General features: G+C 39.6%; 223 protein-coding genes, 6 pseudogenes, 2 riboswitches and 4 other annotated features (2 of these 235 running past the window's edge). Of the genes and pseudogenes, 179 read left to right on the forward strand and 50 right to left on the reverse strand.

From position 1 onward, the window contains the following. From ACXAD1_RS01535 to ACXAD1_RS01565, 7 genes are all read left to right on the forward strand, one after another. Positions 1 to 523, forward strand: the 3' portion of a protein-coding gene (locus ACXAD1_RS01535) for an MFS transporter (protein WP_370223899.1). 722 nt of this gene lie to the left of the window's left edge; 523 of the gene's 1,245 nt are visible here — the last part of the coding sequence; its start codon lies beyond the left edge, outside the window; it ends in the stop codon at positions 521 to 523. Between the two features lie 155 nt (positions 524 to 678). Then, positions 679 to 1,341 (forward strand): HAD family hydrolase, encoded by a 663-nt coding sequence (locus ACXAD1_RS01540; RefSeq protein ID WP_474909236.1) that lies wholly within the window; start codon positions 679 to 681, stop codon positions 1,339 to 1,341. A gap of 132 nt (positions 1,342 to 1,473) precedes the next feature. Next, a complete protein-coding gene (locus tag ACXAD1_RS01545; RefSeq protein ID WP_370223897.1) occupies positions 1,474 to 2,169 on the forward strand; it encodes a Type 1 glutamine amidotransferase-like domain-containing protein in 696 nt (231 codons plus the stop codon). Positions 2,170 to 2,223: 54 nt separating this feature from the next. Next, the gene (locus ACXAD1_RS01550; RefSeq protein ID WP_206845060.1) at positions 2,224 to 2,931 is read left to right on the forward strand and encodes a DNA alkylation repair protein; all 708 of its coding nucleotides are present in this window, start codon (positions 2,224 to 2,226) and stop codon (positions 2,929 to 2,931) included. A 113-nt stretch (positions 2,932 to 3,044) separates the two neighbouring features. Beyond that, complete coding sequence (locus ACXAD1_RS01555) at positions 3,045 to 3,824, forward strand: PhzF family phenazine biosynthesis protein (RefSeq protein WP_474909237.1); 780 nt, start codon at positions 3,045 to 3,047, stop codon at positions 3,822 to 3,824. Positions 3,825 to 3,946: 122 nt separating this feature from the next. Then, positions 3,947 to 4,156 (forward strand): hypothetical protein, encoded by a 210-nt coding sequence (locus ACXAD1_RS01560; protein WP_206845053.1) that lies wholly within the window; start codon positions 3,947 to 3,949, stop codon positions 4,154 to 4,156. Positions 4,157 to 4,322: 166 nt separating this feature from the next. Continuing rightward, complete coding sequence (locus ACXAD1_RS01565) at positions 4,323 to 5,252, forward strand: bifunctional helix-turn-helix transcriptional regulator/GNAT family N-acetyltransferase (RefSeq protein WP_474911269.1); 930 nt, start codon at positions 4,323 to 4,325, stop codon at positions 5,250 to 5,252. Positions 5,253 to 5,547: 295 nt separating this feature from the next. On the opposite strand, the gene ACXAD1_RS01570 is transcribed toward ACXAD1_RS01565, so the two are convergent. After that, positions 5,548 to 6,063, reverse strand: a complete 516-nt coding sequence (locus tag ACXAD1_RS01570) for a hypothetical protein (RefSeq protein ID WP_474909238.1) — start codon at positions 6,061 to 6,063, stop codon at positions 5,548 to 5,550. Positions 6,064 to 6,377: 314 nt separating this feature from the next. Between ACXAD1_RS01570 and ACXAD1_RS01575 the strand changes: the two genes are divergently transcribed. The 4 genes from ACXAD1_RS01575 to ACXAD1_RS01590 all read left to right on the forward strand — a co-directional run bounded on the left by ACXAD1_RS01575 (position 6,378) and on the right by ACXAD1_RS01590 (position 9,640). Then, positions 6,378 to 7,415: an ROK family transcriptional regulator gene (locus ACXAD1_RS01575; protein ID WP_474909239.1), complete on the forward strand. Its 1,038-nt coding sequence runs from the start codon at positions 6,378 to 6,380 to the stop codon at positions 7,413 to 7,415. Positions 7,416 to 7,428: 13 nt separating this feature from the next. Next, complete coding sequence (locus ACXAD1_RS01580) at positions 7,429 to 8,652, forward strand: MFS transporter (protein ID WP_474909240.1); 1,224 nt, start codon at positions 7,429 to 7,431, stop codon at positions 8,650 to 8,652. A 25-nt stretch (positions 8,653 to 8,677) separates the two neighbouring features. After that, a complete protein-coding gene (locus tag ACXAD1_RS01585) occupies positions 8,678 to 9,238 on the forward strand; it encodes a sugar O-acetyltransferase (protein WP_474909241.1) in 561 nt (186 codons plus the stop codon). 243 nt (positions 9,239 to 9,481) lie between these two features. After that, positions 9,482 to 9,640, forward strand: a complete 159-nt coding sequence (locus ACXAD1_RS01590; protein WP_206845043.1) for a hypothetical protein — start codon at positions 9,482 to 9,484, stop codon at positions 9,638 to 9,640. Between the two features lie 106 nt (positions 9,641 to 9,746). On the opposite strand, the gene blaI is transcribed toward ACXAD1_RS01590, so the two are convergent. Beyond that, on the reverse strand, positions 9,747 to 10,133 hold the full coding sequence (blaI, locus tag ACXAD1_RS01595) for a penicillinase repressor BlaI (protein WP_474909242.1): 387 nt from the start codon (positions 10,131 to 10,133) through the stop codon (positions 9,747 to 9,749). 34 nt (positions 10,134 to 10,167) lie between these two features. Then, positions 10,168 to 11,949, reverse strand: a complete 1,782-nt coding sequence (locus tag ACXAD1_RS01600) for a BlaR1 family beta-lactam sensor/signal transducer (protein WP_474909243.1) — start codon at positions 11,947 to 11,949, stop codon at positions 10,168 to 10,170. Between the two features lie 245 nt (positions 11,950 to 12,194). On the opposite strand from ACXAD1_RS01600, the gene bla reads away from it, so the two are divergent. From bla to ACXAD1_RS01630, 6 genes are all read left to right on the forward strand, one after another. Then, positions 12,195 to 13,127, forward strand: a complete 933-nt coding sequence (gene bla, locus ACXAD1_RS01605; RefSeq protein WP_474909244.1) for a class A beta-lactamase — start codon at positions 12,195 to 12,197, stop codon at positions 13,125 to 13,127. 216 nt (positions 13,128 to 13,343) lie between these two features. Next, positions 13,344 to 14,174, forward strand: a complete 831-nt coding sequence (locus ACXAD1_RS01610) for a glycerophosphodiester phosphodiesterase (RefSeq protein ID WP_474909245.1) — start codon at positions 13,344 to 13,346, stop codon at positions 14,172 to 14,174. Positions 14,175 to 14,294: 120 nt separating this feature from the next. Then, positions 14,295 to 14,813 (forward strand): N-acetyltransferase family protein, encoded by a 519-nt coding sequence (locus ACXAD1_RS01615; RefSeq protein ID WP_474909246.1) that lies wholly within the window; start codon positions 14,295 to 14,297, stop codon positions 14,811 to 14,813. A 256-nt stretch (positions 14,814 to 15,069) separates the two neighbouring features. Then, positions 15,070 to 16,278 carry a hypothetical protein gene (locus ACXAD1_RS01620; protein ID WP_206845027.1) on the forward strand — a complete coding sequence of 403 codons (1,209 nt, stop codon included), beginning with the start codon at positions 15,070 to 15,072 and terminating at the stop codon, positions 16,276 to 16,278. 18 nt (positions 16,279 to 16,296) lie between these two features. Next, the gene (locus ACXAD1_RS01625; RefSeq protein ID WP_474909247.1) at positions 16,297 to 17,559 is read left to right on the forward strand and encodes an allantoate amidohydrolase; all 1,263 of its coding nucleotides are present in this window, start codon (positions 16,297 to 16,299) and stop codon (positions 17,557 to 17,559) included. Between the two features lie 6 nt (positions 17,560 to 17,565). Continuing rightward, positions 17,566 to 18,738 (forward strand): M20 family metallopeptidase, encoded by a 1,173-nt coding sequence (locus ACXAD1_RS01630; protein WP_474911270.1) that lies wholly within the window; start codon positions 17,566 to 17,568, stop codon positions 18,736 to 18,738. A gap of 53 nt (positions 18,739 to 18,791) precedes the next feature. On the opposite strand, the gene ACXAD1_RS01635 is transcribed toward ACXAD1_RS01630, so the two are convergent. The 5 genes from ACXAD1_RS01635 to ACXAD1_RS01655 all read right to left on the reverse strand — a co-directional run bounded on the left by ACXAD1_RS01635 (position 18,792) and on the right by ACXAD1_RS01655 (position 25,554). Next, entirely contained in the window at positions 18,792 to 19,271 is a 480-nt protein-coding gene (locus tag ACXAD1_RS01635; protein WP_370224205.1) for a hypothetical protein, read from the reverse strand. 240 nt (positions 19,272 to 19,511) lie between these two features. After that, positions 19,512 to 19,871 (reverse strand): cyclic-phosphate processing receiver domain-containing protein, encoded by a 360-nt coding sequence (locus ACXAD1_RS01640; protein WP_370224203.1) that lies wholly within the window; start codon positions 19,869 to 19,871, stop codon positions 19,512 to 19,514. A 208-nt stretch (positions 19,872 to 20,079) separates the two neighbouring features. Next, positions 20,080 to 21,279, reverse strand: coding sequence for a threonine--tRNA ligase (gene thrS, locus ACXAD1_RS01645; RefSeq protein ID WP_474909248.1), 1,200 nt, complete (start codon positions 21,277 to 21,279; stop codon positions 20,080 to 20,082). 52 nt (positions 21,280 to 21,331) lie between these two features. Continuing rightward, positions 21,332 to 21,563: a binding site (T-box leader), on the reverse strand. Positions 21,564 to 21,604: 41 nt separating this feature from the next. Beyond that, positions 21,605 to 21,837 (reverse strand) — a binding site (T-box leader). Between the two features lie 39 nt (positions 21,838 to 21,876). Next, positions 21,877 to 22,110, reverse strand: a binding site (T-box leader). A 68-nt stretch (positions 22,111 to 22,178) separates the two neighbouring features. Then, a complete protein-coding gene (locus ACXAD1_RS01650) occupies positions 22,179 to 24,338 on the reverse strand; it encodes a YhgE/Pip domain-containing protein (protein ID WP_474909249.1) in 2,160 nt (719 codons plus the stop codon). Between the two features lie 289 nt (positions 24,339 to 24,627). Next, positions 24,628 to 25,554: a nucleoside hydrolase gene (locus ACXAD1_RS01655; RefSeq protein ID WP_206845017.1), complete on the reverse strand. Its 927-nt coding sequence runs from the start codon at positions 25,552 to 25,554 to the stop codon at positions 24,628 to 24,630. Positions 25,555 to 25,799: 245 nt separating this feature from the next. Between ACXAD1_RS01655 and ACXAD1_RS01660 the strand changes: the two genes are divergently transcribed. After that, the gene (locus ACXAD1_RS01660; RefSeq protein WP_474909250.1) at positions 25,800 to 26,198 is read left to right on the forward strand and encodes a cytidine deaminase; all 399 of its coding nucleotides are present in this window, start codon (positions 25,800 to 25,802) and stop codon (positions 26,196 to 26,198) included. 63 nt (positions 26,199 to 26,261) lie between these two features. Here ACXAD1_RS01660 and ACXAD1_RS01665 read toward each other — a convergent pair whose 3' ends face one another. Next, complete coding sequence (locus tag ACXAD1_RS01665) at positions 26,262 to 27,815, reverse strand: sensor domain-containing diguanylate cyclase (RefSeq protein WP_474909251.1); 1,554 nt, start codon at positions 27,813 to 27,815, stop codon at positions 26,262 to 26,264. A gap of 328 nt (positions 27,816 to 28,143) precedes the next feature. Between ACXAD1_RS01665 and ACXAD1_RS01670 the strand changes: the two genes are divergently transcribed. Next, the gene (locus ACXAD1_RS01670; RefSeq protein ID WP_474909252.1) at positions 28,144 to 28,269 is read left to right on the forward strand and encodes a hypothetical protein; all 126 of its coding nucleotides are present in this window, start codon (positions 28,144 to 28,146) and stop codon (positions 28,267 to 28,269) included. Positions 28,270 to 28,325: 56 nt separating this feature from the next. On the opposite strand, the gene ACXAD1_RS01675 is transcribed toward ACXAD1_RS01670, so the two are convergent. Beyond that, positions 28,326 to 29,018: an ArsR/SmtB family transcription factor gene (locus ACXAD1_RS01675; RefSeq protein WP_206845011.1), complete on the reverse strand. Its 693-nt coding sequence runs from the start codon at positions 29,016 to 29,018 to the stop codon at positions 28,326 to 28,328. A gap of 93 nt (positions 29,019 to 29,111) precedes the next feature. Between ACXAD1_RS01675 and ACXAD1_RS01680 the strand changes: the two genes are divergently transcribed. The 6 genes from ACXAD1_RS01680 to ACXAD1_RS01705 all read left to right on the forward strand — a co-directional run bounded on the left by ACXAD1_RS01680 (position 29,112) and on the right by ACXAD1_RS01705 (position 34,982). Continuing rightward, positions 29,112 to 29,726, forward strand: a complete 615-nt coding sequence (locus tag ACXAD1_RS01680; RefSeq protein WP_206845010.1) for a flavin reductase family protein — start codon at positions 29,112 to 29,114, stop codon at positions 29,724 to 29,726. A gap of 190 nt (positions 29,727 to 29,916) precedes the next feature. Next, on the forward strand, positions 29,917 to 31,365 hold the full coding sequence (locus ACXAD1_RS01685; RefSeq protein ID WP_474909253.1) for a sensor histidine kinase: 1,449 nt from the start codon (positions 29,917 to 29,919) through the stop codon (positions 31,363 to 31,365). Continuing rightward, on the forward strand, positions 31,362 to 32,048 hold the full coding sequence (locus ACXAD1_RS01690; RefSeq protein WP_474909254.1) for a response regulator transcription factor: 687 nt from the start codon (positions 31,362 to 31,364) through the stop codon (positions 32,046 to 32,048). The genes ACXAD1_RS01685 and ACXAD1_RS01690 overlap by 4 nt, the downstream gene beginning before the upstream one ends. Positions 32,049 to 32,241: 193 nt before the next feature. Beyond that, positions 32,242 to 32,949: an ankyrin repeat domain-containing protein gene (locus tag ACXAD1_RS01695; protein ID WP_474911271.1), complete on the forward strand. Its 708-nt coding sequence runs from the start codon at positions 32,242 to 32,244 to the stop codon at positions 32,947 to 32,949. A 49-nt stretch (positions 32,950 to 32,998) separates the two neighbouring features. Continuing rightward, positions 32,999 to 33,964: a DUF4822 domain-containing protein gene (locus tag ACXAD1_RS01700; protein WP_474909255.1), complete on the forward strand. Its 966-nt coding sequence runs from the start codon at positions 32,999 to 33,001 to the stop codon at positions 33,962 to 33,964. Positions 33,965 to 34,523: 559 nt separating this feature from the next. Then, positions 34,524 to 34,982 (forward strand): 2-thiouracil desulfurase family protein, encoded by a 459-nt coding sequence (locus tag ACXAD1_RS01705; protein WP_474909256.1) that lies wholly within the window; start codon positions 34,524 to 34,526, stop codon positions 34,980 to 34,982. A gap of 143 nt (positions 34,983 to 35,125) precedes the next feature. Here the strand turns inward: ACXAD1_RS01705 and ACXAD1_RS01710 are convergent, their stop codons facing one another. Continuing rightward, positions 35,126 to 35,584 carry a DUF3291 domain-containing protein gene (locus tag ACXAD1_RS01710; protein WP_474911272.1) on the reverse strand — a complete coding sequence of 153 codons (459 nt, stop codon included), beginning with the start codon at positions 35,582 to 35,584 and terminating at the stop codon, positions 35,126 to 35,128. A 153-nt stretch (positions 35,585 to 35,737) separates the two neighbouring features. After that, on the reverse strand, positions 35,738 to 36,154 hold the full coding sequence (locus ACXAD1_RS01715; RefSeq protein ID WP_370224185.1) for a DUF1284 domain-containing protein: 417 nt from the start codon (positions 36,152 to 36,154) through the stop codon (positions 35,738 to 35,740). 212 nt (positions 36,155 to 36,366) lie between these two features. Next, positions 36,367 to 36,581 (forward strand) — a binding site (T-box leader). Positions 36,582 to 36,635: 54 nt separating this feature from the next. Between ACXAD1_RS01715 and proS the strand changes: the two genes are divergently transcribed. The 3 genes from proS (at position 36,636) to ACXAD1_RS01730 (ending at position 39,933) form a co-directional block, all read left to right on the forward strand. Continuing rightward, a complete protein-coding gene (proS, locus tag ACXAD1_RS01720) occupies positions 36,636 to 38,072 on the forward strand; it encodes a proline--tRNA ligase (RefSeq protein WP_370224183.1) in 1,437 nt (478 codons plus the stop codon). A 303-nt stretch (positions 38,073 to 38,375) separates the two neighbouring features. Beyond that, a complete protein-coding gene (locus ACXAD1_RS01725; RefSeq protein ID WP_474909257.1) occupies positions 38,376 to 38,933 on the forward strand; it encodes a cysteine hydrolase family protein in 558 nt (185 codons plus the stop codon). Between the two features lie 484 nt (positions 38,934 to 39,417). Then, positions 39,418 to 39,933, forward strand: a complete 516-nt coding sequence (locus ACXAD1_RS01730) for a GrpB family protein (protein WP_474909258.1) — start codon at positions 39,418 to 39,420, stop codon at positions 39,931 to 39,933. 63 nt (positions 39,934 to 39,996) lie between these two features. On the opposite strand, the gene ACXAD1_RS01735 is transcribed toward ACXAD1_RS01730, so the two are convergent. Beyond that, positions 39,997 to 40,206 carry a hypothetical protein gene (locus ACXAD1_RS01735; protein WP_206844988.1) on the reverse strand — a complete coding sequence of 70 codons (210 nt, stop codon included), beginning with the start codon at positions 40,204 to 40,206 and terminating at the stop codon, positions 39,997 to 39,999. A 437-nt stretch (positions 40,207 to 40,643) separates the two neighbouring features. On the opposite strand from ACXAD1_RS01735, the gene ACXAD1_RS01740 reads away from it, so the two are divergent. The 8 genes from ACXAD1_RS01740 to ACXAD1_RS01775 all read left to right on the forward strand — a co-directional run bounded on the left by ACXAD1_RS01740 (position 40,644) and on the right by ACXAD1_RS01775 (position 45,393). Beyond that, a complete protein-coding gene (locus ACXAD1_RS01740; RefSeq protein ID WP_474909259.1) occupies positions 40,644 to 41,300 on the forward strand; it encodes a lysozyme inhibitor LprI family protein in 657 nt (218 codons plus the stop codon). Positions 41,301 to 41,469: 169 nt separating this feature from the next. Further along, entirely contained in the window at positions 41,470 to 41,982 is a 513-nt protein-coding gene (locus ACXAD1_RS01745) for a PhzF family phenazine biosynthesis protein (RefSeq protein ID WP_474909260.1), read from the forward strand. A 29-nt stretch (positions 41,983 to 42,011) separates the two neighbouring features. Then, positions 42,012 to 42,293 (forward strand): PhzF family phenazine biosynthesis protein, encoded by a 282-nt coding sequence (locus ACXAD1_RS01750; protein ID WP_474911273.1) that lies wholly within the window; start codon positions 42,012 to 42,014, stop codon positions 42,291 to 42,293. A 285-nt stretch (positions 42,294 to 42,578) separates the two neighbouring features. Beyond that, the gene (locus tag ACXAD1_RS01755) at positions 42,579 to 42,752 is read left to right on the forward strand and encodes a hypothetical protein (RefSeq protein WP_474909261.1); all 174 of its coding nucleotides are present in this window, start codon (positions 42,579 to 42,581) and stop codon (positions 42,750 to 42,752) included. Positions 42,753 to 42,829: 77 nt separating this feature from the next. Beyond that, on the forward strand, positions 42,830 to 43,063 hold the full coding sequence (locus tag ACXAD1_RS01760; RefSeq protein WP_474909262.1) for a hypothetical protein: 234 nt from the start codon (positions 42,830 to 42,832) through the stop codon (positions 43,061 to 43,063). A gap of 254 nt (positions 43,064 to 43,317) precedes the next feature. Continuing rightward, positions 43,318 to 43,872, forward strand: coding sequence for a sigma-70 family RNA polymerase sigma factor (locus ACXAD1_RS01765; protein ID WP_206844980.1), 555 nt, complete (start codon positions 43,318 to 43,320; stop codon positions 43,870 to 43,872). Then, positions 43,856 to 44,875, forward strand: coding sequence for a hypothetical protein (locus tag ACXAD1_RS01770; protein WP_474909263.1), 1,020 nt, complete (start codon positions 43,856 to 43,858; stop codon positions 44,873 to 44,875). Before ACXAD1_RS01765 ends, ACXAD1_RS01770 begins: the two co-directional genes overlap by 17 nt. Before the next feature lie 95 nt (positions 44,876 to 44,970). Continuing rightward, positions 44,971 to 45,393 carry a VOC family protein gene (locus tag ACXAD1_RS01775; protein ID WP_206844976.1) on the forward strand — a complete coding sequence of 141 codons (423 nt, stop codon included), beginning with the start codon at positions 44,971 to 44,973 and terminating at the stop codon, positions 45,391 to 45,393. A gap of 85 nt (positions 45,394 to 45,478) precedes the next feature. Here ACXAD1_RS01775 and ACXAD1_RS01780 read toward each other — a convergent pair whose 3' ends face one another. After that, positions 45,479 to 46,012 (reverse strand): GNAT family N-acetyltransferase, encoded by a 534-nt coding sequence (locus tag ACXAD1_RS01780; RefSeq protein WP_206844974.1) that lies wholly within the window; start codon positions 46,010 to 46,012, stop codon positions 45,479 to 45,481. A 305-nt stretch (positions 46,013 to 46,317) separates the two neighbouring features. On the opposite strand from ACXAD1_RS01780, the gene ACXAD1_RS01785 reads away from it, so the two are divergent. The 7 genes from ACXAD1_RS01785 (at position 46,318) to modA (ending at position 53,716) form a co-directional block, all read left to right on the forward strand. Next, positions 46,318 to 46,917: a hypothetical protein gene (locus ACXAD1_RS01785; RefSeq protein WP_474909264.1), complete on the forward strand. Its 600-nt coding sequence runs from the start codon at positions 46,318 to 46,320 to the stop codon at positions 46,915 to 46,917. 314 nt (positions 46,918 to 47,231) lie between these two features. After that, a complete protein-coding gene (locus tag ACXAD1_RS01790) occupies positions 47,232 to 47,447 on the forward strand; it encodes a hypothetical protein (protein WP_206844972.1) in 216 nt (71 codons plus the stop codon). A gap of 169 nt (positions 47,448 to 47,616) precedes the next feature. Then, positions 47,617 to 48,588: an NAD(P)H-dependent flavin oxidoreductase gene (locus tag ACXAD1_RS01795; RefSeq protein ID WP_474909265.1), complete on the forward strand. Its 972-nt coding sequence runs from the start codon at positions 47,617 to 47,619 to the stop codon at positions 48,586 to 48,588. A 174-nt stretch (positions 48,589 to 48,762) separates the two neighbouring features. Continuing rightward, positions 48,763 to 49,359 (forward strand): dienelactone hydrolase family protein, encoded by a 597-nt coding sequence (locus ACXAD1_RS01800; RefSeq protein WP_474911274.1) that lies wholly within the window; start codon positions 48,763 to 48,765, stop codon positions 49,357 to 49,359. A 312-nt stretch (positions 49,360 to 49,671) separates the two neighbouring features. Then, a riboswitch (cyclic di-AMP (ydaO/yuaA leader) is annotated at positions 49,672 to 49,822 on the forward strand. A gap of 126 nt (positions 49,823 to 49,948) precedes the next feature. Continuing rightward, positions 49,949 to 51,211: a cation:dicarboxylate symporter family transporter gene (locus ACXAD1_RS01805; RefSeq protein WP_370224159.1), complete on the forward strand. Its 1,263-nt coding sequence runs from the start codon at positions 49,949 to 49,951 to the stop codon at positions 51,209 to 51,211. A 235-nt stretch (positions 51,212 to 51,446) separates the two neighbouring features. Next, positions 51,447 to 52,007 carry a DUF4256 domain-containing protein gene (locus ACXAD1_RS01810; protein ID WP_474911275.1) on the forward strand — a complete coding sequence of 187 codons (561 nt, stop codon included), beginning with the start codon at positions 51,447 to 51,449 and terminating at the stop codon, positions 52,005 to 52,007. A gap of 902 nt (positions 52,008 to 52,909) precedes the next feature. Next, positions 52,910 to 53,716: a molybdate ABC transporter substrate-binding protein gene (modA, locus tag ACXAD1_RS01815; protein WP_474909266.1), complete on the forward strand. Its 807-nt coding sequence runs from the start codon at positions 52,910 to 52,912 to the stop codon at positions 53,714 to 53,716. A 249-nt stretch (positions 53,717 to 53,965) separates the two neighbouring features. Here the strand turns inward: modA and ACXAD1_RS01820 are convergent. The 3 genes and pseudogenes from ACXAD1_RS01820 to ACXAD1_RS01830 form a co-directional block, all read right to left on the reverse strand. Then, positions 53,966 to 55,609 (reverse strand): annotated as a pseudogene (locus tag ACXAD1_RS01820) (hypothetical protein). A 2-nt stretch (positions 55,610 to 55,611) separates the two neighbouring features. Beyond that, positions 55,612 to 56,391 (reverse strand): ABC transporter ATP-binding protein, encoded by a 780-nt coding sequence (locus tag ACXAD1_RS01825; RefSeq protein WP_206844959.1) that lies wholly within the window; start codon positions 56,389 to 56,391, stop codon positions 55,612 to 55,614. Positions 56,392 to 56,602: 211 nt separating this feature from the next. Beyond that, positions 56,603 to 57,013, reverse strand: a complete 411-nt coding sequence (locus tag ACXAD1_RS01830) for a VOC family protein (protein WP_474909267.1) — start codon at positions 57,011 to 57,013, stop codon at positions 56,603 to 56,605. Positions 57,014 to 57,105: 92 nt separating this feature from the next. Here ACXAD1_RS01830 and ACXAD1_RS01835 point away from each other — a divergent pair, with 92 nt between their 5' ends. The 4 genes from ACXAD1_RS01835 (at position 57,106) to ACXAD1_RS01850 (ending at position 60,679) form a co-directional block, all read left to right on the forward strand. Next, a complete protein-coding gene (locus ACXAD1_RS01835; protein WP_474909268.1) occupies positions 57,106 to 57,765 on the forward strand; it encodes an RNA polymerase sigma factor in 660 nt (219 codons plus the stop codon). Positions 57,766 to 57,797: 32 nt separating this feature from the next. Then, entirely contained in the window at positions 57,798 to 58,331 is a 534-nt protein-coding gene (locus ACXAD1_RS01840) for a GNAT family N-acetyltransferase (RefSeq protein ID WP_474909269.1), read from the forward strand. Positions 58,332 to 58,428: 97 nt separating this feature from the next. Next, a complete protein-coding gene (locus ACXAD1_RS01845) occupies positions 58,429 to 58,908 on the forward strand; it encodes a GNAT family N-acetyltransferase (protein ID WP_370224149.1) in 480 nt (159 codons plus the stop codon). Positions 58,909 to 59,059: 151 nt separating this feature from the next. After that, positions 59,060 to 60,679: a metal ABC transporter solute-binding protein, Zn/Mn family gene (locus ACXAD1_RS01850; RefSeq protein WP_474909270.1), complete on the forward strand. Its 1,620-nt coding sequence runs from the start codon at positions 59,060 to 59,062 to the stop codon at positions 60,677 to 60,679. A gap of 324 nt (positions 60,680 to 61,003) precedes the next feature. Here ACXAD1_RS01850 and ACXAD1_RS01855 read toward each other — a convergent pair whose 3' ends face one another. Further along, the gene (locus ACXAD1_RS01855) at positions 61,004 to 61,414 is read right to left on the reverse strand and encodes a MerR family transcriptional regulator (RefSeq protein WP_474909271.1); all 411 of its coding nucleotides are present in this window, start codon (positions 61,412 to 61,414) and stop codon (positions 61,004 to 61,006) included. 241 nt (positions 61,415 to 61,655) lie between these two features. Between ACXAD1_RS01855 and ACXAD1_RS01860 the strand changes: the two genes are divergently transcribed. The 4 genes and pseudogenes from ACXAD1_RS01860 to ACXAD1_RS01875 all read left to right on the forward strand — a co-directional run. Continuing rightward, positions 61,656 to 62,696 carry an NAD(P)-dependent alcohol dehydrogenase gene (locus tag ACXAD1_RS01860; protein ID WP_474909272.1) on the forward strand — a complete coding sequence of 347 codons (1,041 nt, stop codon included), beginning with the start codon at positions 61,656 to 61,658 and terminating at the stop codon, positions 62,694 to 62,696. 442 nt (positions 62,697 to 63,138) lie between these two features. Next, positions 63,139 to 64,587: an alkaline phosphatase PhoX gene (locus ACXAD1_RS01865; protein WP_474909273.1), complete on the forward strand. Its 1,449-nt coding sequence runs from the start codon at positions 63,139 to 63,141 to the stop codon at positions 64,585 to 64,587. 63 nt (positions 64,588 to 64,650) lie between these two features. Further along, the gene (gene tatA, locus ACXAD1_RS01870) at positions 64,651 to 64,875 is read left to right on the forward strand and encodes a twin-arginine translocase TatA/TatE family subunit (RefSeq protein WP_474911276.1); all 225 of its coding nucleotides are present in this window, start codon (positions 64,651 to 64,653) and stop codon (positions 64,873 to 64,875) included. A gap of 621 nt (positions 64,876 to 65,496) precedes the next feature. Then, positions 65,497 to 65,646, forward strand: a pseudogene (locus ACXAD1_RS01875) (hotdog family protein); the annotation flags it as partial. A gap of 587 nt (positions 65,647 to 66,233) precedes the next feature. Here ACXAD1_RS01875 and ACXAD1_RS01880 read toward each other — a convergent pair. Continuing rightward, positions 66,234 to 67,238: a DUF3231 family protein gene (locus ACXAD1_RS01880; protein ID WP_474909274.1), complete on the reverse strand. Its 1,005-nt coding sequence runs from the start codon at positions 67,236 to 67,238 to the stop codon at positions 66,234 to 66,236. 193 nt (positions 67,239 to 67,431) lie between these two features. Between ACXAD1_RS01880 and ACXAD1_RS01885 the strand changes: the two genes are divergently transcribed. The 18 genes from ACXAD1_RS01885 (at position 67,432) to ACXAD1_RS01970 (ending at position 83,873) form a co-directional block, all read left to right on the forward strand. Then, positions 67,432 to 67,710: an ArsR/SmtB family transcription factor gene (locus tag ACXAD1_RS01885; RefSeq protein ID WP_206844943.1), complete on the forward strand. Its 279-nt coding sequence runs from the start codon at positions 67,432 to 67,434 to the stop codon at positions 67,708 to 67,710. 108 nt (positions 67,711 to 67,818) lie between these two features. Further along, positions 67,819 to 68,202 carry a VOC family protein gene (locus tag ACXAD1_RS01890; protein WP_474911277.1) on the forward strand — a complete coding sequence of 128 codons (384 nt, stop codon included), beginning with the start codon at positions 67,819 to 67,821 and terminating at the stop codon, positions 68,200 to 68,202. Positions 68,203 to 68,396: 194 nt separating this feature from the next. After that, positions 68,397 to 69,197 (forward strand): peptidoglycan-binding protein, encoded by an 801-nt coding sequence (locus ACXAD1_RS01895; protein WP_474909275.1) that lies wholly within the window; start codon positions 68,397 to 68,399, stop codon positions 69,195 to 69,197. Between the two features lie 175 nt (positions 69,198 to 69,372). After that, positions 69,373 to 69,828: a VOC family protein gene (locus tag ACXAD1_RS01900; protein WP_474909276.1), complete on the forward strand. Its 456-nt coding sequence runs from the start codon at positions 69,373 to 69,375 to the stop codon at positions 69,826 to 69,828. A gap of 100 nt (positions 69,829 to 69,928) precedes the next feature. Then, a complete protein-coding gene (locus ACXAD1_RS01905; RefSeq protein ID WP_474909277.1) occupies positions 69,929 to 71,317 on the forward strand; it encodes an aminotransferase-like domain-containing protein in 1,389 nt (462 codons plus the stop codon). Positions 71,318 to 71,420: 103 nt separating this feature from the next. Then, on the forward strand, positions 71,421 to 72,719 hold the full coding sequence (locus tag ACXAD1_RS01910) for an MFS transporter (protein WP_370223088.1): 1,299 nt from the start codon (positions 71,421 to 71,423) through the stop codon (positions 72,717 to 72,719). A gap of 48 nt (positions 72,720 to 72,767) precedes the next feature. Beyond that, entirely contained in the window at positions 72,768 to 73,973 is a 1,206-nt protein-coding gene (locus ACXAD1_RS01915) for an aminotransferase-like domain-containing protein (protein WP_370223090.1), read from the forward strand. Positions 73,974 to 74,203: 230 nt separating this feature from the next. Next, positions 74,204 to 75,301 (forward strand): flavin monoamine oxidase family protein, encoded by a 1,098-nt coding sequence (locus ACXAD1_RS01920; RefSeq protein WP_474909278.1) that lies wholly within the window; start codon positions 74,204 to 74,206, stop codon positions 75,299 to 75,301. Positions 75,302 to 75,345: 44 nt separating this feature from the next. Then, positions 75,346 to 75,639: an antibiotic biosynthesis monooxygenase family protein gene (locus ACXAD1_RS01925; protein WP_206844930.1), complete on the forward strand. Its 294-nt coding sequence runs from the start codon at positions 75,346 to 75,348 to the stop codon at positions 75,637 to 75,639. A 487-nt stretch (positions 75,640 to 76,126) separates the two neighbouring features. After that, positions 76,127 to 76,609 (forward strand): DUF2975 domain-containing protein, encoded by a 483-nt coding sequence (locus ACXAD1_RS01930; protein WP_474909279.1) that lies wholly within the window; start codon positions 76,127 to 76,129, stop codon positions 76,607 to 76,609. An 882-nt stretch (positions 76,610 to 77,491) separates the two neighbouring features. Continuing rightward, positions 77,492 to 78,262 (forward strand): alpha/beta hydrolase family protein, encoded by a 771-nt coding sequence (locus ACXAD1_RS01935; protein WP_474909280.1) that lies wholly within the window; start codon positions 77,492 to 77,494, stop codon positions 78,260 to 78,262. 223 nt (positions 78,263 to 78,485) lie between these two features. After that, positions 78,486 to 78,995: a DinB family protein gene (locus tag ACXAD1_RS01940; RefSeq protein WP_206844921.1), complete on the forward strand. Its 510-nt coding sequence runs from the start codon at positions 78,486 to 78,488 to the stop codon at positions 78,993 to 78,995. Between the two features lie 534 nt (positions 78,996 to 79,529). Next, positions 79,530 to 80,048: a YfiT family bacillithiol transferase gene (locus ACXAD1_RS01945; RefSeq protein WP_474909281.1), complete on the forward strand. Its 519-nt coding sequence runs from the start codon at positions 79,530 to 79,532 to the stop codon at positions 80,046 to 80,048. Positions 80,049 to 80,189: 141 nt separating this feature from the next. Then, complete coding sequence (locus ACXAD1_RS01950; RefSeq protein ID WP_474909282.1) at positions 80,190 to 80,915, forward strand: alpha/beta fold hydrolase; 726 nt, start codon at positions 80,190 to 80,192, stop codon at positions 80,913 to 80,915. Between the two features lie 847 nt (positions 80,916 to 81,762). Further along, complete coding sequence (locus tag ACXAD1_RS01955; RefSeq protein WP_474909283.1) at positions 81,763 to 82,173, forward strand: hypothetical protein; 411 nt, start codon at positions 81,763 to 81,765, stop codon at positions 82,171 to 82,173. A 245-nt stretch (positions 82,174 to 82,418) separates the two neighbouring features. Then, positions 82,419 to 82,793: a DUF3888 domain-containing protein gene (locus ACXAD1_RS01960; RefSeq protein ID WP_474909284.1), complete on the forward strand. Its 375-nt coding sequence runs from the start codon at positions 82,419 to 82,421 to the stop codon at positions 82,791 to 82,793. A 253-nt stretch (positions 82,794 to 83,046) separates the two neighbouring features. Then, the gene (locus ACXAD1_RS01965; RefSeq protein ID WP_206845815.1) at positions 83,047 to 83,676 is read left to right on the forward strand and encodes a TetR/AcrR family transcriptional regulator; all 630 of its coding nucleotides are present in this window, start codon (positions 83,047 to 83,049) and stop codon (positions 83,674 to 83,676) included. 23 nt (positions 83,677 to 83,699) lie between these two features. After that, entirely contained in the window at positions 83,700 to 83,873 is a 174-nt protein-coding gene (locus ACXAD1_RS01970) for a DUF2197 domain-containing protein (protein ID WP_244671336.1), read from the forward strand. Positions 83,874 to 84,204: 331 nt separating this feature from the next. Here ACXAD1_RS01970 and mleCBF read toward each other — a convergent pair whose 3' ends face one another. Together mleCBF and ACXAD1_RS01980 are read right to left on the reverse strand one after the other, a co-directional pair. Continuing rightward, positions 84,205 to 85,047 carry a CBF family alpha/beta fold macrolide esterase gene (gene mleCBF / locus ACXAD1_RS01975; protein WP_474909285.1) on the reverse strand — a complete coding sequence of 281 codons (843 nt, stop codon included), beginning with the start codon at positions 85,045 to 85,047 and terminating at the stop codon, positions 84,205 to 84,207. A 398-nt stretch (positions 85,048 to 85,445) separates the two neighbouring features. Next, the gene (locus ACXAD1_RS01980) at positions 85,446 to 86,399 is read right to left on the reverse strand and encodes an arsenic resistance protein (RefSeq protein WP_474909286.1); all 954 of its coding nucleotides are present in this window, start codon (positions 86,397 to 86,399) and stop codon (positions 85,446 to 85,448) included. A gap of 182 nt (positions 86,400 to 86,581) precedes the next feature. Here ACXAD1_RS01980 and ACXAD1_RS01985 point away from each other — a divergent pair, with 182 nt between their 5' ends. From ACXAD1_RS01985 to ACXAD1_RS02045, 13 genes are all read left to right on the forward strand, one after another. After that, positions 86,582 to 87,109, forward strand: a complete 528-nt coding sequence (locus ACXAD1_RS01985) for a CueP family metal-binding protein (protein WP_474909287.1) — start codon at positions 86,582 to 86,584, stop codon at positions 87,107 to 87,109. A 257-nt stretch (positions 87,110 to 87,366) separates the two neighbouring features. Beyond that, a complete protein-coding gene (locus ACXAD1_RS01990; protein ID WP_474911278.1) occupies positions 87,367 to 88,764 on the forward strand; it encodes an MFS transporter in 1,398 nt (465 codons plus the stop codon). A 291-nt stretch (positions 88,765 to 89,055) separates the two neighbouring features. After that, positions 89,056 to 89,679 carry a class I SAM-dependent methyltransferase gene (locus ACXAD1_RS01995; RefSeq protein WP_474909288.1) on the forward strand — a complete coding sequence of 208 codons (624 nt, stop codon included), beginning with the start codon at positions 89,056 to 89,058 and terminating at the stop codon, positions 89,677 to 89,679. 103 nt (positions 89,680 to 89,782) lie between these two features. Then, positions 89,783 to 90,259, forward strand: coding sequence for a GNAT family N-acetyltransferase (locus ACXAD1_RS02000; RefSeq protein ID WP_474909289.1), 477 nt, complete (start codon positions 89,783 to 89,785; stop codon positions 90,257 to 90,259). A gap of 99 nt (positions 90,260 to 90,358) precedes the next feature. Beyond that, positions 90,359 to 90,841: a ribonuclease FAU-1 family protein gene (locus ACXAD1_RS02005; protein WP_474909290.1), complete on the forward strand. Its 483-nt coding sequence runs from the start codon at positions 90,359 to 90,361 to the stop codon at positions 90,839 to 90,841. Positions 90,842 to 91,107: 266 nt separating this feature from the next. After that, complete coding sequence (fdhF, locus tag ACXAD1_RS02010) at positions 91,108 to 94,056, forward strand: formate dehydrogenase subunit alpha (protein WP_474909291.1); 2,949 nt, start codon at positions 91,108 to 91,110, stop codon at positions 94,054 to 94,056. Next, positions 94,056 to 94,538 carry a helical membrane plugin domain-containing protein gene (locus tag ACXAD1_RS02015; protein ID WP_474909292.1) on the forward strand — a complete coding sequence of 161 codons (483 nt, stop codon included), beginning with the start codon at positions 94,056 to 94,058 and terminating at the stop codon, positions 94,536 to 94,538. Before fdhF ends, ACXAD1_RS02015 begins: the two co-directional genes overlap by 1 nt. 76 nt (positions 94,539 to 94,614) lie before the next feature. After that, positions 94,615 to 95,040 carry a phosphate-starvation-inducible protein PsiE gene (locus tag ACXAD1_RS02020; protein WP_474909293.1) on the forward strand — a complete coding sequence of 142 codons (426 nt, stop codon included), beginning with the start codon at positions 94,615 to 94,617 and terminating at the stop codon, positions 95,038 to 95,040. Continuing rightward, a complete protein-coding gene (locus ACXAD1_RS02025; protein ID WP_474909294.1) occupies positions 95,040 to 95,390 on the forward strand; it encodes a Na-translocating system protein MpsC family protein in 351 nt (116 codons plus the stop codon). Before ACXAD1_RS02020 ends, ACXAD1_RS02025 begins: the two co-directional genes overlap by 1 nt. A gap of 231 nt (positions 95,391 to 95,621) precedes the next feature. Further along, on the forward strand, positions 95,622 to 97,061 hold the full coding sequence (locus ACXAD1_RS02030) for a spore germination protein (protein ID WP_474909295.1): 1,440 nt from the start codon (positions 95,622 to 95,624) through the stop codon (positions 97,059 to 97,061). A 309-nt stretch (positions 97,062 to 97,370) separates the two neighbouring features. Then, entirely contained in the window at positions 97,371 to 97,802 is a 432-nt protein-coding gene (locus ACXAD1_RS02035; RefSeq protein ID WP_474909296.1) for an SRPBCC domain-containing protein, read from the forward strand. A gap of 1 nt (position 97,803) precedes the next feature. After that, positions 97,804 to 98,130 carry an ArsR/SmtB family transcription factor gene (locus tag ACXAD1_RS02040; RefSeq protein WP_474909297.1) on the forward strand — a complete coding sequence of 109 codons (327 nt, stop codon included), beginning with the start codon at positions 97,804 to 97,806 and terminating at the stop codon, positions 98,128 to 98,130. 158 nt (positions 98,131 to 98,288) lie between these two features. Further along, the gene (locus tag ACXAD1_RS02045; protein ID WP_474909298.1) at positions 98,289 to 98,768 is read left to right on the forward strand and encodes an SRPBCC family protein; all 480 of its coding nucleotides are present in this window, start codon (positions 98,289 to 98,291) and stop codon (positions 98,766 to 98,768) included. 204 nt (positions 98,769 to 98,972) lie between these two features. On the opposite strand, the gene ACXAD1_RS02050 is transcribed toward ACXAD1_RS02045, so the two are convergent. Beyond that, the gene (locus tag ACXAD1_RS02050) at positions 98,973 to 99,197 is read right to left on the reverse strand and encodes a hypothetical protein (protein ID WP_474909299.1); all 225 of its coding nucleotides are present in this window, start codon (positions 99,195 to 99,197) and stop codon (positions 98,973 to 98,975) included. 377 nt (positions 99,198 to 99,574) lie between these two features. Between ACXAD1_RS02050 and ACXAD1_RS02055 the strand changes: the two genes are divergently transcribed. The 4 genes from ACXAD1_RS02055 to ACXAD1_RS02070 all read left to right on the forward strand — a co-directional run bounded on the left by ACXAD1_RS02055 (position 99,575) and on the right by ACXAD1_RS02070 (position 106,036). Then, complete coding sequence (locus ACXAD1_RS02055) at positions 99,575 to 100,117, forward strand: signal peptidase I (RefSeq protein WP_474909300.1); 543 nt, start codon at positions 99,575 to 99,577, stop codon at positions 100,115 to 100,117. A 21-nt stretch (positions 100,118 to 100,138) separates the two neighbouring features. Further along, positions 100,139 to 100,852, forward strand: coding sequence for a hypothetical protein (locus ACXAD1_RS02060; protein ID WP_474909301.1), 714 nt, complete (start codon positions 100,139 to 100,141; stop codon positions 100,850 to 100,852). Between the two features lie 192 nt (positions 100,853 to 101,044). Continuing rightward, positions 101,045 to 101,305, forward strand: a complete 261-nt coding sequence (locus ACXAD1_RS02065) for a hypothetical protein (protein ID WP_474909302.1) — start codon at positions 101,045 to 101,047, stop codon at positions 101,303 to 101,305. A 561-nt stretch (positions 101,306 to 101,866) separates the two neighbouring features. Next, a complete protein-coding gene (locus tag ACXAD1_RS02070; protein WP_474909303.1) occupies positions 101,867 to 106,036 on the forward strand; it encodes a S8 family serine peptidase in 4,170 nt (1,389 codons plus the stop codon). Positions 106,037 to 106,116: 80 nt separating this feature from the next. Here ACXAD1_RS02070 and ACXAD1_RS02075 read toward each other — a convergent pair whose 3' ends face one another. Continuing rightward, entirely contained in the window at positions 106,117 to 107,346 is a 1,230-nt protein-coding gene (locus ACXAD1_RS02075) for a helix-turn-helix domain-containing protein (RefSeq protein WP_474909304.1), read from the reverse strand. A 293-nt stretch (positions 107,347 to 107,639) separates the two neighbouring features. On the opposite strand from ACXAD1_RS02075, the gene ACXAD1_RS02080 reads away from it, so the two are divergent. The 12 genes from ACXAD1_RS02080 to ACXAD1_RS02135 all read left to right on the forward strand — a co-directional run bounded on the left by ACXAD1_RS02080 (position 107,640) and on the right by ACXAD1_RS02135 (position 123,442). Next, positions 107,640 to 108,020 (forward strand): protease inhibitor I9 family protein, encoded by a 381-nt coding sequence (locus ACXAD1_RS02080; protein WP_474909305.1) that lies wholly within the window; start codon positions 107,640 to 107,642, stop codon positions 108,018 to 108,020. 310 nt (positions 108,021 to 108,330) lie between these two features. Next, positions 108,331 to 109,599 carry a hypothetical protein gene (locus ACXAD1_RS02085; RefSeq protein WP_474909306.1) on the forward strand — a complete coding sequence of 423 codons (1,269 nt, stop codon included), beginning with the start codon at positions 108,331 to 108,333 and terminating at the stop codon, positions 109,597 to 109,599. A 153-nt stretch (positions 109,600 to 109,752) separates the two neighbouring features. Continuing rightward, complete coding sequence (locus tag ACXAD1_RS02090; protein WP_474909307.1) at positions 109,753 to 113,874, forward strand: S8 family serine peptidase; 4,122 nt, start codon at positions 109,753 to 109,755, stop codon at positions 113,872 to 113,874. A 274-nt stretch (positions 113,875 to 114,148) separates the two neighbouring features. Next, positions 114,149 to 114,505 carry an aminotransferase yhxA gene (locus tag ACXAD1_RS02095; RefSeq protein WP_474909308.1) on the forward strand — a complete coding sequence of 119 codons (357 nt, stop codon included), beginning with the start codon at positions 114,149 to 114,151 and terminating at the stop codon, positions 114,503 to 114,505. A 38-nt stretch (positions 114,506 to 114,543) separates the two neighbouring features. Next, positions 114,544 to 114,942: a DUF350 domain-containing protein gene (locus ACXAD1_RS02100; RefSeq protein WP_474909309.1), complete on the forward strand. Its 399-nt coding sequence runs from the start codon at positions 114,544 to 114,546 to the stop codon at positions 114,940 to 114,942. 16 nt (positions 114,943 to 114,958) lie between these two features. Continuing rightward, entirely contained in the window at positions 114,959 to 115,417 is a 459-nt protein-coding gene (locus ACXAD1_RS02105; protein ID WP_474909310.1) for an RNA helicase, read from the forward strand. Further along, positions 115,417 to 116,661, forward strand: a complete 1,245-nt coding sequence (locus ACXAD1_RS02110; RefSeq protein WP_474909311.1) for a glutathionylspermidine synthase family protein — start codon at positions 115,417 to 115,419, stop codon at positions 116,659 to 116,661. The genes ACXAD1_RS02105 and ACXAD1_RS02110 overlap by 1 nt, the downstream gene beginning before the upstream one ends. A gap of 4 nt (positions 116,662 to 116,665) precedes the next feature. Then, positions 116,666 to 117,694, forward strand: coding sequence for an ion channel (locus ACXAD1_RS02115; RefSeq protein WP_474909312.1), 1,029 nt, complete (start codon positions 116,666 to 116,668; stop codon positions 117,692 to 117,694). Between the two features lie 566 nt (positions 117,695 to 118,260). Continuing rightward, positions 118,261 to 119,706, forward strand: coding sequence for a spore germination protein (locus ACXAD1_RS02120; RefSeq protein WP_474909313.1), 1,446 nt, complete (start codon positions 118,261 to 118,263; stop codon positions 119,704 to 119,706). A gap of 69 nt (positions 119,707 to 119,775) precedes the next feature. Next, positions 119,776 to 120,870 carry a GerAB/ArcD/ProY family transporter gene (locus ACXAD1_RS02125; protein ID WP_474909314.1) on the forward strand — a complete coding sequence of 365 codons (1,095 nt, stop codon included), beginning with the start codon at positions 119,776 to 119,778 and terminating at the stop codon, positions 120,868 to 120,870. After that, the gene (locus ACXAD1_RS02130; RefSeq protein ID WP_474909315.1) at positions 120,867 to 121,976 is read left to right on the forward strand and encodes a Ger(x)C family spore germination protein; all 1,110 of its coding nucleotides are present in this window, start codon (positions 120,867 to 120,869) and stop codon (positions 121,974 to 121,976) included. Before ACXAD1_RS02125 ends, ACXAD1_RS02130 begins: the two co-directional genes overlap by 4 nt. Before the next feature lie 203 nt (positions 121,977 to 122,179). Next, positions 122,180 to 123,442: a helix-turn-helix domain-containing protein gene (locus ACXAD1_RS02135; RefSeq protein WP_474909316.1), complete on the forward strand. Its 1,263-nt coding sequence runs from the start codon at positions 122,180 to 122,182 to the stop codon at positions 123,440 to 123,442. Positions 123,443 to 123,531: 89 nt separating this feature from the next. Here the strand turns inward: ACXAD1_RS02135 and ACXAD1_RS02140 are convergent, their stop codons facing one another. Further along, positions 123,532 to 126,969: a S8 family serine peptidase gene (locus ACXAD1_RS02140; RefSeq protein WP_474909317.1), complete on the reverse strand. Its 3,438-nt coding sequence runs from the start codon at positions 126,967 to 126,969 to the stop codon at positions 123,532 to 123,534. A 599-nt stretch (positions 126,970 to 127,568) separates the two neighbouring features. On the opposite strand from ACXAD1_RS02140, the gene helD reads away from it, so the two are divergent. Both helD and ACXAD1_RS02150 read left to right on the forward strand, forming a co-directional pair. Then, complete coding sequence (gene helD / locus ACXAD1_RS02145; RefSeq protein ID WP_474909318.1) at positions 127,569 to 129,899, forward strand: RNA polymerase recycling motor HelD; 2,331 nt, start codon at positions 127,569 to 127,571, stop codon at positions 129,897 to 129,899. Between the two features lie 62 nt (positions 129,900 to 129,961). After that, a pseudogene (locus ACXAD1_RS02150) lies at positions 129,962 to 131,481 on the forward strand (DHA2 family efflux MFS transporter permease subunit). A 61-nt stretch (positions 131,482 to 131,542) separates the two neighbouring features. Here ACXAD1_RS02150 and ACXAD1_RS02155 read toward each other — a convergent pair. Then, the gene (locus ACXAD1_RS02155; RefSeq protein ID WP_474909319.1) at positions 131,543 to 133,318 is read right to left on the reverse strand and encodes a dihydroorotate dehydrogenase; all 1,776 of its coding nucleotides are present in this window, start codon (positions 133,316 to 133,318) and stop codon (positions 131,543 to 131,545) included. Positions 133,319 to 133,573: 255 nt separating this feature from the next. On the opposite strand from ACXAD1_RS02155, the gene ACXAD1_RS02160 reads away from it, so the two are divergent. The 5 genes from ACXAD1_RS02160 (at position 133,574) to ACXAD1_RS02180 (ending at position 136,523) form a co-directional block, all read left to right on the forward strand. Continuing rightward, a complete protein-coding gene (locus ACXAD1_RS02160) occupies positions 133,574 to 133,999 on the forward strand; it encodes a MarR family winged helix-turn-helix transcriptional regulator (RefSeq protein WP_474911279.1) in 426 nt (141 codons plus the stop codon). 12 nt (positions 134,000 to 134,011) lie between these two features. Continuing rightward, positions 134,012 to 134,530 carry a spermidine/spermine N(1)-acetyltransferase gene (gene paiA / locus ACXAD1_RS02165; RefSeq protein ID WP_474909320.1) on the forward strand — a complete coding sequence of 173 codons (519 nt, stop codon included), beginning with the start codon at positions 134,012 to 134,014 and terminating at the stop codon, positions 134,528 to 134,530. 22 nt (positions 134,531 to 134,552) lie between these two features. Then, positions 134,553 to 135,176: an FMN-binding negative transcriptional regulator gene (locus ACXAD1_RS02170; protein ID WP_474909321.1), complete on the forward strand. Its 624-nt coding sequence runs from the start codon at positions 134,553 to 134,555 to the stop codon at positions 135,174 to 135,176. Between the two features lie 107 nt (positions 135,177 to 135,283). Further along, positions 135,284 to 136,171, forward strand: coding sequence for an alpha/beta fold hydrolase (locus tag ACXAD1_RS02175; RefSeq protein ID WP_474909322.1), 888 nt, complete (start codon positions 135,284 to 135,286; stop codon positions 136,169 to 136,171). Between the two features lie 64 nt (positions 136,172 to 136,235). After that, positions 136,236 to 136,523 carry a hypothetical protein gene (locus tag ACXAD1_RS02180; RefSeq protein ID WP_474909323.1) on the forward strand — a complete coding sequence of 96 codons (288 nt, stop codon included), beginning with the start codon at positions 136,236 to 136,238 and terminating at the stop codon, positions 136,521 to 136,523. Positions 136,524 to 136,704: 181 nt separating this feature from the next. On the opposite strand, the gene trmL is transcribed toward ACXAD1_RS02180, so the two are convergent. Continuing rightward, the gene (gene trmL, locus ACXAD1_RS02185) at positions 136,705 to 137,175 is read right to left on the reverse strand and encodes a tRNA (uridine(34)/cytosine(34)/5-carboxymethylaminomethyluridine(34)-2'-O)-methyltransferase TrmL (RefSeq protein ID WP_474909324.1); all 471 of its coding nucleotides are present in this window, start codon (positions 137,173 to 137,175) and stop codon (positions 136,705 to 136,707) included. A 316-nt stretch (positions 137,176 to 137,491) separates the two neighbouring features. Between trmL and ACXAD1_RS02190 the strand changes: the two genes are divergently transcribed. The 9 genes from ACXAD1_RS02190 (at position 137,492) to ACXAD1_RS02230 (ending at position 144,753) form a co-directional block, all read left to right on the forward strand. Further along, positions 137,492 to 137,860, forward strand: coding sequence for an ArsR/SmtB family transcription factor (locus ACXAD1_RS02190; protein WP_206845769.1), 369 nt, complete (start codon positions 137,492 to 137,494; stop codon positions 137,858 to 137,860). Further along, positions 137,853 to 139,988, forward strand: coding sequence for a heavy metal translocating P-type ATPase (locus ACXAD1_RS02195; RefSeq protein ID WP_474909325.1), 2,136 nt, complete (start codon positions 137,853 to 137,855; stop codon positions 139,986 to 139,988). The genes ACXAD1_RS02190 and ACXAD1_RS02195 overlap by 8 nt, the downstream gene beginning before the upstream one ends. Positions 139,989 to 140,141: 153 nt before the next feature. After that, a complete protein-coding gene (locus tag ACXAD1_RS02200; RefSeq protein ID WP_206845766.1) occupies positions 140,142 to 140,759 on the forward strand; it encodes an alpha/beta hydrolase in 618 nt (205 codons plus the stop codon). 191 nt (positions 140,760 to 140,950) lie between these two features. Then, on the forward strand, positions 140,951 to 141,598 hold the full coding sequence (gene catA / locus ACXAD1_RS02205; RefSeq protein ID WP_474909326.1) for a type A chloramphenicol O-acetyltransferase: 648 nt from the start codon (positions 140,951 to 140,953) through the stop codon (positions 141,596 to 141,598). Between the two features lie 124 nt (positions 141,599 to 141,722). Next, complete coding sequence (locus ACXAD1_RS02210) at positions 141,723 to 142,070, forward strand: VOC family protein (protein ID WP_206845761.1); 348 nt, start codon at positions 141,723 to 141,725, stop codon at positions 142,068 to 142,070. Between the two features lie 267 nt (positions 142,071 to 142,337). Beyond that, positions 142,338 to 142,658, forward strand: a complete 321-nt coding sequence (locus ACXAD1_RS02215) for a PadR family transcriptional regulator (protein WP_474909327.1) — start codon at positions 142,338 to 142,340, stop codon at positions 142,656 to 142,658. A gap of 71 nt (positions 142,659 to 142,729) precedes the next feature. Then, positions 142,730 to 143,071 carry a DUF1048 domain-containing protein gene (locus ACXAD1_RS02220; protein WP_206845756.1) on the forward strand — a complete coding sequence of 114 codons (342 nt, stop codon included), beginning with the start codon at positions 142,730 to 142,732 and terminating at the stop codon, positions 143,069 to 143,071. 170 nt (positions 143,072 to 143,241) lie between these two features. Beyond that, the gene (locus tag ACXAD1_RS02225) at positions 143,242 to 144,003 is read left to right on the forward strand and encodes an ABC transporter ATP-binding protein (protein WP_474909328.1); all 762 of its coding nucleotides are present in this window, start codon (positions 143,242 to 143,244) and stop codon (positions 144,001 to 144,003) included. Further along, a complete protein-coding gene (locus tag ACXAD1_RS02230) occupies positions 144,004 to 144,753 on the forward strand; it encodes an ABC transporter permease (RefSeq protein WP_474909329.1) in 750 nt (249 codons plus the stop codon). A 136-nt stretch (positions 144,754 to 144,889) separates the two neighbouring features. Here ACXAD1_RS02230 and ACXAD1_RS02235 read toward each other — a convergent pair whose 3' ends face one another. Beyond that, positions 144,890 to 145,660, reverse strand: a complete 771-nt coding sequence (locus ACXAD1_RS02235; RefSeq protein ID WP_474909330.1) for an SGNH/GDSL hydrolase family protein — start codon at positions 145,658 to 145,660, stop codon at positions 144,890 to 144,892. A gap of 107 nt (positions 145,661 to 145,767) precedes the next feature. Between ACXAD1_RS02235 and ACXAD1_RS02240 the strand changes: the two genes are divergently transcribed. Together ACXAD1_RS02240 and ACXAD1_RS02245 are read left to right on the forward strand one after the other, a co-directional pair. After that, positions 145,768 to 146,694 (forward strand): ABC transporter ATP-binding protein, encoded by a 927-nt coding sequence (locus ACXAD1_RS02240; protein WP_206845747.1) that lies wholly within the window; start codon positions 145,768 to 145,770, stop codon positions 146,692 to 146,694. Positions 146,695 to 146,701: 7 nt separating this feature from the next. Further along, complete coding sequence (locus ACXAD1_RS02245; protein WP_474911280.1) at positions 146,702 to 147,685, forward strand: ABC transporter permease; 984 nt, start codon at positions 146,702 to 146,704, stop codon at positions 147,683 to 147,685. 105 nt (positions 147,686 to 147,790) lie between these two features. Here ACXAD1_RS02245 and ACXAD1_RS02250 read toward each other — a convergent pair whose 3' ends face one another. Together ACXAD1_RS02250 and ACXAD1_RS02255 are read right to left on the reverse strand one after the other, a co-directional pair. Then, complete coding sequence (locus tag ACXAD1_RS02250) at positions 147,791 to 149,353, reverse strand: alkaline phosphatase family protein (RefSeq protein ID WP_474909331.1); 1,563 nt, start codon at positions 149,351 to 149,353, stop codon at positions 147,791 to 147,793. A 112-nt stretch (positions 149,354 to 149,465) separates the two neighbouring features. Next, positions 149,466 to 150,848: an aminotransferase-like domain-containing protein gene (locus ACXAD1_RS02255; protein WP_474909332.1), complete on the reverse strand. Its 1,383-nt coding sequence runs from the start codon at positions 150,846 to 150,848 to the stop codon at positions 149,466 to 149,468. A gap of 231 nt (positions 150,849 to 151,079) precedes the next feature. Here ACXAD1_RS02255 and azlC point away from each other — a divergent pair, with 231 nt between their 5' ends. The 7 genes and pseudogenes from azlC (at position 151,080) to ACXAD1_RS02290 (ending at position 157,384) form a co-directional block, all read left to right on the forward strand. After that, the gene (azlC, locus tag ACXAD1_RS02260; RefSeq protein WP_474909333.1) at positions 151,080 to 151,793 is read left to right on the forward strand and encodes an azaleucine resistance protein AzlC; all 714 of its coding nucleotides are present in this window, start codon (positions 151,080 to 151,082) and stop codon (positions 151,791 to 151,793) included. Further along, a complete protein-coding gene (locus tag ACXAD1_RS02265; protein WP_474909334.1) occupies positions 151,790 to 152,122 on the forward strand; it encodes a branched-chain amino acid transporter permease in 333 nt (110 codons plus the stop codon). The genes azlC and ACXAD1_RS02265 overlap by 4 nt, the downstream gene beginning before the upstream one ends. A 36-nt stretch (positions 152,123 to 152,158) precedes the next feature. Beyond that, on the forward strand, positions 152,159 to 152,614 hold the full coding sequence (locus ACXAD1_RS02270; RefSeq protein WP_474909335.1) for a PaaI family thioesterase: 456 nt from the start codon (positions 152,159 to 152,161) through the stop codon (positions 152,612 to 152,614). A 319-nt stretch (positions 152,615 to 152,933) separates the two neighbouring features. Further along, positions 152,934 to 153,037, forward strand: a riboswitch (SAM riboswitch). A gap of 110 nt (positions 153,038 to 153,147) precedes the next feature. After that, on the forward strand, positions 153,148 to 154,197 hold the full coding sequence (locus tag ACXAD1_RS02275; RefSeq protein ID WP_474909336.1) for an LLM class flavin-dependent oxidoreductase: 1,050 nt from the start codon (positions 153,148 to 153,150) through the stop codon (positions 154,195 to 154,197). Between the two features lie 15 nt (positions 154,198 to 154,212). Further along, complete coding sequence (locus tag ACXAD1_RS02280; protein ID WP_474909337.1) at positions 154,213 to 155,169, forward strand: ATP-grasp domain-containing protein; 957 nt, start codon at positions 154,213 to 154,215, stop codon at positions 155,167 to 155,169. 185 nt (positions 155,170 to 155,354) lie between these two features. Then, positions 155,355 to 155,511, forward strand: a pseudogene (locus tag ACXAD1_RS02285) (2-hydroxycarboxylate transporter family protein); the annotation flags it as partial. A gap of 163 nt (positions 155,512 to 155,674) precedes the next feature. Next, complete coding sequence (locus ACXAD1_RS02290; RefSeq protein ID WP_474909338.1) at positions 155,675 to 157,384, forward strand: NAD-dependent malic enzyme; 1,710 nt, start codon at positions 155,675 to 155,677, stop codon at positions 157,382 to 157,384. A gap of 387 nt (positions 157,385 to 157,771) precedes the next feature. On the opposite strand, the gene ACXAD1_RS02295 is transcribed toward ACXAD1_RS02290, so the two are convergent. Continuing rightward, entirely contained in the window at positions 157,772 to 158,317 is a 546-nt protein-coding gene (locus ACXAD1_RS02295; RefSeq protein WP_206845741.1) for a CHAP domain-containing protein, read from the reverse strand. 358 nt (positions 158,318 to 158,675) lie between these two features. On the opposite strand from ACXAD1_RS02295, the gene ACXAD1_RS02300 reads away from it, so the two are divergent. The 3 genes from ACXAD1_RS02300 (at position 158,676) to ACXAD1_RS02310 (ending at position 161,852) form a co-directional block, all read left to right on the forward strand. Further along, positions 158,676 to 159,362, forward strand: coding sequence for a response regulator transcription factor (locus ACXAD1_RS02300; protein WP_370224487.1), 687 nt, complete (start codon positions 158,676 to 158,678; stop codon positions 159,360 to 159,362). Continuing rightward, positions 159,337 to 161,418 (forward strand): sensor histidine kinase, encoded by a 2,082-nt coding sequence (locus ACXAD1_RS02305; protein WP_474909339.1) that lies wholly within the window; start codon positions 159,337 to 159,339, stop codon positions 161,416 to 161,418. The genes ACXAD1_RS02300 and ACXAD1_RS02305 overlap by 26 nt, the downstream gene beginning before the upstream one ends. A gap of 143 nt (positions 161,419 to 161,561) precedes the next feature. Continuing rightward, entirely contained in the window at positions 161,562 to 161,852 is a 291-nt protein-coding gene (locus tag ACXAD1_RS02310; protein WP_474909340.1) for an RNA polymerase alpha subunit C-terminal domain-containing protein, read from the forward strand. 249 nt (positions 161,853 to 162,101) lie between these two features. On the opposite strand, the gene ACXAD1_RS02315 is transcribed toward ACXAD1_RS02310, so the two are convergent. Beyond that, positions 162,102 to 162,656 (reverse strand): DUF3231 family protein, encoded by a 555-nt coding sequence (locus ACXAD1_RS02315; protein WP_474909341.1) that lies wholly within the window; start codon positions 162,654 to 162,656, stop codon positions 162,102 to 162,104. A gap of 216 nt (positions 162,657 to 162,872) precedes the next feature. Here ACXAD1_RS02315 and ACXAD1_RS02320 point away from each other — a divergent pair, with 216 nt between their 5' ends. Then, complete coding sequence (locus ACXAD1_RS02320; RefSeq protein ID WP_474909342.1) at positions 162,873 to 163,412, forward strand: helicase; 540 nt, start codon at positions 162,873 to 162,875, stop codon at positions 163,410 to 163,412. 86 nt (positions 163,413 to 163,498) lie between these two features. On the opposite strand, the gene ACXAD1_RS02325 is transcribed toward ACXAD1_RS02320, so the two are convergent. Next, positions 163,499 to 163,921 carry a hypothetical protein gene (locus ACXAD1_RS02325; protein WP_474909343.1) on the reverse strand — a complete coding sequence of 141 codons (423 nt, stop codon included), beginning with the start codon at positions 163,919 to 163,921 and terminating at the stop codon, positions 163,499 to 163,501. A gap of 177 nt (positions 163,922 to 164,098) precedes the next feature. Between ACXAD1_RS02325 and ACXAD1_RS02330 the strand changes: the two genes are divergently transcribed. The 4 genes from ACXAD1_RS02330 to ACXAD1_RS02345 all read left to right on the forward strand — a co-directional run bounded on the left by ACXAD1_RS02330 (position 164,099) and on the right by ACXAD1_RS02345 (position 167,477). After that, positions 164,099 to 164,638, forward strand: coding sequence for a GNAT family N-acetyltransferase (locus ACXAD1_RS02330; protein WP_474909344.1), 540 nt, complete (start codon positions 164,099 to 164,101; stop codon positions 164,636 to 164,638). A gap of 256 nt (positions 164,639 to 164,894) precedes the next feature. Further along, positions 164,895 to 165,896 (forward strand): NAD(P)H-dependent glycerol-3-phosphate dehydrogenase, encoded by a 1,002-nt coding sequence (locus ACXAD1_RS02335; RefSeq protein ID WP_474909345.1) that lies wholly within the window; start codon positions 164,895 to 164,897, stop codon positions 165,894 to 165,896. Between the two features lie 153 nt (positions 165,897 to 166,049). Further along, complete coding sequence (locus ACXAD1_RS02340) at positions 166,050 to 166,469, forward strand: VOC family protein (RefSeq protein ID WP_474909346.1); 420 nt, start codon at positions 166,050 to 166,052, stop codon at positions 166,467 to 166,469. 327 nt (positions 166,470 to 166,796) lie between these two features. After that, a complete protein-coding gene (locus ACXAD1_RS02345; protein WP_474909347.1) occupies positions 166,797 to 167,477 on the forward strand; it encodes a DUF421 domain-containing protein in 681 nt (226 codons plus the stop codon). 264 nt (positions 167,478 to 167,741) lie between these two features. On the opposite strand, the gene ACXAD1_RS02350 is transcribed toward ACXAD1_RS02345, so the two are convergent. Continuing rightward, complete coding sequence (locus tag ACXAD1_RS02350) at positions 167,742 to 168,299, reverse strand: hypothetical protein (RefSeq protein ID WP_474909348.1); 558 nt, start codon at positions 168,297 to 168,299, stop codon at positions 167,742 to 167,744. Positions 168,300 to 168,573: 274 nt separating this feature from the next. Here ACXAD1_RS02350 and ACXAD1_RS02355 point away from each other — a divergent pair, with 274 nt between their 5' ends. Together ACXAD1_RS02355 and ACXAD1_RS02360 are read left to right on the forward strand one after the other, a co-directional pair. Beyond that, positions 168,574 to 169,107 (forward strand): DUF3231 family protein, encoded by a 534-nt coding sequence (locus ACXAD1_RS02355; RefSeq protein ID WP_206845724.1) that lies wholly within the window; start codon positions 168,574 to 168,576, stop codon positions 169,105 to 169,107. Between the two features lie 145 nt (positions 169,108 to 169,252). Continuing rightward, a complete protein-coding gene (locus ACXAD1_RS02360) occupies positions 169,253 to 169,591 on the forward strand; it encodes a DUF4359 domain-containing protein (protein ID WP_244671331.1) in 339 nt (112 codons plus the stop codon). Between the two features lie 244 nt (positions 169,592 to 169,835). Here ACXAD1_RS02360 and ACXAD1_RS02365 read toward each other — a convergent pair whose 3' ends face one another. Next, positions 169,836 to 170,882 (reverse strand): NADH:flavin oxidoreductase/NADH oxidase, encoded by a 1,047-nt coding sequence (locus ACXAD1_RS02365; protein WP_474909349.1) that lies wholly within the window; start codon positions 170,880 to 170,882, stop codon positions 169,836 to 169,838. A gap of 160 nt (positions 170,883 to 171,042) precedes the next feature. On the opposite strand from ACXAD1_RS02365, the gene ACXAD1_RS02370 reads away from it, so the two are divergent. The 3 genes and pseudogenes from ACXAD1_RS02370 to ACXAD1_RS02380 all read left to right on the forward strand — a co-directional run bounded on the left by ACXAD1_RS02370 (position 171,043) and on the right by ACXAD1_RS02380 (position 174,010). Further along, positions 171,043 to 171,456 carry a MarR family winged helix-turn-helix transcriptional regulator gene (locus ACXAD1_RS02370; protein WP_474909350.1) on the forward strand — a complete coding sequence of 138 codons (414 nt, stop codon included), beginning with the start codon at positions 171,043 to 171,045 and terminating at the stop codon, positions 171,454 to 171,456. Between the two features lie 270 nt (positions 171,457 to 171,726). Next, positions 171,727 to 172,977 (forward strand): annotated as a pseudogene (locus ACXAD1_RS02375) (IS110 family RNA-guided transposase); the annotation flags it as partial. 547 nt (positions 172,978 to 173,524) lie between these two features. Further along, a complete protein-coding gene (locus tag ACXAD1_RS02380; protein ID WP_474909351.1) occupies positions 173,525 to 174,010 on the forward strand; it encodes a DinB family protein in 486 nt (161 codons plus the stop codon). A 173-nt stretch (positions 174,011 to 174,183) separates the two neighbouring features. On the opposite strand, the gene ACXAD1_RS02385 is transcribed toward ACXAD1_RS02380, so the two are convergent. Both ACXAD1_RS02385 and ACXAD1_RS02390 read right to left on the reverse strand, forming a co-directional pair. Next, entirely contained in the window at positions 174,184 to 174,804 is a 621-nt protein-coding gene (locus ACXAD1_RS02385) for an NAD(P)-dependent oxidoreductase (RefSeq protein ID WP_474909352.1), read from the reverse strand. A gap of 225 nt (positions 174,805 to 175,029) precedes the next feature. After that, on the reverse strand, positions 175,030 to 175,944 hold the full coding sequence (locus ACXAD1_RS02390; protein WP_474909353.1) for a class I SAM-dependent methyltransferase: 915 nt from the start codon (positions 175,942 to 175,944) through the stop codon (positions 175,030 to 175,032). Between the two features lie 197 nt (positions 175,945 to 176,141). On the opposite strand from ACXAD1_RS02390, the gene ACXAD1_RS02395 reads away from it, so the two are divergent. The 4 genes from ACXAD1_RS02395 to ACXAD1_RS02410 all read left to right on the forward strand — a co-directional run bounded on the left by ACXAD1_RS02395 (position 176,142) and on the right by ACXAD1_RS02410 (position 179,115). Continuing rightward, the gene (locus ACXAD1_RS02395) at positions 176,142 to 176,657 is read left to right on the forward strand and encodes a GNAT family N-acetyltransferase (protein ID WP_474909354.1); all 516 of its coding nucleotides are present in this window, start codon (positions 176,142 to 176,144) and stop codon (positions 176,655 to 176,657) included. Positions 176,658 to 176,834: 177 nt separating this feature from the next. Further along, entirely contained in the window at positions 176,835 to 177,305 is a 471-nt protein-coding gene (locus ACXAD1_RS02400) for a DinB family protein (RefSeq protein WP_206846014.1), read from the forward strand. Between the two features lie 215 nt (positions 177,306 to 177,520). Continuing rightward, positions 177,521 to 178,210 (forward strand): aspartate/glutamate racemase family protein, encoded by a 690-nt coding sequence (locus ACXAD1_RS02405; RefSeq protein ID WP_474909355.1) that lies wholly within the window; start codon positions 177,521 to 177,523, stop codon positions 178,208 to 178,210. Between the two features lie 497 nt (positions 178,211 to 178,707). Further along, the gene (locus ACXAD1_RS02410) at positions 178,708 to 179,115 is read left to right on the forward strand and encodes an NUDIX hydrolase (RefSeq protein ID WP_071159328.1); all 408 of its coding nucleotides are present in this window, start codon (positions 178,708 to 178,710) and stop codon (positions 179,113 to 179,115) included. Between the two features lie 405 nt (positions 179,116 to 179,520). Here the strand turns inward: ACXAD1_RS02410 and ACXAD1_RS02415 are convergent, their stop codons facing one another. Beyond that, complete coding sequence (locus ACXAD1_RS02415) at positions 179,521 to 179,670, reverse strand: hypothetical protein (RefSeq protein WP_474909356.1); 150 nt, start codon at positions 179,668 to 179,670, stop codon at positions 179,521 to 179,523. 877 nt (positions 179,671 to 180,547) lie between these two features. On the opposite strand from ACXAD1_RS02415, the gene ACXAD1_RS02420 reads away from it, so the two are divergent. From ACXAD1_RS02420 to ACXAD1_RS02465, 10 genes are all read left to right on the forward strand, one after another. Continuing rightward, positions 180,548 to 181,822, forward strand: coding sequence for an IS110 family RNA-guided transposase (locus ACXAD1_RS02420; RefSeq protein ID WP_474909357.1), 1,275 nt, complete (start codon positions 180,548 to 180,550; stop codon positions 181,820 to 181,822). Positions 181,823 to 182,304: 482 nt separating this feature from the next. Next, positions 182,305 to 182,766 (forward strand): GNAT family N-acetyltransferase, encoded by a 462-nt coding sequence (locus ACXAD1_RS02425; RefSeq protein WP_474909358.1) that lies wholly within the window; start codon positions 182,305 to 182,307, stop codon positions 182,764 to 182,766. Between the two features lie 167 nt (positions 182,767 to 182,933). Continuing rightward, on the forward strand, positions 182,934 to 183,404 hold the full coding sequence (locus tag ACXAD1_RS02430; RefSeq protein WP_474909359.1) for a DinB family protein: 471 nt from the start codon (positions 182,934 to 182,936) through the stop codon (positions 183,402 to 183,404). Positions 183,405 to 183,982: 578 nt separating this feature from the next. Beyond that, positions 183,983 to 184,438, forward strand: coding sequence for an SRPBCC family protein (locus tag ACXAD1_RS02435; RefSeq protein ID WP_474909360.1), 456 nt, complete (start codon positions 183,983 to 183,985; stop codon positions 184,436 to 184,438). A 153-nt stretch (positions 184,439 to 184,591) separates the two neighbouring features. After that, a complete protein-coding gene (locus ACXAD1_RS02440) occupies positions 184,592 to 184,981 on the forward strand; it encodes a thiol-disulfide oxidoreductase DCC family protein (RefSeq protein ID WP_474909361.1) in 390 nt (129 codons plus the stop codon). Between the two features lie 78 nt (positions 184,982 to 185,059). After that, positions 185,060 to 185,941, forward strand: a complete 882-nt coding sequence (locus tag ACXAD1_RS02445; protein WP_474909362.1) for a TIGR01777 family oxidoreductase — start codon at positions 185,060 to 185,062, stop codon at positions 185,939 to 185,941. A gap of 212 nt (positions 185,942 to 186,153) precedes the next feature. Then, positions 186,154 to 186,606 (forward strand): anthrone oxygenase family protein, encoded by a 453-nt coding sequence (locus ACXAD1_RS02450; protein ID WP_474909363.1) that lies wholly within the window; start codon positions 186,154 to 186,156, stop codon positions 186,604 to 186,606. A 292-nt stretch (positions 186,607 to 186,898) separates the two neighbouring features. Beyond that, positions 186,899 to 187,789 carry a mechanosensitive ion channel family protein gene (locus ACXAD1_RS02455; protein ID WP_474909364.1) on the forward strand — a complete coding sequence of 297 codons (891 nt, stop codon included), beginning with the start codon at positions 186,899 to 186,901 and terminating at the stop codon, positions 187,787 to 187,789. A 152-nt stretch (positions 187,790 to 187,941) separates the two neighbouring features. After that, complete coding sequence (locus ACXAD1_RS02460; RefSeq protein ID WP_474909365.1) at positions 187,942 to 188,319, forward strand: cupredoxin domain-containing protein; 378 nt, start codon at positions 187,942 to 187,944, stop codon at positions 188,317 to 188,319. Between the two features lie 186 nt (positions 188,320 to 188,505). Beyond that, positions 188,506 to 189,063, forward strand: a complete 558-nt coding sequence (locus ACXAD1_RS02465; RefSeq protein ID WP_474909366.1) for a hypothetical protein — start codon at positions 188,506 to 188,508, stop codon at positions 189,061 to 189,063. Positions 189,064 to 189,146: 83 nt separating this feature from the next. Here the strand turns inward: ACXAD1_RS02465 and ACXAD1_RS02470 are convergent, their stop codons facing one another. After that, complete coding sequence (locus ACXAD1_RS02470) at positions 189,147 to 190,556, reverse strand: PQQ-dependent sugar dehydrogenase (RefSeq protein WP_474909367.1); 1,410 nt, start codon at positions 190,554 to 190,556, stop codon at positions 189,147 to 189,149. A 195-nt stretch (positions 190,557 to 190,751) separates the two neighbouring features. On the opposite strand from ACXAD1_RS02470, the gene ACXAD1_RS02475 reads away from it, so the two are divergent. After that, on the forward strand, positions 190,752 to 191,684 hold the full coding sequence (locus tag ACXAD1_RS02475) for a D-2-hydroxyacid dehydrogenase (RefSeq protein ID WP_474909368.1): 933 nt from the start codon (positions 190,752 to 190,754) through the stop codon (positions 191,682 to 191,684). 236 nt (positions 191,685 to 191,920) lie between these two features. Here ACXAD1_RS02475 and ACXAD1_RS02480 read toward each other — a convergent pair whose 3' ends face one another. Beyond that, positions 191,921 to 192,979 carry a Ger(x)C family spore germination protein gene (locus ACXAD1_RS02480; RefSeq protein WP_474909369.1) on the reverse strand — a complete coding sequence of 353 codons (1,059 nt, stop codon included), beginning with the start codon at positions 192,977 to 192,979 and terminating at the stop codon, positions 191,921 to 191,923. Positions 192,980 to 193,373: 394 nt separating this feature from the next. On the opposite strand from ACXAD1_RS02480, the gene ACXAD1_RS02485 reads away from it, so the two are divergent. After that, positions 193,374 to 193,583 (forward strand): cyclase, encoded by a 210-nt coding sequence (locus ACXAD1_RS02485; RefSeq protein WP_474909370.1) that lies wholly within the window; start codon positions 193,374 to 193,376, stop codon positions 193,581 to 193,583. A 108-nt stretch (positions 193,584 to 193,691) separates the two neighbouring features. After that, complete coding sequence (locus ACXAD1_RS02490) at positions 193,692 to 194,174, forward strand: DinB family protein (protein ID WP_474909371.1); 483 nt, start codon at positions 193,692 to 193,694, stop codon at positions 194,172 to 194,174. A gap of 243 nt (positions 194,175 to 194,417) precedes the next feature. Here ACXAD1_RS02490 and ACXAD1_RS02495 read toward each other — a convergent pair whose 3' ends face one another. Continuing rightward, positions 194,418 to 194,909, reverse strand: coding sequence for a pyridoxamine 5'-phosphate oxidase family protein (locus ACXAD1_RS02495; protein ID WP_474909372.1), 492 nt, complete (start codon positions 194,907 to 194,909; stop codon positions 194,418 to 194,420). Between the two features lie 191 nt (positions 194,910 to 195,100). Between ACXAD1_RS02495 and ACXAD1_RS02500 the strand changes: the two genes are divergently transcribed. Together ACXAD1_RS02500 and ACXAD1_RS02505 are read left to right on the forward strand one after the other, a co-directional pair. Continuing rightward, a complete protein-coding gene (locus ACXAD1_RS02500) occupies positions 195,101 to 195,760 on the forward strand; it encodes an NAD(P)H-binding protein (RefSeq protein WP_474909373.1) in 660 nt (219 codons plus the stop codon). A 168-nt stretch (positions 195,761 to 195,928) separates the two neighbouring features. After that, positions 195,929 to 196,531: a hypothetical protein gene (locus ACXAD1_RS02505; RefSeq protein WP_474909374.1), complete on the forward strand. Its 603-nt coding sequence runs from the start codon at positions 195,929 to 195,931 to the stop codon at positions 196,529 to 196,531. Between the two features lie 60 nt (positions 196,532 to 196,591). Here the strand turns inward: ACXAD1_RS02505 and ACXAD1_RS02510 are convergent, their stop codons facing one another. The 4 genes from ACXAD1_RS02510 to ACXAD1_RS02525 form a co-directional block, all read right to left on the reverse strand. After that, entirely contained in the window at positions 196,592 to 197,449 is an 858-nt protein-coding gene (locus ACXAD1_RS02510) for an MBL fold metallo-hydrolase (RefSeq protein ID WP_474909375.1), read from the reverse strand. Further along, positions 197,446 to 199,008, reverse strand: a complete 1,563-nt coding sequence (locus ACXAD1_RS02515) for a histidine kinase N-terminal 7TM domain-containing diguanylate cyclase (RefSeq protein ID WP_474909376.1) — start codon at positions 199,006 to 199,008, stop codon at positions 197,446 to 197,448. The genes ACXAD1_RS02510 and ACXAD1_RS02515 overlap by 4 nt, the downstream gene beginning before the upstream one ends. 161 nt (positions 199,009 to 199,169) lie before the next feature. Next, a complete protein-coding gene (locus tag ACXAD1_RS02520; RefSeq protein WP_206846081.1) occupies positions 199,170 to 199,811 on the reverse strand; it encodes a pyridoxamine 5'-phosphate oxidase family protein in 642 nt (213 codons plus the stop codon). Between the two features lie 39 nt (positions 199,812 to 199,850). Next, positions 199,851 to 200,039 carry a hypothetical protein gene (locus ACXAD1_RS02525; RefSeq protein WP_312886320.1) on the reverse strand — a complete coding sequence of 63 codons (189 nt, stop codon included), beginning with the start codon at positions 200,037 to 200,039 and terminating at the stop codon, positions 199,851 to 199,853. A gap of 64 nt (positions 200,040 to 200,103) precedes the next feature. On the opposite strand from ACXAD1_RS02525, the gene ACXAD1_RS02530 reads away from it, so the two are divergent. The 11 genes from ACXAD1_RS02530 (at position 200,104) to ACXAD1_RS02580 (ending at position 212,462) form a co-directional block, all read left to right on the forward strand. Continuing rightward, the gene (locus ACXAD1_RS02530) at positions 200,104 to 200,268 is read left to right on the forward strand and encodes a hypothetical protein (RefSeq protein WP_206846086.1); all 165 of its coding nucleotides are present in this window, start codon (positions 200,104 to 200,106) and stop codon (positions 200,266 to 200,268) included. Positions 200,269 to 200,471: 203 nt separating this feature from the next. Then, positions 200,472 to 202,019 carry a sigma-54 interaction domain-containing protein gene (locus ACXAD1_RS02535; protein WP_474909377.1) on the forward strand — a complete coding sequence of 516 codons (1,548 nt, stop codon included), beginning with the start codon at positions 200,472 to 200,474 and terminating at the stop codon, positions 202,017 to 202,019. 193 nt (positions 202,020 to 202,212) lie between these two features. Next, positions 202,213 to 203,073 carry a beta-keto acid cleavage family enzyme gene (locus tag ACXAD1_RS02540; RefSeq protein WP_206846092.1) on the forward strand — a complete coding sequence of 287 codons (861 nt, stop codon included), beginning with the start codon at positions 202,213 to 202,215 and terminating at the stop codon, positions 203,071 to 203,073. Positions 203,074 to 203,102: 29 nt separating this feature from the next. Continuing rightward, positions 203,103 to 204,167 carry a ketopantoate reductase family protein gene (locus tag ACXAD1_RS02545; RefSeq protein WP_474909378.1) on the forward strand — a complete coding sequence of 355 codons (1,065 nt, stop codon included), beginning with the start codon at positions 203,103 to 203,105 and terminating at the stop codon, positions 204,165 to 204,167. 3 nt (positions 204,168 to 204,170) lie between these two features. After that, positions 204,171 to 204,299, forward strand: a complete 129-nt coding sequence (locus tag ACXAD1_RS02550; RefSeq protein ID WP_268891839.1) for a hypothetical protein — start codon at positions 204,171 to 204,173, stop codon at positions 204,297 to 204,299. Between the two features lie 14 nt (positions 204,300 to 204,313). After that, positions 204,314 to 205,885, forward strand: a complete 1,572-nt coding sequence (locus ACXAD1_RS02555) for a sodium:solute symporter family protein (RefSeq protein WP_206846096.1) — start codon at positions 204,314 to 204,316, stop codon at positions 205,883 to 205,885. Between the two features lie 38 nt (positions 205,886 to 205,923). Further along, positions 205,924 to 206,664, forward strand: coding sequence for a 3-oxoacyl-ACP reductase FabG (gene fabG / locus ACXAD1_RS02560; RefSeq protein WP_474909379.1), 741 nt, complete (start codon positions 205,924 to 205,926; stop codon positions 206,662 to 206,664). A 388-nt stretch (positions 206,665 to 207,052) separates the two neighbouring features. Beyond that, positions 207,053 to 210,883: a S8 family serine peptidase gene (locus ACXAD1_RS02565; RefSeq protein WP_206846100.1), complete on the forward strand. Its 3,831-nt coding sequence runs from the start codon at positions 207,053 to 207,055 to the stop codon at positions 210,881 to 210,883. A 743-nt stretch (positions 210,884 to 211,626) separates the two neighbouring features. Then, positions 211,627 to 211,827 carry a hypothetical protein gene (locus tag ACXAD1_RS02570; RefSeq protein ID WP_370221927.1) on the forward strand — a complete coding sequence of 67 codons (201 nt, stop codon included), beginning with the start codon at positions 211,627 to 211,629 and terminating at the stop codon, positions 211,825 to 211,827. Then, positions 211,824 to 212,015, forward strand: a complete 192-nt coding sequence (locus ACXAD1_RS02575; protein WP_474909380.1) for a hypothetical protein — start codon at positions 211,824 to 211,826, stop codon at positions 212,013 to 212,015. Before ACXAD1_RS02570 ends, ACXAD1_RS02575 begins: the two co-directional genes overlap by 4 nt. A 6-nt stretch (positions 212,016 to 212,021) precedes the next feature. Continuing rightward, positions 212,022 to 212,462 carry a GNAT family N-acetyltransferase gene (locus tag ACXAD1_RS02580; protein ID WP_474909381.1) on the forward strand — a complete coding sequence of 147 codons (441 nt, stop codon included), beginning with the start codon at positions 212,022 to 212,024 and terminating at the stop codon, positions 212,460 to 212,462. A 369-nt stretch (positions 212,463 to 212,831) separates the two neighbouring features. Here ACXAD1_RS02580 and ACXAD1_RS02585 read toward each other — a convergent pair whose 3' ends face one another. Genes ACXAD1_RS02585 through ACXAD1_RS02595 form a run of 3 tightly spaced genes read right to left on the reverse strand, consistent with a single transcriptional unit; the run spans position 212,832 to position 216,304 of the window. After that, entirely contained in the window at positions 212,832 to 213,914 is a 1,083-nt protein-coding gene (locus ACXAD1_RS02585) for a Ger(x)C family spore germination protein (protein ID WP_474909382.1), read from the reverse strand. Then, a complete protein-coding gene (locus ACXAD1_RS02590; protein WP_474909383.1) occupies positions 213,901 to 214,980 on the reverse strand; it encodes a GerAB/ArcD/ProY family transporter in 1,080 nt (359 codons plus the stop codon). Before ACXAD1_RS02590 ends, ACXAD1_RS02585 begins: the two co-directional genes overlap by 14 nt. After that, the gene (locus ACXAD1_RS02595) at positions 214,970 to 216,304 is read right to left on the reverse strand and encodes a spore germination protein (protein ID WP_474909384.1); all 1,335 of its coding nucleotides are present in this window, start codon (positions 216,302 to 216,304) and stop codon (positions 214,970 to 214,972) included. The genes ACXAD1_RS02590 and ACXAD1_RS02595 overlap by 11 nt, the downstream gene beginning before the upstream one ends. A 189-nt stretch (positions 216,305 to 216,493) precedes the next feature. Here ACXAD1_RS02595 and ACXAD1_RS02600 point away from each other — a divergent pair, with 189 nt between their 5' ends. Beyond that, positions 216,494 to 216,961, forward strand: coding sequence for a GNAT family N-acetyltransferase (locus ACXAD1_RS02600; RefSeq protein ID WP_206841096.1), 468 nt, complete (start codon positions 216,494 to 216,496; stop codon positions 216,959 to 216,961). A 52-nt stretch (positions 216,962 to 217,013) separates the two neighbouring features. Here the strand turns inward: ACXAD1_RS02600 and ACXAD1_RS02605 are convergent, their stop codons facing one another. Then, on the reverse strand, positions 217,014 to 218,444 hold the full coding sequence (locus ACXAD1_RS02605) for a polysaccharide deacetylase family protein (RefSeq protein WP_474909385.1): 1,431 nt from the start codon (positions 218,442 to 218,444) through the stop codon (positions 217,014 to 217,016). A 169-nt stretch (positions 218,445 to 218,613) separates the two neighbouring features. Here ACXAD1_RS02605 and ACXAD1_RS02610 point away from each other — a divergent pair, with 169 nt between their 5' ends. Beyond that, the gene (locus tag ACXAD1_RS02610) at positions 218,614 to 219,876 is read left to right on the forward strand and encodes a YeeE/YedE family protein (RefSeq protein WP_474909386.1); all 1,263 of its coding nucleotides are present in this window, start codon (positions 218,614 to 218,616) and stop codon (positions 219,874 to 219,876) included. A gap of 189 nt (positions 219,877 to 220,065) precedes the next feature. On the opposite strand, the gene ACXAD1_RS02615 is transcribed toward ACXAD1_RS02610, so the two are convergent. After that, positions 220,066 to 220,575, reverse strand: coding sequence for a GNAT family N-acetyltransferase (locus tag ACXAD1_RS02615; RefSeq protein ID WP_474909387.1), 510 nt, complete (start codon positions 220,573 to 220,575; stop codon positions 220,066 to 220,068). A 78-nt stretch (positions 220,576 to 220,653) separates the two neighbouring features. Between ACXAD1_RS02615 and ACXAD1_RS02620 the strand changes: the two genes are divergently transcribed. Next, complete coding sequence (locus tag ACXAD1_RS02620; protein WP_206841104.1) at positions 220,654 to 221,262, forward strand: YitT family protein; 609 nt, start codon at positions 220,654 to 220,656, stop codon at positions 221,260 to 221,262. Positions 221,263 to 221,789: 527 nt separating this feature from the next. On the opposite strand, the pseudogene ACXAD1_RS02625 reads toward ACXAD1_RS02620, so the two are convergent. Continuing rightward, positions 221,790 to 222,708 (reverse strand): annotated as a pseudogene (locus ACXAD1_RS02625) (DNA-3-methyladenine glycosylase 2). 118 nt (positions 222,709 to 222,826) lie between these two features. Here ACXAD1_RS02625 and ACXAD1_RS02630 point away from each other — a divergent pair. The 10 genes from ACXAD1_RS02630 to ACXAD1_RS02675 form a co-directional block, all read left to right on the forward strand. Beyond that, a complete protein-coding gene (locus ACXAD1_RS02630; RefSeq protein ID WP_206841108.1) occupies positions 222,827 to 223,402 on the forward strand; it encodes a bifunctional transcriptional activator/DNA repair enzyme AdaA in 576 nt (191 codons plus the stop codon). Next, on the forward strand, positions 223,392 to 223,889 hold the full coding sequence (locus ACXAD1_RS02635; RefSeq protein WP_474909388.1) for a methylated-DNA--[protein]-cysteine S-methyltransferase: 498 nt from the start codon (positions 223,392 to 223,394) through the stop codon (positions 223,887 to 223,889). The genes ACXAD1_RS02630 and ACXAD1_RS02635 overlap by 11 nt, the downstream gene beginning before the upstream one ends. A gap of 333 nt (positions 223,890 to 224,222) precedes the next feature. Then, complete coding sequence (locus ACXAD1_RS02640; protein WP_474909389.1) at positions 224,223 to 225,392, forward strand: IS256 family transposase; 1,170 nt, start codon at positions 224,223 to 224,225, stop codon at positions 225,390 to 225,392. Positions 225,393 to 225,822: 430 nt separating this feature from the next. Further along, positions 225,823 to 226,515 (forward strand): helix-turn-helix domain-containing protein, encoded by a 693-nt coding sequence (locus tag ACXAD1_RS02645; RefSeq protein ID WP_206841112.1) that lies wholly within the window; start codon positions 225,823 to 225,825, stop codon positions 226,513 to 226,515. Between the two features lie 92 nt (positions 226,516 to 226,607). After that, the gene (locus ACXAD1_RS02650; RefSeq protein WP_370224241.1) at positions 226,608 to 227,507 is read left to right on the forward strand and encodes an EamA family transporter; all 900 of its coding nucleotides are present in this window, start codon (positions 226,608 to 226,610) and stop codon (positions 227,505 to 227,507) included. Between the two features lie 129 nt (positions 227,508 to 227,636). After that, positions 227,637 to 228,026, forward strand: a complete 390-nt coding sequence (locus tag ACXAD1_RS02655) for a hypothetical protein (RefSeq protein ID WP_474909390.1) — start codon at positions 227,637 to 227,639, stop codon at positions 228,024 to 228,026. A gap of 39 nt (positions 228,027 to 228,065) precedes the next feature. Beyond that, entirely contained in the window at positions 228,066 to 229,319 is a 1,254-nt protein-coding gene (locus tag ACXAD1_RS02660) for a multidrug effflux MFS transporter (protein WP_474909391.1), read from the forward strand. 51 nt (positions 229,320 to 229,370) lie between these two features. Beyond that, on the forward strand, positions 229,371 to 229,856 hold the full coding sequence (locus ACXAD1_RS02665; protein ID WP_370224247.1) for a nitroreductase family protein: 486 nt from the start codon (positions 229,371 to 229,373) through the stop codon (positions 229,854 to 229,856). Positions 229,857 to 229,962: 106 nt separating this feature from the next. Beyond that, entirely contained in the window at positions 229,963 to 230,391 is a 429-nt protein-coding gene (locus ACXAD1_RS02670) for a hypothetical protein (RefSeq protein ID WP_474909392.1), read from the forward strand. Beyond that, positions 230,321 to 230,686 carry the 5' portion of a hypothetical protein gene (locus ACXAD1_RS02675; RefSeq protein ID WP_474909393.1) on the forward strand. The gene runs 153 nt beyond the window's last position, so 366 of the gene's 519 nt are visible here — the first part of the coding sequence; its start codon is at positions 230,321 to 230,323; its stop codon lies beyond the right edge, outside the window. The genes ACXAD1_RS02670 and ACXAD1_RS02675 overlap by 71 nt, the downstream gene beginning before the upstream one ends.

Here is a 230,686-nt window from a genome sequence, read left to right on the forward strand (position 1 = left end):
GGCCCCTGCGGCCTTTTTGACGCCCCTGCAGGTTACCCGCACCTTTGGCGGGGATGTGTGGAAGCTGACAGCGATTGAAATTGCTTTTTCAGTCGGTATGATGGCTGGGGGAGGAATCATTGCTTCCTGGGGAGGATATCCAAATAAAATTAAAACCATGACCCTTGCCAGTCTCATCATGGGGATTTGTACCCTGGCTCTTGGCATCGTACCGGTTTTCTGGATCTATTTAGTGTTCATGGCGTTATTCGGGGTTGCCATGCCAATATTCAATACACCGACGACAGTATTGCTGCAGGAAAAAATTGAAGAGAATTATTTAGGCAGAGTGTTTGGTGTCATGGGAATGATCTCCACCTCCATGATGCCGATTGGCATGCTGATATTTGGCCCAATCGCAGACATTATTGCCATCGAATGGCTTCTTGTGGGAACTGGGGCATTCATTATTCTATTAGCGGTCATTTTAGGCCGTGATCAGGTGCTTCTGGAAGCGGGGAAGCCTGCGCTGAGTGAATCGTAAAAACCCTTCTAATTAAATTAAGAGAAACAAAACAGCAGTTAAGGTAAAGCCCAATTCGCAAATTGAATTGGGCTTTTGCTAATATATTTTTATTTGAATGTTAGATTTTAATTATGTTTTAATGTACAGGGAGTAAAGGTTAGCAGGAGGCTATTATGGGTTTAAAATATAAATGTTTAATCTTAGATCATGATGATACAGGGGTAAAAAGCACACCTGGTATACACTTTCCATCATTTGCAGAGGCTCTTAAATACTTGCGGCCAAATGATAAACCTATTTCTTTTGAAGATTTCGTCAGATATTGTTATCATCCGGGATTTGCTGCATTATGTAGGGATATTATTAAATTTACAGATGAGGAACAAAATCACCAGCAGATGGTATGGAAAAAGTATACCGAGTCAACTGTACCGGACTTCTATGAGCTGTTCGCTGAGACCGTTCAAGAATTTAAAAAGCAAGGTGGAATTGTGACGGTTGTTTCGCATTCCGAGACTAGTCGAATTGAAAGAGATTATTCCATTCATTGTGGATTTGTGCCAGATGCCATCTTTGGCTGGGACCTTCCTGAGCATCAAAGAAAACCACATCCATATCCAATTAAAGAAATATTAAGGCGCTATGAACTTCAAGAGGCTGATGCATTAATGGTGGATGACATGAAGCCGGGAATGGACATGGCCAGAAGCTGCAATGTGGATTTTGCGGCTGCCGGATGGTCTCACAGCATCCCTGAAATCAAGGAACAAATGAAATTAGAATCAAAGTATTATTTTGAAACAGTAGACGAATTTAATAAATTTATTTTTAAATAACAAAACGCTTAGGCTAAATCCTAAGCGTTTTGTTATGCATAATCAATTTTTGAATAAAGTCTGAGTAACAAGGAACAGCTGGAATTTAAGGAGAATAATAATATTTAGCATTTCTTTTAGGGGGAATAAGTTATGAGGCAAATTATCGCACTTGGAGGAGGCGGGTTCTCCATGGAGCCGGAGAATCCATTATTAGATGAATACATTTTACGTCAGTCAGGTAAAGAAAATCCTAAAGTCTGTTATGTGCCTACTGCAACAGGAGATTCCGATATTTGTATTAAATGGTTTTATGACTTTTTTGAAAAGCAGAAGTGCCAGCCTTCCCATTTATCTTTATTTAAACCGCCAGCAAGAGATATAGAGGGATTTATACTGGATAAAGATATCATTTATGTTGGAGGCGGAAATACGAAGAATTTATTGGCTTTATGGAAAGAATGGGGATTAGATAAGATTTTAAGAAAAGCATGGAACCAAGGGATCGTATTAGCCGGCATCAGCGCGGGCTCCATTTGCTGGTTTGAAGAAGGGGTCACGGATTCTTATGGTGATAAACTGGAGCCCTTAACATGCCCCGGCTTTTTACAAGGAAGCAATTGCCCTCATTACGACGGGGAAGCGGAAAGAAGGCCTGCCTATCATGAGCTTTTGGCTTTTGATAAAATAAAGCCTGGAATTGCAGCGGATGATGGAGTGGCTATCCACTTCATTGAGGAGGAGGTCAGCCGAATCGTAAGCTCAAGACCGAATGCCAGGGCCTATAAGGTCTATTTCGATAAAGAAGTAAAAGAGATTGAACTGAAAACCGAATATTTGGGTTCTTGAGGCGAATCAGTGTTTTGCTGTTAACTTTATTAAAATAGAAGGAAGTGCTTAAAGATGGATTTACAGATGGTTATGCAGGAGCTCGAGGCTCTCGGCAAGGAACGGACCAAGAAAATGTACATATCAAACGGTGCACACGAGCCGCTTTTTGGCGCTGCAACAGGAGCAATGAAGCCAATCGCCAAAAAAATTAATAGAAATCAGCCTTTGGCAGAGGAGCTATACGCTACAGGGAACTACGATGCCATGTACTTTGCAGGCATCATTGCAGATCCAGAAGCCATGACAGCAGAGGATTTTGACCGCTGGATGGATGCCGCTTATTTTTATATGCTGTCCGATTATGTGGTAGCCGTTACATTAGCTGAGGCAGATATTGCACAGGACGTTGCCGATAAATGGATCGAAAGCGGGGAAGAGCTGCGGATGTCAGGGGGCTGGAGCTGCTATTGCTGGCTTTTGGGGAATCGTCCGGACGCTGAATTTTCAGAGGAGAAGCTGGCCAAAATGCTTGATAAAGTGAAAGATACCATCCACGATTCTCCGGAGCGTACGAAATCAGCCATGAATAATTTTGTCTATACAGTAGGTGTATCATATTTGCCGCTCCATGAAAAAGCGGTTGAAACAGCAAAAGCCATCGGGCCGGTAGAAATGAAGCGGGACAAGAAAAAAAGCAGTTTCCTGCATGCCGCAGAAAATATCCAGAAGGAAGTAGATAGAGGGAAGCTCGGTTTTAAAAGGAGATATGTAAGATGTTAAAACCTCGCGTGATGAATGAATATTGATACAGAGCTGGAGGGACAGGGACCTGCCCCGTTGTCTCCATTCTTAGAACGGCACACTGGACGAAATAAAAAAGGGAGCTGCTGCAAATGAGAATACCTATCTATCAAATTGATGCTTTCACAGACGAGCAATTCAAAGGGAATCCTGCGGCGGTATGTCCATTGGAAAAATGGATTGATAATGACCTGATGCAAAGCATTGCTGCCGAAAATAATCTGGCTGAAACAGCCTTTTTTGTGAAAAAGGGAAAGGATTATGAGTTAAAATGGTTCACACCAAAAGCAGAAATTGATTTATGCGGGCACGCGACATTGGCAGCTGCTTATGTCATTTTTACTTATCTCGATGAAAGCCAAATGAATGTAAAATTCCATACAAAAAGCGGAATTTTAGAAGTATCCAGGGACCGTGAACTATTAACCATGACGTTCCCTGCCCGGGAAGGGGAAAAATGTGAAGCTCCGGAGGCGCTCATTAGAGGACTGGGCAAGGAACCAATAGAGACTTATCTATCAAGGGATTATCTGGCCGTCTTTGAATCAGAACAGGATCTACTTGACCTGGAATTAAATATGGAAGAACTTAAAAAGCTGGATGCTTTCGGTGTTATCGCCACTGCCAAAGGTAAAGAATCTGACTTCGCATCAAGATTTTTTGCTCCAAAGGCAGGTGTTGATGAAGACCCTGTTACCGGATCAGCTCATTGCACATTGGTTCCATACTGGAAAAAGGTATTAAATAAGAGTGAATTTACGGCACTGCAATTATCAGAAAGGGGCGGAATGCTTTATTGTGAAGACTTAGGCGATAAGGTGAAACTATCTGGAGAGGCTGTTGCATATTTGGAAGGATATATTCATGTTTAGACGATCTGTTTCTTTGCGTGCCAGCGCATGTTATAATGAGGAACTTAGGAATTATGATTTCAAAATGCAACGGATGCCCAGAAAAGCCTCCGCCTAGTGATTGAATTTGGAGGTGTTAAGTAATGAATAAACGGTGGACAATCAGTAAAATTAAAGAATTTGTTGAGAAAAATTCAGATAGTAAGCTGTTAACGACAGAATATCATGGTTTTTCTCAGAAACTGCTTTTTAAATGTGCGTGCGGCAGTGAGTTTGAAAAAACATTTACGAAATTTAAAAATAATCACCAGCGCAAATGTGATGTGTGCCAGCCGCCTAAAGCTTCACGCTAATCGAATATCAGAAAATAAACGAAGTGCCGATTTCAATTTAAAGAAATGGGCGCTTTTTCTTTTAGCAAGCTTTCTCTTTGTTCTGAAAAGAAGTTGACTTAAGCAAGTAATATAATTATTATATTTGACAAAGGCAAATATATTCTAAGGAGTGATTTCTTTGTCAATGATCTCGTTTGAAGAAAGAATCAGTGCTGTTCGCCATTTTAATCGCTTTATGACAAGACAAATAGGAGCTTTGCGGGAGGGGTTACTGCATAGCCCCTACTCACTGACAGAATCCAGAGTCCTGTATGAAATTGCCACTAATGAGGACCCTGCAGCATCAAATTTAATTCAAGAGCTGGGTTTAGATGCAGGCTATTTAAGTCGCATATTAGCCCGTTTTGAAGAGAGAGGCCTTATAAAGAAAGAACGTTCTCCTAAAGATGCCAGGCAGCGCATACTAAAGCTTACGCCAGAGGGAGAAAAAGCTTTTTCTAAACTAAATGAACGTTCATACAATGAAATCGCGGACCTTCTTGGTAAATTGCCGGAAAGTGAACAGCAGCAATTAATTAACGCTATGCAAACCGTTGAAGGACTGATCAGCAAGAATGAAAGCCTAAAATTTTCAGGTCCATATTTTCTTCGTCAGCATGAACCTGGTGATATGGGGTGGGTTGTACACAAGCATGGTCTTTTGTATTCACAAGAATATGGATGGGATGAGAGATTTGAAGCTCTTGTCTCTCAAATTGCAGCAGATTTTATAAATAACTATAATCCTAAGCGGGAACGCTGCTGGATTGCCGAAATGAACGGAGAAATAGTGGGTTCTATTTTTGTTGTTGAAGGAAGTGAGGATACGGCTAAACTGCGTCTATTAATAGTAGATCCAAAGGCGAGAGGGTTGGGCCTTGGTTCACAATTGGTTGAGGAATGCATAAACTTTTCCAGACAAGCAGGATATAAAAAGCTCGTTCTATGGACAAACAGTGTTCTTAAAGAAGCGCGGCATATCTATCAGAAAAAGGGATTTCAGCTTGTTAATGAAGAAAAACATCATAGTTTTGGACACGATTTAGTTGGCGAAACGTGGGAACTCCTGCTTTAAGGGACACGGGGACAGGTATACTGTCCCTATTGCTGTTTTTTCAGAGAAAATGTGCCCCTCAGATTAATAGATTAATCAAAAGCCTCCACTCAAAATTGAATGGAGGCTCATAGAAGGAACGGGATTACGGATGAATGGCCGTCGGCCTCCGGTGCCATGGTTGGTTATTGGTTACAGGTGAAGTTGTAATTGGTCATGTATAATCGGTTGGGCCATTTCCATTACAAGGTACCTTTGTACACAATAGGAGGGTGTTCCTTCTATGCCCTGAAGCAGAGTCTCACTGCTTCAAGGTTTAGAAATACTTTTCGCTGTCAAACTCTAATTCTATCAAATAGTTCTTGTTATTAATTAAGTTGGACAGACGATTCGCCTGGCGTTCGGCTTCCAGGCCCTTTAATCGGTACTGCTCGGGATCGAAAAGCGCCATTTTCACCATCGACACGTTTTCCGACAAGGTATAAAGGAATTCCTCCCTTGCTGCTGTGCCATACTCCTTGAATTTCCGGGCCTTTGCCCGATATTGGGTGGCAAGCTCGATTGCTTCTACGATTGGCAATGATTCATTGTTAAATGTGATGTCATTTTCAATATTGGCTTTATATACTAGCTTATCAAGCAGTCTCATGTCTTTGCGGACTTCATCCATCTCTTTTTCCACCATACCAAGCGATCTTGGCATTTCAGGAAGCTTGCTGCCTTTTTCAATATCGGCAAATGCTACACGGTCCATTTCTTCTTCTAACTCGTGAATTCGTTTAGCCAGAACACTTTTTAATTTTACTGCTTCAGCCAGGGTAAGTTTTTGCATGCATGAATCTGCTCCTTTAATAGATTCGTTCTTAGTATTATTATATAGTCGGGAGTAATATATTGGAAGGAATAGCTTTCTCCTTGACTCTCAGGGGCGCCTAGAAAGGTAAATAAAATTAGTATTCAAGCTCAACGAGGAACCTTGTAAAGACAGTCTGCTGAAAAATTACATCTCTGATAAAGGGAAGGTTGTTTTCGGTTAATTTTAATGATATATTACCACTAATAAACTTATTAAATGCCTTTAATAAGTTTATTAGTGAATACTTTTTAAATCTGTTTAATAAGTATGATTTGCAGGCGGTGAGAATAATGAAGACTGCTCCAAAATCTTTAAGGCTGGTCATCCTTTCTGGTATACGCAGGTCGCTTTTAGAACTGGGAAGTGCAACAAAAGTTGAACTCAGTGATAAATTGGGAATCAGTTTTCCGACGATAAGCAAGTTCCTTGCCCAGATGGAGAAGGATGGGGAAATTTTGTCGGCGGGATTGGACGAATCAAGCGGCGGGAGAAGGGCGAAAAGATATACATACAATCCTGACTATATGCTGGGCCTGGCAATTTTCTTAGAGAAGACAGAGACGAATTATGCCATTTTTAATTGTGCGGGTGAAGTGAAGGAACAAGGAACCGTTCAAAGTGTATTGACTGACGGCGGGCTGCATTTATTAACGAGTTCGATTGAAGCCTTATTGATGGCCAATCAGGCAATCCGTTCGCTTGCCATTGGGGTTCCCGGTTCCGTTAAGAATGGGCGGATTTTTTATATACCCGGCTATGAACAGTTTCAAGATTTCGATATAAAAGGATATTATGAGAATCACTTTTCGATGCCAGTTGTTGTAGAGAACGACATGAATGCTGCTGTTCTTGGATATCACCATTATAAGGGGATAAAAGATCACCAATCCCTTGTTTATTTATATTCCGGTCAAAATGGTCCTGGTGCCGGATTTATGATTAACGGAGATGTTGTGCGGGGAAACACATTTTTTGCCGGGGAAGTCTCATTCGTTCCTCAATATGATGACCGAAACTTCCGCGAAGCCCTGGAAAATGGAACCAGTTATAAAGGGGTATTGATATCCAGAGATAATCAAATTGATGCTATCAGCAGATTAGTAGCCTCGATTACGGCTATCATTAATCCTCATACGTTCATCTTCTGCAAAGATGAAGTGGAGGAGACCCTGGCAGAAAAAATTGCAGCAGCAAGCTCAAAATATATTCCGCCAGAACACCTCCCCGTTTTGGCAATTAGTGATTGGAAGCAGGACTATTTATACGGATTGCAGAGTCTGGGGCTGGGGCTTATGCTTGATTCGCCCGAAAAATATATCAGGAAATAGGTGAGGCTGAAGCATGGCAACAATCCTTTTGGTGATCATATATTTGGCTTTTATTAGCCTTGGTCTGCCGGATTCAGTGTTAGGGGCTGCATGGCCTGTCATGCAGGCAGACTTAGGCGCCCCGCTTGAGACTGCCCGATGGCTTTTTATGACAATAGCTGGGGGTACAATCATCTCGAGCTTACTTAGCGGAAGAGTCCTCAAACGGTTTGGAACTGGGAAGGTATCCTTTTTCAGTACGTTAATGACTGCTGCCGCGTTACTTGGCTTTTATTTTGCTCCATCGGTTTATTGGCTATTTCTATGTGCCATACCGCTCGGATTGGGGGCAGGTGCAATTGATGCAGGATTAAACGACTATGTTGCTGCACATTACAAAGCACATCACATGAGCTGGCTGCACAGTTTCTGGGGAGTCGGAGCCACTATTGGCCCAATCATCATGGCCCAGTATATTGCAGGGGGAAACTCCTGGAGCAATGGGTATTTTGCCATTGCTGGAATACAATTTGTGCTGGCAATCATCCTTTTGCTGACTTTTCCTTTATGGAATAAAGGAAAGAATAATAATAAAGCTCTAAGTGAAGAGGCGGAAGAATCAGAAGCGAGATTGGATCATGCCGAAAATGTAAAACCGCTCCAAATCAAAGGAGTTAAATTAGCTTTAATTTCTTTCTTGTTTTATTGCAGTGCTGAAGCCACCATGGGACTTTGGGGAAGCAGCTTTCTGGTAAGTGTGAAGGATCTGCCGGCAGCGACTGCTGCCCAATGGGTTTCCTTTTATTTCGCAGGCATTACAATTGGCAGATTTATTACTGGCTTCATTACGTTTAAAGTGAATAATCGTACTCTTATTCGGATGGGGCAAATTCTTGCACTTGCTGGTGCCATCATTCTATGCCTGCCATTGCCATCCGATTTCGCGCTTGCAGGGTTTATTTTGGTTGGATTAGGATTGGCCCCGATCTTTCCGTGTATGCTGCACGAAACGCCAGCGCGTTTTGGGAAGAAGCATTCCCAGACTATCATGGGATATCAAATGGCTGTTGCGTATACAGGCAGTACCTTTATGCCGCCTGTTCTAGGCTTCATTGCCTCTCATTCAACAATTGGGATTTTTCCGATATGTATTGTTCTTCTTGCTGCAGCAATGTTCTTAAGTTCTGAAAAACTGAACCGCCTGCTGAATAAGAAAGAGATTAAAAGCTCAGCAGATGCAACCCTTTCACACAATTAGATAACGTTGAAAGAAGGAATTTAAATTGAAAACAGAAAAAGAGAAAATGCTGGCTGGAGAAATGTATGATCCTGCCGATCCGATATTATTAAAGGAACGTGAAGAAGCAAGACGAAAGGTCAGAATTTATAATCAAACTCTGGAGACTGAAGGAGAAAAAAGGACAAAATTATTAAAGGAACTGCTCGGTTCAACTGGAAAAAACGTCTATATGGAGCCAAATATCAGATTTGATTATGGCTATAATACGCATGTAGGAGAAAACTTTTTTGCGAACTTCGACTGCACCATCTTAGATGTCTGTGAAGTGCGTTTTGGAGATAATTGCATGCTTGCACCCGGAGTACAAATTTATACGGCAACACACCCGCTTCATGCTGCTGAACGCAATTCAGGCAGAGAATATGCTAAGCCGATCCTGTTTGGAAATAATGTATGGATTGGCGGAAGTGCCGTAATTAATCCAGGTGTAACAATTGGGAACAATGTTGTGATCGCATCAGGTGCGGTTGTTACGAAAGATTTGCCTGATAATGTAGTAGTTGGCGGAAATCCAGCTAAGATAATTAAACAAATTGAGCTTTAATTCTCCTCAGCATCCATAAAATGAAAAGCCATTTCACCCATTGTAGATTTGGCCTTTTTTATGTTTCAGTGCAGGGAATCTGACTTTATTTTTCAAGCTTTCGTTATTCTTAACTACAGTGGCTTCTTGCATGAATATTAGGGGCAATAGCTCATTAGAAGCTATTGCCCCGTGAATCTCCCTAACACGAATAATATTGCTCACCTAAGATAAAACTTTTAAATAAAACATTGGAGGAAAGACATGAGAGAAAAGAAAGAAAAGCCGCTCGAGGATATCCAAAAAAATGCTCAGGATTTATATGAGATAAGCAATACAGAATACGGACTTGAATCAGTTGCTGAAGGCTGTGATTTTGCTGAGGGGGAAAAGGATAAACCTCTCCAGTGTGACGGGTTATAGTGTCAGCCGCTTGGAAAACTTCCTGAAAATGAAACTGACATTTATTTGGCTTTATAAAAAAGAAGGAGGCGAACCCCCTCCACGATTTAGGGGGATCGCCAATAGGTTATTCATCCTTCTTTTGTTTTTTTGCCAAAATTGTCCGCAGTTCGTTAATTTCCTCATCAGACAGGGAGTCTTCCTGGATGAATTGGACTAGCATGGATTTCACCGTTCCGCCATAGATTCGCTTGATAAAGGATTGAGCTTCAGCCCGCTGGCATTCATCCTGTGAATAGAGCGGGAAAAAGGTATAGATTCTTTGGTTTTTATTTACGCCGACTACATTCTTATGGACAAGCCTATCCAGAAGAGTACGGATTGTTTTGGGCTTCCAGTCTGTACTCTCTTGTAAGGATAGAATGACTTCATTAGCCGTTTTGGGTGCGCCGTGCCAAAGAACTGTCATGACTTCCCACTCGGATTCTGAGATGCTGGGAATCCTATCAGTCATATTACCGCCCTCCTTCTTTAATGAGATGAACCAACTAATAAATGCCTTTCTGCTTCAAAATGGATAATGTAATTTCAGCTGCTTTACTTCCATTAGAGTCATCTTCATTCTGTATATTTGTTGCAAAAAAGTATGTGTCCTGCCCTGACTCAACATATCCAATGAACCATCCATTGATGTTTTTTCCATTTACAGTGCCTGTACCTGTTTTCCCTGAAAGGAGGGCTCCATCTTTTCTCTCTAGTTTAATGGAATCCTTCACTGTTTGGATATTCTTTTCTTTAAATCCAAATTGATTTGCATAAAATTTTTTAAGCAGCTGAACTTGTTCCACTGGAGAAATTTTAAGGGAAGATTCCAGCCAATATTCGTCTATTCCACCAGTTAGATCACGATTCCCGTACTTGATTCGGTCTAAAAAGGTTTGAATCGTACCGGGCTGCACCTGCTGGTCTAACGATTGAAAATACCATGTAACGGAATTTCTTATTGCAGAAGTTAAATCCTGATCCGCATTCCAGGAATCAATAGGATACTGAAGTCCGTTCCATTTGGCCGACGAGTTTTCAACCGTTATGGTGCCTGATTCTAAACCAAGCAGAGCACTATAAATCTTATAAGTGGAATTTGGTGAAACCCTTAATGTGCTTTTATTCCGATTATGAATAAGATATTGGTCTGCTTCTTTATCATACAACACAAAGCTTCCATCAAACCCTGCAAAATAATTGCCTAAATCCTCATAAATAATGTTATCATCCTTAAAATTATAGCTGCTATTTTCATGAGCCATTACAGAGATAAATGGAGCTTGGCCTGCAATAAATATCCCCGCAAAAAGGAGTACTGCCGCACTTTTCCATCTCAGCAGTTTTGATTCCGGTTTAAAACAGGCAATTTTTTCGATTCTCGTTTTGATCTGTTTCTTTGACCCGTTTAAATGGTTTGCCAAATCGACAGTCACTGCCCTTGAGGCTTTATGGGCAAAATGAATAATGCTGTTTCCATACTCCATATAAGCCTTCTCATCCAAAGAATTTAAAACCTTAGCATCACAGGCGATTTCGCGATCCAGCCTCATTCTCCTAAAAGCAAGCCAAACTAGAGGATTAAACCAATATAAAACTTGAAGAATCACCATAAAATAATTGACTGCAAAATCTTTATTTTTATAGTGGCTCAGTTCATGTAAAAAGATAAATTCTATATCCTTTTCAGAAAGCCACTCGTCAAAATGGCGGGGAAGCACCACATAAGTCTTTAAAAGGCCAAACGTCATTGGGGTTTTAACGAGAGATGACTCTCCGACAATAATACATCCAGTAATCTTCAGTTTGTGTTTGCAGTCCTCGAATAATGATAAAAGCCCGTTATTTCTCAGGCTGTTTGTGTGTTTCTTTATTTTACTGATCTTAAGCATTGCGAGTAGCGTAAATACAGTTAAAATAGCCACTCCGGAAATCCAAATAAAGAATAAAGCATTATTTAATAATGTTAAATCATAGCGTTCTACCGAGACGGTTATGTCCTCCATCCAATTATTTTGCCTTAATGGAACCTCTGCAGATGGCGCAGTTTGGGGTTGAAGGCTGCTATTGCTATTCCAAAAGGATAATGAATCCGCAAATGGCATGAATTGTAATGGAATAAGAGGCAGTGGCAGAGCAAGCAATACTAGAAACCAAAGATTATAGTGAGCTTGGGCTGTTAAATGTTTCTTTAAAAGTCTTTTTAACAGAAGAATGACTCCGATTGTAAAAGAAGACACCAGCAGACATTCCAAAAAAACAGATAAGAACTGTGAGCTTGTTATCATCCTCAGACCTTCCTTCTAAAATTTTACATCTAGTTTTAATTCCCTGGATAAAATGAAAACCAATCCTGCTAGCACTCTATTTTTACTTTATCAAATCATGTGATCTTGTGAAACACCATAATATCATGGTTTTCTAAAGGTTGACAAAATAAGATTACAAATGTAGTATTGTATTACGATTGTAGTCTATATATGTTGTTTAAAAAGTAAAAATCTTAAAATTATTATGGAGAGAGGTAATAAACATGAGGAAACAATATCATTCTATTTTTAGTAAGAATAGGTTAAAAGCAGTCTGGCTGGTCAGTTTGGTTCTGCTTCTTGCCCTGACTGGCTGTGCAAATGGCAATTATCAATCAGATGCCAGTGCGGCAGAAAACTCCAAAAAAGCTTCTGTAAATACAAACCAAAAATTTAAACAGCTGGAGAAGGAGTATGACGCACGGCTTGGCGTGTATGCATATGACACAGGAACGAAAAAGACAATTACTTACAGGTCTGATGAAAGGTTTGCTTACGCATCTACATTCAAGCCGATAGCAGCTGCAATATTGCTGGAGAAAAAATCACTGGAGGAAATGGATGAAATCATTACATACACAAGTGATGACCTGGTTACATATTCTCCGGTTACAGAAAAGCATGTAAAGACTGGCATGACTTTAAAGGAACTCTGTGAAGCAGCAATCCGCTATAGTGACAATACAGCAGGCAACTTAATTTTAGAGGAATTAGGAGGGCCTGAAGGATTCGAAGCAGCTTTAAAGGAAATGGGAGATACTGTCACAAAGCCTGAGCGCTTCGAGACGGATCTGAATGAGGCAGAGCCAGGGGACATCCGGGATACAAGTACACCTGAAGCACTTGCAGCAAGCCTTCAGAAAGTTTTAATTGGCGATTTTCTGACTGAAGAAAAGCGGAACATTTTAACCGATTGGATGAGGGGTAACGTTACTGGGGATCCATTAATCCGTGCTGGTGTGCCAAGCGGCTGGGAGGTAGCTGATAAGAGCGGTGCAGCAGGCTTCGGAACACGTAATGACATTGCGATTGTGTGGCCGCCGAACAGAGAGCCGATTATCATGACGATCCTGTCCAGCCGGGATTCAAAAGATGCCGAATATGATAACGCTCTGATTGCAGAGGCAGCGGAGATGACAATAAAGGCTTTGGATTAAAACATTTACCAGCTGGGAAGATTCCCCCCCCCGCCGAAAAATGTGATAGGGTATTTTTATTCAGTTTCAAATAGCCGTTTTGTAAAAAAACATAAGAATAAAGGCTGGTTTTTGTTAACATGATCTTTATTTAGCCATAAAAATAATCACACACCCCTTAAACATTCCTTTTCTAGAATATGGTTGAATACATATTTTAGATAGGAGATGGAGAGCATGAACAAAAAATTAATAATCGGTACAGGGTTGGCTTTTTCACTGCTATTCAGCCCAATCAGCCAGGCGTTCGCAGCAGGACCGGCAACAGGGGAAAGGAAACAAGTGGATAATATAGCGCACCGCGGTGCCACAGGGTATGCACCGGAGAATACGGTAGCCGGCTTTGATCTGGCCGTTAATATGAAAGCCGATTATATCGAAATTGATGTTCAAAGAAGCAAAGATGGTGAATTAGTGGTAATCCACGATACAACTGTGGATCGTACAACAGATGGAACAGGAAAAGTGGGGGATTTAACGTTTGACTATTTAAGGAGTCTTGATGCCGGCAGATGGAAAGGGGAACAATTTGCGGGGGAACCGATCCCAACATTTGAAGAGATTCTGGATCGCTACCATGGTAAGGTTGGAATATTAATAGAATTGAAGGCTCCAGAGCTTTATCCCGGCATTGAAGAACAAGTGGCAGATGCATTAAAAGAACGAAATCTTGATAAGCCGCAAAATGAAAAAATCATTATCCAGTCTTTTAACTTCGACTCTATGAAAACAATGGATCAGCTTCTTCCTAAAGTGCCCATTGGTGTATTGACCTCTAACCGTGCCGATACTACAGCGGAAGCTTTACAGGAATTTTCAGCTTACGCAGATTGGTTCAATCCAAGCTATGGAATTGTCACCGAAGAATTAGTAAATCAGGTTCACTCTCTTGGCATGCAAATTGGGTCATGGACAGTGCGCAGCCAGGAAACCGCCGACCTCCTGTTCGAAATGGAAGTTGACGCCATCATTACTGATTATCCGGATTATGTTGATCCTAGAAACTAATATCAGGAAAAGGAGCAGCTGCCGCTCCTTTTTTATCTGAAATTTATTTGCTGAATAAGGAGAGGGATTATTTGTATTTCTATGGAATATAAACGTTATCCTTTTTCAGAGGTGAAGATAATGAACATAAGAAAAGCCGTTTTAGATGATTCAAAGGGTATTGCGAAAGTACATGTTGATAGCTGGAGATCAACCTATAGAAATATTATTCCTGATGCATTTTTGGAGAAGCTATCCTATGACAGGCGTATGGAATTATGGAATGAGAATATTATAAAAGAGGGAAATTATGTGTTTGTCGCAGAAAATAGCGATGGTGAAATCATCGGATTTGCTGATTGCGGCAAGAGAGTTAGTAATCATATTCCCGAGTCTGGTGATTTAACTGCGATTTATCTCCTAGAGGAATATCAGGGTAAGGGAGTTGGCAAGAGGCTCTTAAGGAAGGTTTTTCTGCAATTTGAAGAACTTGGCTTCAATAGGATTTTTGTGGAGGTATTAGAAGACAATAAAACCCGCTATTTCTATGAGTATTATGGTGCAGAAATATATAAAGCAAAAAAGATTACTATTGCAGGTGCTGAATTGAATCTTCTTATATATGAATGGAATAACATTAGGGATGTATTAATTAAATAGTAATCCAGGAAACCCGTCATATTGACGGGTTTTTATTTACTCTCATGTTCTATTAGATTTTTAAAATAATAATATTATTTTACCAAACTAAATAAAAAAACAAGCGTCATACAAAAACTGGAATGACATCGCTTACAAAAAATTTTCAATAATTTAAATTGACTGAAAAGTATAATTGTATTATTATTCTAACAATATATATATTATTCGCAACACGAATGAATAGGTATTCATCTTAGAGAAGGGGATGGGAATTATGTCACAGTTATTAGCTTTGGTTATTCTATTACTTATTTTATTTATTGGAGATCTGGTTGCGGTTCGCACAAAGGCGTGGGTGCCATCCATTTTCGTCTGTGCCGTACTGTTCCTTGCAGGTTATTGGACATTCTTTCCTCAGGATATCGTAGCATTGGCAGGGGTTCCGCCGGTTGTGGCTACGATGATGATGTACTTATTGATTACCAATATGGGAACATTGCTATCGATTCAGGAATTGAAAAATCAGTGGAAGACGATTGTGATTGCTTTATCAGGGATTTTGGGAATTATCGCAGTGTTATTAGGAATCGGAACATTTATTTTTGGTTTTAAGACAGTAGTTGTAGCCATCCCTCCTTTAGTTGGCGGTGTGGTATCTGCCCTGATCATGTCGGAAGGAGCGAAAGAGGCGGGCCTTGCTTCTTTATCGGTCTTTGCGATCGTGATTTATGTTATGCAGGGATTTGCGGGATATCCGCTTACTTCCGTTGTCCTGAAAAAAGAAGGAAAGCGGCTTTTACAGCAGTACCGAAGCGGAAAGCTTGCTTTTAAGGCACAGGGCATGGCAGCTGAAGAAACGGCAGCAGCAGCAGAGGCAGCTCCAAAACCTGAGCTTAAGCTTTTTAAAAATATGCCGGAGAAATATAATACAGATTTCTTCAAATTTTTAAGATTGGCTGTTGTATCCTACCTTGCTTATCTGACATCGACACTGCTTGCTCCAGTTGCCAGTGTCAGTCCATTTGTCCTTTGCCTATTGTTCGGGGTTATTGCTACAAGTATTGGCTTCCTTGAAAAGCAGGTACTGCAGAAAGCAAACGGCTTTGGCTTTGCGATCATGGCCCTGATGCTCTTTATTTTTGACGGGTTAAAGCAGGCTACACCAGGGATGATGCTTGAGATTATTTATCCTCTTGCAGGAAGCATTATTCTAGGCGTAATGGGAATGTATATCTTCTCATTCATCGCAGGGAAAATTTTAAAGGTGAGCAAGGAAATGGCCTTCGCTGTTTCGCTGACAGCACTATATGGTTTCCCGGCTGACTATATTATTACGAACGAAGTAATTAAATCTTTAACGGAAGATGAAAAAGAGAGGGAAATGCTGACGAGCAATATGCTGCCGCCTATGCTTGTCGGGGGATTCATCACCGTTACCATTGTGTCGGTGGTATTGGCCGGAATTTTTGTCGGACTATTATAAGAAAAGGATTGGATCGAAATGAGTGAAGTTCAAACAGGGAAAAATGTGAATCTGGAAAAAGTACAGGCGCGGATCGAAAATCATATTGACACCTTAAGCACTTTTACAGCGACTCCAGGCAGAGGAACAACCAGGCTGACGTATAGCCAGGAGGATCTGCTTGCACGGCAGTATATTAAGGCGGAAATGGAGAAAGCGGGCTTGACTGTCCGGGAAGATGGATTGGGCAATATCTTTGGTAAGCTTGAGGGGTCCCTAAAAGATGCACCAAGTGTTCTGATCGGCTCTCACTTTGATTCAGTCCCGAATGGGGGATCCTATGATGGACCTGCAGGAGTTGTAGCAGGTCTTGAAGTGGCTGCACTTTTCACTGAGATTGGATTAACGCCAAAATATCCGTTGGAGGTTATAGCCCTTATCGAAGAGGAAGGCTCCAGATTCGGCGGCGGCTTAATGGGGTCACGCGGAATGGCCGGTTTGCTGAGTGAGGAAGACTTCAAATCTTTGAAGGATAAAGGTGGCATTACGACCGTTGAAGCCATGGAGAAAATCGGGCTAGATCCTTCTCTTCCGAAAGCAAGAAGCCAGGAGTCAGTAAAGGCTTATCTGGAATTGCACATTGAACAGGGCCCTATATTAGAAGAAAAGAATATCCCAATCGGGGTAGTCGAAGCGATTGTCGGCTTAACGCAATTGGAAGTAACCGTAAAAGGGCAGGCCGGTCACGCAGGGACCACTCCAATGGACAGGCGGTCTGACGCGCTGGTTGCGGCTGCCGGGATGATAACTCAATTTCCCGGGCTGGCTGCGGCTGAAGGAGAAGGGACCGTAGTGACAACCGGGCAATTGAAGGTATATCCAAACGGAGCCAATGTGATTCCGGATCAAACGGTCTTTTCTGTAGATATTCGCTCCGGCAAGGAGGAACATGTCCAGAATGTCGTTCAAAAAGTGAAAGAATTAGCAGATTCCTATTGTGATAGCGGAGTAGAAATAACTGTCGAACAGCTTTTATATATTCAGCCAAAAGAGATGAATAAAGAGATTGTCACCCTGTTAAAGGAGAAAAGCAGTGAACTTGGTTTCACTTCATGCCCCATGAATAGCGGCGCCGGGCACGATGCAATGGTTTTCGCTGATTACACAAGTACTGGGATGCTGTTTATTCCAAGTAAAAACGGTTTGAGCCATTGTCCGGAAGAATGGTCTGATTCCCGGCATATTGCCGAAGCTGTCCAAATCCTGTTTGAGGCAGCAATAGAGCTAACGGAGGCGGAATAAGCAATGATTCATAACGGTCTAAAAGAATTGATTGGGGCATATAGTGATGAATTAACGGAACTGCGCAGAAAATTGCATCGTGAACCAGAGGTGTCATGGGAGGAATACAAAACCACGCAATTTATATGTGAGTATCTTAATGGTCTGGACATCCCCTTTAAAAGAACGGAACCAACTGGTGTCATTGCTGAAATAGCAGGCGTGAAGCCTGGAAAGACGGTAGCTTTAAGGGGAGACATGGATGCGCTGCAGGTGGAGGAATTGAATAAGAATCTTCCTTATGCATCTCTGGAAAATGGCAAAATGCATGCATGCGGGCATGATGCCCATACCGCCATGCTGCTGATTGCCGCCAAGGCATTAAATGAGATAAAAGAAGAATTGCCGGGAACTGTCCGGCTTTTGTTCCAGCCAGCTGAAGAGGTAGCGGAAGGGGCAAAGATGATGGTGGAACAGGGAGCGATGGAAGGCGTGGAAAATGTCTTTGGCATCCACATCTGGTCGCAAATGCCGACACATAAAGTCTCCTGTACACCCGGGCCATCCTTCGCATCAGCTGATATATTCAAGGTGACATTCAAAGGGAAAGGCGGGCATGGGGCGATGCCGCATGATTGCATTGATGCCGCTATAGTGGCATCTTCCTTTGTCATGAATGTGCAGAGTGTTGTGTCCAGAACCATTGATGCCCAGCATCCTTCCGTCCTCACCATCGGAAAAATGGTGGTCGGCACAAGGTTCAACATCATCGCTGAAAATGCCGTTATTGAGGGAACAGTCCGCTGTTTCAATCCTGAAACAAGGGACTATATAGAAAAGCAGCTTCAGCACTATGCTGAAAACACGGCAGCTATCTACGGTGCAAAAGCAGAGTTGGAGTACGTCCGGGGGTCGCAAGCGGTAATCAATGATGAATACAGTGCACAATTAGTACAAAAAGTTGCATCTGAAGCTTTTGGAGAAAATGTTCTATTTAATGAAAAGCCCACAATGGGGGCTGAAGATTTCAGTTTCTTCCTGGACAAAGCACCTGGCAGCTTCGCCCTCATTGGCAGCGGCAATCCTGAAAAAGACACAGAGTGGGCTCACCACCATGGCAAATTCAATATTGACGAAGACGCCTTATCGACAGGTGCAGAGCTATATGCACAATATGCCTGGGCATACTTGAACGAATAAGAGTAAAGCTGATCTTAAAGAAAAATCCGTTCCTCGTATTTGGAGGAGCGGATTTATTTTTGATAAGTTTCAGAACTTCTTATAAATTTTAAAAGCCACGGCAGGAAAAAGGCATAAGCAATGAAGTGTACAGGGGTTGACCACCAAGTATTCCAGCGTTTCATTAATCCTACCTTAACGGTGAGCCACTCCAGGATGAGAGATAAGATGACAAATAAAATAACCCAGAACCATTTGCTTTCGTTTTTGTAAAAGTTCAAATAGATGACTGATAAACAAGAGGGGATGATACCAAAAAGTAAAAGCTCAGGCAGTCCTTCTTTTTGCGGGTCACCGATGTCAAAAAGATCTAATGGAACGGCTATTGTGATATCAACCATCCATACGATATAACCGATTAGACCAAAGATTATGTATATTTCCTTCCAGCATATTCTTTTCTTTGACATGAAAATCACAATCGAAATTAGAACCAAACCAAGAATGGCAGGATACCACCAACCTTGAGTTAAAGCGAAATCTGGCTGCTCCATCTTATTCCCTCCATTGTCTTAGAATTGGTTAGAATAATCGTCTTTATTCAATAGTAAAGGAGGGATCTGAAAAAATAATGGAAACTCAAAAATCCGCTTTCAATGCCAGGCGGTTTTACTTTCACTCAGCAGGTTAAACAGGAAAATATAAAAAAAGAAAGCAGTTAATAAACTCTGCTCCCCATCGATAAAAAATTGACTGTGACCAAGTGGTGGGAATAAGTGTTAGTCGATGGAACTCTAATATTTGTGCAGGTAATTCGGCGGAATGGAATTTAGGGGCAGTGGTCTTAAGATTACTTTAATATCAGTGGGCATTTCAAAATCCTGCTGTGCTTGTTTTAAATAATGATACATAGCTTTCCCGCCTGCGGAATTGGCAGAGTGAACAGTTATGCGATCCGCAAATAACTGTTTTTGAACCATTAAATGAACAAGCATAAGACCATTTCTCGATTTACTTACTAAATCATGGTCTAAAGACAAGTGGTCAATTTCAAAGGTCTGAAGCAAATGGATACACTCATCAATGGTCTCAACTAATACATGACCATCAGGCGCTTTCCGATAATCATCCAGGAATACGCTTATTTTCTCCAATTTTATCCCCCTTTCGAAGGGGTGACTAAGAAAAGTCAAGTTGACCCTAAGGGTTTGATTCACCTTTCATTGTAACATACATATGTAAGTAAAGGTACCTTAAAGGGGATAATTGGAAGTTGGTGCACCCATTATGTTTACAGGCTATAAAAAAGGTGATGTACAAGGAAAGCCCAAAAGGAATAAAATCCTTCTGAGCTTGAAAGGTCTATCTGCCGGCGTTTATTTCATTATTGAATCGTTCGATTACTTCCGGTATGCTCATCACACCGATATTTCCCTCTTTACGTTTTCTCAGCGAAAGGGATTGCTGCTCCATTTCCTTATCACCAATCACCAGCATGCAGGGAACTTTCTGTTTTTCGGCTTCTCTGATCTTGAGTCCCATTTTCTCTGTTCTGAAGTCGACTTCAGAACGGATACCAGCTGATTCAAATTGTGATTTTACATAGTCTGCATATTCTGCATGGGCATCTGAAATGGGAATGATTTTTGCTTGAACAGGTGACAGCCACAGTGGGAAATCGCCAGCAAAATGTTCAATTAGAATGGCCATGAATCGCTCAACTGAACCAAAGATGGCCCTATGAATCATAATGGGAAGGTGAAGTTTGTTATCTTCGGCAACATAAGCACAATTAAACTTTTGCGGCATTTGAAAATCCAGCTGGACAGTACCGCATTGCCAGCTTCTTCCGAGTGAATCCAATATATGAAAGTCAATTTTCGGCCCGTAAAACGCCCCATCACCAGGATTAATCTGATAGTTAACCCCTTTGTTTTTTAAAACAGTTTCTAAAGCCCCTTCAGCACGTTCCCACATTTCCTTTGATCCCATGTATTCCTCCGGGCGTGTTGAAAGTTCAACTTTATAGTCAAAACCAAAGTGGGAGTAGAACTCGTCAATTAGGACAAGTATTTTATCAATCTCTGCTTCAATTTGATCAGCCCTCACAAATAAATGAGCGTCATCTTGAGTGAACGACCGGACTCTTAACAGTCCATTTAAAGAACCTGAGAGTTCGTGTCTGTGGACTAATCCGAGCTCCGCATAGCGGAGAGGCAATTCTCTGTAGCTTCTCCGTTTGCTATTGAAAACCAATATCGCACCGGGGCAGTTCATAGGCTTTATCGCATAATTTTGTTCATCCACATTTGAGAAATACATATTTTCATGATAATGATCCCAATGGCCGGATTGTTCCCAAAGTTCCTGTTTCATCATAATCGGTGTCTTAATTTCCTGATAGCCTGCCCGCTGGTGTTTTCGTCTCCAGTAACCTTCAAGTTCATTTCGCATCACCATTCCATTTGGCAGGAAAAAAGGCATTCCTGGGGCTTCCCCCATGGATGTGAAAAGCTCCAGTTCTTGACCTAACTTTCTATGATTTATTTTTTCTGCTTCCATTTTCAATTCCTCCTGATTTTTAGTTATAAAAAAAGACCACACTCCTCCCAAACATAGGGACGAGTGTGGTCGTGGTGCCACCCTAATTCCATAAAGCAATCGAAAAACTGCTTTATGCTCAAAAAGATAACGGATCCCCCGATTATGGATACTCTGAAATGAACATTTCCCCATAATAGCTCCAAGGCGGTAAATCACTCCCTTTTCTTCAAGGCTTTCAGCCGGTGGCCCTGATCTCTGGAAAGAAGATAAAGAATGATTCATGTCCTTTTCAACGCTTAAACTTATAGTTTTAATTAAAATAAAAAGCCGCACTCATCCCAGCAAAAGGGACGAGTGCGGCCGTGGTTCCACCCTAATTCCATAAAGCTATTGAAAGACTGCTTTATGCTCATAAAGATAACGGGTTCCCCGATTATGGATACTCTGAAATAGATCATTTCCCCATAATAGCTCCAAGGTGGTAAATCATTCCCTTTTCTTCAGGGCTTTCAGCCGAGGGCCCTGATCTCTGAAAAGAAAACAAAGAAAGATTCGTGTCCTTATCAACGCTAACTATATAGTTTTAAATAAAATAAAAAACGCACCCATCCCAGCAAAAGGGACGAGTGCGGTCGTGGTGCCACCCTAATTCCATAAAGCATTCCGAAAGACTGCTTTATGCTCAAAAAGATAACGGATAACCCGATTATAGATACTCTGATTAGATCATTTCCCCATAATAGCTCCAAGGCGGTAAACCAATCTCTTTTCTTCAGGGCTTACAGCCGGTGGCCCTGATCTCTGGAAAGAAAAATAAAGAAAGATTCGTGTCCTTTTCATAGCTCATATTGAATATTTTTACTGATTTTAATACACATTTTGGAAAAGGTCAAGAGGGTTAATAAAACTTTTGGACCCTAATGAAACAACCCCGATTCCTTCGATTTCTTCATCAGTGCTTTCGTTTTTCTGCTTAATGGCTCTTTCAGGAAGATTCCAATTAATAGTGCAATGAAACCGATTAGCATTAGACTCAGGAGGTCTCTATATACTCTCTCCCAAACAATGCCTCCAACAGCTTCTCTCATTAAATCAATGGCATAAGAGAAGGGCAGGAAGGGGTGGATGGTTTGGAAAAATTCAGGAAGCAAGGCGGTCGGATAGGTTCCGCCAGCACCCGCAATCTGAAGCACCAGCAAGACAATCGCCATGGCTTTTCCGACATCGCCAAATACAGATACTAATGTATAAACAATTAATATAAACACTAAACTGCTAATCAGTCCAAACAGGATAAACCATACCGGTTCTGCCACATCCACACCCAGAATGAAGATATCTCCTATTGTCACCACAAGAGTCTGTGCAAAACCGATGCTTAGGAAGGTGAGCAGTTTGCCGAAATAGATTTGTTTTCCCGTAAAGTCTTCAGGATGATGGACATCTGTAGCCAAAAGGGAAATTAATAGAAGGGCTCCTACCCATATCGCAAGTACGGTATAAAAGGGAGTCATGCCTGTTCCGTAATTTTGGATTGGGAATAGACTGTTTTTATTGAGGAGAACAGGTTCCTCGAAGAAATCCTTCTCTGCCTCGGGATCATTTTGCAGCAGCTCAATGATCTCGTTGATGTCTGTCTCGCCCTGGATGTCCCGAATCCGATCGGCTAATTGATTGATCTTTTCGCTTACATATGGAAACTCTCCGATGATGTGCTTAAGCGTTTTTTCTCCTTCACCTAAGTTCCCCTCTGTATTAGCAAGGATTCTTTCGATTTCAGGAATGGCAGATTGTATTTCAGTCAGGATATTCCGGGCATTACTCAATGTTTCCTTGGCGCTGGCCACTTCCTGCTTGATGGATGGGCTGATGTTTTCATTATATTCTTTAACGAATGCGTCGATCCTGCCTGCAGCTGCAGCTGAATTTTCCTGAAGCCGGGTGATTAGATCATCCGCTTCCTGCTGCTTGTCTGAAAGAAAGGCATTGACCTTTTGTCCGTTTTCCTGGATCGTCTGCAGTTCCTGTTTTACTAAGGCTAATTGTTCCAGAGCCTGATTGATTTGTTCCTGATTCTGGCTTGTGCCTTGTTCCTTATTGGATTCCTGCAGCTGCTTTAGTGCTGTTCCGATAGTCTCAATATTCTGAAGTGAACCCGCTATCTGCTCTTTGATTTGATTGCTAATTTCCTTTCCGTGGTCCAGGTTCAAATCAGAGGATTGAACCGAAGAGATAAAATCGTTCACCTTTACCGCCATATTCTGGACCTTCTCCAGATTCTCCTGAATCTGGGGCTCCATTGCATTCAGGCGATTCTCAGCCTCATTTATAAATTTCATCGTTTCATTAATGGTCTGCAGACCGTTTCCTGTTGCGCGTTTGGCATCAGGAACGAGTGCTTGTGCCTTATCAATCATTTTTTGGGCATTTTCTGCATCTGACAGGGAGCTGCTTAATAAGGAATGGATTTCAGGAAGCTTTTCCTCCATTTGAAAAACATACTCTTCGAACCGCTTTATATCCGGAAGGTCTTTTTCAATCTCCAGACCCAATTCATTAAACTTCTCAAAAATAGTGCCGTTAACGGTTGAGATGAAATTGCTTGTAACCGTATCGACTATCCCGCCTGCACCCTTTTCTGTGATTTTAGGTGCAATGGCATTGATTTTTTCATTCACATAATACTCGATTTTCGCTTTTTCGGGCTGATTGTCAATGACAGTTCCCAGCTTCTGAGAGAAATTTTCCGGAATCACAATGACAGCAAAATAGTCGCCGTATTCCACCTTATCCATTGCGTTTTTGCGGTCATTAAAGTGCCAGTCCATATCATTATTCTTCTTTAGTTCCTTGACGATGTCATCTCCAATATGTATGTCCTTATCACGAACCACTGCTCCGGCATCTTCATTCACGATTCCTACTGGAAGCTGATCCGTTTGACTATAGGGATCCCAGGAAGCCTCGATGTTAAACCAGGCATACAAAGAAGGGAGCAGCGTCAAGCCTCCGATTAATACTGCCGCCACCCAATTCGTAAAAATACTTCTAATATCCATTTTATAAATTTTCCACATGCTGTTCAGTCCAATCTGCCCGTCTTCTTATAGATTTTGTGAATAATCCATTAAATATATTCAGGACCGCTGTTAACAACAATTTTATACCTTTAAAAAAACTGGGTAAAAACAGAAGGGGGAGGGAAATTCAATTAGGGGCTAAAGGAGCAGGCTCATTCGGACAAGAGGAGAAGAAACCTGAGCGAACGAGTCCGGACTTGGCGCTCCTTCAGACAGGGGGAGCTGCGAGCGAACAAGTCCGATTTTTGGTGCTCATTCAGAAAGTTAAATGATCCAGCTTCCCTGCTTAAGAACTCATTACTTTTATAAAATCTTCAATAAATCCCTGATAATTAAAATCCAGAAAAATATTTTTATTCTTTTCAGAAGGCTTGGAACTGACTCTGAAATCAGCAATGGACGTACCTCTTCCTTCATCCGCTGTTAGTATTTTCACATCTCTTCTAATAGAACGTCCCATTTCCGGGTTGACCATGAGGAAGAGAGTTACAACATCATGTAATGGAGCACCGTTAATTCCAGGAATAAGTTTTTTATAGGCTTCTATATAATATTCCATCACTTCATCCATAATTTGAATCACTGGATTGTCAGTCATTTCCTGAATCATTTTAATATGCTCCATTGTGATGATAGCTTTGTTCGTGACGTTAAGCGGAACTACATAGATGTTATCTAAATTTGCCAATACTAGCTGAGAAGAGATAGGGTCACCATAAAAATTGGCTTCTGCTGAGGGTGTTACATTACCAGGAACCAGAAAAGCCCCACCCATTATAAAAAATTCTTTAATGTTGTCTGAAATATTTTCCCCTAATATAAATAGTGCAGCTAATGAGGTATTTCTCCCCACATCTACTATAGTTACGTCCTGGTTCTCCCTTATAATGGTGTAGAGCTCCGAGAAATTGGTCAGTTCCCCTTTTGCATCCTCTGGAGGCCGTATAGGGCCCAATCCCTCCTCTCCATGAATTTCAGGATAGAACCTGGGAATTTCCCCTGATGAAGGGCTATTAGCTCCTCCGATAATAGGGATATCCGGTCTGCCGGCCAGTTTGAGCAAATAGGCGATGTTATCTGTTGCCTGTTCTTTTGTAACGTTCCCATAACTCGATACGATAGCTAGCACATTTATGCTTGGATTAAGAAGGGCATATATGATGGCAATGGAATCATCAATCCCTGGGTCAGCAAACAAAATGATGTTTTTCATTTTCTATTCCCCCAATACTAAATATCCATTTCTATAACATATCAAATAGGGAAGCGGGTTATGTCATAAAGGTGGTTAACTTTAGGTGAAAAAGCTGTCAGGGCAGGTCTGATAATATTTGCAGAGGCTTTCAACATGATATTGACAAACATTTCAAAAAAATATATGATAAAAATCCTGCCAATTTTACATTGGCCTAAGGGGACTGTGAAAAGTTCATTCTTCTTTGAAAAGGATGGGTAACTATGAATAAAGAGCAATTGATGGAAAGTGCACGCAGTATGAAGGAGAAAGCCTATGCTCCCTATTCCAAATTTCCGGTTGGAGCAGCATTATTGCTAAAAGACGGCACTGTCATTAATGGAGTGAATGTGGAAAATGTTTCGTTAGGTGCAACGAATTGTGCCGAGAGAACAGCTATTTTCACTGCAATTGCGAACGGTTACAAAAAAGGTGATTTTCAAGCTATTGCTGTAGCGGGCGATACGGCAGATTTTCTTCCGCCATGCAGCATCTGCAGACAAGTGTTAGCCGAGTTCTGTATGCCGGATATGCCAGTTTACTTAACGAATGAGAAAAAAGAAATCTTAGAATTGACATTAAAGCATTTATTGCCGTATGCATTTACGGATTTAGAGATGTAAAATAAATGGAGGGCAAGCTTTGAGAGATATTCATCAAAGCTTGCCCTCTTATTTTCTCGTGAACTAGTCTTCACCTGCAATAACCACTCTGTTTCTTCCCTCGTGCTTTGCCTTATATAACGCTTGGTCAGTTCTGTTCATTAATTCCGAAAAGCTGCCGGCTGCAGCGGGAAAGCTGCCGATTCCCATCGATACAGTGATTGGGTTTCCGGATGGGCTTGTGGTGCATTCAGTTGTTTTCCTTATCCGTTCTGCAACGATTTCGGTAATGTGAATACCGGTTTTGGGAAGGATAATTAAAAATTCTTCCCCGCCAATGCGGAAGCACAAATCACTTGCCCTCGTTTCCTTCTTAACCAATGCAGACAGAAATTTCAACACTTCATCTCCAACTTGATGCCCAAATTGGTCGTTTACAGCTTTAAAATGGTCAATATCAAATAAGATGATTGAGTATATATCAAAATCATTAATCTTTTTTTCTAAAAAGCGGCGATTATAGAAGCCAGTCAGCGGATCCAGATTCGATTCACTCTCCGCATCAGTCAGTTTTGTCTGATAAAAATCAACAGCTACTAATATAGCACGCTTCAATTCCTTTAACTCATAATACCAGCCGGGAATGTAGGGCGCAGGGCTCGATGGTTCTGTGGTAACCTGCTTTGCGTAAGAAGCTAAATTCCTGATGGGGTTCACTATTTTTTTCATCATGATCAGGGTCAGGACAAAAACAAACATCATAAATGGAATGGCTATCAGGGTAACTTGCTTGGCCATTTCCATGGCTGGCTTCATCACAGACTTTTTAGGAGTCTGGGATATAATTCCCCATTTACTTGTTGAGGTAGCAGAGGCATATCCGGCAAACATGGATATACCTTTGGTATTCGTGACTTCCTGATTTCCGTTCTTTCCTTCTAAAACTTGCTGTACAACTTTGTTTTCTTTCACATTATCGTTAATTCTATTTTTATCCGGGTGATATATAATATTTCCTTCAGAATCAACCACATACACATATGAATCGTTTTCATGCTTGGGATGCTGCCCCAGAACCTTGATCAGACTGTTTTCTTCATGTAAATAGATAGTTCCGGCAAGAAATCCCCCATATGATCCATTATCATCAAAAACAGGGACAGAAATAAGCATTATTAATTTTCCGGTCACACCTACATATGGCTTTGATATTAAAGGAACTTTCTTTTCCAGAGCTTCATTTGCACCGACACTGTTCAGTTTTGTCCCCTCTAAAGCCATATCAGGTGCAGATGCTGCAATACGACCAGTTTTGTCCACAAAAAATATAGAATTAAAAAAGGTAGTCGACTGCAAAATAAATTCTAACTCCTCATGGATTGCATGGGAATCTGCAGTCAAATAATCCTCATTTTTTGCTTCCATCGTCAGATTTTTAATCATATTTCCAAATAAAGAATCCGTTGTAGCTGCCAGTTTTTGAGCATAATATTGATTCTCTATTAAATAATTTTTCTCCAGGTTGTTCTTGCTTACCACTGCACTTGAAATGATACTTCCGGCTAAGGTGCCGAGCATAGCGAAAGCCAGTAAACTCAAAATAAGCCACTGGATGCTTAATCTAATAGGTTTTTTCATATCTCTTCACCAATAAAAAAAGTGCTATTTATAGTACAAATAACCTAATAGAATATACCATATGACTTTTGAGCCTCACAACATTCAATAAGCAGGATTTCCAGGGTGGAGATTGTGGAAGCAGTTCTTTTCTATAGAACTAGCGGGATTAATAAGAAGGATTTTCCAATAATTTATAGAAATCATTTTCGGCAGGAGAATTTAAATATAAATTTATCAGAGCATGAAGTATAACACCTGCTTACTATGCAAGAGGGCCCATTCAGTGATTTTACGAGCATGGTCTTCTTGTTAAAGTGGAACTTGGCTATTGTGAGGAGGTGATGACATGGAAGAAAAGGATAAAAATCAAGTGAATAAAAAAGCGATGTGGACAATTTGGGGTTTAGCATTTGGTGCAGGTGTGGGGGCAATATTGGGAATCGCAGCATACAATCAGCAGTGGCTGGGTTGAGTGAAGGGGTTTAAGAACAGGGTTCCCACATCTAAAAGTGTAGGAACCATTTTATTTTATCTATCCATATCTATAGCAAATGTTTCCTTAAGTCCCTTCATTCCATGAGGGGTTATTTTGATGGCGCGGGTTTTAGGGATGCGCTGTATCCAATTTCGTTCCAGAAGTTTCTCCAGGATGGCATTCCCCAGTGCGCCTGCAAGATGATGGCGTCTTTCGCTCCAGTCCAGACATTTATGGGAAAAAGAGCGGCGCTTCTTTTTCAATGAGGTCAGGTCTATTTGCATGGAGTGAAAAAATGCTTTTCCATCTTCCGTAATATTAAATGTATCATCTTCTTCTGTAATAAATCCTTTTCTTTTTAACGATTCAGTTAGCTGCACACCTAAATTTCCAGCGAGATGATCATAGCACGTCCTGGCAAAGCGGATCGCTTTATCTTCAGAGGCATGTTTAAAAGATTTAATTTCTGCAGCAGGCGCAATAGATAGAAAGGATTCCATCACTTGGGCAACTTCTTGATTCATGATGCCATAATATCGGTGCCTTCCCTGTTTTTCTGCTGAAACCACTTGAGCATCCAGCATTTTTTTGAGATGAAAGCTGGCCGTTTGCGGTTTAATCCGGGCCATATGGGCCAGTTCATTTACGGTGTGATACCGGCCATCCAATAAGGCGGTTAGTATGGCTGCCCGACTTGGTTCACTGACCAAAGAAGCGACTTTTGCTACATTTGAATTCATATTCATATCTTATTCCTCCATGTAATCCATATTTCGATGATAATTGAAATATTTACCCCTTACAATGATATTCGTAAAAAAGTTCAGGAGGAAACTGCAATGAAAAAGGAAGAAAACCAAATAATCACCAAGTCGATTCAGCCTAAAATCTTATATTATGGAACTCCAGTGATATTGTTAACAACACTTAATGAAGATGGGACATCCAACATTAGCCCCTTATCCTCGTCATGGGCATTAGGGGAATGCATTGTCCTTGGAATCGGGGAAGGGGGAAAAGCATTGGATAACCTTCGCAGTCATCCTGAATGTGTTGTAAACGTTCCTCATCCTGGCCTTTGGGAGAATGTAGAAGCTTTAGCCCCGCTGACAGGCAAGAACCCATTACCGGAATATAAAAGGATCAATTCATTCCGTTTTGAAAAAGATAAATTCTCAGCAGCCTCCCTTACGAAGAAGGAAGCAGAAATTGTAAAGCCCTTTAGAATCCTGGAATGTCCACTTCAGATCGAGAGCAGGGTGGAGCACATTCGAGTTCCGGAACATGACTCTCACTTTGCCATTGTGGAAGTAACGGCATTAAAGGTCCATGCGCATACATCCATCCTTAAGGATGATCATCATGTGAACCCTCATGAATGGAGTCCCCTCATTTATAATTTCAGGCACTACTATGGACTGGGCGAACATCTGGGGAAAACATTTCGGGCATAGTTCTATGGAAATTAATCACTTTTGCTAACTGTTTAGAAATATTTTATACATATTTTAGAAAGTTTTAAGATTTATGTGATATAGTTCTTTTAATTTCTTAATCTGGATAATAGGGTTTATAAAATTATCTTGAATGCTAAGAATAAGATATGATCTGATGAAAATTTTTATAACAGAGTGAGTGAAACAGATGTCCATTAAAATGAGGTTTCTGCTGTCTTATATTGGAGTGATACTTTTTTCGATCACTTTATTATTGGCAGCAGGTTTTTTAATTATTTTTGCCATAACAGGTGATGTAAGATCTATAGAGCATCTTTATAAAAAATCGTATATACAAAAACCTTTAACAACAGTTGAAGAAAGTGTGTTTCTCGATTTAAAGCTTTTTGCTAAAAATAATCCGAAACAGCTCCTAAATGAAAAGGAGCTTAAAAAGATTGAGAAAGAGGATATCGACATTGTTGTTAGAAAGGGCACAAAAGTTGAGTACGCTTCCCCTGCTCTTAACAAGCAGGCATTGGTTGAATCTCTTCCGGGGTTTGAAGAAACAAACATTAACACGCGAGATACCATTAAACTCAACGACTATTTATTTACGTATGTGAAGTTTGATTTTTATTTTCCGGATAAGAGGGAAGGAAGTGTTTTCGTATTAAGAAAGGCCAGTTCCTCTGCTGAACTCATTCGAGAATTGTTCCCTATTTTATCCGGACTTTTACTGTTCCTGTTTATTATGATTATTGGTATATTGAATTATTTAGTTTCGCGAAGCATTATTAAACCTATCTCATTTCTTAAAGAAGCTGCCGAAAGAATTAAATCAGGAGATTTAAATTTTGAAATCAAGGCGACTTCAAATGATGAAATCGGACAGTTAAACAGGGCGTTTGAGGAAATGAGAATAAAGCTAAAAGAATCGATAAGCCTCCAGCTTCGGTACGAAGAAAATCGAAAAGAGCTTCTGACCAATATTTCTCATGATTTGAAGACACCTATCACTTCGATTATTGGATATGTAGAGGGGATTAAAGATGGTGTAGCCAATACCCCTCAGAAGATGGAAAAGTATTTGTCGACTGTGTACTTAAAAGCAATGGACATGGATTCATTAATTGATGAGCTGTTCCTATTTTCCAAGCTGGATTTAAAAAAAGAACCATTCCACTTTGAGACTATCGAACTGGATAAATATATGAAAGACTATGCAGAAGAACTTTATTTGGATTTACTTCAGCAAGGAATCCATATGGAGCTTCATCTTTTGAATAAACCAATCTGCGTGAAAGCGGATAGAGAGAAATTGAAACGAGTATTGGCCAACTTAATAAGCAATTGTGTTAAATATATGAACAAAGACAGGAAGAAGATTTCTATTTCTCTTCATGAACGATTAGGCGATGTAATTGTTAAAGTAGAAGATAATGGGCAAGGGATAGAACCTTCTGCCTTGCCAAATATTTTTGAACGTTTTTACCGTGCTGAACAATCAAGAAGTTCCGAGACAGGCGGAAGCGGCTTAGGACTTGCGATCGCGAAACAAATAATTTTGGAGCATAGAGGAGAAATCTGGGCTTCAAGCGAGATAGGTAAAGGTACAAGTATATTCTTTTCCCTAAAGAAAGGTGAAAAAACATGAAAAAAATATTGCTTATTGAAGATGACGTTAGTATTGCAGAATTGCAAAGAGATTATTTAGAAATAAATAAGTTTCGTGTCGATATTCAACATTTTGGTGATGAAGGACTCCAGCAGGCTCTTCAAGAGCACTATGATTTAATTATTTTAGACATCATGCTTCCAGGAGTAAATGGGTTTGAAATATGTAAACAGATACGCGCAGTTAAAAACATTCCTATCTTGTTTGTGTCAGCTAAAAAGGAGGATATCGATAAAATTCGGGGTCTCGGTTTAGGGGCGGACGATTATATTACCAAGCCTTTTAGTCCGAGTGAGCTGGTAGCCAGGGTGAAAGCACATCTTGAGCGATATGAGCGTTTAGCTGGAAAGCAAACTCAAACAAATACGATTTTCGTTCATGGAATATCAATTGATAAGTCAGCGCGCAAAGTTTATATTGACGGAGAAGAAACTCCGTTTACAACAAAGGAATTTGATTTATTAGTATTTCTTGTCATGCATCCAAATCAAGTATTGAGCAAAGAACAGCTTTATGAAAAGATTTGGGGGCTGGAGTCAGCTGCAGATGTTTCAACAGTCACCGTTCATATCAGAAAAATACGAGGGAAAATAGAAGGAGACCCTGCACAGCCGAAATTCTTGGAAACCGTTTGGGGAGCAGGTTATCGATTCAATGTTTAATTTATTTTATGTATTTATTTAGACCCGTCACAAATGTGGCGGTTATTTTTTTATAAATATGAAGAAAATTTCAGATTAAGTTTATCTTTCTTTAAGAATTTATTTAGAGGGAGTTTATATTTTGGTACTAACATAATAGAGGCAGTAACTAATCAGAGTCATTTTATTTAAAGAAGATAGGCAGGTGAAGCAGATGCGGGGGTGGCTAACAATAGTGATTGGAGGCTTGATCCTCCTTCAAGGCTGTGTCTCGGATAATAATGCAGATACAAAAACACAGGAAATAGAGGTAAGGGAAGATATGGATATGAGTGAATTATTGCTTCAAGCTGCAGAGCGCAGAGAAACAGAAACAATAAAGAGATTGATTGAGGAAGGTGCTGGTCTAAATAAGAAGGACTCAGACGGACGAACTGCTGCAATGATTGCAGCTTACAATAATGATGTCGAAACCGCTAAAGCCCTGATTAAAGCGGGGGCGGACGTCAACATTCAGGATAACATGAAAAACAACCCTTTCTTATATGCCGGTGCAGAAGGGTATGTTGAGATTCTAAAGCTTACGATCGAAGCAGGTGCTGATCCGGCGATAGTGAACCGTTATGGTGGAACTGCATTGATTCCTGCTTCCGAACATGGCCATATAGATGCTATCAAGGAGCTTCTGTCCAAGACAGATATTGATGTAAATCATGTAAATGATCTCGGCTGGACAGCTTTATTGGAAGCAATTATTTTGAATGATGGAAATGTAATACAGCAGCAAACTGTGCAATTGCTAATCGATGGCGGGGCGGATGTGAATATTCCGGATGGAAATAATGTAACTCCTCTGCAGCATGCACGTGAGAAAGGATTTAAAGAGATTGAACGTATTTTGTTAACAGCAGGAGCAAAATAGGCCTGTAATTATTAAGATCCACTAAAAATGAGAATGAGGTGTCATAAAAATGAACAAAAAGGCAAAAGCAATAACATCAATACTTCTTGGATTTACATTAGTAGCAACGGGGTGCAGCGCTGGTGCAAACGCCCAGGAAAATCATAGTAAGCAGAAGCAGGAACAAGCGGTTAAAGAGACTAAAAAGAATCAATTAACCAAGGGACAGGAAATGGCTAACATTCTCAGCAGCACAAATTGGCAAGGTACAAGAGTGTATGACAAAAATAAGAACGACTTAACAAAAGAGAATGCAAACTTCATTGGTCTTGCGAAATATGATGTGAAATCAGGAAGATATGAATTTTTCGATGCGAAGACAGGCGAAAGCCGCGGCGATAAGGGAACTTTCTTTTTAACCAATGATGGGAAGAAGAGAATATTAATTTCAGAATCAATGAATTATCAAGCTGTTGTCGAAATGACAAAACTATATAAAGATATTTTCACTTATAAAAGAATAGGAAAAGACGCTAATGGCAACGACGTAGAGGTATTTGTTGAACATGTTCCATATAAAGGAAATGGGCTTTCTTTTACTGATCCGGACAAGCAGCTGGACGCTGTTACGGGGGATATAGTTAATGACACAGATGGAGATAAGATTCTAGGCAGCACCCTCTGGAACGGGACAAAGGTATTAGATGAAGACGGCAATGATGTAACAAAGTATAATACGATGTTTATAAGTCTGGCAAAATTTGATGACAAAACGAATAAATATGAATTTTTCAATCTTGAAACAGGAAAAAGCCGCGGTGATTTTGGCTACTTCGATATTGTTAACGAAAATAAAATAAGAGCCCATGTTTCAATTGGAGCTAATAAGTATGGTGCAGCGCTTGAACTTACCGAACTAAATAAGAATAAATTTACGTATAAAAGAACGGGTAAAGACAAAGATGGCAAAGATATAACGGTGTTTGTTGAACATGAACCTTATAAGGGTGATTTTAAACCGAAATTCACTAAATAATAAACATCAAAAAGGAATGGATTTTCCGTTCCTTTTTGTTTACTTTAAACATAAACTTTTCTTATTGGAAATCAATAGTATGTTTAAAAAAAAGCATACCAATGCAATGAAAGAAGGAAATACTAAAGAAGAAACGAATGAAATTAAAGATAGATATAAATAGATTTAATGGGGGATGCTATGTCAAAGTATATTAGTATTTTTTTCTTATTTGCAATCGTAAGTGTCTTACTCTTTTTTATATTTGGTTCAGTATTCATGGGTGGAGGCAACCCGGCAGAAGAAAGTGTTTATATATTTGGAACAATAGTTGTATTACTGCTATCGTTTATAATATCACAGCTTTTCTATTTAATAGATTTGTTTAAGAACCGGTAATTCCCTGTCTTTATGACTATACAAATATATTGAAGAAAAGTATCATTTTTTGGGGAGTATGCTGAGGAGAGTTGCTATGTGTATATAGTTAATAAGACAATCAATGCAATAAAGTCCGATCGGTTAGATAATCATGGATTCTTTTAATTGGAAGAATAACTATTAGATTGAGGTGTCATGAATGATATTAGTCAGTTCTTGTTTAGCAGGGTTGGAAGTGAGATATAACGGCACTCATTGCTTAAATCAAAGGATCCGTCAAATGCTGGACCAGAAGCAGGCAATCACTGTTTGTCCTGAGGTGCTTGGAGGTTTTTCAACACCAAGAGAACCTGCTGAAATAATAGATGGTGATGGAGCAGATGTTCTTGATGGCAAAGCTAAGGTAATTGAAAAATCAGGCAGAGATGTTACGGATTTGTACATAAAAGGAGCCTATATGACGCTAAGAAAAGCCCAAGAACTGCAAGTTACCACAGTGGTGCTAAAAGAGTATAGCCCCTCCTGTGGAAGTTCCATGATTTATAACGGCGAGTTTAAGGGCAACAAAATACCTGGAGATGGAGTTACGTCGGCCTTGCTTAAAAGGAATGGCATTAACGTAGTATCAGAAGAATGTTTGGCTGATTTACTTGGATGACGGAGCTCCTGGTTAGTTCCGATTACTATATTGCTGTCTTTAATGTTCAAGTTGAAAGCCTGAACCATTCTCATGCTTTGCTAAAATGCAGGCAGAGTCTAAACGGCTGAAGCAGGTTATGCTGAGCAAAAGATTTGGCCTAGTTATTTAACCAAGACCGGCTTGCCAAGTTCATCAAATGCATGCTTAAAGTCAAATGCGAAAGAAGCAGGCCCATGCTGGATATAAAAATCATATCTTTTGAAAGCTTCCTTCCAGGATACATCCGATAACATATCTGTCCACCAAACCACATAGTTTGGCTGTCTCTCTGGTAGAGGCCCAAACCACTTATTCCTGTCCAGCAATGCCTGCCTATGATGGCCAGAATAAGTAAACTGATATAAAGACTGAAGGTTTTTCCATACTGTTAAGGTGAGAATGGGGGTACCCTCTCCTTTAATCGTTTCTTCAGGGAACTTCGCTCTATTTGGTGAGAATTCTTTTATGAGGTGCCCGGTTTTAGCAGCCTCTCGCATGACTTCATTTCCCGCTTCAAAAAACTCCCTGGAGGCAGGGTGTTCTTCTGAATGCTTCAGCCGTCCAACCGTCAAAATAGCCACAAATGCCAAGTTAATTCCTCCATTATCTTTTTTACCTACATATATTCCATAAGGACTGGACCAATACCTGGGAGACGGGATAATAATTTAATGGCTGTTGCCAGATATACAGTTCTCAAGCAAGTTTAAGAATGGGCATTTAAAATGGGAAGGTTATTTTACTTCCCTTAATCCTTTCCCTGAAAGAATATCCTGAATACCTTCCTCACAAACGCCATATGAACGCCAGGAACACGTTTCGCAAACAGTTTGTATATCTGAGGGAAGTGCATACTTTTGGATGCTCGACTCAATGTCCTTCCAATACAGGATTTGACCAATTTTAAGTCCCAGTTTTTCTAAAATAATAGCATCTCTTGCGTAAATATCGTCGTGTTCACAGTGGTATTCACCTGAGTTGGGATACTTTTCACACAGCTGATCTGGCCCTTTTACAAGCTGTACCCATGTCCTGGGATTGTCTCTCAAGGCTTGATGCAAACGTGTCATATTTTCCACGTATTCCTGGGAATAGCCCATTCCCCGATATCCCAGTAGGCAAAAAAGATGATGGCCCCGAAGCTTATACATAAAATCACCCCAATTTAACTTTTATGTTTGAATGTTAACTAAATATAAATATAGTTAACATACTTGTTTATCATAACATTTAAAATTGGTCAGCTGAGGGTCATTTTAGCTAACCTGGTTTACAGCCTTTCGGGGCAGGCTGTTTAAAATGGAAAATAAACTCCTGTAAATATTGAATTGCCTTTGACAAGTTGATATATTAACTTATATATATGGAATCAATGATGTGATCAAGTAAATAAGGATTGTGAAACAGAAAATATAGCCTGGGCTGAAAGCTATATCACCTCTCCTTATTGAACCCTGCCACGGAGATGTTAGTAAAGCTAACCGGGTCGTTTCGTTACAAACGTACAGAGGACTTTATATTGTGATTAAAGTCGAACTAAGGTGGTACCACGTCTATTAGCGTAAAGACGTCCTTTTGATGGACTCTTTATGCTTTTTTATTTTTTAAATCACTTTTCAGGAGGAAGAGAAGATGTCTCAAAAACCAAACCACTTTACAAAATGGTATCTTGATACGATTCAAAAAGCTGAATTATTTGATTACACCCCAGTTCGCGGCTGTATTGCCTTTAAGCCGGATGGATATGAAATATGGGAACATATTCAGGCAGAAATGGATAAGCGGTTCAAAGAAACCGGTCACCGTAATGCATATTTTCCTATGTTAATTCCAGAAGCCTTTTTTCAAAAGGAGAAGGATCACATTGAAGGGTTCTCACCAGAACTTCCATGGGTAACAGAAGCTGCCGGAGAGAAACTGGAGGAACGTCTTGCACTGCGCCCAACTTCTGAAACCATGATCGGACATTTGTATTCAGATTGGATTAAGAGTTATCGGGATTTGCCATTATTAATCAATCAATGGGCAAATGTATTCCGCTGGGAGAAGAAAACTCTTCCATTTATCCGCACTTCTGAATTTTTATGGCAGGAAGGCCATACGGCTCATGTGGATGAAGAAGATGCGCGTAAGGAAACCATGCAAATGCTGGCCATTTATAAAGAAGTTGTAGAAGGATTACTTGCGATTCCGGTTTATGATGGACAAAAGACACCATCAGAACGCTTTGCCGGTGCGATTGATACTTTTTCCATTGAAGCGATGATGAAAGATGGAAAAGCTGTGCAGGCAGGTACCTCACACTACTTAGGTACAAAATTTGCGGAAGCTTTCGATATCAAATATTTGAATAAAGAAAATAAACATACCTATGTCCATACTACATCCTGGGGTACGTCTACACGGTTAATTGGCTCCGTCATCATGGTTCATGGAGATGAGCAAGGTCTTGTGCTGCCTCCAAAAATAGCACCGACTCAAGTTGTGCTGATTCCAGTCGGGCCATGGAAAAAGAACCCTGCCATTATGGAGAAGCTGGACGAAATCTTTGCCGCACTAAAGGCAGAAGGAATTCGTGTCCGTCTTGATGATTCAGATCAATCACCAGGCTATAAATTTAATGAGTGGGAACTAAAAGGCGTACCTGTGCGAATTGAACTTGGCCCGCGTGATTTAGACCAAAATCATGGCTTGATGAAAGCACGTGATCTAGACGAGAAAGTTTCCGTACCATTAGAATCCATTGTAGACAGCATTAAAAAAGAGCTTGAAACCATGCAGAATCGTCTATTCGAAAAAGCAAAAGCATTCCGCTCGGAGAATTCGCACACACATATCGATACAATGGAACAGTTAGAAAAGCACATAGCAGAATCCGAATTAAATGACACCATTCCTGGCTGGATTTTAGCTGGCTGGTGCGGAGAAGACGCCTGTGAAGAAAGTGTAAAAGAAAAAACAAAATTCACAACAAGGAACATACCGTTCAACCCTCCGGCAACTAAGCACACATGCATCCATTGTGGTAAAGAAGCGAAGCATACGGTTTGGTTTGCGCGAGCGTATTAAACTGAGAATGTGAAATATAACGTGATCTTTCAGGGTCAATTATTTTAAGGTCCGCCTCACTCAGGCGGCCTTTTTTTATGAACGTCCAGGTTTCACAGTAAAGCATTTAAAAAAGTAACGTTAACATATTTTATTAAACTGATTAGTATGTTAAAATCTAAAATGTCTAAAAATTAAGATAACGTTCTTGGACAATGTTTTAATTTAGGAGGCAGATATTATGACAGTCAAATATATTGGCGTGAAAATATTAAGAGGAACAGGACTAAAATAATTTTAAAGGTATTGAAAGGGGAAAATCATTTGAATCAAACCTTATTAATTATTGATGCCCAACAAGAGTTAATTGATGGGAATCTGGAAGAAAGTAAAGTTTTTAATAAAGAGCAGCTTATTGGGAATATCAATTTAGTGATTGAAAAAGCAAAGCAATGCAGTGTTCCAGTTGTATTTGTTAGGGATATAGATGTTGCTGAAGGGAAAGGCAAGGGATTTCAGGTTCACGAAGAAATTAATGTGCCTAAGGAGACAAAGTTTTTTGATAAAGCTGCAACGAATTCTTTTCATGGAACAGGACTGCTGGATCACCTAAAATCTCAAAAGGTGAAGCATGTTGTTATTATGGGGTGTAAAACCCAGCACTGTATAGACAGTGCAGTTAGAACCGCAACTATTAGTGGGTTTGATGTCACATTAGTAGGTGATGGACATTCAACAACGGACAGCGATGCCTTAAGTGCAGAACAAATTATCAAGCATCATAATGATACTCTTCATGGCCATTACAATGTGGAACATTTTTCAGTTGTCAGAAATGCTGGGGAAGACTTGTTTCATCCTATACATGATTCATATAGGTAAATTGAAATTATAGTATAGCATTAGATCCCCAATTTCCTCTAAGAAATTGGGATATTTTATTTGTGAAAGATACATATTCATGATAGGTCGTTTTTTTTAAAACATTATTTTAAAGAAAATTCCGGAAAAACATATCGTGGTGCTGTACAGGAAAAAAGAAACAAGGATCCGTCGTATAAGAATCAACTAGTCTCTCAATTTGAATATAATCAGTTCAGTTCACCAGAGATTACTTTGCGGACGCAATAAACAAAGGCAGTAATCGAGAAGAATCCATTAAAGCCTGGAATGAATTAAAAAAACTGCCAGGAAGCAACAAATACAGAGGATGATTTACATAAAATAGGTTTGAAGTTAATCAATTAATTTTAGTTAATGCAGGATGGAGTTTGATTGGCAGGGATTGGTGTGGTTGAAAAGATTTGGGGCAATAACTAATTGGGGATAGATTACCTAATGGAAGTTTCATAAGGGAGGTATCCAAATGAAGATCCGGCTTACTAAATTTAGCGACAATTGGGCACACATGTTTCAAAAAGAGGTTCAATTTCTAAAAACTATCTTTGAAGATGACATTATAAAATGTGAACATTTTGGCAGCACTTCGGTCCGGGGGATGAAGGCAAAGCCTGTAATCGATATGATGTGTATTGTGAAAGACATCAAGAAGATAGATGAAATTAATGAAAAAATGAAAAACCTGGGATATGAGGCTGCTGGTGAATGGGGAATTACAGGCAGAAGATTATTTCGAAAAGGCGGAGAAAACCGATCTCATCATTTGCATTTCTATCAATTCGATAACCCCCAAATAGAACGGCACCTTGTATTTAGGAATTATCTGCGGTCCCATCCTGCTGAAGCAGCAAGGTACACTAAATTTAAGGAAGAATTAGTAAAAAGGTTTGATGACACGAGTGAATATAGCCAAGCAAAAAATACATTTGTGAAGGAAATGGAGCAGAAGGCACTTGCTTGGTTTGCGGAAGAAGAAAATTAAATGTAGAGGAATAGCAATATGCTCTCATTTCTTCACAAATATGCCATTAGGTTAAAAGGATTTTTAATCACAGCCAATGTGCTTAACAAACTTTTGGTATGCTTTTGCAGTAATCATTGAAATCAAATAAATGCTTATGAAAGAAGCAACAGATACGAAGAGTATATATATTGCTGTATAAGGTAATGGATTATCCATATTGAAAAAGGCAAATATAGTTATTAACAATGAAAGTCCTATTGCATTTGCAGTGTGTTTATTTTGGGTGCTCATAAAATCCTCCTTTCGATTAAGCTCAATAACTGCCTGTTAGTTAAATATTATATATCTATATATTAACATATAATTCCATAAATTTTCTTTGGAAGGATTTATCTTTAAAATACCGAATAAAATTAGAAAGTCTTATATTTAGGAGAATACTATGGGGTATGTAATGGAGTTTAGAAAGGTAGTTGGAAGCCGCCAGATCGTAAAATGATTAAGGATTATATTAATTCCATATAGAAAGGAGTTCCCAGGAGGAGCTCTTTTTTCTTCGCTGAAAAACAGGGGTTTTGGGATAATTTTCTATCTGGAACATGGTAAGATTAAGTTGGAAGGAGTGAGCGCAGAAAAAATAATTTTTGAATGTTTGATGATACTGAAGGTTATATTCAAAAATTGAAAAGTATAAATTTCGTTCATAAATATTAAAAGGAAGTTTGAAAATGCAAAAAAACAAGAAGTTTTTGGCAGTATTGCTAACAGTAGCATTGTCAGGTGTACTGACTGCTTGTGCAGACTCATTTGAAGAGTCGAGCAGCCAGCCAGCTAGCAACAGCTCCGCTCAAGATAAAGATGGCGGCTCAATGGATAAGGATTCTGCAGATTCAGAGGGGAAGGAAGCAAAAAACTCTTCTGGCAGCAGTGATACCACACAGCTCAGTGAACAAGAAGATACAGACAATTTATCCGCAGTCTCAAATGATGGAGAGTCAGCTGAGTCAGGCAATGATCAAAGTGAAAATCTTGAAAGTAATAAAGATGAATATCTCAAGAAACTAAACAAAATGGAAGAAGCGGACAAATACGCAGAAGCCAAGACAACCACGGCAGAATTGGTGGAACAAGAGGCGGAAAGATATAGAACTTGGGATGAGGAATTAAACAAAATTTATGGTCTGTTAGAAGAGCAGCTTGATAAAGGACAGATGGACCAACTAAGAGAAGATCAGCGGAACTGGATCCAACAAAGAGATGAAACTGCGAAAAAGTCTTCTCTAAAATACAAAGGCGGATCGATGGAGCCATTGGAATATGTAGCTACACAAGCAAGTCTTACAAGAGAGAGGTGTTATTTGTTAGTTGCAAAGTATATGAAGTAAGTCAACACTGACGAGTTTGTTGATTCTTCAATTTGAACTAAAATAATGAGTGAAAGAGCTGTAGATCCAATTGGGAATGGCAGCTCTTTTTCTTCTTCGACAGACGGGGCAGTGTAATGTAGTGAAATTTTATGGATTACTGGATTTAACTCAGAGAAGGGGTATAAGGTTGGAATGTAAAGAGATCACTAAATATTACTTGATTAATGCTTTTACAAAAGAAGAGTTTAAGGGCAATCCCGCATCTGTTGTTTTACTGACAGCAGACAAATCTGAAGGGTGGATGAAGTCATTTGCAAAAGAAATTAAACAGCCAATTACAGCTTTTATTTCGTTAACAAATGATAATGCATACCAGCTTAGATGGTTTACCCCCACTCAAGAAATAGATTTATGCGGACATGGAACATTGGGGGCTGCCCATGTTTTGTGGAGTGAGGGTATTGTAAGGGAAACAGCAATCAATTTTCATACTAAATCAGGCATTCTTAAAACTGAATTGTCAGGGCATCAGATTATGATGAGATTGAAGATAAAAGAATCCTGTCCAATCGATGTAAGTGTTAAACTTCAACAGGTTTTTAATTTCCCTATCAAAGCTGCTGCCTGGGCAGAGGATCGGTATATTATTGAATTTGAGAATGAAAATATATTCATAATGTCGAACCAGATTATGAATTAATAAAGGAGCTAAATGGCCCGGGAATCATAATTACCAGCCGGGGATTGGGGAAGTATGATTTTGTTTCAAGATACTTCGCTCCCAAGATTGGAATTAAAGAAGACTTTGTTACTGGTTCAGCACACTGTGCATTAGCCTCTTATTGGAGTAAGCTTCTTAACAAAGCAGATTTTACCGCTTATCAGGATTCAGAGCGTGGGGGTGAAATAAAATTAAGAGTGGTAGAGGACACTGTAGAACTGATAGGGGAATGTGTAACTCTTTTAAGGGGACAGATATGTATTGGCGGAGAAAATAATATAGTTGCTTAATAGATAATTCCTCATTGTTGAACCATCCTTGGTAAGGTGTTGTTCACATAAACATCAATTGTGGATCAAGTTTTTTTCAGAGGGAGTCGAAGTGGGCTTGTTACATAGGTTTGTTAATTTTTTCACTGAATATGAAACCTTCAGCACAAAAGGCGGAATAAAGTAAAAATTGAAACTATTTAAAGTTTCAACCGTATATTTAAGTAAAAGGATGTGTGGAGTTGAAGCATCTAACTATCGGAATGGTTTTATCAATAAAGCCTTTTTACCAGGGGGATTGAACCTATGTGGTGGCTATTGATTTTTATTGTTGGAATTATACTATTTGCTTTATTTATTGATTGGAGACGCAAGAAAAACAATAATAACCCTCCCGTCCCAACAAATCCTAACGCAAAACCAGGAGAAAGTTCAAATTATATGATGGGAGATAATAAAGACACAGGAGGATTTCAGTAATTTTATGAACTAATTGTTCGTTGCTCCAGGTACCTGTAGGTGAAAAAGTAAGTCATTGAAAGTTTAGGGGTGAATTTATGGAGAAATTCATAGTGAAAACAGGGATATATTCATTTATTGTCTCCTTTTTCTTATTGGTGGCCTTTATGAAGCGGATAGAAAGCACAACTGATGCCGGTGGTATGACTTCAAGTGTTATAACACCTTATCCTGAGTTCTTATTTACTATTTTTCGATATTCTGTAATCACTTCTATCATTGCAGTTCTCATTGCAATTGCTTATTTGTTTTCAATAAAGAAAAATGAATAACATACGCAGGCTGCCAATCCAGGCGGCTTTTTTTTGAACAAAACTGCTAAAGAAAATCCTGATAATATTATGGCGAACCTTTCTTTTTGATGCTGATTTTGTTGATCAGATCTTTTATGAAAAACAGACAGAAGCGGAACCGGAACTTATCCGCAAAAGGGTAAGTGCCTTTATTCTAAAAAATTTATAGAAAAATGAAACCTATATCTAACTCATTCGTCTTAGCATTAAAGTGAAAATGGGGTGGGGAGTGTGTGAGAAAGGTCAGGGATGAAGGCCCATTTGAAGATCGTGATGCTTGGCTGGAGTTTATTATGGATGAGTATGGTGAACGGCTCACAAAGCTGGCTTATAACTATGTGAAGGACTGGAAGCTGGCGGAAGATATTGTTCAGGATGTATTTATAGCGTGCTACAAAAATTATGACAAACTCGGTGAAGTGATCTCCTTTAAATCATGGATTTATCGGTTGGCTATTAATAAATCAAAGGATGTCTTGAAGAGTTACGCGTTTCGAAAAGTAGTAATGAATTCAAGCCTGTTTACTCTATTTTCTTCAAAAGAATTGTCGCCGGAAAAGGATCTGCTAAAGCGCAGCGAGAAAGAATTTCTTTCCTTGTGTGTATTGTCATTGCCTGTGAAGTACCGGGAAGCCGTTACGCTTTATTACTATGAAGAATGTTCGATTGAAGAGATCCAAGGAATATTAGGCGTGAACCACAATACGATCAAAACCAGACTGAGCAGAGGCAGGCTGAAACTGAAAAATATGATGGAGAGGTGGGGATATAATGGAGAGCAAGCTTAAGCAGCTGCGGAGGGCGATGGACTCGACGACTCACAAAGGTGACCACTTTACGGAATTTCAAAAAATGAATATTAGAAAAGCGGTCCATACAGATAGAAGAGTGAAGCCAAACAGACCCAATAAATTCGTTATATTCGCTATTTCCACTTTTGCCATCTGTCTCCTGGCATTCATCGTTTCAACTGAAATTTTGGTCAGGCAAAATCCAGAAAAGATAAATGGCGGCACGAATAATGAATGGAAAATACGGCATGAATATAAGGTGAATCAAAATATAAAATTTAGCATACTACCCGATCCTAATCTGAAGGCTGGAACACCTTATGGCAATATTTTTAGTTTCGCAGAGCCTTTTGACACTTATAAAGGAAAAGAAATTTCTATTTCTGCCCTTCATAAAGAAACAGGTGAAAGAATACAAGTTTTGCCTCATCAAGAAGTAACAGAACCTTCTCCTGGATACCCAAGCTTGCAGAGGTTCACGACTACATTCACACTTCCTTATGAGGGCCTGTGGAAGTATGAAGTGTATCTGGATGGCAAAGCCTATGGGGATGTTGTTGTCAGTGTGGCTGAAAAAGCAAAAGACGCCGCTATTACTTTGCCAAAGGACATACCAGATTTTGTTCAAGTAAGCGATTTTGACAATATTGATTGGGAGAGAAAAGCTGTGGAGTTCGGTGACAGGGGCATTATCGGAAATGAAAACAAGTCCGGTGTAATTGGCGCTGACATGCCAAGTTTAAACGGCCAAAAGTGGATGTGGCATCTTTGGGGAGTAGAAGATGCAGATCTGACGATAGTTGGTTTTCATAAAGAATCGCAAACTGTCCATAAAGTATTAAATGGAATGGGATGGACCATTCGTGCTTATGGTCCAAACAACGGGGCAGATGCACATACACCATCGTCTGTTAAATTTCCTAAAAAGGGGGAATGGGCCATTTTGCTTTATGTGGATGGGGAGTTATTTGATCAATTGATTTATGATATAGATGAATGATTATGCTTCTAATTTTACACTTCAGAAGCTGCTTGATCTTAATAGCAATTGAATTAACAGTTCAGGTGAAAGTTTTAATTTATTGGAGGTCTTTTATGAAACCGCGGATATCAGTTATCACTTTAGGTGTAGATGATTTGGAAAGGTCCTTACATTTCTATCAGAATGGTCTTGGGCTCCCTACACAGGGCATAGTAGGAAGAGAATTCGAGCATGGTGCTGTTGCGTTTTTTGATCTGCAATCAGGATTAAAACTGGCAATTTGGAACCGTAAAGATATCGCTCATGACACAAGCATAAACCAGACAGGAAAAAGCCCAACTGAATTTACGATTGGGCATAATGTTGGGAGTAAAGAAGAGGTAAATACGGTAATGGAACAGGCTGAAAATGCGGGTGCGGTTATTACGGTTCAAGCTCACGACACCTTTTGGGGTGGATATTCTGGGTACTTCCAAGATCCAGATGGACACCTGTGGGAAGTGGTTTGGAATCCTGCCTGGGAACTTACAGAATAAGTCCATAGAATGTCTTTATCAAAATAGGTACAAGAGCTGAAGATCAAGCTTGTCGATCGTCAGCTCTTTTTTTCATCCAGCCCTCTTATTCTGAAAAAGCTTTTGAATAATGGACTACCCCTGTAGCATTTTTAAGAGCATTCTCTGTCAATTCCAGAGCCATGAACACTTCGTCAGGTACTTCAAACGGGGCATGGATATTCCAAAGGCTGGCTGGCTTAAAGCCGAACTTTGGATAGTAATCCTTATGGCCCAGAACGATTATAGATTGATATCCGGACGCTTTAGCCTTGTTAAGTGCAGCTCGAATTAATTGACTGCCGATGCCTTTTCCCTGATAACCGGGAGCAACAGAAACGGGGGCAAGTGCCAGAGAATCTGCAGCCTTCTCACAATCAGCTATTGTAATTTTTGATAGAAGTATATGACCCACAACCTCCTTAGCCTGAGTTAACGCTACTAAAGAAAGCTCCGGAATGAATGCGTCCGAATTTCTGATTCTTTTAACAAGGAGATGTTCTGTCTTGTCGCTGTATTCTTCATTTAAAAAAGCTTCCTTAATCATTTCTTCGGTGGAATGATAATCTGCAGGGAGTTCTTGCCGAATTAAAATATCCATTTATAGTCTCCTGTTCTTTAAGTGATTTATAAAGTTCGATATAAATGGCACTTTCTCATGCAGGCAGCCATGTAGAAAGTGTTACTCCTCCAGCTCTAAACATAAGTTCAACAAACAAAAACCTCCAATTTGGGATGTTTTCATTTTATTAAGTTATCGGGCAATGGTCAACGGTATCAGCATACGTAAAAACGCCTTAAAGGAGATATTGATTTTATATTGAATATGTAGGTAATGCGCTTTAAAGGAGATATTGATTTTATATTGAATATGTAGGTAATGCGCTTTATAAAGAGGTGATTTCAGTGCTTTTTCATTATCATTTTTGGACTCCGCATGTGGAAGAAACAGAAAAGTTTTACGTGAATAATGGCTTTAGGATATATCAGCGTATCGGAAAATACCAGGGGGACTTCCAGAAATTTGATCCTCCCTTAGTATGGGATGGTTTCCGGAAGAAGAATATTCATTTTCGTATAATTGAAGCAAGAAAAGGGAGCATAAATATCACTTTTGGATATGGGAAGAAGATTATATTTGACCATATAGGCTTTTTGGTATCTGAAAAGGAACAAGAACTTATATGCCTAAATGCAGATAATATGAATTGGACTGTTGATAGGGGGGAACGAAGAACGTTTATTACAACCCCTTATTCTTTTAGGATAGAACTTCAAACAAACAAAGATATAGTAGATTCGATGACTGATAACATAAAAATAGAAGAATTAAGATTAGAAACAAAGAAAAAGGGGTTAGAAGATGATCTTTCTGTTTTGTTTGGAAAGCCTGTCAGCTCAATCAAGTCGGTAATTGGTGGGACAGTTACAATCAGGGAAGCTGATTTAAAGGGTTTCTCAACGAAACCATTAGTGGATCCTAATGGTGTAAGGATTTTGAATTGAAGTTTTTGTATTAACTGTGTAAGAGGGAGAACTTATGAAATTCTATTGGTTTCTAGTCTTATTATTCTTTTGCACCTGGGTTATAGAATCTTTTCTATTTCCCGAACCAAGCTGGTGGACTATTTTTTCATCGGATCGTTCAACGCACACCCCTCTAATAGAGCAGCTTTCCATAATTAAAGTATTTTTCTTCACGATAACTTTTATAGGCTTAGCTTACCTATTGCATTTTATATTTCAAAAACGCAGGTAAAAGATTTTCATGCGAGTAAGTACTGATCAAATGAATACTTCCTGATAAAGGGGGATACACCATGGGCAGAACAGTTACTTTCTCATTTAGCAGTGCCCGGTATGAGGGTGCTAAGGCGACTGAGACATTCACTTTTGAAAAATTGGGTCTTGACGAAAGTCGGGATGATAATGCCTTGGAAAAAGAAATAGACGAAATCTTTCATGCTTGGGTATGGGATAAACTCAATATTTCTTTTAGTATAATTACTGAAGAAGAAAAAGATGAGTTGTGCTGATTTTGATATATCGGACATAGGATAATAAAAATTGGACCATCATCTTTGTTCTTTCTTGAACATTCTGTGACAATCGCTAAATTATCACCTGATTATAGTATCAGGTATTATATTTATCACTATTCAATTAACCCCATTCGCACAATAATGGAGAAGAAATAATTCGACGATGAAATGGGGTATTCTTTTGAGATTTCCACAATTAAGAATTGGTCATATGAAGCCTAAATTTCCAATCATGCAGGGTGGTATGGGCGTAGGCATTTCTTTAAGTGGCCTGTCGTCAGCTGTTGCGAATGCCGGAGGGATTGGAACTATTTCCGGAACAGGAATCAGCATCGAAGATTTAAGATTACATATTAGAAAGGCTAAGGCATCTCTCAAGGGTGAGGGCTATATTGGGGTGAATGTTCTTTTTGCCATGAATGATTTTGCTGAAAAAATGAAAGCGGCGATTGAAGAAAAGGCTGATTTCATTATTTCAGGTGCTGGGATATCACGAGATATGTACAGCTGGGGCAAAGAATCTGGCACACCGGTCATCTCGATTGTTTCATCTGCAAGGCTGGCTAAAATGTCAGAACGGCTTGGTGCTTCTGCTGTTGTGGTAGAGGGCAATGAAGCGGGAGGGCATTTAGGGACTGAAAGACCGCTGTTCGATATTTTACAGGAAGTCGTGGAAGCCGTTAAGATTCCTGTCATTGCTGCTGGAGGTATCATGACAGGAAGAGATATCGCTCATGCCATTCATATCGGTGCTTCCGGTGTTCAGATGGGAACAAGATTTGTCGCAAGTCACGAATGTGATGCACCATTATCCTTTAAAGAAAAGTATGTCCATGCCAAACAGGAAGATATCGTCATGGTGCAGACCACCGTAGGACTGGAAGGCCGTGCCATTAAGAACAACTTTACAGAGCAGATATCTGACAATAAAAAGGTGAAAATAAAGAAATGCATCGATTGCCTGAAAAACTGCTCTTATCGCTTTTGCACAATGGATTCCTTGATAACTTCCATGGATGGGGACTGTGAGAATGGTCTCGTATTTGCAGGGGCAAGAGTCCATGAAATTAACGAAATCCTGCCTGTTCAGACGATCATCAATAACCTTAGAACGGAATATGAAGCTTGTGTATAATTTCATAATGGTGAATTGCTTCAAGTCTGGCTGCCAAATAGGCGGCTTTTTTGATTTAAAGGGTGTTTAGATGATGAAGGAATAAATCATTAAATATAGAATATCTTTTGAATGGAATAAGTGTAAAGAATGGATCGATGAATGGGAGAAGAAATATGGAGAAAAAGGGTCGTAATCATGAAAAGGCAGAGTAATTCAAATTCTTTAATCCTCGTAATCCACGAAATCTATGGAATTAATCAGCATATAAAGAGTTTTTGCGAATTACTATTAAAGCAGGGTTTTGATTTGATTTGCCCAAATTTATCAGAGCGAGAGAGACCTTTTGAATATACTCAAGAGGAAGCCGCTTATCGTCATTTTATGGAACATGTAGGATTCTCCAGCGCTGCCCGAAAAATTAAAGATTTATTATTAGATGTTAAAGATGAATACGAAAAAATATATATCATTGGATTTAGTATAGGTGCAACTGTTGCCTGGCTTTGCAGTGAAGAAGATTGTGTGGATGGAATAGTTGGATACTACGGTTCAAGGGTTAGGGATTATTTAGAGTTAACACCACAGTGTCCTGTAATGCTATTCTTTCCGCAAGATGAGCAGTCTTTTAATGTTGACGAGTTACTATTAGCTTTAGAAAAAAAGAAAATTGAAGTACATAAATTTACAGGAAAACATGGATTCAGTGATCCTTATTCCTCTAGATATGATGCAAAGTCAGACCAAGAAGCATTTAGCAAAACGATGGATTTTTTATTGCATGTTGATTGAGTATTATAAAGCTAAGGTGAGTGTTATCTAGGGGAATTTTAATAAAAGGTTTACAGGCTCGTTCAATATTCTTAATACAAAGCTGCTAATTTAGATATAGCGGGGATAGCATGAGTGGCTATCATTGTATTTGGCGCAGGCGGAGCCAAATACTTTTTTGTTTTGCTTGTACAAAGGTTGATTATTATACAAAGTGAAAGAGCTGAAAGTTCATTGATTTCAGCTTTTTTTAGTGTTTTAAAGTGACCATTTAGTTTACTTCCGGTAATACTTAACTATTTACAAAAATTATCTTGAAATAATATAATGATCTAGTGATCTATGCTTAATCTTATTTTAAGAACGGGGGACCCAATATTTACAGCGGAGTTTCCGCTTGGGGTGAATCCTATCGATGGAAGGGCTTACTGTTTCCACAGTCCTAACCCGAAAGCTAACCTCGTCAGCGTTTAAGGAAACAAAAGAGAATATGAAATAGTGTGAATTGACAAAATCCGCATTTTTGTCGATTTTCTTTTTTATCAGGATCATCTTTGTTTCCCTTGCCTGCGCAGCACGTATAAAACTAAACAAGAAGGTAGGGTAATTGATGAAAAAAATTAAATTAAGTTTAGCCACTCAAATTTTTATCGGTCTTATTTTAGGGATCGCTGTTGGCGGTATTTTCTATGGAAGTGAAGCGGCGCAAAGTGTCCTTCAGCCGTTTGGCGATCTTTTTATCCGCTTAATTAAAATGATTGTTGTTCCCATTGTACTATCAACAATAATTGTTGCCATTGCGGGTGTTGGAGACATAAAGTCCGTTGGTAAGCTTGGCGGGAAATCATTGGCTTATTTTATCGGCATGACCATGGTTGCCATTGTGGTTGGCCTTATTGCAGGTAATGTGATTCAGCCTGGTGCCGGCCTGAATATGGACAGCCTGCAGCAAAGCGATATTTCAAGCTATGTTGAAACCAATGAAGAGCAAGAGGGCAAGTCGATAGCGGATACCTTTTTGCATATAGTCCCAACAAACCCGGTACAGGCGATGGTGGAAGGCGATATGCTGGCGATCATCTTCTTTGCCGTTGTATTTGGCCTTGGAATTGCAGCAATTGGGGATAAGGGAAAGCCGGTATTGAGATTCTTCGAAGGTACTGCCAAGGCGATGTTCTATGTGACAAACCTATTTATGAAGTATGCACCAATCGGGGTATTTGCCTTAATTGGTGTAACGATCTCCAAGTATGGCTTTGCCTCACTGATTCCATTGGGCAAGCTGGCGCTTACTGTATATGGATCCATGATTTTCTTTGTTCTTGTTGTGTTAGGAGTTATGGCCAAAGTTGTCGGGTTCAGCATCTTTAAATTACTGAAGATGATTAAAGAAGAATTAATTTTGGCCTTTTCAACTGCAAGTTCTGAAACAGTGCTTCCAAGAATTATGGACAAAATGGAGAAGGCGGGAAGCCCGAAACATATTGCTTCATTCGTAATTCCAACAGGCTACTCTTTTAACCTGGACGGATCGGTTTTATATCAGGCCATTGCCTCTTTATTTATTGCACAAATGTTTGGCATAGAATTAAGCATAGGGCAGCAAATCACATTAATGTTAGTACTGATGGTTACATCAAAAGGAATGGCGGGCGTGCCAGGCGTATCCTTTGTCGTGCTGCTGGCTACATTCAGCACAATTGGATTGCCTGCAGAAGGCCTTGCCTTTATTGCCGGCATCGACCGTATCCTTGATATGGGCCGAACAGCCGTTAACGTGGTGGGGAATTCACTTGCGGCGATTGTTATTGCAAAGTGGGAAGGTCAATTTAACCCTCCAGCAGAAGAAAGATTTGAGCAGCAAGCTTCATAATAGATTGGAAAACACTAACAAATGGCAACGTATTTGTTAGTGTTTTTTTTGTTTTTTGTGGCATTCCATAAAGAGGGAAAGGCGGAGCAGGTTCGGACAGAAAAGCGGGAAACCGACGAGAATGAGTCCGAAGGTGGTTTATGTAAAGTTAATGATGCTCCACTTTTATCAAATAGCCCTTAATGGTCATAATTATATTATAATGGAGTAAAAACTAGGAGGAGTTAACTTGACAATGGGAAATATGGAGCTGTCACCAGAACAGCGTGATGAACTGCTGGAAACTCTGAAAGCGCGTTTTGAAAAAAACATGCATCGCCATGAAGGTGTGGAGTGGGCTGATGTACAAGATAAGCTCGAAGCCAATCCTGAAAAATTGTGGTCACTCAATGAAATGGAAGGAACTGAAGGTGAACCGGATGTTGTCCGCCATGATCAAGAGACCGGCGAATACATATTTTATGATTGTTCAGCTGAAAGTCCAAAAGGCCGCAGAAGTGTCTGTTACGACCGTGAAGCGCTGGATGCACGGAAAAAACACAAGCCGGAAAACAGCGCTATGGATTTGGCAGCTGCCATGGGCATTGAGCTTTTAACAGAAGAGCAATACCGGGAGCTTCAGGAGCTTGAACATGTAGATAAGAAAACCTCCAGCTGGGTGCAAACTCCTGAGAATATCAGAAAACTTGGCGGGGCTATCTTTTGTGACCGCCGCTACGACACTGTTTTTGTGTATCACAATGGAGCCGATTCCTACTATGGTGCAAGGGGTTTCCGCGGCTCGCTGAGGGTTTAGATTCGAGGAATATCTAAGTGTAAAGATAAAAGGGCAGTAGTGCACTCAGACTGATTGAGGCGTTGATCCTGGAAGGGATTAACGCTATTTTTGTGGAACTACCTTAATAAGCAGATAATGAATCCATATTAAAAATTACACAATAGAGGTAATCACCCATGATTTATGGTAGATTTTGTTTTTATCAATTTTTTTTATTTTCCATACTTTTTGTTATTAACATCAACTTTGATAAATACATCAGCAAACCCTTTACACGTGTTGATTTAATTGCCATATGTATAAGTGTGCCTGTCCTAATCATTCTTTTTATCGTTGTAAGTAAGTTATACAGCCAATTCGAGGTTATTAGTTTGCGAAATAAAATATTCATTTCAATACCTATCTTTATAATATCAGCCCTATTTATAGGGTTTCTTGAGCAACTGTACTTCTAACTGATTTTTAACATCTGAGGGTGTTTTTAATACCCCTTGATGCTTAAATACGTATTGAAAGGTCTGAAATGGAGTGGAACTATTTTGAGTAATGAAAACCATTTAAAATTGGAAAAATGGCGAGCAAAATATGGAGCATTATTAATTGCGTCACGTTGTTTATTTAGTTTAATCAACAGCTGATATAAGAATTGGATTCTTACCGGTATATTGGGATTAGGTGTTTTAATTTGTGGAACATTAGGGATTTTTGATATAAAGCACGGGGTACAGTGAAAATATAAAAATGAGTAATTTTTTCTGTTTTAAATCAGCTGCCTTATGGCAGCTTTCTATTTTTGATGTAAAGCCTTCAGATGGGGCCATATGTTCTTGCCCGGAGATCTGACACAATGGCCTGGCCGCTGATAACCAGAGCAATAGCAGTTATAATCAGATATAACTAATTAGAAAGGGAGATTCATAATGAAAAAGCAATACCTGTTATTTTCGTTAATAGTACTTTTTTTATTATTGGCTGGTTGTTCAAACAGTGACCAGTCTAAAAATACAGGAAAGGAGAAGCAGGAAGAAACTGGAGAAAAAGTGGAATTGACTATTTCGGCAGCAGCAAGCCTGCAGGATGCCTTGACAGATATTGAAGCAAGCTTCGAAAAAGAGCATCCGAATATGCTAGTAAACTTTAATTTTGGAGCATCTGGCTCTCTTCAGCAGCAAATTTCTCAGGGAGCCCCTGCTGATCTTTTCTTTTCAGCTGCAGAGGATAAATTTGATAAATTAGTACGGGACGGACTTATTGAAGAAAAGAATGGAATTGATATAGTTGGAAATGAACTTGTTCTGGTGGTGCCGAAAGAATCAGCAAAGGGAATTAAATCATTTAATGACCTTACTGAAGCAGATAGATTGTCTATCGGCACTCCAGAGTCTGTTCCTGCAGGGAAATATGCGAAGCAGTCTTTAGAAAATATGGGTATTTGGAAAAGCATAGAAGAAAAAGTGGTGTATGCCAAAGATGTTCGGCAAGTACTTACATATGTAGAGACAAATAATGTGGATGCTGGAATTGTTTATAAAACGGATGCATTAATATCTGAAAAAGTTAACATTGTGGACACGGCAGATGAAAACACTCATGATGCCATTATTTATCCTTTAGGTGTGGTTAAGGATACACGACATCCAGAGGAATCCAAGTTATTCTATGATTATCTTCAAAATGAAAATTCAATGAGTATTTTTGAAGAGTATGGGTTTAAAGGTCTTAAATAAGTTAAATAGTCACCAGTTGTAATGGCTGCCGGAGTTACCAGGAAAAACACAAACGATCCCAGCCAGAAGATTAAATTAGAAGGCATTCCCTTTGCGGGATGTCTATTTTTATTGCAGGAGAGCCGGAATTCGCATAAAACATCAGGTGACAGTAAGAGGCAAAAAAAGAGCTGCCAAAAGTGGCAGCTAAAAGACGCTAAGCGGCTAGCCGATATCAAAATGACCATCCTTTGAAAAACGTCCTGCAGGTTATTTTACAATCTGTTCCCAAGTAATATTGAAAGCCAGCTTCCAAAAAATGCCCAGGCAAATAATCGCAAGCACCAAATACAGATAGATTCCATACGGCAATAGAGTGCTGGCGAAATGAAGGCCGGCAAATAAGGCTACAATCAGCATCAATCCAAATATAATGGCACTATTGCCGTTTTGATTGTACTCATCAAAAGACTCCGAAAAGGGCAGGGTTTTCTTTAGAACCATAAAACAAATGACCGCATATAGACAGGCACTGATAAATACAGCGACAAGATCAGGCAGAATTTTTGCCCCGAACAGGAAAAGGAATAGTGCACTTAGAAGCAAGTAAACTGGCAAATATAACTTAAAGATAAATGCCTTGATGGTACCGCTGAACACCGGCTTTAGCTGTTTGAGTGGAGCAACCCGGTAAATAAAGGCACCCTTATATTTCCCTGAATACTTTAGAAGAATCATGATGGTCGGAATGATGATCAAGCTAAAATAAATCGTTAAATAGGACTTGCTGTCAGATAGCTGTGCAAAATCTTCACGAAGAGTATTCATGATAAAAATAAACGGAATTACGATGGAAAAACCCAGAGACGGATAGGCCTTCAGCTTAAAGTCCCGCTCATTCCTCATCATGCTGCCGGCAAATCGGAAAACGGCTCATTCTTCAGGTGAGCGGCAAATGGTGCTGAGAAGGAATTGTCCCGCTTTACTCCGTTTCGTTTCTTTGGCTTTTCCATGATAAGCAAGCTTTTGCAGGTTTTGCTCGAAGGTGCTGGTAAATTTCATATAAATCCAGATGGACAGGATCGGAACAATGAGTCCTAATGCTGAAAAGATGAGATAAAACGGCTGGAATGTGCCCTTCATTATCATTTCGATATTTGCCCCAAACCACATTGGAAAGATGAATATCTGCCACCACTTTGGCTGAAGCGAAACCGTTAAGTCAATTAACTCAAAAGAGCGAATAAGCAATTGATAGCCAACCATGATCATAAGGGACAGCCCAATTTGGACATAGTTGATGAGATCTTTTAATTTTTCCCCGTCAAAAAATCGCAATATCGATAAATAGATCAGTGCGGTTAAACCAACAACCAATAAATCAATCAGGATGATGTTTACGGCAGCAATCAGGAAAAATAAGAGCCCATTTTTGATAAGTCCCACTATCAAAGGGATTCCCGTAAGCGCAATGGTAAGGAAAGAAAGATAAATCGTAACATGAACCATTTTTGCCGTGCTGATCGTTTTTCGGTCGACCGGCTTTGGAAACAGGATGTTGCGGTCCCGGATATCCAGTAAAACCGAAGAGAAATCAGAAATCATGGAGGTCATAACGAAAAAGGTGAAAATCCCATAAAATAGGCTCATCTGGAAAAGATAATTGTCTCCCATTAGCACAAATGGAATCAAAAACAGCCCAAACAATACGTAAATCCATAAAGATTTTATGTACTGATTGTTCTTTTCTTTGTTGTCTTTTTTTGCATTCTGCGAGAAAATGGTGGGCACACGCCGTCCATCCATCGTTAACTTTACTTGCAGGAGTCTTCTCATTATCTTGTAATCTACGCCAAAGCTGTTGAAAATCCGCTCAAAACGATCCAATAGTTTAAGAGTGCGATAGTCCTGCATCCCTACATCTCCCTTACGATCGAAACAAATCTGGCACCAAGTTCCTTATGTTCACTGAATCCCGTAAGCTGGTTGAAAATCTGTTCAAGTGAACCTTCCGTATTTTGCTGCCTTAACTCTTCAAAGGTGCCATCAGCAGCAATTCTGCCTGCATGCAGGAGAATAATGCGGCTGCTTATTTTTTCGACCACATCCATAATGTGAGAAGAATAAAAGATCGTTTTTCCCTGTTCAGCAAGCTGTGCCATGATTTCTTTGAATATCATGACACTATTTGCATCCAGGCCATTGATGGGCTCATCAAAGAACAGAAGTTCCGGATTATGCAGTAAGCTCGAGATAATGAGAAGCTTTTGGCGCATTCCTTTTGAATAAGAAGCGATCCGGGAATGGTAGACTTCCCCTATGCCGAATAGTTCCATCAGGCTTTTTGCCTTATCACTGGCGAGGTCCGAATCGAGACCATACAATTCGCCAACAAAGGTCAAATATTCCTGGCCGGTCAAAATATCGTATACTTCAGCGATTTCCGGCACGTATCCGATTTTTCTTTTATAATCGATATTTCCATCCGAAATATCCTGGCCAAAGATTTTGACCTGTCCTGAATAGTCATCTTCAATGCCAAGCATGATTTTGACAGTGGTGCTTTTTCCAGCGCCGTTCGGGCCGATATACCCGATGATTTCCCCGCTTTTTACCTGAAAAGATACACCATTCAGCACGGACTTCGGACCATATTTCTTTCTCAAATCACTAATCTCTAATATAACTTCCCCCATCACCTTAACCCCATTTCTAAATTATTCCATTAATTCTAGTGTAACATTAGATTTGTTGTTTGCTAAAGGGGGATTTGGGAATTCCTTTTTTATTAATTGCGATGTAAAGCTGAGGGGATAAGAATTCAAGGTTAATGGAGCAGGGAGTATCCTCGCAGGCTAAAAGCCAGGTTAGTGGAAGCACATCGTTGGCTGCTTCCACTATTTACGTTTACAAATTGTCTTTATGGTACGGCGAATTCAGTTCTTCACTTACTGCACTGAAGGCATTCCCATCAAGGTCAAAGAAATCAAACCCTTTCATCATCCCATAATCATGAATGTCTGTTGTTTCCACTCCATTTTGTTTCAACCGATCGTAAGCTAGCTGGATGTCATCTACTTCGAAATTATAATAGACGTTTTTATTTTTCCCTTTGACAGTAAATTCTGTTGGCTGAGGCTTTTCTACCTTGATTAAAGCAAGACCTGTGGTGTCAGTCTTAAAAACATAGCCCACACCATGATCAGCCCCGTTTTCCTGCCACTCATCTACTTTCGTTAGACCAAGGTTTACTTCATACCATTTTTTTGACCTTTCCAAATCCGTAACCGGAATAAAAATACTGCCGACCTTAAACATGCAAGATCACACTCCTTATTTTTTGTTCCTATACAAACGATTATAATAAAAGAAAAGTTACAAATAATGAAAATATTTTTTTTGGAGGAAAAATGATTACTGAATCTTTAACTGTTGAGGAAATTTCTCTGAGGCTATATAAATATTGTTTATCCTTAACATCCTCAGAATGGCTGGCCGAGGATCTAACCCAGGAGACAATGATTAAATGGATCAGAATAAGAGAAAAAGAGCCAGACCGGGTGATGAACATAACTTATTTGTACACCATTGCCAGAAATATTTATATTGATGAAAAGCGCAAGAAAAGTGAAATTCTGACGGACCCTCATGAATTATTCGCGAAAAGCTGGGATTTTACGGAGTGGGACAGTTTAGTAGAAATCTTATATTGTACACTTCCACTCCGTCAGGCAATGCTAATAACGTTAAAAGATGTGTTCCAATATACCTCTGAAGAAATCGCCGCAATGCTGAGAGTCAGTAATGAATCCATTAAAACAGCCCTTCACCGGGCAAGAACTTCATTGAAGAAAAGTACTTCACTAGTTACTGGAAAACAGCCATTCAATGACAATTTATTAAAAGAATTTTCATTAGCCATTAAAAACCAGCAGCCGTTAAAGATATTTTACTATTATCGACTGCTGCAGACAGAACATTTCAAGGTAATTGCCAATAGAGAGACGGGTTTCCATGCCATTTTTATTTCAGATCCTGATGGAAATATTCTTCAGATATTATCAAGATAGTGTATAGCTATAGAAGGTAAGGGGAGAAAACGGTGATACCGACTTTAGAGACTAAAAGATTGAAGCTGAGAGAAATCTTGAAAGAAGATGCTGAGGGTATATTTGCTTGTTTTTCAAATGACAATGTGACTCGTTACTATGGGCAGGAAACATTAGAAAAGATGGAACAAGCTGAAGCATTTATTGACTTTTTTGCAAATAGCTGCAGGGAGAAAAAAGGAATGCGCTGGGGAATTGAACTTAAAGGGAAGAAAGGAATAATAGGGACTGTTGGCTTCAATGCATTGTCTCTCAAACATAGGCGGGCAGAAATAGGATATGAGATACATCCTGAACATTGGAGAAAAGGCTATACTTTCGAAGCTGTATCGAAAGTTATTCAATATGGATTTAAGGAGCTGGAACTTACTCGTATTGGGGCAGTTGTATTTATGGATAATAAGGCATCTAATAAACTGCTGACTAAAGCCGGGTTTCAAAAAGAGGGTGTTCTAAGAGATTATATGCAGCAAAATGGAGAAGCACACGATACCTATGTATATTCAATTCTTAAAGATAAAAGGTAGACTCTGCATAGGAGAATTAAGGTGAAACCTTGGCAGGCAGGTGGCTTATTCATTACAAAGACGAGGAAGAAGAGTTTATAACATTTGAGGTGGCTGAATGAAAACTTACGCAGTTGAGGATTTACCAAAAAATAAAATAATAGAATTTTTTAAACTGCATTGGGGAAGCCCGGAAATGGTTACATCCAGTGGGATTCATGATTGCAGTGCACTGGATGGTTTTGCTGTTATAAATGAAGAAGACAAAATCTTTGGCTTAATTACTTACCTAATTATAGATAATGAATGCGAAATTATATCCTTAGATAGTATGGAAGAAGGGAAGGGGATAGGTACATCGTTAGTTCAAGAAGTAGAAAATCTTGCTATCAAGAAAAATTGTAAAATCGTTAAACTTATAACAACAAACGATAATTTATTAGCATTAAAATTTTATCAGAAACGAGGATTTATCCTGTCCCAAATTATTCTAAATGCGGTTGAGAAAGCAAGGAAGGTAAAACCCGAGATACCCTTAATTGGAAATGATGGTATTCCAATCAGAGATGAAATTGAATTGATAAAGGTATTGAACTAATGGGTGCTTATGCAAAATTAGCTGCTAATATAGCAGCTTTTTCTTTTTAAACAAAGGAGTTGAAAGGGTACAGTATCAAAATCGTAATGATTACTATTTACAAATCGTAATCATTACGATAAAATATTCCCTAAGTAAAGGGGGAATAACATTGTTAAAAAGATTCGCAGGTTTACTTAGTTTATTTATAGTCATCTTTACGCTGGCTGCGTGTGGAGGAAAAACTGCAAACAGCAGTGAAAGTGAGAGGGAACCAAAAGGATCCAGCAAAGAGTTAAAGATTTATACAACCGTATATCCTCTTCAGTTTTTTGCCGAACAAATCGCAGGAGATCAAGCTTCTGTGGAGTCTATTCTGCCACCGGGATCAGACTCGCATACATATGAACCAACCACCAGCGATATGATAAAAATATCTGAATCTGATGCTTTTATTTATAATGGGGCAGGTTTGGAATCATACGCAAACAAAATCTCGGAAACTATTCAATCTGATGACGTCAAGGTACTTGAAGCATCAAAAGAAATTATCTTGGAAAAGCATGTACATGACCATGAAGGAGAGGATGGCGGCCATGAGCATGAAGAAGAAGGCAGTCATGAGGACGAACATGCTGGACATAATCATGGGGATCAAGATCCTCACGTTTGGCTGGATCCTATTCGATCTATTAAACTGGCAGAGCATATAAAAGATTTATTAGTTGAATTAAAACCTGAGCAAGAAGAGATTTTTAACCAAAACTTTGAGGAGCTGAAAGGGAAGCTCGAAAACTTAGACCAGGACTTCCGTACACAGCTTGGAAATTTACCTGAAAATAAAATTATTGTATCTCATGCTGCTTATGGCTATTGGGAGAAAAGCTATGGGATCGAGCAAATCGCAGTATCCGGTTTGAGCCCTGCTAACGAGCCCTCACATAAAGAGGTGCAAAACATCATTAAGACTGCTGAAAAGCATGGTTTGAAGCATGTATTTTTTGAACAGAATATAACTCCGAAAGTGGCAGACATAGTTAGGAAGGAAATTGATGCAGAGGCTTTACGTATACACAATTTATCGGTTTTAACAGAAGAAGATATAAAGAATAATGAGGACTACTTTACGCTCATGCTGCACAACTTAGAGGAACTGACAAAAGCTTTATCAGTACCATCATCCAAGAGATCATCTGAAACAAATGAAGAGGATGAACATGATCATGGCCATACTCATTCCCATAATGAAGAAACAGCAAAAATTTATGAAGGATATTTTGAAAACAGTCAAGTGAAGGATCGATCCTTATCCGACTGGGAAGGTGACTGGCAGTCAGTATACCCATATCTTCAAGATGGCACCCTTGACGAAGTATTTGCTCATAAAGCAGAGCATGGGGGTGAGATGACAGCTAAAGAATATAAGGAATATTATAATGAAGGATACCAAACAAATGTTGGACGAATTCAGATACAGGGGAATAAGGTAACGTTTTTCAAAAACGGAGAAGAATATTCTGGGGAGTATATCTACGATGGGTATGAAATTCTGACATATGATGCGGGAAATAGAGGGGTTAGATATGTATTTAAACTAGAAGCAAAAGCTGAAGGTCTTCCTCAATATATTCAGTTTAGTGATCATAGCATCTATCCGACAGCAGCTAGTCACTATCACCTGTATTGGGGTGACGACCGGGAAAAATTGCTGGATGAAGTTACCCATTGGCCTACGTACTATCCATCTGACATGGATGGCCATGACATTGCCCATGAAATGATGGAGCACTAAAATACGGAGCAGAATAGGAGGATGATGAATTAAGAGATTCATTATTACGTACTAAAAGAAGAAACTGGTTCTGCAGAATATCAGATAGCAAATTAGATGAAAAATATGCTTTGAACTTCACGATGAAATCAAAAAGAAATCTAGTATGTAAGGCAAGAAACTAGAATGTTCCCGGCTCTGAAGAAAAGGCCCATTTTAACATTGCAGATTGCGGCAGATTCTATTTTTTCTATAATCAAGAAAAACATGATTGGATGTTTACTGTAATTTTTATTAGATCGCTTTTAAGTTAAAAAGTGCCGCCTGTATTAAATACAGGCGGCTTTAGCTATTAATCTCTATTTTATCTTCTTTATGAATATCTTCCGTTCCGGCTTCCAGTGCAGTCTTGTAGTATAAGCATTTATGCTCGATGACTTCCATTGTTTTTCTTAGTTCTTCCATTTGTGCTTCTACATTTGCTTTTCGCTCCAGAAACATGTCATATCTTTGCTGCAGTGTGGCATCCCCTTCAGAACACCAATCAATGAAATTTTTAATCTCTTTAATAGGCATTCCGGTGCCTTTCAGGCATTCAATCACTTTTAGAGCACTAAGATCGGATTCTTTAAATAAACGGTTTCCGCTGGGGGTCCGTTCTACAAAGGGCATCAGACCTTCCTTATCGTAGTAGCGTAGGGTATAAACTGTCAGATTCAATTCTTTTGCCACTTCGCTGATTGTGTATGTCTTCATTATTTATCTCCTATTCTTATAGATTAGACCTAGAGTTAACTATAAGGTATGACGTGAGAATATCATGGTATTTAACTAATGTCAAAGTCACTTTACTGGGATTGAAAAAATAGAATTTATCACTTGACCTAGAGTTAACTATAAGCTTTAACATGGTGGTGAAAAGAGAAAAACGATGGGAACTTAATTGATTTCTATTAAAACTATCATTCTCTTAAAATATTCTCGGGAGGGTTTATTCATGATAACTGCTAAAGCGCGGGCTGTTGATGGTCCGGACAAGCCGTTTAGAGCGGCTGAAATCAAAAGGCGCGATCTGGATTTGCATGATGTTCTGATTGAAATTAAATATGCTGGCATATGCCATTCTGACATTCATACTGCTCATGGGGAGTGGGGCCCTGTGAACTATCCGCTTGTACCCGGGCATGAGATTGCAGGAATTGTTGCGGAAGTAGGAGCTGAGGTTACAAAGTACAAGGCAGGAGACCGGGTAGGAGTCGGATGTATGGTTGACTCCTGCGGTGAGTGTGAAAACTGCCGTAAAGGAGAAGAACAATACTGCCTCAAAGGAAATATCCAAACCTATGCTGGTGTGGACAAATACGGCGAGCCTACTCAAGGCGGATATTCTACGCACATTGTAGTACAGGAAGAATTTGTACTCAGAATTCCTGACAGCATTGAGCTTGACGCGGCAGCCCCGCTGCTTTGTGCGGGTATTACCACTTATTCGCCGCTAAATCATTGGGAAGCTGGGCCAGGAAGGAAAGTAGCGGTTGTCGGTATGGGCGGCCTTGGCCATATGGCTGTTAAAATTGCACATGCCATGGGTGCAGAAGTGACCGTCCTTTCGCAAACATTGAATAAAAAAGAAGACGGCCTGCAATTCGGTGCAGATCATTACTTTGCCACAAACGACCAGGAAACGTTCAAAAAACTTGCCGGAACGTTTGACTTAATTATTAACACGGTAAGTGCAAAGATCGACATAGATGCTTACTTCTCGCTGCTCACGCTTGATGGAACATTGGTTAACGTAGGTGCTCCTGCAGAGCCATTGTCAGTCAATGTGTTCTCGCTCATCGGCCATCGCCGTTCCTTTGCGGGTTCTATGATTGGAGGCATCCGTGAGACTCAGGATATGCTGGATTTCTGTGCAAAACATAACATCGCTCCAAAGATTGAAGTCATTACAGCTGATCAAATAGATGAAGCTTACGAGCGCGTATTAGCATCAGATGTGAAGTATCGATTTGTGATTGATATCAGCACAATGTGATGTGTGAATGATAAGTTAATCATTGTAAGGTGTCTTGAAAGGCTGGCTTTCAAGACACTTTTTTTTTCGAATGATCGTACAAAAATAGCTTATAGTATTGAAGTTGTTCTCCAATAATTCTCAGTAGTATCATTTCAGCCCCAAAGGACAGATAGATTCCATATGAATAAAGTACTGACGAAAAGCAGGTCAAAGTTTTGATGTTGTTTTTATTTATAAGTCCTTTTAATTAGATCCTGAATCTATGAAAATGTAAATCTTTTTAACGCCTATTTCAAGAAGCAAACCAGTTCATTAATGAGAAATTAATCGGTATTTGTAATAACGTTTTTACTAAAGCCTTACATATATTTAATATTCATTTAAGAATAGTCTGATAACTTATGATAGTGGATACGGAAGCAAAGAATCATAAGTCATCAAATTATTTATCAGGAGGCGGATGAGATTGAGCAATAGCGGCATGAACAGACGGGATTTTTTAAAAGCTGGAGGAGCAGGTACGTTAGCAGTTGCTTTAGGAGCATCGGGGGTCTATTCTTTAGGCGGCATCACAAAGACATTGGCTGCAGCACAAGGGAACAATCCAACTAGTGGTTTTGGCGGATATGGCCCATTAGTAAAGGATCCAAATGGAATATTAGATCTTCCTAAAGGGTTCCATTACAAAATTATATCCAAAACGGGCGATAAAATGTCAAACGGTGACCTCGTGCCTGCAATGCTTGATGGAATGGCTGCTTATAGAGGTGAGAAGAATACTACTATTCTTGTACGCAATCATGAAAACAGCACAAATTCTCAATACCCTGTAAACGGAAAAAATCCTTGGAGCAAAGGTGCGGCTGGAGGTACAACCGCATTAGTCGTTGGTTCGAACCGAGAAGTTATTCAGGAGTATGTGACAAGTTCTGGTACAATTCGCAACTGTGCCGGCGGCTCCACCACCTGGGGGACTTGGTTAACATGTGAAGAGACAAGGGAATTGGGACATGGCTTTGTTTTTGAAGTCAATCCGCTTGATCCGGAAAACGAACTGTCGAAAACCCCAATCCGTGATATGGGTTACTTCTCTCATGAAGCCTGTGCAGTCGATCCTGCGACAGGGATATGGTATCTGACAGAAGATGCGAGCCCAAGCTTCCTATATCGGTTTACTCCAAATGACCGCACCCAGACTCTCGGCTCTCTTCAAAAAGGAGGGAAATTGGAGGCATTGGCAATCGATGAACTTCCGGCATCTAAAGCAAGTTCGTTTGAAAAAGGACAAAAATTTGGCGTCGTTTGGAAGGAAATCAATCCTGAACGCGCACAGCAGGATGCCAAAGACAAGGGCTGTATTCAGTTTAGCCGCTTAGAAGGTGCGTTCTTCTCTGCCGGTGTGTTCTGGTTTGACGATACGAGTGCCGGGGATGGCAGCCTTGGCCGTGTTTACCGCTACTTTCCTGCTACAAATACATTAGAACTTTTTTATGAATCTACTGATAAAAATGAATTGGAAATGCCAGACAATATTTGTATGAGTCCCTGGGGTGACCTTTGGATTGCAGAAGATGGAGGCGGGAATGATAGAATCATTGGCCTGACACCTGAGGGAAAGGTGTATACCTTTGCTGAGAACACATTGAATGGCTCTGAATTTGCCGGACCGGCATTCTCCCCTGATGGAAATACGTTCTTTGTAAATATTCAAACCCCAGGTATCACATTTGCGATTTGGGGACCATTTGCAAGGCGAAACTCTGCCCGCCAAAAAGCCATGGGACATGCTGCTCCGCCTGCCGGCCTCGGCCCGATTGTGTCCGGCAAAGTCGCATCACTTGCCGAAGAGCAAGGAGTGAGCATCCTGGAAGCAGCTGCATTAGAGCGTCATGGAGTGCCTATTTTATAACTGCTATATTTAGATGAGTTTTAATGTAAATTCTCTGGAGGTTCCAGATTACGGAGGTGCAGGATACTGCAGAATATTGGGATACCCGGGCTTATTTTAATCCTGGTGATTGCATTAATTATATTTGGACCTTCAAAGCTTCCGGAAATTGGACGAGCTTTTGGCAATACGTTGAAGGAATTCAAGAAAGCGACCCGTGACTTAGTAAATGGTGCTGAAGAGACTGAAGAAACGAAAATTGTGAAAGAGAAAACCCAACTAAAGGCAGTAGAGACAAAGGAAAGCTAGACTGTGTACTAAAGCCAGCTTTTTACCGGAATTCTCGCTTTTTTTAAAGAACAGGGAGGAGGATAGAGTCATTTTCTCTCCCTGTTTATCAAATGAATTGAAAAAATTCAACCTGCTTCCAATAGAAAGGGTGTTCTTTTAATGACAGCCACTAGTCCACTCAAATTAACGGAAGAAAGCAAGGAAACTTCCGTAATAGAGATTCATTGCAATAAGTGCTTCACCTGCCGTCTTTGTTCCAAATCAGGAAAGAAGATAGCGAAAGTGATGGAGGCTGTCCCAGAAGATCGTTAAGTTACGGTCTTTTATGGCCAGCCTTTAATTTTTAAAAAACTATACGATATAGAATCAAAATCATTTCAATATTCGATGGAGAACCAATAGTTTTAGTCAGTTTTCTGGCCTGTATGAAAGATAGAAAAGGCAGGACTTATTTAACTTCCCTTAGTCCCTTCTCTTAAGTATCTTTTGACCTGCCTCCTTCACAAATCCATATACGCCAGGAACAACTTTTACATTGACAATCAGAGAGTCCGACACCCTTGAAGGTGCGATCCAATTTCGTCCAATAGAGGATTGGACCGCGTTTTAAACCCTAATTTCTCTAAAATAACGGCACCTCTTTCAGGTGATGAAGGAATTCACCATATAACCCCGGATGAACAGGGGAGACTTGTGGTTCAAGGATTATTAACGGCTACTCTGCCAACTAAAGTAGGCGGAGAAGCATACGTGTTGGCACGTAGGATGAATTTTGAGTTTTTGAGGCCTGAAGTATAATTTTTCAAAAGAATATTTAGGAAGCACTCTTCATCATAGTCCAAATTTAAAGAAGTCCCCTGAACCTGATTTGCGCGGATTTTTTGATTGGGTGTATGGTGAGCTCTTTTCATAAGAAAGGAAAATATCCAACTTTATAAGGAATTTTACAGATTCCCTGTACCTCCAAATATAATTGAAGAGTTTAAGTGTTTGCCGGAGAATGAACTAGTAGAGCTTTATTTTAAGAGTGATAGCCAATATATGGCTACCGTGCTCTCGCTTATTTCTGCCATGAAAAGAACAGCAAAGAAAATAAAAAATTACGAAAAAAGCGCCATACAAGAAATGATGAGAAAAAAATCAGCAAAACTATAACGCAATGCTGGTTCCTTTTTTATCTGTGTCCTATTTTCATTATGATGATTTTGCCAGTTACATGAAAATCAGCAGCAAGATTTCATCAAGCTGTACAAGCTGCGGCGGAGGAGGAGATTAATAAAAAAAGAGAGCCGAGCTGGATCGATTGGCCAAGCGCGGCTCAGCTGCCGGTAATACATTGACAGCGGGAACACCCCTTACAGAAATGAGGGGATAAATTATTTATCCTGTGCAAGTTCTTTTCTATTGGGAGCAAGCGGCGGCTGTTCTAACCACTTGTTTTTCACCATAATATCGAACCATTTTCTAGTGACTCCCAATGATTTCAGAATTGCTTTTTCATAAGCTAAGGCCAGGTCTGTCCGCATGGATCCGGCTAGACCTGTTCCGTAATATACTTGCGCAGTTTGTACCAGGAAACCCATATGATATAACATTAATTTATCTGAAAAAGGAGAGTCCTTTGACGTTGTAACCTCTGATTCCCACGACATTGGGACTGGCAAATTATCCTTGTGCAATATTTTTGAAAGGGCCTGGAGGTTTTCATCGGCTGTTTTTTCTAATTCCTCAAAAAACTTCCTTATATCTTTCGATTCTGTGACTTGGCTGAATCCGATGGAAAGGGCTTTTGCCATAGTCCCCTTTTTAATGTTAAGAGAAATACTGATTATTTCTGTAGAAGATAAAACTCTCCCTTTTCCGAAAAATCCATCAGTAAAATCAGTTGCAGTAATATGTTCAGGGCTCTCGGCAGGATAAAAATAGGGATCTCTCTGAAAAACTCCTTTTTTCAGCAGCAGCTCAATGGTTAAATCGTACATGTTTTTTGCATCATCCACGCATGAATTGTAAAACTCACGTATGTCCTTTCTGACCGAAACACTTAATGCGGTTGTATGGCCCAACAAGCCATGTATAGTCATAATATGTAGATAATTTAAGCAGAAAGTATCTGAAAACAATCTCTCTGCACTTTTATTGAGGTCGGACTCTGTAAATCCAATGGGAATTGGAAATCCATCCTTCTCAATGAAGGAAACAAGCTGCTTCTTTTGCTTTTCCCCCGTCTTGATGGCTATTTCAAAGACTTGTTTTATTTCCTCGTCTTCTATAATAGAAATCATATACCTGTTTACGATCTCGGTCATTGTTCCGTTTACATACTCCCCCCATAGAGTTCCTATTTCGGAAGCTGTAAGCTTTATATTATCATTTTCCATTTGTTCTCACCTCTTCAGTATTTTTTACTCATACAGAATGAGGTATGCATTCCATTGGGCTTATCCTATTATAATTGTGCAGATTCCTGGTGCTTGCTGCCGCGATTGAAAAGCATCTCCATAAGGTAACCATGAAGTAACCATGAAGTTGCATGTGTTGACAAGTAACCTTATGGTTGCTTATAATTAATTTATGAATTGGGACAAAGACGCTATATTCAAAGCACTTGGTGATTCGACCCGGCGGCTCATATTGGACGAACTGTCTGAACGCAAAGAGATGACACTGTATGAACTAACAGCTCGTCTCATTATGAAGCATGGCCTGTCCATTTCACGGCAGGCAATAGCTAAACACCTTTCTGTATTGGAAGAAGCAGAGCTCATAAAATCCGAACGAAAAGGAAAATATCGCGTAATTATTTTTAACAACCAGCCGCTAAAAAATTTGCTGAAAGGATGGGTAGAATAATTTTTAAGAACGAAGCAGGGATTTTGAAAGATGTGCCGGCTGGTTTTCTGGCGGCCAGATTGTTAGTACAGATTCATAATTTACAAATATCAAGGAGGCAAAAACATGATGAAAGTGATTGTTACCAGTATCTTCGTCCAGGATCAGGATGAGGCATTGAAATTTTATACAGAAACGCTGGGGTTTGTAAAAAAGCATGACATTCCAGTCGGAGAACACAGGTGGATCGCCCTTGTTTCTCCCGATGATCAAGACGGTACTGAGCTTTTGCTGGAACCGAATGTACATCCGGCTGCCAAAGAATATCAAAAGAAGATATTTGCCGAAGGAATCCCGGCAACAATGTTTGGCGTTGCGGACGTTCACGAAGAATATAACCGATTAATAAAACACGGAGTGAAGTTTACTATTGAACCGACAGTAATGGGTGATGTCACATTGGCTGTCTTCGATGATACATGCGGCAACCTTATTCAAATTGCGCAGAATTAGCTCAAAAAAGCTCATTTTTTGGGGTTCAATTTTCTCATTATGTTGCGTAATATATACGCAGACAAAAAAGAGTACATTATTTCAAGATTATGGATGATAGAGGGCCGAACGTTGTGATTCTGCTTTCAACACACGAATAATGTCATTTCCTCTCGAATTCTTTTATGTAAAAAGAAATTGGGGAGGATTTTTTTATGTTAAAGAGATTTAGAAACATGCTGATGGTTCTTGCGGCTGGAGTTCTCATGCTTGCCGCTCCTTCATTTACAGAAGCAGCACTTGGGGATCGGACACTTGCCAATGGATCATCCGGGTCAGATGTGGCCGAATTACAGGATTACCTGATGACAAAAGGGGTTTTCCCATACCATACATCGACAGGATACTATGGATCTATCACGGTAGAAGCCGTCAAGGATTTTCAGCGTAAGCGCAATCTGAAAGCTGATGGAATTGCAGGACCGCAAACAAGCTATGCGTTAAAAGTGCTGAGATATGGAGATATTGGAAAGCAAGTCATCCATATTCAATATCAATTGAAACAAACAGGTCACTACAAATCTAATTTAGATGGTATTTATGGAAACGGCACAGTGAGCGCCGTCAAGAGCTTTCAAAAACAGCAAGGTCTAACTGCAGACGGAATTGCCGGTCCGAGGACAAGAGCAGAGCTGGATCGAAAGGCCAAGCGCGGTTCAGCTGCCGGTAAAACATTGACTGTGGAAAGCACAGCGTACACGGCAGATTGTGAGGGCTGTTCAGGTGTGACACGGATGGGCCTGGATTTAAATAAGTACCCTGATGCGAAAGTGATTGCTGTCGATCCCGGTGTCATTCCTCTTGGCTCCATCGTAAAAGTAGAAGGCTATGGAGTTGCGATAGCAGCGGACATAGGCGGCGGCATAAATGGAAGTTCAATCGATGTGTTCATTCCTAACCGCAGCGATGCCCTTCAATGGGGGCGAAAAAGCGTACGTGTGGAAGTAATCGAATAGGAATAGGCTGGCTCGCACAATCATGCGGGGCAGCTTTTTTGTTTTGGAATTTACATAAGTTCTTAAGAGGTCAATACATACAAAGCAGTAGAAAGTTTCAACCCTATTGTGGAGGAAATATGGGATCCGTTACTGGTATATTAATGCTAAGAAAATTAGGGAAAGAGGATAAAAAATGATTAAAGGACTGTATGAAGCACATTTACCAGTAAGTAATATCAGTAAGTCAATTGAGTTTTACAAGGGCTTGGGGTTGGAATTAGCAATAAAATACGAAAAAACAGCATTTTTTTGGATCGTTAAGAATGAAAGCTGGCTTGGATTATGGGAATGTGACCAAGCGAAAATGAACTATCATCCATCCATCAGACATATTGCATTTAGAGCAGATTTAGAAGATTTAAAGAAAGCAAAAGAGTGGCTGGAAAAGCGCGGCATTGGTATGCGTGAAGAATTCGGATTTAAACCTCTTGAACCCATTGTAATGCCTGACCAGACACATGCTATGGTCTATTTTCATGACCCGGATGGAAATTCTTTAGAATTTATCTGTAAATTATCCTCTGAGCCTGAAGATAAACCTAAGATGTATCTAAGCGATTGGGAAAAGTATTTGGAGAATAAAAACTAAATTTTTTTCTTTGTTCGATGAAATGGGCAGGGCAGAGGAACAAGGGTTATAATTAAAGAAACAGCTTCATTGAAAACTTGTAAAAAAAAGGGTGCGTATCATGCCGATTAATTCTTTTGAAAACTATCCTATGACTTGGAAGCCATCCATTGATAAAGCAGAAAAGCCCATTTATCAAGCTCTGGCAGGGCAATTGGAACAGGATATTTTAAATGGAGTTTTATTGCCTGGAACGAAACTTCCTCCACAGCGGGAATTGGCCGATTATTTAGATTTAAATGTGAGCACCATTTCAAAAGCATTTAAAGTGTGTGAGTTAAAAGGCTTATTAAGTGCAACGGTTGGAAGCGGCACATTTGTGTCCTATGATGCTCTTTCGAATGCTTATTTACTTGAAGATGCAAAGCCGAAGCATTTAATTGAAATGGGAGCGACTCTTCCGGATAATGCTTCTTTCGAGCCGCTGATGCTCCAGCTGAAAAGTATGCTGCAGGAGACCGATTATGAAAAATGGTTCGGTTATGGCCGGGGAGGAGAAAGCCATTGGCAAAAGGATGCAGCGGTAAAGCTAATCCGCAGAGGCGGGTTAGAGACAACCGCTGATCACATTTTATTTGCGAATGGGGGTCAAAATTCTATTGCGGCTGTACTGGCAAGTCTTTGTAAGCCTGGAGAGCGCATTGGAGTTGACCAGCATACATACCCTGGTTTAAAAACGGCTGCAGCAATGCTTAGTGTGCAGCTGGTGCCAATAAAAACAGAGAACTATGAAATGAGTCCAGCGTCTTTTGAATATGCGTGTAAAACTGAAAATATTAAAGGCATTTACTTGATTCCGGATTATCATAATCCGACAGCTTCCTTCATGTCGGTCGGGAATCGAAAAATGATCGCTGCCATTGCCAAAAAGTATAATCAGTTCATTATCGAAGATGCATCATACCATCTTCTCAGCAAAGAGCCGCTGCCGGCAGTCGCATCCTTTGCACCAGAACAGGTCATCTATATTGCAAGCTTGTCTAAATCATTTGCACCGGGCCTGCGGCTGGCCTATACAGCAGTGCCGAGTCAATTCAAGGAGCCAATTTCAAGGGCACTTTATAATTTAAATGTTTCCGTTTCTCCATTACTGGCAGAACTTGCAGCACGTACGATTGTATCGAATCAATTTGAAGCCTTAATTGAGGGACATCAGGAGCAGACGATCCGCAGAAATCAACTCGTTAACCGATATTTGGCAAACTTTACATGTCTAGGCGCTGAAACAGGCATTTTTCGCTGGCTCCTATTGCCAGGAAAGATTACAGGTGCTGAGTTTGAAGCGCTGGCTAAACAGCATGGAGTACAGGTGTTTGCAGCTGAACGTTTTGTAGTTGGAAATAGTTGTCCGGAGAGGGCTGTAAGAGTTTCTGTTTGTGCCCCGGAAACGCTTGAAGAGCTTGAGAGAGGTTTGATTATCCTTAAACGCCTGTTAAACAATCATATCTAATATTGTTCGCCATACAATTATAATATTGTATGGTTTTTTTGTGCGTGTTAAGATGATTGAAATCTAGTTGGAATATTATGAAAATAAAAAGGGAGGTGAGTTTTTGCTACCGTTAGACGCCCAATCTGCCTGGCTGCAAAGCTACATAAATTCTACTGAAAAACAGCAGCAATTATACAAAAGAACATTAATTGTCATTGTCATATCCCAAATTTTTGGAGGAGCAGGACTTGCAGCGGGAATTACAGTAGGAGCACTTCTCGCGCAAAACATGATGGGAACAGATAGTGTAACAGGAATTCCAACCGCGTTATTTACTTTAGGGTCAGCAGGTGCTGCGCTGCTGGTGGGACGGCTTTCTCAGCGGTTTGGCCGCCGTCCTGGACTTACGGCAGGATTTTTGGCTGGAGGCATAGGTGCCATTGGAGTTGTGGTTTCAGCAATAACAAACAGCATTCTGCTATTATTTATTTCACTTCTCATCTACGGGGCTGGAACGGCTACCAACCTGCAGGCGCGCTACGCTGGAACTGACCTGGCAAACCCCGCACAGAGGGCAAAGGCTATTAGTATGGCCATGGTTTCCACTACATTCGGTGCTGTCGCAGGTCCTAACCTGGTGGATGTAATGGGTGAGTTTGCTATATCGATAGGTATTCCTGCTTTAGCCGGTCCTTTTATATTAGCGGCTGCGGCGTATATACTTGCTGGATGCGTTCTATTTTTTTTCCTTCGTCCTGATCCCTTTATGGTTGCAAAAGCCATATCTGATGCACAAGGTGAAACTAATCATATAGAGAAAAGTTCAAATTTGGCATCGATAAACAGGCGAGGCATGTTTGCAGGAGCGGCTGTCATGGTTTTAACCCAATTTGTGATGATGGCCATCATGACAATGACCCCCATACATATGGGACATCATGGCCATGATTTGAATGAAGTGGGGCTTGTCATTGGATTTCATATAGGGGCGATGTTTTTGCCTTCATTAGTAACTGGTATTCTTGTTGATAAAATTGGCCGTGCGGCTATGGCTGTTGCTTCCGGTATTACACTGCTTGCTTCTGGGATTTTGGCTGCAGCAGGACCTGGTGAGTCGATGCTCATACTCAATATAGCCCTTGTTTTACTTGGGCTTGGATGGAATTTTGGCTTAATCAGCGGCACGGCCATTCTGGTAGATTCCACTCATGCTTCTACCCGGGCTAAAACGCAGGGTTCGATCGATGTATGGGTAGCTTTGTCAGGAGCATTAGGAGGAGGATTATCCGGAATAGTTGTAGCACATTCCAGTTATGCAGCCCTTTCCATTGCAGGTGCTGTCCTTTCATTACTGCTTATTCCCATTGTAATATGGGCAGGTATCTATCAAAAAGAGAAAAGCATAAGCATTAGTGACTGAATCTTCAGTATTAAAATAACTCCAAAAATAGAAAAGGAATGTGTAGAAATGGAACATAAATTTGCTGAGAGAGCTCGCTTTGTAACATCTTCTGAGACACGTGAAATATTAAAAGTAACAGAAAGGCCGGAAGTAATCTCTTTTGCGGGAGGACTTCCAGCTCCAGAACTGTTTCCTGTAGAAGCTCTAAAGGAAATATGCAATGCTGTATTGAATGAAGAAGGTGCGGCTGCCCTTCAATATAGTACGACTGAAGGATATATTCCTTTGAGAGAAGCTATTTGTCAGAGAATGAAAATGGCTGGGATTGACTCCAGCACTGAAAATGTTCTTATTACATCAGGATCCCAGCAGGCAATCGACCTGACTGGAAGATTATTTATCAATGAGGGAGATACTATTATTTGTGAAAGCCCAACCTATCTTGCAGCCATTAATGTATTCAAGTCATATAATGCAAAGTTTGTTGAAGTAGCCATGGATGATGATGGAATGGTAATGGAAGAGCTGGAGCAAAAGCTGCGAGATCATCCTGATGCAAAATTTATTTATACAATTCCTGATTTCCAAAACCCTACTGGCCGCACCTTAAAACTCGAAAGACGAAAAAGAATGATTGAGCTTGCTAATCAGTATGATGTGCTTATTGTAGAGGATAACCCCTATGGAGCTGTAAGATTTGCTGGAGAGGTACTCCCGCCTGTGAAACATTTTGACACAGAAGGCAGAGTCATTTATTTAAGCACTTTCTCTAAGATTTTCACTCCCGGTCTTCGGCTTGGATGGATTTGTGCGGATGAAACCTTCATTGATAAGTATGTTGCTTTTAAGCAAACAGCTGACTTGCATACTGACAGCTTTGCTCAAAGAATTACAGCAAAGTATATGGAGCTTTATGATATCGAAGAACACATCAATAAAATCAAAGCTGTTTATAAAGAAAGATGCACAGCTATGTTATCCTGCATTGAAGAATTCTTCCCAAATCATTTATCTTACAGTAAGCCGGAAGGCGGATTATTTATTTGGGTTGAGCTTCCAGAGGGCATTGATTCAGCGCATATATTTATAGAGTGCCTGAAAAATAATGTTGCTTGTGTACCTGGTGCTCCCTTTTTTCCAAATGGCACACAAACAAATACATTGCGTTTAAATTACTCTAATATGTCTAAAGAGAAAATCATTGAAGGTATGAAGCGTATGGGAGAAGTACTCCATCGGGAATTACAAAATGATTCAATGCTGACAGTTTGACGGGAAACAAGATTCTGTGCCCCAATTTGGTATAATTTCATGTCTGCAAGCAGGAGAAATTACTCTATAGCCAGTAATCAATTTAAACCTCAATAATATCTGAAAATCGGGGGTATATTCATGGGATTTGAAATTTGGAACACTCATTTAGAAGTGACCTTTATAAAAAGGAATAGCTCTTTCACAAGTGCAATCATACAGCATGGACACAGTACGAAAGAGGAAAGTATGTGAAAAATCCAGTAGTTATTGTCGGTGCTGGTTTAAGTGGGCTCCAGGCTGCGTCCCTTCTTGCTGCACAGGGTGTCAAATGTAAGGTTCTAGAGGCTAGAGATAGGATTGGCGGCAGGGTTTTGAGCACTTCTGATCCAAACAGACCTGACCTGGGCAAATTTGACCTCGGGCCAACGTGGTTCTGGCCTGAATATGAGAGCGCGATCACCGGCCTTGTGAAAGAACTGAATTTAGAAACTTTTGTCCAGTACACCAAAGGGGCAATGCTTGCAGAACGAGTTCAGAACGAACCGCCAGAACGCCATGTACTGCCGGAAAATGCTGGCGCAAGATCGATTCGATTCATAGGAGGTGTGCAGTCCCTTATTGATGCTGTAGCAGATACTATTCCCCCTGGAGTAGTCGAGTTAGAAACACGTGTAACAGCCATTCGACAAGATGAAGCTGGTAATATAACCGTTGAAACAGCCCTTGCTGATGGAAAGAGAAAAAAAGTTTCGGCAAGGGCTGTTATCCTGGCATTGCCGCCTCGGATTGTGGTGCGTCAAATTGAATTTTTTCCTTCTCTCCCTCCCAATATTATTACCGACCTTGTAAGCAAACCTACATGGATGGCAGGACAGGCCAAGGCAGTTGCCATCTATGATCGTCCTTTTTGGAGGGAATCTGGACTCTCTGGATTCGCATCGAGCTGGGTTGGACCCTTGCAGGAAATCCATGATGCTTCTCCTGAAACAGGATCTGGTGCATTATTTGGTTTCTTCGGAATGCCAGCGAAAACACGCAGGGAACTGGGAGAGGTTAAAGTTTTGAATTTGGTCGTTGATCAATTGATCAGGCTTTTTGGAACCTCCGCCCAAAACGTAAGGGCTATTCTATACAAGGACTGGTCCAGTGATTCCGAAACGGCTGTTGAGGAAGATTTAGCCCCGCTTAGATATTTTCCGAGTTATGGTCAACCGCCAAAATCGAGGGTATGGGAAAAGAAAATTATTTTTGCAGGTACGGAGACGAATTCACAATATGGCGGACATCTTGAAGGTGCACTCCTGGCAGCTGAACAGGCAGTTTTTGAAATCGCTAAATTAAACTAGAAATCAGGGGCTCTTTGAGAAAGCAAGGAAAGGGGAAATTATACATGATTTTAGAAGCAGTAATGCTGCAAGTAAAAGAAGGGATGGAGGAAGAATATGAACTAGCGTTTTGTGAAGCATCCAATATTATTTCTTCCATGGAAGGGTACATATCTCATGAGCTGCAGCGATGTATGGAAGTTAAGGGTAAATATTTGTTGCTTGTGAAGTGGGAATCATTAGAGGCCCATACAGTTGGGTTTAGACAATCGAAAGAGTATCAAGAATGGAAAAGACAGCTGCATCATTTCTATGATCCATTTCCTGCAGTTGAACACTTTGAAAACGTTCCTCTTTAATTGGTTTTTTAGTTAAATAGCATCCTTGCTGACCATAAACCGTTCCGATTTGAGGTGCATATTGGTTAAATGACACATTAATTGGTATAGGGATTGGACCTATGCCAATTTCTTATAGGTATTTTAAACTTTTCAATGAGAATTGACATCTAAAATGACACGATAAAATAATATGACAATGGTTGTTGTCCGTTTAAAAAAGGTTGGCAATTAACCTAACATTTGGGATGTCAGTTTAAACGTCATTCCAATTAATAGTAATAAAAGATGCATTTATAAAAAAGGTCAGTTTTGGTGAACAAGTTGTAAATTTAACATTTAAAGAAAAAGCATTTCTTTGTCATGAGAAATGCTTTTTATTTTTGTTAAAAATTAAAAGGATATTTCAATAACCAACAATAATACAATATAAACAATAATAATTTATTGAAAAACGATAAACCATATGTTAAATTCGTATTGTCATTAAATAAGTGAGGTGTTTTAAATGAATGATAAACGAGGTTCTGCCACTTTCTTAAAGGTCATTATTTTTCTGGTTGGAATTGCAGTGCTTGCCGTGTGTATATATTTTTTGCCTGAAGCAGCCAGAAGAGATGCAATAGAGCGCCCAGGTGATTATTCGCTATATCCACTTTTGGTATGTGCATATGGAATATGTATTACGTTTTCTGTGGCGTTGTATCGAATATTTAAACTTTTAACCTATATCGAAAAGAATAATGCTTTTTCTGAGTTATCTCTTCAATCTCTAAGGGTAATTAAAAAATGCACTTTTACTGTCATTTTCTTCATTTTTTTAGCAATAGTATATTTAAGGGTGCGTGTTCAATTCACAGGTGATGATGCAGCAGGTCCAATATCTCTAGGTCTAATGGGCATCTTGGCAACAAGTATCATCGTAGCCATTGTGGACGTACTTCAAAAACCTATAAAGGATTTCTTGGAATCGCAGCCAAAAAGCAATTAACATTTTGAAATATACAAGAGGTGTTTTTTATGAAGGCAGCAACCACACATTATTTTTGAAGATAGCTGTTATTCTCATTGGAATTCCTGTTCTTGCTGTGTGCACATTACTGGTTCCTGAACTAACAGATTAGGTAGCGTATTTCTTAGGGGGCCATTTCATAAAATATATCATTTTCATCCTTTTATATGGAGGAGCATTACCTTTGTAAATAGCCCTTTATCAAGCGTTTAAACTGTTAATTTATATAGACAAGAACATTACTTTCGTAATTGTCTGTTCGAAGTTTAACGAGAATCAAATTATAATTGACAACAAAAATGGCGTGCGAACTGACAACAGTTTTGGCACGCCATTTTTACGTTAATTAAGTCATAGTTAACATTGAAACTGTCTTAACTATTAGATGGTTTAGTAACAGGATCGCAAGTTGATGTGAACGTATTAAGAGCAATCAGCAGCAGTTGTTTTTGTCTGATTCTTTAATGGATTCCAAGTACTGAGCCCATTTTCTTATGTGATATATTTCTCCATTAAATTTAGCAAATTCAGGAATTTGATTTTGAGCAATCAGAGATCCTCTGCAGGTGTTCCCTACTAGCAAAGTACATAAACAGTGAGTTTTATGATCATTGGGGTGAAGTTAAGCCCGAATATATAGCTGAGAACATAAATGATGCTGTTAAATGGTTAATGACAAACTAACAATATTTATACATTTAATTATTAATGGATGCGTTTCTACAATAAGTAGAGACGCTTTTTTACTAAAGGGGCAGGTTTGTTCAATAAACTATACGTTACTAGCTACTCTTCTATAAAGGAAGTGTGGCTATTTTATCGAAGTAAAAAGTTATAAAAAAGTTGCAAGGGGAGTTATAAATGGTTAATAAAAGAAAGATCTATTACGGAGAACATGAATCTCAATTTGGTGTATTACGAATGCCTGAAGTTTCACACTCATGTCCAGTAATAGTATTAATTCACGGAGGCTTTTGGCAAGCAAGATATAACTTAGAGGAGAATAATCCAATTGCTGAAGATTTGGCCCAAAGAGGTTATGCAACTTGGAATATTGAGTATCGAAGAGTGGGGGAAGAAGGAGGAGGATGGGCTGGAACGTTTAATGATGTTATTGATGCTGTAAATCATTTATCAAAAATTGCTGAGTCATATCCAACAGATCTTTCAAGAGTTATTGTTATTGGCCATTCTGCTGGTGGACATTTAGCACTTTGGTTAGGTTCAAGAATAATATCCACACCTAATGATAGTCCCTTTAACCAACTTAGTGTTTCTATTCAAAAAATAATTAGTTTAGCAGGAGTTACAGATTTAGAAAAGATGTGGGATATACATGAACAAAAGAAAATGAAGAGTCACACAGCTGCACTATTAGAGGGATCCCCTGGAGAAGTTCCTAAGCGTTATAAATTGTCTTCACCAGCTGAATTATTGCCAATGAATGTTGAACAAGTATTAATACATGGGGAATTAGATCGTCACGTTCCAGTAGATTTAAGTAAGGATTATTACAAATACGCTATAGAAAAGGGGGAAAATGTAAAACTAGTTATTCTCCCAGATATAGACCACTTTAAAATTATTGAACCAACTTCTTCTGCATGGTCCTCTGTTCTTGACTCAATATAAATACTTTATTGAACTATAGGGACAGGTTAGTGGAATAAAAAGTGAATTAATCCATTATTATTATGTTAACTGCATAAATCATTTGTACAGAGATAATAAAGTTGTTTAATTTGCAATTATTTTGCGGTAATGAAATTAAATATCAAAAATAAAGGACATATCTTTTTGACAGTCGAATATTAGCCTAGAACCATAAATAACTATTCCGATGGGGAGGATTCTTGTGCGTCCACGACCATTATTTATTGAAAATCCAGAGCATGATAGGTATGTTAGTCTTGTGCCAGATGGAGATATTGAAGAAATACTTAGTAAGCAACGAACTAAGACCATTACCCTCTTAAGCAGCGTATCAGAAGAGTCAGCAAGGAAGGCGTACGCACCAGGGAAATGGACTTTAAAAGAAGTGATTGGGCATATGACCGACTCGGAACGTGTGATGTCGTATCGAATGCTCGCCATTGCACGAAATGAAAGTGCACCACTCCCAGCAATGGATCAGGATCAATACGTTTCTGCGGCAAACTTCAACAAATTTTCCTGGGAGCAGTTACTAGCTGGTTTAGACACGATACGCTCCAACACCTTAAGCCTTATTTCAACCATTGATGATGCAGCGTGGGTTCGTAATGGAACTGTAATGAACAGCCCAGTTTCGGTAGGTATCATTGCATATGGCATTGCCGGGCACGAGTTACACCATATGAAAGTGATTCTTGATAAATACTTATAAGTCTTTTTCTATTAATGAAAAAACCTAATTTCTCATTTAATGCTGAAAAATTAGGTTTTTTAATATTGAAACTTCCTTAACGTTGAAAATCTACATTTTCCTGACGCTACCCCTTATAGCGAACTTATTATACTTTCAATCAGAAATCATTGCCTTTAGATGAGTCAGATGTTAAATAGCATTGAAATGATGACCGTCGCTTATATGGAAATGGAAAAAGATGGAAAAGGTGACTTTACAAGCGATAAATTTGTAGATGAACTAATAAAGATATAAATAATATCCCTGGACCAGATGTACTAAAAGAGATGTATAAGAAAAAGCAACAAGAGAATTAATTAAAACTTCTTCTTCAACTAATGGGTGCATTACTTGAAGATCCGGCTATCAATGCCGGCTTTTCCAACAAACGGGGCAGGTTAGTTACGTAACATTTAAGGTGTAAAAGAATTAGAGGATTTGATGGAGAATTACATATTATTAATCCTTTATTTAGTTAGGCGCGATCATCAATTGTTTTAGGAGGAAAAGCAGATGGATTTGAAATACCCAATTGGCCACTTTCAATTTAATGGTGAAATTACTAAGAATGTTACGAGCATTTGGATAAATGAGATTGAAGATTTACCAAGATTATTACGAGATGCTGTAAGGGACTTAGATAATATAAAGCTAGATACAGCCTATCGTACAGGAGGGTGGACTGTTCGACAAGTAATACATCATCTTGCGGATAGTCATATGAATGCCTATGTTCGCTTTAAATTGGCTCTTACTGAAGAAAAACCTGTAATTAAGCCATATGATGAAACAAATTGGGCGGAACTATCTGATTATAAATTGTCGATTGATATTTCACTTTCACTTCTCGAAGTACTGCACAAACGCTGGACCTACCTATTACGTAGTCTAAGTCCGGCTGATATGGAAAAAACATTTATTCACCCAGATTCAGGAGAAGTTTCAATAGGTGAAAATATCGGAATCTACGCTTGGCATGGTAAACATCATCTTGCGCAAATTACTTCTTTATGTAATCGTATGGGCTGGTAAGAATTAATATTAATATAAGGTCTGGCTGCCAAAACAGGCGGCTTTTTTCTTTTTGAACTAAAGGGGCAGATTTATTGAATAAGAGTTTTAATATTGCTAAATTTTAACTAGGATAGTTGGCAAAACGAGAGGAATGAACCAATGGATAAGGAAATGTTTATACATATAAGTAAATGTAAACTATATGCTAAATTGGTGGGAGAAAATAACGGAAAGCCAACAGTCATAATGGATGCTGGATATGGAGACTTTTCTAAGGCCTGGAATTCAGTATTAAGGGAGATTTCAATGCTGTCTAGTGTACTAATTTATGATAGAGCTGGACTTGGGAAAAGTGAATCAAGTTCTAATCCCAGAACCAGCTGTGAAATGGTAAAAGAATTAAAGGAACTGCTTAGTGAAGCCAAGATTAAGCCTCCCTACATATTAGTAGGTCATTCATTTGGCGGAGTAAATATGCGGATGTTTGCTACAGAATATGCAAATGAAGTTTGTGGACTAGTCTTGATTGACTCTACTCCCGAAGATTACAAAGAACGTTTTCTCCCTACAATGTCACAAGATTTTCAACAAGCATATAACAAGCAATTCGTTTACGAAGGAAATTATGGAGAATTTATGGAAAGCCTAAAGCAGTTAAAAGATACTAGACAAAAATTAAATGTACCATTAATTGTTCTTTCAGCGGGTAAAAAAGCTCATTATTCTATGGAATCACAAAAGTTATGGAATGAAATGCAGAGAGAGATGCTTGAAATATCCTCTGATGGAGAATTGGTAATTGCTGAAAACAGTGCTCACTATATACAAAATGATGAACCGGAAGTTGTAGTCTGTGCGATAAAAAAGTTAATTGAGAATAATTAGTTCAGCTGCTAATCAGGCAGCTTTTACTTTTCAAACATACGGGGCAGGTTTGTGAAATAATAAACTGATATGCGTATAGACAAATACTGAGCAAGAAAAAACCGCAGGAAATGCGGTTTAAATTAAAGTTATTTTCAAGAGCGGTATTTTCTCTTTTTCTTACAAATTCATCTATAAGGAAAAATAAAAAATGCAAAGATAGTAGCTAATATCATTAATGGACCGAGAAAGAAAAAAGAAATCAAGCTGAATCCGATATGCACCAATAAAGAAAGATAGAAACGAAATCTCTTAACATTTGTTGTAATAAAATCTGACAGTAACGAAACAGGTATTCCATACATAAAGCTTCCCAACAAACTAGATAAAAATATAAGAACAATGACATTGAAATCAATGGAACTATTGTTAGTCTCTGTTATCAATGACTTTATATCAAGAATGAAGAGTAAAAAGGTGAAAAATAAAGAAGTATAAAGGGCAACTTTACTTTTTCTAATTACAAGTGGAGTTTTGTAAAGTTTTTTCCTTACCTGGGGTATAAAAGTTAGCCCAATAATACCTATAACAACTTTTATGTGTATAGATTCTATTCCTACCCAGATTATGAAATAGAGTAGGGTAAGAAAACTAATTCATATAAAAATGATTTATACATCCGTTACCCCTCTTTTATTTTTATTATAACAAAGCGGTAATTGGATTCAATTTAAATAAAATATGCACTAAGAATTAGTTAGTTTTTTGAACTAACTTGTGGCAAGATGAGCTGCAGAACCGGGTAGTTTTTTACTTTTTTAACAACGGGGCAGAATAGTCTAAAATCAATAATAAGGAGTGAGTCGAAATGAGTTTTGCTTCCTATATTGGTTGTAATGTAAAAATACCGAATAATGATGATGAATATACGGAGGATTTTTTTTATATTGGCAGTTGTTTTGCAGGTGAGTATGAACAACTAAATGTAAAGAAACATCAATTTACAACCCCTTATGTTCATGAAGTATCAAGTCATTGGGGCATTATTATTTCAGAATATACGACTCCAGAAATCCGTTCCGAATCGAAAAAGAAGCTATTGGAACTATGTAATATTATGGACAGTTGCCTTGAAAAAGGAGATTTTTTTGAACTGTACAGTTGTTGGGTTGGAGAAGAAGCTGAAGAGCGGGAGGGTGAGATCATCTTACAAATCAATAATTTTGATATTAACCTAATTGAAATCCCTGAAAAAACCTTAGTTAGATTCGAAAAATGAACTTAAATTATTATTAAACTAACGGGACAGCATTTCTGTAATAAATTTGTGATTAAATATACTTAAACAATAGGGTGCAAGAGTTGAAGATCAGTATGGATCGGCAGCTCTTTTCTTATTCGACTAACGGGGCAGGTTTGTTGAATAAGAATATAGTCTTCTTGCCAGGGAAAAATACCTTCAATAACATTTTGAAGGTGATTTGATGAAAAAGATTATATGCGATCCTTATCATTGTTGTTTTAATGCATATAACAACTACAACCCATGCTAAATTAACAAGAAGTGAATCAAAAAGAGAAAATATATTAGAGGATGCTGTGATTGACCTTTTAAAGCAACCAATGTTTGCGGCAGTAGAGGATTACTACGGGACAGCCTACAATATAGGTTCATTTTGTGAAAAGGTTATAGACATAAAAAAACTTCGTCACTCAGGTTCTTGGTATTTCGAAGTTGAAATTGAATTCGTTACATTTACTGGTGCTCATAATTTTTTGGACATATTCACAGTAACCTTAAAAAAAGATTGGGGAACAGAAGGTAAATGGATAATGCAAGAATATCGTGTAAGAAAATTTGATCCCAATGAAAAATATGAATGTCGAAGTCCAGCCTAGATAAAATAAAATGTGATTACGCTCAAGAACAGCTGTCGAACAAGGCAGCTTTTTCTTATGCAACAAAAGGGGCAGGTTAGTTGAAGATCGATGTTTAACTTGTGTTCAACAATCGGGACATTATGGAGTAAGGTATTATTGAATTAATGGTGGAGGATAGTTGCATAAAGGTATTCATAAACCATTTAGATAAACTTCAACTAATTGGTTTTTTTGTTTGAATTTTTTTGTACGGATGTACTAAAATAAGGACATGAGTAAAAAAAACAAACCAACTAACCAAAAAGAAATGTCATTCATCGAAAAAGCCCGTAGAGCTCAAATTGTGGAATGTGCGATTGAAACAATCGCAGAAGTAGGTTATGCTCAAGCCTCTATAGGACAAATTGCAAAGCGTGCAAATATCAGTAAGGGGGTTATTTCTTATCACTTTGCAAATAAAGAGGAATTATTGGAGCAAATACCTATCGAATACTATTTGGCGTGGCAAGCCTATATTGCTCCAAGAATAGAAGCTCAAAAATCTCCTAAAGAAATGCTTCGGGTGTATATTGAATCCAACCTTACATTTATAGATGAAAATCGTCAGCATGTTTTCGCTGTTATAGAAACGGTATCTAATATGAGAACTGCTGATGGTAAACTTCATTTTGCAGCAGACCATGATGAAGCTATTTTACTTCCAATTGAAAATATTCTTACCCTAGGGATGCAAGAAGGAGTATTCAGAGAATTTACCAGATCATCAGCAAGGGTGATGGCGTTAACAATAAGAAGTGCCATTGACGGGTTCACCCTTGAATTAACGAGAAAGCCTCATTTAGATGTTCAGGAATATACTAGAGAATTGGTTACAATCTTCGATAGATCAACTAAAAAGTAAATGTGTCACTTAGGAGGCTGATTATGATTTACTATGAGGTACTCTGTTATAGTTGTAAAAGGATATTCAGAGTATACGAAGGTTCACTAAATTATAAACAATTTAAGGAAAATAAGGCTAAGTTTTTTTGTTGCGAGGATTGTAGTCATAAGATACGTATGGATGCAATTAAAAATTTCTTTAGATACTTAAACTAACAGGACAGGTGCTTTAGTTCAATAAGATATAATAATTAATATCTTCAACAATGGGGCGCTATCTGCGTCTTTCTTTATGAATAGAGCCATACTGATGGTTAGACGTTTGCCTTTTTTAGATAGAGCCTGATCTGAAATTCGTAATAAAATGCACTTAAAAACCTATGACTTCTTTAATAAAATGTTGATTGTGAAGTAAAAGCAGCCCAATTTCTCGTTAATAATACTGAGAAATTGGGCTTTGGAATTTCCTTATGTTACCTTAAATTAAACTAGTAAATGTAACTAAAACCAAGCCTTCTGGCAAGAAGGGGTACATTCTTTCGAATTTTTATCGCGAACTAAGCTTTACAACAGAATCTATTATCTGATTCCAGTCTTCACTATGAATCTCATGCCCTGTTCCATCAAGTGTCACTAATTCAGAATGAGGGATGGCTTTTTTTAGAGCAAGCCCGTGCTCGTATGGGAGGGCCGGGTCTTTTGTGCCATGAATAATTAGCACCGGTACGCTGATTTCAACTGTTCTATCGAAATATGCGTCTCCGCCTTGCAGCATAGCATGATTAAATCTGCTCGGCAGATGTTTGGCGCGATCTGCTTCTCTTGCAGCAAGTTTATACATTCTTTCCTGCTCGAAAGGTTTGGAGCCGGCTAATGTTTTCCATCCGCCCGCGAGAAAAGAAATAGCAGCATCCCGATTCAACCAATCGATGGAAGCACTTTTCGCGTGGTAATCCAGTATGTTCTGATCCATTGGCGGCAGCTTTTCCATCTCAGTCCCAAACACACTTGATGCAATGAGTGTAAGCGACAGTACACGGTCAGGATATCTTAAGGCAAGAATCTGGCCAGTTAAGCCGCCCATGGACATTCCAACGATATGTGCCTGCTCTATATGATAAGCATCCAGTACACCGGCCGCATCGTCAGCCAAGTCTGTTATCGTATAATTGGAAGTCCCAGGTTCATAAGTGGTGGATCGTCCCAGATCCCGATGGTCGTACCGAATGACAAATCTTCCCTGATCAGCAAGACGGAGACAGAAATCCTCATCCCACCAGTCCAGTGAAGTCATTGCGCCCATGATCAAAAGGACTGCTGGATCCTTAGCATTTCCAAAGCTTTCTGTACATATATCCACTTTATTTATTTTCATTATCTGTTCACTCATATTTTACCTCCGTATTATCTTATCACCGTTCCTAATGTCGCAGATCAGATTCTTCCGGAGCATGTTTGGCCTGCCCCTGTTCATTATCTGTGCCGAATCCACTTGATAATCATGACGAGGCCTCCTTTTAAATCTTTTTTAGCAAGGGACTCATCCCTATATTTATTACCTTAACATATGTCTAAGCACTTAAAAGCTAAAATTTCCATGTGTTTTTTTGGGATATGAAACGTTTCATGCTAATTTGCAGATTAGAGAAGGGAAAATATGAAGGGTGTGAATAACTAATATATTCGCATGTAGGTTAGATTAACAACCTTATTTTGTACTAATGGGCAAGTTAAATCTATCTAAAAAAGCACACATTTTTAAATAGAAGGGATGTGTGCTTTTGATTTTTATGTTCTTTTCTCTTTAGTAATAAATAATAAAATCTGGGTGATGACGGCCAGGATAGGCAATTCCAGCAGAGGGCCTACTACTAAGGTCAATGCAATCAAAGGCTGGTCTGGAAATGCAGTCATTGCAATGGCTAAAGCAATCGGGGAATTTCTGGCTAAAGTAGTCAAGCTTAAACTGGCTCTGTCGGAGTTCGGAAATCTCATAAGCTGTCCAGCTTTTTGACTGACAAAAAGATTAATCATAAAAAATAAAAGGACAGGTATGGTTATTTTCCACAGTAACTCTAAATGATTAAGCAATAATTGTCCCTGTGATGCAAACATTGCAGCAATGGCCAAGCTTAGAAAAATAATTGGCAATACGCTAAGATTGGATACAAGGCTTTTTCTTAACTGATCCTTGTTTTTTAAGAGGATCTTGGTAAAAACAGCCAGAACTAACGGTATGATTAATGTAACCAGAAGACTTTCAACTAAAAAACCCAGTTCTATTACTCCTGTCGTTCCGCCAAAAATCAGGAGGTAAATAGGCAGCAATATGACCTGTAAGATTAAGTTTAGAGGCAGGATAGCAGTTGATAAGGCAACATTTCCTTTTGCTATGCCTGTAAAGATCAGGTACCAGTCAGTGCATGGTGTAACCATCAGCATAATAAATCCAATATATAGTGACGGATTATCGCCTAAAAATACCATTGCCAGCAGCCATGCCAGGATGGGTGTCCAGACAAAGTTTATCATGATTGAAGTGTATGTGAATTTTATGTTCTTAAAAGCTATCTTAATATCTCTAATAGGAATTTGTAAGAATGTAATATAAAGCATGGCTACTAATAATGGCACAATGATACTTTCTGCATTAGCCCTTATTAACTCTGCTTGCCCTATACTTATACCAATAATCACTGCTAAAAATATTATAAGAGTATATAATTTTTCGATTAAGTTCAATTTGACTCACAGCCTCTGAATATATCTATGCTTAGATAACTTTAGCATAGTTATTTTCGAATTGCTTATTTATGCAGCAGCTGCCGCAAATCATATCTCCATAATTTCTCCATATTTATTTGCTATTGTTTACTTTGGCAATAGTCATTAAGGCATGAAACTGAATAAGGAAGTGAAAAAAGATGAAGATAAAAATATTTCTGGCTGTCTTACTCATTTCAATTGTATTAGCTGGCTGTGGACAAGCCGATTCAAATGATGAGGCCGCTTTGAAGGCTGATAACATCAAAGATTTGGTGAATGATTATAGTATAGGAAACATTAAGAGCGAGTCTGCTTCGATTACTTCACAGCAGCTAGTGGTAAAAAAAGCGGATGGTGAAGAATTAATCTATGATCTGCCGAAAGAAGAATTTTTCGTTTCTATTGCACCTTATGTTAATGAAACCCATCCTTGAACGAATCATAGCTTGACAGGTTGTCAAGGTGAATTAGCTGATAAAGAGTTTGATGTATTTATTGAAGATAAGGAAGGCAATATAATTTTGAACGAAAAAGTAAAGTCCCAGGCTAATGGGTTTTTCGATCTATGGCTTCCAAGAGATGAAACATATCAAATAAGGATTCAGTATGATGGAAAAGCATCGGAATCAGAAATTTCAACTTTTGAGAAGGACGGTACTTGTATTACAACTATGCAATTGATTTAAAGTTAAAATTTGTTTTTATACAGATTAGCTGCCAGTTCAGGCGGCTTTTTTTGGTTTAACTAAGTCTAAGGTATTAATAAAGGTTTTCCTGACAGAATACCAAAATTTGTATTGTTTTATAGATAAAAGACAGGGAAAAACCTATTAAGCAATTTATCTATTAAAAGATATTCAGGAGGGAAAATGTGAATAAGCAACCAAGAGACGTAGAGAAAAAAGATATTTCAGTAGTAGACAGCAGTGTCGCTAGAAAATCTATGATGGGTACATCTATCGGGAATGCGATGGAGTGGTTTGATTTTGGTATTTATTCCTTCTTAGCCGTTACAATTGGAAAAGTTTTTTTCCCGGAAATTGATCCATCCTTTCAGTTAATATATGCTTTTGCTACATTCGCAGTGGCTTTTATAGCACGGCCGCTAGGGGGTATGTTCTTTGGTATGATGGGTGACCGTATTGGCCGGAAGAATGTTCTGGCAATCACCATGATTCTGATGTCGGCTGCTACCCTTAGTATTGGTTTAATACCCAGTTTCGCAGCAATTGGGATTACTGCACAGATCTTATTGCTATTAGCCAGACTCGTTCAAGGTTTCTCAACTGGTGGTGAATATGCGGGGGCTATGACCTACATTGCGGAAACCACTCCCGATAAAAAACGCAGCTTTATGGCAAGCGGTTTAGAGGTTGGAACACTGGTAGGATTTATAGCGGGTGCCGGCCTTGTAACCCTTCTGACATCTATTCTTGGAAGTGAGACGATGGTGGAATGGGGCTGGAGAATACCTTTCTTCATTGCTGCTCCACTTGGCATAATCGGCTTCTACTTCCGTAATCATTTGGATGAAACTCCAGCATTTGAAGCGATGAATCAAACTATAGAAGAAAGAAAAGAACATTCATCTTTAAGAGAGATTTTTGCTGAGCATTGGAAGGCGCTATTAATCTGTACAGCAATCGTTATATTTTACAATGTAATGAGTTACACCGTTCTCACGTATATGCCTTCATATATGTCAGAAGAACTTGGCTACAGTGAACAGAAGGGGTTATTGCTTCTTGTGCTTGTCATGATTGCGATGGTTCCAATGGTTTTGGCAATGGGCCATTTAAGTGATCGCTATGGCAGGAACCGAATATTAAAAGCAGGCTTATTGGGGGCGATTGTACTAAGCATACCTGCATTCATGCTGGTTCGTTCAGGCAATATTTATGCTGCATTTTTTGGATTGCTGATTCTTGGTGTGCTGCTGTCCACCTTGCAAGGGTCCCTGCCGGCTACTCTGCCATCTTTATTTTTCACGAAAGTGCGTTACGGTGCACTTGCCATCACATATAATACGGCGACATCACTTTTTGGAGGAACGACTCCGCTGCTTGTGGCATGGCTGGTGAGTGAAACAGATAATAAAATGGTACCGGCATTTTACCTGATGGGCATGTGTGCATTCGGAATTGTAGTTGTCACTCTATTTGTAAGAGAGACTGCAGGCAGGTCGCTTCGCGGCTCCGCTCCAGTCGTTGAACATCCGAGTGAGATAAAAGAAGTCCTAAAAAATCCGGAAAAAGCCTACTGGTGGCATGATGAGGCAAAGCCAACAGGAAAAGGAAGTCTGGATAAGGGGCTGTTGACCAGTTTACTGCAAAAACACTAATCATTAAATGCTTACTCATAGCTATTAAATTAGCCGAATTGAGTAAGCTTTTTTCTTTTACCTATTATTCTTACTTTATAGCAGGCCAGGTTGTACCGTAATCATTGTTTATCAAATTTCAGCCTTATGGCAGCCAAGCTCAACAAGCATAAAAAAATACTGTAAAGTAATTACATTTACAAAAAAATGAAAATGAATTAAAGTTATTAAAGAGTCGTTATGTCTGTAATTAAGAATATATGAGTGTTAGAATTCTAATGAAAATTAAAATATAAAGGAGATAGAGATATTATGGAATTCTGGGAATCAAGTTTTATAGAAAAACAAACGATGTGGGGGTTTGAGGCTGCAGATTCCGCTATCTTAACAAAGGACTTTTTCCTTGAAAAGAATGTTAAGGATATACTGCTGCCGGGTTTTGGATATGGAAGAAATGCGAAGGTTTTTATTGAAAATGGCATAAATGTGACAGGTATTGAGATTTCAAAAACAGCCATTGATCTGGCGAGTCAACATGGGATTGACAGCAGAATTTTCCATGGCTCAGTAACTGACATGCCTTTTGATAAACAAGACTACACTGGTGTATTCTCCCATGCTCTTATTCACTTATTGAATAAAGACGAGAGAGAGAAGTTCATTAAAGATTGCTATGATCAGTTAAAGCCAAATGGCTATATGATTTTTACAGCTGTTTCAAAAAAAGCCCCCATGTTTGGCAGGGGCAAACAATTGGATAAAGACTATTTTGAGATCATGGAAGGTGTGAAAATGTTTTTTTATGATTCTCACACCATAAAACAAGAATTTGGACAATACGGCCTGATAGAGATTTCAGAAATTGACGAGCCAAATAAGGATATGAAAAATAAACCATCAATAAACTTCTTCGTGATAAAATGCAAAAAAAAATAGTGCCGGCTGCCATCACGGCAGCTTATTTTTTAGTTTAATGATCCAATTTTTAACTGTACAAACATTTGTTCTTATCTTACTATTGAACTGAGGGGGAGAATAAATGAAAAAAACAAATTATTTGGAATTAAAACATTTCTCTAATGAGCATATGGATATCTTGAATTCTTTTGAGCTTCCTAAAGAGCAGGTTCAATTCACTTCACTGCCAAGAAATTATAAAGAAGTATCAGAAGGCCAGCATCGGATCGTTATCCTTTGTGATGGAGAACCGGTGGGCTTCTTTTTATTGCATTCAACTGAAAGAGTAAAGGAGTATTCGGACAATCCGCAGGCGATGCTGCTAACATCATTATCCATTAACCAGGCTAAACAAGGACGAGGATATGCAAAGCAGGCTATGTTATTATTAAGAAAATTTGCTGCTGACGAATTCCCTGACTGTAATGAAATCGTGTTAGCTGTTAATCATAAAAACATAGCTGCTCAAAAACTGTATGAGAAAGTTGGATTTGAGGATACAGGACGCAGAAAAATGGGGCAAATCGGCGAACAGTACATAATGAATTTAATGCTGTAAATACATGATTGCCTGGTTCTTATTAGCCATTGGGAGGTTTCAGCTATAGTAATAGAAAGAAAAATACGGTACGATTCCCAGGTCGTGGAATATAATTGTATGCTGCTGACAGCACAAAATCAGAGTGCAGTGCTTTTTCATATTATTGAAGACACTTTTACAATGATAGCTCATCAAGCTCGATTAACTATACCGAAAGGCAGTTATACGATTGCTTATTACTGGGAAGATCGCCCATATAATTTATATTTTTGGAGAGATCATAGAGGAAATTATTTAGGCTCTTACTTTAACATTGTAAGAAATACAGTGATAAGCGATGGAATGGTATCTTTTGAAGATTTAATAATCGATATTTTGGTGCTTCCGAATGGAGAATATTTTATTTTAGACGAGGATGAATTGCCTGAGTCATTGGATAAATTTGAGAATGGTTCGGTCCAGAAGGCTTTAAACTTATTAATAAAATCTATTCATAATGTTCATCTTCAAACTATTTCAGAATCTGAAGGCATTTATGCACACGATAAATTTATTCCTTTGTTGGAGAAGTTTGTGAATAAGCATACGAAAAGTACTTAGTCCCAGAAATCAGAGGGATTTAAGGCCAATAATTTGATATTGATATTAAATATGAAAAGCACTATAATGACAGTATAAAAGTTCATGGAAGTTACGTAATGAATAATTGCCTGACTCTATGTCTTTTCTTAAATGTATAATGGTGAGATGGATAACTAGTAGGATAACCTGCTTAGAGATTAGCCCGCCATAAAATAGTTTGTGTATATTCATGCACAAAACTATTTTATGGCGGGCTTTTTATTTTGGGAAAAGGGGAGTTTGCATTGTCAGAAATAGTCAGAGTAAAGATTAATGGGGAGGTACACGAGGCGGAAAAGGGGACTCGTATCCTCGATTATCTTTTGCAGCAAGGGATAGAGCACCCGCATATCTGCTATTCAGAGGTATTAGGCCCAATACAGACTTGTGACACGTGTATGTGTGAGATAGATGGGGAAATGGGGAGAGCCTGTTCTACGCAAATGGAGGAAGGAATGGATATCCTGACTTCCTCAGAACGGGCCAAAACGGCACAATCAGAGGCAATGGACCGCATCCTTGAGAATCACTTGCTTTATTGTACGGTTTGCGACAATAACAATGGGAATTGCCGAGTTCATAATACCGCTGAATTTTTAGAAGTGGAACATCAAACCCGTCCATTCCGGGAAAAAGGATATGAAGTGGATATGTCACATCCTTTTTATCGATATGATCCCAATCAGTGTATTCTTTGCGGGCGCTGTGTGGAAGTATGCCAGGATTTACAGGTTAATGAAACACTGACGATTGATTGGGAGCGGAAAATGCCGCGTGTTATTTGGGATAAAGATTCATCCATCAATGAATCTTCCTGCGTATCCTGCGGACAGTGTGCAACGGTTTGTCCATGTAACGCGCTAATGGAAAAATCAATGCTTGGGGAAGCTGGTCTTATGACCGCTATTCCAAATGATTTATTAAACCCAATGGTAGATCTGATTAAAGAAGTCGAACCCGACTATAAGACCATCTTTGCCTTGTCAGAAGTAGAGGCTGCCATGCGGGATACCCGCACAAAGAAAACCAAAACCGTTTGTACGTTTTGCGGAGTGGGGTGTTCATTTGAAGTATGGACAAAGGGCCGTGAAATCTTAAAGATCGAGCCGACTGAAAATGGGCCTGTTAACAGTGTTTCTACCTGTGTTAAAGGAAAGTTTGGGTGGGATTTTATCAATAGTGAGCAGCGTCTTACAACCCCTTTAATCCGAAAGGGGGATGAGTTTGTTCCTGCCTCCTGGGATGAAGCCCTGACATTGATTGCAGAAAAATTGGGCTCGATCAAGCAAATGTATGGAGGGCGTGGTCTAGGATTTGTCAGTTCTTCCAAAACAACGAATGAAGACGCTTATCTTTTGCAAAAATTAGCCCGTCAGGTGTTTGAATCAAACAATATTGACAATTGTTCACGATATTGCCAGTCACCTGCAACCGATGGGCTGCTTGCGACAGTTGGACATGGAGGCGACTCCGGCACGATTAAAGATATTGCGAGTGCAGGGCTTGTGATCATTATTGGTGCAAACCCAACTGAAGGCCACCCAGTGCTGGCGACCAGGGTGAAGCGTGCAAAGAAATTATATGGCCAGAAGCTGATTGTGTCAGATCTTCGAAAACATGAAATGGCTGAGCGATCTGATCTGTATCTGCATCCAAAACAGGGAACGGATTATGTATGGATAACAGCTGTTGCCAAATATATCATCGATCAAGGCTGGCATGATGAAACCTTTATTGAAAAACGTGTAAATCAATACAGTGAGTATCTGTCACTCCTTGAAAAATACACCCTTGAATATGCAGAGGAAGTAACGGGGCTTTCAAAAGAACATCTGATCAAAACGGCCAGAATGATACATGAAGCAGATGGAACATGCGTTTTATGGGGAATGGGGGTAACCCAAAATGTAGCAGGTTCTCATACATCCGCTGCGATCGCGAATCTTCTGCTTGTAACAGGGAACTTTGGCCGTCCTGGTGCAGGGGCATATCCTCTTAGGGGGCATAACAATGTACAGGGATCCTGTGATATGGGGACTCTGCCGCAATGGCTTCCAGGGAATCAGCGCCTGGCAGATGATTTGGCCAGGGCGAAGTTTGAACAGGCATATGGCGTCAGAATTTCCGAAATGCCTGGCCTAACCAATATTGAAATGTTAGAAGCAGTGGAGAAGGGCGATTTAAAAGCTATGTATCTAATGGGAGAGGATATGGCATGGGTCGATTCAAACTCCAACCATGTGCATGATACTCTCAGCAAACTGGAATTCTTTGTTGTCCAGGATGTGTTTCTTACCAAAACGGCCCAATTTGCAGATGTCGTCTTGCCTGCAGCTCCATCACTAGAGAAAGATGGAACATTTACCAATACAGAGCGGCGCATTCAGCGGCTCTATCGTGCGCTGGAACCATTGGGTGAATCTAAACCCGATTGGTGGATTATTCAGCAAATCGCCCAATACATGGGAGCTGATTGGAATTACGGACATCCGAGCGAAATAATGGATGAAATTGCAGGCTTATCTCCGATTTTTGAAGGGGTATCGTATGAACGGCTTGAGGGATGGAACAGCTTAATATGGCCGGTACAAAAAGATGGAACCGATGAGCCCCTCCTTTATACGGAACGGTTTAACTTTCCAGATGGAAAAGCCCGCCTTTCCCTAGTGGAATTTGTTCCGCCTATTGAATTTTCGCTGGAATACGATCTGACATTGAATAATGGACGGCTACTAGAACATTTCCATGAAGGAAACATGACCAATAAATCGAAGGGGCTTCAGTATAAACTGCCTGAGGTATTCGTGGAAGTTTCCCTGGATCTGGCACGTGAACGAGGTGTTAAGGACGGGTCGCTTGTACGTCTTGTGTCCCCGTATGGAGCAATAAAGCTTCGTACGATCATAACTGATCGGGTACAGGGGAAAGAACTGTATGTCCCTATGCATTCAGTCAGTCATGAAAATGCGATCAATCTATTAACTGGAAGTGTCGGTGATGTTCGGACACAGACACCAGCCTATAAGCAGACAAAAGTAAAAATGGAAATATTAAAGGCAAAAGGCAGTACGCCGCTTCCGTTATATAATCCCCGTTATGCAAAACGAAATCCGCAGCTCGGTGTACAGGTGGAACGAAAATGGGCACGAGAAGATTATGAGCCCATTGCCGGCCTGACAGGAGGGACTAAGTAATGGCGAAACCGATATACAAAGTCGCTGAACCAATATTAAATGAAAAAGATATGCAAGGCCAGGCTCTTGAAAAAATGCTGAGAGACTTAACGCAAAATGCGGATGGCATACAGGAAGCAATAAAACTGCTCCAAGAGCTTCATGAGAGTGGAATCCTGGAAGCCGTTACTAGTTTAGTTGAAGCAAAGGAAAAAATCGCTAAGATTGCGGTTGGGCAAATGCTGCGGCCGCCTGTCACCAACGCCATTAATAATGGAATGGCTGCAGCAGGACTGTTGACGGAGCTAAATCCTGAAACGACGAAAATATTGATGGAAGGCTTGTCTAAAGGTCTTCAAAAAGCAGAAGAAGGACTTCAGCAGAATCAAAAAGTAGGTCTATTTGATTTAATAAAACTTGTGAAGGATCCTGATGTAAACCGTGCCATGGGATTCGGCATCAACTTTTTGAAAGGGCTTGGAGAGGGAATGAAGAGGGAATGAAGGTATAGACCTCCGTGACTCCACTGTCTAAATTAAATTAAAAATAAAATAGGATTCGTAACGATGGAGGGGAACAATGGCTGTATTAGATCGATTGAATAAAGGGACCTGGTTAATAAAATTTTATCAGATAATGTTAAATTCATCGTTGAGTATTCTAAGTTGTGCCCTCATTTTTTTTCTTTTTAGGGAACTTTACCATATTGTAAATGATGCATTTATTGGAAATTATAATGTACATGATATTCTTGGGAAGGTTTTAGTATTTTTCCTGTATTTCGGATTTATCTCGATGATTGTCGAATATTTTAAGGAAAATTATCATTTTCCATTAAGGAATCTTCTTTATATAGGAATTACAGCAACCATCCGTTTTATCATTGTGAATAATGATCATCCAATTCAAAATCTGTGGTTATCTTTAGTAGTGTTGGTCCTTATGATTAGTTATTTTTTACCAGGTAAGAGGTTGTTTTTAATCGGCGAAAGAGGAGAATCGTAATGACAATTGAACATCAATTCAATATGCTGGTTCGGGAAATACGTAAAGAATGTGTTGGAAATGGACCGAGAGAAATTACCACCCGGTTTGCAGGTCCCTGGGCAATTAGTGAGATGAAAGGGAATCTGACTAATATTGAAAAATTTATGATTGAATCAAGCGAAGGACATCAGATGGTCCATGAGGCAAGGACCACATTAGTGAAAAGGATCTATGAGGATTCTTCTAAAGTAAAAAAATTGGAGGAATTAGTTCAGGCGAAGCTTGTCAGCATTTATGCGGATATCAATATAGATTTGGATATTGCCATGACTGTTTATGTGTTTGACAAAGACATTCAGGTGACTTAAAAAACAGGTTTTCCAGTATGAAATGGAATGCAGTAATAAAAACCCAACTCCTCAAAATTAATTACTCAGGAGTTGGGTTTTTGTTCGGTAATAGCAGATTATTACGATCAAAAAGGTGCGTATCTCACCTATTGGACTTGAGAAAAACAGGTATAATTCACTCAACGATAGGTGTGGAGAGAGTATAGTATTTTATAACTTCCTTATACTAAATTTAAGGGAGGAATAAGGATGTCTAACACAGAAATTCAGATATGCATTAAGGAAAACATAAGAAATATAAAAAATATTTTCCACGGCACATCTGATCTTGTCATTAGAAATGTAAAGATGGGATTTGAAGATTCTCCTGAAATAGCTGTTGTTTATCTGAACGGAATTATTGATTTAGAACTTATTCAGGAATCTGTGGTCAAGCCATTGTTAAGAACATTAAAGACTGAAAATATAAGGGAACCGCTAATCAATTACATAATTGAAAGAATTATTGAAACGGCAGATATAAAAACCACTGCTAATTATAAAGAATTAACCGATGCCATTGTACAAGGAAGTACCGTTTTACTCATTAATGAGGAACCAAAAGGGATTATTATTCCATCTCCGAAGTGGGCGGAAAGAAGCATTGAAGAATCGGTGGGGGACCGTTCATCAAGAGGTCCACAAATTGGATTGACAGAAAAAATGAAAACGAATATCAATTTGATACGAAGTTCCTTAAAAACTCCTGATTTATGTGTAGAGGCTGCTGAATTTGGTTCAATTTCACCAACATCGGTTTCTATATTATATATACAAGGCATTGTTGATAAAGGCATTTTAAAAGAAGTGAAAAAGAGGCTAAGAACTATTAACATAAAGTATGTCCTTAGTGAAAAGGTATTGGAGGATGTATTAGAAGGAAAACCAAGGTCTGTTTTTGCTCGAATAAGACATTCAGAACGAATTGACGGGGTAGTATCTTCCTTATTTGAAGGAAGAGTGGTGGTTATTGTTGATGGATACCCATTCGCTATCATAGCACCTGCTTTATTTATGGATTTTCTGCAGTCACCTGATGAATATCACATTTCAATGGGCAGATTTTCTAACAGAATCATGCGCTTTGTTGCCTTTTTATTAGGAGTTTATCTTCCTGGTGTGTATATTGCGATAGCAAATTTTCATAAAGATGATTTGCCAAACAAGATTTCAGAAGCAATCATTTCTAAGGATGAGTTATTGCCCACTTTTTGGGAAATTTTCATTCTTATATTTCTAATTAGAATGCTAATCGATGTTTCGTTTCGTCTCCCGCAAACTGCGGTAATATTGGTATCTTTAATCGGTACAATCGTAATTGGCGAAACAGCGGTTACGGCAAAATTAATCCATCCGGTCAGTCTGATCGTTATAGGGATAACCGCTTTATCTAGTTTCTTAGGGGCAAACAGAGGACTAGTGGGAGCTGATAACACATTACGAATACTGTTTTTAATTATTGCTGATTTTTTGGGGTTTAACGGAATAATTATTGCTACAACAATTCTAATAATATATATGGTAAGTCTAAAATCGGTAGGTGTTCCGTATCTTTCCCCTCTAATTCCATTTAAGATTCAGGAGCTTAAAGATACCTTTTACAGAGAAGATTTACAGAAGCTTATTAATAGCAAACATACATATAAGTAGTATGGTGATGGAATTTCCGTTTATTGAAATTGTTTTATATCATTGGGATGTTGAGTAAAATAAGATGATCACTACCATATTAATGGGTGTGAGCCTTTTAGAGGAGCTGCCGAACAGGGTGGCTTTTTTTGAACAAATCGGGGCATTTTTGTAATAACTTGTAGTCAGACCAGTTCCAAATTAATCCTATTTGAAAGAAGTAGAAAAGTTTTTATAAGTAATTCATATTCTTTTGTGCAATACTTTAGTTGCACATTGACGGCGATATGTGCTACACTTTGGTTGCACTTGTTAAAAGGAGGAGTACTAATGGATAATGATCAAATTAATAGAGAGATTTTTATTAACGCACCTATCCAAACAGTATGGGAGTTAATTAGCCAGCCTGCATGGTGGGTTGGTGATGCACCTGGTCCGGACAAGGTTCAGGTAGATGGATCAAGGGTGGTAGCGGACACGAAGTATGGGCAATTCCCTGTGTTGATTGAGCAATCAGAACCGCCAAACTATCTTGCATGCCGGTGGGCAAGTTCATTTCCAGGAGAGGAACCAAAAGAAGAGAACTCTACGCTCGTTGAGTTCAAATTGACATCAAAGGATGGGGGAACTTTACTTACAGTAGTTGAAAGCGGCTTTTCCCGCCTGGCAGTATCCGAACATGAGCGAAGAAAGTTCTTTAAAGGTAATGTCAATGGCTGGGCGATGCAAATGGAAGTACTGCGGAAGCGTGCGGAGCAATAAATTGGCCACTGCAGACAATGCTAATTTCGAAAATGTCTTAATCGCCTTAGCAGACCCCACACGTCGAGAGTTACTTGACCTAATCGCTTTAAGAGGACAAGCCACAGCAACAGCATTAGCAACTGCGGTAACAGTATCTCGTCAGGCGGTTGTCAAACATTTAACAATCTTAAAAGATGCTAAGCTTGTATCCAGCAATCGTGTTGGGAGGGAAGTGAGATATAAGGTGTGCCCACAGCAACTGTCTTCAACAGCTGAGTGGATGGAAAATCTAGCTTCGGATTGGGATAGAAAGTTAGATTGGATTAAGCGTATGGCAGAAGATTAATAAATATAAGTTAAATAACCGGTTTAAGACTGTCTTTGCGCTTCTAACATATCGTGTTTTTCAGCAAACGGGTCATATTGCTGAAAAACACGATATGATGATTGTTTTTTAGTGGTGAATAGAAAGACTTAAAGGAGTAGAAGAAGGAGGATGAAAAGATGAATGAAAATGGGACATTACATGGGTCAAAAGGTCGTTATGCTTTAAAATTTGAACGATTTTTTCCTCATAATCCAGAGGATGTTTTCCGTGTCATTACGAATCCCGGTTACTTCTCCCAATGGTATCCTTTTGCAACAGGGGAGATGGATCTCAGACTGAATGGCAGCATTACCTTCGATGATGGTGAAGGAACGGCATATATGGCTACCATAACAGAGTTAGAAAGGCCATATTTATTTGGTTTCCGTGAAGTTGATGATCTTATAAACATTTCATTGCAGGAAGAGGATAAAGGGTGTCGAATGATCTTTACCCATACTTTTAACGATGATTCATGGGCAGTTAATACCGCGGCAGGATGGCATAGGTGTCTGGATGTATTGGTCCAAATCGTCAATGGTAAACCAATTAAGTGGCACGACAACTCAGCTAAGCTGCGTAAAATCTATAGTGAAGCATTTAATATGGAATATTAAAGGAATAATTCTTTCCCCTAGAAAAAAATCCCCTCCAAGCATTCTATCCTTCATGGTAACATGAAGGTTTTTTTGTCTAATTTAAGGGGACTAAACAGCCTTTTTCAATCCTTGCAGATTTTTTGTTTTATGGGGAATAAGGGGCCCGAACCCCTGACCACAACGGATAAAAAATACGAGGCGTTATAAAGAAAGCTGATTTCGTTAATAAAGGGGATGCTGGTTGTGGCAAGGCGGAAATCCGTTAATATCCTGAATCATAAACGAATCGTATTGTTTTAGGGCAAATTGCGCTTGATACAAGTACTCAATAACGAGAACCTTTGTACCTGATACTCCGCATAAAACCCCCGTTGCACCTTGCCCATTGGTGAATGAAATCCCAACAGGCTGGCCTGTTAAATATCTGATCTTTTGCTGCCAAGGCATTGCCATCACTCCTTCTGTATATCCTATTACATTGGAAAAAATAGGTGCCTGTATGATTGTGTGCTGGAAAACAAGTGCCGGTGTAATGTGAAAGCCTAAATCAGACAAATCTTGGGGGAACGGCCTAAGTATTCTAGAGTAGTTATTTTGGCATGTATAATTTATCCTGTCGTTAGTATTTAAATTCAACGTACCAACATACTGGAATTTTAGGAATAAATACCTGCATTTTCATGGATAATACCCCTCTCAAACCCCCAATACAGGACTTTTCATAACTGTGCAATAATATAGTCATGAATCAGAATATTGGTTTAATTCCGATTAAATCTGTCAATTTTCCACAAATACTATTAAACAGGAATAGAGGGTGAGGATTGGAACAAGTTATGTTATTCGTAAAAAAAGCAGTCCCGGTTGCAATTATTTTATTCATCATGATGATCATACTTTCCATTTTTGCAAGCATTAGCAGCAGCAAGCCATTAACCGTACTTGGATTTAAACCGCTGACGGTATTGTCGAATAGTATGGTTCCCGTTCTTGAAGCGGGAGATGTCATTATTATTAGAGAGATTGATGTTGAGGATCTTAAAGAGTGTGACATCATCTCCTTTTACAACGAAAAGAAAAATCTCATCACCCATAGAATTACATCTATCGTTGAAAAAAATGGAGAAAGACAATTTTATACAAAAGGGGATAACAACAATACGGCGGATGAAGATGTTATAACAGCAAGCGACGTAGCTGGAAAAGTGCTGTTTCATATTCCAAAGCTCGGTTATCTTTCGAACTATACGAAGGGTCCGATTGGTTTTCTGTTATTTATAGTTCTTCCATTAACGGGTTATGTTTGTTTATCAGTTTATGAAAAAATGAATCAAGTGAAGAAGCAAGAAGGGTTTACCAAATCATAATGAATAATTAGGGGGATACACATGTTTAAGTTGAAAAATGCTTTTTTAGGAAGTGCGTTAGTTGGAGCGATTGTTGTGTCAGGGAGTTTTGGTACCTATTCCTGGTTTACATCCCAAACGAATGCTTCAGGTGAGATTACAAATGGCACACTTGAAATTAACAACAGCCAGGATATGCAGACAAAAATTGTCGAAGCTGCCGGGTTTGCTCCTTCTCAATTAAAATATGGGGAGTGGCTGAAAATTGAAAACACCGGAGATATGGATGCTTACCTGAAAGCTACATACAATCAGACTCTAAGCGCAGATGTTCCCTTAGATGCCTACAAGGTTGGATACATTGCCTATAAGTTTTCAGAAGGAGAAGAAATGACAGAAGATATCCTGGAAGAATCAAAAATCTATTTGGAAGAGCTTTTCAATGGAGCGACCAATGAAGTGACGCCAGCAGCTAAGAAAATTGCTCCCGGAGTTGAAATGATTGTAGGATTTGTAGATGAAGCAGATGTAGAACCAGCTGCCAAAGGCATAGCTGGAAAACCGAAAATGGTGTTAGGCGACGGATCAAAAGAGGGCGAGAAGCATGAGTTCTGGCAGTTAAACGATGACCAATACATCGATCTCTCTTTCGCTATTAAACTCGATGCAAATGCAGGCAACGAATATCAGGGAGTTACGTATAGCTCAAACTTAAATGTAACAGCAAAACAAATGGATGATGGAGCAAAATATTAATTAGTTTTATAATACAAATTAATAACAAGCCACTGAATATACAAAACGGTGGCTTGTTATTTTTTAGCCGATATTAATTTTGCATAACGGATGTCTTCCTATCAATTTGCGACTATTATAAAATGGTGAAAATGACATTATGCCAGTATGTATTCAATATGATGTACAAAAAATACAAGGAGAGATAGATAAATGGCACACTCGGATCAATTAATAAATTCTTTTGAAGAGATTAATTTCAATCAATATCAAATGCCAATTATTTGCATATTCTCAAATCCAAAAGATTATCGCGGAATGTTTGTTGCACGAATTTTCGATATGGATAAGCCGACAAAATATATAATCATGAGAGTCAGTTTAGATGCAATAAGAAAGGAAATACCGGAAGGTTTCACTTTAATGCCCAGATCAGCTGATGACGATTTTGCATTAGTAGAAGCCTGGGTGTGAGACAGAAGGTATTAGCCCAAATCCGCAAGTGTTCAAAAGGACAGTCCAATTTCGGACTGTCCTTTCTTTTTAGCTAGAATTTGTTTTACATAATTTATACCATTTGGGGGGAATCTCATATAGTACTTTTTTAGTCTTTTTACCTTCTGCATTTGGATAACCAATAAAATAGGGAAGGGTTTAAGAATAATAAATACTAGATTCGCTTTTCTATTTTAACCCGTCAGTAGTACATTGCTTATAATGGAAAATATCTTTCCCCATCCTATTCACAATCTGCACCTTAGAAAACCGTAGGTATTTCTTGCTATTTTTTAATCGTAAGGCAGCTAATAAAAATTATGAAATAGATCTATTTTTCTATGAATAATCTTGATTGGATAGTTAATGAATTTAGGCTTACGGAACAATTCCCCCCATTGCCCCATTAGGGATCGTTATATAAAATTTTTACTAGGGTACCCATTTGTTTTTAACTATGTTCTAGTTGTTTGTTAATTTGTTTTTTATTACGAGTTTACAGCTTTCAATTAGTAATTGATAACGATCAGGGGGAACGTTATGAATATAGGAAAATCTAAACCTATTCTAAAGGGCACTATAATTGCTAGTTTGTTATTATCAACAGGTGTTCCATATAATGCTATTGCCAAGGATAATTTCCAGAATAGTCCAGAAAAAGTAGTGCGGATGTTAATGAATCTAACAGATGAGCAAAGGAAAGCGCTGAAAGAACTTGAAATCACACCAGGGTTCGTCATTTCACCGGATATAAATCAAAAGAGCTCTGAATTAGTCAACGTAATCGTTGAATTTAATCAGGCTCCCGCAAAGGTAGAGGTTGCAAAGCAAGCCGTAAAAGGGAAAAGAATGTCTCTTTCTGCCGCTACAAATAAAGCAAAAAGCGATCACGATACGTTTAAAAAAGAGTGGACAAAAATAAAAAGCCTGAATAGACCAAATGAGGAAAAGATGAAGGACGCCAAAATCAAGGGCGAATTCCATGAGACATTCAATGGTATAGCGATGGCATTGCCGGGAACAGCGGTGCAAGAGCTGCTCAGTACAGGTGTTGTCAAACGAATTTGGAAGGATGACCAGGTTAAGCTTGATCTCCCAGTAGAGGCAGAGGCGGAAGAAGTGAAGTCAGCTGCTCCATCAAAGGCAGATGACAGCCTTCCTCAAATTGGTGCGGACAAGCTTCACCAGGAAAATATTACAGGAGAAGGGATTAAAGTAGGGGTTATTGATACAGGTATTGACTATAACCATCCAGATTTAAAAAGCTCTTATAAAGGCGGATATGATTTTGTCGATAATGATTCAGACCCGATGGAGGCAACTTATCAGGAGTGGAAGGATTCCGGGAAGCCTGAATTCAATGGTTCCAGTTATTATACATACCATGGAACACATGTAGCCGGGTCCATCGCAGCATCAAAGGAAAACAGCTCAGCATCAGCCGTAAAAGGGGTAGCCCCTGATGTTGATCTATATGCGTACCGCGTATTGGGTCCATATGGAAGTGGGTCGACCTCTGCAGTCATGGCAGGCATTGACAAGGCTGTAAATGATGGAATGGATGTTATCAACTTATCATTAGGATCCAATGTCAATGATCCTCTCAATCCAACATCGATTGCCATTAACAATGCGATGCTCTCGGGGGTTGTTGCGGTTGTTGCGGCAGGAAACGCAGGCCCTGGTGAAAAAACACTCGGATCCCCTGGAGCAGCAGCACTGGGGATAACAGTCGGTGCAAGTGATATGTCGTTAACCATCCCGACGTTTAATGCAATTGCTGGGGACCAAACAATAACAAGCATGCAGCTGTTAGCGCAAAGTTATACAGATAACTTGGAAGATCTAAAGAATTTGTCCTTGCCGATTGTTGATGCAGGAATAGGCACCCAAAGCGATTTTAACAATATAGATGCAGCTGGTAAGGTAGCGCTCATTCAACGCGGCAGCATAACTTTCGATGAAAAAGTGAAAAATGCTAAAGCAGCAGGTGCAAAAGCGACGATTGTTTATAACAATGTGGATGGCGAGATAGCAGTTTTTCTAGGTGAAGGGGTGAATTATCTGCCTGCTTTCCATCTATCAAAAGCTGACGGTGAACAATTGAAATCACAAAAAGAAATTACCTTTGGATCGTTAGGCAGCGTCAAGACAGAAGGGGACCGCTTAGCGGAATTCAGTTCGAGAGGTCCTGCTAACGGTAATGATGACATTAAACCAGATGTCACAGCACCAGGTGTGGCGGTATTCTCGACTTTCCCTGAATTTATGAATAATCCGCAGGACGGGGAAAATTACGACATGGCTTATAGTCGTCTTAATGGAACTTCTATGGCTTCTCCGCACGTAGCAGGAGCAGCAGCACTCATCCTGCAAAAACATCCAGAATATACACCTTTTCAAGTGAAAGAATCTTTAATGAATACAGCTGATGAAATGAATGGAGAATATTATGTTAATGAAGTTGGTGCAGGCAGAATTGATGTGCATGAGGCAGTCCATTCGGATATATTGGTTAAGGTTCTTGACAAAACTATGCATGATCAAGATGGTGAATTAGTAGAAATCGATGAAGAAACGGGTTCAATTGCTTTTGGAAGTCACTTTAAAGAGGATGACGGACAGATTGAAGACAGCAGAAAGGTTATTATTCAAAACCTCAATGAAGAAGATGTAAAGGAATTCACCACTAATGTAGAGTTTTTACCAGCTAAGGGAGAAATTCAAGATGCTGGAACGAATGGCGTAGATGTAGAAATTCAAAGTACCTTGAAAATAGAAGCAGGAAAATCTGCAGAGATTGAGCCGACAATTCGCGTTTCAGAGAGTGCGAAATTTGGAAGGTATGAAGGATACATTCACCTTGTAAATTCGAACAATGAAGAAGAGAATTACCAAATACCTTTTGCAATCCGTGTGGCAGATAAAGGATTCGAAAAGATGGTATTGACAAGACCGATGATTACGAATGATACCTCTAAGTTGCATCCATATACGACTCCATATACCAATGCAATCGTCAAATTATCAAGTCCACTAAAGACGATTGATGTGTTAGTGAATGATGGAACAACCGGAGAACCAATTGGATTAATAGGAACACTTAATGCAAGCCATTTAACGACTGGTATTGAATATTGGGCGGATAAAATTTTTAAGGGAGAGGTGTACCCTTTCACCAATGATCTTTCGAAACCAGTTTCTGATAAAAAGGTGAAACTGCCTGAAGGAGATTATGCGTTCCAAATGATTGGGTACGATGAGCAAGGGAATCCACACAGTAAAGACGCAATTGTCATGATTGACAATACCCCTCCTAAAGTGGAACTTGACATGGAACCTGATCTATATGAAGTAAATGATTCGATGTTTACAGAAGAAGAAGGGTTAGAAGGTCCAGCGGTATGGGTACATGGGAATGTGTATGACTCAACTGTCGATGTCCTTAAAGAAAAAGGGGTAAATATTGATCAATCTAGGAATGGTGTCATGTGGTGGGAATATAACTTCTATAATCATTATTTCCTTAATGTGGATAAGGACGGTAATTTCAGATTCCCTGCATCGAAGGAAATAATTGACCAGAGGTCTTTTTTAGATTCCAATGTGTTTGTATTTGATAATGCCACAGCATCTGAAGGATATCCAGAAAGTATAAAAAATTACATGTTCATTAAAGAAGGAACGGAGTATGTAGTACCGAGTTATGACAAAGATAAGCTCCGTCTGGGTGACGAAATTACCATGACATTTAATTTGAACAATGTTCAGCAGTTAGCCTCCGGGGAATTCAGCATCCCTTTTTATAACCATTTGTTTGAATTTGAAAATGTTAAAGTCAATGAGGAATTTAAGCAATACGCTGAGCAAAAAAGAGTATCAGTTAATTTATCTGAACCGGCAGTCACTGCTGGGAACGTCAAAGTAGGGGCTTCGATTGACCAGAATGAGCTGGAAATCCATAAAGATCTGCCATTCTTAGATGTCACATTTAAAGTCATTGGTGACGAATACTATGCATCAGAGGACTTGTCATTTGAAACGCGTACTTTTAAATATAAGAAAACATCAGACTCAGACCCTGTAAATATCCGTGTATTTAAGGACAAGTTATTTACGATTCTAGCTGGACACTCTATTGTGAATGGATTTATTAAACCTGAAGCTTTTTACAAAGAAAATGGACAATTGGATCATTCGATTGACTACTCTAAGCTAGGAGCGAAAGTATATGCAAAAGCGGCAGATGGTAAAACCTACGAGGCATCAGAAATTTACAATAATGGATACTTTAAAATCGACAACCTTCCGTTATCAGAAAAAGAGTATGAAATTTATGTGAAGGTACCAGGCCATCTCTCAAGCAAAGTAACGACGAAATTAGTGGACAACGTCGATGGAGAGCTAGCCGGTGTACAAATGAATGTAGATATGGACAGAAGCTATGCTGGTGATGTGAATGGCGACATGATGGTTGATATCGAAGATGCGATTATCTCTGTGTTCTCATACGGAAAAGAAAATGCAGGGGTTAACAAGGGAGACATTAACCAAGATGGAAAAGTAGATGAAAATGATCTTCGATTCATCGAGAAAAACTTCCTGGAAAAAGGACCTGATGCCAAAGAGAATAAAAAGCCAAAAGAAAAACATGGAAAGGTTACATTGCAAAAATTATTCCGTTCCATTGGTCTTAATCTAAAAGAATAACAAGTATTCAAAAATGCCAGGATGATATTCCTGGCATTTTTGAAAAAACAGTATTCTATAATACTCCGGAACCACCTTTATCAGCCAGCATTAATTAAAATGTCCGCTAGCTCAAGAGCTTTGCCTTTTTCGTCGGTTTTCAAATAATAATTAAATAGTTCCTTTTCGTACCGCTGTACAAGAGTTACATAACCACACTTTTTAAAATATGGTAAAGCTTCAGAACTTAAGTAACTAAAATATTCACTCTGTTGATTGTTGATCAAATAGAGAAGAAGCTTAAAATTGATTATATATAAATACTGATTAATTTCCCTTGCCGTCGATAAACCATCGTGGCAAAGCTTTTTTAATTTATCATCAGATAATAGATTCCCTTCAAAGCAGCTGCGGATAAACCCTTCTAAAGAGATTAAATACATTGCTGATTTTTTTTCTTTAAGAAACATTGATTGTTGATACAATCTGCTGGAATCTACGTATTCGTGTCTGCTATAGTGTTCAAATGCTAAGTTGTGCAGCAGCCTTGCCTTTTTATCAGGGGCGTGGCATAGTTCGCAAGTATAAGTTAATGCTTTATACTGCTCGACTATTTTTTGAAAATCACTTAGCCCGTCACTTTCGCGTGTCATAAGCATGATCATTTCTGCATCAATCATTTTAAGGATATTATTGGTTTTTATAAAATATTGCAGCGATTTCTCTGCAAAGTAGTAGGCCATTACTTTTGAATTTACGGCAAGATAAGCAGTTGCTAAATTTAAATAATACTCTGGATTCTTGTAATCTTCAGCGTTAATTGTTTTTAATATATTTACAGCTTTTATCATATCCTGTTTAGACAAGTAGTAAATACCTAAGAGATGCTTTAGTAAGTTGCTCTCGTAGGGTGGTAAATCTTTATGTTTAATTTGTATCACTTTAATGATTATATCGGCCTGTTCTAAATTATTATGCAAAAGATGGTACCTTGCCTTGAGCAGTTCATAAAGAATTTGATAATCTGTGATCTGTAGTAAAGGTTCTTTTTCCAGCTCGTCTTTAATCGTTTTGGCTTCATTAAATAGTTCCTTTATGATTGCATCATGCCAGCGATTTAAAAGCTTCTTTATATTTTTATATCGCTTTACCTCCTCTTCAATATTAATCCCGAGCCGTTTCGAAAACAGCGAGGTGATTTGCCGGGAATAATCTGTCATCCCCCGCTCAATTTTACTGACATGTGTATCAGAGCAAATCCCCTCACCAAGCTGCTGTTGTGTTAATTTAGCTTTCTCACGATAAAATTTAATGATTTTTCCTTCGTACATGTAAAATTCACCCCGTAGCTGCAAGTAGAATTTTTAAAAATATTTGCCCTAGTAATTTTTCTTTTCTTTATTTCAGTGTTGGTACTATTATATTGAGATTTGATGAAATTATATTTTTGAAAAATTCTATCAAATTAGCAAAGTTCTTTTTTTCGCTCTTAAAGGAAGGAGTTAAAATGTCCAGGAAGAAGTGTTATGTTATAGTTCTTTTAATAGTTATGTTTATAGGTGGCTGTCAGGACACTAAAGGAGAGAATGCCTATCGAAAAGAAGACAAGGTGGTGGAAAAAAAGATGAATTCGTCAGTCAAGGTAGATCCATCCATTGACCTTTCAAGTAATCAGATTGTCTCCATTATCATCGAATTCAAAACGAAGCCAGCAAAAATAGCTGTTTTGGAAGCAAAAGAGAAAGGAATCACACTGACATTAGAGGAAGCTAAAAGACAAGTTGAACAAAGTCATCTAACGTTTCGGAACCTTCTAACAGTATTAGCTGAAAAAAATATCCCTTATAAGATCAAACATACTTACAAAACTGCGTTGAACGGAGTTTCCATGGAAATGCAAGCAAATGAAATCAAACGTTTATTGGATTCTTCCGTTATTTCTAAAATTTATCCAAACAAACAAATTCAGCTTGATCCTCCAATTAATCATGCAGATCAGATGTAAGAATGAATTTTAGTTCATCTAACTTACTTTTTTAGATATTGATATTGAACCTTAATTTCTATAAATGAATATATGTTTAAGGACCCCAGCTAATCTTCTTATGTGAAGACAGCTGGGGTTTTTATGTTGGAGACGCTGAATTAATGCAGGTGTCATAAAATTAAGGACCCAAATATAACTTGATGAAATATTTCAGAAAGTAAATCCTATCAAATCTAAATATAATGCTCTTGTATATCTAATTGGTTTGTGAAAAATAAAAATCTTTATAGCAATATATTGGCCTCAGAAAATATAGCGGGTGAAACGAATGAATACAGCTTTGTATCAGAAGATTCAACACTTAATGAAGGGGAATAATTGGAAAAAAATAGACTTAGCAAAAACTTCGGGCATGCACATCAGTGATATTAGCCGTATTTTCAACCATAAGCAAGCACTTTCTCTAAAACATCTGGATGACATGACAAAAGCTTTTGGATTGGAGGCAGGTTCTCTCTATCCATATTATACAGAGGAGTGCTTTAACGAGGACAGACGGTTGGACAAGCGAAGAAGTATTCAGTTTTTATATAAGTGTAATACATATGGATATGAGAACCAGTGCTCTGATCTTCTCCAAGCCATGACAGCAGAAAGATCAGACTCGATCCGGGCCGACTATTTAACCTATATTTTTATAGTCGCGGAGAAGCTATTTAAAGCAAAAAAACAAGAGAAGGCGCTGCCTCTTTATGAGCTGATCATCGAACATGAAATGAATGATTGTTCAGAACGATTGGCAATCAGTTATTTCAGGAGATTTTATATTGTGAGAATGACTGAGAACGGAAAGCATGCACTTCCGTATGTGCTGGAGCATCTGGTATGTATGCCGAGAGAAGTTAGAATGGATGCGTACTTATGGATCACAGCGTTTTACTATAGACGCGAGCAATGGGGAGAAGTGCTGTATTACGCTGAGAGATTGGAGAACATGGTCAAGGAGGGCGAGTATTACGCAAGAGCTCTTATGTATAAAAGTTTTGCAAGAGCACGCCTTGGAGGTTCACTTGAAGAAGTCTTGGCTCTTACGGCTCAATATGCTCAAGTAAACGACTATTTTGCTGATATAGCCGCTGGCAACCGATTTGCTGCTTTTTTAGATTTTGGGCAGCTGGAATATGCAGATGGGTATCTTGATTGGTTAGAAGAAAGAGAGGATCTGTATGTTGGATTGCCAAAGGTGCTTGAAGCATATGTGAATTTGAATCGATTAGAGGATGCGAAAAGGCTGTTAGATTGGTATAAACATGCCATTGATGATATGGCTGTAAAAAATGACCTTTGGCTAAAGCAGAAGCTGTATTTGGATTTTCGTTACGCGCAAGCTTTGTACAAGTGTGAAACCCTTTTATTGCCGGAAGGATTGAATGAACTATTGAATGTGGCGTATACAGCCAATCAAATAGGCAATATAGAGAGATTTAAAAAATGTCTTCTTATTTACTGGAAATACAGACACCACGCGACTCCTGTTCAAAAAAACAAATATATTCAATTGTTAAGTATAAAAGAATGCGAGGAAATCTCCCCCTAACACCATTTTGCATAGCAATATATAAAATTATTTCTAAAACTGGAACTTTTTTTATTACAAAAAACAGAATTTGATGAATTTTTTCAAAAGTTATATTTCATCAAATTTAAATAGAATGAATGTATCAACTGACATGAAAGAAGGGAAAGACGAATGAAAAAGAAGATTACCAAAAATGCCGTAATGTTGGCACTTACTACAGGTCTTGTATGCAGCAGCCTTGTGCCGGCATCACTAACACACCATGCTTATGCAAAGCCATCTTCAGGCATTGAACAAGTGCTGTCAAACCTTACTCCAGCCCAGCGTGAAGCATTGAATAAATTGCAAACAAGCGACCAGTCGGGTTTGCAGTTAGCGCCTGAAGTGAACTTGGAAAGCGAAGATAAAGTTTCCGTTATTGTTGAATTTAAGGACAAGCCTGCCAAGACAGCAGTGGTAGAAGAAGCGGCAAAAGGCAAAACCCTGTCGCTGGCAGAAGCAAAGCAAAAGGCAGAGGCTGCTCATGTGACGTTCAAGAAAGACTTGCAAGACATTTATAAAGACGAAGTGAAAAAGAAAAAAGATTTCTATAAGATTAAAAAGACGTATAAGCATTCTCTTAACGGGGTATCCATGGATATTCCCGCCAATAAAGTGAAAGCATTATTACAGTCCAAGGCAGTCAAAGCCGTATGGAGCAATGATACCGTTCAAGTCGAGCCTCCAGTGGAGCAGCAAGCTTCAGAAAAAACGGCGGAGGCTAAACGATTGACATTCCCAGGTGTGGATCAATTGCACCAGGAAGGAATTACAGGTAAAGGGGTCAAGATAGGGGTAATCGATACAGGAATTGATTATAACCACCCGGATTTAAAAGATGCGTATAAAGGCGGTTATGATTTTGTTGATAATGATAATGACCCAATGGAAACAACATATGATGATTGGAAAAAGTCGGGATATGCAGAAATCAATCCTTTGACCGGTGCTACTTATTACACTCAACATGGAACCCATGTTGCCGGCATTATTGCGGGACAGGGTGAAAATAAAACCGATTATGCGGTGACAGGAGTTGCGCCGGATGCGGATATTTATGCGTATCGTGTATTAGGACAATATGGTTCCGGTACAACAGAAGCCATTTTAGCTGCAATCGATAGAGCTGTGGCAGACGGAATGGATGTCATCAATCTTTCTTTGGGAATGTCCTACAATGATCCTCTCTATATCACAAGTATGGCATTAAATAATGCGGTGCTGGCGGGAGTAACATCGGTTGTTGCTGCTGGAAACAGCGGTGACAGTATGTATACACTAGGGTCTCCGGGTACAGCTGCCTTAGCGATTACAGTAGGGGCGAGCGATACATCAGAAACCATTGCAACGTCCACAGGTACATTGGAAGGTGTTTCCGCAGATTTAAAGCTGATGGCCAAGGGCTTGGATGATAAAGTAGAAGAGTTAAAGGGTCAGAGTCTTCCAATTGTTTACGTTGGGTATGGGTATCCTACTAGCTATAACAATAATGATGTAAACGGAAAGGTTGTTCTTGTAGATAGAGGAATGACCACATTGGATGCTAAGATCAAAGAAGCAAAAAAAAACGGAGCAAAAGCAGTATTGATGGTGAATAACGTTTCGGAAGAAGGCTTTATCCCATCCTATTTAGGAGAAGGATACTCCTATATTCCTACATTTTCTCTATCCTCTGAACAAGGAGCAGCATTGAAACAAAAAGCAACGGGCACTGCGTCATTCTCATTTGATGAAATTGGCCAAGTGACTACAGAAGGAAACAAGCTTGCTTCCTTTAGTTCACGCGGACCGGCTCGTACGACATACGATATTAAGCCGGAAGTAACAGCACCGGGCGTATCCGTCTTCTCTACCGTACCTTCGTATATGCATGGGGCAAATCAAATCGGAAACTATCAATATGCATATGAAAGACTGTCAGGAACATCAATGGCAAGCCCGAATGTGGCAGGGGTAGCAGCATTATTATTACAGGCGAACCCAGATTTTACACCGGAACAAGTGAAGCAAGTACTGATGAACACTGCAGATCCGTTAAACGGTGAATACAGCGTATATGAAGCGGGTGCAGGTGTGGTGGATCCTTACGAAGCGATTCATTCTCAAACCCGAATTGAAGTAGTCGATGAAACACAAGGAACGATTGATAAAAAAGGAAATTACAAGATGGTAAAAGATAAAACGGGGGCAATCAGCTTTGGAACCTTTGCACCGAATGGTACCCATTTGTCAGATCAGCGTTCACTTGTAATCTACAACAATAGTAAACAAGCAAAAACATTTGATGTGAAAGCTGAATTTCAGACGCTGGAAGGACGATTCCAAAACGATTTTCGAACTTCAAACGATGCAGATGCTAACGGAGTTCAAATTTCAACAGATAAGACTGTAAAAGTGAGTGGAAATGCACGGAAGAAAACGAATGTATTCATTACCATTCCAAAAACAGCGGCGCTGGGAACGTATGAAGGCTATATTACGTATAAAAACCAGGCAAATCCGGAAGAAACATACCAGGTGCCATTTGCTATCCGCACAACTGAAGAGGGAATTGAATCAGTAGACATGGTCAAAAAGGCAATGACAACGACTCTCGATTATCGATATCCCGGGATGGTAACGTCTTCTGATGCCTTAATGAGATTAAAGTCTCATATGCGTACGGTCGATGTGTTTTTAATAGATGGAAAAACAAACAAAGAAATGGGCTTCGTCGGAACTCTTGATGGAATATTAATGAATGAAAAGGTAAACCTTGGTTTTAAACAAGTTTTTAATGGACTGTACTATCCGTTTACAGCCAATGCAGAAAATCCAATCGCTTACAACCAGCAGCTGGCAAAGGAAGGGTCCTACAGATTGAAATTTGTAGGGACGAATGATGCAGGAAAAACTTTCTCTAAAGAAACGCCTATTTATATTGAAAGCATCGCTCCAAAAATCGATATTGATTTGAAATCAGATGTATATGAATATAAGCCGGAAGAAAAAACAGTTAGAGTGACCGGTTCTATTTTTGATAAAGAAATTGAGGAAATGAAAGCGGCAGGATTTAATTTTATCCAGGGAAATAACAAAATGTATTATCAAGACATGCTTGGAGGCCGACCTGTAGAGATTCCTGTGAACGAAGATGGAACTTTCTCTGCCGACATTCCAATCAATCAAACGAGGCCAATGCAGCTTTGGTTTTACGGTACAGATGCTGCGACAAATAAAACATGGAAAGAAAGCAGAATGATCTACTTTATCCGTGAAGGCGAGCCGCATGCTAATATGCAGTCTGAAAAAACAGCGGCAAATATGGGAGAGACAGCTCAAACTACATTTACTCTAAATAATGTAAACAATGTAAAAGAAGCTGTGTATTCGGTAAAGTATAATGCTGATCTTGCAGAACCGATTGTAAAGCCGCACAGCAGTGTCAGCAATTCTGTTGATGTGAAAGTAGAGGACGAAGCAGAAGAATACGGAACTAACAGAATTATGACAATTACAGCAACAACTAAGGAAGGAGTGCCAGGATTATCCGGAGACCTCTCACTAGTGGATGTAGAGTTTAAGATGAAGGATCACAATTATTCGGCAGCACCTCTATTTTGGCCTGGGTATATGACTGCCTCTTACACAGATGAGAGTAATGTAAATAAGGAAGCATTGAGTGCAAATCCAATGATCTTTGTTACGCCGACATATTCATTAGCTCGCGGACCTGTTGCTGCAGAGGCATTTATGATGCCTGATGGAACACCAAGACCGAATGATTATATGAAGGCTGGTGTCATAGTAAAGGCAACGGGTGCTGACGGCAAGGTGTATAATGGAAAATTCATCTCTGACTCGGTCACAGGTTATGAAATTCCATATTTACCGTTAAAGGATGAAGAATTCCAATTGGAGCTTAACATACCTGGCCATTTTACAGTGCACTATAAATTTACGATCGGATTCAATGATGGAGGAAAAGTAACTCACCAAAATAAATACCTGACATACAAACCGGCAATAGGCGGAGATGTCAATAAAGATGATGTTATTGATGTAATGGATGCCGTATACATCCAAACGTATTGGGGAACAAATAAACGCGAAGCAGATATTAACTATGACGGCACTGTAAATGCTAAGGATATGGCATTTGTAGAAAACAACTACTTCATGCAAAATCCAACAGTAGATGATGCGCCAAAAGCGAAGAAAAGCTATAAAGGGCAAACGTTAGACAGTATTTTGAAAGAGCTGAATGTGCAATAAGGAAGTAAAAAGTAATAAATTTAAACACATCCACTGTTTTTATGGTGGATGTGTTTTTTATAGGGACGAGGGGACAGGTCCACTGTCCCGGTTGGTCACTTTTCTTGGGACATAGAACCTGTCCCTTTGTCTTTAGGTCCTGTCCCTTTGTCCTTCACATAATGTTCGAAAAAGAGAAATCGGCTGTTTCAAAGGCCATTGTTCAAGAGAATAAATGTTTTCGAATCTTTTGTGGTTTATATTCGTACATTAGAAAGTGTGAGGAAGCGGGGTGATGATATTGACAAAAACGAGAAAAATGATGACGGGCATTACATCAACGGCACTTATGCTTGGTCTTTCCGGCTGTGGTTCAGAGTCTCAGGAAATTCCTCCTCCGCCTGAGGATTCGAGCTGCACTGATTGGGAGTGGGATGAGGATGATGGAGTATGGGAATGTGATGACAGCCGTTCCAGTTATTATAGACATTATTATTATGGAGGCCAATATTTTAAAAACAAAGCAGCTTTGTACAAAAGCAAGGATTTTCTAAACTATAAAAGTAGCTCGTCTTTTAAAGGGGGAAGCAATTCTGAATCGGAGCAGAAAAGTTCTGGATTTGGAAGTGGCAAAAAGAGCTACGGAGGATAAGGCACAGGGTAAAGAATTGATTGAAAGGGAGTATGTTTATGAACTTATATGTAAATTTTGCTTCGTATTTAGGAGTAGTGCTGCTTCTTTTGGCTGCCGGAATTGTACTGTTTATGATCAGTACACCAAAATTGAAGGAACTTAGCTTAATTGCCGAAAAGAATGTTTCGGCAGCATTGGTGCTTGGAGGGAAGATCATTGGTCTGGCCATTGTTTTGGGGGCGGCAGCTGAATATTCCATCTCACTTTTTGACATGGTTATATGGGGAATAATCGGCATCGTTTCGCAGGTAATCGTATTCATTTTGGCAGAAGTTATCACTATTCGTTTCAGTATCCATAAGGCAATCGAAGATGATAACCGTGCTGTAGGTGTCATGCTGTTTTCCTTATCATTGGCAATCGGCTGGGTCGTCGCAAAGTGCCTATCTTATTAAGAAAGCTGGTTAATAGATGAAAAAGCTGACGTATTATATCGACAAAGGGAAAGGTGAATACGAACCCTTCTATGAGTATTCTGCTCAATCTGTGGGAATTGATGAATTATATGCGAGGCAGCTATGCACTTATTTTATCATGAGAGGCCAGCAGTACGAGCTTATTTCCAGCGAGATGGAAGGTGAAGAGGATATCCTCGTCCTTAAAGACATAGGGAGAAATCCAAACGTGCTGGACGAAAATTTTTTCCGCGGAAAAGGGCTGAGTATCGAGATTCGCAGATACCGTGAAATGGAGAATTATAAACTGCTTTCCATTATCCCCTGCCAAACTCATTTTGATATCATTCGCTATCTCCTTAAAGATATTGTTGATATTCCCGGCCTTGGACAAAAGCAAGTGACCTCTACGGAAATCGACGAGGATAGGGGAGTATATGTACTATATATCAAGGATATTGGAGAGGAGGAATAGTGGATAAAAATGCCTACCATGAAAAAAGAAAAAGATTTTACCGCAAAATTAATCATTTCTGGGCCGATCTATATGGGGAAGAATATGCGCTATATGATATTGCCTATATAGAAAGGTCCAAGCTAGAACGTATCCGGACTGTCAGCGAAAGAATTGGCAAAATATTTTTTAAAGTGTGCAGCCTACTCCGGGAAGTACCAGATCGGACACTGATTGAAATGGGATTTCCGAAAGAAACGCTATCGTTCCTCAGACTGAAAGACATCTCCCCAGAAAGTGTTATCGCCCGGCTTGATCTAATGCCGGCGGGAGATGGTTATAAATGCATCGAAATTAATGCTGATACCCCAACATTTATTAAAGAGCTTTTCCTTGTGAATGGTGAGGTGTGCAATGAATTTGCAGCAGAAGACCCAAACGAGGGAATGGAACGTCTGCTGAGTGAAGAAGTTCGTGGGAGTATTGAACAGTATGTACAGAAATTAAATTTGCAAACACCCCATGTTGTCTTTACTGCCCATGAAGATAACCTGGAAGACCGGGAAACAGTCCGATATATTCAGAAGCTTTCCGGTTTGGCTTCTGATTTTATCCCTCTACATAAGCTGCAGATTCAAAGAGGAATTGGGCTTTTTGATGAAAAAGGCACCAAAATTGATATATTGTACCGCCAGACTTTTCCGATTGAAAATTTGATTTCCGACGAGGATGCAGATGGAAACAGGATTGGTTTATGGCTCCTGGAACTGGTCGAGGCGGAAAAGCTTGCGATTATAAATCCCCCATCCGCATTTTTGCTGCAAAACAAAGCGGTACAGGCGGTTATTTGGGGATTGCACATGGAGGAGCATCCGTTTTTTACAAAGGAAGAGCATTTATGGATTGAGGAATCCTTCCTTCCGACCTATCTTGAGCCTGATTTTTTTATTATGTCAGGGCTGCCATATGTCAAAAAGCCTGCATTTGGAAGAGAAGGTGATACCGTCGAAATATATAATCAGGAAGGTTTCCTTACCCATGCTGACGACCAGAAATCCTATGCTGAATATCTGCCAGTTTACCAGCAATTTGTAGAGCACCCAGCTGCCCATTTCAATAGTGAAAAGGGAAAACAGAAGGGCAAACTTTTATTGGGAAGCTTCCTGCTTAACGGCAAACCGTCAGCTGCAGGATATAGAATAGGAGGAGCGATTACAAATAATCTCTCCTATTATTTGCCGTTCGGGATTAAAAAAGGGGGGTGAAAAAATGTGGATTCTACATAAAATTTTTTTGAAAATGACGAAAATAAGTATACTGCAAGCATTGTCTCTTGCACTTTTCCTAATTGTCTTCAGCAGCATTACGATGAGGGCAGCCGAGCCTGAAACATTTCCGCGCTTTATTGATGCCCTGTGGTGGACGATGACAACACTTGTCACAGTAGGGTATGGTGACTATTTTCCGGAAAGCGATTTTGGGCGCATCTTCACCATGCTGCTTCTTTACACATTTGGCATTGGTGCAATGGGTATTATCATAGGGAAAGTCTTTGAAAGCTTCAGCATGTACCGGAAATGGAAGGAGGAAGGAAGATTGACTTATTCGGGAAAAGGGCATTACATACTAATTGGTGCATCAAAAGAAAAATTGGAAAATGTGTTGGAGGAGATCCTTCACAGCAAGCAAAAATGTGATGTTGTCATTGTTGACCATTCTGAAAGAACACCCATGGAGCATGAGAGGGTCCATTTTGTCAGCGGAAATCCAGCTGAAGAGGAAGTGTTAATGAAAGCCAATATCCTTGAAGCAAAATCAGTTGCCATTTTTTCGGATGCCCGAAATGACCATGCTGAATACTCCGATGGAAAAACACTTCTCATCGCTTCCAGGGTCGAACATATCTCAAAGAAATATGAGAAAAGCATCTACACCATAGTTGAAATTAAAAAAGATAAGCACGTTTCCTTGTTTGAACACGCAAACGTTGATGAATTAATCCTTTCAAATGATTCTATCTCCCGTCTCATGGCTCATGCCGCCATCAATCACGGTTCAAGCAAGCTTTTTAATCAGATGCTGAGCAGCTCTGAAGGGGAAAACCTCTATGAAATTAAGGCTAAACCACATTGGAGCACATACAGGGATGCAGCGATGGAACTTTTTGAAATAGGCGCCACCTTGATTTCAGACGGCAGTTCTCTTGACTTAGCCCGCCGCCATCATGAAATAATTCCCGAATCGGCGAAATTGTTTGTCATTTGTGATGAGACTACATATCAAAAAATTATTTCATAAAGGTTTTATTGGCGCTAGTCCTATTTGAAGCTTGAAAGATTTTACGAATCTTTCAAGCTTTTTACTTGTAAAAGGATGATCATAAATCTTTGCAGTAAAGGCACTTATGTGCATGTTACGCCCTGCATTGGAAAAACGTTATTGAACGAATCTCAAGTTAAGTCGAATACGCTCATATAAAAAATTATCAAATGCTGCGTCCATATCCAAGCCGTCTAGAATTCACTCTCAATATCCTAATCTATTAAGTGATTAGCATAGGATACAATTATTAGTTATTATATTTTTATTCTTACAATCAAATTTCAGATTTTAAGGGAAAGAGATGCAGCCACAGCTAAATTTATTTAAGTCTAATTTCAGATTTCCTGCCCTGGATCTTTAAAAATCATTGATTCTGTCCCATTGTGGACAGAGTTTTCTTTTTTAATATGGACAAATTCGGATTATATAAAAACACATACCCCTAAAAATTGTTAAAATTGGCTGGTTTTTTATTGGTAAGTGGAATAATATTTCTCCCACATTGTAAATACTAACCAATATTTAATGCAGAGGAGTAAAAAATGAACCTAAAAAAACCAGCACTGCCGTCCAAGGAACAAACAATATCAAAGGACATTTGCTCAAATTTAAAACTCATAAAAAAAGCCATGCATGACACAGATGAAATAAAGGAAAGAACTATAAATATTCAGAAACAAAAGCTGGTGATTGTTTACATGGATTCCATGGTCGATAAACAAACACTGGAGACTAATGTAATTGAACCGATTATTAAAGCACATTCAGAACAAACTTTTAGTGAAAATGGTTTGCAAATCCCTATCATGTCATTAATAAAATCAGCTGAAGTTAAATGTTCCGCTAAAATACCTGAAATCGTAAATGGGCTGCGTACAGGTGCCAGTATTCTATTAATTGAAAATGAGGAAACAACAATTATTGCATCAGTACCAACTACTGAGGATCGTTCAATACAAGAACCTGAAAATGAAAAAATTGTTAAAGGTCCTCGAGATGGTTTTACGGAAAGTTTGAATAAAAACATATACCTTTTACAAAAGAGAAACAAATACGAAAACCTGGTGGCTAAGAATTTTGAAGTCGGAGAAAAGTCGAAAACAAAAATTTCTCTACTGTACATGGATGACTTGGTGGAAAGGGATGTCCTATTCGAGGTAATAGATAGAATACAAAAAATCAAAGTGGAAAGAGTGCAGTCTTCAGGAGAATTGGAAGAATTAATCGAAGATCGAAGCTTTACCATTTTCCCTCAAGTGTTAACAACAGAAAGGCCTGACCGTGCAAGTTCCTATTTATTAGAAGGTAAAGTGATTATTATTGTAGATGGAAATCCTCAGATTTTAGTATTGTCAATCACATTTTTCAGCTTTTATCAATCTCCTGATGATTACAACAACCGCTGGCTAATAGGATCCTTCTTTCGTTTGATTAGATTGCTGAGTTTTCTTATTGCCATCAGCTTGCCAGCAATGTATATTTCAGTGGTTTCCTTTCATTCGGAAATACTTCCTATTGGCTTGCTTTATGCACTTAGAGTCCAAACAGAGTTTATTCCATTAACACCGTTTCTTGAAGCTATTATCATGCAAATTATTTTGGAATTATTGAAAGAAGCGGCTATACGGCTTCCTGCTCCAATCGCTCAAACAATTGGAATTGTGGGGGGACTGGTGATTGGTACAGCAATCGTTGAAGCGGGGCTTGTTTCAAATGTCATGATTGTTGTGGTTGCATTAACGGCAATAGCTTCATTTGTTGCACCTGTTAATCAAATGGGAACTGGAGTAAGAATGCTGGCTTTTCCGATTATGATAATGGCAAATCTATTTGGGTTTTTAGGGATCACAGTAGCCTTAACCACATTATTGATACATCTATGTAAATTGGAATCCTTTAAGACACCTTATATGTATCCAATTGCTCCTCTGAATATTAAAGGGATCAAGGATGCATTTATAAGACCTAAGAAGAAAGCCCAATTATAATGGATTTTCCGTATCTTAGGTACACAATCTGTTTATAAACAAGAAGAAAATGAATGAGGGCTGTGGGTTATGGGTTCAAAACTTGGTTTAACAAAAACGCAAATATTTTTTTTGGTTGTTCAAACACAAGTAGGCTTTGGAATGCTCAATTTGCCTAATAAACTGCAAGAAACCTCTAAAAATGATGGCTGGCTGTCCATTATATTGGCAGGGTTATGTATTCAGTGCATATTAATATTCTATTGGCTTCTATTAAAACGTTTTCCTAATTACAAATATTATGAAATTACACGTTATATTTTTGGAAGATATTTAGGAACACTTTGTAATTTGGCTACTTATATTTATTTAATATTGACGTCAGCCTTCGTACTGTTAGTATCTGCAAAGCTGATTCATGAGATCCTATTGAATCGGACACCTTATTGGGTGATAGGCTTATTATTGTTTACAATGTGTATGTACCTCAGTAACAGCAGTATTCAGGTTCTGACTAGAGTCCTCACTGTTCTTTCTGCTTTAATTTTATTTTTTATCATTCTGTCGTTTTTAACTTATACACTGCATATGGATGTCAACAATATTTTGCCGATTGGGAGATCAGGGCTAAAAAACATTATTTTAGGTGTAAAAGAATCATTTATTTCTTTATACGGATTTGAAATCATCTTGTTTTTATATCCGTTAGCAGCTGAGAAAAAGAAGGCGTTCTTAAAAAATATAACATACACAAATGTATTCGTTATAGGAATAACCGTTTACTTTACAATCCTTTCTATGCTGATTTTTAACAATAATCTAATAGCGCAAATAAAAGTTCCTGTCGTTTACTTGTTTAGGCCTTTACAGTTTATGACAACAGACCGGATTGACCAGCTGTTCTTTTCTGTATGGGCTATTCCGATGGTATTATCCGTTTCCGTGTATATTTTTTTTGCAAGCAAATTTCTGAAATCCATAAGTAAACTTAAGTCGCGCCCCATCTTATTAACTGGGATTTTGGCTTTCTTTTTATTTTTGCTGTCGGAAAAATCCGATGTCATGCTTGGTTATTATGCTAATATCATTGAATTATTTAGTTACTTAACCATTTTTATTATCCCAATAACACTGCTTCTAACATCCTTAGTCTTTAGGAAAAAGGAAAAGGAGGAGAAGATTTGAAAGCCTTCCATCTGGGTGTTGCGTTATTAGTCATTATGTTGTTATTAACAGGCTGCTGGAATCAAAGTCACTTAAGAGATAAAGTGATTATAAATGGGATTACTTTTGATGCTTTGGAAGAGGATCCTGATATTATTCAAACGAATGTTCGAGCTTTAAATATACAAAGCAGCGGTGGCGGTAAGTTCAATATTAAAGACGAAATGCTTACTTCTGAAGGAAAAAATGTAAATGAAACTGACATCAAATTAACAAATGAACTTTTTGGCGAAATGGATATCAGCAAAGCTTTTGTTGTTGTCATTGGAGAGGAATTAGCGAAATCAAAGGGGATTTTGCCAATTTTGAACCCAATTGCTAGGTCTAGTTATGGCTATATTTCATCAAAAGTGATGATTGCTGAAGGTAGAGGAATGGATATCTTATCCATACAAATGGATTATAGCCCAATCGCTTTTAGAATATTAAATATGTTCCGATATGCAGAGGAAAGAACTCACATACCAAATGAAACGGCTTTTTCGATATGGAACAAGGTTACGGATAAAGAACAGGATGCCCTCATTCCATTAGTAAGGAAGTCAGGTCCCAATCTGATTGAAATCTCAGGTACTGCTCTTTTTAATGGGGATAATTATACCGGCTATTCTTTATCAACTGAACAATCCACTTTACTTTTACTAATGCTGGACCGTTTTAATCTTGATAATGCTTTAAATATTGATAATGAAGAAACGAAACCTTTTGGCATAATAATTGAGAGTATCCAACATGAGGAAAAACTAAGGATGATTGAAGGTAAAGATGGTGGAGAATTTGATGTTAATATTAAAGTGTACGCAGAATTAAATCACTATGAAGGCAGTTTATCTGAAAAGGATTTAGAGAAATTAAACAAAATAGCTTCTGATTACCTGAATGAAAAATCAGATGCAGTCACGAAAATATTAAAGGAAGCTAATAGTGATGTGTTAGGTATCCAAAAAAAAGTTGCATCTCAATACCCTGAATATATGAAAAATAAAGATTGGAAAGACATTTACAATCAGATTCAAATTAAACCAGATTTTAGTGTGCAGATAATGAGTTCGCCAAATTTAAAATAACCCGTAATAATAAAGTGTATAATTGAAAATGTAGAGTGATAAAAGAGAATTATGAATTAAGGGAGAGGGGCTGGACGATATTTTAAATCTGGGCATGAAGGAAAACGTAAATTCCTTCTCGGTAAAAACTGAAAATTCTGTTATTGTTGTTGCCATTCCACTCTCTTAAGGGAATCCATTAACAAGGACAAGGTGAATAACTCATGAATGTTGCTCTATTTCAAGAAATCCTAGCATATATGCAATTGAAAAAGTGGAATAAAACACAGCTTTCAAAGAAATCCGGTATTCATATTAGCGAGATTAGCCGGATACTGAATAATAAACAGCCGCTTTCCCTGCAAAATCTAGATGCCATTACAAATGCTTTCGGCTTATCTGAAGGTTCACTCTATACATACTATGTTGAAGAATGTTTAAACGAAGGAAATCGCATTGATAAGCGCAGAAGTATACAGTTCTTGTATAAGTGTGCAGCAGAAGGACGTAAAAAGCATTATAGTAATTTGATAAATTTAATGCTGGAAGAAAATTCAAAAACATTAAGAAAGAAAAATTTATTATACATCTTTTCTGTAGCCGAAGAGCTTTTTCAAGCAGGAAAAGGAGAGCATGCGCTACCGCTCTATGAAGTAATTATTGAAAATGATTCCGATCGCTTTTCTGAAAATGTTGCAATCAGCTATTTTAGGAGATTTTATATTGTAAGAATGACAGACATAGGCCAGCATGCTCTGGCTCATGTTTTAGATCAATTGGCATATATGCCAATTGATATCAGGAAAGAAGCATACCTGTGGATCATGGCGGATTACTATCGGCGTGAAGATTGGGAGAAGGTGCTGTTTTACGCCGAAAAATTAAAACAATTGGCAGCAGAGGACAAGTATTACGGACGGGCTCTCATGTATAAGAGTTTTGCTTTGACAAGATTGGGCGCGTCTCTTGAGGAAGTATTAGACCTTATTGCGGAATACGCTCATGTAAACGAATTTTTTTCAGATATAGCTGTTGGAAATCGCTATGTTGCACTATTGGATTTTGGTCAGTTAGAATATGTGGATGAATATCTTTCCTGGCTGGAAACTAGGGACGATATATATGCAGGTCTGCCGAGAATATTGGAGTCATATGTCCGATTAAATCGATTGGAGGATGCAAAAAGATTAATAGAAAGATTCAAAGATGTTATCGAAGATATGGCTATAAGCAAGGAACCATGGCTAAAAGAAAAGATGTACTGGGATTTTCGCTACGCCCATGCTTTGCTTCAATGTAAATGCAATCAAGTTGAAAAAGGTTTGATGGATCTATTAGAAGTGGCAGCAACATCAAACAAAATAGGTAATATAGAGAGGTTTAAAAAATGTCTGTTAGCCTTTTGGCATTACAGATTTTATGCTGATGCTCACCATGAAGAGGAATATACCCAATTATTAAGTGCTAATCTTGTTGATGTTAAGTAGAGAACTGCAAAAAAGCTTTCTAGTATTAATTTATAGGTCTTAATAAAAAGCCAGGAAATCCCATAATCAGGATTCCTGGCTTTCTTTTATTAATGCTTTACTGTGATTTTCTTCGGTTCGGATGTTAGCGACAACCCCTTTTCATCTGTTCCGGTAACCGTTACATAGTAGTCTCCATTTGGATATTCTTCGCTTGGATACCACTTCAAACCGTATATTGAATGTTCATTTTCGATATCTGCATATTCCAGCATATTTCCCTCTGAATCAGAGATTTCAATGTGCCAGTCCAATCGCTTATAACCAAAGATGAGCATCGAAGCTGGTTTTGTTTCATTGATGTTGGTTCCGGATACTTGCCAGAAATTGATGAATGGGTCTGCATGAAGCAGCTCCTTGTTGCCCCAATAGTTCACTCCTACATTGTGTACGCCATCAAGGGCGGATATCATCACGATTTCCGGTTTTTCATCAGATATATACTCCATTACCCCCGACTCAAGGGACTTTCTCTTCCCATTCACCCAAAGCATACTTCCGATATACCCGGTGTTTTCTTCTTGTACATTCCAAGTAATTTTATATTTGCCATCTTTTTGATCTTGCACTTGGATGTTCTCAACTCCAGGGGCAGCCCCGTCGATTTTGACTGGGATTTTCGTCTGCTGCGGTTTTGCTCCTTCATAATTCAAAGTACTTTCATACACATAAAAATAATCACCATCAGGAAGGATGTTCCCTTTGTCATCCTTTCCATCCCATAACATGTTATCAAATCCGTAATAGAAGTCTCTGTAAGCCATGATATTTTTCCGGAACGTATAAGGACTGCCGTCTTCTGTGTATTCAGTGAAATTTGTAATATTTATGACGGTATTTCCGTCTTTATCCTGGACGCTTAATGCCATTTCCTTCAAATTTCGGAAAGCTGTAAAAGAAGGATATATCCCAGTTACAATTGAGTTCGGCGAATAGCCAATCTGTTCAGGATTGAATTTGCCTGTGCTGTTGTCATAGCCCATTGGCAGGTTCAGCAGATCATTCCAAAGAACTGTATATGGAAGATAAGCATCACCGTTTACCGGGCTTTCATCGATGTTGTCGAGTGAATCCCATTCGCCGTAGAAGCCCATGAATGGCATGGTTAAAGTCGTTAGATCTTTTACAGAGCTTCCTTTTGGAACGAAGCGGACAAAGCCTTCCACAAAGCGATCTCTACTCAAGTTCTCTGGAAGTGTCACAGAGATTGTTACTTTATCATCGCGGTGTGGCTTATATTGGATCATGCCTTTGCCTTGTGTTCTGCCATTAATCTTTATAACTGCGTCTTCAACCGGGATGCTGTTTAACGTTAAGTACTCTTTTTTCTTGCCATTTACGGACCTCGTTTCTGTTTCGTCCGTCAGTACATCTACCTGGATTTCAAATTGGTGATTCGCTTTTTCCAGCTTTTTCGCCAAAGGTTCTGCATTCAGTGTAAACTCGAATGTGCGTCCGACTTCTTTAAGTGCAACAGATGCTGCCTGCTCAAGCGGTGCACCAACACGTTTTAATAGATAAGGTGTCTCTACTGCCTGTTCAATATTCATGAGGCCGGATCCTTGTCGTCTTGGTGAATATAGTGTGTTTTCATGGCTCGGATTTTTCAAGATTTCAGATGTGTTCATAAGAGCCATTTTTGCTTTCAGGACGGTTTCTTCATTTTTCGGCAGCCCTAATTCCTGGTAGTACTTTTGCAGAAGAAGCGCTGCCCCTCCCGCTACTTGCGGACTCGCCATGGAAGTACCGCTCATAGCTTCATATTCATTATTCAAAACCGTTGATGTAATTTTTCCGCCAGGTGCGGTAATTTCCGGTTTGAAGCTTAAGTCTGTCGGTGCCCCATAAGAAGAGAAATCCGACATTGGCTCTGTTGCAGGGTTCTGTACCCACATGCCTTCATCTGAAAGCTCTACTGAAATCTTCTCGCCGCTTTGAAGTCTTTCCATCAGTTTATTTCCTGATTTCAGTTCAGTTGTGACAGCTGGAATGGAGTTCAGCGAGAACCTAAGGTTTGGGAAATCTGAAAGTTCGTCTGGAGGGATTACAATTAGTGCTTCCGCTCCTTTTTTTGCCACTCCATATTGAAGAGTTGTATATGTAGAATAAGATTGAGCTGGTTTAGCGACAGCAATCTTGCCTTCGAGGTCTAATCCACCAAGATCATCACCGAAACCTTCGCCGGCAAAAACAAGCTCATACTCTGTACCTGCTTCAAGTCCTTCAAACAATTTTTTAGCAGTTGATTGATTTTGGTATCCCAGCATGGTTTCGTCGTTCAGCATAAGGGATTCGACTCTCATTAAGTCATTTTCGGAAGAGGCTACTTGAAGTGCTGAAGGTGTAATCCCTGGATCACCTACTACCCCGATATCCGGATTTTTCGCCAGTGGCAGGTCAGTGGTCGGCAGGAGGTTCTGCTTCGTGCTGTAAGAAGAATTACCGGCAGAAGCGACTACCAGAACACCGTTATCTGTCGCATACTTGACTGCCCGCTGAACAGGATCATTTGGGTCAGCAATTCCTGCATCAGATCCCAAGCTCATATTGATGACATCTGCTCCTGCTTCTACTGCATGATAAATTCCTGCTGCAATGTCATCGTCGTATGCGTATCCCCTTGAATCAGAAAACACTTTCTCAGCAATCAGCTGAACATCCGGCGCTACACCGACAGCTTTTTTCTGAGACTTTTCGAAAGCTCCGACAATTCCGGCCACATGGGTGCCATGCTTATTACTTGCCGGGATGACATCGGTATCTTTATCTGCCCAGTCATAACCTGTAGGGACTTTATCGGAATACCAGATGTCGTTTATTTCCGTTTTATTCAATGTTGTCTGGATATTGTCTTCATTGTATTTCGCATGTTTTTTTCCGTTTTCGGTAAGCTGAAGCGCTTCGTGACTGTGATCGATTCCCGAATCCACAATTGCGACGACCATTCCGTCCCCTGTGTAATTGTATTTCGTCCAAACATTCATTGCTTCAACAATTTCATTGCTGTTTATATCGTGATGCTCATATGTTTTCGAGATGCGGATGTCCTTAACGCCAGCCGTTTTTTGGATCTTTTCTGCTTCCTCAATGGTTGTCTCCATACTGAAGCCGTAAAAACCTTCAGAATATGTATGAATTACTTCTGAGGCACCGCTCCTTTTTTTCATAAAGCTGCTCTTTACTTGTTCCACCTTCTGTTCTGGTTTTTCTGTTTTGTCTACCTCTACTTCTACTTCTACTATTAGTCTGATATTCTCTTTAGGATCGAACTGGTTCAGGCCCTGTCCATATATTGGATGATCTATTGCACTATCTTTCCATAGGCTATCTAATTCAGCCCTAGCCTGTTTTGACAGAGGTATTTCCTGTCCTGCTTGCCCATTCTGCTTTGCCAGTTCAAACTCTGCACTTGCCGGCACTGCAATCCCTCCGGTAAGTAAAGCCGAAATCCCGATTGCAGACATTTTTTTCTTAAAGGAACTCTTCATCATTTCACCCTTTTCATATTTTTTTATGAAGATTCATAGGTGCAGAGGGGCTTTGTTTATGCCCCATGAAAATCCCCTTTTGTTCGGGATTTACATAATTATTTCTATTAGTAATGCAATATCCCTATTGGGGGAATTTTTCAGTAGATTCTGATCGAAAACCAATCTAACTTCCTTTTTATTCTGTGAAAATAGGTTTTGCACTTTCCTGAAAGTGAAGATAGACGGGTAAAGCGGTGGTAGTGATGGGGGGAATCTGTCCAGAGCAGCATTGAAGTAATGTCAGGGAGGAGGATTAAGAGGATAAAATTAAGGAAATTCTCCTAGATGTGAAAATAAAGGATTTCTCCGTTTAACGTAAAGGGGATAAGAAAATAAAAAGAGCCGTATTTAACATTGGAAACGTTAAATACGGCTCTGTGGAAATAAACAATCAAAGATTTAAGTAAATACCATTGAAAAAAATGAAGCCCTGTGGTAAATTTATATAGATGTGCATTATGTAATTAAAAATAAATATATTTTCCCTATTTTAATTATATAATGCAATCGTTTCGTTTGTCAACCCTTTTTATAAATTTTTTTAAGGAGTGTTTGCTATGAATTCGAAACTTCAGCAGGAGCAAAACCGATTGGACAGTGTAATGGGGACAATTGCGGAGGAAGTCAGCAGATTGGAAGAAGAAACCTCCAGGCGAAAAAACGAAGTGGTTCATATCCGCAAACACTTTTGGGATGAAGTTAAGGTGAATATTGATACCTTCGATGATTACCTGGAAACCATCATCGGGTTGAGGCAGGAGGCTCAGGCTCTTTCGGTCAGCCAAAGCACCCACAGACATGCATCCAAGCGCTTGTCCACGCTGCGCCGGATGGAGGAGGTTCCCTACTTCGGCCGGATTGATTTTATGGAAGAAGGTTCATCAGATCAGGAACAAATCTATATTGGCATCAGCTCACTGAGGGATGCCAGCGGCGAAAATTTCCTTATTTACGATTGGAGGGCACCGATCTCCAGTGTCTACTACGATTACCAGCCTGGTCCGGCCAGGTATGAAACACCCGGGGGCATAATCCGGGGCACATTGGAGAAGAAGTGGCAATATCTTATCCGCGGCGGCGTTCTTCAGTCTATGTTCGATACAAGTCTTACCATTGGCGATGAGATCCTTCAAGAGGTTCTGGGCAAGGGTACTGACAAACATATGCACAATATTGTAGCTACCATTCAACAGGATCAAAACCGCATCATCCGTCATGATCGCGGAAGGCTGCTTATTGTTCACGGTGCTGCCGGCAGCGGCAAGACATCTGCTGCCCTGCAGCGGATTGCTTATTTGCTGTACAAGGATCGGGATAATCTGAATGCGGAGCAAATTATTTTGTTCTCGCCAAATTCAATGTTTAACAGTTATGTATCCAATGTGCTGCCGGAACTCGGTGAAGAGAATATGCAGCAGGTCACCTTCCAGGGATATTTGGACCATCGGCTGAGTAAAGAGTTTGAAGTTGAAAATCCATACGGGCAGCTGGAATACGTGTTAACTGCAGACCATACCCCTTCCTACAGGGCAAGGGTTGCGGGCATTCAATTCAAAGCATCTGCCCGCTTTTTTGAGGCGATCCATGCATACATGAAGTCGCTGGAGTTATCGGGAATGCTATTTAAGGACATAAATTTCAGAGGAAAGCCGATTGTTTCCGCTCAGCAAATGGCAGACAGGTTTTATAGCAGCGACACTTCACTCCGCTTTCATAACAGACTCGAAAAGCTGATGGATTGGCTCATTAAGAGAATCAATGAAGCTGAAAAGGCAGAACGGAATAAGCCGTGGGTACAGGAGGAAATCGAGTTGCTCAGCAATGAGGAATATCATCAGGCACATGCCTATCTTGCGAAAAAACGAGGCTTTAAAGAAGATTCGATTCATGATTATGAAATTGAGCCTGAAGCGTTAGCCCGCTTGATTGTCCGCAAAAAGCTGAAGCCGCTCCGAAAACGAATCAGGGTGTTGAGTTTTATCGATTTTAAGGGGTTATACAAACAGATTTTTGCTGATTCCCTGCAGATCAAACAATGGTCAGAGACACCAGTGGAATGGGCAGATATTTGCCTGGCGACGGTGGCAATGCTGGATGAAGGTCACCTGCTTTATGAAGATGCTACTCCGTTTTTATATTTGAAGGAGCAGATTCAAGGCTTTCAGACGAACAGTTCGATAAAACACATCGTCGTTGATGAGGCGCAGGATTACTCGCCTTTTCAATTTGAGTTTCTGAAGCGCCTGTTTCCTGCCGCAAAGATGACGGTACTCGGCGACTTTAATCAGGCGATATTTGCCCATGCCAGCGATATGGCTGATTTTCAACCGCTTATGGGTCTTTGCGGACCGGATGAAACAGAAGTGATCAATATAGCAAGAAGCTACCGCTCCACAAAGCCGATAATTGAATTTACGCGAAGACTCGTTCCAAACGGCGAAAGGATCATCCCTTTTGACCGCAGCGGCAAGCGGCCCGAGCTGAAGCAAATAGCAGATCACGAGGAGCTGCACAGCTGCATCGCGTCTAAAGTCGCGGTTTTGCGAAGCCAAGAGTTTAAAAGTATTGCGATCATATGCAAATCGGCTGAAGAAAGTTTGCGTGCATATGAGGCCCTGTCCGGCATCGATGGAATTAAACTCTTGAAAAGCAACTCGACTGAATATGAACAAGGAGTGGTTGTCGTACCTTCGTATTTATCCAAGGGCATCGAATTTGATGCTGTCATCATTTATGATGCATCCGAGCATGTCTATGGTGATGAAAGCCTGCGCCGAGTTTTCTACACCGCCTGCACAAGAGCTATGCATGATTTGCAGCTCTACAGCGCAGGGGAACCGAGCCCGTTTTTGCAAAAAGTTTTGCGGGAAGGTTTCATCCAGGTCTGACCCGGCTGGGTGTATCCGATAAACAAATCTATCATTAACATAGAAAGAAGGATTGATTCAATATGTCGCAGGAAACCAATTCGGTTCAAAACAAACCGCCATATGGCATGATCGCCATTTTATTTATCGGGGCTTTTGTAGCGATATTGAATGAAACATTGCTGAACGTTGCCCTCCCATCCATTATGGAAGAATTCGATGTGAATGCAACTGCCGTACAATGGCTGTCTACAGGCTATATGCTTATTAACGGGATTTTAATACCGGCGAGTGCATTCTTTATTCAGCGATTCTCCGATAAGAAATTATTCATTACAGCCATGTCACTGTTTACTTTGGGAACATTCCTGGCCAGTATTTCGCCTGCATTTGGTGTGTTATTAGGGGCGCGGATGATTCAGGCTTCAGGATCAGCTATTATGATGCCATTATTAATGAATGTCATGCTTACCGCATTTCCGGTTGAAAAAGAGGGGCAGCAATGGGGATGTTTGGTCTTGTCATGATCACAGCACCAGCGATTGGGCCGACTCTTTCCGGATGGCTGATTGAACATTACAGCTGGAGAATGTTATTTGACCTTGTTCTGCCAATTGCTCTCTTAACCGTCGCCTTTGCAGTCTTTAAATTAAAAGATATTACACCGCAGAGAGCGATTAAGCTTGATGTCATCTCATTGGTATTATCAAGCATCGGATTTGGCGGCTTGCTTTATGGCTTTAGTTCAGCAGGAGAAAAAGGATGGGATAGTCCTCTCGTGTACGGCACGATTGTGATTGGGGCACTGGCTTTAATTACCTTTGTACTCCGTCAGCTTCGGATGGATGATCCTATGCTTGAATTTCGCATCTACAAATATCCAATGTTTGCCCTGTCCTCGGCCATTTCAATCGTGATAGCTGTCGCCATGTTTTCAGCGATGATTTTGATGCCCATCTATGTACAGACCATCCGCGGAATTTCACCAATGGACTCGGGTCTATTAATGCTTCCGGGAGCAATTGTCATGGGAATCATGTCTCCCATTACAGGGAAACTCTTTGATAAGTATGGGGCGAGAGTTTTGGCGGTGATTGGGCTGACCATTACCGTTGTAACATCTTATTACTTCAGCAGAATCGGCATGAATACGGCCTATTCTACCCTTGTTCTGCTGTATACCTTTCGGATGTTCGGGATGTCAATGGTTATGATGCCTGTCATGACCAATGGATTGAATCAGCTGCCGGCGATAAATAATCCGCACGGAACCGCTATGAATAATACACTGCAGCAGGTATCCGGCGCCATTGGCTCCGCGCTGCTGATTACCGTCATGAACAACCACACGAAAGAAAAAGCGGAGGAATTGGCTGCTGACACACTGGCCAATATGAGTGCCAGTGCAGCTCAGCCATCTGCACAGGCCGCAGCTGACATGCAGCAGCAAATCATGAATGAAGCGATGCTGCATGGCATTAATTTCACTTTCTTCATTTCTGCATTGATTGCGGTGATTGCACTCATCCTTGCTTTCTTTATTAAAAGAGTGAAACCCCATCATGAAAATCAAACAGGTGAAGAAGCGGCTGTTAAAGAGTGATCTATATGCTGAAAACCGGGTGGTATCCAGTTCTGATACCGCCCGGTTTTTTATTTAGCCACTATTTTTTTAATAAGAAAGGGGCGGTTGCGATAACTCCAATCACATATAAAAGCAATGCGAAGTAAGCAGGAAGCAGGTGGATGAAATCCGTATAGTTAATAAAAAAATGAGTTAAGATCCCGGCGGCAAATGATGGAATCGCCCCAATGGTGAAGGTCCACCACACCCATCTTTCCCCCTCGCGGATCCCCCATAAAGCCAGCATCAAGACCAGCAAGCCTACACTTAAAAGTGCGCTTCCAAATCCCGCACGGTCATGTGCGATCACAGGAATTAGCCGATCGTTAAACTCGTTCAGAGCTTCAGGAGTCAGGCAAAGATAAGCAAGGTCCGTTGGTACAAATACATGTGAAGCTCCAATGACGGAAATGACCATCCCGCCAATAGCTAATGAAAACCCCAGTATCACAAAGCAAAGCTGGCCGAATAAGCTCAGCTTCCACTGCGCACTGTTAAAAAGATTTGAACTGGAGGGAGATGCACTTGCTGTTCTTGATTTTGCATATCCCAATATAAACAAGGGCAGTAAAATAAGCCAGAACAGCCCATGTAACCAATCAAAATAACCGTAGCCAATAAACAGGACAATTCCCAGAAAGCCAATAGTTCCTGCTATATTTACTGCTTTTCTTGCCCAGTGGAGGCCATTTCTTATTCCATGCCTGGCAAGCTGCATATAGATGATTCCGCCTGAAATCATCGTTCCTGACAGTGTCATTCTGTCATGGGCCATAAAGTATAAAATGGCAGGGTTAAAATAAATAATGTCTTTCCTAAAGATCCCCAGAAATCTCTCATCATAGGGAAGGATCACCGAAGTCATGCTGAAAAACAGGGCAATGACCCCTGCAATGGCAATAGCCAAGCCAAACAGCCAGTACCAGCGCCATCCTTCCCCTTTAACAGGCTCCTTCTGGAATGTACTGGTATAGGCCTCATTTATCCTCTTTGGCAATCCGGGTCCAGTAAAAATGTACTCATCGCCTAACATAATTAAAGAAACTCCGCTTTCCAACAGTTTAATAGCATCTGAAGGCTCCTTAATACAGCCTGAAGTGATGATGGGGAAATCTTCGCTGTACAGCTTTCTGAGAGCTGCCAGCTTATGAAGGAGTTCTTCCAGTGAATCATTGCCTGTAATAAGAATTCCGTCCGGGCTATAGTCCAGGCTGAGAGTATCATCCTGTGAAAAAGAAAGGATGATAGGTTTATTTAATTTGTATTTTAATTGATTAAATTGGCTCGCTGATTGAATAGTATGGCTGCCCAAAATAAATCCGTCACTAAAAGGCAGCAATTCTTCACAAATTTGCATGGCTTCCTGATAAGTTCCTTCCACATTAATGAGGGAAGGGATTTTCTTTTTCTTTAGAGAAAGCAGCAGTTTCTTAGCAGCCGTTAACTCTACTGAAGCGTCCATTAATCTATGTATCTTTTCTTGTTTCGGGTCTGCATATAGTTCTTCTGCTGACCCTCGAATGGAAACGGGCCCGATTTCAGTAAATCCAAACCCCAGATTCTGAAAAGCCTTCATCCCGGTTAAGTGAGGATCAATCCTGCCGCTTAATCCGACTGGAGTGGAAAAATGAACGCCAAATACATTTTTCGCAAGCTTGCTGGAGGGTTCCATATGACCAAGAAATTCGATTAATCCTTCCCCTATACGGCTGGATGAAATCATGCTCATTCCGCGATGGATAAACTCCCGGCTGAAGGAAGGCGGCAGCTTCTGAAGTATGGGCTTAAAAATAGGATGATACGACCAATCCGGCAAATAAACACCTCCCATTTTTATCTATTTTAGCATATGCGTTTGGATGGACAGGTTGTTTATTGTGGTAAAGTAATGCTTTTTCTATTTTAATAATTGGAGCATTAAGATTTCATAGCCATTAACAAGGCTGCAAAATGTTTATTTCTATTGCAAATGCAACAAAAATAAGTTAGATTGAATACATAGTATTATTGCATTTACAACAAAAAACGTGTTGAGGAGTTGAGTACACTGGAAATTCTCCGTGAAATTGGCATGATCGCGAGGGCGCTGGATTCCATAAGCAATATCGAATTTAAAGAGCTTGACCTTACAAAAGGACAGTACCTGTACCTTGTGCGAATATGTGAAAATCCAGGAATTATTCAGGAAAAGTTAGCTGAGATGATAAAAGTAGATCGGACAACGGCAGCCCGTGCGATTAAAAAGCTTGAACTGAATGGCTTTATAGAAAAGAAAGACGATGAACAGAACAAGAAAATCAGGAGGCTCTTCCCAACAGAGAAGGGGAAAAATGCTTTTCCTTTTATAAAAAGAGAACATGAATATTCCAACGCGATTGCCCTAGAGGGATTTTCCGAGAAAGAAGCAGCAACCTTTTTCAAGCTGCTTCAAAGGGTTAGAAAAAATGTAGAGAAAGACTGGGAATATGTAAAAAAGGGGAACAAGAGAAATTATTAAGGGAGAGGCATAATGACTATTAATATGAAAAAATGTACGCTTGAAGATTTAAGAAGACTTCAGGAACTTAGTTATGAAACCTTTAATGAAACGTTTAAGGAACAGAATTCACCCGAAAATATGGAAGCCTATTTGGAAAAGGCATTTAACCTAAAGCAATTGGAAACTGAACTATCCCAACCTTCATCACAGTTCTGCTTTGTTGAATTTGAAGGCGAGACTGCCGGGTATTTAAAGGTTAATACCGATGAGGCTCAGACTGAAGAAATGGGCGATGAAGCACTCGAAATCGAGAGGATTTATATCAGAAGTTCATTTCAGAAACAGGGGCTTGGTAAATATCTGTTCCATAAAGCCCTGGAAGCTGCGGTGGAACTTAATAAAAAGAAAATTTGGCTGGGTGTATGGGAAAAAAATGAAAAGGCAATTGCCTTTTATAAGAAAATGGGGCTTGTCCAAACTGGATCCCACTCTTTTTATATGGGTGATGAAGAACAAACGGATTTTATAATGGTCAAGATTCTCAAATGATTTTTTCGAAGGGCGGATGATTATGTATATTCCAAAATACTATAAAGTCACAAATGCGGATGAAATTTGGGAGTTTGTTCAAAGTAACTCGTTTGGCACGATGGTCTCGACAAAACAAGGAAGACCCATTGCTACTCATCTGCCATTGCAGTTAATTTTAGAAGGAGATACGTGCTATTTAACAGGGCATATGGCATATGGGAATCCGCAATGGAGAACATTCGAAGCCTCTGAAGATGTACTGGTGATGTTCCAGGGGCCACATGCTTATATTTCTTCCTCCTGGTATGAGGAAGAAAATGTCCCAACATGGAATTATCAGGCTGTCCATGTATATGGCGAAGCCAGTATTCTGAGCGAAGAGGAATTAAAGCAGGACCTGGCCATGCTGCTACAAAAATATGAAAAACATCGCAAAAATCCAGTCTTATGGGATAAGCTTTCTCCGGAGCTTTTAGAACAGCAGATAAAAGGAATTGCTGGATTCAAGATTAAGGTAAAGGAAATTCAAGCTGCCGATAAATTAAGCCAGAACCGGAATGAAAGAGACTATCAAAACATCATTCATAAACTCTATGAAGAGAATGATTTTGATTCTAAGCAAATGGCCCAGGTGATGGAGGGGAAGGTAAAAAAGGGATTATAGGTTAGCAGGGAAGAACAGAGGAAATAAAATATCCCTCTGTTTTTTTAGCATCTGGAATATTATGTTAGTATTGATATAGAGAGATAAGCAATCAGGGAGATGGTAGTGTGGAGAGAAGAGTTGAATTATTTTCAGTAGACGATGTGACCATCGAGTATTCCGTTATTGGGAAAGGTGAACCTATTTTTGTTTTTCATGGAGGACACTCAAATTGCAACGAAGAATTTGGATATAAAGGTTTAGTAGAGAATGGATATTCCATCATTACCCCGTCAAGGGCAGGATATGGAAAGACTTCAGAAGCGATAGGGGAAAGTTTAACTGCTGCATGTGAATATTACGGAAAATTGGTAGACCATCTTCGCATTGAACAGGTTCATATACTGGCTATATCGGCTGGCGGCCCAACAGGTATCCGATTTGCCTCTTTATTTCCGGAAAGAGTTAAAAGTCTTACCTTAGAGAGTGCGGTTTCAAAGGAATGGCTTACACCGAAGGATCTGGAGTATAAGGCAGCCCACATTATCTTTCGGCCATCTGTTGAAGGGTTCACATGGAAGATGCTTGGTTTTTTCAGTAATTCCTTTTCAAAGGTAATGTTCAACATGATGTCTTCGCAGTTTAGTTCCCTCTCAAAAGAAGAGATTAAACAAAGAATTGGTGACAATGATATTGCGGAATTTAAAAAGATGAATAACCGCCAGCGATCAGGCAGTGGTTTTCTTATTGACATTAAACAAACCAAGGAATTAACCGGCCAAGATTTAAGATCCATCGCCTGTCCTGTTTTGATTCTTCATAGTAAAAATGACGGTTTTATTCCACTGAAACATCCTTATCACGCCCACAAAAATATTCCACACTCTGAACTCAGCGTACTTGATTCTTGGGGACATTTAATCTGGATAGGTAAATTAGCATTTGAAAGAGATGAGAAACTCACTACTTTTTTGGAGTCACATAAGCTTGAGGATTCTTTTTTTTATGAAACGTAACATTTACTAAATCATACATTAGGTATAGGGGGAAAAAGGTTTTAAAGGGAGGTGAAACCTCGGTATGAAAATCATTTTATTTTTGGCGATACTCGGTTTATGCCTGATTGGTTTTAATTGGCTTATGGGATATAGAAAAAATCATATCACCATTGATCTGGATGAGAGGTATGCGGATTTTAAAGAGTATGTTGAAGCAATCCAGAGTGAACTTGACAATCAAGGGAGAGAGGCCAGTTATATAGGGAATCGAAAATTTGTCATTGATGGCCAGACCTATATTTTCATAGAACGCAATGTTTCAATGGGAGGCGTTCCCCTGCAAAGAACCATTCTGAAACCGGAAAAATGACTGACCTGAAGTGTTATAGAGCGATAGCGGGATCCTGGGCTGTCATTAGGGCAGCTTTTTCTTATTGCCAGAAACAAGAAAGAAAAACAGCATTCAGTCTAAAACAGATACATAATGTATGAATTGGGTTTTGTCTTTTATAAAGTGCAAAAACAAAACATCTTCCAGCGCGGAAGATGTTTTATTTAAGATGGGGAAATCCCTGCTGGCGCAGAGCCTCATACACCAATATAGCAGCTGTGCTCGAAAGGTTGAGTGAACGGACATTATCATTCATGGGTATTCTTAGAAAGTGATCTTTATTTTCTTCCAGTAAGTCTTTTGGCAAGCCCGTTGTTTCTTTTCCAAACATAAAATAATGCTCCTTTGATGCATCACTGAAGTCAAAGGATGAATGTGCCTGTTCACCAAAGGTCTCAATATAATAGAATTCCCCCTGGTTTTTTGAAAAAAAGTCATCCATTGAATCATAATATGTTATGTTCACGGAATCCCAGAAATCAAAGCCTGCCCGTTTTATCATTTCTTCATCTGTTGAAAAGCCGAGCGGCCGGATTAAATGCAAGGATGTATCCGTTGCAGCGCAAGTAAGGGCAATATTTCCGGTATTGGCCGGAATATCAGGCTGATATAGTACGACATGTATGGCCAAGGATTGTCACCTCTATCTTCAATTTTTCCTCCAAATTATAGCATATTGATTGGGTGTATTAGTAATTATGCTGACGGGGCTTTAATTGGCCTTTTTGCTATCATCCCCTCTGGCACGCACTCCCAGCCTAAAGCACAAGAGTAAATAACATATGCAACTGTTTATGGCGGTTATGTTTTTCAAATTAATGGTTCATCCCCGATTTGGATGAACCATTTTTTGCTTTGAGATAATAACCATATGATTGTTTGACTATTTAGAAAAAGGTACATATACTAATAATCAAACAATCGTTTGATTAAGGGGGTGGCTTCTTTTGAAGCACGATGATGTTTGTGAAGTAACCTGCGTGGATGAAGAAAAAGTAAGACGTGTGAAAGAATCTGTCTCCCATCAGAATACCTCTGCTGTTGCCCAAATATTTAAAGCGCTATCTGATGACACCAGGGTTAAGATTGCCTTTTCACTATGTGAAGAAGAAGAATTATGTGTCTGTGATGTAGCTAATATTGTGGGGTGCACAACAGCTACTGCTTCTCACCATTTACGGCTCCTTCGAAATATGGGACTGGCGAAATATCGCAAGGATGGCAAATTAGTCTTTTATTCGCTCGATGATGATCATGTCAAACAGCTGATTCAAATTGCCTTTACACATCAAAAGGAGGTGTATCAATATGAGTGAGGCTTTAGCGAAATCAGATGAAAAAAATGTCTACCGTGTACAGGGTTTTTCCTGAGCAGGCTGTGCTGCAAAGTTCGAAAAGAACGTAAAACACCTGGATGGTGTTTCTGATGCAAATATAAATTTCGGTGCTTCAAAGCTGACGGTGTACGGAGAGGCAACCATTGAAGAGCTGGAGAAGGCCGGAGCTTTTGAAAATTTAAAAGTTATTCCTGAAAAGGAGCGATTTGTAGAGAAGAAAGAACCTTTTCTGAAAAAACATGCGACTGTCATCGCCTCCTTTGTCCTTCTCGTTATGGGATGGTTTGCAGGGGAACTGAATGGGGAAGGGGACATTCTCTCCATTTTAGCATATGGTGCATCAATGGTTATTGGCGGATACCGCTTGTTCACAACAGGGCTGAAAAATTTAATTCGCCTTCAGTTTGATATGAGAACACTGATGACGATTGCTGTCATTGGTGCTGCTTTTATTGGGGAATGGGGAGAAGGGGCAACCGTTGTCATCCTCTTTGCGATCAGTGAAGCGCTTGAAACGTATTCCATGGATAAAGCCCGTCAATCGATCCGTTCCTTAATGGATATAGCTCCACGGGAAGCCTTAATCCGAAGAGGGAACCAAGAAATGATGGTTGAGGTGGAGGATATTCAGCTCGGTGACATTATGATTGTCAAGCCAGGGCAAAAAATCGCGATGGATGGCATTGTAGTAAAGGGCTTATCTTCCGTCAATCAAGCGGCTATTACGGGGGAATCTGTCCCTGTTGCCAAAACGGCTGAAGATGAAGTCTTTGCAGGAACCTTGAATGAAGAGGGTCTGCTTGAGGTTAAAGTGACGAAGCATGTAAATGATACGACAATTGCAAAGATCATCCACTTGGTGGAAGAAGCTCAGGCTGAGCGAGCCCCTTCACAAGCCTTTGTCGACAAATTTGCTAAATACTATACGCCGCTCATCATGCTTATTGCCTTAGGTGTAGCTGTTGTTCCTCCGCTGTTTTTTGGAGCTGAATGGGATACATGGATTTATCAGGGATTAGCTGCACTTGTGGTTGGGTGTCCTTGTGCGCTCGTGATTTCGACCCCTGTTGCCATTGTAACTGCCATTGGGAATGCCGCAAGAAATGGCGTACTGATTAAAGGCGGTATTCATTTAGAAGAGATGGGGGCAATCAAAGCTATTGCCTTTGACAAAACGGGGACACTAACAAAAGGGATTCCCATGGTAACAGATTACCTGCCGCAATCCCATGCAAATTCTAATGAGCTTTTGTCCATTGCTGCCGCATTGGAGAATGGATCACAGCATCCGCTTGCTTCAGCTATTATGAAAAAAGCAGAAGAAGAAAATGCGCCATACCAGGACATCCGTATTGAAGACTTTTCTTCCATTACGGGAAAAGGGATTAAAGGGATCTTTCAAAATCAGATGTATTACGTTGGAAGCCCGAATTTGTTCGAGGAACTATTAACAAATGGAATTCCAGCTGAATTAAAAACAGCTATTGCCCGTCTTCAAAAGCAGGGAAAAACGGTCATGGCGGCAGGTACCTCTGAAGAAGTATTAGGTCTGTTTGCCGTTGCGGATGTGTTAAGGGAAAACAGCAAAAATGTGATTGAAGATCTTCATTCTATGGGGATTCAAAAAACCATTATGCTTACTGGCGATAACGAAGGTACTGCAAACGCGATTGGTGAACAAGTCAGCGTATCGGATATTAAAGCTGAATTATTGCCGCAGGATAAATTAACGTTTATTAAAGATCTTAGAAAGAAATATGACCGTGTGGCAATGGTTGGTGACGGAGTAAATGATGCCCCTGCATTGGCTGCTTCTACTGTTGGGATTGCCATGGGGGGAGCTGGAACGGATACGGCTCTTGAAACAGCAGATATTGCCCTGATGGCAGATGATCTTGGGAAACTGCCATTTACCGTGAAGTTAAGCAGAAAAGCCCTTAGCATTATTAAGCAAAATATTACGTTTTCATTAGGAATAAAGCTTGTCGCATTACTTCTTGTCATTCCAGGCTGGCTAACGCTTTGGATTGCGATTTTTGCAGATATGGGTGCGACTCTTATTGTCACATTAAACGGCTTGCGTCTTCTGAGAATTAAGGATAAATAAGTTAAGAGCTTCCCATTTTTCTTGGGAAGCTCTTTTACTAGTGGGATATTTTGTTTTAAGATGTTTTGTTTATGGGAGCAGATCACGTGAAGAAGGAATATTGGGTGATAGTCAAGAATAGGTACCAATAAAAACTTAGGAAGTGAGAAAACGGTGACTAATCATAAAATTGCTGGTTCAAAAAGTATTCCTTTTAGATTGATAGAACAAAAGGAAGAAGCAAATAGTTTAGTTATTGTCTTGCCCGGGGCTGGCTACTCAACAAATGCTCCGCTGCTGCACTTTACATCAGGGTTATTTTACACAAAAGGTTTTGATGTATTACACATTAACTATACATTTAGCAGGGAAGAGATGTCTGTGCTAAATGAAGAGGATTTCACGAGAAATGTACAACATGCAATCGACAACGCCATTAAGAACAAGAAATACAGTAATTATTATGTGGTGGCTAAATCAATAGGTACAATTGCTTTAAGTTATCTGTTTAATAATACTATGCTGAAAGATGCAAAAGCCGTATGGCTGACACCGTTACTGCAAAGAGATGACGTATTTAATGCAATGGTTCATAGTGATCATAAGGGACTTTGTATTATTGGAGATCGGGATAGCTGTTTCATTGAAGAGCGCTTTGAAAAATTGAAACAGAATCAAAATCTTATATTAAAAGTGATTGATGGTGGGAATCACAGTTTAGAGCTTGATGAAGAACCAATAAAATCAATTGAAATTTTAAAAGGTGTAATATCAAACATTAATGAGTTTTAATAGCTGAAGTGCCATTCTTTATTACTGCTTTTTGAACTGAGGGCTTGTAAGTGGAAGAAAACTTTTGATACTAGTTAGAGATACCGGATAATATAAGAAAATATTATATATAAAAAGGATGACTGTCATGAAAAAAGCAGTGAAAATAGCCTCCTAAGATAAAAATTAAATTATATTAGGAGGCGTTGAGTATGAAATTTAACATTATTAATCGTGACAAGTGGGATCGAAAAGAATATTTTGAACACTACTTAAAGCAGCAGACCACATTCAGTATGACGAATGAAATAAATATTACTATTCTTATGAAGAACTTAAAGAAAAAGAATTATAAGCTATATCCTGCGTTTATTTTTATAGTTTCAATAATCGTAAACTCCCACAGAGAGTTTCGAATAAGTTTTAACTCAGAAGGTCATTTAGGTTATTGGACAGAGATTTGCCCTCTATATACGATTTTTGATAAGAAGATGCACACATTTTCTGGCATCTGGTCACCAAACCTAACTATTTTTTCAGAGTTTCATTCTCAATATGGAAATGATGTTGAAGAATACAATGGTACGGGGAGATTATTTCCCAAAACACCTATACCAGATAATACTATTCCGATTTCTATGATTCCTTGGAGTTCTTTTACCTCATTTAATTTAAATATAAATAATGGCGGGGATTTTCTCTTGCCCATAATAACTGGAGGGAAGTATTCACAAGTAAATGATGAATTATTCCTGCCTGTCTCTTTACAAATGCATCATGCTGTTTGTGATGGCTACCATGCGGGTGTTTTTATGAATGATTTACAAAGACTTGCTGATGAGAGTGAAGATTGGATTTAACTGGTCATTGGAAGAGTATGCAAAGGAACTGTGTGCAGCAGTTCCTTTTTTATAGAAAAACAAAAGTTTGTAAAGATAACTTTCGAAAAACGAAAAGAATAAAATAAGATAGGGGCTAGTTACGATGATAAAAGGTTTCGGAGGAATATTTTGGAGAACTAGGAATCTTGATGCTGTAAAAAAATGGTACAGTGAAGTGCTGAAGATTGAAATAGACAATTGGAATGGGACTGTGATTAAACCCCAATCAGAAAATGAGACTATCTTTTCATTCTTTGCCGAGGATGACAGTTATTTTCCAACAGAGCAACAAGTGATGTTAAATTTTCAAGTAGATAATCTAGATGAGACTATTAAGCACCTTGAACAAATGGGTGTACCTCTTGCTAAGGAAAAAGAGGTTAGTGAGTTTGGTAAGTTTGTTTGGATCGAAGACCCTGAAGGCCGCCTGGTCGAGCTTTGGGAGAAATAGCGAGTTGTCATTTTTTTGCTATTGAGCTATCAGGTGCTCATTAGCTGTTAATAAAACAGCTTATTTCATTGTATGCAAAGAGGGGCAGTTGACCAATTTTAATTTTTTTATAATAAAAAGTTGACGCCCTTAACTACTCGGTGTTACAATGTACCTGTAATAAGCAATACTGAATAGCGGAGGTTCCCAAAAGCTGTTCAGTATAAATTTTCCTTGGTACTAAGTAATACTGAATATAAGTCAGACATAATAGAGGAGGCTCTGAACATGGAAAATTTAACTGAAATGCTGAAGGGTTCGCTGGAAGGCTGTGTGCTGGAAATCATCAGCCGCCATGAAACCTATGGCTACGAGATTACCCGCCGGCTGAACCAGCTTGGTTTTACCGAAGTCGTGGAAGGGACGGTCTACACCATCCTCGTGCGATTAGAAAAGAAAAAACTGGTGGATGTAGAAAAGAAACCGTCCGATATGGGGCCGCCCCGCAAGTTTTACTCACTTAATGAGGCTGGCCGCGAGGAACTCGAATTATTTTGGAAGAAATGGGATTTTGTATCATCAAAAATCAACGTCTTGAAGTCAACCTAGTTTCATAAGATATTCTGTCCGATATCTTTGGAGTGTCTTGTTCAGCTTTATAAAAAAGGAGGAAATATAACATGTTGGAAATGTTCAAAAAATTGATTGGTGATAAAAAAGAATACAAAATGATGATGGCACGGGTAGAAGCCCTTCCAGAGGACTACCAGTTTGTATTTAAGAAGATTCAAAACTACATGTGGAATTTCTCAGCGGGCAACGGGATGGATATGCTGCATATGCAGTATGAATTAATCGAGTTGTTCGAAGCCGGTGCGGCGGAAGGCAGACAAGTGCTGGAAATCACCGGAGATGACGTGGCGTCCTTTGCCGACGAACTGGTGGCAAATGCTAAAACCTATGTCGCCAAGTATCGTGAAGATTTGAATCAGAGTATCATGAAGCGATTGGGAAAGAAGTAAATACTAGAGATAAAACCGACTGAATAGGTGTTTTACAAATGTGATTTGTCACCTGCACTATTCAGTTTCAATTTTACCTCGGTACTAAGTTATACAGAATATCTGTCAGACTAAGTAGAGGTTTTCAGTAATCCAGCCCCACAAGGTGCTATTACAAGGAGGAAAAAAGTATGAGCAATGCAGCGATTTCTGTAAAAGGGTTAAAAAAATCCTTTAAAGACAAGGAAGTCTTAAAGGGTGTGGATTTTGAGGTGCAGCGGGGCGAAATTTTTGCCCTGCTTGGCTCAAATGGAGCGGGAAAGACGACGACCGTCAATATCCTCTCGACGTTGATGAAGTCCGATGGCGGTGAAGCAGGTATTTGCGGCTTTGATGTCCAGCGTCAACCGGATTTTGTTCGCCAGAGTATCAGTCTGACAGGGCAGTTTGCAGCTTTGGACGGCATGCTCACAGGGCGGGAAAACCTGATGATGATCGCCAGGCTGAGGGGAGTTTCCAATCCCGCAGAAGTCGCTGACAATCTGCTTGCAAGATTTAGCCTAACCGAGGCGGCCAACCGCCGGGCTGACAATTATTCCGGCGGGATGAAGCGCCGGCTTGACATTGCCATGAGCCTGATCGGGACGCCGGCAGTCATTTTTCTCGATGAACCGACGACAGGGCTTGACCCGGAAGCGCGGATTGAAGTCTGGGATACCGTCAAGGAGCTCGCCGGCGGCGGCACGACCATCCTGCTGACGACCCAGTACCTGGAGGAAGCCGAACAACTGGCAGACCGTATCGCCATTCTGCATGGCGGAAAAATCATCACGACCGGTACTCTAACCGAACTCAAGGAGATGTTCCCGCCAGCGAAGGTGGAGTATATCGAGAAGCAGCCGACATTGGAGGAAATTTTCCTCGCAATAATCGGCAAAAAGGAGGAAATGTAAATGAAAAGCAAAACAGGGGTATTACTGGGGCGTTTAATGCGCAACATTATGCGCAGTCCGGATACAATTATCACGGTGGCGATTACGCCGATTATGATGATGCTGCTGTTTGTCTACGTATTTGGCGGCGCCATAGAGGCAGGAACGGACAACTACGTCAATTATTTATTGCCGGGAATTCTGCTGATGGCTATCGCATCCGGTGTCGCTTACACTTCCGTGCGGCTGTTTACGGATGTTAAAGGCGGGCTGATGGCGCGTTTTATTACGATGCCCATTAAGCGATCGTCTGTATTATGGGCTCACGTGCTGACCTCGCTTGTTTCCAATGCACTCACTATTATAGTGGTTATCCTCGTTGCGCTCTTGATGGGCTTCCGTTCCAGCGCTAATATCCTGGATTGGCTAGCGGTAGCTGGGATACTCGGGATGTTTACGCTGGCGCTGACATGGCTGGCGGTCATTCCCGGATTGAAAGCGGGGTCTATGGAAGGGGCGACAGCCTTTTCATACCCGCTGATTTTCCTGCCGTTTATCAGTTCGGCCTTTGTCCCAACCGATACCATGCCTAAAATAGTCCGTGCCTTCGCTGAGAACCAGCCCGTGACTTCAATCGTGAATGCGATTCGTGCTCTCTTGTATGAAGGGTCTGTTGGAAGCGGCATCTGGATCGCGCTTGCCTGGTGCGTCGGCATCATGGTCATCTCTTACTTCTTCGCCGTTAAAGAATTTAAACGTCAGTTAGGGTAAGGACACCATTGTGGGATTAGCCAAACGGAATTATGGCCCACAGGCCACTAGGGGTAAAGGTTAGTGAAGCATGCAAATAATGAAAAAGGTGAATCTGCAGTCCAGACTTCATGTAGACTGTGGATTCACCTTTTCTTTATTGAACGATACTTTTTTCAATGACAATTGACATGCTTTCAGCTATTTGCTTATAAGTAGCATCATTCGGATGGAAAATGTCACTGGAAAGATCTCGTTTGGCATCCGTGACTAAATTGAAAGTATCCACTACTTGAACACTGTATTTCAAGCCCAATGTACGGGCAGACTCATTCCATTTTTGGATGATGGAATCAAATGAATCCCCGTTGGGCGATTGCTTGAATGGATTATAAAGCCCCATATAGAGTATGACTGCATTCGGATTACTTTCACGAATGTTTTTAAACGTCTTTTCCAAATTCGGAATTTCGGTCTCCAGGATGCCAAGGGCGGTTTCTTCAGAATATTTTTTTAGGGTCTCCCCGCTATTAAATAGGTTATTTCCCCCTATAGTGATCGTAATGATTTTGGCATCTTTAAGAGATCTCCTGACTTCCTTTTGTTCTAGCTGGACCAGTAAATCTTCAATCCTGGCACCTCTTACACCCAGGTTTTGAAAACGTTCAACAGTATTATTTTCTTTAAGTTCACTTCCAACCAGCGGGACAAAACCTTCTCCCTTTGATGAGCCGACACCCCTGGTTAAGGAATCTCCGAGTGCGATATATGTATCACCAGGTGTGACAGGAACTTCCTCTGATTTCGCTAATATTTCCGCTTGAGGCGGACTGGTAACATCCATATAGGCACTGGCAAGGCCATACCCAAAAAGAACTGTCAGCGCAAGGGACAATGTTAAAAATAACGGCCACATCCATTTTTTCATCGTTTTACCTCTCCTTCTAATGTGATTGTATCCATTTTTTTCTCAAATGGAGTATTTAAAAGAGTGTTTGTTCGAAAATTTAGTTAGAATAGAACAAGGGTGATGTTATGAGCTTAAAGCCGACAGTCCAATTGGAAAATGTAACGAAAATCATTGGAAAGAAAACGATTATTGATAATATATCATTTGACATTTATCCAGGAGAAGTATTTGGGTTCCTGGGTCCTAATGGCGCAGGTAAAACCACCACGATCCGGATGCTTGTCGGGCTCATTAAGCCAACATCCGGGAAGATTCACATCTGCGGTTTTGATGTAAGAAAGCAATTTGTTCAGGCGATGCAGCGCCTTGGTTCTATCGTCGAAAATCCCGAACTGTATAAGTATTTGAGCGGCCGCGACAACCTGCAGATGTTTGCGCGGATGCTGCCTGATGTGGATGAAGAACGGATACAAGAAGTCATTGATCTGGTTGATCTGACTGCTAGAATTGATGATCAGGTTCGGACCTATTCATTAGGAATGCGTCAGCGTCTTGGTATTGCACAAGCATTGTTAGGCCGCCCGGATGTGCTGATATTGGATGAGCCTACGAATGGCTTGGACCCGATGGGAATAAAAGACCTTCGGACATTTATCAGGAAGCTGGTCGATGATACGGGCCTTTCGGTGCTCGTATCCAGTCATATTTTAAGTGAAATCGAATTGCTGGCGGATCGTGTGGCTATTATGAGCCATGGGAAAATCGTGAAGGTCGGCAGCGTAAGCGATTTGGTTGGTGCACTGTCATCCGGTGTGGATTGGAGAGTCAGTGATTCTATTCGTGCACTTGCTATTTTACAAGAATCCCCGTATGTCCAGGCTGCAGAACTATACGATGACCATACTATACACACTCTTATGGATGAAAGCAAAACCTCAAATCTGAATGAGGCTTTAATGAAGGCGGGTATTGAGGTATGGACGATCGAAAGGAAAGTGCAGACATTGGAGGACCTATTTATCAGTTTGACAGGAGGCGATCATATTGTCTAATCCGAATATGGTTGGACTGATTCGTAATGAAGTGATGAAAATTGCTTCCAAAAAACGCCTGGCGGTTGTCAGCGTTATATTAGTCATTCTGGTCTCGATGTTTACATATGCACAATACAGGGAGATACAGGAGAAAATAGAAAAGCAGGGCACCCTGGACTGGCGGGTGGAGCTTCAGCAGGAGATTGTCGATCGGCAAAATCGGCTCGCATCGAGTGGAATACAGGACGATTTCAGACAGTTCCTTGAATTTGATCTGAAGCAGAAGCAGTATTATCTGGACAACGATATCAACCCGAACTATCCTGGAGCCCCTACGTTTATCCGCATCTTTTTCTCACAGGGGGTCACACTTGTCCTGCCTTTATTCATTATTATTATCATGGCTGATATTGTGAGCGGGGAATATAATGATGGCACCATCAAAACATTACTGTCCCGGCCGGTTAAAAGATGGAGAATCCTGATGGCTAAATGGCTGACGGTTTTACTGTATACTTCCATGCTGATGGCGGCAACCGTGATTGTCTGTTATGGGGTTTCAGGAATCGTGCTCGGATATGATGGATGGACCGCACCTATTTTAACCGGATTTCAAGCTTCTGCATCTGGTGAATTTTCAACGGAATACATCCATACACTGCCGATGTGGGAATACCTGCTGATGTCAGTTGGCCTTGCCTGGGTAGTAACAGCGGTTGTTGGAACCATAAGCCTTATGATATCAGTTCTGGTGAAAAATACAGCGACTGGAATAGGGGCGATGATGGCTGTGTTAATCGCAGGCACTCTGCTATCTTCTATCGGCTCGAGCTGGACGAGCTCCAAGTTTTTAGTGAACTTAAACTTTGATCTGATTAACTACTTGGAAGGCCAGGCACCGCCGATTGAAGGGATGTCCCTGCCGTTTTCGCTGACCGTGCTCGGGGTTTGGACGGCCGCCTGTCTTGCTGTGGCGTTTTGGAATTTTACTCAGAAGGATATGTATTAAAATAACGTTAATTTACTTGCTTTATACAAAAGTACTAATATAAATATAAAAATGAGCCCTCAAGTTCTGAGGGCTTTATACTTGTGTGCGAGGCATGGAAACTAATTAATTCCAAAAATCCAAAATCCATTTTTTTAAATCTACAATCCGCAGCTGATCGATACTTTTATTGGTTCCTGTAACAATGATGGGGATTAGTGAATCCTCTTTATGCATTGAACCATGGGCACCGCCGCCGGAATGTTCAGGTGAACTTTCTCCAATGAATTCAAATCCGGGTTTTGCATCAACAACAAGAAATTCACCTTCCTGAGACTGCATAGCTCCATATAACCTTGCTAATCCATCAGGATAATCCCCATAATGAATATTCTTGTCCTTTAAGGATAAATCGAGAATGGAGGTATTTCCTTTAATAGTCCAGGCTTGATTATAAATATCCTTATAGGTCCCGCCTGGTTTAAAAATAAAGGACTCCTTATGATCTCCGGATATCACATGTATCATCTCTTTTTCTTTCCTTGCAATCCAGGCAATCCGAGGGTCAGTTTGCAATTTTCCTGCGATATTTTTTACAGAAACACTCTCGTTAATTTTATAGATATAGGCCATCCGTTCATTTGCTGTAATGACAATTTGATCGTCTTCTGAAACAGGCTTACCGAGCTTTAAAATTCTGTATTTAGAAAGGATTTCTTGTAAATCTATTAGTGCCTCTTTTTTTCGTTCATTGACAGACGACTGATTACTGTCTCCAATGATAACCCAAATGTTATTATTTAGGGCATCTTCCCATTTTGGAAAAATATTCAGGACCTCCTGGAGATGCTTATCAAGTTTTTCAATTCCTTTTGTTGTATCTGGACCTTTCCTATGTACAGTAAAGTCATTTTCTGAGATGTACAGGATTGTAAATTCAGGAAGAATATTATTTTCCAATAGATATTTTAATTCTTGAACCGCGAAGGCATCATTAAGTCCTATACGATTGACAATGTGATTATTCTTTGGGTCCTGGCGTATAAATGCCCCTAAAGACAGTATTTTTGGTCCAAGGGTTTCGTATTCCTCAGGCAGATTGCTCACTTTTGTTATCAACTTTGGAACTTTAAGGGTATGATGATAATTTCCCCGATAAATAAATGCGTTAATGGATGCTGAATCTTTTTTTAAATTGTTCAGATCTTCATGTATAGTTCTTACATTTGGACTGAGGTCAACATTATTATATTGATGCATGATATTATCAGCAAATCGGGAAACCCCGAGTTTCATAATTTCAAACATACCATTCCCATAAGTGTTGATTTGCTTCTCATTATTATCAAACCAAACAAGTCCAGGAATCTTACTTTGATCCGGGTAAGTACCAGTTATTAAAGAGCTGTCGATTGTAACAGACATGGTTGGATAGGAACTTACTAAATTTTTACTATATTGGCCGTGTTTTAAAAAGAAGGCAAGAGCAGGGGCATTCTTCTCCTGGATAGCATTCTTTAACGGCTCATCCATAAGTGAATCGATAACAAGAAGTATAATTTTAGGTGAGGTCTGACTTTCTGTTTGAATAACAGATACTTTCTTTTCCTGTTCATCTGCTTTATTACCACAGCTGGTGCAGACTATTACAAGAATAGATATGCTAATAAAAAGAAGCAATCGAGTCAATAAATTTCACCTGCTCTTTGAGATAGTCCTAACAAGGATTTTGATCAAAATTATCATGCTCAGTTTATTGAAAGATATTCATTTGACTCAAATTGTGAGTTTATTGCGGTTATTAATTTAGATACTGTTTTAAAATCTTCAAACCAAATCTTAAGTCATCTAATGAATTGGTAGAAGAAAGAGCAATTCGCAAATATTTATCACGTATGGTCTGCCCGCTTAAAAAACGATCAGAATGTAAAACCCGAATCCCCCGTTCTTTCAAATCTGCTTCCAGCTGCAATGTATTATTTTGACCCTGAATTGAAAGCCAACGATAAAAACTTAATGGATGTCCACCATCTGAAGGGAAAAATTCCGAATAAATATCATTTGCTGCTTGTGCTAACTGTTTCTTTTCAGCCACAATTTCATGTGCCTTCCCGGATAAAATAAGCTCTGTAATTACCTCTGCATCAAAAGAAGAGGTTTTTACATTGATGTTAAAAATAGCCTGAGAAATTTTCTCGCGTAATGCATCCCCATAGACCATATAGGCAACTCGTAATCCAGAGCAGATTGACTTAGAGGTTCCACAAATATAAACGCTTTGTTCCGGAAGTAAATTGAACATGGGCTGCCCGTAACCGGTAATAAAACCTGCCGTTAGAAAGGCATGAATATCATCTTCAATCAATATTAATCGATGTTTACGAATCACTTCAGCTAAGTCTTGCTTTCGGAAATCAGGAATTATTACTGTTGTAGGATTAGTACACGAAGGCATTAGGAAAATGCCGTGAATATTAATTTGAGAACATTGCTTGTCAAGTTCGTCAGGCAGCATTCCAAACTGATCTCCGATTATAGGTATTAGCTTAATATGGAGTAATTTTGCTAACTCAATGAAATTTGAATACGTGAATAAATCAGTTGCAATTCTATTGCCAGGCTCAAATAATGCAGCCAACGTAATAGCCAGAGCATTTTGGGCACCAGAAACAATCGCAACATGTTCTTGATCAGACTGTATGCCGAAAGATTCCATCCAATTAAGAGCTGCCGTCTTTTGATGTGGAATTCCAGTGGGATCATTGTAATTGAGCAGCTGCACAAAATACCTTTTGTCAATAACCTTTTGAATAGTATCTTTTATCATAGCATTGGTCTGCTCAAAGGATGCTACAAATCCTAGTTCAATAAGGTTTGCAGCTTTATCCTTGGAAATGGTTACTGATCTGGAGGCGTTTGGCGCAACAAAGGTCCCGCTTCCTGTAACTGCATAAATTAATCCCTTTGTTTCACATATTTTGTAGGCTCGTGTTATGGTGGTGAAATTTAAGTCAAGAAAGTCTGCCAATTCACGCTGAGGAGGCAATTTAGTCCCAGGAGCTACAAACGCATTTATAATGTCCTGTTCAAGTAATGAGGCAAGAGATTTATAAAAAGGACGCTTTAAAGCGTTCTTATCAGGTTTCCATGACATTGGGTAATCATCAAATGAATTTACTGGCATGCTGCACCTCCTCTAATGTTTTACATCAAACACCGTACATTGTATGTATTTTTGTCTAAAATTATATTATATAAGCCTATGCTGATATAAGGTTAAATATAGTTACCACATTCTATCTTATGAGAAATGCTAATGAAAAGAGAGAATTGTAATCCATACAATAATATCATTCATTGTATGGATTTTTTATGTTAAAAATGAAATACAGTTACCATTTAGGAGTTGAGGCACATGAAAAGAGGAGCCAAAATATGGAATGCATGTCGTTCAGCTTTCCCCTATACTATCCCAATTATGGCTGGGTTCATTTTCTTGGGGATTGCCTATGGAATCTTTATGAATTCACTAGGTTTTAATGCCATTTATCCAATTTTAATGAGTCTATTAATATTTGCAGGATCCATGGAATTTGTAGCAGCAAATTTCTTACTATTATCCTTCAATCCAATCAATGCATTACTTTTAACATTAATGGTAAATGCACGACATTTATTTTATGGCATTTCCATGCTGGAGAAATACAGGGGTGTTGGGAAGAAAAAGCTTTACATGATATACGGGCTATGCGATGAATCGTTTGCGATTAATAGTACCGTTCTCATTCCGAAAAGTATTGATAGAGGCTGGTTTATGTTCTTTGTGACTTTATTCAATCATTTTTATTGGGTTATTGGTTCTGCAATTGGGGGGATTTTTGGGTCTTACGTCAAATTTAATACGGAAGGATTAGAGTTTGTTATGACTGCTCTTTTTGTAGTCATTTTTATTGAACAGTGGATGAAGGACGATAGGCACCAAAGCGCTCTTGCCGGTCTTGGGATTTCAATTTTATGCCTTATCATTTTTGGCGGTACACATTTTATTATTCCAGCTATGATTGGCATTCTTGGGCTGCTGTCCTTGCTTAGAAAGTCAATGGATAAAGTTGAGGTTAGTGCCTTATGACAATGGATTTAACACAGCAGATGATTACAATTGCAATGGTGGTTTTAGGGACAATGTTTACAAGGTTTCTCCCATTCATTGTTTTTCCATCAGGTAAATCCACCCCTAATTATATTCAATATCTGGGCAGAGTGCTGCCTTCCGCCGTAATAGGTCTTCTGGTTATTTATTGTTTTAAAGATGTAAGTTTACTAGCAGGAACATATGGTATCCCGGAATTTTTAGGAGTGGCGATCGTGGTGCTTCTTCATGTTTGGAAGAAAAGCATGCTCCTCTCCATAGCAGGGGGAACGATGGCATACATGATATTGGTTCAATTCGTGTTTTAATCAAGTAGAAACCATCGGATAAAGGGGAAGGTATTTGTGAAGAAGAAAATTGATGAGCATCAAATTTATGAAAACTACCGCGAACAGATTTACCAGCAAGTAAAGAACGATCCGTATGCACAGTCATTAGGCATCCAGTTGACAAAATTTGAAGCTGGTTTTGCTGAAGCAATGTTAGAAATACAAAGCCATATGGTAAATGCATACGGAACTGTACATGGTGCAGTCATATATGCTTTAGCCGATCATGCTTTTTCAGTAGCATGTAATGCATATGGAAAAACCTCAGTAGGTCTGTCAACAACCATTCAATTTATGGAAGCAGCTAAACCAGGAGAAAGAATAGTTGCCCGTGCAAAAGAAGTAAGACGAAATTTTCGAACTGGATTTTATAGAATTGAAATCCTGCATGAAGAGAATTTAATCGCCACAATGGAGGCCGTTTCTTACCGTAAGGATCATTATTTTATTGAAATTGATCAACAAGTTTAAATGGCAAATGGTTATTGGTCAAAGCTGTCCTTATGGCAGCTTTTTCTATTAAACAATAGGTTATTGAAATTAAGGCTGTTGATTTCTTTCGAATATATGCCACAAGAAAGATTATGAAATATTGTACTTGAACTAGAGGGGCTACTCAAAGAACTAGCTGCCATCTTATTTAATAAGGAGATAAGTAAGTTGAAGAACTGATTTAAAGGGAATATTCATTAACTTATTAAAAATATTTAGAGTTCAGAAATAATTGATTGACAATTGGGTGAATTTAAATTATTATCGCTTTAAATAATTAAAAAATTGAATATTTTTCTTCTTATCCAGAGAGGTGGAGGGACTGGCCCTTTGAAGCCTCGGCAGCAGGTTCTGATGAATACTGTGCCAATTCCAGCAAGCGCATCGCTTGAAAGATGAGAAGAGGGTTGATAAAACTCTCTTCTAAGGAGGAGAGTTTTTTAATTGTTTATAAATCCAACTTAAGTTATGCGAAAAGTAGATATTTAAAAATGCAAGAGGAGAGAAGAAAAATGAAATATGGTTTCTGGTTGCCGATTTTTGGAGGCTGGCTGCGAAATGTAGATGACGAAAAGATGCCGCCAACCTTTGAATACGCTAAAAACGTCATTCAGTCGGCTGAAAAATGGGGGTACTCGACTACATTAATAGCTGAATTATATTTAAATGATATTAAAGGACCGGACCATGATTCTCTTGAAGCCTGGTCCACGGCAGCCGCACTTGCAGCCGTGACGGAAAAAATTGAAATCATGACGGCGATCCGTCCTGGTTTTCATAATCCTGCTGTAGCAGCAAAAATGGCAGCCAATATTGATCAAATCAGCAGCGGCCGCTTTACTCTTAATGTTGTTTCTGCCTGGTGGGCTGAAGAAGCCCGTCAATATGGTGGTATTTTTACAGAACATGATGAGCGTTATGCCCGCACCGAGGAGTTCATTGATGTTCTGAAAGGCTTATGGACAGAAGATACCTTCAGCTTTTCTGGCCAATTTTACGACTTAAAAGAAACGAAGCTTGCACCGAAGCCTGTTCAACGACCTAACCCCATTCTTTATGCAGGCGGTGAAAGCGAAAAAGGCAAGCAGGCCATTGCAGAAAAATGTGATGCTTATGTCATGCACGGCGGAACGGTTGAAGAGATTGACCTGAAAATAGGAGAAATGAAGGGACGGCGTGAACAAACGGGGAATGCGCCATTCAGTTCTTTCGGAATGGCTGCGTATGTTATTTGCCGTGAAACAGAAGAAGAGGCTCTTGCTGAGCTTGAAAAAATCACGACTGTGAAGGATTCCAGCGGATACGCTGGCTTTAAGGACTTCACGACAAAGTCACAATTAGAGCAGCAGATTCAGCTGCAGGATTACTCTGTCTCCAATAGAGGTCTGCGGCCAAACTTAATAGGAACACCAGAGCAAATTGCTGATCGAATCCTGCAATTTGAAGAAGCTGACCTGGACTTGCTATTATTGCAATTCTCACCTCAGCTGGAGGAAATGGAACGCTTTGCAAAGACAGTAATGCCATTAGTGGAACAAAGACGCAGTTTAATAAAGAGCTAGAAAGGGGCCTGAATAATGAGCAAGGTATATGTAATACATGAAAATAGTGAGTGGACAGTCCATTTGACAAAAAGGCTGGAGGAACTGGGTGTTCCTTATGAAGAATGGCATTTAGACGAAGGAACGCTGGATTTATCGGCAGAACCGCCGGAAGGAATTTTCTATAGCCGGATGAGTGCTTCATCTCATACCCGTGATCATCGCTTTGCAGCTGAATTTTCCGGACAAGTATTGGCGTGGCTTGAAGCACATGGCCGTACTGTTCTAAATGGAACGAGCGCTTTAAAGCTGGAAGTTAGCAAGGTCCTGCAGTACTTGGAGTTAAACAAGTCTGGTGTCAGGACTCCAAAAACGATTGCAGCGGTTGGAAAAAAACACATTATTAAGGCAGCCGAGACGTTTGCGGGACAGCCGTTTATCACGAAGCATAACCGAGCCGGAAAAGGCCTGGGTGTTCAATTATTCCATAGTATTGATGCTCTAAAAGCTTATGTGGAGGGACCTTCCTTCGAAGAGCCTGTTGATGGCATTACCCTTATTCAGGAATACATTCAATCTCCTGAAAGCTATATCACCCGCTGTGAATTTGTAGGAGGCAACTTTGTTTATGCTGTAAGGGTTGATACTTCTGAAGGATTTGAACTTTGCCCGGCGGACGCATGCCAGATTGGCGACTTATTCTGCCCGGTCGGAGAAGAGGTTGAAGAAAAGCCTAAGTTCCAGATCATTGAAGGTTTTGAGGACGAAATTTTAGAAAAATATAAAGACGTTCTGGCCAGGAATGATATTCAAGTTGCTGGAATTGAATTTATTAGAAATGCTGAAGGTGACATTTACACTTATGATATTAATACAAACACAAACTATAATTCGGATGCAGAAGCAAAAGCCGGAAAATATGGCATGCTCGAATTAGCTTCATTATTAAAGAAGACCTTGGAAGAAAAATACGCAGCATCAGCTGCCGTTTAATTTGAGTGGACCTGCATCTGCAGGTCCATTTAAAATTTGGGAGGCTGCTAGTTTCGTAAACATTCTTATATACTAAAAGCCTATAAATGAACACTTTTTTAATTACAAAAACTCTCCTGCATGTTTCCTATACTATAATAATAGTTGGACTAAGTTTGTCGAATGATATGAAAGTGTATTTGGGGGCAGGCTGCCATAAGCGGACTAGGAGGAACAGGAGACGTTGCAATCCTTTCTGCTTCCAACCGAATGTCTCTCATGCCTTTCGCACAGGTATCCACACGACTTGGAGGAGCATCTACAGTCATCCTTGCCATCATGCTGCTAAAGCTTTTTAACTGATTTGTAAAGAAAAGAAAAAACAGGCAGCGGCTTTAATTGCCTGTTTTTTTAGTTACAAAATAGGGTACTTTAGTTAAAAAACCTAGTGGGAAATAGTCAGGGTCATTAACATAAACAGGGGGAAATTTGCATAGCAAATCTAAGAAAGAAAGAAGGAATTTCCATGAATATTCCTGATAATGTCATTATTACCACATTAAAAGGAAAAGACATTCTCTCAAATCCTTTTTTAAATAAAGGAACTGCTTTTACCAAAGAGGAAAGGGAAGAGCTTGGACTTGACGGCCTGCTGCCGCCTCATGTTCTGACGCTTGATGAACAGGCAGAAAGGGTGTATGAGCAATACTCTATGCGCACCACGGATCTTTTCAAAAACGGGGTTCTATATGACTTATATAACCGCAATGTTGTTCTGTTTTACCGGCTTTTGAAAGACCACCTAGCAGAAATGCTCCCAATCATCTATACACCGACTGTCGGCGAAGCGATCCAGACCTACTCTCACAGCTACCGTCGCCCTGGCGGATTATATCTTTCGATTGATGATCCAGCTGGGATTGAAAAGGCGTTTCAAAACCTGGGCCAGCCTAAAAATGGCATTGATTTAATTGTTGTTACGGACTCTGAAAGCATTTTAGGCATTGGGGACCAGGGGGTAGGCGGCATCAATATTGCGATTGGCAAACTTGCTGTATACACAGCCGCTGCCGGTATTGATCCAAGCCGGGTCCTGCCGGTTGTGCTGGATGTTGGTACAAATAATCAGGAGCTGATTGCCGATCCTATTTATATTGGCAACAAATTCTCCCGTGTTCGCGGTGATCGTTATGATGAATTCATAGATCAGTTCATACAGACAGCAAGGAAGTTTTTCCCGGAGGTTCTTCTTCACTGGGAGGATCTTGGCAATGTGAATGCTCGAAATATTATTGACAAGTACGGTGACAAAATCCTGACCTTCAACGATGACATTCAGGGAACAGGAGCGGTGACCCTTGCTGCTGTTATGTCTGCTTTAAAGGTAACTGGAACTTCCATGAAGGACCAGCGAATCGTTGTCTTCGGGCCAGGGGCTGCCGGAATCGGCAATGCTGACCAAATCGCAGATGCCATGGCTCTTGAAGGGCTGACGAGAGAAGAAGCCTATGACCGCTTCTGGGCTATTGATTACCGGGGTTTATTGACAGATGACACACCGGATGTCCTGAAGTTTCAAAAGCCTTATGTAAGGAAATCGGATGAAGTGAAGAGCTGGGACAGGAATGAGGACGGAATCATTTCATTAATGGAAGTTGTGCAGAGGGTGAAGCCAACAATCCTGATCGGTACATCCGGCCAGGCAGGTGCCTTTTCTGAGGAAATTATCAAGGAAATGGCCAGGCATGTGGAGCGGCCAATCATCATGCCGATGTCCAACCCAACTGCCCTGGCTGAAGCAGTCCCGGAGGACCTGATCAAATGGACAGACGGCAAGGCTCTGATTGCAACGGGAAGTCCATTTGCTAATGTGGAATACAACGGTGTTTCCTATAACATTGGGCAGTCAAACAACGCATTTGTATTCCCTGGTCTCGGGCTTGGAGCCATCGTTGCCAAAGCTGAAATAATTTCAAAAGGTATGTTTGCTGCAGCTGCCAATGCTGTTGCTAAGCTGACCGACACCAGCCAGCAAGGAGCGTCCCTGCTCCCTCCGATTGAAAAATTGCATGATGTCTCTATCTATGTGGGTGTTGAAGTAGCGAAAGCCGCGATAGAAGAAGGAATTGCAAGAGCAGACATTACGGATTCGGCAAAAGCTGTGGCAGATGCAGTGTGGGAACCGGAGTATAAAGAATTTAAGAGTGTCGGTAATTGGGCAAGTTTTAAAACCTGATTGGATATTAAGAATATATGCCCGGTGCCCCTGGTAATGGTTGATTCTCTTAACAAGGCTGTATGAAACTGCATCTCAATTGTTAGAGATTTTCTAACAGTTGCGGTTTGATATCATTTATCTTTTCGCGCTTTTTGCCGGCTCAGTGTCTGGATATCAAACTAAAAGTGATGTCTTGACCCAAGGTAGGTTTAGTAGGGTTTTAAATCATTTACTTTATAAGTATTTAGCCCTTTGTAAACCCAAAAGGGCTTTTGTTTGTTTATGGGACTTTCTCAAACCGCTGCCTGGATTTGAGGAGTCAGAGTAAATATTACCAAGCTCTGGAGAGTAACTTTCGTTTAGAAAAAGACTGGCACTTTTCTATATCTTCAGCCTAAGTAACTGCTATTGATCAAAAGCTGGCCTTCCATAACCGGCAATCTTTGAATTAGACAAAAAATAATACTTCTTGCAAACACCTCCTCCGTTAGAAATCATGCTGGAAGCACCTGAAGTATTGCCTTCGATTGTATAAACATACTTGGAATCAACCGCATAAACGATTCCTGTGTGATGAGCACTCGAAATGCTTGTACCAAAGAAAATTTGATCACCAATTTTAGGACTGGACGTATAAAATTGCCCATTGTTATTGAAATACTCAGCGGAATTTGGGCACCGAGCCCCAAGCACTCCATGGCACAAAAGCCTTTTTGCTTCATCGACACCGTATGCCTGAACGAAGCACCAATCAACGAATACGTCGCACCAGGCCAATCCCTGCTTTGAACCTTTATAAAATCCGCTGATTGCATCTAAGTCTCGTGCATACTTAGTGTAATTATTGGTGCCAGCATTAGCGGTTTTGTCATCAAGGTTACTGATACTTGCTTTTTCAAGATAACCAACTTCTGCTTCGGCTATTTGAATGACACAAGATACATCAGCCACATCATAGACCTCCTTAACGGTGTAGAGTTACTATACCACCAGTTTATTCCTGTGGAGTAAAAAACGGAATCAAATAAACCATCTTCCAGCGCGGAAGATGGTTTATTCATGCGGAAATCCTGCTGGGGCAACGCCTCATACACCAGGATAGCAGCTGTGCCTGAAAGGTTAATTGAGCTTATCTCTTTTCTGATAATAACCATATAGCTGGCCGGTTTATTGCTGTTTTTTTTAAAACACTAAGAAAATCTTAAGAATTGCATAAAGTGTTTGTTAAGATTTAACTGATATTATTCTATTAACAGGAATAATAAAGGGATGGTACTTATATTGAAATCATTTTTGGGAGTGAATTTTCATGAACATATTGGTTTGTGATGATGATAAAGCCATTGTAGATGCGATAGGCATCTATTTAGAAAACGAAGGCTATAAAATACATAAAGCATTTAATGGAGAAGAAGCCATTGAGGTAATCAGAGATCATGAGATTCATCTTGTTATCATGGATATTATGATGCCCAAGATGGATGGGATTAGAGCTACCATGAAGATTAGAGAAGAAAACAATATCCCATTAATCATGCTTTCTGCCAAATCGGAGGATTCGGATAAAATTTTAGGCTTAAATTTGGGAGCAGATGACTACATAAGCAAGCCATTTAATCCCCTGGAGTTAATTGCAAGGGTTAAATCACAGCTGAGACGATATACGACATTTGGAAGTCTTGAAACAAGAAGCAATGTATATCAGACGGGGGGACTTATGATTGATGATGAAAGGAGAACAGTTTCGATCGATGGGAAGGAGGTCCATCTGACACCCGTACAATATAAGATCTTAAAACTTCTGACAGCAAATGCCGGAAGAGTTTTCTCCATTGAAGAGATCTATGAAAAGATATGGAATGAAAAATCCTTTAGTCCTGAAAATACAGTAACCGTTCATATCAGGAAAATTAGAGAAAAAATAGAGATAAATCCGAAAGAGCCAAAATATTTGAAGGTGGTGTGGGGAGTTGGATATAAAGTTGAAAAGATATAGTCATTCTGTCATGACGAAATTCATTGTCTTTATCATAGCCGTCATCTGTTTTACGGGGGCCATTCGAGCCATTGTTGAGGTAGAGGTCGTAAATGATGGTCAATTCAGCAGCGTGTTAGAAGACAATTATTTAGAGAGCAGGGCATTTGTGCTGGAAAATGAAGCTCTCATCGGTGATCTCACAAGACTATTAGGGGAATATAAGAATGAGGAACATATTTTAAGCGGCAAAACAATCAGCCAGGATGAATGGAGAAGTGTTGAAGAGAATTTATATTCAGAATTTCGGAACCAATCCAGAAGCTATAATCCTGAATTAAGTGAAGAAGAAAATTTCAAACGGTTTGAAGAAGAGTACGCAGAGACACTCTCTCAGGAAAAGGACCAGCTGATCAGGGAGGATTTAAGAGAATTTCATTTGCTTTTGCAGAATATAGAGGATTCAGAGCTCATGTTTTATGCCAGTGATGGGACAAATGTGTTTAAAAACAGTGCAAAGACCGAAAAAGAACAGTTTGAAAGCTACCCTTCTTATATGCTTTTCGAGGAATACAATCGAGAGTTTTATCCAAAAGAAACGGAAGAAAATGAACATTTGCATGTAATTACTGAGCAAATGGATGAACTGAATTCAGGAACCACAGTTGTGTATGTTGCTTTTCCGGAAGATTTGCTGGATCTTAAAACAGAAGAGTGGCAAGAAAACAAAGCCATTGCTGGAAAAAATGTATATCAAGTATTTGGATTCCTGGCTGGATTTATTCTTTCATTCTTTTACCTTGTGCTTATAGCAGGCAGAAAGTCTTTTAAGGATCAAGAGCTGCATTTTCATCCGGCAGATAAATTATACAATGACATCAATATCGTATTATGTATTATGCTTATAGTATTTTGGGTTGCTTTAGTGGATGATGTGTTTGAGAATATAGAAAAAATGATCACACCTATTACGATCCCTTTTGCCGCTCTGGGATTCGTGCTGATTCTATCACTCATAAAGCATTTCAAAAATAGAACGCTTATCAGACATACATTAATTTATACATTGATCCACAAACTGGTTAAATTTATAGGAGATGTATATCAAAGCGGAAGCACCGGCGTAAAGACAGTACTGCTTGTCATCGGTTATCCAATAGTGATTGCTTTAACGTTCTTCATGTTTCCGGTAACGATTGGCCTGGCTGCCTGGTTTGCCTTTAAGAAAATCAAGACCTTTAACTCTATACAGAGCGGGGTAGAGAGAATTAAGGAAGGGAACCTTCATCACCGTATTGAAGCAGGCGAAAAAGGAGAATTCAGCAGGCTTGCTGCCAACATCAACAGCATCACGGATGGATTAAAAAAAGCGGTGGATAACGAACTAAAAAGTGAGCGGTTGAAAACAGAGCTAATCACCAATGTATCGCATGATATTCGAAACCCCTTAACTTCCATTATTACTTATGTTGACTTATTGAAATTTGAAAAGGATTCATCGAAGGCAGAAGGTTACATTGAAGTACTGGATCAAAAGTCAAAAAGGCTAAAAATACTGGCAGAAGATTTATTTGAAGCAACAAAGGCGTCCAGCGGAAATATTCCAGTTCATTTTGAAAAAATAGATGTCGTGTCTTTAATAACCCAGGGGCTAGGGGAAGTGAATGATAAGATTGAATTACTGGATTTAGATATTAAGCTGAGTTATCCGCCGGAGAAAGTCTATATTAGAGCAGATGGGAAATTATTGTGGAGGTCCATCGAGAATTTATTATCAAATATATTTAATTATGCCCTCAAAAGCTCAAGGGTATATATTTCTATTGAGGAATTAGGCAGTGAAATCCTCCTTACCTTCAAAAACATCTCAGCTTCTGAGTTAAATATCTCAGCAGACGAATTAATGGAGCGTTTTAAAAGAGGCGATGAATCCAGATCCAGCCAAGGCAGCGGATTGGGACTGTCCATTGCGAAAAGCCTGATTGAAATACAAAAAGGGAAATTCAACATACAAATTGACGGAGACTTATTTAAGGCTATAATCTCTCTCCCGAAACATAATCCTGGTAATGAATGATCATTTTAAGGCGGCTTTTTCCTTTTGGACAAACGGGACAGGTTTGTTGAATAATGGCATTCATAATTTTGCCGAGTTTATATAACTGATATACAATATAATAATATATAATACTGGGTCAGAATTTGTTTGGAGGAATTATTTTGACAGTAAATAAAAGTTTAAGGGTTTGTGAAAAGGGACATAAGTTTTACAAAAGTAGTGAGTGTAAAAGCTGCCCTGCCTGTGATAAAGAGAATAAGCCTAAAAGTGGCTTCCTTTCGAACCTCAGTGCCCCTGCAAGGAATGCATTGGTTCACGAAGGAATAGACACTTTGAGAAAACTATCAAAGTACACTGAAAAAGAAATATTAAAAATTCATGGTATTGGACCGGCTTCCTTACCCATTATGAGATCTTTCTTAAAAGAAGAAGGGTTATCATTTAAAAAATAAGAACTGCCTGACAGGCTTTATGATCAGCTTCTAATCAGGCAGCTGGTTTCTTTTAAATTCACGGGACAGGTTCATTTCATAAATAATAGAAAATTTTACATAAAATAAAAACGCCAATTCTCCGATTATGGGTTTTGGCGTTTTTTCTACTTTTATCGTTATGTTTATGTAATCTTTAAGTTGCATTTGATTGTTTTTGCTCTGCTTAATATTTACCTTTATCACTCACTTAGCAGCACTGGAGAATTTTTAGCCTAATGGTTGTTGAGAACCAGGTGGGACGTAAAAAGGCGGGACTTTAATCCATCCGCGTTTGCGCATTAAATGTTTTAATCTAGCTGCGAAAGCTAATTTTTCTGCTTGAAACTGAATAAACAAAATACCTACATCAGTACGAATCGATTCTGAAGCAGTACTGGCAGCACGCATAATTAAGCTAATAATTTTTAAAGATAATTCATTTGCAATTACATCATCTGTTAATTTTACACCGAGAGGAACAGTGTTAGGGTCTGATTTTGGCATGTCTTCAGGGGCAGAAGGCAATGTAATTCCTTCCTTAATCATAAAATCATGAAGTCGTTCCCTCTGACTGTTCCCTAGTTTCATGTCTTCTTCAAGTATTGCTTTTAATTCATTATCCGTCGTGGTATTTATACCTGCTTGAACAGAAACTTTTGCTAATTCAAGGCCTGCTAAGTAAATCCAGCATGCCATCACTTCTCCTACATGAAGAGGTTGATCTTCATCTTGATCTGTCATCGATTTCATGGTATCCATAACTGTTTCCCATACATTTAGCATGTGATCCCTCCTGATTTTTTAGCTTAATTACTCTTATTGTTTGTTTCATAAGAATAACTATTCAAAAGGTGAACGATATAAATCAGGTGGCTTATCTTAATTGACTTACGGGGCAGGTTAGTCCAACAAGGAAATTTATTGGCAATTGCAGAATATTAAGATGTAGTCCATTGTATCGTTACGATCTATGTACCAATATGTTAGGAGTGACAACGAATGCGTTTTGAAAATGGGAAAATATACCCTAATTGTTCAGTTATTACCAGAAAAATAGAAGTTGGTGGACTCACGAAATCGCAGCTCATCCAGAAATTGCAAAAGTACTCTATCTTGATGAATGAGTATGGAGAAAAACTAATAGCTGATAATAAATTTACTAGCTCTGATGCAAAGTACAACCTTCGTACCATAGAACTAACGGTAGGCAATCTTGGCTTCTCAGATGGAGCTACTACGGCTCAAATCTTTAAAAAAGCGAGCAAATTAGGTTTGGAATTGTGTCCGCTTGAACTGGGACCTTATTTAAGACTGGAATATCTGGATCAGCCTGAGGGTTATTCGGGGAAACCTTTACAGAGGAATCAAGCTCCATCAGGATCAATCACAATAGCCTCGGAGAAACTATCTGAAGAAGATGATTTTCCAAAAGGCTTTTATCTTAGAAGAATTAACGGCGTGTTGTGGCTGAGAGGATACAATGCAGATGATCTGCACGTTTGGAATCCAAATGATCATTTTATCTTTTGTCAAACTTAGATTTAAGAGGGATATTTTTTCGATCTAAAAATGAATTATCTTAGGTACTATGGGGCGGATTACTTTAAAAAGTGCATTAAGTTCTCTTAAAGGGAGAAGTCTAAAGTATTCAATAACGCATCAATTTTTGTTTTAAAGGTAAAAAAATAAGGATTGTTTTCGTCATCAAAGGTAACCAAATAAGGATCCTCCTCATTAGGAATTATTATGATAATTTCATCAATTAAAGTGTTTATCCATTTATTCTCTATAAGGTAAGGCGGTTCTAAAGGGATTTTAACCATATAGCCCTGGTTTGGAATAGGCTTGAATTTTTTCACAATACCATCAATGCCTTTAATTATTTTTTCAGTTTCTAATTGAACGGTAGAATTTGTTGGAGTTGTTTTTATTATTTGATCCTTTTTAATATCAAGAAGCTTAACAATATTATTTTCCTGGGCGTTTACAATTGATAAGTTAAATTGAAACAGAATAACAACAAATAAAAATAGTCCCTTACGAATCATATTATCACCTCATCTGTGTGTTATTTTAAGATTTATTATTAGAGTATGCCCTCTTGATTTACGAAGTATTACGCATTCATTCCTTTCCATACAAACGTCGCCGTTTAATTAAATACATAATTTTAAAAAATGATAAACTTATTATCAGTTGATAATATTTTGTAAAGTGGTGGATTCATGAATATTTTAGAAAAGTTTGCTGATGTACCTAAAATAGAAACGGAACGTCTCATCCTTCGAAAGATCACATTAGATGATGCAGAAGATATGTATTTATATGCTTCGAATGAAGAAGTAACGAGATATGTAACTTGGGATACGCATTCTTCATTATCAGATACAATTGTGTTTATCAATACGTTTTTACCTCAATATGATGCTCTTTGGGGGATTGAGCTTAAAGAAAATGGTAAATTTATTGGAACAGTTCACTTTGTTTGGTGGCAGCCAGAACACAAAAGTGCTGAAATTGGATATGTTTTATCTAAAGAATACTGGGGCAAAAGGCTAATTACCGAAGCAGCAAGGGCAATCATTTTTTTTGGTTTCGACAGTATGAACTTAGTTCGTATACAGGCGAGATGCTTCTTAGAAAACAAGGGTTCAGAGAGTGTTATGAAAAAATTAGGTATGTCTTTCGAAGGTATAAGCAGAAAGGTAATGTATGTTAAAGGGGAACATAAGGATTTAAAAGTGTACTCCATAATAAAGTTTTAGATGTATATTTTATGCTTTATTACAGTGAGATGGTGATTTCACAACAGTTATATATTACGATGAATAAGTTTGTAAAGATTTACACTTAAAGTAACGAGTGCGTTATTTTAAGATCCAGCTGCCGTTTAAGGCGGCTTTTTTTCTTGCTTAACTAACGGGGCAGGTTTAGTTTAAAAAGGAATTACGTTTGTGTAGTCGAATTAAATTATTAGTGTCTGGTTCATTAGTGGTCATTCTTTTTTAAATGACATTAAAAATGAATAAAGAAATAATAAGGATAAGGGAGATAAAGATGAGAGTTTCTGTTTTAGGATGTGGTCGATGGGGCACATTTATGGCTTGGTATGCCAATAAAATTGGTCATGATGTAATGCTATGGGGGAGAGAAACTTCAAAAAGTTTGGCTGGATTAAATGAAACTAGAAAAAATGAATATCTCTCACTGCCAGATACAATTGAATTATGCAGTTCATTAGATAAATCCATATCATTTGCGGAACTAATTATCATTTCAATCAGTGCTCAAGAATTAAGGTCATTTGCTAAGCAACTAAATTCAATAAAAGAATCGCAAAACAAAACATTCATTTTATGTATGAAAGGACTAGAGGCCTCTAGTGGAAAAAGACTCTCGCAAGTGTTTAGCGAGGAGCTTGGAAGAAATGTGAATGTAGCAGTATGGGTAGGTCCAGGACATGTACAGGAGTACGTAAATAAAATTCCTAATTGTATGGTTATTGGTTCAGAGAATTTTGACATTACTAAAAAGATTGTACAGGAACTTAATAGTGATTTAATTAGGTTCTATTATGGTCAGGATCTTATTGGAAATGAAATTGGTGCTGCAACGAAAAATGTTATAGGAATTGCAGCTGGTATGTTAGATGGATTAAATTATAGCAGCCTAAAAGGATCACTTATGGCTAGAGGAACAAGAGAAATTTCTCGTCTAGTAAGTATAATGGGTGGGAATGATTTAACGATTTATGGTTTAAGTCATTTAGGTGATTATGAAGCAACACTTTTCTCAATACATAGCAACAATAGAAAATTTGGACAATCTTATGTTGAAGGAGAAAGGTTTGGAAAACTGGCAGAGGGTGTTTCAACAATAAAGGCCATAAAGGAAATATCTAGACAGTATGAGGTTGAACTTCCGATTTGTAACGCATTATATGAGATTTTATTTGAAAATAAAGATGCAAAAGAAATATTAGAGAACCTACTCTTAAGACCAGTAAAATTTGAATTTAAATAAAAAAATAAAAGATGACTTATTCAAAACGGGGCAGATTTGTTCAATAAAAGTTGTATAAATTAAGTATAAACTCCTTACTTGATGCAGGAAGCAAGGTTTTTTTGTTGAATAAATAAATTTAGTATATTTTGGTATTTTGAAAGGAGACAAAAAATGGGCGAGAAATTATTAAGGGTAGGCACAACATATATTCCAGTGACTAATGTAGATCTTTCCTCTGATTGGTATGTAAATAAACTAGGAGCAGAGTTAAGTTACAAAGATCAAGACAAAGCTATATTAAACTTTGCCAATCAAAGTATTTTTCTTGTGAAATCTAATGAAAATCAAAGCTCCAATTTCTTTGATATTTACGGTAATGAACGTTTTTCGTTAACATTCGAAGTTAATGGATTAAATGCCTTAGAAGCAATACATAAAGACTTTAGGCAAAGTGACATTAGAGTTGGAGAAATTGAAAACAGAGGACACACGGGAAGAAATTTTGTTTTTTATGATTTAGATGGAAATAAATTTGATGTATGGAGTGAACTTAGTCCAATCTTCAAAGAAAAATATCTAATTTCCAAATAGATAATTTAATAAGGAGGCAATGTTTTATTAAAACATCGCCCGTTCATTCCTCAATAACGGGAAAGGTTGAGAGTTGAAGATCCATCAGGGATCGGCAGCTCTTTTTTCATCTCCGACTAACGGGCGATTTTGTTTTAAAATAGCTGCTAATCAGGCAGCTGTTTTTATTGTTTAAAAAAGGGGCAGGATAGTTTAATAATTCTATGTAACTCATGTAGTCATTTTTTATATTTTCAAATAAATGGAGAAAATATTGATGAGTTCTATTATTGAAAACAATAGTTGAGGATATAATTTTAAGTCATAGATGAAGGGGGGCACAGATAAATGAAATTATCGTACTTAACAATTGAATTAATAGTTGGCTTTTTTTTTCTATTTATAATGGTAAAGTTTTTGGGTAAAAAAATCATTAATCAAATTTCTCCTTTTACTTTTATCGCATCTATTGTATTGGGAGAATTATTAGGAAATGCTTTATACGATCATAAAATAGGAGTATTTTATATTGTTTATTCGATGACCCTTTGGGGAGGATTACTATTTTCAGTTGAATATCTAGGTCAAAAATTCCTTGCATTCAGGGGGCTTTTTGAAGGGAAACCCTCTGCACTTATTAAAAATGGAATTGTAGACCGAGAAGAGTTAAGGAAAAATAGAATGAATATAAACCAGCTGCAAAGTTTACTTCGACAGAGTGAAACCTTTTCACTTCGTGAGGTTGCCTTTTGTTATTTAGAGGCAAATGGTTCGATTAGTATTTTAAAAAAATCAAAGTATCAAAAAACAACTCAGGAAGATTTTAACATGGCTTCAAAAGTAGTTTCAGTTCCAGTGACTTTAATAAGAGACGGTAAAGTTTTATGGGATGAAATTATTGATTTGGGCTTTAATGAATTTTGGTTAAAGTCACAATTAAATACTCATGATATTACTGACTACAAAGATGTTTTTATAGCAGAATGGCTTGAAGGCGACGGTCTATTTGTACAGCCTTTTGAGAATTAAACTGTTTGAATATTATCCTAATACCAAATGACTTGAAGTGTTAGTTCATTAACCTATGAGGATTACTTTAATCAGCCTGAAGAGTATGATATTCAAGTAAGAGATGATAAATATGGAAAGTAAACCGATGCTTATGCCAAGATCAGCTCCCTTGCAGGCGGCTTTTTACTATTTAACAAACGGGGCAGTTTTGTTGAATAGATGTGACACCCCTTTTGATAAGAAATTGCAAATAAAGGATGGAAAGTTCCATCCCTTTTGTAATTATTTCATTTCTTTAATAATAGACTCGACTATCTCGAATGCTTTTTCTTTGGTTAATCCCTCTCTCAATGAAAACTCTATAGAATAAGAGCTTTCCTTAAGATTAAAAAACGTCACTACCAACTCTGTGTCCTTAGTTTTTATTTCGTTATATTTAACATCTACCCCGTTTATATCTTTAGTTTCGCTATCACCATCTCCATCCGTTATTTTAAAATTACTGTAGGTTATTCTAAAAAGCCAAGGTTCTCCATCGTATAACCCGTACAAAACTTTCGAACCTATACTCTTTTTGTATTTTTTTATGAATTCATCATCCATTAACTTGCCTTTTTCTTTTGAATAGACCACAACCAAATCTTTTTTGTTACCGGTGGGTGGATATATAATCTCTGCAGAAGTAATTGGAAACTCTTCATATTCAGGCATAAATATTCCTGTTCCAAATTCTTCATTTGACTGGTTCGTAATGGTGTCTGCAACTCCATTTGATGGAAAAGAACAAGCACTGACAATCAACATCAAACCAATTAGCAAAATATAAATCCTAATTCTCAATTCCTCAGCCCCCTATATTTTATTATATCTTCATTAACTCGATTTAACATATAATTCCAAAAGTTTTTAAAGTAACTAAGCACTATAACTGATTAATTATGCTTTTTCTTATTATGCTAATAGGTGCAGGGGCTTAGGTTTAGAAAGAAAGAATTGAAACCTAGCTAGTGGGGACATATTGATAAATTTTAGAGTAATCTTATTACCTATCTGAATAAATGTGACATCTAAGGTTAAATTAACTCAAAAATGTTATATTTTCGGGAGGGTCTAAATGAATTATTTTGAAACTTTATTAGATACCATTAAACCTTTTTTAGATGGTGAAAAAAAGCCATTAAATACATTGGAAGCAAGTAATTTATGGTTATATGCAGGAATGGGTCAAAATACATTACGGCTTGAGGAAGTATGGATAAATACAGTTCAAGATATTGAATTTAAAGAGATAGTTACGAGTGTTTTCCATGTTCATAAAGAAATTGTAAATGATTTAAATGAGTTTCTATTGCAAGAAAGTGTACCATTACCCAAAACTAGTGCACCCAAGCCAATAGCTGATTATCATTCTATTCCGGATGGGGCAAAGTTTACGGAGGAAGAAATCGCTAATTTATTATCTTTTAACCTTCTTATTGCCATGACTCAGGGAATGAGAATAATAACGGAATCAATACGTGCAGATGTGGGATTTTTGGTCTCAAAGTTTTTATTCAAACATATATCCGTTTCAATACCATTAAAACAACTAATGTTAGAACGTGATTGGATTCAAGAAGCTCCACCGTATATTAATAATTTCAAGTGAAAATTCTCTTGGACTCACGATATAAATCAGCTGCCGAAACAGGCGGCTTTTCTTATTTGACTAACGGGGCAGGTTAGTGGAATAAGGAAATAAAAAATGTGATTATGGAAATAGGGTAATTAAGCAGTGAGGTGGTGTATCTCATTTGAAAAATAAGAAGAGGAGATTTGCATTAGGGATTTTTACAGTAATTCTTTTAATAGTTATAATGGTGCTTACTAATCCTACCAAGGATGAATTTGATAAATGGATATTAACAGAGAATGGAATTGTTTGTAACAATATAGGTTGGAATGAAGAATGTACAAAAGACAATCTGATAATATGGAGTAGTTCTTCTCATTTTAGAAACACTGGCATATTTGCCTCCTATGAGACGGATTTTGAATTTCAAAACGGTGAGCAATTCACTTTTAGAACTCTTGGGATATTTGGTACTTTCTTTAAGATGAATGACGGAAACATTTGGAGGATATTAAACTAAATTAATATTGCTCAACGCTATGTTTAAGATTAACCGCCATCCAGGTTTTTTTTTCGACTAAGAGGCAGGTTAGTACAATATATCCAAAATACCATCATAAGTTGGTAAAGCTGTAATTCAAATCTATAAAATTACAAATTGTGTCTAGAGCGCCCATTAAAGGTCCAGTTTATTTGAAAAAGAGGTAATAGAAATAGAACGGGTGCAGGTTAAAAAGGCTCCTAATAAGGAACCTTCTTATCACTTATCTTATACCTCTTGAATATTGAAAAGGCGGACTAACTTTATGAGTTAATCTCTTCTCTGCGTGTAAACTCCAATATGGATCATCAAGCATACCTCTTGCAATGGCCACAAGTTCTGCATCGCCATTTGAAATGGTCGCTTCTGCCAGTTCTGGGCTGCTTAATTTACCAACAGCGATAACTGGAAGGCCTAATTGTTTTTTAAATTCGCGTGCAAAGGGCACCTGATAACCCGGTGTGTTTTGTGGTTTGCGTTCTCCAGGAGGTCCTTCTCCACCACTTGAGATGTGAAAAACATCGACACCAGCATTTTTAAAACGTTTTGCCATATCAATAGAGTGTGATAATTCATAGCCCCCATCTATATACTCAATGGCAGATATTCGCATGATTAGCGGCATATCTGCTGGCATAACACTTCTTACCGCTTTTATAACTTCTTCTCCGAAGAGCGCTAGGTCTTCTCCGTACTCATCTGTACGATTGTTGGTGCTTGGTGACATAAACTGATGCAAGAGATAGCCATGAGCGCCGTGCAATTCGATTGTATCAAAACCCGCTTTTATTGCTCTCTCAGCAGCTTGTTTGAATTGCTGAACGGTTTCTTTCACTTCTTGGTTTGTTAAAGCTCTTGGGGGTTTAAGTTCACCATTCATTGTTTCTTCAGGTAATACTTCTACAGGTATATCGGAAGCTCCCACAGGTTGATTGGCATCTTCTGCTTTTCGGCCTGCATGAGCAATTTGAATTCCAACCTTGGTGCCGTACTTTTTTATTTCATTAACAAGTCGTTGGTATTGTGGTACTTGTTCATCTGACCAAAGACCAAGATCGCCATTTGTAATACGTCCCTCGGGAGTTATACTAGTCATTTCCATTATTATTAGACCTGTTCCTCCGATCGCTCTTGAGACATAGTGAACAAAGTGCCAATCGTTTGGTGCACCATCTTCTTTAGTGACCGAATATTGACACATTGGTGCCATAACAATACGATTTTTCAATGTAAGATTTTTAATTGTATATGGGCTGAATAAACGAATCAAACAAAAAACCCCTTCCATCTTATTTGTTTGCGCATGCATATAATTTTGAAACCTGGATTACAAGAAGGTGAATCTTGAACAAAAAACTTGCTTGCGCATGCATATAATATAACTTGTGTTATAATAATGTCAATAAATAGGGCTGGAAAGGATAAATATCATGAATAATAATGAGTTGTTTAATGCTTGGATTAATCTGACGAAATATCATGACCGTATATTGAAATCAATGGATTATACACTTCAAGATCATTTCCAATTAGGAATTAAAGAATTTTACCTTATGTATTACTTGGCACAATCAGAACATAAAAAGATTAGGTTATCAGATTTAGTTCCAAAAGTGGGTCTGAGTCATAGTGCTCTATCACGCTTAGTTTCAAGACTGGAACAACATCGAGGCGGATCCTTAGTTGAACGCCAAACGGATGCAAATGACAAACGATCTGTTGATATCTTTCTTATGGAAAAAGGAGAACAATTTATTCGTGAGATGCGATTGCTGATTAATGATAGCTTACGTTCTAGAATGAGCGAGAAGGATATACAAAATATTAAAAGGCTTGTTGAATAAGACAGCTAATTCTGATTGCTTTATTCTGAAAAAGCGCTATTCTTGCAGCAGAAAGGCGCTTTTTCTTTATGTTAAGGGTCAAATTGTTGAATAACCTGGTTGTTAAAAATACTAAAATTAGGTTAGACATTTTAAAGAAATGCACTTAAACTAACGGGGCAGGTTAGCATTCCTGTAGATCGTTATTTCTGAGCTTTGAAAAAAATAGGGCTCCTCAGTAAGATATGAGTAAGACACGACTCTAACTCAAACTTAGGAGGAACCCTTACTATGAAGTTTAAAATGCAGGACAAACAAAATCAACTAATAGAAAGAATTACTGATAAACATCTTGTGGTTGGTGTGGATATTGCACAACAATTTCACGTAGCCAGAGCAGTGAATTTCCGTGGGATTGTAGTAGGAGATCCAATCACTTTTCCAAACAACGAAGAGGGATTTTCGTCCCTGTTAATCTGGATTAATAGCATTAAAGGATTACATAAACTTGAGGCTGCCATAGTTGGTATGGAACCTACCGGTCATTATTGGATTAACCTTTCTAAATGGCTGATGAAACAAGATATTGAGGTAGTGACAGTTAACCCTTATTTAGTGAAAAGAAATAAAGAAAACCGTGATAATACCCAATCAAAGAGTGATAAAAAAGACGCTCTTGTAATAGCAGATATGGTGAAGAACGGTTACTATGCCTTTGTAAGGGATACTTCTGAGTCGTTTGAAAAGCTCAGGGTACTTATGTCGAATCGGGATGTCATTGTTAAGAGGCTTGTAAGCTCGATTAATCAATTGAATCGCTGGGTGGATATTGTCTTCCCCGAGCTTAGACAAGTATTTAAAGACATCACTGCTAAAGGGGCCATCGCAACACTTCGGCTTTTCCCATCTCCGATGGAACTGCGTTCCATGAAGCCTGAAGAGATCGTGGCCGGGTGGAAGTTACTGATGAAGCGACAGCCTGGATTAAAGAAAGCCTATTTACTCCTCAATGTAGCCAGGAAATCAGTTGGTACAAGGCAAGCATTAGAAGCTTATAAATTTCATCTTGAACAATTACTCGAAGAGTATGACCTTGCGGTTCAACAACTTGAAAGAGTTGAGCTGGCAATCAAGGATGAACTCCCTAAAATTCCTTTCGCGAATAAGTTACTTATGATTAAGGGAATTAGTGAAATTTCGTTAGCTGGTATTTTAGGGGAAGCAGGAGATTTAAGTGGTTTTTCACACGGCAACTCTTTACTTCGCCATGCAGGACTCCATCTAGCCGAAGCCAGTTCAGGGAAGTGGAAAGGGCAAATTATCATTTCAAAGCGTGGAAGATCAAGGTTAAGACGTTTCCTCTATTTAGCTACTATGAGTCTGGTAATGAACAACCCAGAATTTAAAGCACTCCACTCGAATAATGTTAAGGTCAAGAAAATGAAAAAAATGAAATCTATAATGAAGCTGATCGGGAAGTTAGCTAGGATTTTTGTAGGGATTGCGCGGAAAAACGAAGCTTATTGTGCCAAGAAGGTCCAGCCGTTAACTGAGTGGCAGCGTAGTTCAATTCACTTTTTCTCGAAGAGAATCATTACCCCTTATATTTTTAAAGATCGAGTGTTGGCTTTTTCGCAGGATTTCAAATATGTACGGAGTACCAGGTTTGTTCAACAAAAGGGCCCTGACCCATCAGGTTAGCATAACTGGCCTCCACCCCTTGGATAGGCATGACGAAGGAATGAGAGGGCAATTGACCCGTTGAGACATGGGAGGGAAAGCCTCCAAGGGCTGGCGTGGAGAAGTACATCATATGGTAGAATTTGGAGTATAATCCTACTCCTCTATTTAACTATGTCTTCACGTAGCCATTTGTCCAGAATCTACTCTTTTCAATTTAGAAATATATATCCATGGGGGATGAAATCCTGCGAATAAGCGAGCATTCGTGAGTAAACCGTATTAAACTGAGGGAGTTGAACAAGGAATTTTTACTATGACTGAAGAAGTAGTAATAGTAAGTAAAGTTTTTTTATATTCCTAATGTATATTTTAGGGTTAATATATTTCTTATTGCGGAGGGGTTTTGTTGCAAACACTTTTTAAATATAACTGGATGATACGAAAAGACTGGTATAACTGGTGTGAAGATTTAAGTGAGGAAGAGCTTTTGCAAAACCGAACAGGTGGAATGGGCAGTATTTTACATACACTTTTCCATATTGTTGATGTTGAGTGGAGCTGGATACGTCTATTACAGGGGAAAGCGGACTTTCAGGAGAGTTTTGATTATTATAACAGCTTGGACAAGGTTCGAAAATTGGACGCAGAATTTCACTTAGAAGTAGAGAACTTTGTGAACAACTGGGATGCCAGTATGGAAAATCAATTATTTTACGATACCCTGCCTGATGGAAGAATTGTAACAGATACTTGGGGTGAAGTTATGCGCCATGCCATTGCCCACGAAATTCACCATATAGGACAATTATCAATTTGGGCAAGAGAATTGGGAAGGAAACCTGTTTCTGCAAACCTTATAGGGAGGGGACTTTCCTCTCATTCGACAAAATAATTCAATAAAGGGTTTGCAGAGGCAGCAGCTTTTTTCTAATTGTACTAAAGGGGCAGGTTTGTGGAAGAAGAAATTGTTTAATAGCAACTGTTGTGACATTAATAAAGACGGGTTTCCCCGTCTATTGTTTTGTTTATCAAGCTTATCTGTATGAAAGTAGTATAAGAATATTATTAGTAGGCGATACCTACACGTGAGTTTATATAATCGCTTTTTTTTATCTGTCTAAATATAAAATCTGCTGTATCCGGTACGGATATTTCAACTCCATCCTCCGGCAAAAAACTTCGCTCTATACGATATTTGCCTATCTTTTCTCCATCTGGCAAGTAGGTAGGACAGACAATCGTCCATTCGAGGGTTGATTGTTTGAGTATATCATAAACTTTATGATGTTCTTTGGCCGCCCGGGTTGACTTACGCTTTGATTCACTTGATTGATAACGCAGAGAATTTGGCGTGGTCCTACTTTGCAGGATACCTGCAGTTCCTATAGTTATTATTCGTTTTATACCTTCATTTTCCATTGCTTCTATAATAAGTGGCATACTTTCTGATAGAGTGGTGGTGCCATCAGTATTAAGTGCACTAATAACTATATCAATCCCCTGCATTGCACATACGATATCATCATTATTTAAAACATTCCCTCGAATAATGGTTAAATTTTTATTATTTATTTGAATCTTCTCAGGAGTACGAACTAATACAGTAACATTATGTCTGTCATGAAGGGCATACGTAACTATTTGACTTTCAACTCGTCCAGTTGCACCTAAAATTAAAATATTCATAATAATGAGCTCCTTTTCAAATACTAATATTTTAATATATAAGTTAATTTATTGTCTTTTTAAACTAACGAGGGTTAAAGTTGAAGACCAAGGTTTGCGTCGGCAGCCTTTTCTTATTCGACTAACGGGGCAGGTTTGTTTAATAGGACATATTAACTGAGATTCCTTTTTAGAGAAATTAAAAACCGCTCAATCATCAATCGCGTTGAGCGGCAAATAAGAATATTATTTTTTTACAGCGTGGATATAGTGAATTGTTTCGAATGCAGTCAAAAAATCCGTCCGATTACTAAAGAAACGGTCATTTATCTTAACTGGTGACAAATGTTCATAAATCAGTAACCCTGATTTTTCTAACATATTCTCGATCTCATTATAAGTGAAACAGGATTTCATTGGTTCTCCACTTGCCGAAGCCATTTTCACCATATTTTCGACTCTATTAGATATTCCTTTTTCTTCAAAGAGATTTTCGTCCGCATAATCAAAAACGATAGAACTTCCTATTGGGGCTTTAGCAAATAGACTACTTATCAAACGTGAATTTTCCTCTTTAGTCAAATAATAAGACACACCCAAAAGGCTAAAGAAAGTCTTTTTGTTTTCAAAGCCTTCATCTATAAGTTTTTGAAAGGAGAACTTTTTTGTAAAGTCCATAGAAACAAAATGGAGATTCCCCGGGGTTATAAGGTTGGCATTATCAAACCTTTTCTTTTTAGATTCCTGTGTAGATGGATGGTCAATTTCAAATATCTCTAATATTTTTTCTAATTCAGGATGTCTGAAACAAAAAGTATCTAAGCCGGCTCCAAGTATTACGTACTGTTTTAATCCTAACATTATTTCATTTAATAATACTTTTTCGCAATACGCTGCACGAGCTAGAGGCGTGGGAGAAAGCTGGACTTGTGTAATCCATTTTAAGACTTCTTCCGATTTACCTTGCAACGTTTGAGCAATACCTTCGTTAAAAAATTGTATACCTTTAATCATATTCTCACTGATTTCTGAAATCTCTTTTTTGGAAATTAGTTCTTGTGCAACATAATCATCAAAAATTTTAGGGGTGTCATATTGACTGTGATATGCTCGACCAAACGCTGATATTAATGACGTTAAACTGGATTCATTGGGCTTCATTCAATTGCCTCCTCTTAAACGAATATAAGATTCCCCGGCCAGGAGAATCTTATTATACACAGAGGTTTATAAGTTGTAAATTATAGCATAAATAGAATTTTTTGTCAAATTATTTGGTTGTGCTGGCAGGTTTGATAAAGAAGGAGAGGTGACTTATTTATAGAACTCTTTAAGAAAAGATAGGGGTGGAAATAAGTATGATATTGAAGAATGAACTGCTTATTCGACTTATGAACGGTAATGATTTTGAAGTTATGGTTAAATGGCTAAATGACCAAAGAGTTTTGGAATTCTATGAAGAGCCACCTTCAAATATAGATATGGTGATTAAAAAATACGGTCCAAGAGTTGAAGGGAAACATTATGTTATTCCTTGTATTGTAGAATACAAAAACGAACCAATAGGTTATATACAATACTATGAGATTCAAGAAAATGATTTAAAGAGATACGGCTATTCAGCAAACCAAAATATTTATGGAATAGACCAATTTATTGGAGAAACCCAATTATGGGGTAAAGGGATAGGCACTACAATGATTCTAATGATGTTAGATGAACTTAGTAAAAATAAAGGTGCCTTAAGTGTGGTATTAGAGGTGAAAAAAAATAATAGTAGAGCAATATCAAGTTATAAGAAGTGTGGTTTTAGAAAAATAAAAGAGCTTTATAATGACCTTTACTTAATGGAATGGATAAAGGGAACCCACTAAATTCTTTAAATAAGCTAAAGTTGTTGTTTATAACCAAGATCAGCCATCTAAGGCGGGTTCGCTTATTGAACTAAGGAGCAGGTTTGTTGAAGAAGAAACCCAGTGCAAAGCAGGTAATAATAATCCTTATCTTGAAATAAGAGAGATTGAAAATATTATGTAAAGGAGGAACAAAAGATGCAGGCCTTAATTGAGGAGTACAGTCGAGGATTTACGATGTTAAGGGAATCCATAAGTGAGTTATCTGAGGAAGAGATTAGGTACAACCCAGGAAAGGATAAATGGAGTATACATCAGATAATTATTCATATTACAGATTCTGAATTGGTGGCTACACATAGAATGAAAAAAGTTTTGTCAGAGCCCGAACCATTATTACCAGCACCTGACCAAGATGCTTGGGCGAGCTCATTGGTTTATGAACAATTAGATCGTGAACAATACCTTCTACTTTTTAAAATGCTTCGCTCCAGTATGCTTCCTATTATCCACAATTTGACAACTGAACAACTTCAAAGAATTGCAGTGTATCCAGATGGTGCGCGATTGACATTCAAAGATTTGTTGGAATTCCGAGTCGCCCATATACGTGGACACCTTGACCAAATTAAAAGAGTTAAAAAGGCTTTTAGGGAAAAGCATAAATAAAATATTTAGCTTCTTCCACTAACGTGTGCTTATATTCAAGATCAGCTGCTGAATCAGGCAGCTTTTCTTATTCAACAAAAGTGGCAGTTTAGTAGAACAATCGTCATTAGCTTTTTTTCAACAATCGGGCCATTTTGTTGAATAAAAAAGGAATTATTTTGTAGGTTAATCGAAGATAATTCTGAAGATAAAAAAAGGATAATGGAGAGGATAAAATGAAGGTTATCGGTCTTATTGGTGGAATGAGTTGGGAATCTTCTGTTGAATATTATCGGATTATCAATGAAGAAGTTAAAAGAAGATTAGGGGGATTACATTCAGCGAAATGTCTTTTATATAGTTTAGATTTTCATGAAATTGAACGTTATCAATCAGAAGGCGCCTGGGAAAAGGCCGGTGAAGTGTTAGGTAATGCTGCTCGTTCTTTGGAAAAGGGGGGAGCTGACTTTATTGTTATTTGTACTAACACGATGCACAAAGTTATAGGTGACATCCAGTCGAAAATTAATGTCCCCCTGCTGCATATCGCAGATGCAACAGCAGCCCAAATTAAAGAGAAAGGAATTAATTCTGTCGGCTTACTTGGCACAAGGTACACAATGGAGCAAGATTTTTATAAATCACGCTTGGAGTTTAACGGTATACAAGTTATGGTGCCAAATGACAATGAAAGAGAGATTGTAAACAAGATTATTTACGAAGAGTTATGTTTGGGTAAGATTCATCAAGAATCAAGGGATTATTATAAAAAAGTTATCCATGGTTTAATCGAATCTGGAGCTAAAGGGATTATACTGGGCTGTACAGAAATTGGATTATTGGTAAAGCCGGAGGATTCTGATGTTCCTCTATTTGACACAACCTATATACATGCTTTTGAAGCTGTAAATATGTCCTTGAAATAGGGTTATGAAGTCTTATTAAGGATTTTTAATTCTTCCGCAATACGGCGTTTTTCTTTAGGAAAAAGGCGTCAATTTTGTATGCCCCCAAACAATTATTGTGAAGGTTTTCACTTAAACGATAGGGTGCGTTACTTCTAGATACAACTGCCATTCCAGGCGGCTTTTTTTTACAATAGGAGCCGGTTTGAGAAAAAACTATGACAATTTCCAGGCAGGAATTAATGAATGGAAATTAAAAAAGTAACTCATTATTACGTGAACCCCCATTTATCGGCATAAACACATCGTATGTGGTTCCTAATTTAATTGAGTGGGCTACAAAGTTCATTCTACTTTGGATAATACTGTATTGGTTAATAAGACTGATTAAAAACTTAGAAAATAAATAATGATTTTAAAGTAGTGGCTTCTTGTGCTATAGGGGCAGTATTGTTGAAAAAGGTGAACGAAAAAAAGCAGGGAATTAATTAAGTACTCTATTAATGTGAGGTCAGGATATGTTACCACCAAAACATATTGTTTCAGCAGCAACAATCGTACTTAATGAACAAAAAGAGATTTTATTAATTAAAGGTCCTCGTAGAGGATGGGAAATGCCTGGGGGACAGGTTGAAGAAGGAGAATCATTAAAGGACGCTGCAATCAGGGAAACCAAAGAAGAAACTGGTATAGATATTGAAGTTTTAAAATTTTGTGGAGTATATCAAAATGTAAGTGATTCTATATGTAACACATTGTTTTTGGGAAAGCCAATCGGAGGAGAACTGACAACATCTCCAGAGAGTTTAGAGGTAGGTTTCTTTCCAGTTAAAAAAGCCTTGGAAATGGTCACTTGGAAAAATTTCAGGCAAAGAATTGAGTTTTGTTTAAACGAAAAACTTCATCCTTTTTATATCGAATTTTGATTTAAGATACTTTGAGCTAAACAAACGGGTGCATTAATTGATATACGGCTGCCAAATTGGGTGGCCTTTTCTTATTATACAAAAGGGGCAGGTTAGTTCAACAAGAGGGATATAGAAAGTTGAACAAGCTGCAAAACAATATGACATTTTGGTGGTGAACATAAGTGACAGGTTGAATTGTAATGTAAAATAAAAGAAAAAGACCGTTGAACCGGTCTTTTTCCTGCAAATTAAAGATAAATTTTTAATGTGTCTTTAAGAGTCCCTCTTGTTTCTGAATCTTTTTCCAACAAATTAATAACTTTACAACTGATTACAGATAACCTCATAGACGATTTATTAAACCGATCACCTTAAATTTATGAATAAATCTTTTATAAAAATAAGCAATTACTATACTATGAATTAGGATTGTTTTAGCCGTGTTAATTCCGTCTGGTGTACCAGTTCAATTCTCCTGTTTTTTGGATTTCTGATTTCTACGTAGCCAGAATCGTATTGATGCACAATTATATATTCTTTTCCGTGATAAATGACTATTTCTTGGTTCGCCAAAAGAGACGCCTCCAGTGATTAAAGTTTTAGATACTTATACCTAAAAACTGACTCATTGAAACTTAAATTTATGTTCACTGAAAGAAAAAATTTTAAAGGGTGTAAAGTGGGGATATTGATCCAAGGGTTAACGCCTTTTTTATAGAGGTTCTTATTGAACAAAAGGGGCAGTTTAGTTAAAGAAGGAAATTAAATATATTTAGCGAATTTGATAAAGAAAATTTCGAAAAAGAAGGAATTTTTTAATGGAATATAGGGATCTAATGAATCAGAAAGGTTACTTCTATCTTCACAGCTTAATAGAACCTGAAACCAATTTGTTAAGAATTTTTGTTGATAGATGTAAAGTAGGCCAGCAAGTTGAAGATATTGAAAAAGGTAAAAATATTATAAGAGACACACACCCACCCAATAGAAGTCGATGAAGACAAGCCAATAATACAGTTAGACTTTGATTCATATGTATCTTATTCAATTATTAATGAGTCATTTACTGCTTTAGACGACTATGAAATCTTTGAAGGGGGGTCATTTCGAATATTTAAGAAATCAAGATATTTAGACTTCATTAACAAAGGCACTATCGCTAACGATGTATTTCCAGAAGAACAACTTGTTTATTACGAGATAGCCTGTTTAGACCATATCATTGATGTTATTTCTTTTGATGAACCAATAGTTACTGAAATTAATAGGAATTGTTCTTCAGCTAACGATACGATTCTTCAATAATGGAGGATCGCTTTTTCATATTCGGCTAACTGGGCAGGTTAGCATTCCTGTAGATCGTTATTTCTGAGCTTTGAAAAAAATAGGGCTCCTCAGTAAGATATGAGTAAGACACGACTCTAACTCAAACTTAGGAGGAACCCTTACTATGAAGTTTAAAATGCAGGACAAACAAAATCAACTAATAGAAAGAATTACTGATAAACATCTTGTGGTTGGTGTGGATATTGCACAACAATTTCACGTAGCCAGAGCAGTGAATTTCCGTGGGATTGTAGTAGGAGATCCAATCACTTTTCCAAACAACGAAGAGGGATTTTCGTCCCTGTTAATCTGGATTAATAGCATTAAAAGATTACATAAACTTGAGGCTGCCATAGTTGGTATGGAACCTACCGGTCATTATTGGATTAACCTTTCTAAATGGCTGATGAAACAAGATATTGAGGTAGTGACAGTTAACCCTTATTTAGTGAAAAGAAATAAAGAAAACCGTGATAATACCCAATCAAAGAGTGATAAAAAAGACGCTCTTGTAATAGCAGATATGGTGAAGAACGGTTACTATGCCTTTGTAAGGGATACTTCTGAGTCGTTTGAAAAGCTCAGGGTACTTATGTCGAATCGGGATGTCATTGTTAAGAGGCTTGTAAGCTCGATTAATCAATTGAATCGCTGGGTGGATATTGTCTTCCCCGAGCTTAGACAAGTATTTAAAGACATCACTGCTAAAGGGGCCATCGCAACACTTCGGCTTTTCCCATCTCCGATGGAACTGGGTTCCATGAAGCCTGAAGAGATCGTGGCCGGGTGGAAGTTACTGATGAAGCGACAGCCTGGATTAAAGAAAGCCTATTTACTCCTCAATGTAGCCAGGAAATCAGTTGGTACAAGGCAAGCATTAGAAGCTTATAAATTTCATCTTGAACAATTACTCGAAGAGTATGACCTTGCGGTTCAACAACTTGAAAGAGTTGAGCTGGCAATCAAGGATGAACTCCCTAAAATTCCTTTCGCGAATAAGTTACTTATGATTAAGGGAATTAGTGAAATTTCGTTAGCTGGTATTTTAGGGGAAGCAGGAGATTTAAGTGGTTTTTCACACGGCAACTCTTTACTTCGCCATGCAGGACTCCATCTAGCCGAAGCCAGTTCAGGGAAGTGGAAAGGGCAAATTATCATTTCAAAGCGTGGAAGATCAAGGTTAAGACGTTTCCTCTATTTAGCTACTATGAGTCTGGTAATGAACAACCCAGAATTTAAAGCACTCCACTCGAATAATGTTAAGGTCAAGAAAATGAAAAAAATGAAATCTATAATGAAGCTGATCGGGAAGTTAGCTAGGATTTTTGTAGGGATTGCGCGGAAAAACGAAGCTTATTGTGCCAAGAAGGTCCAGCCGTTAACTGAGTTGGCAGCGTAGTTCAATTCACTTTTTCTCGAAGAGAATCATTACCCCTTATATTTTTAAAGATCGAGTGTTGGCTTTTTCGCAGGATTTCAAATATGTACGGAGTACCAGGTTTGTTCAACAAAAGGGCCCTGACCCATCAGGTTAGCATAACTGGCCTCCACCCCTTGGATAGGCATGACGAAGGAATGAGAGGGCAATTGACCCGTTGAGACATGGGAGGGAAAGCCTCCAAGGGCTGGCGTGGAGAAGTACATCATATGGTAGAATTTGGAGTATAATCCTACTCCTCTATTTAACTATGTCTTCACGTAGCCATTTGTCCAGAATCTACTCTTTTCAATTTAGAAATATATATCCATGGGGGATGAAATCCTGCGAATAAGCGAGCATTCGTGAGTAAACCGTATTAAACTGAGGGAGTTGAAGAAGGAAAGTTTACTTAGTATGAGGAATATATTTCTTTGGTGTTCTAAAGGAAGGGTGTGTTTGTGATGTTCAATTTTATTAAAGTCACCATTGACCATATCGATACAATAATCAATTTACGCTTGGCACTACTAAAGGAATTAGACGAGCTGAGTTCTCCTCAAGAAGAACAACTTATGGAAACTGCAACAAGGAAGTATTTACAGACAGCATTATCAAATAATGAATTTATATCCTATATGGCAGAAATAAATGGAGAACCTGTAGGTATCAGTGGTATGGTTCTGTTTAAAAGACCACCATATTTAGAAAATCTTAATGGGATTGAAGCCTACATTCTTAATATGTACACCTCCCCTGAATATCGTGGAAAAGGTTTAGCAAAACAGCTGCTTGAACATTGTATTAATGAATGCAAAAGAAGTGGGGTTAAACGCATTTGGCTGCACGCATCTGAAGATGGCAAACCACTATATAAAAAAATGGGTTTTACTAATAAGGAAAGTGAAATGGAACTTTTCCTATAAAGCGTTTTGTTATTAAACTAACGGGTGCTTATATTCAAGGTCAGCTGCTGAATCAGGCAGCTTTTTCTTATTTAACAAACGGGGGCAGGTTTGTCTAAGAAGGAGTTTCTTATTTATTTGGTGAAATACTCCTTATTGGATACCTAATTTTAAAGGAGAAGATGTTAATGAATCGAACTGACCTGCTATTAAGAATGCTCGATACTACGTACGATAATGAGAGTTGGTATGCTCCTTTCAAACATGCAATAGAAGGACTCACCGCAGAACAAGCTAGGTGGAGACCAACAGGAGACACAACAAAATCAGTTTGGGAAAATGTTAATCATCTTATTTACTATAAAGAAAGACTTGCAGCAAATTTAGACGGGCGTGAATTGCCACATAATCTTGATGGTGACGAAACTTTCAACTTAACTAAACAATCAAATGATGACAAAGAATGGATTGGAGTCGTTAAACGAGCGGAAATAGTTCAACGCAAATTAAGAGAAGCTTTAAATAAAACAACCACTGAAGTGCTTGAACAATTTACTCTTGAAGAGAAGCTATTTGACATACTGCTTCATGATGCATATCATACGGGACAAATTATTCAAATTAGGAAGATGCAAGGTTCTTGGCCATCGCATCGTTGATGCTGGAAAAAGGCATTGATAATTGTACAAAAATAAACGGGTGTTTTGCTTTAAAAATTCTGCTGCCAATAGGCGGCTTTTTTCCTTTAACTAAGGATAAGATTTTCGTTGGGTGCTTCCATTATTTGTTATACTACTATTGAATTTTTAACTATTTCTATTTAAAAGGTGTTGAAAAAAGTGAATATTGGTTTAGGACTAATATCAATCATGTTTGCAATATTGTTTATCTCCATTGGTTTTCTATCACGAAAAAATGATGGCAGAATTATTGGTATCGGATTGTTAGTAGAAGGAGTAATGGTTTTATCCATAAGTATCATATTGCTTTCTGGATTATATGACCCGTATGCAAACCACATTAGGTAACTTGCCAGCAATAATGATTACTTCTGTTGATTATTGAAATAAATTTTGACCATACATAATGGGTGATAACGTTCAAGGTCAGCTGCTAATCAGGCAGCTTTTTCTTTTTGAACAAACGGGGCAGGTTAGTTCAATAAAAATTAGTTAATATCGACTTTGACGAATTATAATTATAGTGTTAGTAAGTGTTTGTAAAAGGAGAAAATAAAATGCCTGTTATCGAGCATCAACGATTTATTAAAGCACCTGTTGAAGTATGTTTTGACCTTGCAAGAAACGTAGATATTCATACTCAAACGGCCTCTAAAACTACGGAAAGAGCTGTTAGTGGAGTGACAGAAGGGTTATTAGAACAAGGCGATACTGTTACCTGGGAAGCCATCCACTTTGGTATTAAACAAAGGTTGACAGCCAAAGTGACATTAATGGAAAAACCTCATAAGTTTGTAGATGTTATGGTGAAGGGGGCTTTCCATTCCTTTGTTCATACCCATCAATTTATTGAAGAAGCTGGCGGAACCATAATGATTGATAAATTTCAGTATAAATCACCATTCGGTCTAATTGGCGTTGTAGTGGACAAGTTATTTTTGGAGAAATATATGAGGGCATTTATTGTTTCCCGTGCAAGGGCACTGAAAAAGATTGCTGAAAATATTGATTAACCTTCGTCAACAAAAAGGTGCTTGTGTTGAAAATCAGCTGCTAATCGAGTAGCTTTTTTCTTTTAAACTAAAGTGGCAGTTTAGTTGAATAACTAAAATTGTAAAACAATATAGAAATAATAAACGTTATACTAAAAGAAAGGTGGGATTGGAATGGAAAGAATTATTTTATTTGATGGAGAGTGTAATTTTTGTGACCAAAGCGTTCAATTTATCATCAAAAGAGACCCAAAAGGACACTTTAAATTCACTTCGTTACTAAGTTATTTAGGAAAAGAATTATTGAATAAGCATAATGCTCCAGAGGATATAGATAGTTTTGTTCTTATAGAAGATAACAATTGCTACTTTAAATCATCGGCAGCCCTTCGAGTTTGCAAAAACTTGGAAGGAGCATGGAAGATACCTTATGTCCTGTTAGTTATCCCAAAACCCATCAGAGACTTCTTTTATGGGCTTATAGCTAAAAATAGATATAAATGGTTTGGCAAAAAAGAAAGCTGTATGTTACCTTCCCCCGAAGAAAGAAAACGGTTCTTATAATATTTGAAGAAATTGCTTGAGTATAACTATGGGAGGCTAAGTAAGAAGCCGATTTATAAAACAGATTGGAGTTTTTTTATGAAAGTAGTTTTAGCAGGTGGAACAGGCTTTATTGGTGAATATTTTAAGAACAAATTTAAGGAATTAGGATATGAGGTACATATCATATCAAGGCAAAAGCAACATATTTCTTGGGAAGATAAATTGAGTATTAAAGAGGCATTGGAAGATACTGAACTTCTAATCAATCTTGCGGGGAAATCTGTGAATTGTCGATACAATGAAGCAAATAAGAATGAAATTATGAATTCAAGGATAAGGACAACTAAAATACTTGGAGAAGCTATACAGGCGTGTACTAATCCGCCTGCCATTTGGATGAATTCCAGTACGGCAACTATTTATCGGCACGCAGAAGACCGTCCAATGACTGAAGAAAAAGGAGAAATTGGTTCAGGATTCTCGGTTAATGTTGCAACAAACTGGGAGAAAACCTTCTTTTCCTTTGACTTACCAAAAACAAGGCAAATCGCCTTACGCATAGCTATTGTATTAGGTAAGGATGGTGGAGTTATGACACCTTATCGAAATTTAGTGAAGTTTGGACTTGGAGGGATTCAGGGAACGGGAAACCAAAAGTTTAGTTGGATACATATCGACGATTTGTTTCAAATCGTTCTCTTTTTGAAAGATAAAGAAGAGCTAAGTGGTGTTTTTAATTGCTCTTCACCACAACCTGTTAGTAATCGTGAATTAATGAAAGAACTAAGAAAAACGATGAATGTTCCATTCGGTTTACCTTCGCCCAAATGGATGTTGGAGATTGGCTCACTAATAATTAAAACAGAAACAGAATTGGTGTTAAAAAGTCGGTGGGTTCTTCCAGACCGGTTAGAACGTGAAGGTTACACGTTTACTTTTAAAACACTTGATAAGACCTTGCAAGATATTCTAAAGTAATGAAATGTTCTATAGATAAAGATTGTGAAGGGTTACACTTAGAGTAAAGGGTGCGTTTGTTAAATAGAGGCTGCTAACTTCAGCCTTCTGGTTTCACAAACGGGGGCAGGTTAGTTAAGAATAACTTATTCATGAAATAAAAATAAAAAAATTGATCAATGCTTGTATGATAAGAATAAAATTAATCAATCAAATTTAGGGGATGTTACATTTTGGATATATTAGGTTTTATTACGTTGATAATAGCGGGCTTTACAGCATGTGCTGAGTTTACTTCCTACGCATTAGTACATCCCGTTATCCGCCATTTACCACAAAAGCAACATATATACTTTGAACAAGGTTCGCTGAAAACATTTGGACTTATTATGCCTATATTAATGCCTGTAAGTGTAATTCTAACCTTGTCCGTCGCAGTATTTACTAAAGAACCTGGAATTATCGAGCTTACAAGCAGTTTTTCTTCTGCTGGAATGTTCATTTTAGCAACAATAATAACTATTAGATATAACGTGCCTATTAACAAGGCAATCAAACAGTGGGATGCAGACAATCCGCCAATTGATTGGAAGGAGATAAGAAAACGATGGATGTTCTATCAATCTATTCGTTCCTGGTTACTTCTTTTTGGCTTCGTGTTCCTTTGTTTATCAGTTACGATTTAATTATATCTGCTTTGAGCAAAAGGGTCAGGGTAATTAAGCAGTAAGAAGGTGTGTCTCATTTGAAAAATAAGAAGAGGATAAATTCAGCAGGGATTTCTGCGCTAACAGTGAGTAACCTTAAACTGTTTTATTAACAAACGGACATGTTTCCATAGGACGTGTCTTTTTATTTTTGCCCAATTGTTGAAGATAAACTGGGAATGATAATGAAAATTCATGGTTCAGGAAACAATATGTAAAGAGACAAGGGAACAGATGAACCTGGAAATTTTCCTTTTTAGGGAGTGGATGGATGGACCTATTAACTTTTACTGAGGAATTTTTTGAGTATATAAGGAAGTTTTTACTTTTAAGATTTACTCTATTTGCTTTGGTTCTCATTACCTTTTCAATTGTCATAAACCGTATTATTAATTGGTTCTTTAGGAAGTCAAACTTTTTTGCTGAAGAGGTAGAACAGACGATACAAGGTGTAACTCGGTCTATTTTTAGATATGGAATTGCGATTAGCCTTGTTATTTACCTAATTAGTCAGTTTGTAGATATAAAAGGTATTCTTGCAGGTGCAGGGATTGCCGGTGTTGTCATCGGTTTTGCTGCACAGCAGATGTTAAAAGACGTTATTTTAGGGTTCGCAAGATTAACGGACAAAGAGTTTCGTGTCGGAGATTTTGTTACTTTCAACGGGACAAGTTCAGGTACCATTGAGGAGATAAGTATTCGCTTTATGCAAATTCGTGAATGGTCGGGAAAACTCCTTACCATCCCGCATGGAGAGATTAGAGCGATACAAAATTTTAATAAAGGCTGGATGCGGGTTATTGAACGGATTACGGTTAGTTATCAGGAAGATCCAGCAAGAATTAAGGAATTGTTAGAGAAAGCAAGTATGATCTGCAATGAAAAATTAGTTCATAGCCTGTATAGTGTAGGGGGCGAGGCTGTTGAACCTTTTCAATATATTGGGGTTACAGACTTGAATCCAAACCTTAAACATGTTGGGTACGAATTTTGTTTGGTAGGCCTGGTTAAGCCTGAAGAATATTTTGAATCTTCCAGGCAGGTAAGATTTGAACTAATGTCTTTATTCCATAAGAATCAAGTACAAATGCCTACCGCAAACATGTTCGTTCAAACTGAAAATTCACAGGAGATTCTTGAGCACCCTTCACCCAGCACATAAAGAAAACTAGCTGATTGGAGACCTAGCGGTTTTTGAGGTGCGGCAGAAATCTTGTCTATTCACTTTTTCAGATAGCACATTGGAATAAAATTTATGGTGATAATATTTTGTGAATCAGAAAAAAATAGTGTTTAGGAAAGGAGGGATTACGAATGTCTGTGAAAAAAACGGTAACAGGATTAGTCGTTGTGCTTGCAATGGTTGTAGTATTATCAACTCTAGGCTCATTCGGTGTATTTGCCGAATCTGGTGTTGGGACTAAGGTGAAATCGATTGAGGTCGAGTTGAACGATGATTACTTTAATCCGAAAGTCATCACAATTCCGAAAGGGACATCCACAACGTTAATATTGAAAAATATAGGAAAGAAAGAGCACACCTTCACAGTGAAAAAGCTCGGAATTGACGCCGAGATCCAGCCAGGAAAAGAAACAAACATTTCCGTGAAACCGGACCAGCCCGGTACATATGAGCTGATATGCCGGTACCATTTCCAGGAAGGAATGGTTGGAAACGTAATAGTCAAATAATAATAACCGGGGCCAATAAGGCCCTTGTTTTTTTATGGTTGAAGGAAACTTACTTATTATTACCCAGATAGCAACACAGCAGCGGACTTTCTTCTGCAAATGGATTATAAAAAATCGTTCCGCCTCTAAAGAATGGTAAATATAGTGTATAGTAACGCTTAAACCATTATAGAAGGAGGTGAACAGGTGTATTTTTTTATACCTATTTCTGATGAGGTTCGTCTGTTTAAAGAAATATTCAATAAATATAAAAATACAATGAAGCTCATTTTAGTGTCTATTTTTACTTGTATTGCTGCTATTCTTCAGGCTGCTGGAGGCTTCTTACCAGGTATAGGATATATTTTAAGTCCATTTGCCACTGCACCTATTATGTTAAGTTCCATGTTTTCCATTCCATTTGGAGTAATGTCCTATTTTCTTACAATTATGTTGTTAGTGATCCTGCAGCCATCTGAACTAATGATATTTCCTTTTACAACAGGATTGTTAGGGCTTGGCATTGGGGTATCTTTTTCCTTTTTCAGGAAGAGAATAAGTGTTATTGCTGCTGGTACAATCCTTTTAATGCTAGGAATCATGGGGTTATTATTTATTTTTCACTTTCCGGTTTTAGGTCCAGCCGTCTCTTCCTTTTCATTTCTTACAGCGGGAAGTATTTTTTTATTTGTTTTCCTTTATAGCTGGTTATGGGTTGAAATTGCTTTAATCATGATTAAAAGATTAAAAATTATTATCATTTAGTGATTCTCAATATAGTGGTTTTAATTTCGGTCCAATCCATGTAAGAGATTTATCAGGATTAAGCAGAGATCTAAAGTTATGATTCATGGAACTATTTCAAAGACAGTCCCTTGATTTAAATCAGTCACTTTCATAGAGCCATAAACCCCTAAATATAATCTGGTCTGTTTCAGATTCGTACCCAAATTAACATAATAGGCTGATTGAGATCCAAAATTGTAATCGGTTTGAATCACACTAAAATCATTTTGTTCACCATTTGATCTTATGGTGGTATAGGCTAAAGCCCCTCTAGCCTGGGGCTGGGATTCTTTCCGGGCAAGATCTGTAAACACAACGCTTCCTGTTAAAGCAGGGATTCTTTTCCCCATATAGGCTTGCACTCCTGTAAGTGCAGTACCTCCAAACTTATCGGGTCTGGAGTCTTTATGAAAATAACTGGTTAATGGCCGAAGACGACTCGCTGAAAGCGCTGCTGCTTCATTGTAATAAGCCATTGTCTTCTCATCTAAAGTCCCATTATTAGTGCAGCCTCGAATAATCGAAGCAGGAATATCACCTTCCCAGCCTCGCCAGCCAAAGTTAATAACTCCTACCTTGTCAGATTCAGAATTCATCAAAGAAGCTTGAACAAGCTGAGTAACCGGTAGGGGTTTATAATGAACAAATGAAAAAATCGACTCGACCAAATCCTGACCGACATTCCCTGCATATTTCATATACTGATTATAAAACCTTTGAAATGAAATGCCAGGTATATTTCGAACCCCTTTGGCCATTACCGTTAAGGTTTCCTGAATTGCTGCGGGAAGTTCATTGAAGCGTGTGACAATGGGGGGATTCATGATGTAAGTATTCTTATTTACATCCATTTCAATTATTTTACCGGCAATCTCCAGATCATCCTGGCTTAAGTTAAATGGATCATAGCCTGATCCGCCATCACCGGTTGTTAAAACAAGTTTGCCTGTTTCCGGTGAAAAGTTTAAACTATTGAACCCATTGTGATTTGAAAATGGCCTTCTTAAGTTAAGTAAGGTCCTTCGTTTTTGGGGCCTGCCATTCGATTGTAAAATCCATTCTTCAATGGTATCAATATGGTCATATTGTGTTTCTCTATCCATCCACCTGAGGTTTAAAGTTCCAGGATCACACGGGTCAGGATTAAACGATTCAGAAAGAGCACCTGGTCCTTGTGTGCCGGCTGCTGAATAATGAAGATAAAACAGACCGTTATAATAAAATTCGGGATGAAACGCTAGTCCCAGCAATCCCCGTTCATCATATCCGCCAGAAGCACCCAGCTTTAGGATTCGGGGGCGAATATCTAAAAAAGTCCTTAAGCTTGAGTTTCTTGTGTAAAAGATCTCTCCTACCTGGGTTGCAATAAATAATCTTTCCTTTGAGTCGCCTGGAAGTATAGCTGTTTTCAAAACAGTAGGTAAATTTAGCTTACTGGCAATAGGCCGTAAACCCACCTTAACTTTTATCAACTGACTTTGCACCCCTTCATTTTTATTCTTTTATAAGAATATGATTAGAACCGGCTATTAGCACCAAGTTAGCCAGGGGAATTCTGGAAACGGCTCCTTCAATTATAGATAGTCTAATATTATTAGATGAAGGATGTGTGTTACCGTGCTAGAATGAAAACAAAAACAAAGGAGCAACAGGATGGGGGAATTCGAATGAACATACATAATATACTGGTTGCAGGAAGCTATGAAAAGGAATTCCAGGAACAGCTGCCAGCTGAAACATCTCAGAGCTTTCGTTTTAAGCAGGATAATGATATTACAGAAGAGGATTTGTCATGGGCGGATGCCTATGTCGGTTTCAAGCCATGTCGCGGCTTCCGCCTTGCCGATCTTAAATGGGTACATTCCTTTAATGCGGGTGTAAACAATTATTTGGAAATTGATGGATGGAAGGAGTATGAGATTCTTCTAACCAGAACTGTTTGCTCGTTTGGACAAAGAATAAGCGAGTATTGTTTAAGCTATGTATTAAGGGATCTTCAATATCATCACTACTTTGAAGGAAAACAAAGGGAGAAGAAATGGGCTCCAAAAACCCCGCAGATGGTGAAGGATCAAACGATTGTTATCTTTGGAACAGGGGAGATTGGGCAGGAGGCTGCGAAGGTATTTTCAAGTCTTGGGGCCACTGTTTACGGCGTCTCGCAAAGCGGCAGGCAAAAGGAGTATTTTCATAAGGTCGCGAAAACCAGCTCTGCAGGCACACTGGCTGCACAGGCAGATTGGATTATCAGCACATTGCCTTTGACAAAAGAAACGAATAAGCTATTTGACCGTACGTTTTTCAGCCATTTAAACGAAGCTGCCTTTATTAATGTCGGCAGAGGCCATACAGTGGACGAGCAAGCGCTTATTGAAGCGCTCAATTCCAGAAAGGTCCGTTTCGCTGTGTTAGATGTACTTGAAACAGAACCGCTGCCAGAGACTTCCGGGCTATGGGAAAGAGACGATATCGTCATCACTCCTCATATATCAGCAGTGACAGATCTAAATGAAGCGATCGCATGCTTTTTGGATACATTGAAGAGAATCAAAAATAATGATGCTATACCTAATAGGGTGGATGTTATGAAGGGGTATTAATAGACCGGACAGGTAGCACTGATTCGGCAATGAATGGGAGCATGGCCACCCCTTCCTGTTGATGCATGGAGCCAGCTGCTTCCCTTTTTAAGTCTGGAAAGTTCAGCAATCGGGTGCTTTAATGAAGTGATGAAAAAGCCCAACTTCTCTTTGAATTAACGGGGAAGTGGGCTTTTTAGTATTCCCTAATCATTGTCAACCTGATAAGCCGGGAATACGGACTATTGTAGCAGGTCTTATTCAAGAACGCCTGTTTCTTCTATCACTACATTGCATTTAACATCAAAGCCTAACATTTTGTATTCGTCTTCCCACTTTTTAAAGTCAAAGTTCCGAATCCGGTTTTTTTTCTTTTGGCCCAGACCAACAGGGTCTATTCCGAGATCCTGAAATTGTATTAATAATCTTAAGCATTCCTTTTCAATTTTTTTCTCCAGGTTCTTTTCTATCTCTCCAACAATCTGTGGGGTTAAAATATCTCCCGTAAACTCACGAATAATTCCTTCGAGATTAATGGTTATGGCAGCGTGATTATCAGTCATTTTGATTTTATTCTTTGATTTTATGCTCTTTATAGCAGCTCGTTCTCCCTTTTTTACCTTAACATCAAAGTTTCCTTCGCTATATTTATCTACCAGCAATTTAAAATAGAACATATCCTTTACAGGGAGGATGGCCACTTCTTTATCCTTTTGGAAAAGACTAATTCCAACTATCTTCACCTTATCATTTCCGGCTTTCTTTAGGCGGGGCAGGAAGGGATCCTTACCATCCTGATAGTAATCACGGGAAAAAATATGTAAATTGGTTATTGGAACATCTCGATGTTCAATATTATGTTGAATAAGATTAGAGATATAGGTACCGTTTCCCATGGTTCCATACTCTCCTTTTAACAAGTCTTCTGTTTTTCCCTCCGCGGTTGCAACAAATACGCGTGCCCCCATACTTGCATCTCTCTGAAAAGAATCTATTATGTCAAAAATCCCTATTTTAGAAATTTCAGGTCCGAATACAGCCAGCTTTAATCCACCTGTGACTACTGGTTCTGATGTTTGCTTAGAAATATCCAGACGTACGTCCTGCCTAATCTTTCCAATTCCGGAAAATGTCCTGTTAATTACACTTTGATCAGGCTGGAATTCCTGGAATAATGCAGTTCCTCTATACTTATCTTTCTCATCCTCTGCTAAATCGTAGCCGACTCCTACTTCAATATTTATATCATCAATAATTTCTTTTTCCACACATCCTGAAAGCAGGAAGGATAGGCATATTAGTATAAGCTTTTTCATTTCTATTTCACCTTTACTATTGGCAATTATGACAGCAGGGAATATAACAAATCCCATTATTCCTAACAGTATCACTTAGTGGAATAGCTTTTTCTTTGAGTACTTATTTAGATGGAAATTCAGAATTTGCGAAGAATTATCCAAATATAATTACAAAATTAGTATTAATCTTTGGGTGGGAGAATATTCGTAATAAGGAAATTTCTGAACTAAGGAAGTTTTAGTGATTTAGATGAAAACAGATGTTTTAGGGGGCTGGATTCTCTATAAAGGTTTAGAAGATCAAGGGTTACAACTTTTTGTGCTAAAGGATCAGACAATCTGAAAGAAGGTTATAGTTCATTCAACTAGAATATATATAAACGACCCGAAACTAATATGAGGGGGATCTAAAATGGATAAAAGAGTTATTTTCGATTTTGAAATCGATTTTACTAATGGCGGTGGATTGCAGGGACAGGACTTTCGTCTTGATCTTGAGGGTAATGACATTACAGATGAAGAGCTGGCGAAGTATATAGTAGAAGATATGAGGCTGCTTATGGTCGGGGAAGTTAGGATACTTAACAAGAAAATAATTAATGAGGAACATAAACGAAATTGAGATTTTATTTAAGCTGCGGGCAGAAAGACTTTGGTAAACCAGGGAAAGGAAAGGCGAAGAAGGTTGCTGAATATTAACCTAAATATAGTCAAAGGGAGCGTGGCAAGTATGTCTCATGCTATAGATGTTTTAGCCGATCAATTGTCAGCAAATGCAAATGATCCTAGCTGGTACATTCCGTTTTCAGAATCAGTTGCAAACTTATCAGAGGAAGATGCGTTTTGGAAGCCCAATGAAGAAAGCAATAGCATCGCTGAAATTGTACAGCATCTTCTTTATTGGAATGAAACCTGGCAAAAGAGGTATCTTAAATCTCACGCAGATGCTGTCCCACCCTTAGGCAATAATAAAGAAAGCTTTATCATACCGGAAAATACGAAGTTTACTGACTTAAAAGAGCAGCTGTTAGAGGTGCTTCTGCAGTGGCAAGATTTACTCTCCCAAGAAAAACTGGAATGTGAAATTGAGGGTTTCCCTGTACATGCACAGTGGTGGGCAATACTTGGGAATCTTTCCACGCATAATGCCTACCATATAGGTCAAATCATTTACGTCCGGAAACTGCAAAAGAGCTGGAATAATGACAAATAAGCAGATTTTGGTGAACAATTGCAAAAGATTCAAGTGAAAATAGGTTCTTATTAAATAAATGGGGCAAGGCGAAGTCTGATAAGGAATGACAAAGGCAGTCTATGCTCTCGATATTTAAAAGGGAATATACTAAAATAAAAATCAGCTGGAAAAAAACCAGAGATTCATATAGAAACAAATGGATCAGCATAACTCAACAAAGCAAAATGGATTGTCCTATAAGCAGACAACCCATTTTTGCTGTTATTTATTCAATTCAACCGTTTCATTCACATCTGTCGATTTAGAACTTTGTCCTGTCATGCGTTTAAAGAGAAAAGCTATTTTCTTCGTAAAATTACCGGTTTCCCAATATTCGACTGCTTCCGCTTTTATTTTTATCAAGACAACGTTAGGATCATCATAAGAAGTTTGCATAATTTGCTCATATGCTTTGCTCCACAATTCCTTTTTCTTATCTAAATCCTCAACTATTTCCGCTTTTCCACGGACGGAAACATAGGATTTGCCTGCATATGCCACGTTAACATCTTGATCATGCAGGATTTCATCATATTTATTAGTCTCTTTTTTAGTGAAAAACCATAAGTCACCATCAAACTCTACTTCTTGTGTTTTCATTGGCCGGGAAACAAGCCCTTCTTCAGCAGTTACCGTGGTCAGCATGGCCGTGTCTATGTCTTTGATTAACTCTCTTAATGTTTCAATTTCTTCTTGATTCATCATGTTAGACATTTCCATCACCTCGTTAAAGATTTATAGAGATATATTACCCTTAACACCAGCTTTTATTCAGGTGTGGCTTAACTTATACAAAGTGAAGAGGAAATGGACTCATTACTTGATCGTAATTTAAATAAAGACAAAAAAAGAACGAACGTGGTATATAATTTCAAATAGACTATATAAAATACGAGGAGAAAATAATGCACGCATTATTAATAGGAGCAACGGGAGCAACTGGTAAGGATTTGCTGTATTTATTGCTGAAAGACGATTCTTTTCATCAGGTTGATATTTTTGTCAGGCGTGATCTTCATATCCGGCATGAAAAATTAAATGTGCATGTGATTGACTTTGATCACACAGAACAATGGAAGCATTTAGTGAAGGGCGATGTTTTGTTTTCTTGTCTGGGAACGACCCTGAAAGCTGCGGGAAGCAAGGAAGCTCAATGGAAAATTGATTACGAGTATCAATACCAGTTTGCGGAAGCTGCCAGAGAAAACAATGTGAGTCATTATGTATTGGTATCTTCGGGTTCTTCCTCGTCTGATTCTCTCTTTTTTTATACAAGGATGAAGGGTCAGTTAGAAGAAGCTGTTAAGGCTTTAGGGTTTCAAAAGCTATCAATCTTTAAGCCTCCTGTATTGATAAGAAAAAATAGTGACAGAACAATGGAAGTTGCCGGATTAAAAGCGATACAGTTGTTTAATAAATTTGGAATACTTCGTTCTCAGGAGCCTTTGCCGACGGAAATATTGGCGGAAGCCATGGTCAATGCCGCCAAAACAAAGGATAACGGCATCTTTTCGCTGGAAGGCAAAGCGATTTGGGAATGTGCAGGGCTGAATAAAATCGATTAATGGATATGTGCATCATAGAGTAAGTTACTGATAACTTTGGCGAAAAAGGTCAAAGTTATTTTTTATAGAATGGTCAGGGATTTATGTTAAGATAAAGGTAATATTTGGAAAAAGAATTACTGGGTGGCACTGCAAGCAGAATTTCTGGCTGGGAAGGGAGGGATTTGATTGAAAAAAAACTACAAAATTTATGCTTTTGCCGTTCTATTGATTATTGCCATTTTGGCTATCATGGACGGTGTAAATAATTCAAATGCGGCAGAGGAGCTGCGGAAGGAAAAGGATAGATTAGCCGAGAAAGCTGCAAGTTTCGAAAAAGAATATGAAAATAATGCTAAGATGCTGGATGAGGCAAGGAAGAAGACTGCTGAATTGGAGAAGGAAATCGAATCTTTAAGTTCTGCTATTGAATATAAGGAATTTTCGGCAGCGATAAAGACGATTGAATCCTACAAGGCAGTGCAATCATTTGAGGAGGCGAATGCGTTTATGGCCAGAATTGATGGATCGGGATACTATACAGGAGAAAGATCCGGCAAGTGCCATTGCGGGTTTATATTCAATGGCGAGGGGTTTGAATGGATACCCAATTCCGTTCTTGATCTTAAAGAGTTCCGAATCGAAAAAGATAAAATCAGCCTCACCTATCAAACAGTAGAAGAAGTCAAACAGGATTACCAATTTGTTATGGTCAAGGCACCGGGACAATATGACAGGGAGGAAAAGTGGAGGGTTGAAGAAATTACACTGGTGGAAAAGGTTCCTCATTAAGAAAAAAGTGTGACTCAGTGGATCAAACAAATTAAAAAACTCGCCACCTGGCGAGTTCACTTACAGTGTGCGCGTGCTGCTTTCCTCCAATATCGACGTGACAATATGCCGCGAATCCCATTCCCCGCCTGAAAATTTGACTATCGGATATTTTTTCGGAAAAAGCTTTTGCCGGATCGCATCTGCTGAATTCCCTTCTTTGTGCAGAGCGAATACGTCATCCTGGGTGGATAACAGATAATCACGCTTTCGCTGGAGTGCTGCGCGTCCATCTTCTACATAGCCTGCATGGCTGCAGAATACATCTTCAAAGTCGTAAGTGAGAACGCGTTCAAGTGAGCGGATAATTTCCGGAATGCTTTCTTCTGCTAAAACGACCTTGGTCTTTTCGCTGACAAATAAATCGCCAGTAAACAGCTGGCCTGTTTCCCGGTTTAAGAAGGCTTTATGATCGAAAGCGTGGCCAGGGGTGTCGATGACATCCCACTGGGCTTTACGGGATGAAAACGAGTCAGGCATGACCTGGGCATTGAATGGCTTTCTTCTTCCCCAAAAGAGCTGCCTGTATAAAGGGTAATCGGCCCTTTTGGCACAGGAACGGATAGATTTTTCGTTTAAAAAGATTGGCAGTTTCTTCGTTTTTTCAGCATATGCTGCGCAGCCTGTATGGTCTTCATGAAAATGGGTGATCATGACCTGGTCAAAATCGCCTTCATCCATAAATGGTTCGAAGAATGCATGTAAGGACTGGGCGCCCGTGTCAATTAAGATTCCATCCGTTAAATAGCTATAGACATTTAAAGAAACACCCTGAAACTTAATTTGGCCATTCAGGTAGGAAACACCGTTTTTTTCTCCAGTGGATGCCTTCTTCTTAACAAACAAAACATTCAGCTCCTTTCCCGATATCAGGGTCATGCATGAAGCATTTCGCCGTAACGCTGTACATTGTTTCTGCCATTCCTTTTTGCATCATAAAGTGCGAGGTCGGCGTGCTTCAATAGGATTTGGGCTGCACCATCCAGATTATCCGCTGAGATTATGGAATGTGACAGGCCGAAGCTTGAGGTGATTGAAATTGTTTTGTCATCCACCACAATTGGGCTCCCGGCAATGTCCAGGCGGACCGCTTCGATCAGCAGGTGTGCTTCGTGTGCAGGCGTGTCAGGCAAATAAATCATGAATTCTTCCCCGCCAAATCTGCCGATGATATCCCGTTTTCGAAGGCTGTTTTTCACGAGGCTTGCAACCTGGACCAGCACGAGATCGCCAGCTTCGTGGCCATATGTATCATTGACATGTTTGAAGTGGTCAATATCAAACATAATAAGTGAAACATCAGCACCTGGATGTAGGGTGCTAAGTGAGATTTCCATCTCACTTAGAAAATAGGCCCGATTATAAATCTGGGTTAAACTGTCTATGCTGGCCAAACGTTTAAGGGTTTTCTGCATATTTACTTTTTCAGTTACATCAGCCAGGGAGATAATTCGTCCAATTGGGTCTTTGTTAAGGGAATGGACGGGTGAAAATTGAACTTGGAAATGGACCTGTTCCCCCTCTTTTTCCCACATATAATCCCCATTCTTTCCAGAGCATATCACTTTTCTAAGCGTACTGTTTCCATGCAGAATATCATGGATATGCTTGCCGATGGAAGATTGCTTCAGTTCAGGGATAACAGGCAGCATCGCCTGGTTATAATCCACGATTGCCCCGTTCTGATTGAGAACGATGACCCCTTCCTTCATGCTTTCAAAAACCGTGTCCCTTGCTATTGGGGCGAGATTGAACATCTGGAATGAGAAGAGCGCTATGCCATGCAGAATGAAGGAAATACTCATGGATACAGGGCCTAAATCAATGCCGTAGGGGCTCAGGTCATTCAGATAATAATGATTGGCCATAATCGGAACAAAGAGTCCGGCGGTCATCAAAAGGATTTGCACCCGGAATCGCCAGAAGGATTTTCTTAATCGCAGAAGCAGGATGATGATACTGAACATCAGGCACATGAACAGAAAAATGGCGTGCACATAAAACCAGAATCCATATTCCAGATCCAGCACGGGAAATGGCGTATCCTCTCTCAGCCTGACTGCTGAGTAGTAAAAATGATGGAGTTTATTGGTATGATGCATAAAGATGGTCAAAATCGGGATGATGAACAGGGAAAAATACAGGCTCCTGCTCAGCTTGTGTCCGGCATATTCCAGACACATCAATAAAGTGAAAACAGGAATGAATGGCATGAACAAATATTCAATGCCCAGCCAGAATTGAATTTCTGGTAAAGTGGAGCTCGACAATTCGAATGCATAGGAAAAGGTAAAGATCGCGGACAGCAGTGTTAAGATCTTATAAGGTCCGGCACCCGGTGCATTCCTTAGTTTAAAGTGTGCAAAGAGACAAAGCGATAAGCTAAGTGCCCCTGAAAAAGTGAGAATGAGGATATACATCCATAATTCGTGCCCCATTTGAGTTTTCTCCAAAATGAAAATATTTTTCTCCTATTATATAATTCCTTTTTCTATAGTACTAGCTTTATATTTTTAATAACTATAGGGCTCATTGCGTTTCAGGAAAGGTCATTTCAGTGCTGCAGCAGCCGGACAGCCGCTCTTTTATAGAGGCTGCCTTAATACAATCTATTTTTATAACTATCCTGGAGATCCTTCTTCACTTGTTCGGATGTGTCATTCGGCAATTTTGAATGAGCTGCCAGTATAGCAGGGGCAGAAGGAAGGGCTTCTTTCGCAAGCCAGGACTCTCCGTTCCATAATCCCGATCGGATCAATGCTTTCGCACAATGGATAAAGCATTCCTCTGCTTCTACTAAAATTCCAAATAAGGGAGCGCGGCCTTTTACCTTGCTCTTCTCTAAGAGCTCAGGGTAACGGCAAATATAAGCTTTGCCATTAATTCTTAGCGTTTCTCCAAGCCCTGGTATGAGAAAAAGGAGTCCAATATTGGGATTTTCTATGATATTATGAGCGGAATCCATTCTTTTATTGCCCGGCCGTTCCGGAATAAAAAGATGCTGCTCGTCAAGAACCGTCACAAACCCGGGGGAATCCCCCCTTGGAGAAACATCACATTTTCCATCAGAATCTGAAGTGGACAAAGTTAAAAAAGGTGATTTGGAAATAAAGTCAATGCAATGCTCATCGATGAAAGTAATAACTTTGCCGGCAGCACGCGCACTGGGCTGGCCAATTTCCTCCCGAAAAGACGCAAATTCTTCTCTGGTAGTTATAATATCCGGATATTTTGAACTCATAGGTTTCACCTTTTTCTAATGGTATAGGGATCTTTAGTGTTATGTCCTGGATGATTTTTTAACAATACGAAAAACAAAATAATAAACCCCGCTAAGCCCCAATATCCCCAGCACAGTCAGGAAAGGCATTTTTTCAGCAAATATTATTCCAATCACAAATAGGGCAAAACTCAAAATGACGGCTAATAGACTTAATAAAAGCCGCTGCGATTTTTTCAAAACTCTCACCGCCTTCTTTTCTATAAAATTCTGTGTGTTAAAATGGCCATATCTTTTCACTGGGGGGCTGTAAATGGACTTCTTTGGGGATTTATTTTGGCTGTTATTCGTGATCATGTGCGTATGTTTTTTCGTATTCCTTGCCTGCAGACAGCACGAATTGAAGAAAGAGCAGGAATATATCATCAAGCTGAATCATGAAATCCTGGATCGATTAAAGAAAATGGAAGAGATATGAATATGTTAACATAAATATCCATTTATAGGAGGTTAATCGGCAAAGTTTTAGATTGGAGACAAACAGTAACCGTATATCGCCATATCAACCGGAAGGGGAATAGCCTCCATTCTCTTGAATATAAGTCTTCCTTAATTCTATAATTATGTTTAACTTGATTAGAATATTGAGAAAGATCAGAAAACGGGGGATGTGAGGATGTCATGACAAAAGATAAACTATTTACTTCGAAGGAATTTTTAAAAGATCTGATAGAGACAGTTAAAAATTCGCCACTGCATTCTCTGGATAAAAGGGAGACCGAAACAGGACTCATCAAAATTTTTGAAGAGATCAAAGAGTTAAATGAAGGCGACTATAAACAGGTTTGTGATGAACTTTATGATGGGATTTATATCTCTGACGGAGATGGAAAGACGTTATATGTGAATAAAGCTTACAGCAGAATAACCGGCCTGGCTCCTGATCTTGTCCTGAATAAATACGTGGGAGATCTGATGAAGGAAGGTTTATATAAAAACGCCATCACACCCGAGATTATCAGAACAAGAAAACCTATTAATGCGGTAGCTGAAATCCGAACGGGGGTTAAAGTGCTGACGTCAGGAAATCCCATTTTTGATCAAAAAGGCAATATTAAAAAGGTCGTTGTGATCAATCGGGATATGTCGGATTTGGTGGAAATGCAAGAAAAATTAGCAGCTTCAGAGAAACGTATGCAAGAGGTTGAAAAAGATAAGCTGAAAAATCAATATGAAATTGAACATCTCAGAAAATTACAGACATCCAAAAGTTTAATTGGAGAAAGCCAGGAGATGAAACCTGTTATTCAAATGATTCACCAGGTGGCCAATTTGGATGTAACGGTCCTAATAACTGGAGAAACAGGAGTTGGAAAAGAAGTTGTCGCGAATGAAATTTATATGAATAGTGAGAGGCATGGCAAGCCTTTTATCAAGATCAATTGTGCAGCCATTCCTGCAAGTCTCCTGGAGTCGGAGCTGTTTGGATATGAAAGCGGCTCTTTTACCGGCGCATCCAGTAAAGGAAAAATCGGCATGTTTGAATTGGCTGATAAAGGCACTTTGCTGTTGGACGAAATTGGGGAGATGCCGATTGAGCTGCAATCGAAGCTATTAAGGATTATTCAGGAAAAAGAAGTAACACGTATAGGCGGGACAAAGCCGATTAAATTCAATGTCCGAATCCTGGCGTCAACCAATTGCGATTTATACGAGCTTGTAAAAGAAGGGAAATTTAGAGAAGACCTGTATTTTAGGTTAAATGTATTTCCCATTCATATTCCGCCGCTTCGGATACGGGCAGAAGACATTGAGATATTAGTCAGACATTATTTGGACATTTATAATGCAAAATATAGTAAAGAAGTGCAATTAGAGAAGGAAGTATTCGAAGTATTTAAAGGGTATAACTGGCCTGGAAACATAAGAGAGCTGCAAAATGTGGTAGAACGAATGGTGATCGTTTCAGAAAAATTCAAGAGATTTAGTGCTGACCATGCAAAGAAGTTATTAAATATTGAGCTGGATGGTGCAAAAACATTAAATGAAGGACTCAGTTTGAAAAAGATTGTAGAAAGTGTTGAAAAAGAGACAATTGAAAAGGCATTGAAACTTTATGGAAGTACCAGAAAAGCAGCTGCCATATTAGAAGTTGATCAATCTACTATCGTAAAAAAGGCCAAAAGGCTGGGAATTAACTTAAGTGATGAAAAACGGAATCGTTCATGATGAATTTTATCATCAAAACAAAAGCTTAATATACAAATGAAATAGTCAGATTATTTAAAAACTGATGAATTATTTCATCAGTTTTTTTATCTTGATGAGAGAAATAGCTGATGTTATCGTACTTTTGCTTTTGGCACAGAAATTGCATCTGTAGAAAACGAAAAAATTATTCTGCAGAAAGAGGGATCACACAATGGAAAAATTAATTATTACCGTAGCCCCAACAGGAGCACAAACCACTCGGGAACATACGCCTTATGTGCCATTATCGCCAAAAGAGATTGCGGATTCTGTATATGAGTCATGGAAAGAGGGGGCGGCTATTGCCCATATTCATGTAAGGGATCATCGGGGAGAAAATACACTTAACCTGGATACGTATAAAGAAGTCATCGACCGGGTCCAGGATAAATGCGATATTATTTTAAATTTAACAACTGCCGGGGGAATCGGAAATCGTGATGAAGATCGATTAAGAGTGTGTGAATTAAACCCTGAAATGGCTACCTTTGATGCAGGGACCATGAACTTTGGCCCGGGTGTCTTTCACAATACGCCTGAGTTCCTTGAAAGATTGGCGGCTGTTACGAAAGAACGGCAAATCAAGCCGGAAATTGAGATTTTCGATGTTGGCATGATTCACAATACGTTAAGGATTGCTAAAAAGGGATTGATTGACGATCCATTCCATTTTCAATTCGTACTGGGTGTGCATGGAGGTATGCCGGCAACTCCTAAAAACCTGATGTTTTTAATAGATAGCATTCCAGTAGGTTCTACATGGTCGGCAATTGGCGCAAGTAAGGATCAGTTAACCATCAATACGATGAGTATTCTATTAGGCGGGCACGTGCGGGTTGGAATGGAGGATAGCGTCTATTTTCGAAGAGGTGAATTAGCAGAAACGAATGCTCAATTCGTGAAACGAATAGCTAACCTGGCCCAAACATTGGGAAGAGAGGTTGCCACTCCAGCTGAGGCCAGAAAAATCTTGGGGATAGATAAGCTGAATAGAGGCAGTCTGGTTACATCCCTGAAGGGTGTCCAAAACTAGATCAAGTGACAAGAATAGGGGGAATAAAGATGAATATTGCGATTATGGGTGCAGGCTCTTTAGGGACAATCATTGGAGCACTAATGGCGGAAGGGGGAGAAAAAATAGATTTAATCGATATTAATGAAAGTCATGTAAATAGGCTGAATCAATCCGGTGCAAAGCTTTCAGGATTTATAAATAAGACGGTTCCTGTCAATGCCTTGACACCAAATCAAATAAGCAGCACATATGATTTAGTATTTCTATTAACCAAGCAGGTATTTACCTATGAATCTCTCCATCAATTGCTTCCTTATCTGCATAAAAACAGCATCGTCTGTACGCTCCAGAACGGAATCCCTGAAGAACATGTTGCATCCATTGTTGGGGCCAGCAGGACGATTGGCGGGGCTGTTGGCTTTGGAGCGACATGGAAAGGCCCGGGCGAGTCTGAACTCACCACCGAATGGGAGACTGTAAAGAAATATGCATTTGAGATAGGGGAAACGGACGGAAGAATCACGTCCCGCTTATCAGAAGTAAAAGCAGTATTGGAACATGTCGGCTATTGCAAGATCACGTCCAATATTAGCGGTATTAAATGGACAAAGTTATTAATGAACACAACCTTCAGCGGAATGTCTGCGGCACTGGGCTGTACGTTCGGCGAAGTTCTGTCAAATAAGGAAGCAATGACCAGTTTAGCTTATATTGCAGATGAAACCATTAAAGTGGCACATGCGCAAGGGATTCAATTAACCAATATGCAGGGAAAGGACATGGAATTCCTGGAACTGAAGGTAGGTCAAAAGGTTAGTGAAAAAATGGGCTTTTACCATGAGGTTTGGTCTCCTCACAGGAATCTTAAAGCGAGTATGCTGCAGGATTTAGTCCGTAAAGTAAAGACTGAGATTGACTTTATTAATGGCCATGTTTCAGAAAAAGGAAAAGCTTTTGGCATTCCAACTCCTTTTAACGATTTAGTCGTCGAGCTGGTATCGGAAGCGGAGAATAGGAAATCAGTTCCTTTGTTTTCTGAAAATTTACCCTTTTTCGAATCCTTGAATGTGGTAATGAAAAATAAACCAAGTGAACTTGTAAAGGAGAGATAATCCATGGCTATAGCATTGTTGATTTGGGGTGCCACAATCGCTTTTTCACTGATCTGCGGTACGATTCTTTGTTATAAAGTCGAAAAATCAAAAGTGAAACGCTGGGGATATTCCGGCAAATTATTTAAATAGGGGGTGGTGACAGTATGTGGTATATCGCTGTATTTGCATTTTATTTACTATTTATCGTGTGGACATGTCTGAAAAGCTTGAAGAATGTTGAATCCATGTCAGACTTTACAACCGGCGGACACCGAATGGGCTTATTTATTGGTGTTGGTACGTCTGTTGCAACATGGGTCAGTGTTGCCTCTGTCATGGGGGTTCCGGGTTATTTATATAGTTCGGGAGTGGCGGCCATCATAGGATGGGTTGCGGGATGGTTTTTTGGTACCGCTTTAATTCCGATTGTTGCATATAAAGTCAGAAGACCTGAATCGCCGGCAAAAACTTTCCCTGAATTTATTCATCTCCGGTATGAACCATTAAAAAAGAATAGCCAATTGCGGACGCTGGTTGCGGCACTTATGCTTGTTGGATATTTTGTTTTTACGCATCTGCAGGTAGTCGGGTTTGGAATTGTTTTTTCAACTATTACAGGCATGAAATACGAAATAGCCATTTTTGCTTTTCTTGTTTTCCTTCTTTTTACAAGTATAGGAGGCTTCTGGTCCGTTGCTGTCACAGATACCGTGAACACCATTTTAATCATTTTGGGTGTGGTTTTAGGGGCTGTCGCTGTATTGTTTGCAGCAGGGGGATTCTCCAATATTTATGATACTCTGGCGGCTGCAACTGCCCCAACTGTTGTGGGAGGCGAAAGTCTATCAAAGGGTGTTTTATTGTCTCCAGTCGGAACCTTTGGCTTGGGTGCCCTTTTTTCTATTTTCATTTCCAATTCACTAGGGGCAGCCGTCTCCCCTCACTGGGTAGCAAGAATGCTGGCGCCTAAAAGCATTAAAGTAGCCATCATGCAGATGATGATCTCAGTCGTTTTGCTAATCGCCATTTTCGTTCCGTTAATCATTATTGGACTTGGTGCGAAAACATTGATTCCCAGCCTGCCGGCAGGCCAAACCACGGATTATATTATGCCGCTGGTGATCACGGAATATGCGCATCCTTTAGTGGGAGCACTAACTTTAGTCGCTTTATGTGCGGCAGCCGTATCGACTGCCAATTCCATGCTGCTGCATTGCGGGACATCGCTTTACTATGATATTTACAAAAATATATTCACATCGAAAACAACGGAGGAGAATTCAAAAAAGCATTTAAGATATACCGTTCTGGCACTTGGTGTTTTAGCGGTACTGAGCGCGATTAAACCGCCCGTGCTGCTGGCAATGGGATTCACGTATGTGTACGGAGGATTTGGCGCAGCTTTCTTCTTTGTCGTCTATTTAGGATTATATTGGAAGCGCATGAACAGTGCAGGTGCATATGCCAACATCATTGTTGGTACCCTGGTATATATCATTGCGAAGGTATTGGGAGCAACTAATCCATTTATCATTGCTCTGGCGGCCGCATTTGTAAGCGTTTTAATTGCGGTTAAAATTGGCAAGAAAGCACCGCTTGAAGCGTATGAACCCTATTTTGAAAGCGAAATAAGCAGCTCGACCAAAAAGGCTATCTCGGCCATTCAGGATGATTATGCTCCGGAAGAAAATGACCAAAAGGCGGTTTCCGGGTCGAAAGAGGCAGTTGAGGGATAAATAGGAGATTGAGAGATTTTAATGAAAGGAACATAAAAATGAAATTATTAGGGAAGGTTGCTGTCATTACCGGTGCAGGGCAAGGCATCGGTGAAGCCACAGCTAAGAAATTTGCAGAAGAAGGAGCAAAATTAGTCTTAGCTGATTTAAATGAGCAGAATCTGATGAACAGGGCAGAGGAAGTTAGAAAAGCCGATGGAGAAGCCATCTATGTTGTATGCAATGTGGCGAATCGGAATGAAGTCAGTCGGTTATTTGAAGAAACGTTAGTTCAGTACGGACGTGTAGATATTGTCATAAACAATGCCGGTATTGTTCAAGATGCACAGCTGACAAATATGACAGAGGCCCAGTGGGATCATGTCATCGATGTAAACCTAAAGGGTGTTTTCAATGTCGGCCAGTATGCGGCAAAAATAATGAAAGATCAGGGGGAAGGAGTCATTCTTAATGCCTCTTCGGTTGTGGGAATATACGGCAACTTTGGCCAGTCCAATTATGCTGCAGCTAAATGGGGAGTAAACGGAATGACTAAAACGTGGGCGAAGGAATTGGGGAAATCCGGAATTCGAGTCAATGCCATTGCCCCCGGATTTATTGAGACGGACATGACCAATGTTCTGCCTGATAAGGTAAAAGACATCATGAAAGCAAAATCACCCTTGAATCAAATGGGCAGACCGGAAGACATAGCAAACGGCTATGCCTTCCTGGCCTCAGAAGAAGCGCGTTTTATTGCTGGAGCGATTTTGAGTATAGATGGGGGACTTGTTATCTGATTTAGTGACTGACACTACCCGAAAAATCTTGTTTCACAAAAGTTTTATGAGGATAGTTCTGAAATGGGTAAGCCATTGTTTTATTTAGAAAGAAGCAAGAATCAATAGAGGTATAGTCAGGCAGAGGTGATGTCTGGTTATGCCTCTTTTTTCTTTGTTTAGGGACAGGATCCTTTATTAGGACAAAGAACCTGTCTCTCTGTCCCGATAAATCTCATATTCTGTTAAAATATGAAATTTTTCAGCAGCATTTTTCGCGAAAAATAGTTCTTTTTTACCGTGAGAATAGGTGTTAATCAGGTCTTTTGATTCTTATATGAAAAATTTGGATTTGATACCTTTATAGTGTATTAAAAAAATTCTGAATAATATAACTAGGAGGTAGGGGATGAGGATTAAAAGATCAGCATTGGCCTTATTAATGTTCATGCTAATGTTCTCCAGTTCGGTGTCAGGGGCCGCTTTACCCGAAAAATCACCGAGCACCAAGGGAGAAGAAAACCGCAGGACCATCCAGGAAATAAAGAAAAGTGAATTGGACAAGCAGTACAATAAAACAGATATAGTCAGGGTCATAGTCGAGATGAAGACAGAGCCATCTGTCCTTTATGCCCAAAAGCAAAACAAGAAGTACAAAGAACTTCCAGATGCAACGAAGCAGAAGCTGAAAAATGAAAAGCTGTCTGAACAGCAGAAGGTAAAGGATCGTGCTAAAAAGAATAAAGTAAAGATGATAGAACGCGAAAGTTTTACTACGATAGTAAATGGCTTCAGTGCTGAGATGATGTATGGAGACATTGAGCTTGTAAAAGAAATGCCGGAAGTGGCAGAAGTACAAGTGGTCAATGAGTACGAAAAGCCGCAGGAAAAGCCGGATATGCTTTACAGCAAAGAACTCGTACAAGCTCAGGAAGCTTGGCGTGATTATGGCTTTAAAGGTGAAGGAATGGTAGTCGGTGTCATCGATACCGGCATGGATCCTTCTCACCGCGACATGGTTCTGGCAGGAGAAACGGAAAAGGAATTAACGAAGGCTGAAATCTCGAAATTTAAGAAAGATAATGGTGTTCTTGGAAAATATTATTCTGAAAAAGTGCCATATGGATACAACTATATGGATGAAAATGACACGATCCGCGATATCGGCCCGGATGCATCCATGCATGGAATGCACGTTGCCGGAACTGTCGGAGCGAATGGCGATGAGGAAAACGGCGGCATTAAAGGGGTAGCACCTGAAGCCCAGATCCTTGCGCTTAAAGTATTCGGAAATGATCCGAATATGCCTTCTACATACAGTGATATTTATGTTAAGGCGATTGATGATGCGATTGTACTTGGTGCAGACGTTCTGAACATGAGTCTTGGTTCTACAGCAGGGTTCGTCAGCCCTGAATCAGCTGAGCAAAAAGCGATTGCAAGAGCTGTGGAAAATGGTATTTTAATGTCTATTTCTGCAGGGAACTCTGCTCACTTTGGAAATGGATTTGCAAATCCAAGCAGTGAAAACCCGGATATCGGCGTTTCCGGATCCCCTGGGGTATCCTATGATTCTCTGCAGGTAGCATCTATTGAAAATACCTTCATGGATCTGGATGCAGTGAACTACCAATTCGGTGAAGAGTCCGGAAAAGCTGCGTTTTTATCAGCTGGAAATGTTCATCCGAACGATGTTGAGACGAAAACATTTGAAGTGGCATACGGTGGACTGGGCAAGCCTGAAGAGCTGTCCAGTGTTGCAGGAAAATACGCTTTAATTCAGCGTGGGGAATTGGCATTCGTTGATAAAGCGATTAATGCCCAGAAAGCTGGAGCCCTTGGGGTCATTATTTACAATAATGCAGACGGATATGTCAACATGGCGAGCGATCCGTCCATTACCATCCCGCAGCTGTTCATGCTGAAGACAGACGGAGACAAGCTGGCAGCAGCGATTCAGGATGGGCAGACAGTCACTCTTTCATTTAACGGGGAAAAAACAAAATCAGCAAACCCTGAAGCAGGCAAAATGAGCGCCTTCACTTCTTGGGGATTAACGCCTAACCTGGACTTCAAGCCTGAAATTACAGCTCCGGGCGGACAAATTTACTCTACTCTTGAGAATAACCAGTACGGTATGATGAGCGGTACCTCCATGGCAGCTCCTCATGTTTCCGGTGGTGCGGCACTTGTTCTTGAGCGTGTTGATACAGAGTTTGGCGTAACCGGCTTTGACCGAGTCAACGTTGCAAAGAACCTGATGATGAACACAGCGGCGCCGGTCATTGATAAAGGAACCGTAAACAGTGCATTTAATTGGAATATCCCTTATTCTCCACGCCGCCAGGGTTCCGGCATCATGCAGCTTCATTCGGCATTATCTTCTCCTGTTATCGTAACGGAGGCTTCAACGAATGAAGGGAAAGTGGCTTTAAAAGAAGTGGGCAATACCTTTGAATTCACGTTAAAAGCTCAAAACTTCAGTGATGAAGATGTGGCATATGATGTGGCAGCAAATCTGCAGACTGATTTTGCAGCCTATGGAGAGATGGGCTGGGCAGCGGATGAGCTTGAAGCCCAGAAGATTTTAGATGCTTCTGTAAAAGTGGATGGCCAGGATTCAGCAGAGGTAACCGTTCCTGCGAATGGCTCTGTTAGCTTTAAAGTAAGTGTGGATGTCAGCAATGCAAAAGTGGTAGAACCTTCGATAACAGGAGATTGGGAAACTCCTCTGGACATCAACGAGGTATTTCCGAATGGTTACTTTGTTGAAGGGTATGTTACTTTGAAAGATTCAACTGACGTGAACCCGCAATTAACGGTTCCTTACGTTGGCTTCAAGGGTGATTGGGATAAAGCTCCGATCCTTGACGGCATGAAGTATGATGACAATTCATTCTACGGAATGGCAGGAGCTGTTTCTGAAACAGCCGAGGGCTATTCTTACTTGGGATATGATCCGGTAAATGACGCATTCAGCGGAGACGCAATCGCCATTTCTCCGAACGGAGACAAAGTTCAGGATCAATTGATCCCGGTTCTTTCATTCCTGCGAAATGCTAAACAAGCAGAATTCGCGATTACGGATGAGGATGGAAAAACACTAAGAAAGCTGCGAACGGAAAACAGCCTTCGCAAACATTATTACGATGGAGGACTTGGTCCGAATTATACACTTAACCCGAATTGGGGCTGGGATGGTAAAATCAGCAATCAGCTTGCACAGGATGGACAGTACTATTTTGAGATTAAATCTGTTATCGACTATGCAGGCGCTGAATGGCAGTCCGTGAAAATCCCTGTAAAAGTGGACACGGCTGCGCCAAGCGTTCAGGCTGAGCTTATCGAAGGAAACACAGCATTAAAGCTGGAAGCTGCTGATAACCCTGACGGCTCCGGCATTTCGTATATCGATATTTTCGTAGATGAAGAGTCTATTCTGGAAGAAGCGCTAAGCGGAGATACTGATGAATTTACACTTCCGGAAGAATTGGAAGCTGGCACAAATGTTAAGGTTGTAGCCTATGACTTTGCCGGAAACTCTTCCGAAGCAACTGTGGAAGTGGGCGAAGTGAGCAATGACAAGACCGTTCCATACGTGTACCTCGTAGAGCCTGAGGCGCTTGAAGTATACAACACAAATGAACTGAATGTCAGCGGCACGATTAAAGAAGAGTCTGGCATGAAGGAATTCACCATTGCCGGAACTCCTATTGAGACAACTTACAACGAAGCAAAAGGCGAATATGAATTTGAAACAACGATGACGTTTGAAGATGGCGTTCACAGCCTGGAAGTGAAGGCAGTGGACACTGCGAATAATGCGATTTCCTTCAAACGCACGATCCTAGTCGATGCGACAGGACCAACTGTCGAAATCGATGGTCTGCCTTCAAGCAAATACATTAAACATAACAAGAAAGACCCTGTCATCAACATCACAGTGACAGATAACTTTGACCAGCTTCGCTTCTCTCAGGACGGCAGCGAGCTATTCTACCAGGAATTCCAGGAGCCTTATGCAATGAGAGGCATCGAAAAAGAGTTCAAAAAGATTAAACTCTCATTGAAAGAAGGCTTAAACGTCTTCACATTCGAAGCAGAGGATCTGGCCGGCAATAAAACGACCAAAACAGTCGAGCTTTATAAGCTGAAGAAAGGCGAGCAGCCACCGCAGAATCACGAAACCCCTGATGGCCCGGCAAAGCCTGGAAAAGGGAATGGGAAGCAAGATAAATAAATAGGTTTGGAGAGACCCGGATTCCTTTTGAGAGGAGCCGGGTTTCTTTTTGGGGAGTGGTTTGCAAATAGGAAGGGGGAGCTTGCAAATAGATGGGGGTGCTTGCAAATAGATGGGGGAGTTTGCAAATAGGAAGGGGGAGTCTGCAAATAGGAAGGGGGAGTCTGCAAATAGAATGGGGAGCTTGCAAATAGGAAGGGGGAGTCTGCAAATAGATGGGGGAACTTGCAAATAGAATGGGGGAGTCTGCAAATAGATGGGGGAGTTTGCAAATAGAATGGGGGAGCTTGCAAATAGGAAGGGGGAGCTTGCAAATAGATGGGGGAACTTGCAAATAGAATGGGGGAGTTTGCAAATAGATGGGGGTGCTTGCAAATAGAATGGGGGTGCTTGCAAATAGGAAGGGGGAACTTGCAAATAGAAGGGTTGAACCTGCAAATAGAATGGGGGAGTTTGCAAATAGATGGGGGAACTTGCAAATAGAATGGGGGAGTCTGCAAATAGATGGGGGAGTTTGCAAATAGAATGGGGGAGCTTGCAAATAGGAAGGGGGAACTTGCAAATAGAAGGGTTGAACCTGCAAATATAGTCTGAATTCATTAAATTTGGCGCGTTCGATTTCCAATAAGAGTACCCGAACGTGTGTTTTGCGAAAAAATTGCTGCTCACCAGGCATTATTATGGCAGGACATGAAACCTTCCGTCCAAAAAAATCGTAAAGTATCATAAAGGGGGGACTGGTTTTGAAAGAAAATAGCGGCAGGTTTGATTTTTACTCAGCCATCATTATTTCTGTAATTGCCATAATATTGATGATTCGAAACATGATAACGGGTATAGACTTCTTTTCCGTGACTAATGCTTTGGCAGTTTTTGCTCTCGTGGTTTCCCTCAGACATTTATATAATTTAACCATGTCATCCCAGAAAGGGGAATCTTCATGAATTTCTTAATCTTATCTCAATCCGGATTTAATGCTGGCGATATCTTATTTCAGCTTTTGGCATTTGCCTTTTTACTGACGGTTCCAGCGATTATCGTCATTCTATTTTTTATTTTCAAGAGAAGAAACGACAGGCTGAAGCGTGTGGAGGAAAAGCTGGACCGATTATTAGAGAATAAGGGTGATTAGGGGGATATGAAATTTACTCGTTTTAACTCAATCCCTGATGCAGAAACTTTAAAAGGGATTTTAGAACTGCATAAAACCATTTTTGGCGAATCTGATCATTTAGTCAGCAAAATGAAAAGCAAACCCCCATTGCTGGTGCTGACGGCTATGGATGGAGAAAAGGTGATCGGATATAAAATGGGGTATGCCATTGATCAGGGTACATTTTATAGCTGGCTGGGCGGAGTCGACCCTGATTACAGGAAAAACGGGATTGCTTCCATGCTGATGGAAAAGCAGCATGAATACCTAAAAGAAACGGGATATAAAGTGGTCAGGACGAAGACGATGAACAAATGGCGAAGCATGCTGATTTTAAATATTAAGCATGGATTTGATGTGATTGAAACTTATACTGATGAAAAAGGTTTGCATAAGATAATGCTGGAGAAACGATTACATAACTGAGGCTGCCTAAAATGGGCAGCCTCTATTTATTTGTTTATGAAATTTTCATAATTGATTAAAAATTTTTATTCACCCTGTCTTTTTTAATGGTTAATTTCGATTTTATAAGTGTGATCTAATCGTAATTCCAAAAAGAATTTGAGGACGGTGCAAAAACAAGCGGGACGGATGTGGGGGTTCGTTCTCTTTGAGTTGGGGGACGCAGATAGGGGCACTAATGAGATAGAATCGTTCTCTTCGCAATATGGATAATGAACGGAACTAATCAAGCTGAATAGTACACTCAAATTTAGCAAACCGAAATTAAGCGCACTTAATTGTCACACTTATTCAACCTGTGACCAGAAAAGGGACAGGTTCACTGTCCCATCAGGTAGTTCTTAAATACCCCTCATTTTGAACATCTATATGAAACTTGATATCAGATTTCAAATTTGGATAGTAAATGGACCGCCAGTTTTTCAGCTCTTTTCGGTCAATTTTTGTGCGATACAATTGCCCCAAGCCCAGAATATCTGCTTCGCTTTCCTGGAGTTTGGCTAACATGCTGCTGAATCGGCTTGACAGGAGATGGCTCAATTCTTTTTTGATCATGGCACTGGATGTGTTTCCTCTTGTTTCGAGGACGACAACCTTTAGGTTTATTCGGCTCTGCAAAACTGGCTGCTTATCAGTCAAGTCAGTATGGTGGTCCATGGAGTTGCCGATAATCATGACACTTGCGTGATTCAGGACTTCAATTTGTCCATGGGTGCTTTCATTATTAAAAGCATTGAAAAGCAGAGTTTCATCATTGCTGATCTGCTCCACCATCTTTCCGTTTTTTATTACGGCAGAGCCGACTTGTTCGTAAGTTGTCGTTTCACCGGTAACAATCAGCGGGATGGCCACATCACGTGTATAGGAATGAATGCTGCGGTAGACTTCCCATATTCTTGTAAGGGCAATTTCCGGATTCCAGCCTGCATTTTTTTCGAAATAATCGAACATATTGGTTCCTTTAAGATTCTTTGATTCTGAAAGTATCGAAAAAAACTCATCCATGTTCTGGTCACAAATCGTGACTAGCGCTTTTGGGGATACTTCCCGTGATCTCATGAAACCGGCAATAATGTCCTTCATGCCTTCCTCAGCCGTTTTCCGCTCAATCATGATTACTTTTACATGAAGCAGGTCTACACTGGTCTCCATGTTTCGGCTGATGATATCGACCGCGTGGGAAATGGTTTCCCCAGTACCGGATACAATCTTTACTTCCAAAGACCCTTCCACAGGCTCAGGAATTTTTAGGAAAACCTTGTATTGATCATCTTCAACAGTAGAAATGCCAAGGACAACAGGAAGTGTCCGATGATTGATATCCCTAATGTCCCAGCAGCCGGTTAATGTCATCACTGCCAGAAGCAGACAGACCGTAATAGGGGCTTTAGATTTTACATTAAATCGTTTCATCTTTACCCTTCCTCTTCATGCGGCGTCCAAAGAAAAAGATTGAAAATGGAACTGCAATTAAAATGTAGAACCTCAGAAACGTATTCCACCAAAATAATTTCTCAACATCCTTCCAGTCCGGAATGAAAAAACATGAAATATAGACTGCGGCGGATAGCACGAGCAACAATTTTACCGGTTTAATTGAAGGAAGGTAATGACTTAAGATTCGAATTGCTTTCCAGGACACAAGGGCAAGATAAAGCATGATAAAGGAGATGAGGCTCAACAGAAAAAACATCGTAACCCTGTCGAACATCAGCCAATTAATATTGATGGCATCCACAGCCACAACATATGGAAGGAAGGTTGTGGCTGATGTTGCTTGCCCAAAAGTCAGGACCGGAATATAGACTGAAAAAAGGAAAAAGGGAATAAGGAATGCGGCGGCCCATAATACATATTTTCTGTCATAGGATAAATAAGGCTGGACAAAACCGAGAAACAGAAAGCCTCCAGAGAAAGCAAAAAAGCTTTCCAAGTATGTTCTCTTCATAATGAATCCGAGATCTGCATCTAAAGGAACAAAGTACCTCCAATCCACGTTTTGAAAAGAAGTGAAGAAAATAAAGATGATGATGGGAAGAAATAAAAGGGATAGGAGAAGGCCAGTGCGAAAAATGGTTTCGACTCCTTTGGCTGCTATATAGGTTGAAATAGATATCAATAAGAGCATGATGGCCCATAAGGGAGTGTTGGATAAAAAGACAATGGTGATGATTTCGGCATAAGCCCGGAGCGTTATCAATAAAATCATACTGAAATATAAGAATACCGGGGCAATAAAGAAGATAGCTGTCCCTTTTCCGATTCCTGCATAGATGCGAATAATGTCTTTTTTCGGAAAATAGCTTAGTCCCTTCATATAAATAGAGATGAAAATGAAATGAATGACCACGCCAACCAGAACAGGCAGCCAGTGGCCCTGTTCTGTACTTGAAATCACATTCCCGGGATACATAAAGAAAATCAGGCCCAAATGACTGATGACATACATCAGCATGACATGCAAACTTTTATCCGCCATTGCTTTCATTCCCTTTTAAATTTAAGTAGAGATAGGATTTGCCGTAGGTATTGAGGCTTGCCAGGTAAGCGCCAACGAAAACCAAGCCGGCAACCAGCCCCAGGATGCCAAAAATCGCCGCAAGGACCACAATGGCATATTTGAACAGCCGAATGGAAACAGAATTCTGAAAGCCGACGATGGTTGAGTTGGCAATGGTAGTGGCGGCAAGAATGATGATCAGCAGATTGCTGACTAATTTCGCTTCGACTGCAGCCTGCCCCAGGATAATACCCCCGACCATTGTAATAGTGGGTCCAATGGATTTTGGCAGCCTAACACTGGCTTCCAGGATTAATTCCAGAATAAGCAGCATGAAAATAATTTCCACCAATGCCGGATAAGGAACTCCTTCGCGGCTTTGGGCAACTGATAAAGCTAGCTGTATCTGCAAGACTTCAGGGTTTACGGAAACCAGTGCCACATACAGCCCGGGTGTTATCAGCGTGATTAAAATGCCGATGATTCTGATCGCCCGAATGGCTAGCATGATGGGGAGAGGAAAATTCCGGTCATTTTCAACAGCAAACATATCCCAGAGCAAATTTGGAAGAATCAGCGCAAAAGGCAATCGATCCACAAACAGAATGACTTTTCCTTTTTTCAGATTCTGGACCGCATGATGGGGCAGCTCAGTCGTATTAAATTTTGAAATAGCATTCCATGATGGAAACCCCAGCATTTTGGCGAGTCCCTGCAGATCACTTACTTCCATTTGCATATTTTTTTCAATATGATCACGTATGCTATAAATCAGCTCCATATCCGATTGGCCGTCTATATACAGCAAGGATATTTTGTTTTTGCGGCTGCGGCCGGCTGAAAAAGAGTCGACTCTGATTTCGTCCGAGTTCACCAGTTTTCGGACCAGGCCGATATTAGTATCGATTCCTTCTGTAAAGGAATCCAATGCTCCTTGAATAACATTTTCATTTGTGGGTGAATCAATCGAACGATCGAGCATAGCGGGTACAGGCTCCATAATGATAAAACGGGCGGTGTTTTCAAAATGGATAATCAGTTTTCCCTCATATATGGATGAAATGGCTTTCCGGACATCCCCTTCAATCACTTCCCCTATGGCCCGCCATAAATCCCCAGAAGGATGATTCTGAAAAAGGATGCTCTCGGCGTGCTTGTGAAGCACCGTTCTCGTTTTGATAAAATCAATGAGTGTATTAAATCCCAGCAGCATAACGGCTGCATCCGCAAGATAGTCCCTTTGAAGATGAAAATCGCCATTGTTCCCAAGCTCAGCCTTAATTTCATTAATAAATCGATCCATTGCGGGTTACCCCTTTATAAAGACATAAATATTATTAATTTTCGCTTTCTGGAAAAATTTATTCCTAAATACTTAATTTAGCGTTTTAACCCTCGGCTAAAACAAGAGGTAACTTTCGTACTTTGAACAAGAGTTCAGCCAGGAATTATCAAACCTCGAGAGGAATAATTAAAGTGGGAGGAAAGACAAATGAATATTATCGCAGTGCACGAACATCCGCATTTAGTTGAGAGCGCAGTTCAATTTTTCTGGGCACAGTGGGGGAATGAGCAAAACTTCCGCTTTTATCAGGATTGCATGATCCATTCAGGGACATCGGGAGACGGCATCCCGAGGTTTTATGTTGGGATCGAGAATGAGGAAATCATTGGCACGTATGCACTAATCCGCAATGACCTCAATAGCCGGCAGGACTTGCATCCGTGGCTGGCATGTCTGTACGTTGATCCCAACAGCAGAGGGAAGAAGATTGGCTCCCGGCTGCTTGATCATGCTATTGAAGAAGCGGCGAAGCTTGGATTTAAAAAACTTTATCTCCAGACAGATCTGGAAGGATATTATGAAAAATACGGCTGGACGCATAGCGGAGAGGTTTACGGGGCGGACGGCGGGGCCATTAAGTTTTATGAAAAGTGTGCAGGGCTTCTGCATCAGTGAATGAAAAGAAAAATTAAACGCCCAGGATTATCCTGAGCGTCTTTCTGAATGATTATTGCCGTTTTCCAAAAAACGTACCGGTCACTTCCTGTTCCTGGAGGGATAGAAGCTGGGAGACGGTAATGAATTCGTAGCCTTCTTTTTCAAGGTAGTTCAGCAGGTCCGGAAGTGCTTCAGCAGTTGGCTTATGGATATCGTGCATCAAGACGATGGAGCCTGGCACAGCATTGGCCTTCACGATTTTTTGAATAGCCGAGGCATTGAGTGTTTTCCAATCAAGTGAATCGACCGACCATAGAATAAGCGGTGTATGGGCCATTCCGGCAATTTTTTTCACATCTTCATTCATGGCCCCATAAGGCGGGCGGACGGTAGCAGGAAGCTGGCCGCTTGCTTCTTTGATTTTGCTGCTGGCTTCTTCCATTTCTTTGCGGATTTCTTTTTCTCCGAGGGATGAAAGGTCCGCATGGCTGTCACTGTGATTGCCGATTTCATGGCCTTCTTCAGCCACTTGGCTTGCGATTGCAGGATAGAATTGCGCCTGGCTGCCAAGCATATAAAAGGTAGCCTTTGCGTTATGCTTTTTTAGAATATCCAGTATAAGCGGTGTGACTTTCGGGTGTGGCCCATCATCAAAGGTTAGGGCAATATACTTGCCGTTTGGATCCAGCGGAGGAGCTTCTGGTTCCTTGACTTCCGGTTCAGGAAGCTGAATGTCTGGGAGTTTCAAGTGCTGGGCGATTTCATCCTTTATGAGTGGACGAATCTGTTCGATTGGAATTTTCACTTTGACCGCTCCGGCTGCACCGGCCGCAATTTCATATTCGTTAAAATAAAGCGTGAAATTCTTGCCGCTCAGTGACCATTTCCAGCTCGACGGGTTTTCCAGCGCTTCGTCAAGCAGGTCATCAAATAAATAGCCCTGGAGTTCGTCCTTCTCGCCGATTTGTTTTTTTATCATCGCTCTGAGAGGCGTCAGGGACTCCTCATCCATACGGATTACATCGGCAAGCTGCACCATTTTCTGATTCGCAAGGTCGATAGTGAACGTTTTGACTGCCGCCTGCCCATTTGCGCCGCCGGTGTACTGGTAAGCTTCAAATACAAGGGTGTACATGGTATCGGAGACTTTTTTCGGCTCAGCCTTGATATTGAGATGGGCACGGAATTCTTCGCTGTCCAGCACCTGCCTGTTTGCCTTCACAAGTTCCAGGAAATCCCTTTCCTGAGTCTGGATCCATTCTTTCATGGGTTTGTTCAAATTCTCAATTTCAGTGATCGGAGTACTGATCGCTAGGGTATAAGATTTCGTTTCCTTTGTCCGGGTTTCAAGGTTTAATCCGGGGAAAGCTGCCGGGGAAGTGGTTTCTGTTCTGGAAAAAGCCTGCAGGCTGGTGTCAGTTCCAGAGCTGATGAAATAATAGATGCCTGCAATGAAGATGCTGAATAATACCCATGATGGCCATTTTAACCGCTTAAGCAATGATATCCTTTCCTTTCCTGTCTTTAAAATTATGACTCTCCAAATATATAATTATATCAGGTGAAAATGGGAAAATCATCGGGCTGGAGAAAAATTCACCATTTACTTTTAAAGAAATATAGTATAAAATAACACTTTAATCCGACTAAAGTGATAAGAAAAGGAGTGAATGAAGTTGGCTCAAGTAGAAGTTAAAAGTAAATCATGGGTTTCAGCACCAACAACAGTTGTTTCAAACTTAAATCCGATTCAAAAGCCTTTTGTTGCAGCTGGCGTTCTTGCAGCTATCATTTTGTTCATTTCCATTATAAATGCAGCGAACATGACACAGGGAGTTCTATTTATTATTGGAATTGCACTCGGCATGACCTTGCTTCATGCCCGCTTCGGCTTCACATCTGCATTCAGGCGCTTTGCAAGCGTCGGAAACGGGCAGGGCCTGCAGGCGCATATGCTGATGCTGGCAGTTGCTTCAGCATTATTTGCGATTATTCTAAGCACTGGTTTCAGTTTTTCTGGAATCGAGCCTAAAGGATATGTGTCTCCAGTAGGAGTCAGCGTCCTGTTTGGTTCCTTTATTTTTGGAATCGGGATGCAGCTTGGAAATGGCTGTGCTTCCGGTACTTTGTATTCGGTAGGCGGAGGGCAGTCCTCCATGATCCTGACGCTGATTTCTTTCATCGCTGGTTCCACGATCGGTGCGTACCACTTCTCATTCTGGATGGAAGAAACACCGGCATTGCCGCCAATCTCCCTGGCTACATCAACTGGACTCGGCTACGGAGGAGCATTGATTCTGCAGCTTGCCTTATTTGCATTGATCTATTGGGTAACACTGCATATCGCGAAAAAGCGAAAAGCGCCAATGATGAAAGCTTTGCCTACAACGGCTGGGTGGAAAAAAGTGTTGAGAGGATCATGGCCATTGTTCGCAGCCGCTATCGTCCTGGCTTTGCTGAATGCATTGACTCTGACTGTCCGCGGAACGCCTTGGGGCATCACCTCCGCATTCGCACTATGGGGCGGAAAAGCCTTGATGGCAATGGGAATCGACGTAACATCATGGGGTTATTTTGCATCAGAGCCGAATTTAGCGGCATTGAAAAATACAGTTCTTGCTGATTCTACAAGCGTTATGAACTTCGGCATCATCCTTGGTGCCTTCATCTCAGCAGCATCACAGGGAACGTTTAAGCCTGGAAAAATCAAGCCTGGTGTTGCTGGTGCTGCGATTGTTGGCGGACTGCTGATGGGATATGGTTCCCGTCTTGCATTCGGCTGCAACATCGGTGCCTACTTCGGCGGAATCGCATCTTTCAGCCTGCACGGCTGGGTATGGGCCATCATGGCCATGCTTGGTACGGGCGTGGCGCTGTTCATCCGTCCTCTGTTTGGATTGAAGAACCCGAAATCTACGGATTCGGTTTGTTAATGGAAAACCTGGCACTCTTGATGAGTGCCAGGTTTTTTTATTCGGAAAAAGTCTTACTGAATAGAGGAAACGGCCAGTAAAAATGGGGAAACAAACCTGAGATTTGAGGAAACGGTTCGGGAACTTAGAAAATCGGATGAAATTAGCTGGAAGAAAACAATAAGAAAAACTGGCTTGCAGACCAGCTTTTTACGTAAGATCCAGTTCAAAACACAGTTCTTCCTGCTGTGTATCTTCAAACCACTTCATCCCAGCCGTGGTCATGCCGATTTTCCCGAGCACCTTCCCGGATGCAGGGTTGGCCGGATCCACAGCCGCGACCATATTCCGGACGTTCGGGCAATTTTTCCTTAAAGCGGTCAAGCATGCAGCGGAAGCTTCAACAGCATATCCTTTTCCCCAATAGTACTGATTAAAATGATAGAGGAGCTCGACTTCGCGTTCATCTTCTGCCGGGTTAAACCCGCAAACTCCAATGATGGCGGAGGTTTCTTTTAGCAGAACAGTGTAAACCGAGTAGCCTTTTTCATTCTGCAGCTGCCGGTAAAAATCGATGGAGCGCTGGATACGGCTTTTAGTGCTGGCGCCGCCGCAGTATTTCATTACCTCCGGGCTGCCCCAAATCTCATAAACTGCTTCCAGGTCATCGGCCTGCATGGTCCGGAGCAGGAGCCGTTCCGTTTCAAAAGAAATGGTCATTCTATTCACCTCGTGCGGTTTTCTCTTCTATGAAAATATTATAAGATAGAGTGAGGAAAAACGTTAGGAGTTTTTGTCATGCACGTACTCTATAAATCTTTGATTTTGGGAATGGCCGCCAGCATCCAGGGAATCGCGATGACCTTTTTCTTGTTTCCGCATTTTATCCCGTCAGGCGGTGCGGCAAGTCTGGCTGTTTTATTCAATTATCTGTTGGACGCGCCTTATTCGGTGACTTTGTGGGTCTTGAATGCCGGCCTGCTGCTGGCAGCGGCCAAATGGCTTGGGAAAAGCAGTGTGATCTGGACGCTGTTTTGCGTTTCCGTTACTTCGGTTACGATTGATTTTCTGACTACATACATAACGGAACCGCTGAATCCGGTTCTCCTGGATCTTTTGCTTGGAGCAGTAGTCTTTGGAGTGGGAGTCGGCATTTTATTCCGGATGGGCGCTTCGTCTGGGGGCATGGATATCCTCGCGTTAATCATTTCCAAAGCTAGGGGAAGTGCGCCGGGCCGGACGCTATTTTACATAAATGGCAGTCTGCTTTTGCTTACAGGGGTTGTCGTGGACTGGAAGGTTATTGTATATGCGGTGATCTGCCAGATGATCGGGACCCGGATGATTGATCTCATTTACAAGGTTGATATAAAAATCCTTGCGGAGAAATATAAAATTCATTACTAAAGAAAGGGCCTTGCAGGCCTTTTCTTTTTTATGGAAAATATTTCACTATTGTTCTAGGGTAATAACATGAAAGTGGGGATACTATGATTCAGCTGCAAGAAGATAAGGATAATAGCAAAAAGAATAATGAAGAAGAGGACAATGGCTGGGATGTAGGCTAGAATACATATGAAGCAAGGGAGCAGCTGGCGGATGATGGCTGTCTTGGCTGTGCCGGAGGGTGTTTCTTTCAGGCTTTATTTCTTGTGATGACACCACTATATTTTATTCTGACATAGAAAGGACAGGGGGACCTGTCCTTTATCAGATATATCGGCCAAATGTTAAGGGGAGCGGACGGATTTTCATTTTAACGGCCAATTTCAAAAGGAAATCGGCCGGATTTATATTTTATCGGTCACTTTTAAATGGGTATCGGTCAGAATTTCATTTTTTCGGTCACTTTCACAGGATATCGGTCAAAATTTCAATATATCGGTCACTCTGTGTCAAATCAGCTTTTCAAAGATGGCACTGTGCAAATAATTTTAATATAATACTCTCCACAAATAAAAAGTAGCATACGCTTCCCAATTCTCCCAGCGAGCGGAATATTTCAAAATTTCCTCTCTCGCCGGTTTCCTCTCAGAGCCTAAGATCACTTTGATCGCATTATGCAAGCCGACATCATCGATTGGAAAAGCGTTTGGGAAGCGCAGGCAACGCATAAGGACATAATGGGCGGTCCAGGGGCCGATGCCGCGTATTTTGGTCAGCCTTTTTTCTGCAGCCTTCACATCTCCCGCGTTCAGCAAGTCCTTTTTCGAAAGCTCGCCGTTTACAATTAAGCGGGCTGTGTCTATCAGATATTCGCATTTTTTAACGGTCATTTTTAAGTCGGCTAGATCTTCGATGGTTAACCCGGCAATCGTTTCCGCTTCAGGGAAGAGCCAGTATTTACTCCCGCCGTTTTCCAGGGACTCCCCAAGTTTTTCAACGAGCCGCCGCTTTAGTGTATACGCATATGTAAGGTTAATCTGCTGCCCCAGGATTCCCCAGGCAAGTGCCTCGAATAAATCGGGAATTCCCATAACTCTCAGTCCGAAAAATTGCTCGGCAGGCTTTTGCAGCAAGGGATCTGTTTGTGCCATCTCATAAAATGGGGTCAGGCTGGCTCCGAGGTCGAACCAATCATGAATATATGCCGCAATTTCCGCTTTCATTTGATGCGTGACGGGCTTATGAATGACGACGGAGAGAGATTGATCTGACACAGCATTTATTTCAAGCAGGCCTTTCATTTCCGATGGCAAGGGCGCGTCTAATTGTCTCCCCGGAAATTTCATAGAGGCATTCATTTGCCGATCTTGATAAGTATCGCAGGTTTTCGGAAAAGCTGAATTCATGCGGAGTGAAAAGGACCAGGCCATTTTCATCCTCTTTCCAGTTTACAAAGTAAGAGCTCATTTGGATTCCTCCTTTTCTTTATTGTAAATTCTCAGGATTACGTTATCTTGCGTTTATATTTAGAAATCGCTGATGATGAATCTTTTTTGTGTATACTTTTTAGCAGAGGTGATCGCAGGTGGCTTATGAACAGATTCCGGAAGAATATTGGAACGCGATAAAGGATTGCGACAAATCCTATGATGGTCTCTTTCTTTATGGCGTTAAAACGACGGGGATATTCTGCAGGCCATCGTGCCGGTCGAGAGTTCCGAATATCGGCAATGTCGCTATTTTTCAAAATGCTGATCAAGCACTGGCGGAAAATTTCAGGCCGTGCAAGCGCTGCAAACCGGAAGGCCTCAGCCTGCCTGCAGAAGAATGGATTAAGCAAATAACCGGGTGGATCGACCAGCATTATAGCGGCCCGATTACATTGCATCATTTGGGGGACCTGTTTCATGGAAGTCCCTTTCATTTGCAGCGGGTGTTCAAAAGGGTCACCGGGAAGTCGCCCACAGAGTATATTCAGGATATCCGGCTCGAAAAAGCCGTTCATATGCTGGAGGCCGGGGAGCAATCGATAGCCGATGTCGGTGCATCAGCAGGATTCCCCAGCACCCCTTATTTTATCTCTTTATTTAAAAAGAAGCTGGGTACAACACCTGCAGCATATCGAACCAAAAGAAGGGAGGAGCGGGAGAATGAACATTGAATGGGCGAACCTGCAGGAAGGGGAATGGAGCCTTTATCTGGCGAAAACAGAAAAGGGTCTCTGCTATATTGGATCTGACCCGGAGTTTGAGGAATTTGAAAGGTCCCTGAAAAAATATATTCCAGCTGCAGTGCTTGTGGAAAATAAAGCAGCACTGCAGCCATACATGATGGAATTACAGGAATTTCTACTGAGGAAAAGACAAATTTTTTCAATGGACCTGGATTTGAAAGGGACTCCGTTTCAAGAGGAAGTCTGGGAGGCATTAGGGCAGATCCCTTACGGAAAAACTGTCTCTTATTCGGATATCGCAGAGAAAATAAACAGGCCGCAGGCAGTCCGGGCAACAGGGAAAGCAATCGGTTCGAATCCGCTGTTAATCGCGGTCCCATGCCATCGTGTCATCGGCAAAAATGGTGCAATAACCGGCTACCGCGGGGGCATTGAAATGAAGCAGACTCTGCTTGTATTGGAGAAACAAGGCTGAAGAGATGGTCATCTTCGGCTATTTTTATTATTCAGCAGCTGGGATGAGTATATAGCTTGAGGCGATATTAATTTGGGTCCTTCAAAATAAATCCGAATTCGGATCTAATCAGGCAGGAGAGGGATAAAAAAAACGTCCTGAGTCCGAATGTGTGGCTTATTTGGACAGGATGCGGATAAAACCGAGGATTTGAGTCCGAATGCAGTGCCTATTCGGACAGGATAAGGAGAAAACTGGTTAAGCCCATATAATTGTGTAAAAAGAAAATGAGTCAAATTAATTCCTTTGGTCAACAATGTTATCAGCGACGAAAACAATGTGGAGGAATTAATTATGACTCAATTACAGTTTAACCTAAATCTTGACATTTTAAAAGAATCCGTCATGGATTCAAACATCGACTCAGTGATCAAAGCATCCATTGTTCTGGTATTGAATGAGTTCATGGAAAAAGAACGTGATCATCATCTGAAAGCACATGCCTACGAGCGGACACCAAGTCGTCATGACTACCGCAACGGATACTATGACCGCGAACTTCTATTAAGCATCGGAAAGATCGTACTAAAAGTACCTCGTACCAGAAGTGGTGATTTTTCTACCACTGTGTTTGAACAATACGCTCGATGCGACCAGGCTTTCGTCCTTTCTATGCTTGAAATGGTCGTGAATGGGGTTTCCACTAGAAAAGTTTCCAATATCGTGGAACAACTCTGTGGTCATAAGGTATCCAAATCCTTCGTATCCACTCTTACAGAGAAGCTGGATCCAATAGTGAATCAATGGGCAAACCGGCCTCTAAATACTATGTATTACCCTTATATCTTTACAGACGCCATGTATATTAAAGTAAGGGAGTACAATCGTGTTGTTTCTAAAGCAGTCTACATTGCCACTGCCGTTGATGAGAATGATAGACGGGAAATTCTTGGCTTAAGAGTAGATCATGTGGAGAGTTGTGAAGCGTGGCAAAGATTCTTCCAGCACTTACAGTCAAGAGGATTACAATCACCAAAGCTAATCATATCCGATGCCCATAAGGGCTTACAAGCAGCCATAGGGAAGGAATTTGTAGGCTCTGCCTGGCAGCGATGCACAGTTCATTTCAAAAAGAACATCATCACTCATATGCCGAAAAAAGATATGGATGAAGTGAAGATCGCGCTAAAAAGAATATTCGAAGTAGCGAAAGTGAAAGATGCGAGGAGATACAAAACAGAGTTCATCGATAAATACAGAGATAATCCAAAGCTGGATAAAGCGATTGAGATATTAGAAGAAGGTTTTGAAGATGGAATACAATACCTAAACGAAGAAACCATGTACCATAAGCATATTCGGAGCACAAATTCACTAGAAAGAATAAATGGAGAGGTCCGCAGGAGAGAAAGAGTCATTAGAATTTTTCCTAACACACAATCAGCTTTCAGGTTAATCGGAGCTGTCCTGATGGATTATGCAGAGGAAGTTGGAAAAAGAATAATTAAAGAAAAGAAGAAGTAGGGTCCGCGAAGCGAAATTTTTGAAGTAGTGGAAGGGGGGCCCCCCTTCCACTACTTCAAAAACATAACAGCTGTATAACTTGCCTTTTCCTAGGAATGAATTTACACAAAATAGTGGGCTTGACTAGAAAACTGAGGATTTGAGTCCGAATGCAGTGCCTATTCGGACAGGATAAGGAGAAAACCAAGGATTTGAGTCTGAATGCAGTGCCTATTCGGACAGGATGCGGATAAAACCGAGGATTTGAGTCCGAATGCAGTGCCTATTCGGACAGGATGGGGATAAAACCGAGGATTTGAGTCTGAATGCAGTGCCTATTCGGACAGGATAAGGAGAAAACCGAGGATTTGAGTCCGATTCATTATCCAATCTTTCATCCCTCATAGTTTCGGATTATAATAAACTAAAGCATGATCAGGGGGGGAATAAAATGGAAAGCATTACCTGCGAAAAAAGATCCTATTCCAGAGAGTTTCATTCGCACCAGCATGAGTTTGGCCAGTTTCTTTTTCCTTTGCAGGGCTCCCTGGATATCGAGACGAAATGGCAGGAAATCAAGCTTGACCCCGACTATTGTTTTTATCTTCCGCCAGGGTTTGATCATAACTATCGGTCGATGGACCGGAATGAATTTTTAATTCTGGATATCCCGGCGCCTTATTTGCCGGAAGAGACCAGCAGTATGTACATTCAGCTGGATCAGCAATGGTCTTCGATCCGTTATTTGCTGCTGGGAGAGGCGGGGAATCAGGGGGATACATCCTCCCTGGCAGATTTGACCAGGTATGTGACCAGCAAACTGCAAGTCGCCAAACCCCCGTCGATTGACTATATTCATAAGCATTATAAGGAGTCGATCCGATTGGAGACTCTGGCGCAAATCGAACATTATCATCCGGCCTATTATTCCGCATGGTTTAAGAAGAAGACCGGGAAAAGCCCTAAAGGCTATATATCTGATCTGCGCTTGAAAGAGGCGAAGCATTTATTAATGTCAACCTCCTGGTCCATGTCGGTGATCAGCGGGGAATTAGGCTTCGAAAATTCTTCCTCCTTTACACGGTGGTTTACCCGCAGTGAAGGAATAGCACCTCAAAAATACAGGATCCTTAAGAATGGATAAAAGGGATATTAAACTTGGTAAAGAAAATTCCCAGGAATTTTTCTAAGATAAGTTTAATGATTCCTTTTATCTTTTTTTATTGAGGTGATTACATGAACGGGAAAGCGGCTCCATTTTTTATATTGCTTGCCGGAGTGCTCTGGGGGACTACGGGTACAACGCAGGCCTTTGCGCCGGAAAGCGCACACCCGATTGCCATCGGGGCTGCCCGACTGGCGGCAGGCGGTTTATTTTTATTATGCATGGTTCTGATAACGGGGAAACTGGACCTGAAAAATTGGCCTATCAGGAACACCCTGTTGGCCTCACTTTGCATGGCGCTGTACCAGCCATTGTTCTTCTCAGCGGTGACCCTTACAGGAGTAGCCATTGGAACCGTGACAGCGATCGGGAGTGCGCCGATCTTATCGGGTTTTCTTGAATGGCTCTATTTGAAAAAACGCCCGTCTGCCATTTGGTGGTGTTCTACCTTCCTGTCCGTTTTGGGCTGTGTTCTGCTTTTCATGAACAAAAATTCGGTTCAAATGGACCCGGCTGGACTATTAATGGCATTGGGGGCTGGTTTGACATTTGCAGGCTATACGCTTGTCAGCAGGGACCTGGTTGAAAATTATTCATCACTATCAGTCGTTGCCGTTGTGTTCACACTAAGTGCCACCTTTCTATCGCCATTCTTATTTATTTTTGACATGTCCTGGCTTGCGAGTGTTCGGGGTTTGACTGTCAGTCTGCACCTGGGGATTCTGGCTACGGGAATTGCCTATTTCCTTTTTTCAAAAGGGCTTGTCCATGTTTCCTCTTCAACAGCGGTCACACTTGCGCTGGCGGAGCCTTTAACTGCAGCATTATTAGGCGTTTTTCTATTAGGGGAATCTTTAAACATGACTTCCTGGTTAGGGATCCTTCTCTTATTGCTTGGAATTGGCGTTTTGATAGGATCTCCAAAAAGTTCTGAAAGAGATCTTGAGCCTGGAGTGGTTCAGAAACATTGATATTCATAAAGAAAGCCTAACTTCTCCCGGAGAAATTAGGCTTTCTTTTTTTGTAGAACAAAAAAGATTGCATTGTGAAATAAACTTCTTTATTATTTTTTGTAGAACAAAAAATAATCCGGAGGGTTTATGAAAGAGCAAACCTTTACTTCACTCGAACAATATGAAGAGTTTCTTAGAAATAAGATGATCCATAAAGCGCAAAAGAAAGGTCTTGAAGGTGAGGATCTTACAGAATATCTAAAAAAACATGAGAATGATGCGGCACGCATTTGGAAGGAAAATGATCTTCAGAGATGGCTGGAAAAAGACGGGTATGTGACCATAGCCGTTTGGAGAGATGAGACAGGACAGCGGAAAATCGGAAGGGGACGTCCCAAGAAGCCTGAAGGCCAAAAACTTAAGCATTCCATCCATGTCAGGCTGGATGAAGAGATGTTTAAAAAGCTGAATCATTTCTGCCAGGAAAAAAAGGTGGATGTTTCAGAAGCCATCCGGATTCTTATCAATAATCTCTGAGCTCAAAGTCCAAATTCATAGGAAAAGGCAGGAAAATCAATGAATGATTCTTTAGAAAATATAAGTAATGCACAGGGTGCACCTTCAAAGTCCAGGCGATTATGGATGGCGATCGTACTTGGTACTTTGGCTGCGTTTGCTCCTCTATCCATCGACATGTATTTGCCGGCTCTGCCTGATATCGCTATTGATTTGCATACCAAGCCGTCCCTTGTACAGCTAAGTTTGACCTTTTTCCTGCTTGGCCTTTCTTTAGGCCAGCTGCTTGCAGGGCCGCTCAGTGATGTACGCGGACGCCGGAAGCCCCTTCTTTTAGGATTACTGATTTATTTTGCCGTTTCTCTCTTGTGCACCTTTAGCCAGTCCATCTGGGGCTTGATTGTGCTGAGGTTTATTCAGGGTCTGGCCGGGGCAGCAGGGATTGTCATCTCCCGAGCAATTGTCAGGGATCTATACTCAGGCACCGAGCTGACCAAATTTTTCTCTCTGCTGGCTTTAGTGAATGGTGTGGCCCCCATTCTTGCTCCTATAATTGGCGGCCAGTTATTGCGGATTGCTCCCTGGCAGGGAGTGTTTATCGTTTTGAGCGTAATTGGCTTGGTGATGTTTCTTGTCGTACTATTTGGTCTGCCAGAAACGCTTCCAGATGATTCCCGTTCACAGGGCGGCGTAAAAAACACATTAACGACCTTTCAACAGCTCTTATTGGATAGAAGTTTCATAGGGTATGCATTGTCGCAAGGCCTGGTGTTTGCTGCCATGTTTGCGTATATATCCGGCTCGCCCTTCGTCCTTCAGAACATTTATGGGGCCAGCCCGCAGATGTTCAGCCTGATCTTTGCCATAAACGGTCTTGGAATCATCATTTCCAGTCAAATCACGGGAAGACTGGCGGGGCGGATCAGTGAAAGGAAGCTTTTTACGGCTGGCATATGCATCTCTTTCATTGGAGCTATTGCTCTATTAATCATGCTTCTTTTAGATGCTGGCTTGTACGCTATTTTGCCGCCGTTATTCTTTGTTGTTTCAAGTATTGGGGTGGTAGGTACTTCAGGCTTCTCGCTTGCCATGCAAAATCAGGGCAAGTCGGCAGGGAGTGCCTCCGCATTACTGGGGGTACTATCCTTAATCTTTGGGGGATGTGTGGCTCCTCTTGTCGGCTTAGGAGACAGCCCGGCGAAATCGATGGGGATTGTCATAGCATGTGCAAGTGCCGGGGCTGTTCTGTCATATATGTTCCTGGCAGCCCGGCCCAGTGGGAAATCCATTGATAATGAGAAGGCTGTGATGTAAATAACCTATTAATCCAGTAAAATGAATGATAAATGAAAGGGGAAATTAACAATGGATATACAGAAAGTAATCACGACTCGCCGCAACATAAAAAAATTTAAATCTGATAAAGTGGAGCATAGTTTAATCACCTCCTGGCTGGAGGCTGCGACCATGGCACCCAACCATAAAATGACGGAGCCATGGGAAGTATTATTTGTTGGTCCTGAAACAAGGGCTAAGCTGAATCACAAGACCGATTTTTGCCAGGCACCGGTCGTGCTGGCCATTCTATCCAAGCATGGAGCAACCGATCTGGAACGAAATGAGAACATGGCTGCAGTATCCTGTTTTATCCAGAACTTTATGCTGATGGCGTGGGCATCAGGAGTGGGGACATTCTGGTCTTCCCTGGGGGTTTCAGCTGCAGCAAGAACTGCTTTAAATGTCCCGGATGATTGCGATGTAGTTGGTATTTTTGGAGTAGGCTTTCCTGAGGAGGTACCTGAAGCGAAGGAGCGTACACCGGTTGAAAGGAAAATAAAGCATTTATCATAATTATTTTTATAGGGCGCCTATCCAATGGATGGCGCTCTTTTTTGTTTTTGTTAGAATATGGTATGATTTTGAAGTAATAGATTTATATCTTACCAGAGGGGTTCATATGATTTTCTTACAGGTTATTTTAATCATTTTAATATGGGCGATTCCGATTTTCCTTTTTATAAAAACTTATAAAAGAATGGACAAAAAGGAACAGCAGGATGCTAAAGAAGAGTTGAAGAACCCTTTATTTCTCCTTATTTTTGGAGGCGGCTGCATCGGTTTTCAAGTGTTTATTACCGGCAGTATTTCAGAAATCAATATCATTCAGCATATAGGCGCCGGCTTAGTGACCATCGGCATACTTACAGGATGTATGGCTGCTTTCAAGCAAAGAAATGCTAAAAAGGGCCTCGCGCTAATGATTGTTGGGATAATAGGAGTAATTCTTTATATTAATTTAGGCAAAGGTGATGAGTATGACAAGAGAGATTTCTTATATATTGCTAACTCTGACCATTTTACTATCAGCTTGTACTCAGAACCCTGACTTCGAGCCGTATGAGGGAAGGACATTAAGGATTGCGATAATTGGAGAACCGCCAGAAGTGAATGCAGAACAAGTGAAGTTTAATGAAATTTCTTTTGATGAACTTACAAATGAGGAATTGAGCTCTTATGATGCAGTAATAATGTCGGAGAAAAATCTTCCTAAAGCTGCTGAAGCCAACTATGCAGATACCTATTCAGATTCACCCATTCCATTCTTTTTTATATCAGCCAGCAGTCATATCCCGTTTACTGTTAAAGACACAGAATATAATGATTCGTGGAAGTGGGAAGCT

It is taken from the genome of Cytobacillus sp. ABV4_503 (assembly GCF_056158445.1).

Bases quoted from the DNA above. Each gene is read 5' to 3' on its own strand.
- ACXAD1_RS01540 (WP_474909236.1), top strand. From the start codon at position 679: ATGGGTTTAAAATATAAATGTTTAATCTTAGATCATGATGATACAGGG.
- ACXAD1_RS01545 (WP_370223897.1), top strand. From the start codon at position 1,474: ATGAGGCAAATTATCGCACTTGGAGGAGGCGGGTTCTCCATGGAGCCG.
- ACXAD1_RS01550 (WP_206845060.1), top strand. From the start codon at position 2,224: ATGGATTTACAGATGGTTATGCAGGAGCTCGAGGCTCTCGGCAAGGAA.
- ACXAD1_RS01555 (WP_474909237.1), top strand. From the start codon at position 3,045: ATGAGAATACCTATCTATCAAATTGATGCTTTCACAGACGAGCAATTC.
- ACXAD1_RS01560 (WP_206845053.1), top strand. From the start codon at position 3,947: ATGAATAAACGGTGGACAATCAGTAAAATTAAAGAATTTGTTGAGAAA.
- ACXAD1_RS01565 (WP_474911269.1), top strand. From the start codon at position 4,323: ATGATCTCGTTTGAAGAAAGAATCAGTGCTGTTCGCCATTTTAATCGC.
- ACXAD1_RS01570 (WP_474909238.1), bottom strand. From the start codon at position 6,063: ATGCAAAAACTTACCCTGGCTGAAGCAGTAAAATTAAAAAGTGTTCTG.
- ACXAD1_RS01575 (WP_474909239.1), top strand. From the start codon at position 6,378: ATGAAGACTGCTCCAAAATCTTTAAGGCTGGTCATCCTTTCTGGTATA.
- ACXAD1_RS01580 (WP_474909240.1), top strand. From the start codon at position 7,429: ATGGCAACAATCCTTTTGGTGATCATATATTTGGCTTTTATTAGCCTT.
- ACXAD1_RS01590 (WP_206845043.1), top strand. From the start codon at position 9,482: ATGAGAGAAAAGAAAGAAAAGCCGCTCGAGGATATCCAAAAAAATGCT.
- blaI (WP_474909242.1), bottom strand. From the start codon at position 10,133: ATGACTGATAGGATTCCCAGCATCTCAGAATCCGAGTGGGAAGTCATG.
- ACXAD1_RS01600 (WP_474909243.1), bottom strand. From the start codon at position 11,949: ATGATAACAAGCTCACAGTTCTTATCTGTTTTTTTGGAATGTCTGCTG.
- bla (WP_474909244.1), top strand. From the start codon at position 12,195: ATGAGGAAACAATATCATTCTATTTTTAGTAAGAATAGGTTAAAAGCA.
- ACXAD1_RS01610 (WP_474909245.1), top strand. From the start codon at position 13,344: ATGAACAAAAAATTAATAATCGGTACAGGGTTGGCTTTTTCACTGCTA.
- ACXAD1_RS01615 (WP_474909246.1), top strand. From the start codon at position 14,295: ATGAACATAAGAAAAGCCGTTTTAGATGATTCAAAGGGTATTGCGAAA.
- ACXAD1_RS01620 (WP_206845027.1), top strand. From the start codon at position 15,070: ATGTCACAGTTATTAGCTTTGGTTATTCTATTACTTATTTTATTTATT.
- ACXAD1_RS01625 (WP_474909247.1), top strand. From the start codon at position 16,297: ATGAGTGAAGTTCAAACAGGGAAAAATGTGAATCTGGAAAAAGTACAG.
- ACXAD1_RS01635 (WP_370224205.1), bottom strand. From the start codon at position 19,271: ATGGAGCAGCCAGATTTCGCTTTAACTCAAGGTTGGTGGTATCCTGCC.
- thrS (WP_474909248.1), bottom strand. From the start codon at position 21,279: ATGGAAGCAGAAAAAATAAATCATAGAAAGTTAGGTCAAGAACTGGAG.
- ACXAD1_RS01650 (WP_474909249.1), bottom strand. From the start codon at position 24,338: ATGTGGAAAATTTATAAAATGGATATTAGAAGTATTTTTACGAATTGG.
- ACXAD1_RS01655 (WP_206845017.1), bottom strand. From the start codon at position 25,554: ATGAAAAACATCATTTTGTTTGCTGACCCAGGGATTGATGATTCCATT.
- ACXAD1_RS01660 (WP_474909250.1), top strand. From the start codon at position 25,800: ATGAATAAAGAGCAATTGATGGAAAGTGCACGCAGTATGAAGGAGAAA.
- ACXAD1_RS01665 (WP_474909251.1), bottom strand. From the start codon at position 27,815: ATGAAAAAACCTATTAGATTAAGCATCCAGTGGCTTATTTTGAGTTTA.
- ACXAD1_RS01670 (WP_474909252.1), top strand. From the start codon at position 28,144: ATGGAAGAAAAGGATAAAAATCAAGTGAATAAAAAAGCGATGTGGACA.
- ACXAD1_RS01675 (WP_206845011.1), bottom strand. From the start codon at position 29,018: ATGAATATGAATTCAAATGTAGCAAAAGTCGCTTCTTTGGTCAGTGAA.
- ACXAD1_RS01680 (WP_206845010.1), top strand. From the start codon at position 29,112: ATGAAAAAGGAAGAAAACCAAATAATCACCAAGTCGATTCAGCCTAAA.
- ACXAD1_RS01685 (WP_474909253.1), top strand. From the start codon at position 29,917: ATGTCCATTAAAATGAGGTTTCTGCTGTCTTATATTGGAGTGATACTT.
- ACXAD1_RS01690 (WP_474909254.1), top strand. From the start codon at position 31,362: ATGAAAAAAATATTGCTTATTGAAGATGACGTTAGTATTGCAGAATTG.
- ACXAD1_RS01695 (WP_474911271.1), top strand. From the start codon at position 32,242: ATGCGGGGGTGGCTAACAATAGTGATTGGAGGCTTGATCCTCCTTCAA.
- ACXAD1_RS01700 (WP_474909255.1), top strand. From the start codon at position 32,999: ATGAACAAAAAGGCAAAAGCAATAACATCAATACTTCTTGGATTTACA.
- ACXAD1_RS01705 (WP_474909256.1), top strand. From the start codon at position 34,524: ATGATATTAGTCAGTTCTTGTTTAGCAGGGTTGGAAGTGAGATATAAC.
- ACXAD1_RS01715 (WP_370224185.1), bottom strand. From the start codon at position 36,154: ATGTATAAGCTTCGGGGCCATCATCTTTTTTGCCTACTGGGATATCGG.
- proS (WP_370224183.1), top strand. From the start codon at position 36,636: ATGTCTCAAAAACCAAACCACTTTACAAAATGGTATCTTGATACGATT.
- ACXAD1_RS01730 (WP_474909258.1), top strand. From the start codon at position 39,418: ATGAAGATCCGGCTTACTAAATTTAGCGACAATTGGGCACACATGTTT.
- ACXAD1_RS01735 (WP_206844988.1), bottom strand. From the start codon at position 40,206: ATGAGCACCCAAAATAAACACACTGCAAATGCAATAGGACTTTCATTG.
- ACXAD1_RS01740 (WP_474909259.1), top strand. From the start codon at position 40,644: ATGCAAAAAAACAAGAAGTTTTTGGCAGTATTGCTAACAGTAGCATTG.
- ACXAD1_RS01755 (WP_474909261.1), top strand. From the start codon at position 42,579: ATGTGGTGGCTATTGATTTTTATTGTTGGAATTATACTATTTGCTTTA.
- ACXAD1_RS01760 (WP_474909262.1), top strand. From the start codon at position 42,830: ATGGAGAAATTCATAGTGAAAACAGGGATATATTCATTTATTGTCTCC.
- ACXAD1_RS01770 (WP_474909263.1), top strand. From the start codon at position 43,856: ATGGAGAGCAAGCTTAAGCAGCTGCGGAGGGCGATGGACTCGACGACT.
- ACXAD1_RS01775 (WP_206844976.1), top strand. From the start codon at position 44,971: ATGAAACCGCGGATATCAGTTATCACTTTAGGTGTAGATGATTTGGAA.
- ACXAD1_RS01780 (WP_206844974.1), bottom strand. From the start codon at position 46,012: ATGGATATTTTAATTCGGCAAGAACTCCCTGCAGATTATCATTCCACC.
- ACXAD1_RS01790 (WP_206844972.1), top strand. From the start codon at position 47,232: ATGGGCAGAACAGTTACTTTCTCATTTAGCAGTGCCCGGTATGAGGGT.
- ACXAD1_RS01795 (WP_474909265.1), top strand. From the start codon at position 47,617: ATGAAATGGGGTATTCTTTTGAGATTTCCACAATTAAGAATTGGTCAT.
- ACXAD1_RS01805 (WP_370224159.1), top strand. From the start codon at position 49,949: ATGAAAAAAATTAAATTAAGTTTAGCCACTCAAATTTTTATCGGTCTT.
- ACXAD1_RS01810 (WP_474911275.1), top strand. From the start codon at position 51,447: ATGGGAAATATGGAGCTGTCACCAGAACAGCGTGATGAACTGCTGGAA.
- modA (WP_474909266.1), top strand. From the start codon at position 52,910: ATGAAAAAGCAATACCTGTTATTTTCGTTAATAGTACTTTTTTTATTA.
- ACXAD1_RS01825 (WP_206844959.1), bottom strand. From the start codon at position 56,391: ATGGGGGAAGTTATATTAGAGATTAGTGATTTGAGAAAGAAATATGGT.
- ACXAD1_RS01830 (WP_474909267.1), bottom strand. From the start codon at position 57,013: ATGTTTAAGGTCGGCAGTATTTTTATTCCGGTTACGGATTTGGAAAGG.
- ACXAD1_RS01835 (WP_474909268.1), top strand. From the start codon at position 57,106: ATGATTACTGAATCTTTAACTGTTGAGGAAATTTCTCTGAGGCTATAT.
- ACXAD1_RS01845 (WP_370224149.1), top strand. From the start codon at position 58,429: ATGAAAACTTACGCAGTTGAGGATTTACCAAAAAATAAAATAATAGAA.
- ACXAD1_RS01855 (WP_474909271.1), bottom strand. From the start codon at position 61,414: ATGAAGACATACACAATCAGCGAAGTGGCAAAAGAATTGAATCTGACA.
- ACXAD1_RS01860 (WP_474909272.1), top strand. From the start codon at position 61,656: ATGATAACTGCTAAAGCGCGGGCTGTTGATGGTCCGGACAAGCCGTTT.
- ACXAD1_RS01865 (WP_474909273.1), top strand. From the start codon at position 63,139: ATGAGATTGAGCAATAGCGGCATGAACAGACGGGATTTTTTAAAAGCT.
- ACXAD1_RS01880 (WP_474909274.1), bottom strand. From the start codon at position 67,238: ATGGAAAATGATAATATAAAGCTTACAGCTTCCGAAATAGGAACTCTA.
- ACXAD1_RS01885 (WP_206844943.1), top strand. From the start codon at position 67,432: ATGAATTGGGACAAAGACGCTATATTCAAAGCACTTGGTGATTCGACC.
- ACXAD1_RS01890 (WP_474911277.1), top strand. From the start codon at position 67,819: ATGAAAGTGATTGTTACCAGTATCTTCGTCCAGGATCAGGATGAGGCA.
- ACXAD1_RS01895 (WP_474909275.1), top strand. From the start codon at position 68,397: ATGTTAAAGAGATTTAGAAACATGCTGATGGTTCTTGCGGCTGGAGTT.
- ACXAD1_RS01900 (WP_474909276.1), top strand. From the start codon at position 69,373: ATGATTAAAGGACTGTATGAAGCACATTTACCAGTAAGTAATATCAGT.
- ACXAD1_RS01905 (WP_474909277.1), top strand. From the start codon at position 69,929: ATGCCGATTAATTCTTTTGAAAACTATCCTATGACTTGGAAGCCATCC.
- ACXAD1_RS01915 (WP_370223090.1), top strand. From the start codon at position 72,768: ATGGAACATAAATTTGCTGAGAGAGCTCGCTTTGTAACATCTTCTGAG.
- ACXAD1_RS01925 (WP_206844930.1), top strand. From the start codon at position 75,346: ATGATTTTAGAAGCAGTAATGCTGCAAGTAAAAGAAGGGATGGAGGAA.
- ACXAD1_RS01930 (WP_474909279.1), top strand. From the start codon at position 76,127: ATGAATGATAAACGAGGTTCTGCCACTTTCTTAAAGGTCATTATTTTT.
- ACXAD1_RS01935 (WP_474909280.1), top strand. From the start codon at position 77,492: ATGGTTAATAAAAGAAAGATCTATTACGGAGAACATGAATCTCAATTT.
- ACXAD1_RS01945 (WP_474909281.1), top strand. From the start codon at position 79,530: ATGGATTTGAAATACCCAATTGGCCACTTTCAATTTAATGGTGAAATT.
- ACXAD1_RS01950 (WP_474909282.1), top strand. From the start codon at position 80,190: ATGGATAAGGAAATGTTTATACATATAAGTAAATGTAAACTATATGCT.
- ACXAD1_RS01955 (WP_474909283.1), top strand. From the start codon at position 81,763: ATGAGTTTTGCTTCCTATATTGGTTGTAATGTAAAAATACCGAATAAT.
- ACXAD1_RS01960 (WP_474909284.1), top strand. From the start codon at position 82,419: ATGCATATAACAACTACAACCCATGCTAAATTAACAAGAAGTGAATCA.
- ACXAD1_RS01965 (WP_206845815.1), top strand. From the start codon at position 83,047: ATGAGTAAAAAAAACAAACCAACTAACCAAAAAGAAATGTCATTCATC.
- ACXAD1_RS01970 (WP_244671336.1), top strand. From the start codon at position 83,700: ATGATTTACTATGAGGTACTCTGTTATAGTTGTAAAAGGATATTCAGA.
- mleCBF (WP_474909285.1), bottom strand. From the start codon at position 85,047: ATGAGTGAACAGATAATGAAAATAAATAAAGTGGATATATGTACAGAA.
- ACXAD1_RS01990 (WP_474911278.1), top strand. From the start codon at position 87,367: ATGATGGGTACATCTATCGGGAATGCGATGGAGTGGTTTGATTTTGGT.
- ACXAD1_RS01995 (WP_474909288.1), top strand. From the start codon at position 89,056: ATGGAATTCTGGGAATCAAGTTTTATAGAAAAACAAACGATGTGGGGG.
- ACXAD1_RS02000 (WP_474909289.1), top strand. From the start codon at position 89,783: ATGAAAAAAACAAATTATTTGGAATTAAAACATTTCTCTAATGAGCAT.
- ACXAD1_RS02005 (WP_474909290.1), top strand. From the start codon at position 90,359: ATGCTGCTGACAGCACAAAATCAGAGTGCAGTGCTTTTTCATATTATT.
- ACXAD1_RS02015 (WP_474909292.1), top strand. From the start codon at position 94,056: ATGGCGAAACCGATATACAAAGTCGCTGAACCAATATTAAATGAAAAA.
- ACXAD1_RS02020 (WP_474909293.1), top strand. From the start codon at position 94,615: ATGGCTGTATTAGATCGATTGAATAAAGGGACCTGGTTAATAAAATTT.
- ACXAD1_RS02025 (WP_474909294.1), top strand. From the start codon at position 95,040: ATGACAATTGAACATCAATTCAATATGCTGGTTCGGGAAATACGTAAA.
- ACXAD1_RS02030 (WP_474909295.1), top strand. From the start codon at position 95,622: ATGTCTAACACAGAAATTCAGATATGCATTAAGGAAAACATAAGAAAT.
- ACXAD1_RS02035 (WP_474909296.1), top strand. From the start codon at position 97,371: ATGGATAATGATCAAATTAATAGAGAGATTTTTATTAACGCACCTATC.
- ACXAD1_RS02045 (WP_474909298.1), top strand. From the start codon at position 98,289: ATGAATGAAAATGGGACATTACATGGGTCAAAAGGTCGTTATGCTTTA.
- ACXAD1_RS02050 (WP_474909299.1), bottom strand. From the start codon at position 99,197: ATGCCTTGGCAGCAAAAGATCAGATATTTAACAGGCCAGCCTGTTGGG.
- ACXAD1_RS02060 (WP_474909301.1), top strand. From the start codon at position 100,139: ATGTTTAAGTTGAAAAATGCTTTTTTAGGAAGTGCGTTAGTTGGAGCG.
- ACXAD1_RS02065 (WP_474909302.1), top strand. From the start codon at position 101,045: ATGGCACACTCGGATCAATTAATAAATTCTTTTGAAGAGATTAATTTC.
- ACXAD1_RS02070 (WP_474909303.1), top strand. From the start codon at position 101,867: ATGAATATAGGAAAATCTAAACCTATTCTAAAGGGCACTATAATTGCT.
- ACXAD1_RS02075 (WP_474909304.1), bottom strand. From the start codon at position 107,346: ATGTACGAAGGAAAAATCATTAAATTTTATCGTGAGAAAGCTAAATTA.
- ACXAD1_RS02080 (WP_474909305.1), top strand. From the start codon at position 107,640: ATGAATTCGTCAGTCAAGGTAGATCCATCCATTGACCTTTCAAGTAAT.
- ACXAD1_RS02085 (WP_474909306.1), top strand. From the start codon at position 108,331: ATGAATACAGCTTTGTATCAGAAGATTCAACACTTAATGAAGGGGAAT.
- ACXAD1_RS02090 (WP_474909307.1), top strand. From the start codon at position 109,753: ATGAAAAAGAAGATTACCAAAAATGCCGTAATGTTGGCACTTACTACA.
- ACXAD1_RS02095 (WP_474909308.1), top strand. From the start codon at position 114,149: ATGATATTGACAAAAACGAGAAAAATGATGACGGGCATTACATCAACG.
- ACXAD1_RS02100 (WP_474909309.1), top strand. From the start codon at position 114,544: ATGAACTTATATGTAAATTTTGCTTCGTATTTAGGAGTAGTGCTGCTT.
- ACXAD1_RS02105 (WP_474909310.1), top strand. From the start codon at position 114,959: ATGAAAAAGCTGACGTATTATATCGACAAAGGGAAAGGTGAATACGAA.
- ACXAD1_RS02115 (WP_474909312.1), top strand. From the start codon at position 116,666: ATGTGGATTCTACATAAAATTTTTTTGAAAATGACGAAAATAAGTATA.
- ACXAD1_RS02120 (WP_474909313.1), top strand. From the start codon at position 118,261: ATGAACCTAAAAAAACCAGCACTGCCGTCCAAGGAACAAACAATATCA.
- ACXAD1_RS02125 (WP_474909314.1), top strand. From the start codon at position 119,776: ATGGGTTCAAAACTTGGTTTAACAAAAACGCAAATATTTTTTTTGGTT.
- ACXAD1_RS02135 (WP_474909316.1), top strand. From the start codon at position 122,180: ATGAATGTTGCTCTATTTCAAGAAATCCTAGCATATATGCAATTGAAA.
- ACXAD1_RS02140 (WP_474909317.1), bottom strand. From the start codon at position 126,969: ATGAAGAGTTCCTTTAAGAAAAAAATGTCTGCAATCGGGATTTCGGCT.
- helD (WP_474909318.1), top strand. From the start codon at position 127,569: ATGAATTCGAAACTTCAGCAGGAGCAAAACCGATTGGACAGTGTAATG.
- ACXAD1_RS02160 (WP_474911279.1), top strand. From the start codon at position 133,574: ATGATCGCGAGGGCGCTGGATTCCATAAGCAATATCGAATTTAAAGAG.
- paiA (WP_474909320.1), top strand. From the start codon at position 134,012: ATGACTATTAATATGAAAAAATGTACGCTTGAAGATTTAAGAAGACTT.
- ACXAD1_RS02170 (WP_474909321.1), top strand. From the start codon at position 134,553: ATGTATATTCCAAAATACTATAAAGTCACAAATGCGGATGAAATTTGG.
- ACXAD1_RS02180 (WP_474909323.1), top strand. From the start codon at position 136,236: ATGAAAATCATTTTATTTTTGGCGATACTCGGTTTATGCCTGATTGGT.
- catA (WP_474909326.1), top strand. From the start codon at position 140,951: ATGAAATTTAACATTATTAATCGTGACAAGTGGGATCGAAAAGAATAT.
- ACXAD1_RS02210 (WP_206845761.1), top strand. From the start codon at position 141,723: ATGATAAAAGGTTTCGGAGGAATATTTTGGAGAACTAGGAATCTTGAT.
- ACXAD1_RS02215 (WP_474909327.1), top strand. From the start codon at position 142,338: ATGGAAAATTTAACTGAAATGCTGAAGGGTTCGCTGGAAGGCTGTGTG.
- ACXAD1_RS02220 (WP_206845756.1), top strand. From the start codon at position 142,730: ATGTTGGAAATGTTCAAAAAATTGATTGGTGATAAAAAAGAATACAAA.
- ACXAD1_RS02225 (WP_474909328.1), top strand. From the start codon at position 143,242: ATGAGCAATGCAGCGATTTCTGTAAAAGGGTTAAAAAAATCCTTTAAA.
- ACXAD1_RS02230 (WP_474909329.1), top strand. From the start codon at position 144,004: ATGAAAAGCAAAACAGGGGTATTACTGGGGCGTTTAATGCGCAACATT.
- ACXAD1_RS02235 (WP_474909330.1), bottom strand. From the start codon at position 145,660: ATGAAAAAATGGATGTGGCCGTTATTTTTAACATTGTCCCTTGCGCTG.
- ACXAD1_RS02240 (WP_206845747.1), top strand. From the start codon at position 145,768: ATGAGCTTAAAGCCGACAGTCCAATTGGAAAATGTAACGAAAATCATT.
- ACXAD1_RS02245 (WP_474911280.1), top strand. From the start codon at position 146,702: ATGGTTGGACTGATTCGTAATGAAGTGATGAAAATTGCTTCCAAAAAA.
- ACXAD1_RS02255 (WP_474909332.1), bottom strand. From the start codon at position 150,848: ATGCCAGTAAATTCATTTGATGATTACCCAATGTCATGGAAACCTGAT.
- azlC (WP_474909333.1), top strand. From the start codon at position 151,080: ATGAAAAGAGGAGCCAAAATATGGAATGCATGTCGTTCAGCTTTCCCC.
- ACXAD1_RS02265 (WP_474909334.1), top strand. From the start codon at position 151,790: ATGACAATGGATTTAACACAGCAGATGATTACAATTGCAATGGTGGTT.
- ACXAD1_RS02275 (WP_474909336.1), top strand. From the start codon at position 153,148: ATGAAATATGGTTTCTGGTTGCCGATTTTTGGAGGCTGGCTGCGAAAT.
- ACXAD1_RS02280 (WP_474909337.1), top strand. From the start codon at position 154,213: ATGAGCAAGGTATATGTAATACATGAAAATAGTGAGTGGACAGTCCAT.
- ACXAD1_RS02290 (WP_474909338.1), top strand. From the start codon at position 155,675: ATGAATATTCCTGATAATGTCATTATTACCACATTAAAAGGAAAAGAC.
- ACXAD1_RS02300 (WP_370224487.1), top strand. From the start codon at position 158,676: ATGAACATATTGGTTTGTGATGATGATAAAGCCATTGTAGATGCGATA.
- ACXAD1_RS02315 (WP_474909341.1), bottom strand. From the start codon at position 162,656: ATGCTAAATGTATGGGAAACAGTTATGGATACCATGAAATCGATGACA.
- ACXAD1_RS02320 (WP_474909342.1), top strand. From the start codon at position 162,873: ATGCGTTTTGAAAATGGGAAAATATACCCTAATTGTTCAGTTATTACC.
- ACXAD1_RS02325 (WP_474909343.1), bottom strand. From the start codon at position 163,921: ATGATTCGTAAGGGACTATTTTTATTTGTTGTTATTCTGTTTCAATTT.
- ACXAD1_RS02330 (WP_474909344.1), top strand. From the start codon at position 164,099: ATGAATATTTTAGAAAAGTTTGCTGATGTACCTAAAATAGAAACGGAA.
- ACXAD1_RS02335 (WP_474909345.1), top strand. From the start codon at position 164,895: ATGAATAAAGAAATAATAAGGATAAGGGAGATAAAGATGAGAGTTTCT.
- ACXAD1_RS02340 (WP_474909346.1), top strand. From the start codon at position 166,050: ATGGGCGAGAAATTATTAAGGGTAGGCACAACATATATTCCAGTGACT.
- ACXAD1_RS02345 (WP_474909347.1), top strand. From the start codon at position 166,797: ATGAAATTATCGTACTTAACAATTGAATTAATAGTTGGCTTTTTTTTT.
- ACXAD1_RS02355 (WP_206845724.1), top strand. From the start codon at position 168,574: ATGAATTATTTTGAAACTTTATTAGATACCATTAAACCTTTTTTAGAT.
- ACXAD1_RS02370 (WP_474909350.1), top strand. From the start codon at position 171,043: ATGAATAATAATGAGTTGTTTAATGCTTGGATTAATCTGACGAAATAT.
- ACXAD1_RS02385 (WP_474909352.1), bottom strand. From the start codon at position 174,804: ATGAATATTTTAATTTTAGGTGCAACTGGACGAGTTGAAAGTCAAATA.
- ACXAD1_RS02390 (WP_474909353.1), bottom strand. From the start codon at position 175,944: ATGAAGCCCAATGAATCCAGTTTAACGTCATTAATATCAGCGTTTGGT.
- ACXAD1_RS02395 (WP_474909354.1), top strand. From the start codon at position 176,142: ATGATATTGAAGAATGAACTGCTTATTCGACTTATGAACGGTAATGAT.
- ACXAD1_RS02400 (WP_206846014.1), top strand. From the start codon at position 176,835: ATGCAGGCCTTAATTGAGGAGTACAGTCGAGGATTTACGATGTTAAGG.
- ACXAD1_RS02405 (WP_474909355.1), top strand. From the start codon at position 177,521: ATGAAGGTTATCGGTCTTATTGGTGGAATGAGTTGGGAATCTTCTGTT.
- ACXAD1_RS02410 (WP_071159328.1), top strand. From the start codon at position 178,708: ATGTTACCACCAAAACATATTGTTTCAGCAGCAACAATCGTACTTAAT.
- ACXAD1_RS02420 (WP_474909357.1), top strand. From the start codon at position 180,548: ATGAAGTTTAAAATGCAGGACAAACAAAATCAACTAATAGAAAGAATT.
- ACXAD1_RS02425 (WP_474909358.1), top strand. From the start codon at position 182,305: ATGTTCAATTTTATTAAAGTCACCATTGACCATATCGATACAATAATC.
- ACXAD1_RS02430 (WP_474909359.1), top strand. From the start codon at position 182,934: ATGAATCGAACTGACCTGCTATTAAGAATGCTCGATACTACGTACGAT.
- ACXAD1_RS02435 (WP_474909360.1), top strand. From the start codon at position 183,983: ATGCCTGTTATCGAGCATCAACGATTTATTAAAGCACCTGTTGAAGTA.
- ACXAD1_RS02440 (WP_474909361.1), top strand. From the start codon at position 184,592: ATGGAAAGAATTATTTTATTTGATGGAGAGTGTAATTTTTGTGACCAA.
- ACXAD1_RS02445 (WP_474909362.1), top strand. From the start codon at position 185,060: ATGAAAGTAGTTTTAGCAGGTGGAACAGGCTTTATTGGTGAATATTTT.
- ACXAD1_RS02455 (WP_474909364.1), top strand. From the start codon at position 186,899: ATGGACCTATTAACTTTTACTGAGGAATTTTTTGAGTATATAAGGAAG.
- ACXAD1_RS02460 (WP_474909365.1), top strand. From the start codon at position 187,942: ATGTCTGTGAAAAAAACGGTAACAGGATTAGTCGTTGTGCTTGCAATG.
- ACXAD1_RS02475 (WP_474909368.1), top strand. From the start codon at position 190,752: ATGAACATACATAATATACTGGTTGCAGGAAGCTATGAAAAGGAATTC.
- ACXAD1_RS02480 (WP_474909369.1), bottom strand. From the start codon at position 192,979: ATGAAAAAGCTTATACTAATATGCCTATCCTTCCTGCTTTCAGGATGT.
- ACXAD1_RS02485 (WP_474909370.1), top strand. From the start codon at position 193,374: ATGGATAAAAGAGTTATTTTCGATTTTGAAATCGATTTTACTAATGGC.
- ACXAD1_RS02490 (WP_474909371.1), top strand. From the start codon at position 193,692: ATGTCTCATGCTATAGATGTTTTAGCCGATCAATTGTCAGCAAATGCA.
- ACXAD1_RS02495 (WP_474909372.1), bottom strand. From the start codon at position 194,909: ATGTCTAACATGATGAATCAAGAAGAAATTGAAACATTAAGAGAGTTA.
- ACXAD1_RS02500 (WP_474909373.1), top strand. From the start codon at position 195,101: ATGCACGCATTATTAATAGGAGCAACGGGAGCAACTGGTAAGGATTTG.
- ACXAD1_RS02510 (WP_474909375.1), bottom strand. From the start codon at position 197,449: ATGACCCTGATATCGGGAAAGGAGCTGAATGTTTTGTTTGTTAAGAAG.
- ACXAD1_RS02515 (WP_474909376.1), bottom strand. From the start codon at position 199,008: ATGGGGCACGAATTATGGATGTATATCCTCATTCTCACTTTTTCAGGG.
- ACXAD1_RS02520 (WP_206846081.1), bottom strand. From the start codon at position 199,811: ATGAGTTCAAAATATCCGGATATTATAACTACCAGAGAAGAATTTGCG.
- ACXAD1_RS02530 (WP_206846086.1), top strand. From the start codon at position 200,104: ATGGACTTCTTTGGGGATTTATTTTGGCTGTTATTCGTGATCATGTGC.
- ACXAD1_RS02535 (WP_474909377.1), top strand. From the start codon at position 200,472: ATGACAAAAGATAAACTATTTACTTCGAAGGAATTTTTAAAAGATCTG.
- ACXAD1_RS02540 (WP_206846092.1), top strand. From the start codon at position 202,213: ATGGAAAAATTAATTATTACCGTAGCCCCAACAGGAGCACAAACCACT.
- ACXAD1_RS02545 (WP_474909378.1), top strand. From the start codon at position 203,103: ATGAATATTGCGATTATGGGTGCAGGCTCTTTAGGGACAATCATTGGA.
- ACXAD1_RS02550 (WP_268891839.1), top strand. From the start codon at position 204,171: ATGGCTATAGCATTGTTGATTTGGGGTGCCACAATCGCTTTTTCACTG.
- ACXAD1_RS02555 (WP_206846096.1), top strand. From the start codon at position 204,314: ATGTGGTATATCGCTGTATTTGCATTTTATTTACTATTTATCGTGTGG.
- fabG (WP_474909379.1), top strand. From the start codon at position 205,924: ATGAAATTATTAGGGAAGGTTGCTGTCATTACCGGTGCAGGGCAAGGC.
- ACXAD1_RS02565 (WP_206846100.1), top strand. From the start codon at position 207,053: ATGAGGATTAAAAGATCAGCATTGGCCTTATTAATGTTCATGCTAATG.
- ACXAD1_RS02575 (WP_474909380.1), top strand. From the start codon at position 211,824: ATGAATTTCTTAATCTTATCTCAATCCGGATTTAATGCTGGCGATATC.
- ACXAD1_RS02580 (WP_474909381.1), top strand. From the start codon at position 212,022: ATGAAATTTACTCGTTTTAACTCAATCCCTGATGCAGAAACTTTAAAA.
- ACXAD1_RS02585 (WP_474909382.1), bottom strand. From the start codon at position 213,914: ATGAAACGATTTAATGTAAAATCTAAAGCCCCTATTACGGTCTGTCTG.
- ACXAD1_RS02590 (WP_474909383.1), bottom strand. From the start codon at position 214,980: ATGGCGGATAAAAGTTTGCATGTCATGCTGATGTATGTCATCAGTCAT.
- ACXAD1_RS02595 (WP_474909384.1), bottom strand. From the start codon at position 216,304: ATGGATCGATTTATTAATGAAATTAAGGCTGAGCTTGGGAACAATGGC.
- ACXAD1_RS02600 (WP_206841096.1), top strand. From the start codon at position 216,494: ATGAATATTATCGCAGTGCACGAACATCCGCATTTAGTTGAGAGCGCA.
- ACXAD1_RS02610 (WP_474909386.1), top strand. From the start codon at position 218,614: ATGAAGTTGGCTCAAGTAGAAGTTAAAAGTAAATCATGGGTTTCAGCA.
- ACXAD1_RS02615 (WP_474909387.1), bottom strand. From the start codon at position 220,575: ATGACCATTTCTTTTGAAACGGAACGGCTCCTGCTCCGGACCATGCAG.
- ACXAD1_RS02620 (WP_206841104.1), top strand. From the start codon at position 220,654: ATGCACGTACTCTATAAATCTTTGATTTTGGGAATGGCCGCCAGCATC.
- ACXAD1_RS02635 (WP_474909388.1), top strand. From the start codon at position 223,392: ATGAACATTGAATGGGCGAACCTGCAGGAAGGGGAATGGAGCCTTTAT.
- ACXAD1_RS02640 (WP_474909389.1), top strand. From the start codon at position 224,223: ATGACTCAATTACAGTTTAACCTAAATCTTGACATTTTAAAAGAATCC.
- ACXAD1_RS02645 (WP_206841112.1), top strand. From the start codon at position 225,823: ATGGAAAGCATTACCTGCGAAAAAAGATCCTATTCCAGAGAGTTTCAT.
- ACXAD1_RS02650 (WP_370224241.1), top strand. From the start codon at position 226,608: ATGAACGGGAAAGCGGCTCCATTTTTTATATTGCTTGCCGGAGTGCTC.
- ACXAD1_RS02655 (WP_474909390.1), top strand. From the start codon at position 227,637: ATGAAAGAGCAAACCTTTACTTCACTCGAACAATATGAAGAGTTTCTT.
- ACXAD1_RS02660 (WP_474909391.1), top strand. From the start codon at position 228,066: ATGAATGATTCTTTAGAAAATATAAGTAATGCACAGGGTGCACCTTCA.
- ACXAD1_RS02665 (WP_370224247.1), top strand. From the start codon at position 229,371: ATGGATATACAGAAAGTAATCACGACTCGCCGCAACATAAAAAAATTT.
- ACXAD1_RS02670 (WP_474909392.1), top strand. From the start codon at position 229,963: ATGATTTTCTTACAGGTTATTTTAATCATTTTAATATGGGCGATTCCG.